Raw genomic sequence first — 230,686 nt, 5'->3', positions numbered from 1 at the left:
CCACCGGCAGCCTCGATGAGCACAATGCCGAACAGGTGATGGAGTTAATGATCGCGGCGGTGCGCGACACAGGTGCAGGCTTGCTGCTGGTGAGCCACAACCCCGCCTATGCTGCGCTGGCAGACAGGGTGTTGCGCCTCGAAGGGGGCCAACTTATCGAACTCAAGGGGCCCCCTCATGACTAAACGGCGATTGCGCCTGCCGGGAGCACGCTGATGCTGCCACTCAAAGCGCTACTGCGCCTCTATCGCAGCCACCCCTGGTTGCTGCTGATGAGTCTGGCCGGGCTGGTATTGGGAGTGTCGCTAGTGGTGGCCATCGAGCTGCTCAATCACAGTGCCCGCACCAATTTTGTCGCCGCCCGTAGCCAGCTGGCAGGGGAAGCCAACTACCGGCTGGCCCCCGCTGGCGGGCTGGATGAGCAGCTCTACGTGCAGCTGGTGACCAGCCAGCCCGCCCTCGATGCCATGCCCCAGCTCCATGGCTGGCTCAAAGATGAGCAGGGGCGCAGCTTTCAGCTGTTGGGGATGGATCTCTTCAACCCCGGCCCCCTGCGCCAGCTGTTTGACGCCCGACCCGCGAGCGAACCCGCTTTCACCCTAAACCGTGCCGACAGCATCTGGCTGGCGGCCCCCGAGGCAGATCGCCTTGGCTGGCAAGCGGGCCAGAGCCGACGCTTTGTGCTGGGCGGCAGCGATGGCGCCAGCGCCCGCCCCCTGACTCTGACGCTGGCGGGCACCTTCGAGCCGGGCGCCGTGCCCATGGAGCGACTGCTGATAACCGACATCGGCCTCGCCCAGCCGCTGCTGGATAAAGCGAGTAGGCTCGATCGCATCGTCTTCAAGCTAAGCGAATCAGAAGCTCGCACACTGCAGGCCACCCTGCAAACCGATTACCCAAACCAGCCCTTGTGGCTTGAGCCCATCAGCCCGGCGCTCGATGCCAGCCAGCTTGGTGATGCGCTGGCGCTTAACCTGACGGCGCTGTCATTGCTCGCCATGGCGGTGGGATTGTTTCTGGTGTTCAATGCCCAGCGATTTGTGCAGAGCGTACGCCGCCCCCAGCTGGCCCAGCTGATCATTCTGGGGATGGGGCCGAGCCGGGTACTCCGCTGGCTCATTCTGGAGCTCCTTATTCTCGCCACGGTAGGCACCCTGCTCGGGGTGCTGCTCGGCAGCCTGTTGGCGCTGGCGCTGATGGGACAGCTCACCCAGGCGCTGGCCGATCTCTATGGGCCCAACCCCATCGATCTGCTGCGCCTCTCCCCTGTGAGCCTGCTCAAGGCGCTGTTGATCGGGCTGTTCGGCACGCTGGCCGCCAACCTGCCCGGCTGGTGGCAACTGCTGCGCCAATCCCCCCTAGAACTGCGCGCCGGCAGCAGCCGCCCTCCCGCTCATCCGTGGCGACGGCGCGTGCTGGCCATCGCCATCTTGCTGCTGTGCGCTCTGTGCCTGTGGTTGCCGCAAACCGGTTTGACCGGCGCCCTCTTTATCGCCGGCGGCTGGCTGCTGGCCATGGCGCTCTGGCTGCCCGATGCCCTGCGCGGCCTGCTTGGCTGGCAGCGACGGCGCGCGGGCGGCCCCCTCACCGCCCGGCTCGGGGTGGCCGAGACCCTCTATCACCTCGATCGCACCGCCATCGCGGTGATGGCGTTACAGCTCGCCATCGCGGCGGCCATCGGCATCGGGGTCATGGTGTCGAGCTTTCGCTCAAGCGTAGAGATCTGGCTCGGCCAGCGTCTGGCCGCCGATCTCTATGTCACCGCCCCCAAGGGGGTGGCGGGCAACAAGGGCACCTTGAGCGACGCCACCCTTAAGACCCTGCTCGCCAATCCGCTGGTGAGCGCCGCCTCGCGCCGCTCGGTTCACCCTGCCCGCTGGCAGGGGCAGCCCATCGAGTGGGCGCAGATGGACTTTATCCCCCAGCTTAAAGCGGCCTATCCGCTGCTGGCCGGACGCTGGCCGACCCGCCCCGACGAGGTGCTGGCGAGCGAACCGCTGACGGTGCGCCTCGGGGTCAAGGTAGGCCAGACATTGGCGATCAGCGGCGAGCAGGGGCCAAGGCAGTTCACCGTCACCGGCGTCTATCAGGACTACGGCAGCGACAAGGGGCAAATTCTGCACGCCTTCGAGGCGGGAGCGGTGCAATCCCTCGCCCTCTTTAGCAACGACCCCGAGCTGCTGGCCGACCGCCTGCGCGAGCGCTTTGGCGAGCAGCTAAACCTGCTCTCCGCCCCCGCCATCCACAGCGCGGCGCTCAAGGTGTTTGACCAGACCTTTGTGGTGACCGAGCTATTGAAACTGCTGATCCTCGGCATCGCCTTTGTCGGCATTGGTTCGGCCTTTATGGTGCTGGGGCTGGCGCGCCGTGGCGAGCTGCAGACCTTGCAGAGTCTGGGCTTGAGCCCCCGCCACTGCCGCCAGCTGCTGGTGTGGCAAGGAGCGGGATTGGGGCTGCTCACCGCCCTGCTGGCCCTGCCGGTGGGGTATGGCCTCGCCTGGGTGCTGATCGAGGTGGTCAACCCTCGCGCCTTTGGTTGGCGCCTCGCCTTCGAAGCCGCCCCCCTTCATGCGGTCACCGCCCTGTTGCTGGCACCGGTCTGTGGCGCATTGGCCTCCTGGTATGCAGCAAGGAGAGTGGTATGAAATATCGGTTAGCGCACTGGCTCAGCCATGGCTTGAAGCTCCCATCGACCACTTCCCTCTCTCCGCCCCTTCTTCAGCGCAAAGAAGAGCACAGTGCGGCATTGAACCATCCCCTCTCCCTTCGGGAGAGGGCCAGGGTGAGGGGGATCTTGTCCTCCTTACGGCCCCTGTGGCTCGCCACCCTCTTGCTCCCGCTGATTGCCATGATTGGCAGCGCGCAGGCCAGCGATCTGGGCGCCCTGCTCGGCGGCGGCAGCGACAGCTTTAAAAAGGTGCTGCCGGGGCAAACCATCCAATTGCCGGAGGATCACGCTGCCCACCCCGATTACCGCTCCGAGTGGTGGTATCTCACCGGCAACCTCAAGGATGAACAGGGGCGCGAATATGGCATGCAGTGGACCCTGTTTCGCCAAGGGATCGAACAAGAACTCCGCACCAGCAACCCCTGGCTCACCCCCCAGCTCTGGCTGGCCCAGTTTGCCATCACGGATCTCGACCGTGGCAGCCACCAGCAAGATGAACGGGCCAGTCGGCAGGGGCCGGGGCTGGCGGGGACCAGCGGCGGCCAATATTGGCTCAGGGAGTGGCGGCTTGCCTCGCAAGGAGCGGCGCTCTTCCCCGCCACCCTCAAGGTGCAGAGCAAGATTGGCGAGCTGAACCTCACCGTCACTGCCGCCAAGCCGCTGGTGCTGCAAGGCAAGGCCGGTTACAGCGAGAAGAGCCCGGGCAACGCCTCCTTTTACTACTCCTACCCGCGCCTGCATTTAAGCGGCACGCTGATCCGCGATGGTGAGACCCGCACCGTCACCGGACAAGGCTGGTTTGATCACGAGTGGAGCAGCTCGGTATTGGCCGAGTGGCAATCGGGCTGGGACTGGTTTTCGCTCCAGTTGAACGATGGCCGCGAGCTGATGCTGTTTCGCCTGCGCACCAAATCGGGACGCACTGAGCCTGAGAACCGCTACGGCATGTTGATTGAGCGCGACGGCAGCAGCCGGGTGCTCGCCCCTGACGCGATTCGCCTTACGCCGGGCAACACCTGGCGCGGCCCCAAGGGGCAGAATTACCCCGTCGAGTGGCAGCTAAACGCCGCCGGAATGAGCCTCACCATCAAAGCCCGTCAGCCCAATCAGGCCATGACAGGTCGCTTTGACTACTGGGAGGGGGCGGTCTCTGTCTCGGGGGATGCCAAGGGGGTCGGCTATCTGGAGATGACGGGCTATTGATCCAGGAGCGTGTCTGTTGATTGCAATCGCCGTCAATGCCCTGCCAGGCGGGCTTGATGATGCACGCAGCCACCATGGCGCCGGGGCTCTCGCCCCTCACTGCAGCACACAGGGCGCGCCGCACCTGGAGCCGGCGGTTTTAAAGGGGGGCATGATAAAGAATTCGGGGCGCAGTTCGCCCCTTTTGTTGCCGCAAAGGCCTGTATCGACATGTAGCAAAACAAGTTGGAGAGAAAGAGAGCAAGATTCGGGTCGTCCCAGCAAGGAGTGGTTGCCATAGTGGGGGCCAAACCCAAGTCGGTTGGAACCTATTGGGGTTCCAATCCACTGCCAACTTTGTGCGCCTCTTAATCTGGCGCACAACACACTCAGCGAGGGAACTGCCATGTCATTACTGTCCAACAAGGTCGCCATTATCACTGGCGCCAGCTCCGGCATCGGTCGCGCCAGCGCCATCCTGTTTGCCCGCGAAGGGGCCAGCGTCGTCGTCGGCGCCCGCCGCCAGCCCGAGCTGGACTTGCTGGTGGAGGAGATCCGCCATGAGGGGGGCCAGGCGGTAAGTCTGGCGGGAGATGTGAAAAGCGAGAGTTACGCCCACGATCTGGTGGATCTCGCGTTAACCCGTTTCGGCGGGCTCGATATCGCCTTCAACAACGCCGGTACCACAGGCATGCCGGGCAGCGTAGAGGAGCTTGAACTGGCGCAGTGGCAGGAAACGTTGGATACCAACCTCACCAGCGCCTTTGTGGGTGCCAAGTATCAGATCCCCGCCATGTTGGCGCGTGGCGGCGGCTCGCTTATTTTTACCTCTACCTTTGTCGGCCATACCCTGGGGCTGCCCGGCATGGCGGCCTATGCGGCGAGTAAGGCGGGCTTGATTGGCCTGACCCGGGTGCTGGCCGCCGAATATGGGGCACAAGGGATTCGGGTCAACGCCCTGCTGCCGGGGGGCACCGACACTCCCATGGGGCGGGCTTTTGCCAATACGCCAGAGAGCCTCGCCTTTGTGCAGAATATGCATGCCCTCAAACGGCTGGCCCAACCGGAGGAGATCGCCCGCTCGGCCCTTTATCTCGCGTCCGATGCATCCAGCTTTACCACCGGCATTGCCCTGCTGGCCGATGGTGGGGTATCAATTTGTCGCAGATGACCTTGTCGCCCCCAACAGCCTGCGACCGAAACCTTATCGTGAGAGCGCCTTATGTCTGATTACGCCCGCATCGCCGATGCCATCCGTTTTATCGCAAGTCAGGTGGAGCGCCAACCCACTCTGGACGAGATAGCGGCGCACGTGCACTTAAGTCCCTTTCACTTCCAGCGGCTGTTCAGCCGCTGGGCCGGAGTGACGCCCAAACGCTATCTTCAGGTGCTGACCCTGGAGCGGGCCAAGGCGCTGCTGCAGGAGTCGCGCCCGCTGCTTGAGGTGGCCGATACCCTAGGCCTTAGCAGCGGCTCGCGGCTCTACGATCACTTTGTGCAGCTCGAAGCGGTGACGCCGGGGGAGTACAAGCAGCGCGGGGCCGGGTTGGTTATCGATCACGGGGTGCACGACACCCCTTTCGGTCAGGCATTCGTCGCCCTGACCCAGCGGGGGGTGTGCAACTTCTCGTTTCTCGATGAAAAGGCCCCAGAGGCGCCGCTGGCCACCCTCGCCCAGCACTGGCCTGCGGCAACGCTGCAAGAAGCGCCATCACGTACCCAAGGGGTCATCCACACCATGTTCGATGGCAGCAAGGCGCCGGATCGCCCCATCTCCTTGCACGTGAGCGGCACCAACTTTCAGATCAGCGTCTGGCGGGCGCTGCTGCAGATCCCGCCCGCCAAGGTGGTGAGCTACGCCCAGGTGGCAAGCGCCGTCGGCAACCCCAAGGCCGCCCGCGCCGTGGGGTTGGCGGTGGGCGCCAACCCCGTCGCCTTGATGATCCCCTGCCACAGAGTCATCCAGCAAAACGGCAAGCTCGGCGGCTATCACTGGGGCGAGACCCGCAAACAGGCGATACACGCCTGGGAAGCGGCGAGGTATGAGTGAAGGTGGACTTTTTCTGCCCGCCTGATGAGGAGAACAGGAATCTTGGTAGTGAGTCAGCAGATAATCAGGCAGCGCCAGACAAGCGGGCGGCGATATAAAACGGGGACATAAAAAGATTCGGGGCGCAAATCGCCCTTTTTATTGCTTTGGCGAGGAATAGCGCTTAGCCACACCATCCCAGCGGATTAACAAAACACGTAGGGTGCAATAAGCGCAGCGCATTGCACCGTTTGCCAAGCGTTTTGTTCAAAGTATAAGGAACAAAAGTAGAGGTGCAATTTCATTTCACCCTACGGGCTTGAAACAGACAATTCTTATTCAAACCGCTGCTCGTGTTCCATATCCTCCCGCTGCTCTCGTTCTTTCTGGCACTCGATTAGCTGAATCAAGTTTACAGAAACTGTTTGAGCCGCAGTCGAAATATCTGCTCTTTCATGTTCAACCAACTTACGAATAGCCTTCTCTCTGGACTGCATTAATTCGGCTCGACTGCCAGACCAAGAGGAAGGAGTGACACGCTCTGCGAATATTTCTAGAACAATAGCAGGGTCAGGAGATGACTCAAGCAGCCTGAGAGCTAACTCTGACATTCTGAGCCCTTCAATCTCGTCATCTTTTTCCCACAAGTGAATGCTTGCTGCAATAGCTACCCATACGCGGGGCTCATTTCTGGCACAACACCACGAAATCAGAAAATCCATATTAATATGGGCAATAGGTGAGAATCGTAAGTCTCTATTACAAATAAAAAACTGCCGTCGTTCTTGTTGCTCTTCAGAGCCTTCAAAGACTCGGTTTAAAAATGCTTCTGGCATCAGCGCAGCTGTTGTCTCAATGGCGCTTTCATATGAATGAACGTAGCCATAGTGCAGATCAACAACAGCAAAGATCGTGTCCAACCACTCCTGTTTTTCTGGCTCATTGCCATCGAAACGTAATGCAGCATTGATGACGCATTCCATGTTGTAATCATCGATCCCAGTGGGATCACAGTGATCCTTTGGAAGACTTAAAATCGCCGCTTTAAGACCAATCTGACGAAAATCAAGGCCAAGCTGATCTCCTGATTCTTTACCATGTAACCGCATACTTAACGCACGCAGCACCACATCACAACCTCCCGGTTTTCTCAGGAGCCGAATCGCAAGATCAATTACTCGTTCTCTGGATAAATCCCCATATTCATCCCGCCATAGGATTGATTCATACATACTCGGGTGAATACCAGAGTCATCCATAATATTCATACAACGATCCAGATCGGCTTCTGTGAAACTCCTTCGAGGATGCAACTCAACCAAACCGTGTCGAGTTTGAGGATGTTGTGCACACTGATCAAGTAATACCTTTGCAAGAGCTGGGTCGATACGGTCAACTTCTTCGATAAAACCCTCAAAAACTGACAAGTTTTTATATCATGCAGGCTGTATCTCAAGATACTCAACAAGTTTCAGCCAAGCAGAATATAAATCATGCCCCCCCTTGGCCAAACCTCTCCCGAATGCTGTACGGTAAGGCATGTAGTCATTAGAAAATAGGTTAGGCCCCAGTTCATCTAAATTATGACTTGAGACTGCAAACTCCTCACCCAATTGGAATGCCTTGGTTGTAAGTCGCTTTTCGGCTGCCTGATACTTGTTATGATCGTTGTGATCAAAATCGGTATCCAGCGTCCAAGGGCCATGTACTCTGCTGAGCACATACATCATGATTGTCGGAAGCAAATCATGTGGTTCCAGAGCTTTCTCAAGTGCAACAAGGCTGTCTGGTATGGGCTCTACATTATTTACATTCATTTTCTTTGTGTGATTGAAATAGATCGTAGAGCGGACAGCTTTCCAACCATCCCCCCAAGGATGGTGTTCATGTAATTTTCGAGCTGCATCAATCAGTATTTCCCTCATCACTTGCTGGTTCCACATCCCTCGAAATGTATTAGCCATGATCTGTCGTGCAGGGACTTCAAGAGCAGGATCACCTGAAGTGCCCAATTGTACAGCTTCATCGATAAAAGCGCGGCGCCACTGCACAAGCTCATCATGATTAGGGTGAAGTCCATAGTCTCTCGGTCGAGCACCAAACGCATTACTTCCAAAGCCAGTCCAGCGATCCTCTAGGGCTGTCGAAAGCATCTTGAAACCCAATGATTTACGTCTAGGAACATCAGATGAAAAACATTCATTCATAATGGCAATGCGTTGTTCTAAAGTAGCGTGTGTTCCGGATAGATATGCTTGGAAGAAATTCGTTATCTGCCTTGTCAGCGAGTTGTTACCATCGCTCTCCTTCTCATAATCGGCCAGATGAATAAGAATCCTAATACAGCGTTCGAATGCACTAGGCTCATATGCCAATAATTGCAGAAGATTAATCATGGTTGAAGTGCATATATTCTTACTCGTTGCATCTTCTTGAATGTAAAACGGGGTCAACACCGTTTCAATCCTATCTAGCAGAGCTTCAGGCGCAACTGGCGCGATATAATTAAGCATTCTTTCCGATATATCGCTTAATTCTGTTAACCGTCCTAACAACCCGTCAGGCTGAAGCCAACATTCAACAATTTCTTTGGCCACGGGATGATCGTGCAACAGCCCTAACCTGTGCGCGAAAGACATCAGTAAGCGTTGACGACCGGTGGCTTCAAAGGTCGCCCTGAGTTGATCAACTGGAATGCTATTAAGTGCCAATGCAGCCAGCCTATTGGCAACGGCATGAGGCAAAATGGCCCGCCAATGGGCCCTCTTTTGTACGATATGGCGATCTGACAACTTGCTTGTTGCTCGGAACAACTGGCTTACGGAATACCCCGAGATAGAACCCAATACCCCCAGTTCGCTTTGTCCTTCCTCAGCCGTTGAGACCGAAAATGAATAGACTAGAGACAATATTTCAGCCTGCTCCCGTAGACCATCATCCGGATTGTTTCGCTGTTCAAACAAACGGTTAAATAACTGTGCATCTGAAAGCTGGGCCAGACTTTCACCTTCCTCAACTCTCTCTGCAATAGCCAGAGAAACCCGCGCATTACCATCAGCAAACTCCGCTATTCGGCGGGCGTTATTTCGACCGATATTGGGAAAACGACGTAGAACAAGCTGTTCGGCAACCTCAGGCCCCACCGCTTCAATCTGGATGACCTCTGTGGTCTGAGGCTTGTCATCTCTAATGTCATACTCAACGGTAATAAGACTGATCGTACCTTTGGCCGCTACTTTACTGGCTAGAAGAGTGTGCAATTCAGAAGGACAATTATCGAGGATCATAATGGCCCGCCGTCCCTCAGCGATCAGTCTATCCAACATTGCCGTTGCAGAGGGCTCCGGGTTTTCACCGGTATCAACATAAACTGCGATAGTCCGATCGAGCGCATCTGCTCCGACGGATTCATCGAAAAGAGCCTGTACAATTCGGGTCTTCCCAACACCGGATAATCCCGTAATGCGAACCGCTTTATTGGTTGAGCGAATCAGCTCACGCATTGGCCCGATAGCATCCTGAATGGCTAGCTTTTGCCCTTTTCCTGATGGCAGAGTAATTGTCACCCCTGGTGCTGAAATCAAGGTATCTTCTGACCCCTGAGGTGGATTGCTCCAAGCCCCATATGGCTGCCACCCAGAATATCCCTGACCAAGTATTTTTTTGGCCCAGAGCATGACTGACGGGTGCTGCCGCAGCCATTGCACCAGTTTCGAGCGGTCATAAAAATCCAAGTGAATATTGGATCGGTTAGGAGCATCCGCTACCGCATACTGCATTGCTTGCAGGCGATCCTCTTTCATAAGGGGAGAACAATCATCACCCAAGCTGACGATGATATAGCTCCCTCCCTTTGCCGCTTGACCCGTGATAGTCGATGATAATGCACCATCAATAGTCATTTCTGAGGTTATCGCGGCCCTCGGCATTGGATGCTTTTTGGCTTGAAAAATCGTATCATGTCTTTCAATAAAGCCAGTGCACATTTGCTCGACCGGTACTTTGACGTGCACATCGATACCGCCATCGGGAGCATTTATAGAGCCTGACCAGTGTACATAAGCAGGGCTATGACCATCGGCGGCAATTTCCGCCTCGGCAAGGCGCGCTATTAACTCTTCAAGCTGGGTATCAGAGAGCCGGAGTAAGTCGTCTTTCTCAATATCAAAAATCGCCACGATGCCCTCTGATGCTTCCGAGTTAGAAGGCCACTATGTTATTCATATATAAATCAATTATCTACTTGTACAGAAAATGGTGTGACCTATATCGGGAGGTGATTGCATTTCGAACAAAAATATCTACCCACGTCAACAATCGTATGAGTTTCATTTCTCCACTGTTTCGTTGTCCGAACAAAATTTACGTGCAAACTCCAGCAATAAGAAAGACGCCCTAAGGCGTCTTTCTTATTACAGGATTTGGAGCAAACAGGTTGGAAGCTATTACCCTCCCCGTCTTGCCCCGCAACACAATCAGATCGGGGTAATGGAGGTGATATGGGCATCCCCGTCCAGTGATTTGAAGATCTGCACCACGGCTTCGCCATGGATCGGTTTGGCAAGCGGCACAGTGCTCTTGCACTTGAAGCGGTAGTTGGTGCCAGCCACCACTTGAGTGGAGACTTCAAAGGGTACGTACTGCACCCCGACAAATCCTTTCAGCGCCTGATCAAATACCGCCTGATCCTCGGCGGTCAGCTTGTGATATGCGGTCCATCCACCCACCAACACTGCTTGTTCTGACATATCAAACTCTCCGTGCTCTATGATCCCGACGCGTTTGGCCGATCGGGCTGCGCCCCGTTGATTCAAGTGGTTTCCGGTCTCCACCGGGGTGTCATCACTGCCGGTTGGCGCGATGACGATGGGCCCGTTTGCGCAGCTATCTGCAACTGGATAAGCCCTCCCCCCAGCCACAAGCCGCTGTTGACAGCGGGCTCAATTGGCATGAGAGAGCCTAGTGCGGGATGGCAAAAATGCCCCTGTCACATATGACAGGGGCAAGGTGGCGAAAAAGCTGCTCGAAAAAGAAGATGTGTGGCGCAAACGATTGAGAAAAGAAAAGACGCCTCAAGGGCGTCTTTTTGCATTTTTATGCTTGAAGGGCAGAAGGGCGCGAGCCACTTATTCCCATTCGATGGTTGCAGGCGGCTTGCCGGAGACGTCGTACACCACGCGGGAGATACCGTTGATCTCGTTGATGATGCGGTTCGATACGTGACCGAGGAAGTCGTACGGCAGGTGAGCCCAGTGGGCGGTCATAAAGTCGATGGTTTCGACGGCGCGCAGGGCAATGACCCAGTCATATTTACGACCATCGCCCATGACGCCAACGGAGCGCACCGGTAGGAACACAGCGAACGCCTGGCTGACCTGGTTGTAGAGGTCAGCTTTACGCAGCTCTTCGATAAAGACCGCATCGGCGCGGCGCAGAATATCGCAGTACTCTTTCTTCACTTCGCCAAGGACGCGCACGCCCAGACCCGGACCCGGGAAGGGGTGACGGTAGAGCATGTCGTAGGGCAGACCCAGTTCGAGGCCAACGCGGCGCACTTCGTCTTTGAACAGCTCGCGCAGCGGCTCGACCAGACCCATTTTCATCTCTTCCGGCAGGCCGCCGACGTTGTGGTGAGACTTGATGACGTGGGCCTTGCCGGTCTTGCTGGCAGCGGATTCGATAACGTCCGGATAGATGGTGCCTTGTGCCAGCCACTTGGCGTTTTTCAGCTTTTTCGCTTCGTCGTCGAACACTTCGACGAAGACGCGGCCGATGATCTTGCGCTTGGCTTCCGGCTCGTCAACACCGGCCAGGGCAGAGAGGAAGCGCTCTTCCGCTTCAACCTTGATGATGTTCAGACCAAAGTGATCGCCAAACATCTCCATCACCTGGGTGCCTTCGTTCAGGCGCAGCAGGCCGTTGTCCACGAAGACACAGGTCAGGCGATCGCCGATGGCGCGGTGCACCAGCATGGCAACCACGGAGGAGTCGACACCACCGGAGAGGCCGAGGATCACTTCATCGTCACCCACCTGCTCGCGGATGCGGGCGACGGCGTCGTCGATGATGGTGGCCGGGGTCCAGAGGCATTCGCAGCCGCAGATATCTTTGACGAAGTGCTCCAGCATGCGGGCACCCTGACGGGTGTGGGTCACTTCCGGGTGGAACTGCACGCCGTAGAAGCGCTTGGCCTCACACGCCATGGCCGCGTGCGGGCAGGTCGGGGTCTTGGCGATGGTGGTGAAGTCGGCCGGAATGGTGGTGACCTTGTCACCGTGGCTCATCCAGACATCCAGCAGGGCATTGCCGTTGTCGGCGATGGCATCTTCGATGTTGCGCAGCAGCGCACTACTCTTGCCAGCTTCGCCCAGCACTTCCACCTTGGCGTAACCGAATTCACGCTCGGTGGAGGATTGCACCTTGCCACCCAGCTGCTCGGCCATGGTCTGCATGCCGTAGCAGATACCGAACACAGGGACACCGGCGTTGAACACATACTCGGGGGCGCGCGGGCTGCCCGCTTCGGTGACGGACTCGGGGCCGCCGGAGAGGATGATGCCGCTCGGATTGAATTCGCGGATCTGCTCTTCGGTTACATCCCAGGCCCACAGTTCGCAGTAAACGCCGATTTCGCGCACGCGGCGGGCGATCAGCTGGGTGTACTGGGAACCGAAGTCGAGGATAAGGATACGGTGCTGGTGAATGTCTTTAGTCATTTTATTCCTGCATCAGGCTGATGTTGTCACAAAGGGCACGGGATAAAAAAAGGGTGGAAAAACGGGGCGCAGGGCCCCGTTTTATCAGCCCATCCGATAGTTGGGGGCTTCTTTGGTAATGGTCACATCGTGGACGTGGGACTCTTTCATCCCGGCGCCGGAGATGCGCACGAACTCAGCTTTGGTGCGCATGTCGTCGATGGTGGCGCTGCCGGTCAGGCCCATGGAGGAGCGCAGGCCGCCCATCTGCTGGTGGATGATCTCTTTGAGGCGACCCTTGTACGGCACGCGGCCTTCGATGCCTTCCGGCACCAGCTTGTCGGCGGCGTTGTCGGTCTGGAAGTAGCGGTCGCTGGAGCCTTTGGACATGGCGCCCAGGGAACCCATACCACGGTAGGATTTGAAGGAGCGACCCTGATAGAGCTCGATCTCGCCCGGCGCTTCTTCAGTACCGGCGAACATGGAGCCGACCATGACGCAGCTGGCGCCCGCGGCGATGGCCTTGGCGATGTCGCCGGAGAAGCGGATGCCGCCGTCGGCGATAACCGGTACACCGGTGCCTTCCAGCGCATCAACGGCGTCGGAGATGGCAGTGATCTGGGGCACGCCTACGCCGGTCACGATACGGGTAGTACAGATGGAGCCCGGGCCGATACCGACTTTGACGGCATTGACGCCAGCAGCAACCAGTGCCTTGGCGCCAGCGGCGGTCGCGACGTTGCCACCGATGATCTGCAGATCCGGATAGGCTTCGCGGGTGGCTTTGATGCGATCCAGCACCCCCTGGGAGTGGCCGTGGGAGGAGTCGATCAGCAGCACGTCAACACCGGCTTCCACCAGCGCAGCGACGCGCTCTTCGTTACCGGCACCGGCACCAACCGCAGCACCGACCCGTAGACGACCCTTGTCATCTTTACAGGCGTGCGGCTTGCGCTCGGCTTTCTGGAAATCTTTAACGGTGATCATGCCCTTGAGTTTGAAGTCGGCGTTCACCACCAGCACTTTTTCGATACGGTGCTTTTGCATCAGGGCAACCACCTCTTCACGAGGGGCCCCTTCACGCACGGTGACCAGACGATCTTTCTGGGTCATGATCTGTTCAACGGTCTGGGAGAGGTCAATCACGAAGCGCACGTCACGGCCGGTGATGATACCGACCAGCTGATTGCCGTCAGTCACCACGGGGTAACCGGCGAAGCCATTCTTGTGGCTCAGCTCCTTGATTTGGGCGATGGTCATGTCAGGGCGCACGGTGACGGGGTCAGTGACCACGCCGCTCTCGTACTTCTTGACCTTGCGCACTTCGGCAGCCTGCTGCTCGATGGACATGTTCTTGTGGATAAAGCCGATACCGCCTTCCTGGGCCAGTGCGATAGCCAGACGGGCTTCGGTCACTGTGTCCATTGCAGCGGAGATCATCGGGATGTTCAAGCTGATGGCGGAGGTCAGCTTGGTACGCAGATCGGCAGTATTGGGAAGAACTTCGGAGTGGGCGGGAACCAACAGTACATCGTCGAAGGTTAACGCTTCTTTGGCAATCCTGAGCATGGCAATATCTCACCGTTGAGGAAGTGGGGGTGTAAAATATTGCCGACGAAGTTTACTCACGCATTGGTCACTGGTAAAGAAGTTTTTTGAATTTTTTATGGCATAGCCCTCTTTTAGGCGGCCAACGGCGCAAAAAACTAATAAATTCAGCTGTAATCATGCCTTTTTTCACGACAAGATGATCTTTTTTGTCGTTGAGCCCCTTTCTCCCTCCAACCTCCCGGAACAGCATTTTCAATGATCCAATTATGTGCAGCCGGGTGTTCAGTTTCCCTGATAGCGACCTGGCTTGTGCCAATTCATCAGCATGGCGTTCATCGCCAGCGCACTCAGGGTGGACCAGAGCAGCAAGGGCAGTGGCAAGGTGAGCAGGGAGAGTGCAAACACCAGCACATCAAGCACCATCTGGCTCTTTCCCGCGTTGATGCCAACGCGCCGTTGCAGCCAGAGCGTTACCACCCCGGTGCCACCTACGGAGGCATTGTGGCGCGCCAGAGACAACACCCCCATGCCGAGAAAGGTCCCCCCTACCAAGGCGGCAAACAGTGGGTGGACATAGCTCACCGTCAGCAGCAGCGGTACCGCCTGGGTGGCCGCCGAGAGGGTAACGTTGACGATCAGCGTCTTGATGGTAAAGGCGCGCCCCATGGTGAAGTAACAAAACACCATGAAGGGCATGTTGACCATGAAGAACAGAACCCCGATGGGCAAACTGCTGACATGGGCGAGCAGCAGGGCGATGCCCGCGATGCCACCGGTGATCATGCCGGAACACTTGAGCAGGTTGAGACCGACCGCGATAAACATGACCCCGAGCACCATGCCATAAACATCGTCCTTGAGGGTGTGGGCCAGGGCTTTGGTCGCCGGCACGGGCGACATGGTCATTTCACTCTCCATATGACTCCTCTCCATGTTTGCTGTGACATCAGGGCACCAGTCACTGGGCCGAAGGGGTCGGCATACTCGGGCGCCCTGGCCATTTCCCCTGCCGGTCCCCCTGCCGACATCACAAGACTCAGCAAAAAAAGCGCCAATCAACACAAGCATCCAGGATAGACTGAAAAATCAAATTTAAATTCCGACATTCTGCCTATGACAGGAGCAACACACCCATTCATGGGACAAACATCAGGCTGCATCAGCATGTTTGACCAGCCACACTGAAGGCAGCTCGCCATCTCCCCTTTTAAAGCCCGTTATTAAGTGGATCATGTTGATATAGTGCCACATAGCAGCATGAATCATACTCGTCACAGGAGGGGCATAGGGTGGATACAGCATATTTCTCCAAGGTGGGTTCCTGCTGCCAATGTCGATGATGCGCACCACTTTGGGGCGAAAGCACCATAACAGAGCAAGCCACCCTCGGATGCCGCTTGCTCCCAAGCGATGTCGACGCTACTGCTTATTGCCTTCCCCGTCTGGTCCATCTCCCTCGATCCCTTGATATGCGGCATAAAAAAGTCGGCCCCAAGGCCGACTCGCTGCACACTGTGACAGGCTTTCCTTATTTGAGATATTTACCGTCAACGCCCACCTTGCCCGGGCCGTTCAGTACCCAGACCCGTGCCGAATAGGCGGGCACCGCAAAGCTCAGACTGCCGTTGCTGACGTTCTGACTCGCGCCGGTCACCGCATCCGTATAGGTGCCGTTCTTCAGGCCACTCAGGTTTATTTGCTGGGCCGAACTGGCCGCGAGGCCCACGGCAGCGTAGCTGCCTTGAGCGCTCAGGTCACGCACGAAGCTGATGCCGCTGCCCCACTCGTTCACCTGGCTCATGGGCGCCTTCTGCAGGGCTGGCACCGCCTTGCGGATCTGGTTCAGGCGCTTGATGTGCTGGTAGAGCGGGTGGCTCGGAGTGGCCGGGTTGTCCAGCACCTCCCCGTAGTAGGCACGACCAGTCTGATCCACCGTCATGGTGGCCCCGTCGATATCCTGAGGCTTGCCCGCCTGGAACATCACCTCCTCCCCGTAGTAGAGGGTCGGGATGCCCCGTGCCGTCCAGAGCAGGTTGTAGGTCATGGCCGCATTGCCCTCTTCCCCGCCGTAGCGGTACTTGAAGTCGTTGTCCGGCCCCACGTCATGGTTCTGGAAGAAGGTGATGAGCTTGGTGGCATCCCCATAGACCCAGTCCATGGCAAAGATCCCGCCCACCCCGCCAAAGCTCCCCCGGGTGACGTTGTCACGGAAGGTGGAGAAGAGGGAGAAGTCCAGCACAGAGAGGCCGGAATCGCCCCCTGCCCGGGGATCCGCCGGGTTCGGCGTGGTGCGGGTATACCACCAGGGACGGATCACCGCCGAGGCATTGTCGTTGGCCAGCTCAGAGCCCCAGCCGGTGCCCTTGACCAGGTTCTCGCCAAAGACGAACAACCCCGGCTTGTGGGCCTGCCAGTCGTGGACATAGGTCAGCAGCTCGTCCCGCTCGATGTGCTTCAAGGTATCGATGCGAATGGCGTCAACCCCCATGTCGAGGTACTGGCGGATGGCGCCGTTGAGGTAGTCCTTGACGTTCTGGTTGCCGGTGGCGAGATCGATGCAATCCCCCGCCATGTGTTTGCGCTGCAGGGCGAGCGGGCTCTCCCAGTCACCGCCTGACATGAAACCGTCCAGGTGATACCAGGCGGGATCCAGGGTCTGGGCGTCGATGCCGAAGAAGCGGTTGGGGTTGTAGCCAGCACTCGGCACGGTGGCGCCTGTCTTGGGGTCCACCAGAGGCTGGGTGCCCGCCGGATCGGACTGGCAGCGGGCCTTGTACCAGTCGGGAGCCACCGGGTTGTCGTCGTCACAGCGGTTGGCGCTAGCGTAGTCCCCGAGGTTGCCCTGATAGGGGCCGTTGTTGATGAGCCCCTGGCTCGACCCCGCCGGTACGTAGTATTTGACGGGCAGGCGATCGATCCAGGTCTTGCCGCGCAGGCCGTACTGGCTCGAGTGGTTGAGCACCACATCCTGGATCACCTTGAGCCCCTTGGCGTGGGCCGCCTGGATGAACTCCCGGTAACCCGCCCCCGGCGACTCCAGACGGGGATCGACCCGGTAGAAGTCGTAGGCGTGGTAGCCGTGGTAGTCTAGGCCGGAGCGGTTCTCCACCGGTGGCGTCACCCAGATGGCGGTGAAGCCGAGATCCTTGATGTAGTCGAGCTTGGCGATCAAGCCCTTGAAGTCGCCGCGCCAATGGGGATCCCCCGCCTTGTAGCGATCCCGGTTATGGTAGTTGTTGCTGGCATCGCCATCATAGAAGCGGGCGGTCAGCAGGAAGTAGATGCTCTCGGCACGAAAATCGCCGCTCGCCATCCCCTGCTCGCCGATACGGTACTCGAAGCGCTGCTCGCGCTGATTGCCGCTGGCGTCAATGGCAAGGGTGCGGATCACCAGATCGGTGCCGCTCCCCTTGTCGCTCGCCACCAGGGGCTGGCCTGCATAGCGGGCCGACGCTATGGTGGGCTGGCTGCCGTCCGTGGTGAAATGCACGGCGGGAGCGCTGTCCTGATCGTCGCTCACCCCCAGGGTGATGGACTGGTTGTCCAGATAACTCCCCGGGGCCGGGGTGACCGTCACCGTGGGGGCCTGCAGATCGGCCCCGGCCAGCGTCTCCACCTCGATGGCCTTGCGAAGGCTGTCAAAGCAGATGCGATAGCGGGTGTTGGCGCTGACCAGGTAATCCTGGGCCGGATACGCCTCGGTCCAATCCCCCTTGTGATCAATCTTGAAGCGGGGGTTGTTGCTGCCAAAGGCCTGCTCGGTGCAGAAGGTGGTGCCATCCTCGCTGGTCATGGGGGTGAGTCCCCAGTTGTTGGTCGTGCCCCGGAAGTACCAGCTGTCGCTGCTCTGTCCTGCCCCGACCACCACGCTCACGCTGCTGCTGCCCTTGGCGCCCTGATCGTCGGTGACCGTGAGGCCATAGGTGAAGGTGCCGGTCTGGGTGGTGCTGACGACGATGCTCTCCGTGGTCTCGCCGCTGCTCCACAGATAGCTCGTGATCTGGCCGTCGGGATCCGTAGAGTCGCTGCCGCTCAAGGTCAGTGACGCTCCCTGGGTCACATTCACCGTGCCCCCCGGGGTGATGACCGCGAGCGGCGGCTGGTTGTCATCCCCAAGGGGGGTGATGCTGTAGACCAGGGTCTGGTCGTTGACCTGGATGCGCACCGTACCCACGGCGCTCCAGAAGATGTCGCCGCCACTTTTCTCAAGCACGCCGTCGCCGTTGCTGTCGCCAAAGTTGACGGCCCAGTCGCCAGCCTGATCAAACTTGAGGCGCTGGCTCGCCTTGCCATCCATGTAGGCTTCCACCTGCCACAGGTGATCCCCTACCAGAGTCATGGGGAGGCTGGCCCAGCCGTTGAAGGTGCCGCGTACGTTGAGCTGCGGCAAGGTGCTGGCAAACCCCGAGGCCTCGCAACTGGCCACCGCCGTCGCGCTCACCGCCTGAGTGCTGGCGTTGATGCGGATCTGGTACGCCGTGTTGGCATTGACCCCGTAGTCGGCCGCCGGGTAGCTCTGCTGCCAGTTGCCGTACCTGTCTATCTTAAAGCGCGGGCCGCCGCTGGCATCCCCGCTCACGAAGCGCTGGCAGGTATCAAAATTGACGCCGTCCGTCGACGTCATTGCGGTCGCCGCCCATCCATTCGCGGTGCCCCGGAAGAACCACTCCGCCGCCGACGTCGGCGCCGTGATCAGGGTTCCCAACAATCCGGCCGCGAGTATCCATCTAGCCATTGATAGTCCTTTATTTTCATTGTTTTGTGTGTGATGCCGGTGTGCCCCGGCATTCCCCCATCCGCAACGTCCCGCCTTCGGATGAGCCCGATCAGTCTAGAGTTCCCCATAACCAATTCATGGCGAATGCGCGCAAAATGTGACCACCATCGACTTCGCTATTGGCTGTATGTGATTGATAGCGCTTTCATTTCCATGCAACACCGATTTGCAGGGAGGAGTGACCAACCTGATCCATTGACTCGGCGGACGAGGTGAAGTGGGGTAAGATGGCGACATTGTTTCTCTCCTCCGCCTTCGCTGGCGAGGAACCGTGCGCAGGAACCGCCTTGAACTATCGCAACGAATCCGGCCAAAACAGGCAACAGCAGGTCTTTACCGTCACCCGCCTCAACAGCGCCGTGCGCATGATCCTGGAGCAGGATCTGGGGCTGGTGTGGCTGACCGGCGAGCTCTCCAATCTGGCGATGCCAAGCTCCGGCCACTGGTATTTCTCGCTCAAGGACATGTCGGCGCAGGTGCGCTGCGCCATGTTCAAGGGCAACAACCGGCGGGTGGCGTTTCGCCCGCAGGATGGCATGCAGGTGCTGGTGCAGGCGCGGGTCTCCCTCTATGAGCCGCGCGGCGACTACCAGCTGATCATCGAATCAATGCAGCCGGCAGGCGACGGCGTGCTGGCGCTGCGCTTTGAAGAGCTCAAGCGCCGCCTCGGCGCCGAAGGGTTGTTTGACGAGAGTCGCAAGCGGCCGCTGCCCCGCGAACCGCGGGCGGTGGGCCTTATCACCTCCGCCACCGGCGCGGCTTTGCACGATATGCTCACCGTGCTCAAGCGGCGTGCGCCGGATCTGCCGGTCTTTATCTACCCGACTCAGGTACAAGGCAGCGCTGCCATCAGCCAGATCGTCGCGGCGATCGCCAAAGCGAACCAGCGCGCCGAGGTGGATGTACTGATCGTTGGCCGTGGTGGCGGGTCGCTTGAAGATCTCTGGTGCTTTAACGAAGAGGCGGTGGCGCGTGCCATTGCCCACTCAGCCATCCCTGTGGTGAGCGCGGTGGGCCACGAGGTGGATGTCACCATCAGCGACTTTGCCGCCGACTTGCGTGCCCCTACCCCGTCGGCTGCCGCCGAGCTGGTTGCGCCGGATCAGAGCGCCCGTGCCCAGCGTCTGGTTCACCTCAAGCAGCGGCTGCTGCAGGCGATGAGCCGCCAGCAGACCGCCGCCCGCCACGATTTCATCCTGCTGCAAAAGCGGCTCGACCATCAGGATCCGAAGCGGCGGCTGGAGCAGCAATCCCAGCGCCTCGACGAACTATCCACCCGTTTGCAACAGCTATTACGCCAGCGGCTGCATCAGGGTGAGCGACGCCTCACCAATCTAGAACTGCGCCTGCAGGGCAAGAGTCCGGAGCGCCTCTTGGCAGCTGGCAAGCGCCGCCACCAGCTGGCCGAGGAGCGGCTCTATGCCCTGATTGCCAAACGCCAGGATCTGGCGAGCCACCGCCTCGCCATGCTCACCGCCCGCCTCGACGGGGTGAGCCCGCTCGCTACTCTGGGTCGCGGCTACTCCATCACCCGCACTGCGCGTGGTGAGGTCATCAGCCGCGCCGATCAGGTCAACCGTGGCGACCAGCTCATCACCACACTGGCGCAAGGGAGCCTGCAGGTACGGGTCGAGGAAGTTATCAAAGACGCCGAGCAGTAGATCGGCCGCATCAAACCACCCGCCAATCTGCTATTCAGCCCGGCAATCAGCCAAAAACAAAGGCCACCACCGCAAACACGGTGGTGGCCTTTTTAATCTCGGGTGCTTGCGCCTGCTCACCCCTTGGCGCGGCGAGCGACCAGGGTGAACTTGTAATCATCGCTCTTGAAGAAGTTGCGACTGAACTCGAACACAGTGCCATCTTGCAAGAAGCCACGGGAGACCTTCTCGATAATGGGCTTGGCGGGGTCGATACCGAGCGCCTCCACCACCTGCTCCGAGGGGAGCACCGGAATGATCTCCTGCTCGCTGCGGTCAATCACCAGCTGCTTGACCTCTTCGATGTAGTGGTACTTGGAGCCCTGCATCACCGCATAGCTGAGATCGGGGAAGAGAGCGAGCGGCATCCAGGTCTCCTCCAGCGTTACCGCGATCTGGCGAATAAAGCGCACTCGCTTGACGTAATAGACCAGCGCCCCTTCCAGCAGATTGAGCCGCTCGGCCAGCTCGCTGCTCGCCTTGATCACCTCGAAGGCGAGAATGTCGCTGTGGGTCTCGGCCGCCGGATCGGTCACCTTCTCATAGAGGCTGGTGAGCTGATAGATGTCGTAGTTCACCTTCTCCTGCCGCACATAGCTGCCGCTGCCCTGAATGCTCTCGATGACGTTGAGTTCGGTCAGCTGCTTGAGGGCCTGACGCACCGTCACCCGGCTCACCCCGAACTGCTCGCGCAGCTCGGCTTCGGTGGGCAGGGCATCGCCGGGGGCCAGCTCCCCTTGCGCAATCCACTGCTGGATGGTGTCGGCTATCTGGCGATACATGGGTTTTTTCGACACGAAAGGCCACCTCGTCGGCTCTGCGCCATGATAAATGGAAGAGGCGTCATTCTACCCCAGTTACCCGGCAGACAAAACGGCTCGGCCTCATTTGACCTAACAAATCACCTTGAACTGACAATACAAAAACAATACAAATAAGAAATTGTATGATACCACTCACAAAAATCAGTCGGCCGGTTTGTTAGCATCGCTGTCACTTTCACCATGACGGCTTGCTGGCAAGCCAACCTGACAGAGGATCATCATGAATCTGACCAGTCTTACCGGCCCCCATCTCATCACGCTGCAAACCCGGTTTGCCGATCGGGATGCGGCCATTCATGCCCTGGCTGATCGGCTCGATCAGGCCGGCAAGCTGCACGACAAGGCCGCCTTTCTGGCTGCGGTCATGGCCCGCGAGGCGCAGGGCCCCACCGCCCTTGGCGAAGGGCTTGCGGTACCCCACGGCAAGTGCGATGCGGTGCGTGAAGCAGCCTTTGCCGTCGCGACCCTGAGCGAGGAGCTGGGCTGGGAGGGGATCGACGGCCCCGAGCCGGTCAACCTGATCTTCATGCTGGCGATCCCGACCGATCAGGCGGGCTCCACCCACATGCAACTGCTCACCACCCTCACCACTGCCCTGGTGGATGACGATACCCGCGAGGCGGTGCTGGCGGCTCAAAGTGCCGAGCAACTGATGGTACTGCTTGATGGTGAGGGGGATAGTGGCAAGCAACCAGAAAAAGAAGATAAATCAAATACAAATCAACCTACAGTGGTCTGTGTCACCGCCTGCCCGGCGGGGATCGCCCACACCTATATGGCTGCCGAGTATCTGGAAAAGGCGGGGCGCAAGCTGGGCATTCGGGTACTGGTCGAAAAGCAGGGTGCCAACGGCATCGAGGATCGCCTGCCGCAAGAATCACTCGATGCTGCGGTGGCCTGCATCTTCGCCGCCGAGGTGGCCATCAAGGAGCAGGAGCGTTTTGCCGGTATCCCCCGGATCGAGACGCCGGTGGCCGAGCCCATCCGCCATGCCGAGCGGATCCTCAATGATGCGCTGGAAGCGGCCAAGGCCGGTCGCACCGCACCGACGCCCAACCCCAACCCCAACCCCAACCAGAGCGACGCGCCAACCGGCAAGAAGGTGGGCCTCAAGACCGAGCTCAAGCAGGCGCTGCTGAGCGGTATCTCCTTTGCCGTGCCGCTGATCGTGGCGGGCGGTACCGTGCTCGCCGTCTCTGTGCTGCTGGCCCAGATCTTCGGCCTGCAACATCTGTTTGATACCGAGAACTCTTGGCTCTGGATGTATCGCAAGCTGGGCGGCGGCATGCTGGGCACCCTGATGGTGCCGGTGCTGGCGGCCTATACCGCCTATTCGCTGGCAGACAAACCGGCGCTGGGCCCGGGCTTTGCGGCGGGACTGGCCGCCAACATGATTGGCTCCGGTTTCCTCGGTGGCGTGGTCGGTGGCCTGATCGCCGGTTACCTGATGCGCTGGGTCAAGCAGCATGTGCGCCTCAGCCCCAACTTCAACGGCTTTCTCACCTTTTACCTCTATCCGGTGATCGGCACCCTGGTGGCGGGCAGCCTGATGCTGTTTGTCATCGGCCAGCCGGTAGCCTGGCTCAACAACAGCCTCACCGAGTGGCTCAACGGCCTCTCCGGCACCAACGCGCTGGTACTGGGCGCCCTGCTCGGCTTTATGTGCTCGTTTGACCTGGGTGGTCCGGTCAACAAGGCGGCCTACGCCTTCTGCCTCGGCGCCATGGCCAACGGGGTCTACGGCCCCTACGCCATCTTCGGCGCAGTCAAGATGGTCTCGGCCTTTACCGTCACCGCCTCCACCCTGCTGGCGCCGCGCCTGTTCCAGACCTTCGAGATCGAGACCGGCAAGTCCACCTGGCTACTGGGGCTGGCGGGGATCACCGAGGGCGCCATTCCGATGGCCATCGAAGATCCAATCCGGGTGATCGGCTCCTTCCTCGCAGGCTCGGTGGTCACTGGCGCCATGGTGGGTGCCATGGGGATTGGTCTCTCCACCCCGGGTGCCGGCATCTTCTCCCTCTTTCTGCTCCACGATGGCGGCCACGGTGCCCTGATGGCTGCCGCCGTCTGGCTCGGTGCAGCGCTGGTGGGCACCCTTATCTCCACTGTGGTGCTGATCGGCTGGCGCCGTCACGCCATGCAGCGCGGCACCTATCAGGTGGTCGCCGCAGAGTAAGGCTCATCTTCACCACCGTTTTTTCAACAGACTATTTTTCCGCACGGCAGGCAAGGGCCGCCGTGCGTCAGCAAAGGATCATTGTCATGACAGTTTCACGAGTTCACATCACGCCACACATGCACTGGGATCGGGAGTGGTACTTCACCACCGAGGAGTCCCGCATCCTGCTGGTCAATAACATGGCGGAGATCCTGGCGCGGCTTGAATCCGACCCCGACTACAAGTTCTATGTGCTGGACGGCCAGACCGCGGTGCTGGAGGATTACTTCGCCATCCAGCCCGAGAACAAGGCCCGGGTGAAGGCGCTGGTGGAAGCGGGCAAGCTCATCATCGGCCCCTGGTACACCCAGACCGACACCATGCAGGTGAGCGGCGAGTCCATCCTGCGCAACCTGCTCTACGGGATGCGCGACTGCCTCAGCCTTGGCGAGCCGATGAAGATCGGTTACCTGCCCGACTCGTTCGGCATGTCCTCCCAGCTACCCCACATCTTCAACGGCTTCGGGATTGACCGTGCCATGTTCTGGCGCGGCTGCTCCGAGCGTCACGGCACCGACAAGACCGAGTTCCTCTGGCAGAGCAACGATGGCAGCGAGGTGACCGCCCAGGTGCTGCCGCTCGGCTACGCCATCGGCAAGTACCTGCCGGAAGATGAAGCGGGCCTGCGCAAGCGGCTCGAATCCTACTTTGAGGTGCTGGAGAAGGCCTCGGTGACCAAGGATATCCTGCTGCCCAACGGCCACGACCAGATGCCGCTGCAACAGAACATCTTCGCCATTATCGACAAGCTGCGGGAGATCTACCCCCAGCGTGAATTCCACATGAGCCGCTTCGAGCAGGTCTTCGAGCGCATTGAGGCGTGCCGCGACCAACTGGCCACCCTCAAAGGGGAGTTCAACGACGGCAAATACATGCGGGTACATCGCACCATCTCCTCCACCCGGATGGACATCAAGCTGGCCCACGCCGCCATCGAGAACAAGATCGTCAACATCCTCGAGCCGCTGGCGAGCATCGCCTGGGCGCTCGGCTTCGAGTACCACCACGGGCTGCTTGAGAAGATGTGGAAGGAGATCATGAAGAACCACGCCCACGACAGCATCGGCTGCTGCTGCAGCGACAAGGTGCATCAGGAGGTGATGACCCGCTTCATTCTGGCCGACGACATGGCCGAGAACCTGATCCGCTTCTACATGCGCAAGATTGTCGACAACATGCCGGTGGCGCTGTGCGAAGACGGCGTGCAGGTAGCCGACAAGCTCTGCCTGTTCAACCTGATGCCCTTCCCCCGTCAGGAGGTGATCAACACCAGCATCCGCATTCGTGCCCAATCCTTTGCCCTGCGCGATGAAGCGGGCCAGCCGGTCCCCTACTTCATCCGCGCCAAGCGCGAGATTGACCCGGGACTGGTGGACAGGCAGATCGTGCACTACGGCAACTACGACCCCTTTATGGAGTACGACATCCAGCTCTGCCATCCGCTGCCTGCCATGGGCTACTGCACTCTCCATATCGAAGGCAATCAGCCGGGAGTGGAGCAACCGGTGACGGCCAGCGGCGAGCTGCTGGAGAACGATTTTTACCGCATCGCCCTCAACGACAACGGCACCTTGCAGATCCTGGACAAGCTGCGCGGCACCACCTTTGATCAGGTGCTCACGCTGGAAGAGGGCTCCGATGATGGTGACGAGTATGACTACTCACCATCGCGGGACGAGTGGCTGCGCTACTCCACCGAGTTTGCGGTGACTCGCGAGGTCACCCATCAGGCGTGGCAGAGCATCGCTACGCTCAAACTGCGTATGGCCTTGCCTGCCAACCTCGCCGAGCGTGCCAACCGCCAGTGCAGCGGCCACCTCGATGTCATCTGCCGCATTACGCTGGCGCACCAGAGCCCGCGTATCGATATCGAGCTGGAGCTCGACAATCAGGCCGATGATCATCGGGTGCGAGTGCTGATCCCCACCCGCTTCCCGAGCGACACCGTGGTCTCTGACAACCAGTTTGGCTGCATCACCCGCCCCACCCGCGACAGCGCCATGGCGAACTGGGAAACGGAAGGGTGGAAAGAGGCGCCCATTCCGGTCTGGCAGCTGATGAACTTCGTCGCCCTGCAAGATGGCAAGCAGGGACTGGCGGTGCTGAGCGACGGTCTGCGCGAGTTTGAAGTGATCGGTGAGCAGTGCGACACCCTGGCACTCACCCTGCTGCGCGGGGTCGGCGTACTCGGTAAAGAGGAGCTGCTGCTGCGCCCGGGTCGCCCCTCCGGCATCAAGCTGCCCACCCCGGACTCCCAGGTGCGTGGCAAACTCAGCTGCCGTTTCAGCCTGCTGGCGTTTGCCGGCGATCACATCAGCGCCAACGTGATGCAGGCGGCGCGCCGCTACCTCACCCCGGTTCGCTGCTACAACAAGATCCCGTTCGATGCCATGAAGCTCAACAAGGCGAGCTTCACCACCCCGCTCCACTTCAGTCTGCTCTCCATGGATCCCTCCGGTCCGGTGCTGAGTGCCCTGAAGAAAGCCGAGGATGAAGAGGCGCTGGTGATCCGGGTCTACAACCCGAGCGAACAGGCGGTGCAGGAGGGTGGCAAAGTGACCAGCCAGCACACCTTGAGCGACTGGCAAGCGGTGCGGATGGACGAGCAGCCCCTGCCCCTTGAGCTGGCTGCTGGCGAGTTTGGCGAGCTGGCGCCCTGCCACTCCCGCAGCGTGCGCTTTCGGGTGGCTCGCGACTAACCGCCGGTAACACCCACAGCTAGCAACAGGCGGGGAAGAGTCATCCCCTCCCCGCCTGCTTATCCCTTCAAGCTGGCCTGCCACGCTTGATAACGGCATAAAAAAATCCCCGCCAATTGGCGGGGATTTTTATTGGGCCCTGCTTCATCCCGCGAGCGGGAGCGCGCACTTAGCTGGCCTTGCGCAGGATCTGCTCAAGGTAGTCGGCGAAGCGGTGACCGTGATGCTCCAGCAGTTTCGGGAACATGGAGATGGAGGTCATGCCCGGGAAGGTGTTGATTTCATTCAGCAGGATCTCCCCCTCCTCGGTCAGGAAGAAGTCGATGCGCGAGAGATGGGTCAGTTTCAGCTGACGGAACGCCTTGAGGGCATACTCGTGGATCGCATCGGCCTGCGCCTCGGTCAGCCCCTCGGCACGCAGTGCCGTCTCGGTATGGCTGGCGCTGCTGTACTTCTCTTCATAGGTGTAGAACTTGTCCTGCGGCACGCAGATCTCGCCCGGATAAGTCGCCACCAGCTCGTCACCGTACTGGTAAACCGCTACTTCCAGCTCGCGCGGCTTGACCGCTTTCTCGATCAGTACCTGTTCGGAGTAACCGAAGGCATCGGCAATACCTTTTACCAGATCCGCTTCGTTGCTAGCGGAGTAGCAGCCAACGGAAGAGCCCTGGGAAGCGGCCTTGATAAAGACCTTGCCCCACTTGGCCAGCGCGGCTTTGGCCTCGGCGAGCGCCGCCTCATTTTGCTCGGTCAGGAACAGGTACGGGGTGTTGGGAATACCGATAGCGGAGAGCCACAGCTTGGTGCTGATCTTGTTGAAGCAGATCTTGCTCGCCTCGGCATCGCAACCGAGATAAGGCAATCCGGCCAGCTCGAGGAAGGATTGCAGATCGCCGGTCTCACCCGGGTAGCCGTGGATGCAGGGCACCACGTAATCCACCGGACGGGCCACGCTGTCAAACGAAAGCAGCTTGTCGAGCCCCAGCTTGCACTCGCGGCCATCGGCACTGAGCCAGCGATCGGCGAACATCTCGACGCGGGTCACTTCGACACCGGGCAGAAGGCCCAGTTGTTGCTCGAGGAAATTGGCGCTGCGCAGAGAAACCTCGTGCTCTGAGCCACCGCCGCCGCACAGCAGCAAGACATGCATGTTCTTCATTAGATGTGATCCCTTGGGAAAAGCGGCCTCGTCATGACCATTTGATAAGCCAACCACCATAAAAACCGGACGAAGCCAGATACGAACATAAGTGCGCGCCAGTGTAGCAAGGGAGATCAACCCTTGTCAGCTGATGGGAGACCCATGACCCCACTTCTTGCAGTGAAAAGTCTCCCCTGTGTCAAAATCGGGACACATTGCCCCTCAGCGCGGGGGATCGACCCTTCCCATGCCGTTGCCATTGACCCGAAACCAGCCGGCAATACTGTAGCGCTCGCGATTGGCAGGCAGTACCTCGTGGGGAAACTCCTCGGAGAGAAACATGACCAGCCGCCCCCCCTTGGGGCTGACATCCATCAGAAACTGCTCCTTGTCGTCATACATGCGCAGCACTCCACCCGCTTCGGGCAGCCAGTCGTTGTTGAGGTAAAACACGGTGGTAAGACGGCGGTTGGAGCGACCGGCAAAGGCATCCCGATGGGTGGCGTAAAAATCCCCGCTGCGATAGCGGGCGAAGTGGGCCTCGTAGTCGAACAATCCCAGCATCAGCATCCGGTTGGCGGCAAGACGCAGGGACTCCATCCGGGCGAGGTAGTCAGCCACCGGCGCACCGAGGGAGGGCTCCAGCCAGTGGATCTGGTCACGGCGAATGTCGGGATTGCCCTGGTGCAGGGCGTCACGGCCGATCCCGGCCGGTTGCCATTCGCTTGGCAAACAGGCTTTGAGGGCATCCACCTCGGTGGCGGTCAAAAAATCATCCACTATCACCCATCCCCGGGTGTAAATGGCATCCATGGCAGCTTGATAGTCCAAGATTGGCTCACAATGAGTAGAAAGAGGGCGCTTTGTAGCGACTTACCGGCAAAGTCACAAACCGGTTTGCTTCTCTTGAGAAGTCCCAACATCAATACGCGAGTTGCTGCCCGCCGCCCCGCGTTTTTGTCGACAGTTGTGATCCCGCTCTGCCAAGGAGCGTATTGGCTGTCGAAACTGTGATGGCCCTTGCAATCAAGGGGACGGATCCTTGCTCTCACCTTGCCGTTAAAAGAGCCAACCGATACCGTAGCCACATCACCATCATGTCGTTAGGCCGGCGCTCATCGCCACAACCGACCTGACACCCCACGGATAACCACGAGAAGGATCTGCTTATGCCTCTGCCCGACCTTATTTTGCAACAACTGGATGGAAGCCCCTACCCGCTGACTCAACTGGCGGGCAAGGTGGTACTGGTGGTCAATGTGGCTAGCCGATGTGGCTTTACTCCTCAATACGAGGGGCTGGAAGCCCTCTATCGCGAGCTGGGGCCAGAGGGGTTGGTGATCCTGGGCTTCCCCTGCAACCAGTTTGGCAATCAGGAGCCGGGGGATGCGGACGAGATCGCTCGCTTCTGCTCTCTCGATTATCCGGTCAGCTTCCCCATCATGGCCAAGTGCGATGTCAACGGTGAACAGGCCCACCCCCTCTATCAATGGCTCAAGAAAGAGAAACCGGGGCTGCTGGGGCTCGAAAACGTCAAGTGGAACTTCACCAAGTTCCTGATCGACCGTGATGGCAAGGTGGTTGACCGCTTTGCTCCCACCACCAAGCCGGAGAGTCTGGTCACCCCCATCCGCGACCTGCTCTGATTGCTTTTCGCGATACAAAAGAGCGGCCGGTACAACAGCTACTGCGCAGCGGCCGCTCTTTTGCTATATTACGGCCCCACTATCTTTTCCATATCGTGGCTGGCTCCAACGCGCTGGCCACCCGTTGAGCCAAAGGCTCATCTCAGGAGTTTCTCTCGAACATGTCATTCAACGAACTGGGTCTGTCCCCGCACATCCTGCGGGCCGTCAAGGAGCTGGGTTACGAACAGCCAACCCCCATCCAGCAGCAAGCCATTCCGGCTATTCTGGCTGGTCAGGATGTGCTCGGCGGTGCACAGACAGGCACAGGCAAAACGGCCGGTTTCACCCTGCCGATGTTGCAGCGTCTGCTGGCCAACCATGGCCGCGGCCGACGTCAGGTGCGCGCCCTGGTGCTCACCCCGACCCGCGAACTGGCGGCACAGGTGGGCGAGAGCATCATAAAGTATGCCCACCACCTGCCGTTCAAGACTCTGATCGCCTATGGCGGTGTCAGCATCAAGCCCAATCTGGACGCCATCAAGCTGGGGGTGGACATTTTGGTCGCCACCCCGGGCCGTCTGCTGGATCTGCTGACCCAGGGCGCCCTGACCCTGAGCCAACTGGAAGTGTTGGTACTGGATGAAGCGGATCGCATGCTCGACATGGGCTTTATCGTCGACATCCGCCGCATCATGAAGGCGCTGCCTGCAGAGCGGCAAACCCTGCTCTTCTCTGCCACCTTCTCAAACGACATCAAGGCGCTGGCCGATGACCTGCTGAACGACCCCACCCTGATCGAGGTGGACCCCAGCAATACTGCCGCGGAGCAGGTGACCCAACGCATCATTCAGGTGGATCGGGAACGCCGCCGCGAGCTGCTCTCCCACATGATTGGCCGTGGCAACTGGCAGCGGGTGCTGGTCTTTGTTCGCACCAAGCAGATCGCCGACCGCCTCGCCCAGCAGATGCAAAAAGATGGCCTCAATACCGTGGCGATCCACGGTGACAAGAGCCAGGGAGCACGCAACCGGGCGCTGGCCGATTTTCGCAGTGGCGACGTTCGGGTATTGGTGGCAACCGATATCGCCGCCCGCGGTCTGGATATCGATCAACTGCCCTACGTGATCAACTTCGAACTGCCCCAGATGGCGGAGGATTACATCCACCGTATCGGCCGTACCGGCCGCGCCGGTCGTGGCGGCGAGGCAATCTCGCTGGTCAGCCAGGACGAGCTGGGTCAGCTCAAGGCTATCGAAGCCTTGATCGGCCAATCCCTGACCGTGGAGATCCTGGAAGGGTATGAGCCAAGCGGCAAGCCGAGTCGCCAGACTCTGCCGGGCAGCAAGCCGGTGCAGAACCCGCCCCGGGCTCGCGGCCATGCCAACGCCAAGAGCAATGCCAAAGGCAAACCTGCCGCAGGCAAGGGCAAAGCCAAGGATGATGCCTCCAAGAAGCCCGCCCAGTCTCCTCAAAACAAGTCCCGCAAGCGGGAAGTGGTGGGCGAGGATATCGGCTTTGCGCCAATGCGCCGCTTGCCCAAAGCAATGCGCGACAGCTATCAGGAGAGCAGCGACGAGTAAGCTCGCGCGACGCTAACTGCCAAGCCAAAAGAGGGAGCCTGCAAGGCTCCCTCTTTCGTTGTGGATCACACGGAGCCGTGCAAATGCTCCACTCGGGCTCAGACCAGCGAATGGCGCACCGCGGCGGTACCATGGCTGGGCGGCGCTGAACCATCGAGCGGATTGAGCTGCAGGAACTCGAACAAGCCAGCCTGCATATTGACGTTCCAGAAGCGTCCGGCAAGGGTGAGTTGCAGTCGCTCATGGCTTATCTCGGCCAAGCCATGCTGCTGCCAGGCCGAGAAGAGCGGCATCAGATGAGCACGCAAGGAGACCGGCAGACGATCCAGCGCCAGCACGCCACTGTCGAGGGCACCGCGCAGCAGACCGTCCATCCTTGCATTGGGATTGCGCCCCATCACCATCCCGGGCGCCCGCTTGCCACTGGCCAGCGCGTCGTGCCAGGGGGCCAGATCCCGTCCATACATCAAGCCGTGGCCAAGAATGCTGCCCCCCGCACCGGCGCCAAAGGGGAGGATCTCCGCACCGCGCTTGGCCATCTGGTTATAACGACTCTGCTCGGCCGGACTGCGCCGCCAGTGACTGCAAGAGAGACGCTCCCAGCCGTGGGCTTCCAGTTGCGCCCCGCCATAGGCATACATGGCCGCCCGCTGCTGGCCATCGGCGAGCCAATCCAGGGTGCCCTTCTCCTGCGCCCGCTCCAGATTGGTGCCCTGCATGGCGATGAGCTGATAGAGATCGACCCCGTGTACACCGCTCGCCATCACATCGCGGATATCCTGCTGCCACACGGCATCATCCTGACCGGGCAGACCAAAGATGAGATCCGCCACGATCACAGCCGCATCATCCCGGGTCAGCTCACCCAGACGGGTCAGCAGCGTCTCCCTGTCATCGAAACGGGCCGCCTGCTGACGCACCCGGGTATCAAAGCTCTGCACCCCGAATGAGAAGCGGTTGAAGCCCCCGGCCAGCGCCACCTGCCATTTCTCATCATCAAAGCCGTTGAGCCGCCCCTCCAGCGTCACCTCGGCATCGGCCGACAACGGAAAACGGCGGATCACGGCGGCCAGCATGGCCAGCTCGTCGGCGCTCATGTCGGTCGGCGTACCGCCCCCCACATAGACGGCTGAAAATGGCAGGCTCTGCGCCAGCGGGGTGTCAGCCGCCTGCGCAAGGGAGGCGCACAGAGCGTTGACATAGCGGTTGATCCGCGCCGGGTTGGCGCCATTTTCAAAGAAATTGCAGAAGCTGCAGCGCTTGCGGCAAAACGGAATATGGATGTAGAGGGCGCGCTCCTCAGCTTCACTCTCTCGCTGCCACCAGCTCTGCCAGCCAGCCTCATCCAGCGGGAAGGGGCGCATCCCTCCCCGACTGGCGTGGGCCGAGGTCTTGGCGCTAAAGGCAAACTTGAGGGGATCCGGCGAGGAGATACCGGTCATGGAAGGGGTCAGATTCATGGTGGTCACTATTTAGTAAATAATGACAATGATAACGATTATCGTTACTGGCATTTTGTTCTGGATCAACCCGCAGAGCCGTGCAGCTCGTCGAAGTCATTTTGGCAACCAGCATTACCGATCTGCTTAACAGATTATTTACTAAAGAGCGGTTATGGTGTGCCGATAGAGAACCATCATTCTTGCTCTCCTCGCCTACGCTCAGATGAAGCTGGAACAGATAAAACACAACAACGCATGGAACGCCCCGACTATGCATAACCTCTCCCTGAACTGGAAAATCTTTCTCCCTCTTGCGCTGGTCATCAGCACCACCTTTGGCCTCAGCTTCGAGCTCTCTGCCTGGCTGCAACGGGATCTCGCCATCCGGCTGGCAGAGGAGAAGGTTGAGAGCATGGCCAACACCTATATGGATCAGGTCAACGTGCTGATGATGACAGGTGGCATGGCCAACCGGCAGATAGTGCAGACCAAACTCAAGAGTGAAGCGGGCATTGTCGAGGCTCGTCTGGTTCGAGCCCCGGCCGTCAGCAACCTGTTTGGCCCGGGTTTCCCGGACCAGAAAGCCCAGGACAGCTTCGACGAACGCGCCATCAATCAGGGGGAAACCATCCTGCAGCAACAGGGTAACCAGCTCACCCTGATCAAGCCGTTCAAAGCCTACAAGGAGTATCGCGGTACCCAGTGCACCACCTGCCATCAAGTGCCTGAAGGCACTGTCATGGGAGCGGTGCGGATCAGTTACGATCTCAGCCATACCTTCGGCGAGATCCGCCACAACAACCTGATCCTGAGCGGCAGTCTGGCCCTTGTCTTCAGCCTCGGTTTCGGCCTGCTGTGGTGGGTATTGCAACGCTATGTAAAACACCCGCTGCGGCAACTGCAACGTACCATGCTCCAGATGGCCAAAGAGCGTAACCTCGCTATCCCCCTGCTCAACCAGAGTCAGGATGAGCTGGGCCAGATGACCCGTGCCGTCAATGAGATGGTGCAGGGCTTCAGGCACAGCCTGCAGGAAGTAGAAGGGGCGACCCATCAGCTCTATCAGGAGTCGAGCCAGATCCGTCAGGTGGCGACCCAGACAGAAAACTCGGCCCGTCAGCAAGAGTCGATGACCACTCAGGTTGCCGCCGCTGTAAGCGAGCTTGCGGCAAGCTCCCACGAAGTGCGCGAACATGCCCGCAAGAGCGCCGAGCTCTCCGCCCTCACCAATCAGGATGCCGCCAATACCAGCCGCCTCGCCCAGCACTCCATCATAGATATGGGCGAGATGTCGGCAGAAATTGATCGGGTGGATCAGGTGATCCAGCAACTCGATAGCCGCTGCCTCGCCGTTGACGGTGTGCTTGAGGTGATCAAGGGGATTGCCGATCAGACCAACCTGCTGGCCCTCAACGCCGCCATTGAAGCGGCCAGGGCCGGCGAGCAAGGCCGTGGCTTTGCGGTGGTAGCCGATGAAGTGCGGGCCCTCTCCAACCGTAGCCGTGCCGCCAGCGAGGAGATCTCCCAGATGATCGCCGCCCTGCAAAACGAGGCCCAAAGCGCCGTTGTGGTGATCGGGGATGCAAAAAGCAAAGCCGGTGAGAGCATCAGCAAGACAGAGGCGACCCTGGCGGCCATGCAAAACATCATTGGACGCATCGCCAGCATCAATGACCTCAACGCCCAGATGGCACAATCAGCAGAAGAGCAGGACAGGGTCTGCAGCGAAGTGGATCACGCGGTCAGCGACATTCGCAATACGTCCAATGACACTCTGGGTCAGGCCCATGCCGCCAACCTCGCCAGTATCCAGCTGGTCGAGCAGTGTCAAAAACTGGAGGCCTTGCTGAAAACCTACCGCTGGTAATCCAGCCAATGGCAACAAGCGCGCTCCCGAGTCGCGCTTGTTGCCGCAAACTACCCTTGATGGGCGGTGTCGAGCATTCATCAATCCTCTTCAGCACATAGCATGTGTGCTTCATCTCCCTTGGCAACATAGCCTCAACAGTCATCCCACCAGGGATCCAGCAAGGTGAGCTGCTGGCGGTCGAGATCGAGCGCTACCTCGATGCCCAGCGGCAGCGTCAGCATGGGGTGGGTATGGGCGCAGTCAAACTCCGCCAGAATGGGGAAGCTCGGCTCCCCAACCACCTCCAGCAGGATATCGAGGGGGCGCTTGCCGCAACCCTGATCGTTGAACAACTCGTGCTTGCCGAGGATAAGCGCGCCGATCCGCTCAAACACCCCGCACAGTTTGAGATGGGCAAAGGATCGCTCCACCGTCTCGGCAGATTTCAGGCTGTCCTCCAGCAGCAGAATGTCGCCACGCTCGATGGGCGGTATATAGGGGGAGCCCCAGATCCCCGCCATGGTGTTGAGGTTGCCGCCAATCAGCCGTCCCTCAACCCGGCCTGAGCCGACCGAGATCAGCCGATTGGGCTGGCACTGCTTGGCCCGGGTCTGATTCTCCCAGTCCAGCCGTTCATCGCTCCATTGCGCCGGGGTGGGCAGCGTGCAGGGGACGCCAGCTTCGTCGGCCAACGCAATCTGTAAAAAACTGGCCAGCGTCTCATCCACCAGCGGCGGCAACTCGCCAAAGGAGGCCACCAGCGCCGGGCCATAAAAGGTAACCAGGCCAGTTTTGGCATGGATGCCGAGCAGCAGCGCCGTCACATCGGAGTAGCCAACGATGATCTTGGGATCGCGCTTGAGCGCCTCAAAATCGAGGTAAGGGAGCAGGGAGTTGGAGTTGCTGCCACCAATCACCGACATGATGCAGCGTACTTCTGGGTCGCGAATAAGGGCATTGAGCTCCTCGGCCCGCGCGGCGATGGAGCCGGAACGCCAGTGATCCTGCTGGCCGGTGAGGCTGCCCGCCTTGAGCCTAAAGCCCTGCCCCTCAAGAAAGGCTTTTGCGCGGGCAAAACGGTTGGGTGCCCAGGCGGTCGCCGCGCTGGAGGGGGAGAAAAAAGCGATGGTATCGCCACGTTGGAGCAGCGGGGGAACCAATAACGTCATGACACACTCATCCTTGCCAATATCCAGCCATCACAGAGTCGTTGAGACTCCTACACAACCCCTTTGATCACAACGGGTTTATCACTATCGTTTAGAAATACAAAACACTTGATTCATTATTAACAGATATTCTAAACACCATCCCCTTCCTAGAATGACCTCATTGCGATGGCCAACCCCGGTTGGTTGTCAGAATGGTCGGCCTGACAGCCCGAGCGCTCTCTTTCCCACTTTTTCTCTCTGACTTATCAATGAGGTGCCTGTCATGAACAAAAACGCATCCCCCAGCGCATTGGTTGTAGAAGGCGGTGCCATGCGCGGCATATTTGCCAGCGGCGTGCTGGATGCGTTTATCGAGCATGACTATCGCCCCTTTGACTTCGCTATCGGTGTCTCGGCGGGGGCCACCAACTTGCTGGCTTATCTCGCCAGCCAGCATGGCCGCAGCCACGAGATCCTGACCAAACTGGCGTGCAGCCAGCAGTTTATGGATCCCCTGCGCTTTGCCAAAGGAGGCAATCTGGTGGATATCCACTGGCTGTGGAACACCAGCTGCCGCAAGTATCCCCTCGACATTCACGCCTACCGGGAGACCGGTATCCCCTTCTATGCGGTGGTGACCAATACCCTGACCGGCAAGGCGGAGTACATCCGGGTCAAGCCGGAGAACATGAACGAGGTGCTGCCCGCCAGCTGCGCCATTCCCCTCGCCTCCCACGAATACCCGGAGGTACACGGGGTACCGATGACAGATGGTGGGGTGGCCGACTCCATCCCGGTGATCGAGGCCTACCGCCGCGGTGCCCGTCACCTGACGGTGATCCTCTCCGAGCCCCTTGGCTATCGGCTCAAGCCGATGCCCTTCCCCTGGATGATCCGCACTCTACTCAAGACCCGCCCCGCGCTGGCACAGGCGCTGGAGCAGCGGGATCGCAGCTACAACGAGGCGCTCGATTTTATCGCCAATCCGCCGGAGGACTGCCAGATCGAGGTGATCGCCCCGGCCGACTACTTCCCCGTTTCCCGTTTTACCCGCGATATCAACAAGCTGGAGATGGGATACGTGATGGGCAAGTGCGCAGGCTATCAGGCCGCCCTGCTCAATTGACAAGGGTTTTACAGGCATGACCCGACCTGCCGCGACGCACGCGCCGCCAACACAATAACAATCGGGTCAGTTGAGCAACATGAGTCATAAAAACAGACCGTGGCGAGGCAAGCGCGGCCAGAACCGGTGCCAGACATCCTGACCGGCCCGCTCCTCATCCCTATGCCAGGGCATCTCACCCTCATACAAGGTGTTTATTTATGTCGTTTCTTCTCACCCATCCCGCGCTGGCGCAGCTGTTCGAGCGGCTGCTGCCCGATTACCGGATCATGGCGCCCGCGGCCGAATATCGGGGCGGCCGCTTCTCCGACACCGACAACGTCACCTACCACAGCATCCGCCATCCGGCCGATCTGGTGTGGCAGGAGAAGTCCCACTTCTCCCCGAAAGAGGTGGTGCTCCCCATCACCCAGACCCTGTTCCACTTCGACAATCTGGAGCTGCGCGAATCAAAGGTGGAGGCCAAGCCCACCCTGCTGTTCTTGCGCAGCTGCGATATCCACGCTCTGCGCAGGCTGGATCAGGTCTACCTGAAAAATGGCCAGAACAGCGACGTCTACTACGCCCGGCTGCGCAGCAAGCTCAAGCTGGTGCTGCTGGAGTGCCGCGAGAGCTTCGAGAACTGCTTCTGCGTCTCCATGGGCAGCAACGAGACCCAGGACTACGCCGCCGCCATTCGTCTGAGCGATGAGGGTGCCCGTATTGAGGTGAAGGATCCCGAGCTGCTCGGCTACTTTGCCGAACTGGGTGAATCCGACGACTTCACCCCGGAATTTGTCCAGAGCAACCCGGTCAAGGTACGCACCCCGGACAGCGTCTGTGACGACCCCCAGCGGATCCGCCAGATCCTCACCGCCCATCCGGTCTGGGCCGAGTACGACAGCCGCTGCATCGGCTGCGGCCGCTGTACCACCTCCTGCCCGACCTGCAGCTGCTACAGCGTGCACGACCTCACCTATGCGGAGAACCCCAAGCAGGGCGAGCGCCGTCGCCAGTGGGCCAGCTGCATGGTGGATGGCTTTAGCGACATGGCCGGTGGCCACGGTTTTCGCGCCAAGCATGGCGAGCGCCTTCGTTATCGCGCCCTGCACAAGGTCAACGATTACAAGGCCCGTCAGGGAGAGGAGCACATGTGCGTCGGCTGTGGCCGCTGCGACGATCGCTGCCCTCACTACATCTCCTTTAGCAACATCATCAACAAGATGACCGATGTGGTCGAACAGACCATCGCAGCCGACAACGCGCAGGGGGCGAACTGATATGTGCCAGTGCCAGCAAACCGCAACAGCAGAACCGCAGCAGGGCGTGGTCGAAAACCGCCTGCTGCCCAAGGCCTACACCATTCTGGCCATCGAGCGCCACACCGAGCTGGAGTGGAACTTTCGGGTCTCCCGCGACTTTGATGTCCACTACGGCCAGTTTGTGGAGATCTCCCTGCCCACCGTCGGCGAAGCGCCCATCTCGGTCTCCGACTATGGCGATGGCTATGTGGATCTGTTGATCCGCAAAGTCGGCAAGGTGACCGATGCGCTGTTTGCCCTCGATGTGGGCGACAAGGTGTGGATGCGCGGCGTCCACGGTAACGGCTATCCGCTGGAGACCTACCGCAACCAGCACCTCATCGTGGTGGCGGGCGGCACCGGCGTCGCCCCGGTCAAGGGGCTGCTGCGTCGCTTTAGCAAGCATCCGGAACAGGTGAAGTCCCTCGACATGATCCTCGGCTTCAAGAACGAGCAGGCGGTGCTCTATCGCCACGAGATGCAACTCTGGGCCGAACAGCAGAACCTCATCGTCACTCTGGACGAGGGCAAGGAGAGCGAGCAGTTTCGCATCGGCCGGGTCACCGACTACATCGACCAGCTGGATCTCTCGGATAGCGAGGATATCCAGGCCATCGTGGTCGGCCCTCCCGTCATGATCCGTTTCGTGGTACTCGCCCTGCTTGAGCGCGGTATCCCCAAGGATCGCATCTGGGTCGACTACGAACGCCGCATGGCTTGCGCCGTCGGCAAGTGTGGCCACTGCCGGATGGGCGACACCTATATCTGCGTGGATGGACCGGTCTTTCGTTTTGACCAGGCCCAGCATCTGATCGACTGAGGGAGAACACCATGAGTCTCGATATCGACATCATCAAGGCCCGCGCCAAGAACGAATACCGCCTCTCCAAGGTGCGCGGCGAAGCGATGATCAGCGTGCGTATTCCCGGCGGGATCATGCCCGCCCACCTGCTGGCGGTGGCCCAGCAGATCGCCGAACAGTACGGCAACGGCCTGATCCACCTCACCACCCGCCAGAAGCTGGCGATGCCCGGCATCAAGTATCAGGACATGGACAAGGTCAACGCCGCCCTCGAACCCTTTATCAAGGAGATCGAGGTGGAGACCTGCGGCATCGAGGTAGAGGACACCACAGCCGGTTACCAGACCATCGGCGGGCGCAACATCGTTGCCTGTCAGGGCAACACCATCTGCCAGAAGGGCAATATCGACTGCACCGGGCTGGCCCAGCGGATGGAGAAACACCTCTACCCCAACCCCTATCACCTCAAGATGGTGATCGCCGGCTGCCCCAACGACTGCGCCAAGGCCAACATGGCCGACTTCGGTATCCTCGGCATCGCCAAAATCCACTTCAATGCCGAGCGCTGTATCGGCTGCGGCGCCTGCGTCAAGGCGTGCAGCCACCACGCGGTGGATTGCCTCGCCATCAAACATGGCAAGGCGGTCAAGGAGGAGAGCAAGTGCATCGGCTGTGGCGAGTGCGTGCTGGCCTGCCCGACCCTGGCCTGGCAGCGGGATCCCAAGCAGCTCTACATGGTCAAGCTGGGGGGACGCACCAGCAAGAAGACCCCTCGTACCGGCAAGCTGTTCCTCAACTGGGTGACCGAAGAGGTGCTGCACGCGGTGATCAAGAACCTGTTCGAGTTCGAGGCCGAGATGCTGGATGGCAAGCCCATCTATCTGCACATGGGTCACCTTATCGACCGGGCCGGTTATCACAAGTTCAAGGAGCGGGTGCTGCGCGGCGTCACCCTCAACCCGGAAGCCATGGTCGCTGACCGCATCTTCTGGGCCGAAGATCAGTACGTCGCCAACATGCACGTCAAAGCGGTGCAATAGGAAAAACCTCGTTTGGGGAAGCGTGATCAAGTGGCCGACACCGGTGGGGATCTGTCGTTGGCCCGGGCGTAGATCACCCTTCCCCTTTTTTATTCCCGTCGGGGGATCTTTCCCCCGACCATCCGGGGTGCGTCACGGCGCGCCCTGCTATCTCGCCCGGCGCGGCATTGCGAGCGGGCCAGCATCCGGAGCCTGTTATGGACTTTCTCCCTCTCTTCTGTCAGCTGCAAAACAAGCCGGTCCTGATCGTCGGCGGCGGTGAGGTGGCGGTGCGCAAGGCGCGCCTGCTGCTCGATGCCAAGGCGAAGATCACCATCAATGCCCCCCATCTGGAACCCCAGCTGATGAGCTGGGCCGAGCAGGGTCGCCTGACCCTCTGCGCCGCCGATTTTCATCCCGAACTGCTCGATGGCAAGTGGCTGGTGATCGCTGCCACCAACCAGCAAGAGGTCAATCATCAGGTCTTTCACGAGGCGAACCTGCGCCAAATCTTCTGCAACGTGGTGGACTCTCCGGCCTACTGCAGCGCCATCATGCCCGCCATCATCGACCGCTCGCCGCTGATGGTGGCCATCTCCAGCGCAGGCGCGGCGCCGGTTCTAAGCCGCCAACTGCGGGAAAAACTTGAAGCCATGCTACCGCAACACCTCGGCCAGCTCGCGGCGCTGGCGGGCAAGCTGCGCGAGCGGGTCAAACTCATTCCGGACAAGCTGGCCCGCCGCCGCTTCTGGGAGCGGCTCTTTAGCCAAGACCGCCTCGCCCGCCAACTGGCGCGCGGCCAGCAACAGGCGGCCGAGCAGAGCGTCGCTGAGCTACTCGAGGAGCAACCGCAGAGCAAGGGAAGCGTCACCCTGGTAGGCGCGGGCCCCGGCGATGCGGGGCTGCTCACCCTGAGCGGTCTGCAGCAGTTGCAGCAGGCGGATGTAGTGGTCTATGACCGGCTGGTCTCGCAGGAGGTGTTGGCGCTTGTTCGCCGGGATGCCGAGCGGATCTTTGTTGGCAAGGAGGCGGGCCGCCACTGTGTGCCCCAGCAGGCGATCAACCAGCTGTTGCTGGATCAGGCTCGCCTCGGCAAACAGGTGGTGCGGCTCAAGGGGGGCGATCCCTTTATCTTTGGCCGGGGCGGCGAGGAGTTGGAAACCCTGGCCGAGGCGGGCATCCCCTTCTCGGTGGTACCGGGCATTACGGCAGCCTCAGGCTGCGCCGCCTACAGCGGCATTCCCCTCACCCACCGCGATCATGCCCAGCGGGTGCAGTTCATCACCGGCCACGACAAGGAGGGCAATATCGCCCAGGAGTGGTCGGCGCTGGCGGCCCGCCGCCAGACTCTGGTGTTCTACATGGGGCTGGCCCACGCCGCCCGCATTCAGGATGAGCTGCAAACCCACGGCATGCCCGGCCACACCCCGGTGGCGCTGGTGGAGCAAGGCACCCAGCTCAGTCAGCGGGTGGTGCGCGGCGAGCTGCAGCAGTTGGCCGAACTGGCCCGTCAGGTGAAGAGCCCGAGCCTCATCATCATCGGCTCGGTGGTCACTCTGGCCGACCAGCTCGACTGGTATGGCAACGGCAGAAATTGATCAATAAACGAGAAGGGCCAACAACCGGGTTGTCGGCCCATGGGCAGCCAGCAGTTATCCACTTTATCCGTGACCCTGCCTGCGACGGCAGTTGTAGGCAACCCTTGCGTGGCGCATCACACCAGCACGGCGGTACCACTGATACTGACCATCAGCATGCTGCCGTTCTGCCCCACCACCTCGTAGTCGATATCGATGCCGACCACCGCATTGGCCCCCAGCGCAGAGGCGCGCTCCTTGAGCTCATCAAAGGCAATCTCGCGGGCACGGGCCAGCTCTTTTTCGTAGGCGCCGGAGCGGCCACCGATAATGTCGCGGATCCCGGCAAAGAGATCCTTGAAGATATTGGCGCCAAGGATGGCTTCGCCCACCACGATGCCGCGGTATTCACGAATGCTCTTGCCTTCCAGAGTGGGGGTTGTCGAGAGGATCATCTTGAACTCCTATGGGTGACAGAGGGCTCAGACTAACCCAACTCCCCGTAAATCCCAACCGGGTGGTGGCCTGTACGACGTCGACCTTAAAAATCACGACGGCCAGATAAAAAAACACCGCGCACGGGGCGCGGTGTTTGTTTCAGAGGGCCATTGCCAACGGCAAGCCGTCACGGGTTGTAGGAGACCACCGAGCCACTGAGGCCGGTCATCTGGGAAATCCGCCCCTGCATCCCCTGCAGTTTGGCCTTGGAGACATCCGGCCCGATAAAGACACGGTTGAGCTGACCCTGCACCGGTGTGCGCGGCGAGGTGTGGGCAGAGTAGCCCGCCGCCCGCAGCTTGCTCACCAGCGCGTTGACGCTGTCGACGTTCTTGAAGGCACCAAGCTGGAGGATCCAGCTACCCTGCGCGGCCGCGGGTGCAGGTGTGGTCGACTGATTCATCTTGCTTTCAATCAGATCATCGAGGGACTTGATCTGACCCGCCTGTGGTTTGGCTGGCGCAGGTGCCTTGGCCACTTCAACCGGTTTGGCTGGCGTCGGCTTGGGTGCTGGCTTGGGCGGTTCGACCGGTTTTTTGGCCACCACTTCTGGCTTGGGCTGTGGCTTGGGTTGGGCATTCTGTTGCGACTGGACCGGTGCGGCAGGGGTTGTCGCCGGCTGCGCGCCGTTGCCCTGACCGGCGAGGGTCATGGGGTCAGCCACCTCTTCCACTTGCCACTGCTGGGCCGCAGAGGCCTGTTGCTGGCTGGCCAGATGATCGGCGGGCAGGCTGCTGGCTGCCGAGACCTGCAGCGCAGGCTTGGCAGGCTCCAGCTCGGGGCGCAGCGGGATCTTGGCAAAGGCCTCCTCCTTTTGTGCCAGCTTGTGACCATCCAGCAAGTCCGGCAGGAAAATAACAACCAGGGCCACCAGGATGACGGTGCCCACCAGACGGTTTTGAAACTTCGAGGCCAAGTTGAATCCTACCTTTACGTAACTCAATATGCGATTTGGCTCCCCGCCCGAGGGCTGGGGAGCCGGGGCGTGGCCTAGACGGCGACACCCGCCAGAATGTCGGCGACAGTGTAAAACGAACCAAACACAATGACCATATCGTCCGGACTCGATGCGGCCAACGCTGCCTGATAAGCGGCGCTGACATCATCAAACTCCCTGGCAGGCCCCTTGCCCTCTCCCAACGCCGCAGCCAGTTGCGCAGCGGTGGCGGCGCGCGGGCCGGTGAGGCTGGCCAGATACCACTCGCCGATCAGACCCTCGAGCTCAGCAAGTGACCCCGCCATGTCCTTGTCTTTGAGCATGCCGACCACGGCACGGCGCACACCCGTGCAGGGCATCTTGCGCAATTGCGCGGCCAGATAGGCTGCCGAATGGGGGTTATGGGCCACATCGACGATCACCAGCGGCGCACTTTGCAACTGCTGCATCCGGCCAGCCAGCCGGGCATTGGCAAGCCCGTCACGAATGGCGAACTCCGGCAGCGGCAAGCCGAGGGATTCCAGCGCCGCCAGCACGGTCACCGCGTTCATCAGCGGCAGCGCCGGTTTTGGCAGATCCCGCCACTGGTTGAGGCCGTGATAATCCCAACCGCTCTCGTGCTCATCGCCACGAAAATCGAGACCGACCTGACGCAGGTTGGCGCCAAGACGCTGTGCTTCGCTCGCGATAGTCGCAGGTGGATTGGGCTCACCGCTGATGGCGGGTTTGCCGGCGCGATAGACCCCAGCCTTCTCCACCGCCACGGCTTCACGGGTATCACCCAGCCAGTCGCAGTGATCGAGGGCAATGGAGGTGATCATCGCCACATCGGACTCCACCACATTGGTGGCGTCGAGCCGACCACCCAGCCCCACCTCCAGCAGCAGCACATCGGACGCGGCGCGGCGAAACAGCCACAGCCCAGCCAGTGTCGCGAACTCGAAGAAAGTGAGGGCAATCTCGCCGCGAGCCGCTTCCACCTCGGCAAAAGCGGCGCAGTGATCGCTGTCGGGTAGCTCTTGCCCGTTGATCCGCACCCGCTCGGTAAAGCGCAGCAGATGGGGAGAGGAGTAGACGCCGACCTTATAGCCTGCGGCCATCAGAATGCTGGCCGCCATGGCACAGCTGGAGCCCTTGCCGTTGGTACCCGCCACCGTGATCACCTTGAACGGCAGTTGGGTCAGCCCCATACGCCGGGCAACGGCACCGACCCGATCCAGACCCATGTCGATATTGACCGGATGGATCTGCTCCAAATAAGAAAGCCAGTCGACAAGCGACCGGCTTTGGGATTGTTGCATGTTTGAACTCATCTTCACTCTTCGATGACGTGAGTATTCAGCATTTTGGCGAGCAGGCTGGCCAGACGGTTACGCATGTCGCGACGATCGATAATCAGGTCGATGGCCCCCTTCTCCAGCAGGAATTCGGAGCGCTGGAAGCCTTCCGGCAGTTTCTCGCGTACGGTCTGCTCGATAACGCGCGGGCCGGCAAAACCGATCAGCGCCTTGGGCTCGCCCACGTTGATGTCACCCAGCATCGCCAGACTGGCGGAAACGCCCCCCATGGTGGGGTCGGTCAGCACAGAGATAAAGGGCAGGCCAGCCTTGGAGAGTCGGTCTAGCGCCGCGCTGGTCTTGGCCATCTGCATCAGGGAGAAGAGGGCTTCCTGCATGCGGGCACCACCAGAAGTGGAGAAACAGACCAGACCGCGGCCCTCCTTGATGCACTCCTCGACAGCGCGCACGAAGCGGGCACCGACCACGGAGGACATGGAGCCACCGATAAAGGAGAACTCAAAGGAACAGGCGACAACCGGCACCCCTTTGAGGGTCCCTTTCATGACCACCAGCGCATCTTTTTCTCCTGTCGCTTTCTGGGCGGCAGACAAACGATCCTTGTAGCGCTTGGAATCCTTGAATTTCAGTACATCCTGCGGCTCCAGCTCGGCACCGATCTCGGTACGACCCTGCTCGTCGAGGAAACTCTCGAGACGGGCGCGAGCGCTGATGCGCATATGATGATCACACTTGGGGCACACTTCGAGGTTGCGCTCCAACTCTGCCCGGTAGAGCACCTGTTCACAAGCACTGCACTTGGTCCACACCCCTTCCGGAATGTTGTGACGACGGGGTGCAGTGATCTTGCTCTTGGGAAGAATCTTCTCAAGCCAGCTCATGGAATTCCTTAATGCTTTTGTGCCTGACAAAACGCATCGAGCCTAGATTGTTCAATGACTTAATAGCTCGATGGCAACAAATGACGGGTCATTAAACCACAATTTTTCGGGCGCAGTTACTAAAAACTGGTCGTACCCGGTGCCGAGTCCGGCAGCCACAGCGGGCCGAGCGGCAACTGCGGCAGAGCAAACTCGGCCGGGTAATCCACGTCGACCAGATAGAGGCCACCGGCCTTGGCGGTCGGCCCGGCCAGATTGCGATCCTTGGCAGCCAGCACCTCGGCAATCCACTCCACCGGTTTGAGCCCCTGCCCCACCAGCAGCAGGGAGCCGGTGATATTGCGCACCATGTGGTGCAGGAAGGCGTTGGCCTTGATGTCGAGCACGATGTAGGGGCCGGAGCGGCTGACGCACAGATGGGTCACATTGCGCCACGGGGTGTTGGATTGGCAGGCGACGGCACGGAAGGTGCTGAAGTCATGCTCCCCCAGCAGGCTCTGGCCCGCCTGGTGCATCAACTCGGCATCGATGGTCTCGTGGTAGTGGCTGACGCCACTGCCGAGGATCGCCGGACGGAAGTTGTGGTTGTAGATGACGTAACGGTAGCGACGGGCGGTGGCGCTGAAGCGGGCGTGGAACGTTTCGTCCACCTCCTTGACCCAGCGCACGGCGATATCCGGCGGCAGGTTGGAGTTGAGCCCCAGGGTCCAGGCCCCTTCGGCACGGTTCGCCTCGGTATCGAAGTGGATCACCTGGCCGGTCGCATGGACGCCGGCATCGGTGCGCCCGGCACACTGGATGGAGACAGGGTGGTTGGCGATCCGGCTGATGGCCTTCTCCAACTCCTCCTGCACGCTGATCACTTCACGCTGACGCTGCCAACCGAAATACCGGCTGCCGTCATATTCAATACCTAGGGCAATTCGCATGGATAAACTTGTCTTGTTGTGAAACGCAGTGAAAGAAACGGGGCGGATTATACGCGCTCAACTCGAAAAGTCCCACAAACCGCCTGATTGGCTTGCATGGGCGGAGAATTCACCCTGTGCAAATTGCCATGAAGAAGGGGGCAGCCAATGGCTGCCCCCTTCTTGCTGATCCCGCGACAGGGACAATTTTACCCCAACCGCTTGAGCAGTTTTTCTGCCTCGGCACGCTGATGCTCGGTGCCCTGCTCTGCCGCTTCTTGCAGCAGCTCGCGGGCGCTATCCTTGTCGTCGATCTCGAGGTAAGCGCGGGCCAGATCCAGCTTGGCCCCCACACCGCCGTCATCGGCATCCACATCAAAGCCGGTGGATTCAGGCAACACCTCGGGGAAACCATCGAGCCCCACGTCCAGCGAGAGACCCTGATAGGGCTCCTGCTCCGGCGCGGTGGCATCCGCATCGGCCAGCAGCTTGTCGATCTCGACGTAACCGCTTGCCTGGGCCTGTTCCCTTGGCTGCAATTCTGCCGGATGAGACTCCACTTCGGTAAAGGCATCCTCGAAATCGGAGAGCGCCAGTTCGTTGGGATCCCACTCAAGATCGAGCTCGGTCTCCTTGCCTTTGGTTGGCTCAAGCCCCAACTCGGCCAACATATCATCAGCCGAACCATCCACGCTCAAGTCGATGGCATTATTGCCCTCGCCCGCAGCCGGTTTATCCAGCTCATTTTCAAAATCACCCAGATCAAAACTGGCCAGATCATCAGCAGCCGTACTCTTGCTGCTTGCACTCAACTCCGGTTCCAGATCAGCCGAAAGATCCGCATCCAGCTCGGCAAACAGGGCTGCCTGCAGCTCCTCTTCGCTCATGAGCTCATCAGCATCCCTGGACTTGGGATTGAACTCGCTGGCCAGATCCATGTCGGGTTCATTGGCCAACGCGACAGGCTCATCCAGCGAGAGATCGAGATCCGGCACCAGATCCGGGTCACGACTGGCTGACTGGGCAGCCATTCGCTCCGGCTCGAAACCTTGCAGATCGATCTCGCCATCGTCGCTGAAAACCAGATCAACATCCGGCTTTTTAGCCGGTTCATCTGGCTCGACCGGCATAAAGCCATCAGGGGTATTGAGATCCGGCACCGGGCGTACCGGCTCGTTGTCGGTCACATCGACACTCAGCAGATCGTCAAACTCGCTCTGCTCCTGATCCATCATCATGGCGGTGGACTCGGAGAGGCTCTTCTCCTGCTCCTCCAGCTCGCGACGGGCACGGGCCCGCAGCCACAGGGTCACCAGCGCCAATACCAGCAGCACCGGCAGCAGGATGATCATGGCAAGGTTGAGCGGTGAGGAGAGCAGCTCCATCAGCCAGTGCTGCTTGGGTTCAGGCTCTGCCACCACGGGGGGGACAGGTCTGGCCTTCAGCTCGGCGAGCTCTTTTTGCAGCGCGGTCTGATCCTGCAACTGGGCCTTGAGGGTCTCGACCTCTTCGGTGAGAGATTGCAGGCGCAGTTTGAGCCTGTGGTTCATCTCGGTCACCTGACCGAGCTGGGCATTGGCATCTTCCAGTGCCAGCGCCATCTCGGTGGCCGGTTTGCCCACCGGTTTTTCCAGATCGGAAGGCAGAGGCGCCGGTGTGGTGCTTGCTGCGGCGCTCGTCGCCGGGACTGGGACTGGGGCCACCGCCTCTTTTGGCGCAGGCTCGCTCGCCTTGACAACATCTTTGGTTTCAGCAGACGGTTGCGGTGCTACGACAGGAGCAGGAATGGGTGCCGCTTTTGCCGCAGGCAAGGGAGCTGGCGCGGTTTTCACCGGTTCGGCTTTGGCAGTCTCAACCTTCACGGGCTTGGCCGCCGGTTTGGCGCCATGGGCCTGCTTCTCGGCGAGATACTTGGGACTCAGCCCCTTCCAGCTGGCGTTGTCACTGCGGAATCTGGCTCGCGCCTGAGCGTCGGTGATGACGCTCGCTTCGGCCACGGTCGGCAGCAGGATGCGTGACCCCACCAGAATGTGGTTGATATTGCCATCGGCAAAACTGCGGGGGTTTTTCTCGTAGATCGCCACCATGGTCTGGTAGACGCTGACACTACTGGAAGGACGGTATTTGCTCGCCAGACTCCAGAGGGTATCGGTTGGACGAACAGGGCCATAATTACCGGCATTGGCCGTGACCTGACGTACCACCGGCTGGGCGGTTGCACGTACCGGTTGCGCCACGGGTCTGGCGACCGGTTGCGCCAGCGGCTGGGAATTGACGGCTGGAGGTGCGGGCTCGTCAGGGCCTTTTAGCTCGACAAAAAAAGGCTCCCGCGCAGCGTCTTCAGCCTGGACGGAGCCCAGCAGACCCAATGCGAGTAGCGTTGCCAATGTTATGCGGGAATGTCCCATATTCGTTCCTTCGTATGACGGCCCTATCACATTGAAAAATCTGGATAGTTACCCCAAAACAGTCGGTTCAATATAAATCAGGCTCGCGTCGCAAGCCAGTAGTCCGACACATTTAGCACCCGACTTGTCTCTGAGTGTAGGAAAAAACTTAATCAGTTGATATCGCAACAGAATCTTGAAGTGACGGAGTGCGGCATGGGTCACACCCCCGATTTATCACAGGCCGGATGCGCAGCACTCCCTGCTGCCCATCTGTGGCATCTGACCAGCCTTACAGATAGTCGCGAACCAGCAGCTCGGCAATCTGTACACTGTTGGTTGCCGCGCCCTTACGAACGTTATCGGCCACGATCCACATATTGATACCACTCGGGTGAGAAATATCCTGGCGCACCCGACCCACCAGCACCTCATCCTTGCCGGTTGCGTCACGCACCGGGGTCGGATAGTCCCCTTCGTCATCAAACAGGGTCACACCCGGCGCATTGCGCAGCAGGTCCTTGACCTGTTCGGCATCGAGCGGCTGGTGCAGCTCGACGTGTACCGCCTCGGCGTGGCCGTAGAAGACCGGCACCCGCACGCAGGTGGGGTTCACGGCAATGTTGGCATCGCCGAGGATCTTCTGGGTTTCCCACACCATCTTCATCTCTTCACGGGTGTAGCCGTTGTCGGTGAAGCTGTCGATCTGCGGGATCAGGTTAAAGGCGATCTGTTGCGGATAGAGGGTCGGTTCCACCGGACGACCGTTGAGCAGATGAGCGGTCTGACCCGCCAGCTCGCTGACCCCCTCTTTGCCGGAGCCTGACACGGATTGATAGGTGGCCACGTTGATGCGGGCAATGCCCACTTCGTCGTGCAGCGGCTTCAGGGCCACCAGCATCTGGATGGTGGAGCAGTTGGGATTGGCGATGATGTTGCGATTGCGAAAATCGGCCAGCGCATCCGGGTTCACTTCCGGGATCACCAGCGGGATATCTTCGTCGTAACGGAAGCAGGAGGTGTTGTCGATGACGATACAACCGTGCTCGGCAGCAATCGGCGCCCACTTGGCAGATACCTCGGCACCGGCGGAGAAGAGTGCGATCTGCACCTGGCTCCAGTCAAACTCCTCCACATCGAGGATCTCGAGGTTCTTGCCGCCAAAGCGCACTGTATCACCGGCGCTGCGGCTGGAAGCCAGCGGATAGAGGGTCGCTACCGGAAATTCGCGCTCTTCCAGGATCTCGATCATCGCCTGACCCACGGCGCCGCTGGCACCCAATACCGCTACGTTAAACTGCTGGCTCATTCTGTTCTCCTCTGATAATGCTGCAATGGCGCCGGGTGGCACCATGGTCGGCAGGCTCCCGCACGGCGAGATGACGCTGCCTGATATGGCTGAGCTGGCGCAGTAGCATCTGCGCCAGCTCAGTAAAAAATGGGTTCGAGGTAGCCAGTACGGCTCACCCCTTCCGGTTATCTTCCAACTCCTAGTCCCCAACTCAGGGGCGTGACAGCGCAAATCCCAGCTCGCCCAGCGCCTGGTCGGCAAACGCCCCCTCAACCTGCAGGGAGGATAGTTCACGGCGCTCTGGATAGTGTTTGCGCTGCTCGTCAAAGCTGCCGGGCAAGCCGAGTCGGGCCCGGAAACGGGCATCATCGCGGCGCACATCATAGACCAGATGCACCAGCTGCTTGATCAGCGCCTGATCCGGTGCGCGGCCCGGCACCAGCGCCAGCACATCGGGGGCAGGCAACAGCTGACTCAAATCCTGACGAGGCTGGCGTCCCAACTGCTGGCAGAGCGCCTGATAGAGCATCCAGGTACCGCGGGCCTTCCCCTCCAGGCTGTAACCAGCGATATGGGGGGTGGCAATCTCGGTATGGGGCACCAGCGCAGACAGTGGCTCGGGCTCGTTCTCCCACACATCCATCACCAGTCGCAATGGTTTATCGCTCAACTGGCGCGCCAGCAGGGCCCGGTTATCCCACACCTCGCCACGGGATGCGTTGATCAGGATCTGTCCGGCAGGGCGCGCGGCAATCTGTTCGGCATCGAGCAGATGGTAGGTGGCATCCACTCCTTCGCGTGTGATGGGCACGTGGAAGCTGACAATATCGGCGCCAAGGGCGGCCTGATAATCGACAAAACCCGCTGCGGGATTTTCCCGCGCCTTGGGCGGATCGCAGCGCAGCACCCGCATGCCGAGCGCTTTGGCCTTGCCAGCCACACACTCGCCAGTATTGCCCGCGCCAATCACCGCCAGCGTCATGGCCGAGAGGTCAAGTTCGTAGCGCTCCGCCAGCACCAGCAGGGCTGAGAGTACATAGTCCCCCACCGAATACTTGTTGCAACCGGGGGCGCTGAAGAAGGGAATATTGCGGCTTGCCAGCAACGCCTTGTCCACATGGTCGGTGCCTATGGTGGCGGTGCCGACAAACCCGAGTTTGGGGCTGGTCGCCAGCAAATCGCCGTTGACGCGGGTGACCGAACGCACCAGCAGCACATCGGCATCGAGCAGATCGCGGGCCTGCATCTGCCGTCCGGGCAAGGGGATCACCTCGCCAAATTCGGCAAACAGCTCCACGGCATGGGGCATATTCTCATCAACGACTATCTTCATCGGGCTCTCTTTGGTCACAACCGCCACGGGGGCGCCATTCTAGCGCAAAGCCGCCCGAGATTTCAGCCTGTGATGCAATCAGGCACGAAAGGGGACCACATTGTTCGGTGGCCACTCTCTCCTGCTGTTCAAACCGAGGATGTCGCCACAAATGTGTAAGCAGAGGTAACAAACGTGCTGATCGGCTTTGTCCGGGCATGTCACGGTGGCACAATGCCCCTCTTTTTCGCGATCGACCACACCCACCATGCCGCCACATTTCTCGTCGCTCTCTGTCTCCTCACTCACCCGCAGTCAGGTGCTTGGATTCACTGCCCTGCTGATCCTGCCCCTGCTGCTGCTCGCCACCCTGCCTTGGCAGCCTTTTCTGATCGACTCCCTGCAATCAGGCTGGCTATGGTGGTCATACGCCCTCACCCGCATGGTCGATATTCCCGGGATCGGGGTCAGTGGCGCCCTCTTGCTGTTGCTGACCCGCTACAAACTCAAACTGAAGCTGACCCCCTTCATTGCGCTGGGATGCGCGCTGGCAGCCCTGCTCGCCAGCGACTGGGTGCTCAAGAGCCTGATCAAACACCTGACCGAAGAGCCCAGACCCTATCTGATCTGGCTGGAGAGTCAGTCGCTGATCCCGGCCATCAAGCACTTCTACGCCAGTAGCATCGATGTGCGCAGTGAACAGGTTCATGCCGCCAGCCAGTTGCTGGCCCTGCCTGAGTGGCTCGGCCACCACTGGCAGGCCGAGGTGAACTACGCCTTCCCCTCCGGCCACAGTATCGCCGCCATCAGCCTGGCCCAATTTTTCGGCCTTATCTGGCTGGCCCGCGCCCCCACAGGCGTCTGGCTGCTGCCTTTGTGGGCGCTGGGGGTTGGTCTGTCGCGCATGGTGATGGGGATGCACTGGCCGGTGGATGTGCTGGCCAGCGCCCTGCTGGGTACGCTCACGGCGCTGATTGCCGCCCGCTGGTGGCTGCACAGATATTGAATCGCGCGCCATCTTGCCGCGGCCAACTGCGTGGGATGGGAGGACAAGCCTGTGCTTTTTTGCCATAATGCCGCCTCATTTTATCCCGACCGAGATCCCATGACCGACGCAGTTCATACCCTCAAGGGCCGTTTCCGTGGTTTTTACCCCGTCGTCATCGATGTTGAAACAGCCGGGTTCAACGCCAAGACCGATGCCCTGCTCGAAATCGCGGCTTACACCCTGAAAATGGATGAGCAGGGCTGGCTCGTTCCCGATCAGGTATTCCACTTTCATGTCGAGCCCTTCGAAGGGGCCAATCTGGAAAAGGCCGCGCTGGAGTTCACCGGCATAGACCCCTACAACCCGTTGCGTGGTGCTGTCTCGGAAAAAGAGGCGCTGACCGAGATCTTCAAGGGGATCCGCAAGGGGATGAAGGAGCAGGATTGCGGCCGCGCCATCATAGTGGCCCACAACGCCACCTTCGATCACGGCTTCGTGATGGCCGCCGCCGAACGAGCAGGCCTCAAGCGCAATCCGTTCCACCCGTTTGCCACCTTCGACACCGCCGCCCTCTCCGGGCTTGCGCTGGGTCAGACCGTGCTGGCCAAAGCGTGCCAGAGCGCCCGCATCCCGTTTGACAATAAAGAGGCGCACTCTGCTCTCTATGACACCGAGCGCACCACCGAGCTGTTCTGTCATATCGTCAACCGCTGGAAGAGCATGGGGGGATGGCCGCCAGCGCATCCGGATGATGACACAACCGATGCCCCTGCCGACGATGAGGGACAAGAATAAACGGACGAAGGCTGCCACTGGCAGCCTTCGCTTTTTAGGGAAGTGATTGATTGCACGGCGCACCGGAAATCGCTATCAACGTCACTATCCACCGCTGCGCACGGGATGCACAGAGACAAACAGGTCACAAACCCTCATGTTGAGCAACCTTGTGCCACATGCTGCTGCGATATGAGGGGTTTGACTGATTTTTTACTCGACATTTGTCACATTTTTCGCAAACTAACTCCCCTTCACATGACAGACAGCAATAACAAACTATAAGGAAATCAAATGAATCCTGTTGTTATCGCAGTCGGGCTGATGCTGGTGCTCAGTCTGCTGCGGATCAATGTGGTGGTCTCGCTGGCGCTGGGGGCCATTGCTGGCGGCCTGGTGGGCGGGCTGTCGTTGACCGATACCCTTACCACCTTCAGTGGTGGCCTGGGCGGTGGTGCCGAGATTGCCCTCTCCTACGCCATGCTGGGCGCCTTTGCGGTTGCCATCTCCCGCTCCGGGATCACCGACCTGCTGGCCCGCAAGGTGATCAGCCAGTTGGGCAAGGATGCCAGCTCGACCCGCATCATGTGGGTTAAAACCCTGCTGCTCTCTTCCGTGCTGGCCGTGGCCATCTCGTCCCAGAACCTGATCCCGGTTCATATCGCCTTTATTCCCATTCTGATCCCGCCGCTGCTGCATGTAATGGCGCAGATGCAGATCGACCGTCGTCAGGTGGCCTGTGTCATCACCTTTGGCCTGACCGCCACCTATATGGTGCTGCCGGTCGGCTTTGGCGGCATCTTCCTGAACAACATTCTGGCCAAGAACCTGATCGATAACGGCGTGCCCATCACCACCAGCCAGATCCCGCTGGCGATGGCCATTCCGGTTGCCGGTATGGTACTGGGCCTGCTGATTGCGGTATTCATCAGCTATCGCAAACCGCGCCAGTACGATCTGGCCAAGATCCTGGATGCCGAGCCCGAAGCGGTCGAGCTCAACCTCACTCATATCTGGGTGGCCCTGCTGGCCATTGGTGTAGCACTGGGGCTGCAGTTGATGACCAACAGCATCGTACTGGGTGCGCTGGCCGGTTTTGTCATCTTCACCTGCGGCGGCGTCATCAAGTTTCGCGAAAGCCAGGATGCTTTCACCCAGGGGGTGCGCATGATGTCGCTGATCGGCTTCATCATGATCTCCGCCGCCGGTTTTGCCGCGGTGATGAAGGCAACCCACGGGGTCGACTCTCTGGTACAGGTGGTCGCCTCCGGCATCGGCCAGCACAAGGGGATCGCCGCCTTCCTGATGCTGCTGGTGGGCCTGCTCATCACCATGGGGATCGGCTCTTCCTTCTCCACCGTGCCCATCATCGCCACCATCTATGTGCCGCTCTGTCTGCAGCTCGGCTTCTCACCGATGGCGATCATCGCGCTGGTCGGTACCGCTGGCGCGCTGGGGGATGCGGGGTCACCGGCCTCCGACTCTACCCTGGGCCCGACATCCGGCCTCAACGCCGATGGCCAGCACGACCATATCTGGGACAGCGTGGTGCCCACCTTTATTCACTACAACATCCCGCTGGTGATCTTCGGCTGGATTGCAGCCATGGTGCTCTGATCGCCCCTCTGACATCGAGCCATATACTGCAAAATACGAAACAAGAAGGCGACCTGATGGTCGCCTTCTTGATGATGACGTCACCTAATCACCAGGATATGGTCCCGAGAGGAGAAGATCTTTATTGTGCTTCATGGATTCCCGGCTCTGGATGATTGCGCACTATAGTAGCCGCAGACTGTTTCGCTCTTAGTCAGTCTCTCGCCACTGATGCCATAACAACGTTTGCCTCTCCCCGCTTTGTGCGCGACACCCGCTGCCACATACCACGCCGATTAATTGTTCAGCGATTGGATATCATTTTGAAAAACTGATACTTAACTAGCTACACTAGCCATTATCAACATACAGGGACGTGTAAAAAATGAGCTTGATTGGCTTGGTGCTGGCGTTGATCGCCATCCTTGGCGGCAACATGATCGAGGGTGGTCACCCCAGTGCACTGCTCGATCTGCCCGCATTCCTCATCGTGATCGGCGGCACCATAGGCGCTGCGCTGACCCAGTTCCCCTTCTCTGTCGTCGGTAGCACCATGAAGCGTTTCAAATGGCTGCTCTCTCCCCTCAAACTCGACATGCTGGAACAGGCCCAGTTGCTGGAGACCCTGGCAGGCAATGCTCGCCGCAGCGGCATGCTGGCGCTGGAAGGGATGATCGAGGAGATCAAGGATCCCTTCCTGAAGAAGGGGGTGCAGATGATGGTCGATGGCTACGAGAAGAACAAAATCCACGAGGTGCTGGAGAACGAGATCGAATTTGAACAGGAAGATCTCGAACAGACGGTCAAATTCTATGAAGCCATGGGCGGCTACTGCCCGACCATGGGGATCGTCGGCGCGGTATTTGGCCTGATCCACGCCATGGGTCTGCTGGATGCCCCCGACAAGCTGGGTGGCGCCATTGCGGTGGCTTTTATCGCCACCATCTACGGGGTATCCGCCGCCAACCTGATCTTCTTGCCGTTCGGCAACCGCTACAAGGGGTTTGCCCACCAGATCCGCCACTACAAGGAGATGACTCTGACCGGCATTCTCTGCATCGTGGATGGCGAGTCCCAAGCACGCCTGCAAGTGACCCTCGAACCTTATCTGGGAGGCCATGGTGGCGAAAAAGAAAAAGGCTGAAGCGCCGGAGAACCACGAACGCTGGCTGGTCTCCTATGCCGACTTCATGACATTGCTGTTCGCCCTGTTTGTGGTGCTCTACTCCTTTGCCATGGCCAAGCAGTCCGAAACCCGGGTGCTTATCCAGGGCTTTATCGAGTCGCTGGGTAAAATCGGCCTCATCTCCCCGCCTGCCGGCTCACCCTTGATGCAGGGGGGCACAGGGATTCTTGAACCGGAATCGAAGACCACGCCAAGCAGCCCGAAAGAAGAGACTGTGCTGGAGAAAGATGCCCCCATGGCGGCATCGGATCCCTTCAACGAGACCATAGGTGCCTCGGAAAAGCCGAGCGCCACCGAATCCTGGCCCCATAAGACCCAGGAGCAGGAGTGGGTGCAGGTGACCAAGCAGAAGCTTGAGCAACAGCTCAAGGCCCAGATTGAATCGAAAGATCTCGAGGTCGAGCAACTCGGCAGTCAATTGGTGATCCGCATCGGCGAGAAGGCGCTGTTCCCCTCCGATTCGGCGTTCCTGCAACCCCAGTTCATCCCGCTGGTCCATAAGATCGCCGGCATTCTGGCCAATATCCCGGGGCAGGTAGTGGTCACCGGTCATACCGACAACTCCCAAGCGCCGGTGGAGCTCTATCGCAACAACTGGGAGCTCTCGGTGCTGCGGGCCTCTTCCATCGTGCAAACCATGCTGGCTAACCCCCAGCTGGATGCCAGACGAGTCATCGCTCAGGGTGTTGCCGACACCCAACCCCGCTTTGCCAATGACACCCCCGAACATCGCCAGGCGAATCGCCGGGTCGATATAACCCTCTCTCAAGGCAAGGCAGCAGAAGAGTCGCTGCAACTGCTCAAGCCCTGATCCCCCCACTCCCGCTTCGCGCGGGAGCCTCTTTTTAAAAACAAATAACTCAATAATATCAATACCATAAGATCTTAATGATAATGATTGCCATTTATTGTCAAGTGGTCAGGCCTCTGCAATAATGCCGCCCCTCAGGCTTAAATAAAAACAATTATCATTATGAACAAACTGCTTCAGGCATGGCCGGCACTCCTGTGTGCCTCCGCTGGCGCGGCCGATCTTCCCCCTGTGGAGAAGGCGCGCAGCGACGACACCATCATTGTCACCGGGCAACGGGTACAACAGAAACTCTCCGATGTTTCCGGCTCCATCACCGTCATCACCCAGGAAGAGCTGGACCGTCAGGTCGCCAGCGAGCTGACTCATGTGTTTCGCAAGATCCCCGGAGTCTCGGTCACCGGCTCTGCCGGGCGACCGCAAAACATCAGCGTGCGCGGCATCGGTGGCAACCGTATCCTGCTGATCAAGGATGGAGTGCGCGTCAGCGACGGCTTTGGCGCCGACAACATCAATGACAAGGTAGGTCGCTTCAACTTCGACCTTGATGACATCAAGCAGATTGAGGTGGCCAAGGGGGCCGGCTCCTCCTTGCATGGCTCCGATGCCATCGGCGGCACCGTGGTGATGAATACCAAGCAGCCGGAAGATTATCTGCAACAACAAGATAGCTATGTGGCGGCCAAAACCCTCTACGGTGGCGACAGCAACAAGAAGAAGCTCAGCATGACCGGCGCGGTGCGGGCACTGGAGAGCGAACATCTGTTACGCCTCTCCGGCTGGCGTGGCAACGAAACCGCCAACTTTGAAGAGAACCGCATTCCGGCTGATTTGGATGGCATGAGTGCCTCCACCAACAGCCGCCTCCCCCTCAATGCCCATCACGCTCTGCGGCTGGAGCTGGACTACTACGAGGATCACGCCAAACGCCAGATGGGGCCCAAAGCGGTGCCCCAACCCGATGGCAGCTGGGACGTGGTCGGTTTTCAGGAAGATGGCGATCAGCGCACCCAGGGCGGCAAGTTCAGCTGGGAAGCCAGCGATCTGGGCATGGTCGATACCCTCAACTGGAGCCTGTTTGGCAATCAGTCCCGCAACGAAGCCAACCAGCGCCAGTTGCTGCGCAACGATGCCCTGAGCGGTTATCCCAGATATCGCAGCCAGCGCACCCTCTCCACGTTCGAGGAGCTGCGCCTTGGCAGCGAGCTGGAGTTGCAGAGCAAGCTGAGCACCGGCTCGCTGGATCACACCTTCAGCTACGGTGTGGAGCTGGAGCAGGCCAACCACGAGCGGCCGGTCAGCAATCTGACCCTGGAAGATGGCATCACCACCCAGGGACAGAAAGCCCCCTTCAGCAAGGCAGAGACCCGCCGCGATGGCATCTGGCTGAGCGATGTGATCGATCTGGGCAGCTGGCAGTTTACCCCGACCCTGCGCTTTGACCGCCAGCGCCTGCGCGCACCGGACAGCAATCTGGCCGAGAACCACAGCGACCACATCTCCCCCAGTGTGGCGGCCAGTTACCGCTTCAACGAAACATGGCGCAGCTGGCTCAGCTATGCCAACGGCTTCCGCGCCCCCGCTTACGATCAGGTTTACGGCAACATTCCCCACTACTTTGCCATGCCGCCATTCGAGATCATTGCCAACCCCAACCTCAAGGAGGAGACCAGCCACAGTCTGGAGTGGGGAGTGAATGGCCAAAGCGACAACTGGAGCGTCAAACCGGCCGTTTTCTACAACCGCTACTACAACTTCATCGACTGGCGCCAGACCGGTTTTCGCCTCGATGACGGTGTCTTCCTGCGCCAGTATCGCAACGTCGCCAAAGCAGAAACCTGGGGCGCCGAGCTGGCCGCCAGCCTCTGGCTGAGCGACGAGTGGGAGCTTTCGACCAATCTGGCATGGATGGATGGCAAGGATCACCGCGGTGAGCCGCTGCGCACCCAGACACCGCTGGAAGGCAACACCACCCTGCGCTGGCAACAGCTCGACTGGGGGGTTGAGCTCAGTGGCAACTATGCCGCCGCCATGACCAAGGTGCCCCAGTGCGCCAATGCGCAGACTGGCTACAACGGTGCCTGCCAGAGCAGCGCAGGCTGGTTCAGTCTGGATCTCACCGGCGACTGGCAGATCACCGAGGCGCTCAAGGTCAATGCCACCATCGGCAACCTGCTCGATACCCGCTACGTCCGCTATCAGGATGTGGCCGGACTCCCGGCTGGCAGCGACACCTCCCTCTACAGCCAGAGCGGCCGCTACCTGTCAGCCAGCCTCAGCTACCGTTTCGTGGGGATGTGATGAAACATCATGCAATCATGGCGGCCCTGTTGGCCGTCCCGTTGGCGTGGGCGCAAGAGGCCCTGCCACCCCCGATCCCGTCCCAGCCACACCTGATTTCAGGCAGTCCCGTACGCCAGGATCCCTACTTCTGGTTGCGGGACGAGAGCCGCAGCAACCCGGCCATTCTCGCCCTGCTCAAGCAGCAAAATCGCTGGAGCGAGCAGCAGCTCGCCGCGCAGCAGCCACTGGAAGCCACCCTGCGCGCCGAGTTTGCCCGTCATCCGGCGGGGGAACCCGTGCCAGAGAACTGGCTTGTCCGCGGCGATCAGGCATGGCAGCTGCGCCCGGATGGCTCACTCTGGCAACGCCACGGTGGCAAGGTGCAGCAACGGCTTCCCGCCAGAGCGGGTGAGGCCTATTACGAAGCGGGCGGCTGGGCACTGAGCCCGGATAACCGCACGCTGGCCATCGCCGAAGACAGGCGCGGCGATCTCGACTATCAGGTCACCCTGCTCGATCTCCAAAGCGGCAAGGCGCTGGCCAGTTTGGCGCAGCGCAGCGCTGGTCTCGCCTGGTCACAAGATGGTCGCACCCTTTACACCATCGCCAACGAGCGTTACACCCTGCGCCCCTGGCAGTTGCGCGGCTGGCAGGATGGCCAGGAGCAGACTCTCTATGAGGAGCAGGATCCCGCCTGGCTGCTCAGCCTCTATCGCACCACGGATGGCCAGCATCTGGTGTTGCTGGGCAACAACCACGATAGCTCGGAGCAGTACCTGCTCGACTCGGGCAAGCCGCAGCAGGTCAAACCCCGCCAGCGCGGGGTGGAATACTATCTGGACAGCCAATCCGGCTGGGTGATCAAGAGCAACCGGGAGGGGGCGTTTGCCCTCTATTCAGCCAGCACGCCGCTCGGTGAGTGGCAGCGCCTGTGGCCCGCCAAAGGGGAGGATCTCGGCGATCCCGAAAAGTGGCGACTGTTTGATCGCCATCTGGTGGTGCAGTTTCGCCAGCAGGGGGAGGATTGGCTCGCCCTGCTCGATCGCAACGGCCATGAACGCCAGCGCCTGCCGCTGGCCAGTGGCGCCGGAACCGGCTGGCTACAAGGAGAACATGACCCGGCCAGCGACCGTATTCTGGTGCGCAGTCAGGGCTTGAGCCAGCCCCCCGGCCAACGCTGGCTGGATTTGAACAGCGGCCAGTGGATCAACGACCGGCACACCGCAGGCAATAAAGCATTGCCCTATCAGAGCGAGCGGCGCTGGATCACCTCTGCCGATGGCACCCGGGTGCCTGTCTCGCTGGTGTGGCGCAAAGATCTGGCCCCTCGCGCTGTACTGCTCTATGGCTATGGCGCCTATGGCACGCCGATGCGCCCCTACTACCAGAAAGAGCTGTTGAGCCTGCTGGATCGGGGCTTTGTCTACGCCATCGCCCATGTGCGCGGCGGCGGCATGCTGGGGGAGCAGTGGACCCGCGACGGGCGGGGCATCCACAAGCAGAACGGTATCAGCGACTTTATCGCTGCCGGCAACACCCTGCGCCACTGGTCACCCGACTCAGCCCCTCTGCCCCTGTTTGCCATGGGGGGCAGCGCGGGGGGCACGCTGGTTGCTGCGGCCCTCAACCAGCAACCGACACTCTTTAGCGGCGCCGTGTTGCAGGTTCCCTTCGTCGATATGCTCGGCACCATGAGCGATCCTGCCCTCCCCTTGACCCGTCAGGAGTATCAGGAGTGGGGCAACCCGGCCAAGCCCGCAGAGTATCAGGCGATGCGTCGCATCAGCCCCTACGACAACCTGCAGCGCGCCCCCTACCCGCCCCTGCTGGTCACTACCGCTCTGCACGATAGCCAGGTCCCCTACTGGGAGCCGGTCAAGTGGCTGGCCCGCCTGCGGCAGCACAGCACGGGCTCCGGCCCCTACCTGCTGCTGACCGAACTGGAGGGGGGCCACCGCGCCGGTGGTGGCGATCGGGCTCGTGAATTTGCCTTCTTGTTGCATCTGGCGGGGATCAACCAATGACCCCGCCGCTGATTGGGAGTACCACTATGAAACCCCTGTTGCCCGCCCTCTTGCTGGGGCTGGCTGGCTTTTCCACTCAGGCCGCCGAACTGCGTTTTGTCGAACAGGACGCCCCGGCCGATACCCGCCTCTGGCTCGAACAGCAGCTCGGCGTCACCTTGAGTGATGCCCCGGCCTATCAGCGCCAAGGCAAGCTGGGCCACTATCTGCATTATCGCCAGCAGCTCAATGGCGCACCGATCGCCGGCCTGATGGCCGCCGTCAGTCTCGATGAGCAGGGTCGCCCGTGGCGCCTTTATCACAATACCCGGCTGATGCAGGCACAGGCGGCTCCATGTGATGAAGCAAGCCGCGCCGGGGTGGATGCCTATACCGCCACGCTGGATGGTACTGTGTGGAAATTCGCTGGCAGTGACGAAGCCCAGCCCTGGTACTGGCAGGATGGCGACACACTGACTGCGGCCTGGCGCCTGCTGGCGGTGGAAAGCCAGCCGGGCAACAGCAAAAGCAGCCACTGGCAACTGTTTGTCACCTGCGATGGCAGCGCCCTGCTGGGGCGCACGCTGCAAGAGGCCAGCACCCGTGCCGAAGCGGCCCCGCTGGCAGGGGAAGCGGCCACGGTGCAGGCCCGCATCTTTGCCCTCGACCCACGCACCCAGCTGCAAGATGGCAATTTGCTATGGCGCCACGATCTGGTGCTGGACAACGGGGCCTATCGCACCGTCCCGCTCACGGTACAAAAGGTGGATGACACCTACCAGCTGAGTGGCCCACGCGCCCGGGTCGTGGATGGCACAGCGCCGGAAACTGCCCCCTTTAGCAGCCCTGATGCCGATGGCTTCCAGCTGGATCACCAGCAGCCCGCCTTCCTCGATATCAATGGCTACTACCATCTGGATCTGGCCCAGCGCCATGTGGAATCCCTTGGCTACCCAACGCTGATGGGCGGCCCCCTGGCCATCGATACCGATGCCGGGGAGCAGGACAACTCCCTCTATGACCCCTTCCTGCGTCGGTTGGAAATTGGCCGGATAGGGGTACCCGATGCGGAAGATCCCATGGTGATCTGGCACGAGTTTGGCCATGCGGTGCAGCACCATATCCTGCCCGACATGGGAGAAGAGGGTGACTGGGGCGCCATCGGCGAGGGCTTTAGCGACTATCTGGCCGCCAGCTGGCGCCAGCGTAGTCCAGAGGCTCGCCAATTCGAGCCTTTCATGGTCTTCAACTGGGATGCCAGGATCAGCGGCCGGACGCCCCGTCAGCTCGATGATCTGCGGGCGCGCTATCATCCGGGCTTCCTCTATCCGGCTCACCTCACCATCAACGGCAGCAACGGCGACCAGCTGTGGGGCACCCCGCTCTTCACCGCGCTGCGCCAGGCCGTTGAACAGTATGGCGAGGTAGCCCGTGACGAGTTCGATACCCTGCTGATTGAATCCCACTTCGGCCTCGGCCCGCAGGTGCGGATGCCCCAGCTGGCGCGGGTCACCGTGGATACCGCCAACCGCCTCTATCCGGATCGCAGCTATGGCAAGCTGCTGGAGCAGGCCTTCCGCCATCACGCCCTGCTGCCCACGCCCATCGCGGCCCGCCTTGCCGATGACAGCTACCTGTTGCCCGGGGAGAAAAAGAGCCTCGCCATCGAATTGACCAACCAGAGCGGCCGCCCCCTGACCGTGGCTGACGCCAGCCTGCTCCCGAGCAAGGGGCTCATGGGTGACGGTCACTGGCAAGGAGAGCTCAACGCCGATGGCACCGCCCGCTGGACCCTGCCGCTGGAAGCAGCGAGCAACCTGACCTGTGGCGAGGCAGTCACCTTGCCGCTGCAGTTCCAGCTCACCCTGCCCAGCCCCACCGAGCGCCAGACCCGCCTTGACCTGCAACTGCCGATCGGTGAACCGCTCTGGCAGCGGGCCATCGGCCAGGGTGGCCAGATCAAGGATGCGGTGAGCGATGAACGGCACGGCCTGTCCCGCTTCACCCTCACCTTGCCCGAGAGCAAGGCCCGCATCGACAGCGGATTCGTGGTCGCCCTCGATCTGGAGCACAGCAAGCTGGAGCAGCTGGAGATCTGGCTCACCTCCCCTTACGGCACCCGGATCAGCCTGTGGAACAAGGGTTATGCCAGCCATACCCGGCTCAAGGGGGAGTTCCCCCGTGAACTGGTACCGTTCGAATCACTCGATAAGCTGCACGGCGAACCGCTCGCTGGCCGCTGGCTGCTGGAGATCAACGACACCAGCGCCGGTGACACCGGTCAGTTGCGCAACTGGCGGGTCGCCCAGCAAGTCGGCGCCCGCTGCGACAAGGATGAAGCCCTGCCCAACACCGGCATCATTCCCCTTGAGCAGGATGAAGGGGGTGGCGGCACGGCTTCCCCCCTGCTGCTGTTGCTGGCCCTCTGCCCCCGCCTCTGGCGCCGGAGCACCCCGCGCCGTTGAATCCTGTACCACGGGGGTTACCGCCCCCGTGAACCTGTGACCGAATCAAGGAATGTGAAGTGAAACCATCCGTACTGGTTATTGCAACCCTCTCAGCCCTGCTCAGCGCCTGTGGCGGCGGGGAAGATAACGCACCACTGGCGATCCCGGACTACCGGGTCGATGTCGCCCTGCCAACCGCAGGTACCCTGTGCGCCGATCTGGATCAGAACTGGCAATGTGATCCTACCGACCCTGCCGTCAGCGGCGAAGGAGCGGTGGCCCTGGTCAGCCGTTCGGCCAACATCGTCAACTCGCCCCTGCTGTTCGTACCGAGGAGCGGAGGCCTGCTGCTGGCGCATCCGGCCGCCAAAGGGGATCCACAACGGCTGCAACCAACCCTGCTCAGTACCCTGTGGCAGAGCCGCATTGCCGAAGGGGTGGCCGCCGATCGCGCTCTGTCACTGCTGCTGGCCGATCTCGCCCCGCTGCAACCGGGCAGCGACCGCGCCGCCCTCGCGGGCCTCGGCCAGTTTGATCAGGCGCTGCAGCAGGTGGCGATCAGCTTGCAGCAACAGGCCCGCGCACGACTTGCCAACGCCAAGGAGACCCAGTTGCTCACCACCAGCTATCGCGCCATCAGCCTGATGCTGGCGCAATTGGCTCAGGAGTGGCAACGCAACGGCCAGTTTGCTGAAGAGACCCAAAGAGAGCTGCTGGCCCTGCTGGTGCAGCAGCAGCCACGCAACCTGCTGACCGTCACCGGCGTCACCACCTTTAGCGATGGCAACGACCCGCTGCTGGAACAGGAACCCGCCGACTATCCGGGACAAGATGCCAGCTGGAATCGCACTCGTCCCCAACTTGCCTATCGCAAGCTCGATGATCGCGGTCAGGTGCTCCCCGACAACGCGCCGAGCTGGCAGTGCGTCAAGGATCTCAATACCGGTCTGGTGTGGGAGGTCAAATCGGATGATCCCTTGAGTCCTGACTGGAAAAGCAGACCCTTTGCCTATGAGGATGAGCAGTTCAAGGCGACCGCAGGCGAGCAGCAAGAGGCCTACCAGCATATTCATAAGAGGATCGAACAGCTCACCGCCGAAGGAGATCTGGCGGCCCTCGCCCGGGCACAGGCGCTGACCACCATGCTGACCACCCGCGCGTATCAGCAGTGGCTCAATGGCGAGCAGCGCTGCGGCATCAGCCAGTGGCGGCTGCCCACCATGGGTGAGCTGATGTCACTGATGCACTACGGTAGCCTGGCCAAGGACCCGCTGGGTCAGCGCATCATCGTGGATACCCGTTACTTCCCGGATATCGCCTCCTCGGAAGATGACACCTACCATGGCTACTACTGGAGCGCCACCAGCAACACCGCCCAGCGCTTCTCCGGTGGCCCCATCAGCAAACGCACAGTCCTGCTCTTGGGAGAAGATGCGGGCACCACCTATCCCGCGCGAGTGCAGCAAGATGAATATATCGAGCTGATGCAAGTACGACTGGTCGCTACTCCCCAATAATCCGAGGAATATCATGAGCCTTTATCGCTTTTCGTTCGCCATGATGGTACTGATGGCCCCCCTGGCCCACGGTGCTGCCATTTGTGATGACACCATGGATCGCACCGCCCCCTCTGCCCGTTTTCTTGACCATGGCAACGGCACCGTCACGGATCAACACACCGGCCTCACCTGGATGCGATGCAAACTGGGGCAGACATGGAGTGGCAGCAGTTGCCTGGGTGAACCGACCGTTTACTACTGGCAGCAGGGGCTGCAAGTGGCGGAGCGGATCCGCAGTGACAGCAGCCATGCACTCTATCACTTCGGCGGTATCAGCCAGTGGCGCCTGCCCGACATCAAGGAGCTGGCAACCCTGGTCGAGCATGCCTGCTACCAGCCCTCTCTCAATGAAGCCATTTTCCCGCGCGCCATGGCGGGGGGCGGTAAAGAGGTCAATGAGGGCTATGTCTATCTGATGAGCAGCACGGTGACCTCCGCCAATGGTCAGCGGGCGTATCTGGATATCACCTCGGGAGATATCGGTCTTCGCGCCATTGGCGCCTACCCAGACCAGGTCTTGCTGGTCGCCAATAAACCCTGACCGCCCCACGCTCGACACCGGAACGCTATGACAGGAGAGGCTTGAAAGCCTCTCTTTTTATTGCTCTTGCCGCCCCCTACCTAACCCGCCATCACGCTCTTCTCCCGCCTGTGCCCCCTGCCCGCGATACCGACCTGATCCGGCTTCGCCCGCGGCATTTACCCCTTTCAGGTGATGACGAGGAGCAGCTCTCTGCGCTTTCCAGGCCTTTCTCGCCCGCCATAACCAACAAAAAAGTGCGCTTCTTAACAAAATTTAATTACCGGTTAACCGATTAATAATTAACCCGTAAAAATGACATGTAAATCAGTGCGAAAGTGTCATAATGCGTAACATTATTGTTAAGTCGCTTGATTAATTTGGTTAGGAAAAACCTCTATGTTTGCTGATATTTCTGCTCAACATTGGGCTTTTGCCATTTATGTCATCGGTGCCATCACCATCTGTCTGGTGATGATAGGCCTCGCCGCCCTGCTGGGAGGTCGTGCCTACGGCCGCACCAAGAACAAGCCATTTGAATCTGGTGTCGACTCGGTCGGCAGTGCCCGCCTGCGTTTTTCCGCCAAGTTCTATCTGGTCGCCATGTTCTTCGTCATCTTCGACGTCGAGGCGCTCTACCTGTTTGCCTGGTCTGTCTCCGTGCGGGAGAGCGGCTGGGTCGGCTTTATTGAAGCCACCATTTTCATCGGACTGCTGCTTATCGGCCTGATCTACCTCTGGCGCATCGGCGCACTGGACTGGTCACCGCGCAAACCGCAGCTGAACAACAAAAACAGTGATTGAACCACAGACCCTTTCCTTGAGGTTGCACCATGAAGTACACCCTGACCCGGATTGACCCGGATGCACCAGTTGAGCGCTACCCCCAGGAGCAGCGCCAGACCGTCGATGACCCACTGGCGCAAGAAGCGACGCGCGGCATCATGATGGGCCGTCTCGAGGAGGTGCTGCAAGACACAGTCAACTGGGGCCGCAAAAACTCCCTCTGGCCTTACAACTTCGGTATCTCCTGCTGCTACGTGGAGATGTGTACCGCTTTCACCTCACCCCACGATGTGGCCCGCTTCGGGGCCGAAGTTATCCGAGCCTCTCCCCGTCAGGCCGATTTCATGGTGATTGCCGGAACTCCGTTCATCAAGATGGCCCCCGTCATCCAGCGTCTCTATGAGCAGTTGCTCGAGCCCAAATGGGTGATCTCGATGGGTGCCTGTGCCAACTCGGGTGGTATGTACGACATCTACTCAGTGGTTCAGGGCGTCGACAAGTTCCTGCCGGTCGATGTTTACATCCCGGGTTGCCCGCCCCGTCCCGAAGCCTTTTTGCAAGCCCTGATGCTGCTGCAAGACTCTATCGGCAAAGAGCGCCGCCCCCTCTCCTGGGTAGTGGGCGATCAGGGGATCTACCGTCCCCAGATGCAGGCCGAAAAAGAGCGCAAGCGCGGCGAGCGGATTGATGTGACCAACCTGCGCACGCCGGATGAGATCTGACCATGAAACTGACTCGCGATTTTCCTAGCAATTATGCAATGGCCCAGTGGCAACCCACCGATCATAAGGATGCCAAGGTCATTGGCGAACTGTTCGCCCATTTCGGGGCGCAGCATTTCACCGTGCAGACTACCCGTACCGGCGTGCCTGTCGTCTGGCTTGCCCGGGAGCTGCTGCTCGATGTGATGAGCTTTTTGCGCAAGGTGCCCTCCCCGTTCGTGATGCTCTTCGATCTGAGTGCGACTGACGAACGGCTACGCACCCACCGCGACGGTCTGCCCCAGAGCGACTTCACCGTTTTCTATCACCTCATCTCCATCGACCGTAACGCCGATGTGATGCTGAAGGTGCCGCTTGACGAAAGCGATCTGCACCTGCCGACCGTCACCGGCCACTTCCCCAATGCCAACTGGTATGAACGGGAAGTGTGGGATCTGCTGGGTATCACCTTCGATGGCCACCCCCATCTGACCCGTATCATGATGCCCAAGAGCTGGCAGGGTCACCCGCTGCGCAAGGATTACCCGGCGCGCGCCACCGAATTTGATCCCTTCATGCTCGATGCTGCCAAGCAGGACATGGAGCAGGAGAACCTGCTGTTTAAACCGGAAGAGTGGGGTCTGGCCCGCGGCAACGAGAACGAGGACTACATGTTCTTGAACCTCGGCCCCAACCACCCCTCTGCCCACGGTGCTTTCCGGTTGGTGTTGCAGCTCGATGGCGAAGAGATCCGCAACTGCGTGCCCGACATCGGCTACCACCATCGCGGTGCCGAGAAGATGGGCGAGCGCCAGTCCTGGCACAGCTACATCCCCTATACCGACCGGGTCGAGTATCTGGGCGGGGTGATGAACAACCTCCCCTATGTGCTGGCGGTCGAGAAGCTGGCCGGCATCAAGGTGCCGCAGCGGGTCGACATGATCCGGGTGATGATGGCGGAGCTGTTCCGCATCCAGAGCCACCTCTTGTTCCTCGGGACCTATATCCAGGACGTGGGGGCCATGACCCCGGTCTTCTTCACCTTCACCGATCGGCAGAAGATCTACACCATCATCGAAGCGATCACCGGTGCCCGCATGCATCCGGCCTGGTTCCGTATTGGCGGTGTTGCCCACGACCTGCCGAAGGGATGGCAACGGCTGGTGCAGGACAACCTGCTGAGCTGGCTGCCCAAACGTCTGATGGATTACGAAAAAGCGGCGATGCGCAACAGCATTCTTCGCGGTCGAACCATAGGCGTCTCTGCCTACACCACCGAGCAGGCGTTGTCCTGGGGCACCACGGGGGCCGGATTGCGCGCCACCGGCCTCAACTTCGACATACGCAAGTGGCGCCCCTACTCCGGTTACGATCAGTTCGACTTTGAAGTGCCGGTCGGCAGCAATGGCGATGCCTACGACAGAGCCACCGTGCGGATCGAGGAGATCCGCCAGAGCATGTCGATCATCGAGCAGTGCATGAAGAACATGCCGGAGGGCCCCTTCAAGGCGGATCACCCCCTCACCACCCCGCCGCCCAAAGAGCGCACCCTGCAGCACATCGAGACCCTGATCAACCACTTCCTGCAAGTGTCGTGGGGCCCGGTGATGCCCGCTGCCGAGTCGTTCCAGATGATTGAGGCGACCAAGGGCGTCAACAGTTACTACCTGACCAGCGATGGCTCCACCATGAGCTACCGGACCCGGATCCGCACCCCGAGCTTTGCTCACCTGCAGCAGATCCCCTCGGTGATCAAAGGCAGCATGGTGTCGGACCTCATCGTCTATCTGGGCAGTATCGATTTTGTTATGTCGGATGTGGACCGTTAAGTGATCCGCCCTCCCGGCCATGGCCGGGAATCGGGATCGCCGGACGAGCAGTAAAAGGACAAGCCACCAAAGGTCAAGTCATGAGCCAGCAATGTCAGTGTCACAATAATCAGACCCCACAGGGGCAAGGGGCATGCAGCAGCAAACAGGACGACTTCGTTCTGAGCCAGGCTGAACGCGATGCCATCGAACACGAGAAACACCACTACGAAGATCCCCGCGCCGCCAGCATCGAAGCGCTCAAGATCGTGCAGCAGGCCAGAGGCTGGGTACCCGACGGCGCCATTCACGCCATCGCGGCCGAGCTCGGCATTCCCGCCAGCGACGTGGAGGGGGTCGCCACCTTCTATAGCCAGATCTTCCGCCAGCCAGTAGGGCGTCACATCATCCGCGTCTGCGACAGCATGGTCTGCTACATCAATGGCCATGAAGATCTGCTGGCCGGTCTCAAGGAGGTGATGAACCTCGGCCCCGGTCAAACCACCCCGGATGGCCGCTTCACCCTGCTGCCGGTCTGCTGCCTTGGCAACTGCGACAAGGGGCCAGCCATCATGATCGATGACGATACCTATGGCGGCCTCGATCCGGTGACCTTGCTGAAAACCCTGGAGGCTTACCCATGAGCCTGCCGCAGAACAAAATCCTCGCCTCTCTTGGCACCGCCAACCGCACGGCCCGCACCGCCGAGACCCACCCGCTCACCTGGCGGCTGCGGGATGACGGCCAGCCGGTGTGGCTGGAGGAGTATCAGGCCAAACAGGGGTATGACGCCGCCCGCAAGGCGCTCGGCCAGATGAGCCCGGACGAGATTGTCAGTACCGTCAAGGATGCCGGTCTCAAGGGGCGTGGCGGCGCGGGCTTCCCCACTGGTGTGAAGTGGGGGCTGATGCCCAAAGACGAGAGCATGAACATCCGTTACCTGCTCTGCAACGCCGACGAGATGGAACCCAACACCTGGAAAGATCGCCTGCTGATGGAGCAACTGCCCCATCTGCTGATCGAGGGGATGATCATCAGTGCCCGGGCGCTCAAGGCCTATCGCGGCTACATCTTCCTGCGCGGCGAGTATGTGGATGCTGCCATCCACCTGCGCCGTGCGGTGGAAGAGGCCAAGGCCGCCGGTCTACTGGGCAAGAACATTCTGGGCTCCGGTTTTGACTTCGAGCTGTTCGTCCACACCGGCGCCGGCCGCTACATCTGTGGTGAAGAGACGGCGTTGATCAATTCGCTGGAAGGGCGCCGCGCCAACCCGCGCGCCAAACCCCCCTTCCCCGCCGTCTCCGGCGTCTGGGGCAAACCCACCTGCGTCAACAACGTCGAAACCCTCTGCAACGTGCCCGCCATCATCGGCAACGGGGTCGCCTGGTATCACGGGCTGGCGCTGCCGGGCTCGGAAGATCACGGCACCAAGCTGATGGGCTTCTCTGGCAAGGTGAACAACCCGGGCGTCTGGGAGCTGCCTTTTGGCATCACCGCCCGCGAGCTGTTTGAAAATTACGCCGGCGGCATGAAGAGCGGCTATCGCCTGAAAGCCTGGCAACCGGGCGGCGCGGGCACCGGCTTCCTGCTGCCGGAACACCTCGATGCCCAGATGTATACCGCCGGTATCGGCAAGGTCGGCACCCGGATGGGGACTGGCCTCGCCATGGCGGTGGATGACTCCATCAGCATGGTCTCCCTGCTGCGCAACATGGAGGAGTTCTTCGCCCGCGAATCGTGCGGCTGGTGCACGCCCTGCCGCGACGGCCTGCCCTGGAGCGTCAAGCTGCTGCGGGCACTGGAGCGTGGCGAAGGGCAATCCGGCGATCTGGCGACTCTGGAACAACTCTGCGGTTTCCTTGGCCCGGGCAAGACCTTCTGCGCCCACGCACCGGGCGCCGTCGAGCCGCTGGCCAGCGCCATCAAATATTTCCGCTCCGAATTCGAGGCCGGGATCAAAGGCAACGGTGATAACCGCAAGCCGGTCAAAGGGATCCAGCCCAATCTGCTGGGCGAGCGCTGGTAACGACACCACAGATTTCACAAAACAGGTTTCAGGGAAGTTGTATGGCAACCATTTATGTAGACGGCAAAGAGTACGAGGTAGACGGAGCAGATAACCTGCTGCAAGCCTGTCTGTCGCTGGGTCTGGACGTCCCCTATTTCTGCTGGCATCCGGCGCTGGGTAGCGTTGGCGCCTGCCGCCAGTGTGCTGTCAAACAGTATCAGAATGCCGATGACAAACGCGGTCGTCTGGTCATGTCCTGCATGACCCCGGCCACCGATGGCAGCTACATCGCCATCGAGGATGAAGAGGCTAAAGAATTTCGCAAGAGCGTGGTGGAGTGGCTGATGACCAACCACCCCCACGACTGCCCGGTGTGTGAAGAGGGCGGCGCCTGCCACCTGCAGGACATGACGGTGATGACAGGCCACAACAGCCGTCGCTACCGTTTCACCAAACGCACCCACCAGAATCAGGAGCTGGGCCCCTTCATCGGTCACGAGATGAACCGCTGCATCGCCTGCTACCGCTGCGTCCGTTACTACAAGGATTATGCCGGTGGCGAGGATCTAGGGGTCTACGGTGCCCACGACAACGTCTATTTCGGGCGGGTCGAGGATGGCACCCTGGAGAGCGAATTTTCCGGCAACCTGGTGGAGGTCTGCCCCACCGGCGTCTTCACCGACAAGACCCACTCCGAGCGTTACAACCGCAAGTGGGACATGCAGTTTGCCCCCAGCATCTGCCAGCAATGTTCCGTGGGCTGCAACATCAGCCCAGGTGAGCGTTATGGCGAGCTGCGCCGCATCGAAAACCGCTTCCACGGCAGCGTCAACCACTACTTCCTCTGTGACCGTGGCCGCTTTGGCTATGGCTACGTCAATCTGGCGGACCGCCCGCGCCAACCGCTGCTCAAAGATGGCAACGACCAGCTGACCATCACAGTCGATGGCGCCCTCAACCGCGCCGCCGATGCCCTGCGCACGGCCCGTGGCCTCATCGGCATCGGCTCGCCCCGCGCCTCGCTGGAGAGCAACTTTGCCCTGCGCGAGCTGGTGGGGGCAGACAACTTCTACGCTGGCGTCGAGCAGGCCGAGTGGGCTTGTCAGCTGAAGATGCTGCAGATCCTGCAACAGGGCGGCGTGCCGACCCCAAGCCTGCGGGACATGGAAGAGGCCGACGCCATTCTGCTGCTCGGCGAGGATGTCACTATGAGCGCCGCCCGTATCGCGCTGGCGCTGCGTCAGTCGGTCAAGGGCAAGGCTCGCGAGCTGGCCCGCAAGATGAAGGTCGATCTGTGGCAAGTCGCCGCCGTTCAGACCCTGGGTCAGAACGAGCGCTACCCGCTGCTCATCACCAGTCTCGACACCACCCGTCTTGACGATGTGGCGGCCGACACGCTGCACTCCCCCTATGCCGATCAGGCGCGCCTTGGCTTTGCCCTCGCCAACCTGCTCGACCCGAGTGCACCGGCCGTGGCCGACCTCTGCCCCGAGCTGCAGGCACAAGCAGCTCGCTGGGCCGAGCTGCTCGGCAACGCCAAGAAGCCGCTCATCATTGCAGGCTCCAGTGCCCGCGATGTGGCGCTACTTGAGGCGGCCAGCAACATTGCCCGCGCCCTGAAAGGCCGAGGACTGGAAGCCAGCATCGCGCTGGTTGGCCAGGAGGCCAACTCGCTGGGTTTGGCCATGCTGGGCGCTCAAACCTTGTCAGACAAGCCACTCGAAGCCGCCCTTGCGCGTATCGAGTCAGAAGAGGGGTTGGCGCTGGTCACCCTGGAGAACGATCTCTACCGCCGCGCGCCGCGCAACCGGGTGGATGCTGCGCTGGCACGGCTGCAGCACCTGCTGGTCATCGACCATCAGGCGACCCCGACCGCCAACAAGGCTGATCTGGTGCTGCCAGCGGCCAGTTTTGCCGAAGCCGATGGCACGCTGGTGAACATGGAAGGGCGCGCCCAGCGCTTCTTCCAGGTCTATGCCCCCGCCTTTTACAACGCCGATATTCAGGTGCGTGAAGGGTGGCGCTGGCTGGCGGCGCTGCAAGGGGCGATCGAACGCAAGCCGCTGCGCTGGCAGAACTTCGACCAGGTCAACCATGACTGTGCCACCAGCAATCCGCTGCTGGCTACCATGCTGGAAGCGGCGCCCAACGCAGGCTTGCGGATCCGTGGCATGCGGCTAGCCCGTGAGCCACACCGCTACAGTGGTCGCACCTCCATGCTGGCGGATCAGAACGTCAGCGAGCCGCGGGTAGCGCAAGATCCCGACTCCCCCTTCAACTTCTCCATGGAAGGGTATGCCGGAGCCCGTCAGCCGCTGCCGCAAGTACCGTTCGCCTGGGCACCGGGCTGGAACTCTCCCTCCGCCTGGAACAAGTTCCAGGATGAAGTGGGTGGCAAACTGCGTGCTGGCGATCCGGGTCGCCGTCTGCTGGAAGCAACAGACCCGCAGGCAGAAGGCAAGGAGCTGCTCGGCTGGTTCACCACCATCCCCGCCCCCTTCAAGGCCGCAGAGGCGCTGCAAGTGGTCAATTATGCCCAGCTGTTTGGCGGCGAGGAGCTCTCCGCTCGCAGCCCGTTCATTCAGGCCCGGATGAACGAACCCGAGCTGGTGCTCAATCCCCTTGATGCGCAGCGTCTGGCTCTCCACGGGGGCAGTCAGGTCTCCTTCTCCTGGGGCGGTAGCCACTGGCAACTGCGTCTGCGGCTTAGCGAGCAGCTGAGCGCCGGTCTGGTGGGGCTCCCCCTTGGGGTGAACGGCCTGCCGACGGCCCTGCAACAATCCTCAATCACTAACCTGCAGGAGGTGATCGCATGAGCGAGTCGCTGATCGATCTGTTGCTGGAGGTGGGCAAGGCACTGATCGTGCTGGTGGGGATCGTGGGGGCTGGTGCCTTCATGAGCTTCATCGAGCGCCGTCTGCTGGCCCTGTGGCAGGATCGCTACGGCCCCAACCGGGTGGGGCCGTTTGGTCTGCTCCAGCTGGCCGCCGACATGATCAAGATGTTCTTCAAGGAGGACTGGATCCCGCCGTTCGCTGATCGGCGGATCTTTATCCTGGCCCCCATCATCGCCTTCACTGCCTTTATTCTGGCGTTTGCGGTGGTGCCCATCACCCCCACCTGGGGCGTGGCGGATCTCAATGTGGGGCTGCTCTACATCTTGGCCATCGCGGGGTTGGCGGTCTATGCGGTGCTGTTCGCCGGCTGGTCGAGCAACAACAAATACTCATTGCTCGGCAGCTTGCGCGCCTCGGCCCAGACCCTCTCCTACGAGGTATTCCTGGGCTTGTCGCTGATGGGCATCGTCATCCAGACCGGCAGCTTCAACCTACGGGATATCGTCGAGGCACAGGCAGACTTGTGGAACGTGGTGCCCCAGATCCTGGGCTTTGTCACCTTCTTGTTTGCCGGTGTCGCCGTCACCCACCGTCACCCGTTCGATCAACCAGAAGCCGAGCAGGAGCTCGCCGACGGCTATCACATCGAGTATGCGGGGATGAAGTGGGGTCTCTTCTTCGTGGGCGAATATATCGGCATCGTGCTGATCTCCTCGCTCATCGTGACCCTCTTCTTCGGTGGCTGGCACGGCCCTTGGCTGCCCCCCTTCATCTGGTTTGCCCTGAAGACCGCCTGTTTCATGGTGTTCTTCATCCTGCTGCGGGCCTCCCTGCCTCGCCCGCGCTTTGACCAGGTGATGTCGTTTGGCTGGAAAGTCTGCTTGCCGCTGACCCTGATCAATATGCTGGTCACCGCGGCAGTTGTACTGATAAGTACGCAGTGAGGCACTCAATATGAAAATTGTTAGCATTATTCAGGGTGTCGGCACCCAGTTACGCAGTCTGGCCATGGTCTTCTCCCATGCCTGGCGGCCCCGTGAAACCCTCAACTATCCGGAGCAGGCAGTCTATGCGGCCCCCCGCTACCGCGGTCGCATCGTGCTGACCCGCGACCCCGACGGGGACGAGCGCTGCGTGGCCTGCAACCTCTGCGCAGTTGCCTGCCCGGTCGGCTGCATCTCACTGCAAAAATCCGAGCGGGAAGATGGTCGCTGGTATCCGGAGTTCTTTCGCATCAACTTCTCTCGCTGCATCTTCTGCGGCCTGTGTGAAGAGGCTTGCCCCACCACCGCCATCCAGCTGACACCGGATTTCGAGATGGGTGAGTATCGCCGCCAGGATCTGGTGTACGAGAAGGAGGATCTGCTGATCAGCGGGCCCGGCAAATACCCGGACTACAACTTCTATCGCATGAGCGGGATGGCCATCGACGGCAAGCCGAAAGGGGATGCCGAAAACGAAGCCAAGCCCATCGATGTCAAGAGCCTGCTGCCCTGAGGAGTCAATCATGGAACTGGCATTTTATGCCTCGGCCCTGGTGGCCATTTACAGCACGCTGCGGGTGATCAGCACCAGCAATCCCATGCATGCGCTGCTCAATCTCATCATCTCCCTCATCGCCGTGGCCATGATCTTCTTCTGCCTGGGTGCCGCCTTTGCGGGGGCCCTGCAGGTGATCGTCTACGCCGGCGCCATCATGGTGCTGTTCGTGTTCGTGGTGATGATGCTGAACCTGGGGAGTGCCCAGGCACAGGAGAAAAAGTGGCTCACCCCCATGACCTGGGGGGGCCCAGCCCTGCTCTCGCTGATCCTGCTGGGCTTCCTGGCCCACGGCATTCTCGGGGTGACCGGGGGCCTGATCGGAGTGACCGAGGTGACCGCCAAGCAGGTGGGTGTCGAGCTCTTTGGCCCCTATGTGCTGGCGGTGGAGCTTGCCTCCATCCTGCTGCTGGCGGGTCTGGTAACCGCCTATCACCTAGGTCGGGAAGAGAAGAGCGGTGAAGTGCTCTCCGTCCCCTGCACAGCATCCCGCTCTGCACAAGAAGGAGGTCAGCAATGAATGGAATCCCCATGGAGCACGGCCTCCTGCTGGCCGCGGTGCTCTTCTGCATCGGCTTGTGCGGTCTGCTGATCCGCCGCAACCTGCTCTACATCCTGATGAGTATCGAGATCATGATGAATGCCTCGGCACTGGCGTTTGTGGTGGCGGGTAGCCGCTGGGCCCAGGCCGATGGCCAGATCATGTATATCCTGGTGATTTCTCTGGCGGCAGCGGAGGCCAGTATCGGCCTTGCCCTGTTACTGCTGCTCTATCGTCGTTACCACACCCTGAACGTGGACACTGTGAGTGAGATGCGCGGATGAGCCTCTTATATCTGACTTTTCTATTTCCGCTGCTGGGATGGCTGGTGTTGGCCTTCTCCCTCGGCCGGTTTGGCGAGCGTACCTCGGCGCTGATCGGGGTAGGCTCCATTGGCCTGTCGGCCCTCACTACCCTGTGGGTGGGCATCGACTTTCTGGGCAACCCGCCCGAGGGGGGCGTCTATGTCCAGCGCCTGTGGCAATGGATGGCGGTGGGCAACTTTACCCCGAGCTTCTCGCTGGCACTGGATGGCCTGTCGCTGACCATGCTGGGGGTGGTGACCGGGGTGGGATTCTTTATCCACCTGTTCGCCTCCTGGTATATGCGCGGGGAAGAGGGTTACTCCCGCTTCTTCACCTACACCAACCTCTTTATCGCCAGCATGCTGTTTCTGGTGCTGGCCGATGACCTGCTGTTTGTCTACCTCGGCTGGGAAGGGGTAGGGCTGTGCAGCTATCTGCTGATCGGCTTCTACTACAAGGATCGCAAGAACGGAGCGGCGGCCCTCAAGGCATTTGTCGTGACCCGGGTGGGTGATGTCTTCCTCGCCATCGGCCTGTTTATCCTCTATCGGGAACTGGGCACCCTCAATATCCACGAGCTGCTGGTGCGCGCACCGACCCTGTTTGCCGAGGGCTCCCCTGCCCTGTCGCTGGCCTGCCTGATGCTCCTAGGCGGCGCGGTCGGCAAATCGGCCCAGCTGCCGCTGCAAACCTGGCTGGCGGATGCGATGGCAGGCCCGACCCCTGTCTCAGCGCTGATCCACGCCGCCACCATGGTGACCGCCGGTGTCTACCTGATTGCCCGTACCCACGGCCTGTTCCTGCTGGCGCCAGAGATCCTCCATCTGGTCGGGCAGGTTGGCGCCATCACGCTAGTGCTGGCAGGCTTTGCCGCGCTGGTTCAGACCGATATCAAGCGGATCCTCGCCTACTCCACCATGAGCCAGATTGGCTACATGTTTCTGGCTCTCGGTGTCGGCGCATGGGAAGGGGCAATCTTCCACCTGATGACCCACGCCTTCTTCAAGGCGCTGCTGTTCCTCTCCGCCGGTGCCGTTATCGTTGCCTGCCACCATGAGCAGAACATCTTCAAGATGGGTGGCCTGCGCAAGAGTTTGCCGCTGGTCTATGCCTGCTTCCTGGTGGGGGGCTCGGCGCTGGCGGCGTTGCCGCTGGTCACTTCCGGTTTCTACAGTAAGGATGCCATCCTGTGGCAAGTAGAAGCCTCTGGCCAAAGCGCGCTGCTGTGGGCAGGTCTGGTAGGGGCATTCCTCACCTCGCTCTACACATTCCGGCTGATCTTTATCGCCTTCCATGGCAAAGAGCAGACCAAAGCCCATGCGGGCCACGGTCTGGCTCACCATCTGCCGCTGCTGGTATTGCTGGTGCTCTCCACTGGCATAGGCGCGCTGATCACCCCGCCACTGGCAGGTGTACTACCCGCAGGCCCGGGGGACCATATCGAAGAGGGTCGCCATGCGCTGGAGATCACCTCCGGCATCATCGCCATTGCTGGCATCGCACTGGCCGCGTTTCTGTTCCTTGGTGAACGTCGTCTGGCCACCTCCATTGCCAACAGCACCCCGGGCCATCTGCTCAGCACCCTCTGGTTCAACGCCTGGGGCTTTGACTGGCTCTATGACCAGCTGTGGGTCAAACCCTATCTGCTGGCGACCCGTCTGGTCGGGCAGGATCCGCTGGACTGGATGATGGGCCTGCCCGCCTGGCTTGCCCTGCGTGGCAACCAGCTGCTGGCCTGGACCGTGACCGGCAAGTTGCGCTGGTATGCCGCCTCCATGGGGATCGGCGCCGTGCTGGTGCTGGCGCTGTTGCTGCTGGGGTAACGCGATGAACAACCGGACAATCATACAGCCAGGCTGTTTGCTCTCCCTGATGGAACAGGGAGCGCAATCTCATATGAACTTGAACGAGAGCTGATACCGTGACCTTACTCTGGATCTTGCTAATTCCTTTTATCGGCGGCTTGCTCTGCTGGCAGATGGAGCGTCTCGGCGGGCAGTTTGTCCGCTGGGTAGCCCTGCTCTCCATGAGCGCCAGCCTGCTGCTCTCCTGTGCCATCTGGCTAAGTGGTGACTTCTCCCTTGCCACCACGGGTCTCGACAGCGCGGGCGTCACCGGTGCTGCCTCCGCCTGGGCCGCCGAGTGGCGCCTGCCGTGGATCCCCCGCTTTGGCATCTCTTTGCATCTGGCGGTGGATGGTTTGTCGCTCCTGATGGTGATCCTCACCTGCTTTATCGGGGTGCTGGCCATCCTCTGTTCGTGGAAAGAGATCGTGCAGCGCATCGGCTTCTTCCACCTCAACCTGCTCTGGATCCTGGGTGGCGTGCTCGGCGTCTTTATGGCGCTGGATCTGTTCCTCTTCTTCTTCTTCTGGGAGATGATGCTGGTTCCCATGTACTTCCTGATTGCGCTCTGGGGCCATTCGGTCACTGACGGCAAATCACGGATCAACGCTGCAACCAAGTTCTTCATCTACACCCAGGTTTCGGGCCTTATCATGCTGGTGGCCATCATCGGGCTGGTGCTGACCCACCAGCATGCCACCGGTGTCTTCACCTTCAACTATCTGGAGCTGCTCAATACCCCGATGAGCAAGGGCGTTCAGTGGCTGCTGATGCTGGGCTTCTTTATCGCCTTCGCGGTCAAGATGCCGCTGGTACCGCTGCACGGCTGGCTGCCGGATGCCCACAGCCAGGCGCCGACCGCAGGTTCGGTGGATCTCGCCGGTATTTTGCTCAAAACCGCCGCCTACGGTCTGCTGCGTTTTGCCTTGCCGCTCTTCCCCGAAGCGTCCGCCGAATTTGCTCCATACGCCATGGTGCTTGGCCTGATCGGTATCGTCTACGGCGCCATCGTGGCCTTTGCCCAGACCGACATCAAACGGCTGGTGGCCTACACCAGCATCTCCCACATGGGCTTTGTGATGATCGCCATCTACTCGGGTAGCGAAGTGGCCCTGCAGGGTGCGGTGGTGCAGATGATCGCCCACGGTCTCTCCGCTGCCGGCCTCTTTATCCTCTGCGGTCAGCTCTACGAGCGGTTGCACACTCGGGATCTGCGCCTGATGGGCGGCCTGTGGGGGCGCCTGCGCTATCTGCCCGGTGTGATGCTCTTCTTCTCGGTAGCGTCGCTCGGCATGCCGGGCACCGGCAACTTCGTCGGCGAATTCCTGATCCTGGTCGGCAGCTTCCAGGTTGCCCCGGTTATCACGGCAGTTGCCACCTTCGGTCTGGTGCTGGCCTCGGTCTACTCCCTTATCATGTTGCAGCGCGCCTGCTTTGGCCCCGCCAATGATGAGAGCATGCTCAAGGGGCTTGATCGCCGTGAACTGACCATGATGATGGTGATCGCGGGCCTGCTGGTACTGCTTGGCCTCTATCCCCAACCCGTGATTGATACCGCCAGCAGCAGCCTTATCAACGTGCTGCACTGGTATCTGCTGCCGACTGCTGGAGCCCTGCAATGACTTTCTCCGCTTCCCAACTGCTGGCACTGCTTCCCCTGCTGTTGACCACCGGGGCCATGGCGGCCCTGATGCTGGCCATCGCCTGGCGCCGCTGTGTCACCACCGCCTTTACCGTGACCATTGTTGGCCTCAACCTTGCTCTGTTCTCGCTGCCCATCGTGATGGCGCAAGGGGATCAGGGGGTCACCCCGCTGCTGCAAGTGGACAGTTACGCCGTCTTCTACATGGGACTGGTGCTCATCGGCGCCCTGGCCACCTGCACCTTCGGCCAATCCTGGCTGAAAGCCTACCCGGACAACCGGGAGGAGTTCTTCCTGCTGCTGCTGATCGCCACTGCCGGTGGTCTGGTGCTGGCCTGCTCCCGTCACCTCGCCTCTCTCTTTATCGGGATCGAGATGCTGACCCTGCCGATGTTCGGTCTGGTGGGTTACGCCTACCGCGAGCGCCACTCGCTGGAAGCCGCGGTGAAATACATGGTGCTCTCTGCCGCCGCCACCGCCTTCCTGTTGTTTGGCATGGCACTGCTCTATGCGCAGGCAGGCAGCCTGAGCTTTGCAGCCCTGGGGCAGACTCTGGCCGAGAGCCCGGCTCACCATCCACTGCTGATGGGCGGTTTGGGGTTAATGCTGGTCGGCTTTGCCTTTAAACTCTCCCTGGCCCCCTTCCACCTCTGGACCCCGGATGTCTACGAAGGTGCCCCGGCACCGGTGGCCACCTTCCTCGCCACCGTCAGCAAGGTGGCGGTCTTTGCCGTGCTGCTGCGCTTCTATCTGGCGGTACCGGCGGCGAGCGATCCCATGATCCACTGGCTGCTGGCAGCCATGGCGGTCATCTCCATCCTGGTCGGCAACCTGCTGGCCCTGGTGCAGACCAACGTCAAACGGATGCTGGGTTACTCCTCCATCTCCCACTTCGGTTACCTGCTGGCGGTGATCGTGGCGAGCCGATTCGGCCAGATGCCGGTGGAAGCAGCCGGGGTCTACCTGCTGATGTATCTGTTCACCAGCCTGGGTGCCTTTGGGGTGGTGAGCATGATGTCGAGCCCCTATCGCGGCAAGGATGCCGACTCCCTGCACAGCTATCGCGGTCTGTTCTGGAAGCGCCCCTATCTGACTGCCGTACTGACGGTGATGATGTTGTCCCTCGCGGGCATCCCGATGACCCTCGGCTTTATCGGCAAGTTCTACCTCATCGGCGTCACCGTCGAGGCGCAGCTCTGGTGGCTCTCCGGCGCCATCGTGCTCGGCAGCGCACTGGGTCTCTACTACTACCTCAAGGTGATGGTGACCCTCTATCTGCGCGAACCGGGCATGCAGCAGCGCGATGCCAGCGCCGACTGGGCGCTCTCCTCCGGTGGTGTGGTGGTACTGCTCTCTGCCGCCCTGGTGGTGTTGCTGGGGCTCTATCCCCAGCCGGTCATCAGTCTGGTACAAGGGTTCCAGCAGGTGGTGTTGCAGTAACCCGGCTCATTTCCCTTCAAAACCGGCCCATGTGGCCGGTTTCTTTTTTATGTGGATTGCCTGCTGGCAGAGACCCTTTTGTGTTGGCATCTCACACCCCGTGCAGCCGTTGGTCTCGTCCGGTATTCATCCAACCCCCTTGCTGATATATTGATGACTGGCAGGAATGGAGTTCCGAGCGATGATGCAGCCTACTTTTCATCAATTTGATGCGCATCCACTGGCCGATGCATTGCTTCCCTATGAGGGGCAACGACTCGATGTGTTGCTAGCCGAGCGGGATGCCGCACGCGTTGCCGATCTGCAGCAGCAGTGTCAGCGCCTCAACATTCAACTCTGCGGCGCCATCTTTCCACGCCTTGTCAGTCGGCACGGTTTCCACGAAAGGGGGGCTTGGCTGTTGCCCCGACCAGCATCCCACAATCCTCTGCTGCTCTCGCTCTCCCCTACAGCCAGTGCCGATACACTGGCCGATATCATCTGCGAGCAGTTGGCGTCCCGACTGGCAGAATGGCCGGACACCGAGAAGGTTCCCACCCTCTTTCTCACCTTTGACGCCATGCTCCCCAATATTGCAACCCTGCTCGAGGGGATCTATCTAAGGCTGGCGGACAGGGTCAACTATGCGGGTGTCAATGCAGGTAGCGGCCAGTTCACAGCCATGCCCTGCCTGTTTGACACCCAGAGATTGCTGGGGCATGGGGTCAGCTGTGCACTGCTCTCCCCCCACAGTCCCCCCTTGCTGGAGCACGGCTATCAACTCACTGCCCAGCCCATGCTCGCCACCAGCAGTGAAGGCAACAAGATCTCCTTTATCGACTGGGAGCCGGCTTTTAGCCGCTATCAATCCCTGATCCGGCAACAGTTCCAGCAAAACCTCACACCAGAGCAGTTCTATCGGTACGGTGTACATTTGCCCTTGGGGTTGCTGCGAGCCAATGGCGATGTGATCGTGCGGATCCCGGTCGCCGTTACCGACGACGGTGCCCTGCTCTGCGTCGGAGAGGTGCCTGACCACAGTATTCTCACACTGCTGAAAGCCCCGGAAAGCCCCACAGAGCACGCTGTCGAACTGGCCGAAAAGCTCGGCCGGCACGGTACACCCGAGCGCCTCGAGATCTATTACTGCGCCGGCCGTCAGCAGCACTTCGGCGAACAGAGCACCCTGGAGCTGGAGACCCTCTTTAGCCACAGCGGAGCCCACGAGCTGGTCGGGGCCCTCTCTCTTGGCGAGATAGGAAGTGTAAGGCCGGGGGATTACCCGCTCTTTCACAACGGTGCCATCCTCTGTCTCAGCGAGGGTTAGCAATGAATAACGATCACGCCATGGCCATTGTCTGCGATCTCGCCCTCTGCATCGGTCGGGAGGTCACACTCGATGCCCTGCTCACCAAGGTGGTGCAGCGCTTTATGTTTCACTGTGCCACACCGGTTGGTGTGGTATTGCAGCAGCAACGGGAAGGATATGAGCTGCTCAAGGTCATTGGTGATGATCAGCTATCCCGGCACAGTGGCTCGCTGCTCTCCTTGCCTGCCTGGATTGTTGAAGGTGACCAATGTGCGCTGCAAACGACCTTGCCTCTCCCCGGTGGCCGACCGTACCACTTTGCCTATCGGCTCAGGGTTGACGGGGGATATCTCATCTTGCTGCTGGCCCCCCAACCCCAGCAGCACACAGTGCCGGTCTGCCATCTGTTCAGCCCGGTGCTCGGTAATCTGGCGCGCGCCATCCAGTTGTGCAAGGACAGCGAACAGCTCGCCAGGCGCCAGCAAGCCGAGCTGGTCGACATGCAGCGCCTCAACGAATCCCTGCTCAAGGCCATTCCCATCCCGGTGTTCTACAAGGATGTCGAAGGGCGCTTTCTCAGCTGCAACCCGGCCTTTACCCAGGTCACCGGGATCAGCAAGGCCGAGCTGCAGGGGAAGCGGGTGGACGAAATCCTGCCCCCGGAGATGGCGGACGAATATACCCAAAGGGACATGGAGGTGCTGCGCAGCAGGCAGCCGCAATATTTTGAACACACGCTGTTTGATCGCAGCGGCCACCGCTACCAGGTGCTCAACTTCAAGGATCTCTTCTATGACCATCAGGGCGAGGTGGCTGGAATCATAGGGGCACTGGTCGACATCACCCATATCAAGGAAAGCGAGCTGCGCCAGCGCACCCTGCTGTTTCAGACCATCGCGGCCCTCTCCTCCGCGATTGCCCACAAAGATCCGGTCACGGCAGGACACGAACGGCGCGTGCATGATCTCGCGCTGGCTATAGGTCAACAGCTGCAACTGCCGCAAGAGCAGCTGGATGGATTGGGTCTTGCGGCCATGGTGCATAACATCGGCCTGCTGCAGATCCCGGCGGAGATCCTCACACGCCCGCGGGAACTGAGGCCGGTTGAGTTCGAACTGATCAAACAGCATCCGGACACTGGCCGCGAGATCCTGCAACAGATTGACTTCCCCTGGCCCATCACCACCATAGTGATGCAGCACCATGAAAATCTCGATGGTAGCGGCTACCCACAAGGGCTACAGGGGGATGCGATCTCGCTGGAGGCGAGGATTATACGGGTCGCCGACTCCCTGGCCGCCATGACGGCCCACCGTCCGTTCCGGCGCGCCCTCTCTCTCACCGATGCGTTCGCCGAGCTGACGCGCTATGCCGGTGTGCATTACGACGAACAGGTGGTCGATGCCTGTTTCGCCGTCTGGCAAGCGGGCTACCGCTTTACTACCACCTGACTCTGGTTGCACCAAGATGATGTTAAAAGATCTACCGCCATCCATTCAGCCACCGGGCGTCAGCTCTCACCCCACCGCAGCCCTGCTCCATCAGGTGATGGAACAGCTGCCCTATCGCGTCCTGTTGAAAGATACCCGTTCACACTTCATCGCCTGCAACCGACTGCTGGCCGACGATCTGGCCCTCACCCCGGCCGAACTGGTTGGCAAGTGCGATGCCGATTTTTTCCCGGCCGAGCTGGCCCAACGCTACCGGGATGACGATCTCCAGGTCATGGCCAGCGGCACAACCCGGCATCACGAAGAACCCTATCTGAAAGGGGGTGAAGACCGCTGGCTCAGTACCACCAAGTTTCCCCTGTACGATGAGCTGGGCAAGGTGATCGGTGTCGCTGTCTTTTTCGAAGATATCACCGACCAGAAACAGCAGCAGGAGCGTCTCCAGCAATATACCTGGACGCTGGAAGCAATAACCCGCGCCCACCATGCCATGCTCAAGCAGGGGGATGAACAGACACTACTGCAGGAGATCTGTGATGCCATCACTTTCGATGGCCGTTTTCCCCTGGTGACCGTACTGCAGACCGCTGATCAGAACAGAGTACAGATCCTGGCGCAGGCAGGTCAGGCCGTCTGGTTTGCCAGCGATAACTGGCTCACCCGGGACGCAGCCCTGATCAGTGCAATCAGTTCAGGCGAGATGCGCAACGAAGCACTTGGCACCGAACTGGTCCACCACTCCGCCACCTTGAGGGGACGGCTGCTGCTGCCATTGCAGTGGCAAGCCACTGTGCCAGGCGGACTGCTTATTCACAGCACGCAGGCCAGAGCCTTCACCGATGAGGAGGTGCATCTCTTCAACGGACTGGCCGACTACCTGACCTATGGCCTGCAGGCACGTCGAACCCAGCAGGCCTATCTTGCCGCCCAGCGTGAAAAAGCCATGCATGCCCGCCAACTGGAGCTGGCCCTGGAGGATGCGCTGGGAGCCATCGCTGCCGTGCTGGAACAACGCGATCCCTACACCGCCGGACACCAGAAGCATGTCGCTACCCTGGCGCTGGCCATCGGCCGAGAACTGGGGTTGGGTGATAAACCGCTACGCGGTCTCTATCTGGGCGCCATGGTGCACGATATCGGCAAAATCCAGGTCCCTGTCGAGATCCTCACCAAACCGGGCAAACTGACCCCCCAGGAGTTCAATCTGGTCAAGGAGCATCCGACAGCGGGTTATCTGGTGCTCAAGGATATCGCCCTGCCCTGGCCCATAGCCCGGATGATCCACCAGCACCACGAGTATCTCGACGGTTCCGGCTATCCATCAGGGTTAAAAGGCGAGCAGATCCTGCTGGAAGCGCGCATTCTCACGGTCGCCGATATAGTGGAGTCCATGTCATCGGATCGTCCCTACCGTGCTGCCCTGGGGATTGCGCAGGCCCGAACCCATATCATGGCCATGCGGGGAGTCCAGCTGGATGAAGCCGTGGTCGATGCCTGTCTGCGTATTCTGGATCGGGGAGAGTTTACCCCTCATGAACTTGGCCACGGCCAAACCTGATCGACAGAGCCCATATTGAAAAACCGGCCAAATTTGGCCGGTTTCTGTTTTTATGCGCTGGCGCAGTCGCGATTAACCCAGACGAACCCGGGCGTTGCGGAACATCCGCATCCAGGCGCCGTCCTCACCCCAGTTGTCGGGGTGCCAGGAGTTGGCCACGGTGCGGAACACCCGCTCCGGGTGCGGCATCATGATGGTGGCGCGACCATCGGTGGTGGTCACGGCGGTGATACCATCCGGCGAGCCATTCGGGTTGGCCGGGTAACGCGAGGTCACACTGCCGCGGTTGTCGACAAAGCGCAGTCCTACCAGACCGCTCTGCTGCAGTGCGTTCAGGTGAGCGGCATCGCGCACCTCGACACGCCCTTCCCCGTGGGAGACGGCAATCGGCATCACCGAGCCTGCCATGCCGGCGAAGAAGGCCGACGGGGACTCCTGCACCTGCACCAGGCTGAAGCGGGCTTCGAAGCGCTCGGAGCGGTTGCGCACAAAGCGCGGCCAGAGATCGGCACCCGGGATAAGGTCTCGCAGGTTGGACATCATCTGGCAACCGTTGCAGACACCCAGAGAGAGGGTATCGCCACGCTCGAAGAAGCGCTGGAACTGCTCGCGGGCGTTGTCATTGAACAGGATGGACTTGGCCCAGCCTTCACCGGCACCCAACACGTCACCGTAGGAGAAACCGCCACAGGCCACCAGGGTCTGGAACTCCTCCAGCTTGATGCGACCGGAGAGAATGTCGCTCATATGGACATCGACCGCCGCGAAACCGGCACGATCGAACGCCGCCGCCATCTCCACATGGGAGTTGACTCCCTGCTCGCGCAGCACCGCCAGACGGGGGGAGACCCCACGGGCGATATAGGGAGCAGCCACATCCTCGGACGGGTTGTAAGTCAGCTTGGCATGCAGACCCGGATCGGTGGCGTCCTGACGAGCGGCATGCTCACTGTCGGCGCACTCAGGGTTGTCACGCAGACGCTGCATCTGCCAGCTGGTTTCGCCCCAAATGGTGCGCAGCGCAGTGCGGCTGGCACGATAGACCTCCTGACCAGCGCGCTGCAGGGTGATGAGATCCCCTTCGCGCACAGTGCCGAGCACATGAGAGCAGGCAGCCAGACCGTGACCAGCCAGCAGGGTCATCACCGCCTCTTTATCTTCGCGGCGCACCTGAATGACGGCGCCCAGCTCCTCGTTAAACAGCGCAGGCAGCAGCTCTCCACCGATGCGATCGAGCTGGATGTCGAGACCGCAGTGACCGGCAAACGCCATCTCGGTCAGGGTCACGAACAGGCCGCCGTCAGAACGGTCGTGATAGGCGATCAGCTTGCGATCGGCCACCAATGCCTGAATGGCGTTGAAGAAGCCCTTGAGCTGGACCGGGTTGTCGAGATCCGGCGCCTTGTCACCCAACTGGCGATAGACCTGCGCCAACGCAGATGCGCCGAGGCGCTGCTTGCCATTGCCAAGGTCGATGAGGATAAGGTCGGTCTCACCGAGATCGGTACGCAGCTGCGGAGTAACCGTGTTGCGCACATCCTCGACCCGGGCAAATGCCGAGATGAGCAGGGAGAGCGGCGAAGTGACGCTGTGCTCCTTGCCATCCTGCTGCCATCGGGTCTTCATGGACATGGAGTCCTTGCCCACCGGAATGGTGATGCCAAGGGCCGGGCAGAGCTCCTCGCCCACCGCCTTGACCGCCTCATAGAGGCCGGCATCTTCACCCGGGTGACCGGCGGCGGCCATCCAGTTGGCGGAGAGCTTGACCCGCTTGAGGGAACCGATGTGAGCCGGTGCCAGGTTGGTAAGTGCTTCCGCCACCGCCATACGGGCGGAGGCGGCGTGGGAGAGCAGCGCCACCGGGGTGCGCTCGCCCATGGACATGGCTTCGCCGTGGTAGCTGTCGTAGGTGGCCGCGGTGACGGCGCAGTCAGCCACCGGGATCTGCCAGGGGCCAACCATCTGGTCGCGGTTGACCAAGCCAGTCACGCTGCGATCGCCGATGGTGATGAGGAAGGACTTCTCCGCCACGGTGGGCAGACGCAGCACCCGCTCGGCAGCCTCGCCCAATGTGATGCCATCGAGTTGGAGCGCTTTGCCTTGTGCAGGCAGGGTCACCACATCGCGATGCATCTTGGGGGTCTTGCCCAGCAGCACGTCCAGCGGCAAATCGATGGGGTGGTTGTCAAAATGCTGATCGGAGAGCGTCAGGTGCTTCTCTTCGGTAGCGGTACCGATGACGGCATAGGGTGCGCGCTCGCGCTCGCACAGCGCCTTGAACAGCGGCAGCTTCTCCCTGGCCACCGCCAGCACGTAACGCTCCTGGGATTCGTTGCACCAGATCTCCAGCGGGCTCATGCCCGGCTCGTCGTTCGGAATGGCGCGCAAATCGAAGCGCCCGCCGCGATCGCCATCACTCACCAACTCCGGCATGGCGTTGGAGAGACCGCCCGCCCCCACGTCGTGGATGAAGACGATGGGGTTGTCGTCCCCCAGTTGCCAGCAGCGGTCAATCACCTCCTGACAGCGGCGCTCCATCTCGGGGTTGTCACGTTGCACCGAGGCAAAATCGAGATCTTCGGCCGACTGGCCGGAAGCCATGGAGGAAGCTGCGCCGCCGCCCAGACCGATGTTCATCGCCGGGCCACCCAGCACGATGAGGGCCGCCCCGACCGGGATCTCCCCTTTCTGGACGTGCTCGGAGCGGATATTGCCGATACCGCCCGCCAGCATGATGGGTTTGTGGTAGCCACGTACCTCGACGCCGTTGTGGCCCGGCACCTCCTCTTCGAAGGTACGGAAGTAACCGAGAATGGCCGGACGGCCGAACTCGTTGTTGAAGGCGGCGCCGCCGAGCGGCCCCTCCTGCATGATGTCAAACGCGCTGACGATGCGGCTCGGCTTGCCAAAATCCTGCTCCCAGGGCTGCTCAAAGCCGGGGATGCGCAGGTTGGAGACGGAGAAACCGACCAGACCCGCCTTGGGCTTGGCACCGCGACCGGTGGCACCCTCGTCGCGGATCTCGCCGCCTGAGCCGGTGGCTGCCCCCGGGAAGGGGGAGATGGCGGTCGGGTGGTTGTGGGTCTCCACCTTCATCAGGATGTCGACTTGCTCCTGATGATACTGGTACTCGCCGCTGGCCGGGCTCGGGAAGAAGCGGCCACCCTGGCTCCCTTCCATCACGGCGGCGTTGTCTTTATAAGCAGAGAGGACATGATCCGGCGTCTGCTCGAAGGTGTTCTTGATCATCTTGAACAGCGACTTGGGCTGCTGCTCACCATCGATGGTCCAGTCGGCGTTGAAGATCTTGTGGCGACAGTGCTCGGAGTTCGCCTGGGCGAACATATAGAGCTCGATGTCGTTGGGGTTGCGACCCAACTTGGTGAAGTTCTCCACCAGATAGTCGATTTCGTCGTCGGCCAGCGCCAGGCCGAGCGCCACGTTGGCTTCGGCCAAGGCTGTGCGACCACCGCCCAGCACATCCACCAGGGTGAAGGGGCGCGGCTCGTGGTGAGCAAACAGGGCGGCAGCTTCGCTCATCTCGGCAAACACCACTTCCATCATCCGATCATGGAGCACGGCGGCAATGGCGCTGCGCTGGGCGGCGCTCAGCTCACCCTGCCCCTTGATGGTCAGGTAATAGGCAATACCACGCTCCAGCCGCTTGACCTGTTTCAGGCCGCAGTTGTGGGCGATGTCGGTTGCTTTGGAAGACCAGGGGGAGATAGTGCCGGGGCGGGGGGTAACAAGAAACAGCTGACCGCTGGGGGTGTGTTCGGGGATGGTCGGGCCGTAGCGCAAGAGCTGGCCCAAGGTCGCTCGCTCGGGGGGAGAGAGGGGGCTTGTCAGCTCGGCAAAGTGCACATACTCGGCATAGACATCCTCTATCTCTACTCCGCTCTCTACTCCGCTCTCTACTCCACTCTCGTTTCTCATCTGTGCGAAGCGTTGCAGCAGTTTTTGGACACGAAAATCAGACAGTGCTGGGGCACCACGCAAGATATCCATATGACCTTTCTCACCAAGTTTTAAAGTGGGGGGGAATTGAGACGCGCGTATTATAGGGATCTGGCTCACAGCGGACAAACGTTTTTCTCACTTCGAGCAGTGTGACTCTGCGCACACTCTCTGGTATAAAGGTGCCTCTTTTTTGACAAATGCCGATTTTTTCAACAAAGGTACTCACCTACTTGCGCTGCATTTTTCGACTGTTTATCGGGCTGTTGTTGACGCTGACGCTGGTTGGCTGCGACTTCTATAGCCCCTCCAGCCAGCTGGAGCAGATCCGCCAGCGAGGCGAGATCCGGGTTGGCACCATCTATGGTCCCACCTCTTATTACCAGCGTGACGACCTCGCCCAGGGGTTCGATTACGAGCTGGCACAAAATTATGCCGACTGGCTGGGGGTGACACTCACCATCATCCCGGTCAACACCACTGACGAACTGGTTACACTGCTGAAAAAGGGCAAAGTCGATCTGGCGGCAGCCGCCATCATGGTCACACCGGAACGTCGCGAGCTGTTTCGCTTCGGTCCGGGCTTCTACCAGGTCTCCCCCAAGCTGGTCTACCGTAACGGCAAGCCCAAGCCGGCCTCGTTGAACGACATAAAAGGCAAGCTGATGGTGGCCGCAGGCTCCACCGGGGAAGACCTACTCAAAGAGATGAGCAAAGAGAATCCGAAACTAGCCTGGAGCACCAGCCACAACGCCGATGTGGAGGAGCTGCTCAAGCAGGTGGTGGATGGCAAGATTGACTACACGGTGGTGCAGGATACCGTACTGGCACGCAGTCAGCGCTACTACCCCGAGCTCACCGAAGGGCTGACCCTGGCCCAGAAGCAGACTGTTGCCTGGGCCATGAGCAAGCTGCCCGATGACAGCCTCTACGCCAGCGTCATCGACTTTTTCGGTCAGCGATTTATGGATGGTGCCATCGCAAAGCTGGACGAGAAGTACTTCGGCCACGTGCAGAACTTCGACTTTGTCGATACCCGCACCTTCCTCAAGCGCGCCAAGAGTCTGCTGCCCAAGTACCAGCCGCTGTTCCAGACTCACGCCAAGAATATCGACTGGCGTCTGCTCGCCGCCATCAGCTATCAGGAGTCCCACTGGGACCCGCAGGCCCGCTCCTACACCGGCGTGCGCGGCATGATGATGCTGACCGAGCCCACCGCTAAGGCGATGGGGGTCAACAACCGGCTTCATCCGGAAGAGAGCATTAAGGGTGGCTCCCTCTATCTGCAACAGATGATGGAGAAGGTGCCGGATTCGGTGCCCGATGACGAGAAGGTGTGGTTTGCCCTCACCGCCTACAACATCGGTTACGGCCACATGATGGATGCCCGCCGCCTGACCAAAGAGCTCGGCAAGAATCCCGACGCCTGGAGCGACGTCAAGGATGTGCTGCCTCTGCTGCAGCAAGCACGCTGGCATCGCAAGGTGCGCTACGGTTATGCCCGCGGCAGCGAAGCTCGCAACTATGTCAACAACGTGCGTCAGTACTACCAGAGCCTGCTCTGGCTCGATAACGAGCAACAGAAGGCCCACCAGCGGGAGAGTCTCGACAACGACAGCGAGCCGGAGATCGCCGAGCGCCCGACTATCATCGCCGAAGTGGTCAATCAGATCACCATGCGCTAACCAGCCATTATTCGGCTGTCTTCACACAAACTTCTCTGTTACCATCGATTCACATCGGAGCCTATCCGAAATCGCATTGTTTTCATTATGTTGAGAGATTAAATAACAGCAATTTCGGATGGGCTCCATCAATGACCCAAGGCCGGGACGGCCACCTGAGTTGGGAGGAGACCAAGATGCAAAAACGTAGAAAAATCAGTCTGGTCAGAAAAGCGAAGTGCAGCTGGAGCCCCAGACGCAAACTCAAGCTTAATGACATCAAGCGCAACCTGTGGCGCAGAAATCGATCCTATACCCTGCTTATTGCAGAGCACACAGCATAAACCCGGCATTCGCCGGGTTTTTTATCTTCTTTCTCACCTGAATATCGTCTTAAACCAGCTCAGCCTTGAACTGTACCGTCCGCTTGGAGATCAGCGAGTTGCAGTGGTTGCAGAAGTAATCCACCGCACCACACGCCTTGAGCCGCTCCAGCTCCATATGGCAGGTGGGACAGAGCGCGGTGACCCGCACAATGGCCTGGCACTGACCACAGGTTTGCTCCTTGCTGCGGGTATCCAGTTCAGCCTGGCATGATGGACAAAGCAGAGCTTCCATAGTCGACTCCTCATAAAGTGAACCTGCGATAGGCTTGCCCATGGCGGGTTCCCCTCCCCGCCAGACATTACGCCACTGCAGGGGGAATAACAGAGCGGCTGCCGGTGAGGGCAGCCGCCAGGGCTTATTTCTTCTTCATTTTCAGCAGCCGTTTGCGCTGACGTTCCTGACTCAGGGTCATGGTGTTCTTCTTCCCTTCAAACGGGTTGACCGACTCCTGGAACTCGACCCGGATCGGCGAGCCCATGATCTTGAGGGACTTGCGGAAATAGTTGATCAGATACCGCTTGTAGGAGTCCGGCAAGTCGTTCAGCTGGTTGCCGTGGATCACGATGCGTGGCGGGTTGTAGCCACCGGCGTGAGCATACTTGAGTTTGACGCGGCGACCATTGACCATCGGCGGCTGGTGATCTTCCTGCGCCATCTGCATAATGCGGGTCAGCATCGCCGTGCTGGTACGACGGGTGGCGGACTGGTAAGCCTCCTGAATGGATTCAAACAGGTGGCCGACGCCGCTGCCGTGCAGGGCGGAGATGAAGTGGACGCGAGCGAAGTCGATGAAGCCCAAGCGACGATCCAGCTCGTTCTTCACATCCTCTTTCACCTTCTGATCCAGACCATCCCACTTGTTCACCACCAGCACCACGGAGCGGCCGGCGTGGAGCACATAGCCGAGGATGCTCAAGTCCTGATCGGTGATGGTCTCCTGGGCGTCGATCACCAGCAGGCAGACGTTGGCATCTTCAATGGCTTTGAGGGTTTTGATAACGGAGAACTTCTCCACCGTCTCATGTACCTTGCCACGACGACGCACACCAGCGGTGTCGATGACCACATACTTCTGCTCGTCACGCTCCATCGGAATGTAAACGGAGTCACGGGTGGTGCCGGGCATGTCATAGACGATGACCCGATCTTCACCCAGCATGCGGTTGGTCAGGGTAGATTTACCGACGTTGGGACGACCGACGATGGCGAACTTGATGGGCAGGTCGGCGAACGGGGTCTCCTTGGTGTCCTCTTTGGTATCGAGTTCACCGGCAGCCACCATGCGCAGCAGGGCTTCTTCGTCGAAGTCCTCCTCTTCCTCATCCTGCGCATCTTCATCGGTAGCGGAGTCGACCAGGGTCTCCAGATGGGGGGCCAGCGCCAGTTCCAGCAGGCTCAGCACGCCACGACCGTGGGCGGCCGCGATCTGGTAAACCTCGCCCAGCGCCAGACCGTAGAACTCGGAGACCGCGGAATCACCGTCGATACCGTCGGTCTTGTTGGCCACCAGAAATACCTTCTTGTGGGCCTTGCGCAAGTGCTCGGCGATGGCTTGATCCGCCGCGGTCAGACCGGCACGGGCATCCACCATGAACAGCACGACGTCCGCTTCTTCGATGGCCAGCAGGGATTGCTCGGCCATCTTCAGCTCGATCCCCTCTTCGGTGCCATCGATACCGCCGGTATCGACCACGATAAATTCCAGCTCGCCCAACTTCGCCTGACCGTATTTACGGTCCCGGGTCAGACCGGGAAAATCGGCAACCAGGGCATCCCGAGTACGGGTCAAGCGGTTAAACAGGGTGGATTTCCCCACGTTGGGGCGGCCCACCAGGGCTACTACAGGAGTCATAAAAGCCTCATTCTCAAGACGACAAAGGCTCCGGGTCCGAAGACCAGGAGCCGGATATTCACATTATCGGACGATCAAGGACGCTTGAGGGCGTACAACTTGCCGTCACGGCTCTGCACATACAGGGTCTCGCCATCCACCAGCGGGGCGGCGTAGAGACCACTGCTATCGAGCTGCTGCATCGCCTTGATGGTACCGTCGGTACGATCAAGCCAATACAGGTATCCTTCCACATCACCCACCACCACATAGTCACCGAAGATGACAGGTGCAGTGACAGTACGATTTTCCAGCTGGGTGTTGGACCACAGCTCCAGACCGTTGCGACGGTCGATGGCAAACAGATGGCTGCGGCTGTCGGTCAGCACGATGGCATTACCGGTCATCGCCAGATCGCGATAGCCGGAATACTTGCGCTTCCACACTTCATCGCCGGTCATCAGTTTGCGCGCCATCAGCTGACCGTTGTAGGCGATGGCATAGAGCTCATCACCGGCAATCAGCGGGCTGGCATCGACGTCAACCATGCGGTCCAGCTCGGTGGCACCGCGCGGATCAGCCACCTTGGACTGGCGCACCGGCTGGCCGTTGCTCAGCAGGGCGATGCCCACCTTGCCATCGGCACGACCGTAAATCACGGCGCCGTTGGTGATCACCGGTGCACCGGCACTGCGCAGGGTCAGCGGCGGCTGCTCTTCGGAGAGCGACCACTGCATCTTGCCTTCATCAGTGTCGAGGGCGATCAGGCGACCGGAGGTGGTCAACACCACCACGCGGCCATCTTCCACTGCGGGGCTTGCCACCACTTCGCCGGGCACATTGGTCTGCCACAGCACTTCGCCATTCTCTTCGTTCAGGGCGTAGACCACCCCGTTCTCGGAGCCGAGGAACAGCTTGCCGTAACGGGAAACCAGGCCGCCGGAGAGGCGGGCGCTGCGCTTGTCGGCGTTGACCGGCAGGTCGGCCAGATCGACGGTCCAGAGGCGATCACCACTGGCACGGTCAAAGGCGCTGACATCGCCGTCGCGGGCCGCCGCGTAGATGCGATCCTCTTCCACCACCGGCTTGAGCTGGGAGTAGAAGTCACCGATGCCATCACCCACATTAGATGACCATGCGGTGTCGGCTGTGAAGGCAGATTCAACCTTGGGCAGCGGCGCCATCGGGTTGAGATCCTCTTCGGAACTGAACAGGGAGCACCCCTGCAGAGCGAAGGAGACCGCAGCCCCCAGCGCCACCATCTTGAATAGATTACGCATCCGGTGCCTCACCAGTCGCAACGGCCGGCAGGGCCAGATCGTCCATTTTCAGCTTGAGCTCGGCGCTACCCTGCAGGCCGCCGGCATCCGCCGCCGCCTGATAGGCATCACGAGCCTCTTCGGTCTTGCCCTGCTTTTGCAGCACATCACCACGGGCTTCGGCTACCTGCGCCTTGAAGGCCTCATTCTGGATGGTCGCCAGCTTGGCCAGTGCTTCATCTGCCTTGCCCTGATCATTCAGCACACGGGCCAGACGCAGCGCCGCGATGGGACGAATGCTCTCGTCACCCGTGGTCGCCACCAGCTCCAGCTGCTCGGCAGCCAGATCCAGCTTGCCCGCCTTGACGGCAGCGGCAGCCAGTTGCAACGCGGCCAGTTCACCGTAGGAGTCACCCTTGTTGGCGGTGACAAACTGCAGTGCCTGCTCGAAACCGGCGGCATCGCCCTTGGCCAGCTGCTCAATCACCTGGTTGTAAGAGTGGGAGGAGGCCTCCATGGTCTCTTGCTGGTGCTGGTTGTAATAGCGCCAGCCAAACAGACCGACCAGACCGATCACGGTCCCGGCAATCACCGAGGTTCCGTTCTCTTTCCACCACTCCTTGATAACCTCAACCTGTTGTTCTTCGGTGGTATAGACTTCCACAGCTTACTCTCCTTTGGCTGCCAGCAGGGCAATGGCGGCGTCAACCTTGACGGTCTGTTGCTCGGCCTGACCACGCAGATATTTGATAGTGATCTCCCCGTTTTGCACCTCGGTCTCACCAAGGATCAGGGCGATTGCCGCGCCGCTCTTGTCGGCGCGTTTGAGTTGTTTCTTGAAGTTGCCACCACCGCAGTGGCTCATCAGGCGCAGGTCCGGCAGGGCATCGCGCAGACGCTCGGCCAGCTGGAAGCCAGCCTGTTCGGTCCCCTCGCCCACCATCGCCAGATAAACATCCACCGCCGGGCGGATATCGGCGTTGAGCTCGAGGGTTTCCAGCATCAGCACCAGACGCTCCATGCCCATGGCAAAGCCCACGGCCGGGGTCGGTTGACCGCCCAGCTGCTCTACCAGACCATCGTAGCGGCCACCGGCACAGACGGTGCCCTGGGCACCCAGACTGCTGGTGACCCACTCGAACACGGTCAGGTTGTAGTAGTCAAGACCACGCACCAGACGCTCGTTCACTTCGTATTTGATACCGGCAGACTCGAGCAGGCGCTTGAGCCCCTCGAAGTGGGCCAGGCTCTCTTCGCCCAGATGGTCGAACAGACGCGGGGCACCCACCAAAATGGCCTGCACCTTTTCATCCTTGGAGTCGAGTACCCGCAGCGGGTTGCTGTACATGCGGCGCTGGCTCTCTTCGTCCAGCTGATCCTTGTACTGCTCCAGATAGGCCACCAGCGCATCGCGGTAAGCGGCACGCTCGGCGCTCTGGCCCAGGGTGTTGAGCTGCAGGGTGACATGCTCGCTGATGCCAAACAGACGCCACAGGCGGTGGGTCAGCATGATCAGCTCGGCGTCAATGTCCGGCCCGTTGATGCCAAACAGCTCGACACCGAACTGATGGAACTGGCGGTAACGGCCCTTCTGGGGACGCTCGTGACGGAACATGGGGCCCATGTACCACATCCGGCGTTCCTGGTTATAGAGCAGACCGTGCTCGATACCGGCACGGACGCAGCTGGCGGTCCCTTCCGGACGCAGACTCAGGCTGTCGCCGTTACGGTCTTCAAAGGTGTACATCTCTTTTTCGACCACGTCGGTCACTTCACCGATGGCGCGCTTGAACAGATGAGTCTGCTCGACAATCGGCATGCGCACTTCGCTGTAGCCATAGCTGGCAACGACCTGGCGCAGGATCTGTTCAACCTTCTGCCATACCGGGCTCTGCTCCGGCAGGCAATCATTCATACCGCGAATAGCTTGGATCTGTTTTGCCACGTTGATACTCGAGAAAAAGAGGTAAAATTTGGCCGCATTATAGGGATTTTCCCCCCCAAGGTAAAATCAGGGAATCCGGATGCGGGATTTAAAATCAGTCACCTGGAAAAAGGGCCACCCAATGTGGCCCTGTTTCGCTCACTCCTTGTCCATCGGGATCCGGTTGGCGGGATCCAGCATGGCGGCGCGGGCGCGAATGCGGCGCTCCAGAGTTGGAATGAGATCCTTGTTGTCGAGCCGATCGACCCGCTGGCCCCCCTCATAGAAGGCACTCTTATTGGCGGCACCCGCCAGACCAAGGTCGGAGACCAGCGCTTCACCCGGGCCGTTCACCACACAGCCGATGATGGAAACATCCATCGGTGTGATGATGTCTTCGAGCCGCTCTTCCAGTGCATTGACGGTAGCGATCACATCGAACTCCTGCCGTGAGCAGGATGGGCAAGCGATAAAGTTGATGCCACGGGAGCGAATACGGAGGGATTTGAGGATATCGAAACCGACCTTCACCTCCTCCACAGGATCCGCCGCCAGCGAGATACGCAGGGTATCGCCGATGCCGTCGGTAAGCAGCATACCCAGACCGATGGCAGACTTCACCGCACCGGCACGGAAACCGCCCGCTTCGGTGATGCCAAGGTGCAGCGGCTGTTCAATCTGCTTGGCCAGCAGGCGATAGGCACCGACTGCCAGGAACACATCGGAAGCCTTGACGCTCACCTTGAAATCCTGGAAATCGAGGCGATCGAGATAGTCCACGTGACGCATGGCGGACTCTACCAGCGCTTCTGGGGTCGGCTCGCCGTACTTCTCCTGGATATCTTTCTCCAGCGACCCGCCATTGACCCCGATACGGATCGGGATATTGAGGTCGCGCGCGCAATCGACCACCGAGCGCACCCGCTGCTCATTGCCGATGTTGCCCGGGTTGATACGCAGGCAGTCGGCACCGTACTCGGCCACTTTCAGGGCGATGCGATAGTCGAAGTGGATATCGGCAACGATGGGGATGCGGGTCTGCTGCTTGATCAGCCGGAAGGCTTCCGCCGCTTCCATGGTGGGCACGGAGACACGGACGATATCGGCGCCGACCCGCTCGATCCGCTGGATCTGCTCGATGGTGGCGGCGACATCTGTGGTCTTGGTGTTGGTCATGGTCTGCACGGTAATGGGGGCATCGCCCCCAACCGGTACATTACCAACCATGATCTGTCTGGATTTACGACGAATGATGGGTGATTCGTGAGAAGACATGGGAAACAGATTACTCCTGCGGCAGTGAGAAGCGGGCTGTACGACCGTTGTTGTAACGGCTCATATCAAACGACTGACCCTTGTAGTCAAGCTTGACGGCCATGGGCGCGCCAATGATGAACTTCAGGGGCTCGGCGCCTTCCAGCACCAGCTCGTCGTTGGCCTTCTTCAGACCACTGAACAGGGTCTTGCCGTTGGCATCCTTCACATCCAGCCAGCAATCGGCGGTGAAGCTCATCTTCAGTTGCGGCGCAGTCGCCGGATCAACGACAGCCTCTTCAGATTCGGTGCCATTGGCGCCGGATACCGCAGCATCGGTCGCAGTGCCGACAGCCGCGCTGACATCGGTCGGGGCAACAGCCGCAGAAGCAGGCGCCAGGGTAGCAGTCGCATCGGAGACCACCGCGGGGGCAGTCACGTCAGTGGCGGCAGGTGCGATGGCAGCGCCTTCCACCGGGGCGGTGTTGATCGCATCGGGCTGCGTGATAGCCGGTTCAGCCGGAGTCGAACCGGTTGCACTCATCTCGGTGGCTGCCAGGGCTTCATCACCGGCGGAGCGGCGTGAAGTACTCTGCCACCACCAGGCGACCGAGAGCGCAATCAACACCAGAATAACCAGCCAGGTGACTACCTTGAGCCGATTGTCGTTGGCTTGCTGGCGAGAGCGACGGGAGAAGCTCTGCATGTCGATATTGTCGGGAGGAGTCAGACCCAGCTTGTCGTAAGCGGCCAGAATGGTCTCTTCCGGGATCCCGACCAACTTGGCATAGGTACGCAGATAGCCCCGAATAAAGGTATGGGACGTATGTTTGTCGTAGGTATCCGATTCGATGGCGGCGATCAGGGTCAGACGAAGGTGAATGCGGGACGCAACCTGTTCTCGTGTCCAGCCAAGCTGTTCACGGGCATTGCGCAGCAGCTGGCCTGGACCTGCTGCCTGGGAATCGTCTTGTTGGAAATCGTGTGGCTGTTCAATAGTCATTGGCTAAATAACGCTTGGCTTGTTGCGAAGTGGGATATTGCCTTACCAGCTCAGTCCCGAATTGGTGAAGTAATGCCGGCTTGTCCATTGCCTGTGCCAATCTGAGTCTCAACCAGAGACTCTCCTCATTCTCGTCTGACACATCGGCAAAACGGGCGAGGTAGGACTGCACATCAGGCAGCTTGCCATCTTTCATGGAAAGCTCGGCCAAGTCCAGCAATAACCTTGGATTGCCCGGATTATACCCCAAGGCCAGGAGATAGTACTCGGTTGCTTTATCATTTCTGCGATTTTGCAGGGCACAAAGTGCCGCATTTTCATAGGTATCGGCAATCTTCACATAGCCTGGTTGAATAACAGCCTGGTTGAATGCCTTGTCTGCCTCATCATAACGGCCACGATCACAGAGGAAGGCGCCATAGTTGTTCATTGCGTCAGCATTGGACGGATCCATGACAAGGGCGTTCTTGTAATGCTCTTCAGCCGCCTTGAAATCCCCCACCCTCTGGTAGAAGTAGGCAAAACCGATCTGCACCTGAGGATTGGAGGGGTCATACTGGAGGGCGCGATCAAGATTGAACTTGGCCTGCTCGGCATTGCCCTGACGCAGGTACTGGATACCCAGGTCGAGGCGGGTTTGGGCAGCCGCCTTGAGGTCAGGACCCACTTCACGCTGGGTCGAGTTCTGGCCAGCGTAAGTGGTCTCGGTCACACAGCCTGGCAGCGCGCAGAGCGCTGCCACTACGATCAATGTACGTGTATCCATTCCCTGTCTATACAATGGCTTAGCATTTAAACCATTTTGACGGAAATCCCATCCTGTTGCATCCGATTTTTGATAGTTCGCTTGGTACGGTCAATCACGTCACCCACCAGCTGACCACAGGCGGCATCAATGTCATCACCACGGGTCTTGCGGACAATCACGGTGAAACCGTACTCCATCAGCACCTTGGAGAAGCGATCGATACGGCTATTGCTCGGCTTGCCATAAGGGTTGCCCGGGAAGGGGTTGAACGGGATCAGGTTGATCTTGCTCGGGGTATCCTTGAGCGCCTTGGCCAGCTCGTGAGCATGCTGCATATCGTCATTGATATGATCGAGCAGCACATATTCGACGGTCACCCGACCACCGTTGGCATTGGATTTGGCCAGGTAACGACGGACACCGGCGAGGAACTCCTCGATGTTGTACTTGTCGTTAATCGGCATGATCTCTGAACGCAACTTGTCGTTCGGGGCGTGCAGGGAGATAGCCAGCGCCACGTCGATCTGGTCACCCAGCTTGTCCAGCGCAGGTACCACGCCAGAGGTGGAGATGGTCACCCGGCGCTTGGAGATGCCAAAGCCGTAGTCATCCATCATCAGACGCATGGCGGGCACCACGTTGGCGAGGTTGAGCAGCGGCTCGCCCATCCCCATCATCACCACGTTGGTGATGGGACGCTTGCCACCGACCACGCGGGCCGCACGCCACACCTGACCGATGATCTCGGAGACTTTCAGATTGCGGTTGAAGCCTTGTTGAGCCGTGGAGCAGAACTTGCACTCCAGCGCACAGCCAACTTGAGAGGAGACGCAGAGGGTCGCGCGGTCATCTTCCGGGATGTAGACGGTCTCTACCTCCTGATCGCCCACCTGCAGAGCCCACTTGATGGTGCCATCCGCGGAGCGCTGCTCGCGGCTGATCTCGGGCGCCTTGATCTCGGCGATCGCCTTGAGGCGCTCTTTGAGCACCTTGTTGACGTTGGTCATCTGATCGAAATCATCACACCCAAAGTGATAGATCCACTTCATGACCTGATCTGCCCGGAATGGCTTCTCGCCCAGTTCGACGAAAAAGGCACGCATGGCATCCCGATCAAGATCCAGCAGGTTGATTTTTGTTTCGCTCATCAATGGCCTCAGTTCAAACACTTCATCAATTATTGGCTGACGACGTCAGGGGGCGGCATTGTACAAATAATGGGTCTGGCTTTCCACCTGGAGAATAGAGGGATATTGCGTAAACAGCGAAAACAACAAAGGGAGCCGAGGCTCCCTTGGGTCATCATCCACAAAAATCAGCCGCGCGGGCAGATCTCGTTGTCAGAGAAGAAGTAGGCAATTTCGCGGGCAGCGGATGCAGGTGCATCGGAGCCATGCACTGCGTTGCGATCGATGCTCTCGGCATAACAGGCACGCAAGGTACCAGCCAGCGCCTCTTTCGGGTTGGTAGCGCCCATGATCTCGCGATTGCGACGGATGGCGTCTTCCCCTTCCAGCACCTGCACCATGACAGGGCCAGAGGTCATGAAGCTGACCAGATTGTCATAAAAAGGCTTGCCCTGATGCTCGGCATAGAAACCGGCAGCCTGTTCACTGCTCATGTGAAGCATTTTGGATGCCACCACTTTCAAGCCTGCACTTTCGAAACGGCTATAGATGGCACCGATCAGGTTCTTGCTGACAGCATCCGGTTTGACGATAGAGAAGGTACGTTCGATGGCCATTGATATCTTTCCTTAACTACAGAGTTTTATTGTTAGAATCCATGTTCGCTGGCGATTATACGTAAACAAAAACCGGAAAAACACACAAACAAGCAACTTTTTATTAAACATCACTCCCTTGCAATCAACATCCACACTCATCTTGACCGAGCAGAGCCGGAAAATATGTGCGCTTGCGCACGATAGTTACCTTAAGCCGCCAAAACCCCATCTTTTGTTCACAATTCGAACAGCATGAAAAAGGCACCCGAAGGTGCCTTGTCTCGCCTATTTGGCTTCCGCCAGCAAGGCCCGCGCTATGGTGCGCATCCCCAGGGTATTGGCCCCCGGCGCCCAGAGGGCATCGCCGTTGTCACTGAAGCAGGCGGCCAGATCGATATGCAACCAGCCCATCCCTTCGTTGGCAACGAAACGGGAGAGGAAACCCGCCGCGTTGGAGGCGCCACCCGGCCCGCCCCCCTTCACCGGACGGCTGTTGGCCGTGTCGGCGTAATGGGAGGGGCACTGCTGGCGGTGCCAGGGCTCCAGCGGCAGCGGCCAGGCTGGCTCATGCTCGGCATCGGCATAGGTCATGGCCCGGCTTACCAGCCCTTTATCGAGGCCAAACAGGGCATTGTAGCGCGCACCCAGCGCCATCACGGCTGCGCCGGTCAGGGTCGCGGCATCGATGATCAGCGATGCACCGGACTCGCTCGCCAGTTGCAGGCCGTCGGCCAGCACCAGCCGTCCCTCGGCATCGGTATTCACAATCTCGACCGTGGTGCCGTTCTTGTAGGTGAGGATGTCGCCCAGCTTGTAGGCGTGGCCGGAGACCAGGTTCTCGGCGCAGCAGAGGATCAGCTTCACCCGCTTGTCGAGCCCGCGCAGCATGGCCAGCGCCAGCGCACCGGTGACAATCGCCGCACCACCCATGTCGCACTTCATGGTGAGCATCCCCTCGGAGCTCTTCATGGAGTAGCCGCCGGAGTCAAAGGTGATCCCCTTGCCCACCAGCGCTGCCGCTACCGGCGCCTTGGGGTCACGCCCCGGGTTGAAGTCGAGCTCCAGCAATACCGGTTCGCGCGCACTGCCGCGGCCCACCTGATAGAGGCCGACCCAGCCCGCCTGTTGCAGCGCTTCGCCTTTCAAAATGCGATGACTCACCTTGTCCGGCGCCAGCTCGGTAATAAAGGAGGCCGCTTCCACCGCCAGCTCCAGCGGGCCCAACTGCTCCGGGGTGGCATTGGTCATCTCGCGCACCCAGCGGCCGCAGAGCCAACGCGCTTCCAGCTCCTCTCTGTCCTCTTCCGAGGACATGGCCCACTGCAGTTGCACCTCCGCCTTGGGGGTTTGCAGCCCTTGGGCAAAAGCCCACTGCTGTTCACGCTCCCAGTGACCAGCTAGGGTCACTTTCTGGATCCCCTGCTGGCAGAGGCGACGGGCCGCCTGCTGGATATCGAGCAGCGGATTGGCCGTCACCAGATGGATCACCATGCCGTCGGCGCGGTGAGAGAGCAGCGCCCCCTCCCCCCACTCGGCCGGTGCAAATTCACGACTTAACCAGACATTCATGCGGTCACCTCCTGCAGCCAGCGGGCGATGGTGCGCAGACCGTGCCCCTTGGCGCCGGTCGCCCAGAGATCGTTGCCCGATTTCTGATAAGAAGCCGCCAGATCCAGGTGCACCCAGCCCTTGCCCTCATCGCGCACGAAGCGGGAGAGAAACGCAGCAGCCGTGGTGGCACCGGCCGTGCCTTCTGCCGAGGCGACGTTGCCCAGATCGGCAAAGGCCGAGGTGAGCTGGCTGGCATGCCAGGGCTCCAGCGGCAGCGCCCACGCCTGCTCGTTTTCCACCTTGGCGGCGGCCAGCGCACGCTGCTGTTCGGTCTCATCGAGGGCAAACACCGCATTATAATCGCGTCCCAGCGCCATCTTGGCGGCGCCGGTCAGGGTGGCTGCGTCAAGGATATAAGCTGCACCGCTGTCGGAAGCCGCCATCAGGCCATCGGCCAGCACCAGACGACCTTCCGCATCGGTGTTCTGGATCTCGACCGAAACCCCGTTCTTGTAAGTGAGGATGTCGCCCAGCTTGAAGGCGTGGCCGGAGACCAGGTTCTCGGCGCAGCAGAGAATGAGCTTCACCCGCTGGTTCAGACCGCGGCTGATAGCCAGCGCCAGCGCGCCGGTCACCATGGCGGCACCGCCCATATCGGACTTCATCGGCAGCATGTTGTCAGAGGACTTCATGGAGTAGCCACCGGAATCGAAAGTGATCCCCTTGCCCACCAGCGCCGCCACCACGGGCGCATTGCGATCACCGGTCGGGTTGTAGTCAAGCTCCAGCAGCACAGGCTCGCGCTCGCTGCCACGGCCAACCGACCAGATCCCGATATGGCCGGACTCGCGCAGCGCTTCACCGGCGGTGATACGGGCAATAACCTGATCCCCGGCGATACCACGAATGAGCAACAGGGCCGATTCCGCCAGACTCATGGGGTAGATCTCTTCCGGACAGCCATTGGTGATGTCACGTACCCAGCGAGCCGCCTTGAGCAGCGCATCCAGTTCACGGGCTTCCGCGTCGCTCTGCTGGCCGAAATCCAGTTCACGCGCACCCTTGGCGGCGTAGAACCCCTGGGCGAACGCGTAGCGACGCTCCAGATCCCACCCCTCACCGGCCAGCGTCACCCGCTTGATCCCGCTCGATTCGAGGCGACGGGCGGCGCGCTGAACGGTGCGCAGAATATCCTTCTCCTGACCGGCGGTACCAAGATGGATCAGAGCCTCGTCGCCATTGAAACTGAGCTGGGCGCCCTCGCCCCAACAGGCGGCCGCAGCCTGGGTGGATAACGCTACCTTCATCATGTCAGCCATCGTGTTTGCTTCCTTTTTACTGGCACTATGTATAAGCACTCTTTATGGGAAAGAGCTTATTGGCAAAGAGAGAATAACGAATACAAAAAAGGCCGTGCCCCCGAGGGTCACGGCCTTCCACCATATCACTGAAGCACCACAGGATGCTGCACGTGCAATTCACTCATGTGTAATTAATGGCGTTCAGAGGCAAGGTTCAGGGTGTACTTGGGCAATTCCACCACCAGATCCTCGTCCGCCAGTTTTGCCTGGCAGCTGAGGCGCGATTCCGGCTCTAACCCCCACGCCTTGTCCAGCATGTCGTCTTCCAGCTCGTCACTTGGCTCGAGCGAGTCAAAGCCCTCGCGCACCACGCAGTGGCAGGTGGTGCAGGCACAGGATTTCTCGCAGGCGTGCTCGATTTCGATACCGTTGCGCAGCGCCACATCCAGAATGGTCTCGCCGCTTTGCCCCTCGAGGGCGGCGCCATCCGGACAGAGTACGGGATGAGGAAGAATGATCAGTTTTGGCATATTACACCTTGTTGACGTTTTGTCCGGTCAGCACCTTGCGGATGGAGGCGTCCATCCGGCGGGCTGCAAACTCGCCACTGACAGCATCGGCTGCCTCAATGGCTTCTTTGATTTGATGGGTTGCGCCGCTGTTGCGCATGGTCAGCAGATGGGCGATGGCGGCATCAATCTCGGCACGCTCGGCAGCATTGAGCAGGGCATCGCCATCGGCGGCCAGCGCCGCATTGAGACTCTCGACCACCCGGTCGGCTTCAACCTGCTGCTCGGCCAGCATGCGGGCATCCATATCCTGCTGGGCGTTCTCGATGGAGGCGCTCAGCATGTTGAGGATATCCTGCTCCGCCAGCCCGTAAGAGGGCTTGACCTGGATCTCGGCCTGCACGCCGGAGGATTTCTCCATGGCGCTGACCGAGAGCAGACCATCCGCATCCACCTGGAAGGTGACGCGAATATGGGCGGCGCCGGCTGCCATCGGCGGAATGCCGGTCAGGGTAAAGCGGGCCAGGGAGCGGCAATCGGCCACCAACTCGCGTTCACCCTGTACCACGTGAATGGCCATGGCGGTCTGACCATCCTTGAAGGTGGTGAACTCCTGGGCGCGAGCCACCGGAATGGTGGTGTTGCGCGGGATCACCTTCTCGGCGAGGCCACCCATGGTCTCCAGACCCAGCGACAAGGGGATAACGTCCAGCAACAGCATCTCGGCATCGGGCTTGTTGCCCACCAGAATATCGGCCTGGATGGCGGCGCCAATGGCGACCACCTTGTCCGGATCGATGCTGGTCAGCGGCGCACGCTGGAAGAAATCGCCCACCAGTTCACGCACCAGCGGCACCCGGGTGGAACCACCGACCATCACCACTTCCAGCACTTCCACCTGCTCGAGACCGGCATCGCGCAGGGCGCGGCGACAAGCCAGCAAGGTCCGTTTCACCAGCGGGGTGATGAGTTCATCAAACTGGCTGCGGCTCACTGAGCCCTGCCAGCCCGCAAAGGTGCACGCCACCTGCTCGGCATCGGTCAGGCCGTGTTTGACGGCCGCGGCCACATCCAGCAGCTCGCGCTGCAGATGGGCATCCAGCTCGCCGGAGAGGCCCGCCTGCTCCTTGATCCAGTCCGCCAGCAGGTGATCAAAATCATCACCGCCGAGGGCCGAATCGCCGCCGGTCGCCATCACTTCAAACACACCGCGGTGCAGACGCAGGATGGATATATCGAAGGTACCGCCCCCCAGATCGTAAACCGCGATCACCCCTTCCTGACCGGAGTCAAGGCCATAGGCAATCGCGGCCGCAGTCGGCTCGTTGAGCAGACGCAGTACGTGCAGACCGGCCAGACGGGCCGCATCCTTGGTCCCCTGACGCTGGGCATCATCGAAATAGGCGGGCACGGTAATGACCACGCCATCGAGATCGCCCCCGAGAGTCTGGGCGCCACGCTCGGCCAGCTTTTTGAGGATTTCGGCCGAGACCTGCACCGGATTGACCAGCCCCTGACGGGTTTGCAGTTGCGGCATGCCATTGTCGGCGGCAACAAACTGGTAAGGCTGCTGGCGAGTATCAATATCGGCCAGCGCCTTGCCCATCATCCGTTTGACCGAGACGATGGTGTTGTGAGGATCGAGCGCCGCTTCGCGCTTGGCATCAATCCCGACTCGAATGGCGTCGCTTTGATAGTGCACCACTGACGGGAGCAGGTCGCGCCCTTGCTCATCGCAAAGGGTATCGGCGTGACCACTGCGAACCGCAGCGACGAGAGAGTTGGTGGTGCCGAGATCGATCCCGACGGCACGTTTGTGCTGATGAGGAACAGCGCTCTGGCCGGGTTCGGCGATTTGCAGTAATGCCATGGGTAATGAAACTTCCAGCGTTAAAGGATCAAGACTCGAGAAGCGAGTCTTCGAATCGTTCCAGCTCTTCGAGGAGCTTGTCGACAAACTTGAGTTTGCGAACGCAATCAGCGGCAACGAGATCTCTGCCGGCGGCAAGAGACTCGGTCAGCTGCTGCATCAACATCTGGTGATCATGCCTGATCTCGCTGCGAAAATCCTTGATGGCGCGCTCAGGGTCTGCGTCATCTTTCAGATCGGCCAGACGCTCGCGCCACTCCAGCTGCTGCATCAGAAACGCGGTATCTTGCAGAGTCTGCTGTTCACCACGGATATCGGTGCCACGCAGGGAGAGCAGATATTCGGCACGGCGCAGCGGCGCCTTGAGGGTGGTGAATGCTTCGTTGATCTGGGCGGCACGTTGCACCGCAGCCAGCTGCTCCCGTTCGGGGGCGGTGGCAAAACGATCAGGATGGAATTGGGTTTGCAGCTGGCGGTAGGTATCAGCCAACTGACGGGTATCGAGCTCGAAGCCTTCAACCAGCCCAAACAGCTCGAAATGATTCATGCAAACCTCTTGGAAACGTTCGCCACAACCTCACTCGCCCCTGGCAAATGAGATGTGGTTGAACGGGTCATGGGCGACCCGCTCAACCACAGACGAAGGATCATTGACGTCAAACATCTCAGACACTGAAGCTTTCGCCGCAACCACACTCGCCTTTGGCGCATGAGAAGGTATTGTTGAACTACGCATATCTGACCCGTTCAACAACAGACGAAAGATCATTCACGTCAAACATCTCAGACACTGAAGCTTTCGCCACAACCACACTCGCCTTTGGCATTGGGATTGTTGAACTGGAAGCCCTCGTTGAGGCCCTCCTTGACGAAATCCAGCTCGGTGCCATCCAGATGGATCAGGCTCTTGGCATCAACAATAATCTTGACGCCCTGCTGCTCGAACACCTGATCCTCATCGGTCAGTTCATCAACGAACTCAAGCACGTAGGCAAGACCGGAGCAGCCTGTGGTTTTGACGCCGAGGCGCAGGCCAATGCCCTTGCCCCGGTTAGCCAGAAAAGAGGAAACCCGTGCCGCGGCGGCATCTGTCATGGTAATAGCCATACTGCTCTCCGGCGCTTAGAGACCTTTCTTCTGCTTGTAATCGGCGATGGCGGCCTTGATGGCGTCCTCAGCCAGAATGGAGCAGTGGATCTTCACCGGTGGCAGGGCCAACTCTTCAGCGATATCTGTGTTCTTGATGCCAGCCGCTTCGTCCAGGGTCTTGCCCTTGACCCATTCGGTCACCAGGGAGCTGGAGGCGATGGCGGAACCGCAGCCGTAGGTCTTGAACTTGGCATCTTCGATGATGCCTTCGTCGCTGATCTTCAGTTGCAGCTTCATCACGTCGCCACAGGCGGGCGCACCGACCATGCCGGTTGCAACGCTGGGATCATTCTTGTCGAAACCACCGACGTTGCGAGGATTCTCGTAGTGGTCGATTACTTTTTCACTGTAAGCCATATCTCACTCCTGCTAATTCTGTTGCTCACTAACCAAATAGATCAGTGATGAGCCCATTCGACCGTGTTCAGATCGACGCCGTCTTTGTACATCTCCCACAGAGGGGACATCTCACGCAGACGACCGATGGAGTCACGAATAAGCTTGACCGCGTAGTCAATCTCTTCCTCGGTGGTGAAGCGACCCATGCTGAAACGGATGGAGCTGTGTGCCAGCTCGTCGTTCAGACCCAGTGCGCGCAGCACATAGGAAGGTTCCAGGCTGGCGGAGGTACAGGCCGAACCGGAAGAGACTGCCAAATCTTTCAGCGCCATGATGAGGGATTCCCCTTCCACATAGGCAAAGCTGACGTTGAGGTTGCCCGGAACACGTTGCTCCAGATCGCCATTGATGTAGACGGCTTCAATGTCCTTGATGCCATTCCACAGACGCTGGCGCAGTGCCAAGATACGCTCGCCTTCACTCACCATCTCTTCTTTGGCGATGCGGAAAGCTTCGCCCATCCCGACGATCTGGTGGGTCGGCAGAGTACCGGAACGCATGCCGCGCTCGTGGCCGCCACCGTGCATCTGGGCTTCCAGACGAACGCGGGGTTTGCGGCGAACAAACAGTGCACCGATCCCTTTCGGACCGTACACCTTGTGCGCTGAGACGGAGAGCAGGTCCACTTTCAGTGCTTCCACATCTACCGGGATCTTGCCCACACTCTGAACGGCATCCACGTGCAGCAGGATCTTGCGGGAACGGCACAACTCGCCGATGGCGGCAATGTTCTGAACCACGCCGATTTCGTTGTTCACATGCATGATGCTGACCAGGATGGTGTCATCACGCATGGCATTCTCGATCATCTCGATAGTGAACAGGCCGTTGGGCATCGGCTCAAGATAGGTCACCTCGAACCCTTCACGCTCCAGCTGGCGACAGGTATCGAGCACCGCCTTGTGTTCGGTCTTGGAGGTGATGATGTGCTTGCCCTTGCTGGCATAGAAGTGGGCAACACCCTTGATGGCCAGGTTATTGGATTCGGTAGCACCGGAAGTGAAGACGATCTCGCGGGGATCGGCACCGATCAGATCTGCCACTTGATTACGGGCCAGATCCACCGCCTCTTCGGCTTGCCAGCCAAAGCGGTGAGAACGGGAAGCCGGATTGCCGAACAGGCCATCCATGGTGAGACACTGCATCATTTTTTCTGCGACACGCGGGTCCACCGGACAGGTTGCCGAATAATCAAGGTAAATAGGCAGTTTCATGTTTTTCTCCGTCACAGTCCGGGTCATACAGAGTCCCGCTGTGGAAAGCACGTTTATAGTTGGACTTTCAAGCTCACATCGCCGTGTTCTGCCCGATCAACCAGGGACAACACGGTCTTCATTTGTTCATCTTGCTTGCCGGCAATCCGGCGCACATCGGCCTGGCGTACCAGCTCAGCCAGCGTGATATCCCCGAGGAAGCTGGAGATCCGCTCACTCAAATCACGCCACAGGGAGTGAGTCAGGCACTGGGTACCGCCGTGGCAACCGCCCTTGCCGAGACACTTGGTGGCATCGACCGACTCATCGACCGCGGTGATCACCTGACCAACCGAAATCTCGCCTGGGGCCAACCCGAGGCGATAACCACCACCCGGGCCACGCACGCTGCTCACCAGACCATGTTTGCGCAGGCGGGCAAAGAGCTGCTCGAGATAGGACAACGAGATGCCCTGGCGCTCGGAAATATCGGCAAGGGGGACGGGCCCCTGCTCTGCATGCAGCGCCACGTCGAGCATGGCGGTTACAGCGTAACGTCCTTTTGAAGTCAGTCTCATGTGCCTTACCGTCTTGCGAAGCAATTTAATGGGGCACATGGTCACATACCCGACCAAATCAGTCAAGTATATGGTTGAGTAAATCAGTCGGATTAATCCGGTACGCGCGCTTTCTGCACCGAGGTCAGAATACCGCGCAGAATGTTGAGCTCAGCCGCTTCCGGCCGAGCCCGATTGAACAGGCGACGCAGCTTGCTCATCACATGACCCGGATGGTCATCGGCAATAAAACCGGTCTTCATCAGGGTTTGTTCCAGGTGCTGATAAAACCCTTCCAGCTGGGCGGTACTCGGATAGGCCATCTCCTCTTCAGGCTCGGCGGCCTGCCCCAGCAGCCAGCGCATCCGCACTTCGTAACAGAGGGTCTGCACCGCCATGGCCAGATTGAGAGAGCTGTAATCAGGATTGGCCGGAATGGCCACGTGGTAGTGGCACTTTTGCAATTCGTCGTTGGTGAGACCGGTGCGCTCACGACCAAACACCAACGCAACCGGGTGCTGCATCCCCTCAACCACCGACTTTTCGCCGGCCTCACGGGGATCGAGCATGGGCCAGCTCAGGGTTCGCGAGCGGGCGCTGGTGCCAATCACCAGACCACAATCGGCAATTGCGTCGTCCAGCGTCGGGACGATACGGGCATTGGCAAGCACATCGCTGGCACCAGCCGCCAGGGCGAAGGCATTGTCATCCGGCAAGGCTTGCGGATCAACCAATACCAGCTGAGTCAAACCCATGGTCTTCATGGCTCGTGCCGCAGACCCCATGTTGCCGGTATGAGAGGTGTTTACCAAAACGATACGAATCTGATCCAACATGCCCAGTCAATCTTCAGTCAAAAATGGCGCGCAATTGTAACATAAGAGAACACAATGTTGGCACCGTAAAAGCCGAGCCATTTCAGAACAAAACTACCCGTTTGTATAACAAACCAGCATGAGGGAAGTGAGAGGGGGGGACTAAACTTGATGGATATCCGATAAACGGCACAGGAGACACCACGCCATGCTTCCTCCCTTTATCTATGAGAGATTGCCCAGCCTCTACCTGCTGGCAGCCATTGCCATTATTACGTTGAGTGAACAGCCCCTGCTCTGGTTTGCAGGCGCCTTGCTGTTTATCGCCGGAGCGGTGACCTGGATGATGCGCTCCAGCTACCGACGTACCGATCTGATTATCTTTCCGAGCAAACGCTGGCTACAGCCGGAGTGGCTGTATGAAGCGCAACCCTTTATCTGGCTGGCTGCGGGGCTGGCCATGTCACAGCTGCCCGCCCCTGCGGCACTCATCGCCTTGGTACCCTGTCTGTGGGCCTGTCGTTGCCTCTGGGCACGGCACCATTATCGTCGCCATGCCCATGGGGTGATTGTCCACTTAAGACGGGATCCCGCCCGGCGCCGTCTGCACCGGAGCCTGCGCTGACTCGGTGCGGGCGCGTTCGATAAACGTCGCCAGATCCATCAGGGGATACTTCATCAGGCTTGGCAAGCCATCGAGATCCAGACTGTCCATCAGGTTTTTCACCTCAAGGCCCAGTTCGGTATCCCCTTCTATCTTCAACTTGCGCTGGAAGAAGAGCGAATCCGGATCCTCTTTGCGACCGGCAATCAGGATCAGGTCGTTGGCGGTACCGCTGAAGCAGACATCGGCCTTGTCACACTCGCGAGCTACCACCAGCTGGCCATTCTGCTCACTGATAAACCAGCACAGCTCCAGATCAGAGACTTCGACTTTCAGCCACTTGTCTGCCAGAAACTCGAAATCACCATCTTCGATAGCCTCTTTGAAAACCCGGGCCAGCAAACTCTCCATCAGCTGCTTTTGCAGATTGAAGGGAACCAGCTTGAGGGGATGGCGCAAGAAGCGCGGAGCCTGTTCGACCAGGCGGCGTTGCAGTTGTTGAAACACGATAGACTCCCTTTTTTGCGCATTCAAACACAGGGAGAGTGGCAAGATCCTGTTGGAAATCAAACTTGTGCAGGGTTACCTCAAGAAGGGTAAAGCCACATAAAGCTGCCTCAGGTCAAAAAGCGGGAGTGCATGGCTGCATACAATCAGGGCTCGTTTGCCCTTCATATGCACTCTCGGAGCGTACCAATGGAATTACTCTGTCCGGCAGGCAGTTTGCCGGCACTGAAAACCGCCGTGGATAACGGGGCCGATGCCGTTTATATCGGTTTCAAGGATGACACCAATGCACGCCACTTTGCCGGTCTCAACTTTACCGACAGCAAACTGGAGAAGGCGGTAGATTATGTGCATCAACATGGTCGCAAGCTGCATATTGCCATCAATACCTTTGCCCATCCCGGGGCCGATACTCGATGGAAACAGGCGGTTGATCGCGGGGTGGCCCTCGGCGCCGATGCGTTAATCATCGCCGATCTCGCCGTGCTGGAATATGCCAGCCGCCACTACCCCAAGATGGAACTCCATGTCTCGGTGCAGGCCAGCGCCACCAATGCCGCCGCCATTCGCTTCTATCAGCAGCAATTCAATGTCACACGGGTGGTGCTGCCCCGGGTGCTCTCCATGCATCAGGTCAAGCAGCTGGCCCGCGAGACCGATGTTGGCCTTGAGGTATTCGCCTTTGGCAGCCTCTGCATCATGGCCGAGGGGCGCTGCTATCTCTCTTCCTACATGACTGGCGAGAGCCCCAACACCGTCGGCGCCTGCTCACCGGCCAAGTTCGTCCGTTGGGAAGAGACCCCGAATGGCCTCGAGTCGCGACTCAACGAAGTGCTGATCGACCGCTATGGCCCGGGCGAAAATGCTGGTTACCCGACCCTGTGCAAGGGGCGTTTCGACGTGGATGGCCAGACCTACCACGCGCTGGAAGAGCCCACCAGTCTCAACACTCTGGGTCTCTTGCCCGAGCTGTTCAAGACCGGGATCCAGTCGGTCAAGATTGAAGGGCGCCAACGCAGCCCTGCTTATGTGGAGCAAGTGACCCGAGTGTGGCGTGCAGCCATCGATACCTATCAGGCCAATCCCGAAGCCTATCAGGTCAAAGCTGAGTGGGATGCCCAGCTCGCACGCGTCTCCGAAGGTAGCCAGACTACCCTCGGCGCCTACCATCGTCAGTGGCAATAAGGAGTCCACCCATGCAATTTTCTCTCGGGCCCCTGCTCTTCTACTGGCCCAAGGCCGATACCGAAGCCTTTTACCATGCCGCCGCCGACAGTCAGGCCGACATCATCTATCTGGGGGAGACCGTTTGCAGCAAGCGGCGCGAACTCAAAGTCGATGACTGGATTGCACTGGCCCGTCAGGTGGCCAACTCCGGCAAGCAGGTGGTGCTCTCGACCCTCGCCCTTATCTCCGCCCCTTCCGAGCTCAAGGAGGTGAAGCGGCTGGTCGACAATGGCGATCTTATGGTCGAAGCCAACGATCTAGGTACGGTGCAACTCGCCAGGGAGGCAGGGATCCCCTTCGTCTGTGGTCCCGCCATCAACGCCTATAACGCCGATGTGCTGCGCATGTTGCTCAAACAGGGGATGAAACGCTGGGTCATGCCGGTGGAGCTCTCCCGTGACTGGCTGATCCAGCTCAATCAGGATCTGGGTCCCCTGCGCGACCAATTTGAGGTGGAGGTGTTTGCCTACGGCCATCTGCCGCTCGCCTATTCGGCGCGCTGCTTCACCGCCCGCTCCCTCGACAAGCCCAAGGACAACTGCGAGCTCGCCTGCATCAACTACCCCACCGGACGACTGGCCAACAGCCGCGAGGGGGAGCGGGTGTTCAATCTCAACGGGATCCAGACCCAGTCCGGCTACTGCTACAACCTGGGTAACGAGCTGGCTGGTATGGAAGGTCTGGTAGATGTGGTCAGGCTTTCGCCGCAAGGGATGGAGACGCTGGAGATGCTGGCCCGCTTCAAAGCCAACCGGCAGGGCCAGGCTCCCCTCTCCTTGCAGCAAGGAAGCGATTGCAACGGCTACTGGCGCCAGATCCCCGGTATGAGCCTGGTGGAATAAGCCCAAGGGCAAAACATAAGATAATAGCGATCAAAAGGGGGCCATTAGGCCCCCCTTTCTAATCACTCATGTCGATAGTGACTTACTTGGCGCCATGCTGCTCCGCCAGATAGAGCCAGGTATCGACCACTGTATCGGGGTTGAGCGACACCGAGTCAATCCCCTGCTCCACCAGCCAGGCGGCAAAGTCAGGGTGATCGGATGGCCCCTGACCGCAGATCCCCACGTACTTGCCCGCCTTGCGCGCGGCCTGAATCGCCATCGACAGCAGTGCCTTGACCGCCTCGTTGCGCTCGTCGAACAGGTGGGCAATCAGCCCCGAGTCCCGATCCAGCCCAAGGGTGAGCTGGGTCATGTCGTTGGAACCGATGGAGAAACCGTCCACGTGCTCGAGGAACTTGTCTGCCAACAGGGCATTGCTCGGGATCTCGCACATCATGATCACCTTGAGCCCCCGCTCGCCGCGGCGCAGACCGTTCTCGGCCAGGATGTCGATCACCTGCTCCGCCTCGCCCACGGTACGCACGAAGGGGATCATCACCTCGACGTTGGTCAACCCCATCACATCGCGTACCCGCTTGATCGCCTCGCACTCGAGGGCAAAGCAGGGGCGGAAGCTGTCGGCGATGTAGCGGGATGCGCCACGAAAACCGATCATCGGGTTCTCCTCGTGGGGCTCGTAGCCACGACCGCCCACCAGATTGGCGTACTCGTTGGACTTGAAGTCCGACATCCGCACGATCACCCGCTCCGGCCAGAAGGCGGCCCCCAGAGTGGCGATCCCCTCGGTCAGCTTGGCCACATAGAACTCCCGCGGGCTGTCGTAACCGGCGATCATCTTGCCGATGGTGGTCTGCAGCTCTGGGGTTTGCTGGTCAAACTCCAGCAGCGCCTTGGGGTGCACGCCGATCATCCGGTTGATGATGAATTCAAGGCGCGCCAGCCCAACCCCTGCATTGGGCAACTGGGCAAAGTCGAAAGCGCGGTCCGGGTTGCCGACGTTCATCATGATCTTGATGGGCAGGCGCGGCATATTGCCCACCTCGGTCACCGCCACATCGAAGTCCAGCTCGCCGTCATAGATAAAACCGGTATCCCCTTCCGCACAGGAGACGGTGATCCGCTGGCCCGGCTGAATATGGTCGGTGGCGTTGCCACAGCCGACCACCGCCGGAATGCCCAGCTCGCGAGCGATAATGGCGGCGTGACAGGTGCGGCCTCCCCGGTTGGTGACGATGGCGGAGGCCCGCTTCATGATGGGCTCCCAGTCCGGGTCGGTCATGTCGGTAACCAGCACGTCGCCGGGTTGCACTTCGTCCATCTGGCTGATGGAGGAGATGACCCGCGCCGGGCCCGCGCCAATCTTGTGACCGATAGCCCGCCCCTCGATCAGCACCTTGCCCGCTTGCTTGAGGGCAAAACGCTCGAGGGTGTTGGCCTCCTGGCGGCTGCGCACGGTTTCCGGGCGGGCCTGCACGATATAGAGCTGGCCATCCTGACCATCCTTGGCCCACTCGATGTCCATCGGGCGGCCATAGTGCTGCTCAATGATGAGGGCCTGTTTCGCCAGCGCCATCACCTCCTCATCGCTGATGCAGAAGCGGCTGCGCTCGGCCTCATTGGTGTCGACAATCTTCACCTGACGGCCATGACCGGCATCGTCAGAGTAGGTCATCTTGATAAGCTTGGAGCCGAGGGTCTTGCGTACCACCGCCGGGCGGCCCCCCTTGAGGGTCGGCTTGTGCACATAGAACTCGTCCGGGTTGACCGCGCCCTGCACCACCATCTCGCCAAGACCATGGGCGCCGGTGATAAAGACCACGTCGTTGAAACCGGACTCGGTATCCAGGGTAAACATGACGCCGGAGGCGGCGAGATCCGAGCGCACCATCCGCTGCACCCCGGCCGAGAGGGCAACACCCTTGTGGTCGTAGCCCTGATGCACCCGATAGGAGATGGCGCGATCGTTGAACAGAGAAGCAAACACATGCTTGATCGCCGTCATGACGGCATCGATGCCACGTACGTTGAGGAAGGTCTCCTGCTGGCCGGCAAAGGAGGCGTCCGGCATATCCTCGGCGGTGGCGGAGGAGCGCACCGCAAACGAGGCCTCGACACCGGCACTCAACTTTTCATAGGCAACCCGGATAGCCTGCTCCAGCTCGGGCTGGAACGGGGCTTCGATCACCCAATCGCGGATCTGCTGACCGGCCCGGTTGAGGGCGGCGATATCGTCCACGTCGAGATTGTCGAGCAGATGGTGGATCTTGCCGTTGAGGCCGCTTGACTCCAGAAACTCGTTAAACGCAAAGGCGGTGGTGGCAAAGCCCCCCGGCACGGATACGCCGGCGCCAGAGAGGTTGCTGATCATCTCGCCAAGGGATGCGTTCTTGCCGCCAACTCGTTCTACGTCCTGCATTCCGAGTTGTTCGTACCAGAGCACGTACTGTTGCACTTGGATGTCTCCAGGTTGGTGGGCACCGATGCCATAGCACCTCGTGCGCCCGATTTAATCGATGAGGTTATGGGTAAGTCAGGTGCGTTATTGTCTGTTTCTTTTGTTGCCAACGACCATGAAAACGTTTTCTACTTATTTTCAAAAAAATCCCCGAGCAAGAGTTGGGGATGGTCGAATGACCGGAACATTCTACAATGGCGACACAAAAAGATAACGATTCAGGTTTGCAAGCCACTTCACAACTTGGGCACAGCAGACCGGTTGACAAAACTGGTATGGTTTCGGGAGATACTTCTCACCCTTTACCCCATACGACCCTACCCGCGGTATCACAGGAGCCCTACGTGCACACCGTATTTTATGTTTCAGACGGAACCGCCATCACCGCCGAAGTGTTCGGCCACGCGGTACTGAGCCAGTTTCCGCTGGCCTTCGAGCAGATCACTATCCCCTTTGTGGAGACACTGGAGAAAGCCCGTCAGGTACGGATGCGGATCGACGAGCAGTTTCGCCAGACTGGGGTACGCCCCATTCTGTTTCACACCATCGTCGACCCGCTGGTACGGGAAGAGGTATTGAAATCGGAAGCGTGCGGCCACGACTTTCTCAATACCTTCGTCAGCCCGCTGGAGCAGGAGCTGGGGGTAAAAGCCGAGCCCCGCCTCCACCGCACCCACGGTATGGAGAATCGCAAGCTCTATGACGATCGCATCGAGGCGGTCAACTTTGCGCTGGCCAACGACGATGGCATCACCACCAAAGAGTACGATGAGGCGGACATCATCCTGATCGGGGTCTCCCGCTGCGGCAAGACCCCCACCAGCCTCTATCTGGCGCTGCAGTTCGGCATTCGTGCCGCCAACTACCCCTTTATCGAGCAGGACATGGGGATGCTGGAGCTGCCCGCCCCCCTCAAGGCCAACCGTCACAAGCTGTTTGGCCTCACCATAGCGCCGCAGCGGCTGCACGAGATCCGCAACCAGCGCCGTGCCAACAGCCGCTACTCCTCCATCGAACAGTGCGAGCAGGAGCTGGCCTGCGTGGAGCGACTGTTTCGCCAGGAGGCGATACGCTTCCTCGATACCAGCTCCCACTCGGTGGAGGAGATCAGCGCCAAGGTTCTCGAGGCGACCGGTCTGCGCCGCCAGCTCTGTTAAGCCAGCTTGACAGCTATCGGCATCAACAAAAGATAAAAATTACAGTGTCGCGGCGAAAGTCAGCTGTGGCGAACTGCGATTCACATAGATGACAGTGAAAAGCGTGGATAAAAAAGGGATAAGCACCACAAATGCTTATCCCTCTTCTTGTCGACCTTGGCGTTGTGCCCTTGTCACCTGCTGCCAGTTAGCCGCTATTCGATTCCGTTCTGCTGCGCTCGGCAAACACCCAGCGTTAACTAACGATTGAGCTCAGGGTTGTTCATCAACCGGGCATAGAAGGCCAGCAAACCGTGGCGCAGGCGAACCCGCTCCGCCAGCCAGCCGCCAACGAGCGCCCCCGTTACCCCACCCACCAGCAACAGCGACTGCCAGTAGTGCAGCAACTCCTGATCACCGAGTAACAGCCAACCCAGCAACATAATCGCGGCCACCAGCAACAACAGCGGACTGGCAGCAATCCCTAACCAGAGCGCCACCAGCACACCCCGGGCAACCCCTTGTTGCAGCACGCTTTCGCGCTCTCTGTACTCCAACTCCCTGCACTCTTTCCTGTACTCTCGCTTGTTTGGCATCATTTGCATCCATTTGTGACTTGGCACCAAAAAAGCACACCAACAAGACAAAATGTCAACAAAACAGAATTCGATTGCATAAACATCGACCAAAAACTACCAAGCAGCCTCTTCAAATCATGAAAAAGCTGCCTTTGGTACAAAATACGGCCATTAGAGATGGAAAACAGGTGCATTCATGGCGGATTATCACTATTCTGCTTCGGTTGCCAGCCAACACTAAAAATTGAAAACGGCATGTCGTAACGAAATAAATACAGCTTTCGTCAGGTTTTGGCTACGCACTGCGGCCTGCTCAGGATGAGCCCAACACCGACCAGAGACAACAGAGACGTAAGGACAGACCCATGGATTTGAAACAAGACGGTGAGGAGCTGAAACGCGGCCTTAAAAACCGCCACATTCAGTTGATTGCTTTGGGCGGCGCCATCGGCACCGGCCTCTTTCTGGGCATTGCCCAAACCATCAAGATGGCAGGTCCCTCAGTCCTGCTGGGTTATGCCATCGGCGGCTTTATCGCCTTCCTGATCATGCGCCAGCTCGGTGAAATGGTGGTGGAAGAGCCGGTAGCCGGCTCCTTCAGCCACTTTGCCTACAAATACTGGGGTGAGTTTGCCGGTTTCGCGTCCGGCTGGAACTACTGGGTGCTCTACGTGCTGGTGAGCATGGCCGAGCTGACCGCGGTGGGCATCTATGTCCAGTACTGGTGGCCCGAGATCCCGACCTGGATGTCGGCCGCCTTCTTCTTCGTGCTGATCAACGCCATCAACCTCTCCAACGTCAAAGCGTTTGGCGAAATGGAGTTCTGGTTCGCCATCATCAAGGTGGTCGCCATCATCGGCATGATTGGCTTTGGCGGCTATCTGCTCATCTCCGGTGCCGGCGGACCCGAGGCCAGCGTCACCAACCTGTGGGCACAAGGGGGCTTCTTCCCCAACGGCATCAGCGGTCTGGTGATGGCGATGGCGGTGATCATGTTCTCCTTCGGCGGTCTGGAGCTGGTGGGCATTACCGCCGCCGAAGCGGACAACCCCGAGAAGAGCATTCCCAAGGCCACCAATCAGGTGATCTACCGCATCCTCATCTTCTACATCGGTGCTCTGGCTATCCTGATGTCCCTCTATCCCTGGGGTAAAGTGGTGGAAGGCGGTAGCCCGTTCGTGATGATCTTTCATGCACTGGACAGCAATCTGGTCGCCACCGTACTCAACATCGTGGTGCTGACGGCGGCACTGTCGGTCTACAACAGCTGCGTCTACTGCAACAGCCGTATGCTGTTCGGGCTGGCCAAACAGGGCAACGGCCCGAAAGCCCTGCTCAAGACCAACAAGAGCGGCGTGCCACTGGTTGCCCTCTCGGTCTCAGCCATCGCCACCCTGCTCTGCGTGCTGATCAACTACCTGATGCCGGGCAAGGCGTTCGGCCTGCTGATGGCGCTGGTGGTCTCCGCACTGGTAATCAACTGGGCGATGATCAGCCTCGCGCACCTCAAGTTCCGCAAGGCCAAGGTCGCAGAAGGCGTCCAGCCCAAGTTCAAGGCGTTCTGGTACCCCTTCGGCAACTATCTCTGCCTCGCGTTCATGGCCGGTATTCTGGTGATCATGTATATGACCCCGGATTTCCGCATCTCGGTCGAACTGATCCCCGCCTGGCTGGTGGTACTGGGTATTGGCTTTGTCATCAAGCGCAAGGGACAAGCTCAAAGCAAGGTTGCAGCCAATCTGGGTTAATACCCGCAGCTGAGAAGAACAATGCAAAACGCCGATCGGATGATCGGCGTTTTTTATTGCGCGCAGCGCAACTGACCGCACGACTAGCAGTCATAGCCCTCAGGAAGGCAGCTCTTGCCTTTGATCTTGCCGATGCTCCGGGCTGTTGACGCAACACTCATCGCGGAAAAAGGCGATGATCTCCTCCAACACCGCGTATTGAGAGACGCAAAGCAGGGTGCGACTCTCCCGGTTTTGCTTCACCAGCCCCACCGAGACCAGCGCCGCAATATGGTGGCTGAGGGTGGAAGCGGGGATCGCCAGCTGCTTTTGCAGCTCCCCCACCGGCAGCCCCTGCTCTCCCGCCTTGACCAGATGCTTGAAGATAAACAGCCGGGTCGGATGACCCAGCTCTTTCAATGCCTTGGCGACCTCTTCCAGTTGCATCTCTGCGCCCTCCACGAATTTGATATTTCTATAATACCAGAAATATCTTGACCGGCCATTCATTTCGATTATTTTGGAAATATAGAAACCAAGTGAGGATACGACAATGAATGAGTGGTTAACCATGCTGACCGATGCAGCCCAGATGTTCCTGTTTCTGGCTGTCGAGCTGTCGGTGCTGTTTCTGGTCATTAGCGCCGGGGTCAGTCTGATCCGTCAGAAGATCCCCGACGAGAAGATCCAGCGGATGCTGGAGGCGCGCCATGGCAAGGGCTATCTGCTCTCAGCCCTGCTCGGCGCCGTCACCCCCTTTTGCAGCTGCTCCACCATCCCCATGCTGAGAGGACTACTCTCGGCCAAGGCTGGCTTTGGCCCCACCCTCACCTTCCTGTTTATTTCGCCCCTGCTGAACCCCATCATCGTCGGCTTGATGTGGGCCACCTTCGGCTGGAAAGTGACCCTGCTCTACGCCGTGATCGCCGCCAGCGTCTCCGTCATGGCGAGCATGCTGCTCGACAGATTGGGGTTCGAGCGCCATGTCATCGACCCCAAAGAGGCCACCCCCTCTTGCGGTAGCGGCTGTGGCCCGGCGACCCGCACCACCACTCAAGCACATTGCAGTGACAACCAACGCGGCGCCATTCGCGCAATCAAACCCCTCAACGGGGCAGCGTGCTGCCCGGCACCTCAACCAGAGATGGCAGAACAGGCCACCCTCTCCTGCTGCGGCGATGGCACGGCAACCCTTACCCGTGCACCACAGCTCCCCACCGCCTGGGTCAAAGCTCGCCTCGATGCCTGGCAGCAGTTCAAAGCGGTATTGCCCTTCCTGCTGCTGGGGGTGCTTATCGGCTCATTTATCTATGGCTTTATTCCGGCCGAGTGGATCGCCGCCCATGCTGGCGCCGACAACCCGCTGGCCATCCCCTTCAGCGCCATCGTCGGGATCCCGCTCTACATCCGTGCCGAGGCCGTGATCCCGCTGGCGTCGGTACTACTGGGCAAAGGGATGGGAATGGGCGCAGTCATGGCGCTGATCATCGGCAGTGCCGGTGCCAGTCTGACCGAGGTGATCCTGCTCAAATCGATGTTCAGAACTCCGATGATTGCGGCCTTCCTTACCGTGATCCTCGGCATGGCGATCCTGATGGGCTACCTGATGCAACTGCTGTTTTAAGTCGCCCATCATTAAACAGACAGGGTGTTAAGCCAGCTGAGTGTGAAACCATCAGGCTTCCCATAGACAAAACGCCGATCAACTGATCGGCGTTTGTCTATTCCGTACGGCAATCTGCAACCGGCGTTACAGATATTGCCCGACGATGGGGAGCAGATCCTCGACGTCACGGGCGATATGGTCGGGTTGGTGTTCCCAGCGCTCCGGGGTCGCGCGGCTATAGGCGACAGCCACCGAGATCACACGGCTCTGCTCGCCAAGCGCCCCTTGCAAATGACGGGCAAACTGCACATCCGCTTCATGATCACCGATATAGATGAGCGACGGACACCTGGCTGGGCCGAAGATAGACTCCAGACGTTTGAGGCCGCCGAAAGGGTGTTTTTTGCTACTGTGCGGGCACGTCATCGTAGCCAGCCACGGCCTTGAACTGGCTGTTCACACCATGCAGTTCAAGCACCCGGAGAAGGGTTTTTAGGCGTTTTTCGAACAAATGCCATGGGAAATGGCAGAGAAATGGTCAATCACCACCTCCAGCTCCTAAAAAATGCACCTAAGTCCCTGTCTCTCCTGATGTTTGGCTCACAGACTGCCAGCCTGCACCATCTCGTCCCGCGACAAACCGTAGTAATCCCTATAGAGATCCTGCCAGTTCTTGGCGGCGTGATTGGCATGGTGATACTCCGCTTCGCTGCGCAGATAACGAGGTAACTGATCGCCGGTCAGATGGGGGGCGACTTCAGCCAGGATCTGCTTGGCGATATCGATATTCTGCGGCACCGAATTGACCAGGGTGCCGTCATAATTCCATAAAATCGCCCCCAACTTAATTGCCTTACCTGTATCGCTGCGTGGCTATAAGTCATGCGATGTTACTTGGCTTGCGTCCCCCGCCAAACCGTTGCGATGGAAGATGTGTAGATGCCCCTGCTAGGCGCAGAACAGTTAATGAGCAACAACACAATAAAATGAGCAGCCTCTGCCATACTCAGACGATGCATTCCGTTATGGTAAAACCGGAGCCTGATCATGGTAACCAACACACCTCACACTACAGATACCGAAGTTGAATTTACCGACAACGTCCAGTTGGTATCGACCACCGATCTCAAAGGGGACATCACCTACGCCAATCCGGCGTTTTGTCAGGTGGCAGGCTATAGCCTTGAAGAGATGCTGGGACAACATCACAACCTGGTACGCCACCCAGACATGCCCAAGGCGGCATTCGCCGATCTCTGGGCCCATCTAAAAGCGGGCAAGCCGTGGCGGGGCATAGTCAAAAACCGCTGCAAGGATGGTAGCTATTACTGGGTTGATGCCTATGTCACCCCGATCTATGAAGATGGCAAGATGGTGGGTTACCAATCCGTTCGTTGCCGACCCTCCGCAGAGCACAAAGCGCGTGCCAACAAGATGTACAAAACCCTTAAGGCACGCGAAACCGGCTCCGCCATTCACATGGGGCAGCGCCTGCTCACTCCGGCCATCATGACCATACCCCTGCTGCTGCTCAGCGTGATCAGCGCGCTCTGGCTGCTCACACCACTGCAGGCGCTCTGGATCATCATTCCCCTATTGGCCACCCTCTGGTTCAACCGTAATGCGCTCTTCCTCACACCGCGATTCTTGCAACAGCTTGAGCAGGACTACGACAGCATCAGCCGCCTGATCTTCTCGGGGGATGCCCCCCACAGCATTGCCGATTTCCATATCAAGCTCTGGCAAGCCAGAATCCGTACCGTGCTGGGAAGAGTCGATGACACCACACTCTCGCTCAATGCCATGGCCAACAATTTGAGTGGTTCGGCCGCACTGGCCAGCAGGGATATCTCCTCACAGGATATGCAAATTCAGCAAGTCGCCACCGCAGTTACCCAGATGGCATCAGCTGCCGAAGAGATCAGCCGCAATATTCAGGACAGCAACCAGCAGATAGAAGAGGCGCGCAACCATTGCATCACCACCAGCAATCAGCTTTCCGATGCGGGAGAAGAGATGTCGGCACTGGCTACCCAGGCAGAGCAGGCCTTCCAGTCAGCCGTCGAGCTGGCAAGCGAGTCCGAACGGATCGGCAGCATCATGAGTGAAATTCGCGGGATTGCGGATCAAACCAACCTGCTGGCACTCAATGCCTCCATTGAAGCAGCGCGGGCGGGCGATCAGGGACGCGGCTTTGCAGTGGTGGCTGACGAGGTACGCAGCCTGTCGACCAGAACCCATAGAGCAACAGAGCAGATCCAGAGCAGCATTGGTCATATCCAGCAAACCCTCGGGGGATGGAAAGAGATGATGCATCTCAATGTGACCAGAACCAATGATTGCCTCGCAACCACTCGGGCAAGCACCGGCAACCTGAATCAGGTCGTGATCGAAATAGACAAGGTCTCTGATTTTTCCAATCAAGTTTCCGCTGCAGCGACCCAGCAGCAAGCGGTGATCGAGGAGATCTGTCGTAATATCAATCAGATATCCTCACTTTCTCACGATAACAGCCTCAAAATCGATCAGGTCAGTAAAACCAGTGCCAACTTGCAGAGCAAAGCGAGCCAGCTCAAGGACCTAAGCCGGACATTCGGATAGCAGCATGCAGATAAAGTCCATGTAAACGAAGGGCCACCCGTCTGGGTGGCCCTGTTGTTTATACGGCTTAACTGTTGCTCCTGGACGCCACTTACTTGGCGTAATCCTCAGTCGGGATACAGGAGCAGAACAGGTTGCGATCCCCGTAGACATCGTCGATGCGGTTCACAGAGGGCCACAGCTTGCTGGCGCGCACGGCGTCGGACGGGAAGACCGCCTCGGCGCGGCTGTAGCCACGGGACCACTCTGCATCCATCACGTCGTCCTGGGTGTGCGGCGCATGGACCAGCGGGTTGTCGGTGAGGCTCCAGTGGCCGTCCTGCACCTTGGCGATCTCGGCACGGATGGCGGTCATCGCCTCCACGAAGCGGTCCAGCTCGCGCTTGGATTCCGATTCGGTCGGCTCGACCATCAGGGTACCCGCTACCGGGAAGCTCATGGTCGGCGCGTGGAAGCCGTAGTCCATCAGCCGCTTGGCCACGTCCATCTCGCTGATGCCGGAAGCTTCTTTGAGCGGGCGGATATCCAGGATGCACTCGTGGGCCACCCGACCGTTGCGCCCGGAGTAGAGCACGGGGAAGGATTCACCCAGCTTCTTGGCCAGGTAGTTGGCGTTGAGGATGGCCACCTGGGTGGATTTCTTCAGCCCCTCGTCGCCCAGCATGGCGATATACATCCAGCTGATGGGCAGGATGCTGGCCGAGCCAAACGGTGCCGCCGACACGGCGCCGTTGTTGCGGCTCTCCTTGTCGGTCTTGACCACGGCGTGACCGGCTACGAACGGTGCCAGGTGTTTCTTCACGCCGATGGGGCCCATGCCCGGGCCGCCACCGCCGTGAGGAATGGCGAAGGTCTTGTGCAGGTTGAGGTGCGACACATCCGCCCCGATAAAGCCCGGCGCCGTCAGCCCGACTTGCGCATTCATGTTGGCGCCGTCCAGATAGACCTGACCACCGTGCTGGTGAACGATGTCGCACACCTCCTTGATGGTCTCCTCGTACACCCCGTGGGTGGAGGGATAGGTCACCATCAGACAGGAGAGCTGATCCCCCGCCTCGGCCGCCTTGGCGCGCAGGTCGTCGAGCTCCACGTTGCCGGACTTGTCACAGGCGGTGACGATCACCTTGAGCCCCGCCATCTGGGCAGAGGCGGGGTTGGTACCGTGGGCAGAAGCTGGGATCAGGCAGATGTCGCGATGCCCTTCACCACGGGACTCGTGGTACTTCTTGATGGCGAGCAGACCCGCGTACTCGCCCTGGGCACCTGAGTTGGGCTGCATGCAGACCGCATCGTAACCGGTCACCTTCACCAGCCAGTTTTCGAGGTCGGCCAGCAGCAGTTGGTAGCCCTTGGCCTGTGCCAGCGGGGCGAACGGGTGCAACTTGCCGAACTCGGGCCAGGTCACCGGGATCATCTCGGCGGTGGCGTTGAGCTTCATGGTGCAGGAGCCCAAGGAGATCATGGCGTAGTTGAGCGCCAGATCCTTGGCTTCGAGACGGTGGATATAACGCAGCATCTCGGTTTCGGAGTGGTACTTGTTGAACACCTCGTGGGTCAGCACGGCATCGGTGCGCAGCAGATCCTGCGGGATGGCGTGATGGGTCTGAGCCGCCTTGTCGAGGGCCTCGATATCCAGTCCATGGCCTTGACCGAGGAAGAGATCGAACAGCTCGGCCACATCAGCGCGGGTGGTGGTTTCAGACAGCGACACACCTACCGCACCATCTAGGTCTGCACGCAGGTTGATGCCGAGCCCCTCGGCCTTGGCAATCAGCGCGGCCTTGTCAGCAGTTTGCACGGTCAGGGTATCAAACCAGCTGGCATGCTTGAGGGACACGCCCTTGGCCTTGAGGCCGAGCGCCAGAATGGTGGTGAGACGGTGCACGCGGGAGGCGATGGTTTTCAGCCCTACCGGGCCGTGGTAGACGGCGTAGAAGCTCGCCATGTTGGCCAGCAGCACCTGAGCGGTACAGATGTTGGAATTCGCTTTCTCGCGGCGGATGTGCTGCTCGCGGGTCTGCATCGCCATGCGCAGCGCGGCCTTGCCACGGGCATCCTTGGAGACACCGATGATGCGGCCCGGCATGGAACGTTTGTAGGCATCGCGGGTGGCGAAGAAGGCGGCGTGGGGGCCACCGTAACCCATGGGCACACCAAAGCGCTGGGCGGAGCCCAACACCACGTCGGCGCCCAGCTCGCCCGGGGATTTGAGCAGCAGCAGGGAGAGCAAGTCGGCGCTGACGCAAGCCAGCCCTTTCTGGGCCTGTACCGCGGCAATCAGGGCGCGCAGATCTTTCACTTCACCGGTGGTGGTGGGGTACTGGAACAGGGCACCGAACACCTCTTCGCTCACTGCATCGCTCGCGGCGCCAACCGCCACGTCGAAACCAAAGTGAACCGCACGCTCCTTGACCACGTCGATCACCTGCGGGTGCACATCATCGGCCACGAAGAAGAGGTTGGATTTGGACTTGGCCATCCGCTTGGCCAGCGCCATCGCCTCGGCAGCGGCAGTCGCTTCATCCAGCAGGGAGGCGCTTGCCAGATCCATGCCGGTCAGATCCAGCGTCAGCTGCTGGAAGTTGAGCAGGGCTTCGAGACGGCCCTGTGCCAGCTCGGGCTGATAGGGAGTGTAGGCGGTATACCAACCCGGATTTTCCAGCACATTGCGCAAAATGACGTGGGGCACATGGGTATCGTGATAACCCATGCCGATGTAGCTCTTGGCAATCTTGTTCTGAGCGGCATAGCCCTTGAGCTTGGCCAGCGCCTCCACTTCGGTCATGCCGGCACCGATCCCCAGCGGACCCGGCAGGCGAATGGCGGCGGGCACGGTCTGTTCAATCAAATCGTCCAGGCTTTCGGCCCCAACGGTCGCCAGCAGCTGGCGCAGCTCTTCCTCGCCCGGGCCGATATGGCGGCGGACAAAATCGGTTTTTTGCTCGAGTTCAAACAGTGACTGGGTCATTTCCCTATTTCCTGATAAATAAGTCCTGGCATGACATCCTGATAACCAAGACCTGATGTTCCTGATCGTCGGTTGATACCGACTCCACTCATGTTCTGGGTCCCGCAGACAGGGTGCGGCACCGGATGCTGCGGCAGCATCAAGAGGGGATCGCCTTGTTGCGAACCGGCCCGTTTGCCCTGGCAAAAGCAGGCAAGCAAACGGCAGGCGCGGACGATTTCACCCTTCCACCGGCCGGCGCTTGCCCGGCTAGCGGTCATACAAAGGGGCCCTGCTGTGTTGGCAGGGCCCGGGGGCATTACTCTTCGTCCACCACGTTCTGGTAGCCTTCGGCATCCAGCAGGTTGGCCAGCTCGCTCTCGTCATCGAGCTTGATGCGGAACAGCCAGCCAGCGCTGTAGGGGTCGGAGTTGACCAGCTCGGGGCTCCCTTCCAGCTCTTCGTTGACGGCGATGATCTCACCGCTCACCGGGCTGTAGATATCGGAGGCCGCCTTGACCGACTCGGCCACGGCGCAGTCGTCACCGGCACTGACCTGCTTGCCCACTTCCGGCAGCTCGACAAACACCATGTCACCCAGCAGCTCCTGGGCGTGCTCGGTGATACCGACCACGGCCTCGCCGTTGGCTTCAACACGGATCCACTCGTGGGAAGTGGCATATTTCAGTTCGCTCGGGATATGGCTCATTTGTGCTTCCTTTGATCTTTGAGTCGCGTTTAAAAACGAATATGAAAAGGGATGGGGGAGGCACAGCCCTCCCCCAAAACGGTATTAAACCAGCTTCTGGCCGTTACGGACGAAAGCGGGCTTGGTGACCTTCACGGTGACCAGCTTCTTGCGGATCTCCACCTCGGCCAGCTCACCGATATCACGGGGCACCCGCGCCAGGGCAATACTGTAGCCCAGGGTGGGCGAGAAGGAGCCGGAGGTGATCACACCTTCTCGCTTCTCACCGTTTGCCGCGGTGAAGGTGACCGGCATACCGGCACGCAGCACCCCTTTCTCTTCCATCACCAGCCCCACCAGCTTGGGCTGGTTGCCCGCCGCTTTCTGTGCTTCCAGCGCAGCGCGGCCGATAAAGTTGCGATCGCTCGGCTCCCAGGCGATGGTCCAGGCCATGTTGGCGGCCAGCGGAGAGACTGACTCGTCCATATCCTGACCATAGAGGTTCATCCCCGCTTCGAGGCGCAGGGTATCGCGGGCACCGAGACCACACGGGGCGACACCGTTATCCAACAGTGCCTGCCACAGCTCGCAGGCTTTCTCTTGCGGCACCACGATTTCATAACCATCCTCGCCGGTGTAGCCGGTGGTAGCGATAAAGAGATCGCCAGCCTGCACGCCGAAGAAGGGTTTCATCCCCACCACGGCGGTACGCTGAGCGGCGCTCAGCACAGCAGCAGCCTTGACCTTGGCGTTGGGGCCCTGCACCGCAATCATCGCCAGCTCAGGACGCTCGGTTACTGTGATATCGAAATCGATGGCGTGATGGCGGATCCAGGCCAGATCCTTCTCGCGGGTAGCGGAGTTGACCACCAGCCGGTAAAACGTATCGCCAAGATAATAGGTGATGAGGTCATCGATAACCCCGCCTTCCGGATTGAGCATGCCGCTGTAGAGGGCCTTGCCGGGGGCAGTGAGTTTGGCCACGTCGTTGGCCAGCAGATGTTGCAGAAAGGCTTTGACCCGTTCGCCGGTCAAATCGACGATGGTCATGTGGGAAACATCGAACATACCGGCATCGCTGCGCACCGCGTGGTGCTCTTCCAGCTGGGAGCCGTAGTTGATGGGCATTTCCCAACCGTGGAAGTCCACCATCTTGGCGCCGGCTTCCAAGTGTTTGGGATGCAGTACAGTAGTCTGGATCATCGCATTCTTTCCTTAGCAAAAAGCCTTTTCGCTTTGGCGACCACCCTTGCGACCCGCGCCACCGCTCTGACTGCACTACGTACAGCAAAAAGCGACCGGATCCAAAAGTGTGTGCTCGCTCCTGCCCTTGCCAGGCAAGAGGGATTCCTTGAACGGAGCGGATTATATGACAAGCAGGCGAGCGTGCCGCTCAAAAAAAACTAATCCCCTCCCGTAAAACTGACTCCAGACACTAAGATAAATGCAGTGATAAAAACAGCCATAAGCCGACTCAGGCGAGATTAAATTTTGATTTTTACCGTTTCGTCACAATTTGCAGAAAAACGTTTCGCTCCAGAGCAAAATTAAAGGCTGACACCCAAAACGGGTCGTCAGCCTTGTCGGATTACTTTTGTTGTCAAAAACGGCGAGTAATATTAGTTTATTTCACCCTTGGCCTGCATGGCACTGCCCTTGGTCGCAGCAACAGCCCAGTCAGGACGGGCCAATGCGGGCAACTCTCCCTCCAGCCCCATGGCGGCGCGGATCACCCCCTCCTTGAAGGGCGTCAGCAGATTGGCCGCGCGCAATCCCACGCCCCGCACCAGCTTCTTGAGCGGGTTGGCCCCGCTGAACAGCCGCTTGAGCCCTTCCATCGCCGCCAGCATGCGAGCCGCCTCGCTCTTGCGCCAGCGCTCGTAGCTGCGCAGGTTGGCGAGCAGGCCGATATCCTCACCCGCGGCATGATTTTGCAAGATCTGCTCCGCCAGCGCGGCAGCATCCAGCAGGCCAAGGTTGACCCCCTGCCCCGCCAGGGGGTGGATGGTGTGGGCGGCATCTCCCACCAGCACCAACCGCTCGCGAGCAAAGTCGCGGGCATAGCGGGCAGTGAGGGGAATGGCGCTGCGCGGCCCCTCCACCTTGCACAGACCGAGCCGGGCATCGAAGGCGGCGGTGAGCTGGCGATTGAACTGCTCGTCATCGCAGGCACAGAGCGCCTCGGCACGGGCCGCAGGCAGCGACCAGACGATGGAGCAGAGGTTCTCCTGCCACAGCGGCAAAAAGGCGAGCGGGCCATCCGGGGTGAAGATCTGGCGTGCCACCGCCTCATGGGGTTCGGCGCAGCGCACCGTCGCCACCAGCGCGTGGTGGCCATAATCCCAGCTGGTAAGCGGGATATCAGCCTGACGGCGCACCCAGGAGTGGGCGCCATCGGCAGCCACCACCAGTTTGGCCGAGATGGCCTGACCATCTTCAAGAAGCAGCAGGGCGCCCGCCGGGCCGCTCTGCAGGCTCTTGGCTCTGGCGGGGGTCAGCAGCTGGATATTGCTGGCACCTTCAATTGCCTCAAGCAGCGCCAGCTGGATCACCCGATTCTCGACGATGTGGCCGAGGTTGGCCTGACGCAGGCTGGCGGCATCGAAGTCGATATGGCCAAAACTGTCCTGCTCCCACACCGCCATCTTGTCGTAGGCCTGCAGGCGGCGCGCTTCAATGCCGTCCCAGGCGCCGACATGGCGCAGGATCTGCTGGCTGGCCAGACTCAGGGCGCTGACCCGGTTATCGGCCACCTCCCCCAGCTGCGGGTCGGGCAGTTGTCCCTCCACCACCAGCACCTTGAGGGCGCTATGTTTCAGGGCCGCAGCGAGCCCCAGCCCCACCATGCCGCCACCGACAATCACCACATCCACATTTTGCATCTGCATCATCTCATCCTTTCAGGGCTGACCGGCTGGCCAGCGAGGGGACGCCCGCAGGCATCACCTCTTTATTCAATAGGTTTTGATCAACGAATGGCGGTCACCATCTTCCGGTCAACAGGTTCCACTCAACAAGTGCTGGCTAGTTGCCGCACACATCAGCGACAAAGCCCAGGGTGCGCGAGGCAAGCGGCGCCTTGAGGCACGGGAATCGCCCCATCAGGGTGAGCGCCAGATTGCGCCCAGCCACCAGCGGATCGTGACCATTGGAGAAGAGCTGGGCCAGCGAAGAGGTAAGCCAGACGGTCTGCTCCTGATCGCGCTGACGCTGCTGCCAGTAGCCACTCAGTACCTTGAAGCTGCCGATATCCTCCCCCTCTGCCAACGCCTTGGCTACGGCGCCGGTAAGCAGGTCGAGATCCCGCATCCCGAGGTTGAAGCCCTGTCCGGCAATCGGGTGCAGGGCGTGGGCGGCATTACCGACCAGCACGGTGCGCTGGGCCAGCGGGTAGTCGCAGGCGGTCAGAATGAGCGGATAGACGTTACGCACGCCGCATCGCTCGAAGCGACCAAGCCGCCAGCCAAAGGCCTGCTGCAGACGGGCAAGAAACGCCGCCTCATCGAGGGCCATCAGCTCATCCACCTCATGCTGCCCGACGCTCCATACCAAAGAGGAGAGCCCCTCCTGCATCGGCAACAGGGCCAGCGGCCCCCCTTCGGTAAAGCGCTCGAAGGCGCGTCCTGCAGGGTCTTGCGCCGTTTTGACCGTGGCGATGATGGCGTGCTGCTCAAAGTCGTGGCGGGTCACCGGCAACTTGAAGTGCTGACGCACAAAGGAGTTGCCGCCGTCTGCCGCCACCAGCAGGCGGGTCTCAATCTGTTCACCGCTCTCAAGGGTGAGGGTCACCTTCTCCTCATCGGGCACAATCTCGCTCACCCGTGCCGGACAACAGACCCGGATATTGGGAGAGGCCGCCATCGCCCGTTGCAGCTCATGACCGGCAGCTGCAAGCTCGATCACCTGGCCCAGCGCGGGCAGGCCGTATTCGGCAGCCGACAGGCGAGCCTGACCGAAGTGGCCCCGATCCGAGACATGAATCTGGGTAATGGGGGCGCAATGGGGGGCAAACAGCGGCCAGAGTCCGCGTCGCAACAGCGCATCGCAGGTACCGGCCGAGAGCGCAATGGCGCGTGCGTCGAACCCTGAATGGGTGTGCTGTTCGGGGACGCTTGCCTCCAGCAGCAGGATCTCGAGGGGGGAGCCATCGGATCGAAGCAGGGCTGCCAGCGAGAGGGCCAGCACGGCGCCGCTCATTCCACCGCCGACCAGGGTGACATCGACCTGTCGCACATCAGATTGAGACATAAGCAGAGAGGAAGAAGTGAAAAAGGTGGCCTCATGCTATCACAAAGCCGCTGGCCGAATGCGAGGTCACCGGCAAAAAACCGGTTGCGCCTCACAGGGTTAGCTACCACAAGGAAATAAAAAAGAGCGCCATCAGGCGCTCTTGCAGATTCAGTTAGGATCGCGTTGACCCGCGCCTCAATGAAGGGTCGGCGGCGCGCTCGGGGTATCGGGACGCTTGCCAAACTCTTCGAAGGCCATCATGACCCCCAGTTTGACGTGTTCGTAGAGCACCAGGAAGGAGGCTTCGTTCTCGTCATCTTCCTGATCGAACTCGGCAGAGACCTGAGTGATGCTGGCGATATCCTGGATCATCTCCTGCAGCTCTTCCGACGCGCGGGAGAGCTCCTGCTGCACCACGCCGAAACCAGCCAGAAACGCCTGTGACCAGTCCACCAGCGAATCGATGCGCTCGTCGAGGGGGGCATCATCACTTGGCAGCAGCAGCTCGACGCCTTTCTGGGCCATCAAGCTCTCGACTACATTGTGATAAAGATCGGTCATCACCTGGCGCACCGGGGCCGGCAGGCCGAAACCGTCGTTCACCAGATCGTTGAAATGGGGCACCCAACTCTTGTCGTCCAGTGCCACACCGCCGCACACCAGACCGCAGATCACACCATGGGCCTCTACTGCGCTGGCCATCAGCTCATGTTGTTCCATGATGTCGGCCACTGCCGCATATTTAAGGGGGTTCGTTTTGCTCATCGAGGATCCGCTCAAAGTTCAGTCAAATTTGCAGAATTAATGGTCAGGATCCTAGCATTCTCCCTCTTGCAGAGCCAGCAAGGCCTTGAAACTTATGCATCTGCGCTATATAGTCCCGCCCAGTTGTCCACGTGGATAAAGGCGGAAATCAGCTCCGCCGTATTGAGGAAGGCATGAGCACAGAGGCCGTAGAAATCGTCATTTTGGGACGTCCCTACAAGGTATCCTGTCCCTTGGGACAGCAGGATGCCCTGCGCCAGGCCGCCGAGCAGCTGACCGACAAGTTGATCGACCTGCGTCAACGCTCCAAAGTCTCCAGCAACGAGCAATTGGCTATCATGGCAGCGCTCAATTTCTGTCATGAGCTCTGCCTTGAAAAAGAGAAGAACCACCAATACTCTGAGACCATGGACAAGCGGATCAAGATGCTGCAGCGCACCATCGAAGCGGCCCTGATCGAGCACGGACAATATGGTGATTCCAGCGAAGAGGGGCAGCAGCCCTAATCGCAAACCGTTTTAAAATTCCCTGGGATGTTTGTCAGCCGGTTCAAGTCCCCGAGCCGATATTCATACCAAACAGGGGATCTGCCTTCTGGCTATTGCGCATGCTCGGCACGACCGAGAAGCCTGCGGTCAGATCCGATCCCCGCCTTGAACCGACGGTTCAAGGGCCCAAACCGGCAACGGCATCTCGGGGTACCAACAGCAAAAGCCCGTCACCAGCGTGACGGGCTTTTTCTTTGCCTGATGATCAACGAACTGTCCCGTCCTGAATATATGGTTTACACCTTTCCCCCCCCAATAAATGGAGAACCCGATGGGACAAGGTGTGAAGCGGACACAGCCATAACGACAAAGCCCGCCAAAAGGCGGGCTTTGTTTTGCAGCAGGCAAGCACGTTTAGATGGCCATCTGCTCGTGGGGGGAGCCGTGGTGGCGCAACCAGACAAAGCTCAGCGCCACGATCAGCACCATCAGGGTCATGATGGCCCCCAGGGTCACCTGTCCAGTCATCGGGAAACCGGCGGCCAGCAGAGTCACCACGCCCGCCCCCAGATTCTGCATCCCGCCGAGAATGGCCCCCGCGGTGCCGGCCTGACCCGGGAAGGGCTCGATGGCGCAGGAGGTGGCGGTCGGGTAGAGAATACCGCTACCGATGAAGTAGACAGCCGCACCACCAACCAGCGAGGCAGCACTCACCACCCCGAACAGCCCCGGCACCAGAATGATGAGGGAGCCTAGCGCCAGAAAGGCGATCCCCAGACGCATCAGCTTGCCCTGAGTCAAACGGAAGCTCAGCTTGGCAGAGAGCCAGGCCCCGAACAGATAGCCGGGCAGCGGCAGCACGAACAGCACGCTCACGGTACGAGCGCTCAGTTTCAGCACATCGCCCAGCAGCACACCGGCCGCAGCTTCAAATACCGCGAGTCCCGCAAAGGTCGCCATCAGGCAGAGCAAGTTGCCCTGAAACTTGGGGTTGCCCAGTACATGGCGATAGGCAGCACCGACGCGCAGTGGCTGACGGGCAGCAGCAGGCAGAGTCTCACCAAACCAGGCCATGATCGCCAGAGTGGCTACGGCACCAAAACCAAACAGGAACCAGTAACCGGCACGCCAGTTGAACAGCTCGGTCAGCCAGCCACCCAGCACCGGTGCCAGCAGCGGGGAGAAGATCACACCCATGCTCACCAGACTATTGGCGCGGTTGAGCTCGGCGCCATTGTAGCGATCGCGCATCACGGTACGGCTCATGGCGCCACCGGCACCGGTACCTAGCCCCTGAATAAAGCTACCCACCAGCAGGGCGGCAAAATGGGGGATGACCTGAATGATCAGGGTGCCCACCAGAAACACCATCATGCCGACGATCAGCACCGGACGACGACCGATGCGATCCGACAGCGGCCCGTAGACAAACTGGGAGAGGCCATAGGGGATCAGGTAACAGGCCATCACCGCCTGTAACTGGCCCGAGGCCACATTGAAGTCCCCAGCCATCATGGGAATGGAGGGAACATAAAGGGTCTGGGTCATCTGGCCCACAGCGACCATCAGAATGGTCAGTAAAAACAACGGATAAAAACTGTGCCGATCCATATCAGTCCCAAAAAATCGAAAAAATGCTGCCGCCCCTCTGGCACAAAATGGCCCAGAGGAATCTGATCACAGAGGCTGTGATGCAATCAAAAACAGTGTTGGAAACAGTAGGCGGGGAGCCCGCCAAGCCACCGCACAGGACGCTTGGTGGTATGGGGGCATCATAGTGATTCAGCTCACAAAAAACGAACGAATCTTTATAATCGGCTTGCCTTAGTTTTTCTAATATTACGGGGCGACACGCCCCGTCAGTAGTTAAAAATCAACGTGTTACCATCTGCTGCGCCTGCTTGATCAGCTCATCCGGCTGCTCCTTGCGTGGCGGTATGGTGATCCCCTTCTGGCAGGCAGGTTTCTCTGCCATGCGTTCCAGCCAGGCTTGCAAATGGGGCAATCCCTCGATGGAGATGCCGCTCCAGTCATAAATACGCACCCAGGGCCAGGTGGCAATGTCGGCGATGCTGTACTCGTCCGCCAGATATTCATGATGGGCCAGATGGCTGTCGAGCACCTCGAACAGGCGGCGCCCCTCCTTCTGGTAGCGTTCGATAGCGGCGGGGATCTTCTCGGGGAAGTAGCGGTAGAAGACATTGGCCTGCCCCATCATGGGTCCAACCCCGCCCATCTGGAACATCAACCACTGAATGGCCTGAGAGCGGCGCTTGGGATCGGCCGGCAACAATTTGCCCGCCTTCTCCGCCAGATAGATAAGGATGGCGCCCGACTCGAATACGGCGAAATCGTCGTTATCCCGATCGACGATAGCCGGAATACGGCCATTTGGGTTGATGGCGAGAAACTCGGGCTTCTTCTGATCCAATGCAGACAAATCGAGAGGAATGACCCGATAGGGCAAACCCAGCTCTTCGAGGGCAATCGCCACTTTGAAACCATTGGGGGTCGCGGCGGTGTAAAAGTCGATCATGATTCACTCCTTGTTGGTCATAGCCAGATTGCACGGTTGGAACAGGGTGCAACACCATAGCCGCCTCATCTTGCAACAAGTGACCGGCTCCAGACCATTAAAAAGCGGCGCACCGTAGGCCACACAAGGCCACAGTGCGCCGCTGGTGCGCTCTGGCAATGGTAAATATTAGTTGATCATGGCGACCGGCTTGCGCTGGCGCAGCATGATCAGGCGGGAAAGCAGCGGGAAGTAGGACTCCAGCTTGCGCAACAGCACTCGGCTACACGAGGGGTCTGCCAGCTCTGACTCCTCCAGCACGATGCCGTTGGAGACAAAGTAGAAACGGGGGTCGCGCACATCGGGGCCGCAGATGGTGAGATCCTTGTCCCCCTTGCGGATCAACAGCGGCAGTACCGGCAATCCGATGGCATCGTCTTCGCCACGGATAAACCCGGCATCCTGCCAGGGGGTATCGCCATCGATCAGCAGGATCGCCGCTTCAGCCTTGGTCGGTTGCCACTCGGTCAGTGGCGTCACGCTGATGTGGGCAAAATGGTCACCATACTCGGGTGATGACCGCAAAATGGCCAGCAGACCTTCACTGGCGCCAGACACGTTTTGACTCACTAATGACAAATTCATGGCTCATATCCCTATGCTCATGACAGCCTGTATCCGGCTGCCGGGATAAGACTAGCGCAGATCTGGTCTATATTGGAGCCGTCAGATCTGGCAGTCACAATCAATTGGTCGTAGGGTGATAACAGTTGCCATCGCACAAAATACTGGTACTATACCGCGTCCTTTTGTCCCCCGTTCTTTAACATCCAGTGGTGAACCTATGCATCCGATGCTGAATATCGCCGTGCGCGCTGCGCGCAACGCCGGTCAAGTTGTAGTAAAAGCCTTCTCCCAGCCCGAGAATATTGAGGCTATCCAAAAAGGCAGCAATGACTTCGTGACCAACGTTGACCGTGAAGCTGAAGCGGCCATCATTCACACCATCAAAAAATCTTACCCGGAGCACAGCATTGTTGCTGAAGAGTCTGGTGAGATTGCCGGTACCAATCCGGACTACCAATGGATCATTGACCCGCTGGATGGCACGACCAACCTTGTCAAAGGCATTCCGCACTTTGCCGTATCCATCGCCCTGCGTGTGAAAGGCAAAACAGAACAAGCCGTTGTTTACGATCCGATCCGTGACGAACTGTTTACTGCTACCCGTGGTAGCGGCGCCCAGCTGAACGGCTACCGTATCCGTGTCGGCAAAGCCAAAGAGCTGGCTGGCACCGTACTGGCCACCGGTTTCCCCTACAAGCAGAAGCACCACATCGAGCCGTACCTGAAGATGTTCCAGAGCATGTTCATCGAGTGTGCTGACATCCGTCGCTCCGGCTCTGCTGCACTGGATCTGGCCTACGTGGCTGCCGGTCGCGTCGACGGTTTCTGGGAAATTGGCCTGAAACCCTGGGACACCGCTGCTGGTGAACTGCTGGCCAAAGAAGCTGGCGCCATCGTCACCGACTTCGTCGGTGGTCATAACTACGAAAACTCAGGCAATATCGTGGTTGCCAACCCGCGTGTGTTGAAAGAGATGCTCGGCAAAATCCGTGAAGAGCTGCCGGAGTCCCTGGCCAAATAAGCCAGCTCCCCAGCATTCACCAAGACAAAAAAACCGGCGCAAGCCGGTTTTTTTGTCTCTGTTATCCGAACACCAAGGCAGGCATCTACAGCTGATTTAAAAGAGTTAGCGATGCATCCCCACTTGCCACTCAACATCCACCTCAGTCATTTGCAGACCCCCTCTTGCCCCCGCCTTTGGCTTCCGATAAGAGTTCCCATGTGGTTGCTTGGATAAACTATTTCCAGATTTTCAGATAGTGGCAATCGCCTTGCAGGCATGGACAAGGGGCGGCCAAGTGGATGTAATGCCATTATCCGCTTTGCTCACCTTGAGGCCATGCCATGGACCATCTCTCTGCCCTTCCCCCGTTATCCTGGTCGCAGCAACTGCGCAGCCAGATGCAAAGCCGGCCACTCACTGCTCTCGGTCTCTTTATCGCGCTGGCTGCCGTCTTGTTGCTGCTGTTGCAGAGTCTCATCATGCTCGCTACCGGCGAGGTGACCAGCGGCGTGCGCTACGGCCTGATCGGTGGTGCCGCCGGGTTTGCCGCCACCGCCATTGGCGCCCTGCCCGCTCTGTTTCTGCGCTCGGTACCACAAAAGGTAGAGGACACCATGCTGGGCTTTGCCGCCGGCATGATGCTGGCGGCCAGTGCCTTCTCCCTGCTGCTGCCGGGGCTGGAGGCCGCCGAGGGGATCACCGGCAACGGCTTTAGCGCCGCCGCTGTGGTGGTGGTCGGCATGACCCTCGGGGTGCTGTTGATGCTGGGACTGGATCAGTTCACCCCGCACGAACATGACAAAACCGGCCCCTGCGGCCCCGGCCACGAGAGCTGCTCCCGGGTCTGGCTGTTCGTCTTTGCCATCGCCCTGCACAACCTGCCGGAGGGGATGGCCATCGGGGTCAGCTTCTCGCAGGGGGATATGTCGGTGGGGCTGCCGCTCACCACCGCCATCGCACTGCAGGATATTCCCGAAGGACTGGCGGTAGCGCTGGCCATGTGCGCCGCCGGTTTTCGCCCCTCGGTGGCGGTGCTGGTTGCCATCGCCAGCGGCCTGCTCGAACCGGTTGGCGCCCTGCTCGGAGTGGGGCTCTCCAGCGGCCTTGCCATCGCCTACCCCATCGGACTTGGGCTCGCCGCCGGCGCCATGTTGTTTGTGGTCTCGCACGAGGTGATCCCGGAGACCCACCGCAACGGTCACCAGACCTATGCCACCCTCGGTCTGATGGCAGGCTTTGCCCTGATGATGACCCTCGATACCGCGCTCGGCTAAAGGCCCTCGCCCCTCCTCATCAATGCTTTTTGTCACCTGCGGCGCTCCCATATGGAGCGCCGCGCTTCATCTCTCCTTTCGCTTGTGCCTCTCGGCGCCGACGCCATCTTTTGTTATGATCTACAGCAACTTAAATTCAGCCACACGGCTATCAAGACGAGGTCAGCAATGAAAGTAGGTATTATCGGCGCCATGGAGCAAGAAGTTGCCCTGCTGCGCAGCCAGATGAGCAACCCCACCACCCTGCAACTGGGCGGCTGCGAGTTCTATCAAGGGATGCTGGCAGGCAAAGAGGTGATCCTGACCCGCTCCGGTATCGGTAAGGTCGCCGCCAGCGTGGCCACCAGCCTGCTGCTGGAAAAATTCGCCCCCGACTGCGTCATCAATACCGGCTCTGCGGGCGGCTTTGCCCAGGACCTGCACATCGGTGATGTGGTGATCGCCAGCGAGATGCGTTTCCACGATGTAGATGTAACCGCCTTTGGTTACGAGATGGGCCAGATGGCGCAGCAACCTGCCGCCTTCCCCTGCGACGAGAAGCTCATCGCGGTCGCTCAGGATTGCATCGCCGAGCAGGGCAAGCACCAGACCAAGGTCGGCCTTATCTGTACCGGCGATCAGTTCATGTGCAAACCGGACGCCATCGCCAAGGCTCGCGCCGACTTCCCGCAGATGCTGGCGGTCGAGATGGAAGGTGCCGCCATCGGTCAGGTGTGCCACATGTTCAACGTGCCCTATCTGGTGGTGCGCGCCATGTCCGATATCGCTGGCAAGGAACAGGTTGAATCCTTCGATGCCTTCATCGAAGTGGCCGGCAAGCACTCCGCCGAAGTGATTATCAAGATGCTCGGCAAACTGTGAGCGAGACCGGCTCGCTTGATTTGATGGCCGACGCCCTCCTCTCGACGACGGCGGCCATTCTGGTGGGGGCAGCCCTGCTGGAGGCGGTGATCCCGTGGCCATCCCATCTGCGTCTTTCGGCCGTCACGCCCCTGCTGACCCGGCTGGGGCACAAGGTACACAGACCCGATGGTTCACCCGGCCAGCAAATGCAGGCCGGCCTGCTAGCAATGCTGGTAGTCTGGCTCCCCTGCGCAGCCGGGCTCTGGTCGCTTCGCAATCTGGCCCTGAGCGAGCCGGTCTTCGACCTGCTGTTCCTGCTGCTGATGCTCGAATCCCGCCCACTACGCGAACTCGCCCATGCCACCCGCTCGCTCGCCACCCAGGAGACCCTGCCGCTGGCGAGATTGCAGTCTGCCCCCTGGCTCAAGCGGGAGACCGGTAAACTCTCGACCATGGGGCTCGCCAAAGCAGTGACGGAGAGCTGCGCCCTGCGCCTGGTGGGCCAATGGGCTGGCCCGCTGCTGGGATTTGCCCTGGCTGGCGTACAGGGCGCCCTGCTCTGGCGGCTGGTGCAGCTGATGAACCTGAGCTGGAGTCGCAAAGATCCCGCCTTCGACCATTTTGGTCGCGCCGCCAGCACCCTCTATCAGGGGCTCAATGCCCCCGTCATTTTGTTGCTGGGGCTGCCACTGCTGGCAAGCCGTCTCAAGCAGGCAGCGCAGTTGCTGCGAAGTGGCGCGCTCTGGCCCTATCCCGCCATGGGGATGCTGCTCACCCTGCTGGTAGACAAGTGCCGGATCCGCCTTGGTGGCCCTCGCTACTATCAGGGGGCTCTCCAGCGCTGGCCAGTCATCGGCACAGGTGCTGAGCCAGATAGCGAGACTCCGCGCAAGGTGCTCAACATTCTGCAAGGATGCGGCTGGGGCTGGTTGATACTGGCGCTGGTTGTCACGATAGCGGGGTTATTTCATGGATAGATGGCTGCGATTGCCGACTTGGCTGCCCTGCGCGCTGCTGGCCTGGTTGCCCGGCGTACTGTTTGCCGCGACTCCGAGCCGGGTGGTGAGCGTGGTACCCCATCTTACCGAACTGCTTTACGACATCGGTGCCGGTGACAAACTGGTGGCCGTTGATGATGCCTCAGACTATCCCGCCGAAGTGAAAACCAAGCCCAAGGTGGCCAATTATCGCAGCATCAATGTCGAGGCCCTGCTGGCACAAAAGCCGGACTTGATCCTCGGCTGGCGCTCGGCCCAGTCACGAATGCTGGCACCGCTGGAACAACTGGGGATCCCGATTTTCTACTCAGAGCCCACCGATTTTGCCTCGCTGGCCACCGAGATGCGGGCCCTGGGCAAATTGCTGGGTGTGGAAAAGAGTGCCAACGAGGCCGCCGATCGCTATCTGGCGCGCCTGCATGAGCTGCAACAGCGTTATGGACAATCAACCGGCGTCAAGGTGTTCTACCAGCTCTGGTACCCACCGCTCACCAGCGTCAGTGGCAATGCCTGGCCGGCTCAGGCCATCGAACTCTGCGGCGGGGTCAACGTCATGGCAAATGCCAAGACCCCCTACCCTCAAGTGGACATGGAACAGGTGATCAAAGCGAACCCCACGCTGATCCTGGCGGGGAGTCAAGATCCTGACGCCCTGAATCACTGGCAAAAGTGGCCCAATCTCGATGCGGTGCAGCACCAGCGACTCGATTTGATCAACTCGGATGAACTACACCGCTTCACCCCGAGAGCCCTCAATGGGGTTGAAGAGGTTTGCCAGGCTATTCAGCTAAGCACGCAGAGCTCCAGCACATCTTGATAAAGCTCTACTGATGCGAGCCAATCCGAGGTGGTCTGGGTGCGCCCAAATCTTTGAAACTGTTTTTGTGAATGGATCACACTCTTTGCCAAAAAAGCTGGTACTTTATTTGCTAGCATATGATTCATCTACTGTTTTTATGACGAGATGCCCACAATGTTCAACGATAAAACGCTACTGATCACAGGTGGCACCGGCTCGTTTGGCCAACGATTGGTCAAGACAGTACTGGAACGTTATAAGCCGAAACGGCTCATCATCTATTCTCGTGACGAACTGAAACAGTTCGAGATGCAACAGGAGTTTAACGACCCCTGCATGCGCTATTTTATCGGTGATGTCCGAGACGCCAACCGGCTTACCATGGCAATGCGTGGCGTCGATTACGTGGTTCATGCAGCAGCACTGAAACAGGTTCCAGCCGCTGAATACAACCCCATGGAGTGTATTAAAACCAATATCCATGGTGCAGAGAACGTGATCCAGGCCGCTTTGCTCAATCAAGTCAAAAAAGTTATTGCCCTCTCCACTGACAAAGCTGCCAATCCAATCAATCTCTACGGTGCCACCAAACTGGCATCAGACAAGCTCTTCGTGGCAGCAAACAACATCGCGGGGCAGGATCCCACCCGTTTTGCAGTGGTTCGTTACGGTAACGTGGTGGGTTCTCGCGGCTCTGTCGTCCCCTTCTTCCAAAAGCTGATTGACCAGGGGGCGGATGCGTTACCCATCACCCATGAGGAGATGACGCGTTTCTGGATCACCTTGCAGCAAGGGGTTGATTTTGTCCTGGACAATTTTGGGCGGATGAAGGGGGGGGAAATATTTGTTCCCAAGTTGCCATCCGTCCGAATTACCGAGCTCGCCAGCGCCATGGCCCCTCACCTGCCACACAAGATCATCGGCATTCGCCCGGGAGAGAAGCTCCATGAAGTGATGTGTCCTGCCGATGACTCTTATCACACCTTCGAGTTTGATAACTTTTTTGTGATCGGTCCAACCATCAACTTCAATAATCGCAACAACGACTTCTCAAAGACAGCTGCAGGCGAAAAAGGAAAGATGGTCGAGCAGGGATTTGAATACAACTCTCGAAGCAACCCTGACTTTTTCTCCATTGAACAGCTACAGAAGATGAACCAGTGCAAGGTAGCAGAATGATCCCCTACGGCCGTCAATCTATCAGCCAGGCAGATATCGATGCTGTCGTGGAAGTTCTCAAGTCCGACTTCCTGACCCAAGGGCCAGTCGTTCCAAGCTTCGAGCAAGCGGTTGCCGACTACTGTAGAGCTAAATTTGGGGTGGCGGTCAATTCAGGTACTGCAGCATTGCACATTGCCTGTCTGGCGCTGGGCGTCGGCCACGGTGATTGGGTCTGGACATCCCCCATCAGCTTCGTGGCATCAGCCAATTGCGCTCTCTATTGCGGTGCACAAGTCGACTTCGTCGACATTGAGCCAGATACCGGCAACATGTGCGCAGTGGAACTGGAGAGGAAGCTGATTGCTGCCAAGGCGGAAGGGAAACTACCCAAGGTAGTAATACCGGTGCACTTTGCCGGCCTCCCCTGCGATATGCAGGAGATCCACCGCCTAGGGCAAGAGTATGGCTTTCGGATCATCGAGGATGCCTGTCACGCCTTGGGGGCTCGCTATCACGATGAACCCACCGGCAACGGCCGCTACAGCGACATCACCGTCTTCAGCTTCCACCCGGTGAAGATCATCACCACAGGTGAAGGGGGAATGGCCATGACCAACGACCCTGCGCTTGCCAAGACGATGTGCATGCTCCGCAGCCATGGCATCACCCGTGAACCGGAAGACTTTATCAATGAACCGGACGGCCCTTGGTACTATGAGCAACAGATGCTTGGCTTCAACTACCGGATAACCGATATACAAGCCGCACTAGGGCTGAGCCAGATGGCCAATCTGGAGACATGGATTAACACGCGTAACAAGATTGCCCGGTACTACTTCGAAAGACTGGCACCACAACAGCTACCTCGATATTTCAACAGCGAGCGGCGTAGTGCCTTCCATCTCTATGTTCACCATGTAGCCCCTGAACAACGCAGTGCGCTCTTCCAAACGTTACGCAAACAGGATATCGGCGCCAACGTGCACTATATACCTATTTACAAACAACCTTGGTATCAAAAGTGGACTCAAACTCCTCTGCCCTCTACAGAGCAATATTACGCAGGAGCAATGACCTTGCCACTCTTTCCTGGTTTGACAAACGCACAGCAATTGAAAATATGCAGTCTGCTTTAGTCGTAGCCAAAAATATCGCGTGTATAGACCTTATCAATCACATCGACCAATTCAGGACTCATTCGATTGGCAAGTATAATGTCACACATACCTTTAAATTCGGATACTTCAGTGATGACTTTTGACCTAAAGAAATAAGGTTCCATTAAGGATGGTTCATAAACAACAACCTCAATACCCTTCGCCTTTATTCTTTTCATGACTCCTTGTATTGCCGATGCTCTAAAATTATCCGAGCCAGCCTTCATAACTAGTCGATAAATACCCACTCGTTTAGGATTAGTCGCGATGACTGTATCAGCTATAAAATCTTTTCTCGTTGTATTAGCATCAACTATAGCTCTAATCAAGTTACTGGGCACTTGGTTGAAATTTGCCAAAAGCTGCTTGGTGTCTTTTGGCAGACAATAGCCGCCATAACCAAAAGATGGATTGTTATAATAGTGGCCAATACGAGGATCAAGGCAAACACCATCAATAATATCCTTTGTTTCTAGATTATTTTTTTGGGCATATGTATCCAACTCATTAAAAAACGCGATTCGCATCGCCAGATATGTGTTAGCAAATAATTTTACTGCCTCTGCTTCCGTGCTTTCAGTAAAAATTACAGAAACATTTTTTTCTATTGCCCCCTCAATCATAAGTCTAGAAAATGTTCGTGCATATTCACTTGTTGCCCCGACTATAACACGTGATGGATAAAGGTTATCATATAATGCTCTCCCTTCACGTAAAAACTCGGGGGAAAAGAAAATATTCTCGTAATTATGAGTCATCCGCATTTTAGCGGTAAAACCAACAGGAACAGTTGACTTTATTACAATTACTGCATCAGGATTAACGTCCATAATATCAAGAATAACTGACTCTACCGACGCAGTATCAAAGCAATTTGTATCAGGATCATAATTAGTGGGCGTCGCAATTATAATATAGTCAGCATGTTCGTAAGCAGTTGACTTATCCAAGGTTGCGGTAAGATCCAAAGTCCGTTGTTTAAAGAACAGATCGATCTCAGAATCAATAATGGGAGATTGTCGCCTGTTAATCATGGACACTTTTTCTGGATTAACATCAAATGCAACAACATGATGGTTCTGAGCTAACAATATTGCATTAGACAAACCTACGTAACCTATACCGACAACGGCAATTTTCATTATTGAACCTTCACATCCCAAAATTGATAATAAGAGCGATACCATTCAACAAAATTCTGAATGCCCTGTTCTATCTTCATTGATGGGCGATATGAAATAGTAGCAAATAAATCCTCAGTATCCGCCCATGTCGCATAAACATCACCCGACTGCATGGGCATCATATTTTTTATAGCTTTAACCCCCAGCGCTTGCTCGAGAGATTGAATAAAATCAACTATTTTAATCGGCCTACCATTACCAATGTTAAATACACGATAAGGGGCACTGCTATCAGCTGGAGAACCAGTTGCGCAACGCCAGGCAGAATTTTCAACCGGTATCACGTCCGCTACCCGGATCACACCTTCAGCAATGTCATCTATATATGTGAAATCTCGGCTTAACAGACCATTGTTATATACATCTATTGGCTGTCCAGACAGCATACATTTAGTAAATTTAAATAATGCCATATCCGGCCGTCCCCACGGGCCATAAACTGTGAAAAAACGCAATCCTGTGGTTGGGATACCATACAAATGAGAATATGTGTGCGCCATCAGCTCATTCATTTTTTTTGTCGCTGCATATAACGAAATAGGATGGTCAGTGGGTTCACTCACTCTAAATGGCATTTCCTCATTCATTCCATATACGGAGCTAGAAGATGCATAAACAAGATGCTCAATATGATGATGACGACAACCTTCCAGAATTGCCAAAAATCCGTCTACGTTGCTATCAATATAAGAAAAGGGAGATTCCATTGAATGGCGAACACCGGCTTGAGCGGCAAGATGAATTACTCTGTCAAACTTCTCTTTGGAAAAAAGAGTCAGGATAGATTTTCTATCAGAGACATCCATTTTTACAAACTTGAAGTTAGAAAATGGAGTTAACTGTTCAAGTCTACTTAATTTAAGAGATACCTCATAGTAATCATTTAGGTTATCAATACCTATAACCTGATACCCTTTCAAGCACAGTAGTTCGCACACCTTCGCACCGATAAATCCCGCTGCACCAGTTACAAAATATTTCATACGACATACCTGTTAAAAATTGCTTTTGGTTATACGCTAAGGTGAAATCATTATCTTACTGAGTGCCAATATCCATATGTATATTACAAATATTATAGCTTATGAATATTTATAAGATCATTAATAAAATGCATCTAATTCATTTAAATTTATGATTAGCTTTAATTATTGACTACAAAAAAGTGTCTGACCGCATCAATAATGAATACTTGCTCCGACTCAGTCAGGCTTGCATGTAAAGGTAAACGTAACAGCATTCTAGAAACCGCTGTGGTATTTATATCATCGCCATGAAATCTACCATATCGAATACCAGCCGGACTAGAATGCAGAGGTACAAAGTGTGAGGTAACTTCCACATTAAGATTGCGCATGAATTTAAATAATCCCTGTTGTTCGTCAGGGGATCTTGTTCTTATATGATATATATGAGCATTATGCTCAACATGTGCCGGAACGGCAGGAAGTGTGAGCACTCCAGCATTAGCCAACTCAGATAAACATGTATGATAAAAAAGCCATTTTTTTAATCTAGCATTCGTAATTTCTCTCGCGTTTTGTAATTGCTGCAACAAGACTACAGCTTGAACCTCTGACATTACATAACTAGATGATAAAATTTGCCATGTATATCTATCAACCTCTCCACGCAAAAACCTTGAACGATCAGTTCCTTTCTCCTGAATGATTTCACATATACCATGGTACTTATCTTCGTTTACTAAAAAAGCCCCGCCCTCACCACCGGCATGAATATTTTTAGTATGATGAAAGCTGACGCAGCCAAATTGACCAATTGAACCAAGTGGCCGTCCTTTATATGTTGACATGATACTTTGTGCAGCATCTTCAACCAATACAAGATTATAGCGATTGCATATATCGACTATAGAAGACATTTCTGATGCAACACCGGCATAGTGAACAACCACTACGGCTTTCGTTCTAACTGTAATAGCCTCTTCAATAAGCTGCTCATTTATATTCAAAGTGTCTGGCCTGATATCGACAAATACTAATTTTGCGCCCCTTAAGGCAAAAGCACTTGCAGAGGTAACAAATGTAAAGCTTGGCAGTATTACCTCATCCCCTGGCTGCAAATCCATAGCTAAAGCTGCCATCTCCAAAGATGCACTACAGGATGGCGTTAAAAAAACTCGCCTTGCATTATATATATCGTGTAATAGTTCCTCACATTTTTTTTTATTAACACCGATACCTAAACATTCTCCATCACTTTCAGTGATATGGCCAATATTATTGGGGCGATTATATGGTATCCAATTGCGATATGATTTCATTTCATAATAACCTTAATGTCACTGACAAGATTTGCATAACTTCTTCCTGAATCAGGCCATGTTGTCAGTCTCCAATCAGGACATTGCCCACAAAAAGTATGGCATTTGAAATCGTTATTAAGATGAGCCTCTCGCAGTTCGTTTAAAAATGCTCCCTGCCAAGCAGTTTTTAGCGTTGTCTTCCTGTAATCAATGAAACTGGATGCATACGCCCAATCTGTCGGGCAAAAAGAAAGCTCACCTTTTGGATCCAGGGTCAAACGCTCCCATGGATATAAGCATGGGCGCCTTGACTCATGGGAATGAGCTTCCCCTTGAGCCAACATACCTGCCGCCGAATGTAAATTCCTGATCAGCACTTCATCAGCTCCCTGATTTTTCCAAAAAAGAGAAAAATCATCTACCTCATCTTCATTTCCTGCCTGACGAATAAAACTCACAACAATACGAGTTCTGTATTGCCCTGTCTTGATATGTTCGATCATTCTAATTATATTACGTCGCACTTGCTCAAGACGCCCGCCACGAATATTCGCATAAGTCTCATCGTTAAAGGCATCAATGCTGACATCAATCATATGAAGGCCACTTTCTAATAACTGTTTTAGTTTTTTCTCATTAAGAACTGTACCATTAGTGGTTAACGTGACAAACGTGCCACTATGCTCGACAGCATACTGGATCATTTCATGTGCATGTGGATGCATAAGTGGCTCACCATTGCTGGTATATCGTATATACTGGCAATGTCCGTCGCTATTGTCTCTTATATCATCGATCAGCTTCTTGTTTAGTTCAGGGTCTAACAATCTTGCGGAATAATGTTCAGACTCTTTAAATTGAGGGTGTGGACAATGTATGCATCTTAAATTACAAATTTCAGCAATATCTACAATGACCTGTGATGGAAACTCCGATGACAGTCGATCATAGAAACCATATTTAGCCATGAGTCCTCCTACTAATAATTTAGTTCGCTATGAACAAAATCACCGCCAGCACATAATAAAGCATCGATAATACTGACGCGGCAATCAAAACCAGGTCCGTTCTGGGGATAGCGAGCATATTCAGGATATTCCATCCAGGCAACACCGATACCCCTTTCTTCAAAGCGCCCGATATCTAAATAATTTTTTGCCGCCGGCCCAGAAAAATAAATACTTGCATCAGCTCTTTCAGCAATGACGATCAGTCTTTCCGTTGCATCGCTAAATCCCCCCCCATTCAAGTAATGACTATCCGTAAAGATGGGGGTGGTGATCCCTAATAAATGCATGATTTTTTTAATAAACATGATATTTATATCAGAGATATACTCAAATTCACGTGCATCTTCATACCATGATTTAATTTCATCTATATATCTATCAAAAAAAAGCGCCTTTTTGTATCGCTCTTTAATTATAGCAAAATGCTTCTGACACCATAGATTATCGACAACTTTTGTGGATGATATTTTCTGATTTCTATCAACATGACATACGGGTATTGTTAACCATACAGCACCCTGTGTGGTCATAATCCTATTGCGGTTACGCCAATCTCTTGTTGTATACTGGACAGAATCAAGAAATATAAATTCGTCCACCCTGTTTATAATATCAAAGTAGCCTATCCAAGGAATATAATTAGATTGAATGATTGCTATCTTTTTATGCAAGTTAGTATGCTCTTAATATTTTTGAACGTGTTAAACCACATGAAATCATCTGTGCTTTAATCTCGGGCCAGTAATCAGAAGCAATAATAACCACATCAAGTTCATTGGTGGCCTCCAGTGTAAATTTTTCTATTGGGGCATTACAAAATATAGCGCCAAATTTACTATCGTCATTATCAAAAAAACACTTCACCTTTATTTCCCTGTCAGAAAAAACAAGGTCAGAATGAAGTTTTCCATAGAATTTTTTTGCGCCAGAACCAGTGCCAAAAATAGCTATTTTAATATTTCTTTTTCTTCCAAATCGATAGTAAAACTCATCTGGCAAATTTCGTTTAAATCGATACGTAAATTTCTCTGAAAATGAACTTTCAAGTAAAAAACCTCTGATTTTCGGCAAAATAACGTCAATATTATGAAACTGTTCAACATAGTTGCAGCAGCTTCTTGATTTATTTTCGAGAAAACCATATTGGAATACATCTTCAAGCATAACATGAATATCATTTCGCTGTGGGGAAGGCTCCCCAATTAGCGAGAGATAAAGACTTGAGCCTTCATCAAACTCGTCTGAAGCTTCATCAAGCCACACCCCTTTCACTAGACGACGGTATCCTTTAACACAAGAGTCTATGGCAATCACAGGTAATCCGATCATTGCAAGATGATATGCTGAGGAGCCCATTGCAACACCGAAATGATATTTTTCAGATTCAATTAGGCTGTATATATCAGATTCATTTCTCTTTCCTAAGATACGAATTTCAAGGCGTTCATGCGCAAGCTTTTTATATGATTCAACTTCATCCTCATAGAGAGCATATCCATATCCTATCAAATCAAAAAGTATATGCAGCTGAGGTTTATTGTTAAGAACAACATTCAAGCTGTCAATAAAACTCAAGATGCTTTCATTCTTGAAAAAGTCAAATCTCCCGAGCCAGAGCACCTTCATAAACTCTTCTGGAGCAGAAATATTGTACCGTATCTTTTGTGTTACGGGCTCAACAGGAACAGTGGCAGATGAGTGATGATTAAGTGGAACAGAAAAATACTCAGAATTATATTTACGATATATGTCATTGGGATACCAGATTGCATGTGCTCGATCCAACTTTAATAATAATTGGCGCTGGTAGTGCCAAGTTTCATTAATTAACTTTGGTTTGAATGCACGAGATGCGTTAAATCCAATCCCTGGCTCCCAGATACTCCAAGCTTCTGGATGCAACATCCCAGTCAATATATGAACTCTTTTATTTCCATTGAAGACATGCATAGCCCTATGCAAAACTTCAAAATATGAAGCGAGAACATATATATCTTCCCCAAAAAAATCATCAATAATTTTCTGTCCAAGTGCCCCCAGATACGATTGATTTGAAATAGAAACAAAGAAATCATCCATTTCTGGAATGATATACTTTTTTATCTTTACACTCTTGTTATCCAATAGCCCAAAAAGTGCAGAGTCCTCGTATCCAACTACGGCAACGGAATCACCTAATCCAACAAGATAGTCAATAAATCTACAGTTAAATGTCTCCGCACCACCGACACTCTTATTGAAATCAAAAACAACAATGTTCACGCCGCCCCCACAACCCTGTGTTAACAATACGTCGAATAAAATTCCCAGCCTTAAATAATAACTGATGCGATTAATACTTTTTTTCAAAAAATGAACAATCTATAACATATAGGAATCTCTAAAAATCAATACACTAGCTCGAACTGGTTCGTCAAGGAAGAATCAAAGGATAAATTTAAAGAGTAATTCATAAAAAATTGGAGACTAAAAACAAAAGGAAAGTAATAAAATAACTTATAATATCTATAGCTATTTATCAGTTTAAAAAAACAACTCTCCCATCAAATTTCATCAATAAAGCACGTCTAATTTCCTCTCGATAGAAATCCGATGCTATATAGACTGGTGAATTAATAGCATCTAAATCCCCCAACGTGTTAACCTTGAAGTCATTCATAGCATGCGAGTGTTCATCAACAATAATATTAATTTTTTTTCTGTGCTTGGAAAATTTTAAAATGGCCTGTCCGATATGACCAGCACCATATAGAAGTACTTCAGAATAACTATTGCTTACCTCATCGAAGATGAGCGTATGATTTAGAACATTATCCGTGAAAGGATATTGAACAACTTGGCTCAACAAATAGATGTCATCAGAGCACAACGCTATCACTTTATCAATAGAAATCAAAGGGTTATATATTATCTGCTGCGGAGAAACAAATTTATCTTCCAGACATTTTCTAGCCACTAGGAAAGCATATTGTTCAGTTGTCTGATGCTCAACGACGTCTGACAATGAGCCAAATGTATACTCACCATCAGTACCTCTCCAACCAAATACTAACTCAACGACTTCATAGTTGTTTGAAAAACAAAGTGAAATGAAAAAATCAACATTATATGTAAAAAGTCCATGTGGGGAATGCTTCATAGGCAAACAATGAATCATTAATCCATTTTTCTTTGTAATGTTATGTATTGACGCAAAAACATTATATTGATTAAAAACATGTTCACTAGTTCCAAGATTAGTTACCACATCATACTGATGAGATAACTCGAGCATCTGACTATTAAAATCGCAAAATATTGTCCCATCATAAACATCCACAGAATCATATTTTAAACCTAGGTTTTCATACATAGATTTTGTAAAATCACCATCCTGATAATTCTTTAATTCTTCATCAATTATCTCTGCCGAGTTTAATGAATAAAACTGCTGGCACCCTAACTCAATTATCGAATTAAAGTTTTCAGGAAAGTGATTCTTCATTTTATTAAACATAGCTGGCGTCATACCCATCACAGAACTCCCGTAACATATAATATGAAGTTATAAGAAAGACTTATCAATTCACGAATGAATTATATTTCACAAACAATGTAAACAAGGCTATATTTTCAACCGCAGTTATAAACTTCAAAAATTCTTCGCCTTTATTATATAGCCATAAAATATATTCATAATAGTGGGCTCGGTCATTATAATTAATATTATTTAATAACTTTTAGCCCAAAGCGTTATCTCACAAATTGAACTCATGGGACTGCAACCAGATCTCAAGCACCAATAAACCCCAAACATGATAGAAGGTCATACCGTCAAACTGGTTATCCAGCAACATCCGCAACCGGTCGGGAGCAATAAACTGATGCAGACAGAGCTGGCCTGAAGAGGCCTGCTGACGCAGTTGCGTAATCGCACTCTGTTTGGCCTGTTGATTGAACGGATCTATGCTGAAACCCTTTTTCGGCCTGTCGATCCATTCCGCCGGCAAGTAGCGTTTGGCCAACTGGCGCAACAGGAACTTACCCTGTCCTTGTGCAATCAGCTCTGACTGTGCCAAACCTGCGGCAAACTGAGCTACTTCGGTCGACAGGTAGGGCGTGCGGCACTCAAGGCTGTGCAGCATGCTCATTCGATCTACCTTGGCCAATACCAACGGCAGATAATTGGCAATATCGGCCTCACGAAGGCGATTAAGATACGGGCGGCTATCCATATCGATACGCCTGCGCAGCGCCATCAAGTGATCACCAGTACCGGACGGAATGCGACCGAACAACTGTTCCAACTGGCGATCGGCATACAGCAAGATGCGACCAGAGTAGTACTCCCGCCCAAGATGCCAGCTACGCGCCTGCATCTGTTGCTCTCTGCCCTCGGCGGCGACCAGTGTCTGCAGGTAACGGCCATAACCGCCAAACAGCTCATCCCCCCCGTCACCCGTAATCGCGACGGTGACCTGCTGACGAGCAAGCTGCGAGACCATATAAGTTGGCACACAGGAAGTATCAGCATTGGGCTCATCCATGCGCCGCGCCAGATCACCTACCTGTTCAACAAAAGCCTCTGGACGAAGCAGCTGTTCGGTGTGCTCGGTTCCGAGGAAATCGGCAAAAGCCCGAGCCTCCTCATGTTCGCTCTCCGGCGCCTGTTCAAAACCGATGGAGAAGGTGCGGATCGGCCGTTGCAAACGACGGGTGATCAGGGCCACCGCCGTCGAGGAGTCGACACCACCGGAGAGAAAAGCCCCCACCGGCACATCGGCGACCAAGCGGCGCGATAACGAACGCAGTAACAGATCCTCAAGCTGGTCAACCTGCTCCTCCAGCGGGCGTGACGGCATATGGTCACCGGCACAGATAAAGTGGAAGTAACGCTCTGCCTGTGAGACCGCCCCTGTCACGGCACGCATCAAGTGCCCCGGCAGCAACTTTCTGGCGTGTTGATACAGGGTGCGTTCCCCGACGGGGTGCTGGAAAGCCAGATAATGGGCGACTGTATCAACCGTAATGCGGGCAGGGAATCCTGGCACCAGGGTCAAAGCCGCCAGCTCGGAGGCAAAGACCAACAAACCGTCAAACTCGGCATAATAGAGTGGCTTCTCGCCAAACGGATCACGCGCCAGCAGCAACTCCCTGCGCTCACGATCATAGTAGGCAAGTGCAAACATCCCCTCGAGCCGGGTCAGAAAGTCAGCACCTTCCCGTACCAGGCCATTGACCAATACCTCGGTATCAGAATGGCCAGTAAATGATATGCCGGCGTCTTTAAGACGCCCCCCCAACTGAAGATGGTTGTAGATCTCCCCATTAAATACGATACAGGCCCGCTGCTGTGCATCATGCATTGGTTGATGCCCGGCAGGCGATACATCCAGAATACTCAATCGACAATGTGCCAGAACACAGCGTCCGTCATCCGACTCCCAAAGACCCTGGTCGTCAGGACCTCGATAGGTCATCGCCTCCGCCATTCTATTAGCCTGCTGTTTCAACCACGCAGGATCATGTTGACCATGAATACTCATTATTCCGGCTATACCGCACATTTTATAACTCCCTAAAGGTAAGCCAACACATGATGTCACGCATGAGACATCATAGAATAATCAACTATCATGCGATGGCTTTTCCAGAACGAATAGCACACCAGCGACTTCCAAATCCTCCCATCCCAGTGATGCATACTCATCTGCGAAATCGACAGAGACTTCCTGAATATGCTCTCTATCATTCTTCATATATTTATCTTCAGCAACAATCCTGAAGCCACATTGTAAAAATATCTGTCGATAATCACTATAACGCAGCTGATTACCATGTAAAAAGTGGCCAGCATCACCATAATGGTCACGCCACTCTGACTTGCCTATTGTCAGGAAATCAAGTGGTCGTGAAAAATCCCGGTGGTCTCGGAGGTCAATCCAGTGAAAAGCAAAACCACCTGATGCTAATAGCTCAAATGTCTTGGCTACGAATGAATGAATATCTACAACATGCTCCATTACGGCACACGAATAGCATACATCATATTTTTCATCATCATTGAAATCTTCAAGCTTTATCTCAGGGAAGTAATTTAGTCTAGTGCCATGATGATCATGAAGATGGAATGATTCAACATCATCATTAAATACAATACCATCATTTACCTTACATGGGACATTGAAAAGCCCCATTAAATCTTTAATCATTGAAACATGTTCATTGAAAGGATATTTCCCGCTTAGTCCCGGGAATGGTTCGATCGCGGTCCACTCCCCACCCCATCGTAATAGACTATATATCTCCACCCCAAGGGAATGACCAGAACCTATATGTAAAAATCGATTTACCGGCTTTGAAATATATTGTTTACGGCATTTCTCGAAATGATTACCAAGTGATATATGATAAAATACACTACCGCTAGTGTTTTTACTTCCTATTATCTCATCCACGAGCTCACGTCCGATTAGCCCTTTCACTTCCTGCTTCTCTCGATCTTTTATTTCACTTTCCTCATCATAAGGAAAGGGTAAATATAAATCATCCAGCCCCAATTTGACGAGTTGAGCACAGATATCTGAGACATGCCTCTGAAGACAAGAGAGAATAATAAAATTTGGCTTATATAGATGAATTTCATCAGGAGAGATAATAGGAAGCTCACCTTTAAACTGACCATGTAAATTTTCGTTATTATCAGCAATAGCCAATATTGAAAATCGTTTAGGAAGTCTTTTTATAAATGAATCACAAACTTCACCAGCACCGAACAAGATAACATCCATATTCCGTCTCCGATTTATTTTTTATTAGTCAGTGCCAGTGTTTTTTCAGCAAGTATACGTGGTGAATAATGCTCACTCATCTTTTCCACCAAACCAACTGATGTTTTCTCTCCACTCCCCATTAATAATGACACTATCTTTTCAATCATCAAACCCCATTCCCCATAGGGAATCAAGTCACAAGAAAACTCTGTCAGTACAGTTTCTCTATTTCCTGGAATATCTGTCGCTACAACAGGACAACCAAGTGCCTGTGCTTCCAAAATAACATTAGACATTCCCTCATGACTGGAGGTGGAAATGAGCAGGCTGGCACAACTTAACCATTCAAAAATATTATCTTTCACACCCACGACATGAATGTTATCGCGGCACGGCAGCTGCGCAATGCAAGCAAGGACCTCTGAGCGCAATGGTCCATCACCGATTAAAATTGCATGGGTTTGAGGAAGTTTGGCAATGACAGAAGCGACAACCTCTATAAAGCGACATGGGGACTTTTCCGGAGACAGTCGCATTATCCCCATCAATATTGGGGCCGATAAATGAATATCTAACTGCTGTAAAGGCTCTTGTCCCTCAACCCGCTTGGCCATGACCGCATTTTTCACTACGGGGATGCTCGATTCAGGCAAATTTAGCCAGCGAGCATACGACTGCGCCCCTGCCATGGAGTTAACACTCAAAACGATTCCTGGCAACTCGGTCATCAGACGATAGTAAGCTGCCAACCTCGACTCATCATAAACGGCCAGGTATTCAGGAAACTCTGAGGGTGCAACACTCCTTCCAGAGATAATGATCTGTTCTACTCCCGCGAAAATTGCGGCCATAGAAGCAATGACATTACCGTCTTCTAGATAGGCGATAACCAGTTTGGGCTGAACACGTTGCATATAGTCATAGGCAGTGAGAATGCCGTGAAGCAGTCCGGGCTCAAAGAAGGGTGCCAATTGATTAGCCAACTGGTAGCTATTTTCCTCCTGCTCCAAGTTCGGCCAGCACTCACGGGCAGAAGGCACGAAGTAGAGCTCTACACCATGAGTACGCAAAAGCGCCTCCCAGTGATTAACCTCCAACCCCTTATTCTTCACCGAGATCAAATGCACTTCCCATCCCTGCTGGCGCAATCCGATGGCCAGCAATACCATCTGCCGCTCAGCACCGCCTTTGACCAAGGAGTGGATATATAGCACGACACGCTGCACTACTTGGGGCAGCCGATGTGCTCGACGCTCGCGGATCAACCGCTCAAGCTTTTGCTGCAACATCGCCGATGGCTGGCAGGTTGCCTCAACATAGGGAGTGATATAGGGATAGTCGCCATAATGACCTAGTTGCTCGATAATCTGCCCACCGAATTGCTGTAAATCTGAAAAGATGACAATGACCACCTCCTCTGCTGGGTAATTATTAAGCAGTTCTGGCCCTACAATCGGAATGCCACAGGCGAACTGACCGACTTGAGGACCGTTAAGACCATCGATGATGGCGACGAATGGATAAGGGGATTGGAGCACATGATAATAAAGATTTCCCGCCACCCCCCAGGCAATCGCCTTGCGTTTCCCGGACAGCAGTTCCTGATGCAATAACGCATCAAAAGGCAGGGCATGTTTCATCGACAGATCCAGCATGTGTCGGTTTCCTTGGAATTCAATTCAATGACAATATGGTCACATCTTGGCTGGATATAGTCGCAAAGATGTCTCGTTTTATTTCGTCCACAAAGGAGGCGGACGCGACAATCAGTACAGAACCAGATGGAATTGAGCACTCGGATAATGATATAACGTCATATCCCATCACTTGGTAGTGTCCAAAGTTGGCTTTTTTATCGATCACGGTACGGATACGGATGCTTTTTTTAATCAGTTCAGGTGCCAGACACTCAAAGAATTCTCCCGCCCCATACACTATGACTTCGGTGGCATGTTGACTTTGCATCAATTCCAGAAGTCTATCGATCGCTTGGGCATGCTTATAACGTGCATCGCGTAAGCCGACAAAATCCATCATCAAATCAGGATCCAGCCGACTCAGGGAACCTTGTGGCCAAGCCAACCAACGCTCACCATAAGACATGTTTTTACTGAACTTGCGATAGAAGGTTTCTATTCCTTCTGAGTGGATCCGCGCCAACCCGGAGGAATTAATAACCTTGTAACTACGCTCCGAGCCAAAGTTGTCTTCATGAACCAGATTACCAAGATAGTGCACCTCGCTCGATACCGGACACTCGACCAGACGCTCCATCATGCGTAAAAAAGAGATGCGCTCACTCAAATCGGATTCGGCGATGCCCAGCGACTGGTCCCATAACTGATAGGCATTAACTCCAGCCTCAAAACTCCGGATATTTTGCTGATGCTGGACACTGTAGCGAACCTCTGCCTGTCGCGGCACAACTTTCCCTTCCGCTGTGCGCCGATACCCCAGTGTGCTCCCTTCCAAACCAACGAGAACAATTTCAAAAATCTCTGGTGAACGGGCAATCTTCTTGATCCCCTTTATGGTATCGTTACGCACCGGAATAAAGGCACTGATCGGCGTGATAACGGAGTTTTTGCTGCCTCTATGGTTACAGTAGAGCAACAGACTGCTCATTGGCTGTTGCAACATGGCCTTGCTAATTTGAGAGGGAATCGTCCCACCGCCACCCAAGTCGACTAGCAGATAGGGAGCATCTCCCGTCAAGCCAACAAAATAATCTCGCATGTCCAGCCTGCTTTGCTGAATACTGCTCTTGATCTGCTCGATATTTTGCTCAAACACTTCAGCCATCAGTTGCAGACCATCTTGCCCATCGATGGCAATTTGATCCAAAAGCGCCAGTGGCGTGTCAAGAAAGGATGCCAACCTGACATCCTGAACACCAAATTCATTGAAAAAGTCACGAACGGTGTAATTGCGGCGCATCAAGGTCTGGGAAACAGCCTCTTCCACTTGGCTATCATCTATCGCGGGCAAATAGGTTGCCTTGCGTGAGGCATAACAGGTCTGACAGCGTATATCTGGGTACTGCTGTGATTGAAAATCGACCTGGCGGTTGATACAGGCAGCAAAGATCCCGCCCTCTCGCATCAGCGACAAAATGTTTTTTACCTGCAGTCGTTTGGCTGACTGCAGAACCCACTTGGCAAATGCCGTCAGGACGGGTCCAAGGATGAAGGCGCCATATGTGTAGAAAAATTGCTCCTCCTCGGAAAGCTGTTGTGGCATCGACAGGACGGCCAGCTTCCTGGCATGTTGCATGGTCGATGGCACATTTACCCGATAAACTTTCTCGTTTTCCAACACCTCAGACAGATTCTCTGGGATATCAAAATGCAATGAAGCCAAACCATGTTGCCGTGCCGACTGCACATCAGCCCTGGGATTGTCACCGATATGCAAAACTTGCTCTGGTTTCAGCTTTATCTGAGTAATTACATGGCTAAAGAGAGCGCCACTCTGCTTGGTCAACCCAACACTTGATGAAACAAACAGATAATTATAAGAAATTTCAGGGCATTTTTCTGAAATACAGTCGCGCAAAAAAACTTCTGGCAAATACATGTCGGAAATAAAAACAATCAGTTTATTTTTACGTTGTGCACGTACCAAAACTTCTTGAATAATCGGGTCTGGATAAAGAACTTCTCGTTCTACTTTCAGCTCTTCAACTTTAAGCACCGCCTTAATTTCATCACTAAAAGGCAGCTGTTCAAAAATATCGTCAAAACTAATTTCTTCACCTGACATTAGTTTGCGAGCACGAGCTTCAGCCTCGAGGCGGCAAAATCTATAATCTTCTGCCTCTATTGGCAGATTAAGACCTCTATTTAGCAACCGTCTCGCTGCTTCCTCAAAAACCCACGAGGGTTCATCACATGCACGACGCAATAATGTATCAAAAACATCCAATGAAATATGTGTTATTTTATCAATGCAAAGATACTGATCAAGAGCAGTTAGAAACTGGCTATTTTCTAGTAAATCACGCAACTCGGGAGACATCACCGCATAATGACTCATATATACCTACACATGCATCAAAATAAAAGAAATCACATAAAAAGCATTCACACTCAAAAACTCGAATACTTTTGCGGAATGAAAATATCTATCTCTGCAATAGATTATATTCATTACTTATTTAAAACGGCAAAACAGGCATCGGAAACCAATCGAGAGAAATTGTTCAGCGCGTTATCCACTGCATCATCCATATCGAAATAGCGATACTCGGCAAGGCGGCCCAAAGCAATCAGTTGCGGGAACTCGGCCAATTCATCGCGGCAAGTCTGATAATGCTGTTTGGCTGCATCGGTAAACAGCGGGTAGTAAGGCTCCAGCCCCTGCCCGGCCACATAGGTGCAGGGGTATTCATAAACGATGCTGGTGCCGGGATGTTGCTGCCCCGTCAGATGCTTGAATTCAGTGATGCGGGTATAGGCCTCTTCATTCGGATAATTGACCGTGGTCACCGGCTGAAATTGAGCTTGCGGCAGATGACAGTGCTCAAAGCGCAGTGAACGGTACGGCAAGCCGTCGTGCCCCGCCGGCATCAGCTGATCCAGCATCCCCGTATAGACCAAGGGCCCGGCAAAGGGCACGCCATCCAGCAGTATCCGTTTCTGTTGCCAATCCAGACAGACGCGGGACCCCATGGGAATGGATAGCCTCACCTCAATCAAGGGGTTCGCCAAGATGCGCTCGAACATGGCGGTATAACCCTGCGCGGGCACCGCCTGCCAGGGATCAATAAAGTAACGGTCATCACGATTGACGACAACCGGCACGCGCGCAGTGACCTCGGGCGAGACCTGCTCTGGCGATACACCCCACTGCTTGCTGGTGTAGTTGACGAAGGCTCGCTCATAGATGAACTGGGCCAGCTCAGCCAGCAGAGGCTCAGCTTCCTGCCGCAGTGCCATGATGGGCACTCTGGCCCCCTCACCAAATCTGGCCTGAAGGGCCTCAATCATGGCCGCTGCCTTCTCCGCCGGAAAGCAGCGTTCAATGCTGGTCAGGTTGAACGGGATGGGCACCAACTGACCATCTATCCGTGACAGCACGCGATGCTCATAAGACAACCACTCGGTAAACTGCGACAGGTAATCCCAGACTTCCTGCTTGTCGGTATGGAACAGGTGTGGCCCATAACGATGGATCAGCACGCCGTGCTCGTCATACGCGTCGAAGCAGTTACCCCCGAGATGATCGCGCTGTTCCAGCACCAGCACCTTCCAGCCAAGCTGGCTGGCCATTCGTTCAGCCATGACGGCACCCGAAAGCCCAGCGCCGATGACGATCGCCTGATAGCTCACGCTCTATCTCCAAACAGTTGCTGCATGACACGCGCGGGATGGACCCGCTCTGCCCATGCCAACTGATGTCGTTCGTCGAAGAACCAACCCGGGGCTAGCCTTGCCACAGCATCGACCGACTGCTCGATAAGCTGAGTGAAGCGCACGACATCATCCTGCCGCAAAAAGTAGAGCGCGGCAGAGTAGTAGTGATGGGCACGCCCCTGAGCAATGATCACGGGATCAGCACCGAATGCCGCCGCATTGTCACAGGCACGCAGCAAATCGCGCAGCGACTGTTCACGACGTTCAGCCGATTTGCGGGTTTGCCCGCCAAAGCTCTGGGTATGGAAGCGATAGCGGCCCAATAATTCGGGGATAAAATCCAGCGTCCCCGGATTGTGGGAGAGGTTCAAGATGTGCCAGGGATAATCGAGGATGATCTTGCACCCCTCATCGATGGCATTTTCCATCCCTTCATAACGGCGAAACATTATGGAACTTGCATTGACGAACACCCCGAAGCGGATCAAGGCCTCCCGTGTCATCACGGATTCAAGATAGCGGGCATTGTAATAATCGCGGGTGAATAGCTTGATCCGTGCGCCAGTTTCATCATCAAACATCTCCGCTTCGTGGTAGCAAAGCGTGCAGTCAGTGTGCAAATCAAGATAATCGGCCTGGCTCTGCAGCTTGCCCGGCAGAGCAAGATCATCCCCGTCGACATAGGCGATGTATTCACCGGTAGCCTCTCTCAGCAAGCGTTTCTGGGTTTTAGCCAACCCCATATTCTGCGCATTCTGTAGTGCCTTGAGTTGCGGCCACTGCTGTGCCAGCCGATGCATAATGGCCCAGGAGTCATCGCTCGAGCCGTCATCAATGGCGATCACCTCGAATTCGAAATCCGTTTTTTGTTCCAGCAGGCTAAGCAGGCAAGGTTCAATGAAGCGCCCGAGGTTGTATACCGGCACCAGTACGCTGACTTTCATAGAGGATCCAGAAGTAGAGTAAAAAAGAAGCGAATTGGAGAAAATGGACAAGGCTACCGCACGGTCTCTGTCAACCTTTCCTGCCCTTCATCACAATAATTACTGCAAGAGCTGTGCCTGACCAAGCTAATTGATTGATATGACTTGATTTATGTGACCTGGAATCCACTATTCAATGCGGGCAAGCCGACGGCTGCAGGCCACCAGCATGTCGATGCCGTCCCAGAGCCATTCGAATGCCAGCGCCTGTCCCGGACTTGCCACCCTATCGATACGACAACCTGGCGATACCAGGAGCGCATGCTCAAGCTGCGTTTTATCCGGGCCAGCCCAGACACAGGACTGCATATCCCAAGGCTGTAGCAGCAACTCATCAAGGTTATCGGCAACGAATTCTGCAACTGTACCTCCTCCGATGTGTTCAAGCCGCAAAGAGGCGGTGGGAGTCAATAAGGTGACGCCAGCAAAGGTCTCCTGCTGCATCTGACCATCGAGAGCGGCATTTTGTTGACAATTGATGAGGCGTTCCATCATCAGGGCAGGGCTGCCTGCAAAGGGGGCAAAGACGGCTTCGAGCAAACGACGTCGCAACACACTATCGGGAGTGCCCAACCAGCAAATCGTGGTGGGCGAGGCGCAGGCTTGCTGATTGAAGCGAGTAAAGTCTTGTTGCAAAGCCGCAACCAATTGCCGCCATGCGGCAGCATCCAGGTTGGCGAGCCATTGGCTATCCAACACCGCCATGGAGCGGCGATCCGGAAACACGATTTCCTGAGCGCGGGGTGAAAGCGGAATAGCCCGTACCCGACCGATGGTTTCATCACCGCCCCAAATGATGCGAAGGCGGCACCGGGCCGACAGCCAGGCGGTGACCCGTTCGTCATGGTCATAGCGGATAAAACGGGTACGCGAGGCAATCTCTTGCCACTCGGGCAGAGAGAAAAGCTCGTTCAGGATGGTCAGCATGGCCTCTTGCACCGGGTCGATGCGCGATGAGAGGCGAACCACGGAACCATTGCCCATCAGCAGCGCCATGATCCAGGAGTAGAACGCGACGGTCGGCACGTTGGAGGGGACCAGATGAAAAACCATCCCCAAGGGTGCACGCCCTGCCATGCGTTTGCGCTGTACCTCAATCTGGCGCGGCCGCAACAAAAAGCCAAAGGCGGCCAGATCAGGGTTCTCTCGCCCCTCCTTCAGCAGACGTGCAGAGAGCGCAGCCACAAAGTCGCAGATGACGGGCGCAAAGCTTGGCAACGGGCGAATGACAAAACCTTGCCAACCGCTGACGGGAGCCACGAAAGCAACCTCTGGCCCCGCTTGCCAGATGGCATCTTCTACATCTGATAGGCTCACTGGAAAGTGTCGCTGCATCCCCTCACCTCGGCGCCTTGCTGACGTCCTGATACATGGAAATAACGGCCACGACGGCCGCAGGGGCAATCATCCTCCCCCAGCAGCACGCCGAGATCCTCGGTCAGCAGGCTGTGGCCAGGATAACTTTGGGGAATGGCAGAGATCACCTGCAGCAAGCCGGGTTGGCCGACCCCGAGCGGTCGATGGGTCAGCGGATCCCGCACCAGCAGATCGGCAAAGAGGGGAGCATGAAGATGGCCATGCTCACACTCGACAAATACCGACCCCACCTGCTCCACCATGCCATAGAAGTTGTGCACCCGACTCAGCCCCAGCTGTTCATGGCAACGTTGCTTGAAAGCCGGATTATCCACCGCGAGGTGTTGCAGTTTTTTCCAGCCACCGCTGTGAAAAAGCGTGCCGTGCGTCAACGGCAGTTGCAGACCTCGCTCACGCAGCGGCTCCAGCAAACATTGCCAGACCATGAAGGTGAAGCCGAACAGCAGGACCGGCTGGCCCGCATATTTGTCACAAAACGCCTCGATGACAGGCCAGTTGGGCCGCATCTGCTCATCGAGGGCATAGGTATGGTCACGGCCAAGGAAGGAGAGCCCCAGCGCACCGGCTCCCCGAGCGGAAAAACCGCTGCGGTTTTGAATCAGGGCGGGTTGCTCCACCAGCAGCATAGGCAGCCGTTGCTTGCCGACGAACTCTTGCAGGATCTTCACCAGCACCTTGCTCTGCAACGCGGCTGTATCCCGATCCAGCACAATGCGTGACGGCGTCCCCGTGGTGCCCGACGAGGTGAGCACCTTGAATACTTCTTCTTGCGGCACGCTCTGCCATTGGGCCAATTTGAACAGGCGGGCGGCCAGATAGGGAAGCTCTTGGTAGGTCGAGGCCTGACCCCAGCCAAACGCCGACAGAATATTGGCAAAAGCTGGACACCCCTGCCCATGCCGCTGCGTCAATTCATTCAGGCGAGCAAGGAGCAGCCCACTTTTTTCCTGTTGGGGCAGCCCAAAAACCGGCGCATCAAACAGCTTGTTCATAGTTGCTCCAGCTCTGTTAACAGGGCCGGATAATCAATCTTCATATTGCTGCGTCGTGGCAAATGGTGTTGGTAGATACGCACGCTTGATGGTGGCACCATCAGCCAGCGGGCCACCTCCAGCTGTAGTGCGTCACAGGGGCACGCGTCTGCCTCGATGGCTACCAACAGGCGATCATCGCGGCCGGTCGCGGCGCAGGAATAGCCCCTCCCCTGCAACCAGGCTTCCACTTCAGCCAAGCTCACCCGTTTGCCAAACAGCTTCAGGAAACGGTTGATCCGTCCGGTCAGATAGAATCGGCCCGCCTCATCACAACGAGCCAGATCGCCAGTAAAGAGCGCATCCATATCACGCCCCCGAGCCAGATCTTCAGGGCGCTCCGCATAGCCCAGCATCACGTTTGGCCCTTGGTAAACCAGCTCTCCCTCCCCGTCAGGAAAGCCGGGCTCATGACGCAGAGAGAGACGCCCGCCCGGTACGGCACGGCCGATGGCATCCGGGGCAATCATCACTTCATCGTGTGCCAACCAAGCGATGCGCGGTGCCGCTTCGGTCTGGCCATACATCACGAAAAAACGGCGTTCCAGTGCAGCGGCCTGCTCGGCAAACTGTTTTGCCAGTGCTGGCTCAAGTCGTCCTCCGGCCTGGGTCAGGGTCATCAGACTGGGATAGCGGGCCCACTCAAAACGCAAGCGGTTTAGCATCTGAAAGGTAAAGGGTACCCCCGCCACACTGGTGACCTGGTGGCGATTGACCTCATCCCAGAAGTGGCGCTCAAGGGGACTGGCAGTGCATGAAACCAGCGAGGCGCCAACCAAAAGATGGCTGTTAAGTACCGACATCCCGAAGGAGTAAAAAAGTGGCAACGAGGTGATGGCTCGCTCACGCCCGTTCAGCGCCAGATATTCGGCGATGGCCGTGGCATTGGCATCAAGATTGGTTCGCGACAATCGCACCCATTTGCAGGAGCCGGTACTGCCCGATGTCGGCAGCAGCATGGCCAGCTCAGGGTGAAGTGAAGGCGCATCGCCAAGATGCGCAACTGCCCCATCCTCCAGTACCCGCAGACTAACACCAAAGCGCTGGCACTGTTCACTGTGCAACCGGGCATCCTGTGCAGGATCGGCCAGCATGATGGCGTGGCCATCACGCAGGGCCAGCAAGTAGTGCAGTAGATGCAGGGTAGACGTCACAAATGGCAGGTAGACCAAATGGCGGCCAGCAGGATAGGTGGTGGCCAACTGCGCCACACGCCGAGCCAGCTCACCATAACTGAGCCACCCCTCTTGCGGGTCTCGCCAGGCGGGCTCGCTGTTACCCTCAACCAGATGGGTCAGCAAATCAGGCCGGTTCAAATCACCATCCCCCCATCGACTCCAATCACCTGCCCGGTCACATAGCTCGACAAGTCGGATGCAAGAAACAGGGCCACCTTGGCCACTTCATCTGGCGTGCCAATCCGTCCCATCGCGATGCTGGCCACCCGCTCGGCAAACTTCTCTTGCGGGATGGCATGCGCCATATCGGTATCAATAAAACCGGGAGCAATGGCATTGACACGGATCTGGCTGGCAGCCAGCTCCTTGGCCAGTGACTGGGTAATACCGATCACCGCCGCCTTGCTGCCGGCATAGCAACTGAGCCCGGCTGCCCCCACCAGCCCCATCAGGGAGGCGAGATTGATGATGCTACCGCCACCACTGCGCTGCATCATGCGGGCGGCATACTGGCTGCAGTAGATCACGCTAAAGGTATTGTTGCTGAATGTCTTTTGCAGATGGGTCTGGTTCGCCATTCCCAATAACGCCTCTTCCAGCATGCCGGCATTGTTGACCAACACGTCCAGCTGACGAGTCTGAGCAAACAGCTGCTGAAAAGCCTGCTTGACCGCCGACGGATCAGCCACATCAAAACAGAGAGGCTGGCAAGGCACCCCAAACTCGGTACCAATCGCGGTCACCAGCTGGCTCATGGTCACCTCATCACGGCCTCCCAGCCACAGTTCAGCCCCCTGAGAGGCAAACTGGCGGGCGATGGCAAGACCGATGCCACGCCCGGCACCGGTGATCAACACCCGCTTGCCCTGCAACAGCCCCAGCATCAGAAAGCGACCCCGTACTTGGCCAGGAGCTCGCGCGCCTTGCCGACCGAACTCATGTCGATAATGTCATCGGTGTCGAGCAGCACGCCGTAGTTATCCTCCAACTGGGCAATCAGCCCCATGTGGGCGACAGAATCCCACTGCGGGATACTGTTGTAGGCCAGCTCATCGCTGACGCTGCCGATATCGAGACCCAGCGCCTCGGCAAAAACCTGTTCCAATGCGATTGTCATCTGAAAAATCTCCGTAGCCGCTCACGGGCGGCATAGTAATTCGCCGGCAGCAGTTCCAATGCAAAAAATCCGTTCTCTTGTCCTATCTGGCTATAACCCAGTTGTTCATTCAAACGCAGGGCAGAGCGATTGTTCTCCCGAACCAGGGTGCGGATACAACCGATGTGCAACTCATCAAAACCCTGATCAAGCTGAGATAAGGCAGCAGCGACAGCCAGCATGGGATGCCGCACGGTTGAGTTGCCCAGATAGAGTCCCGCATCGGCGATCGCCTGACCCAGCAGCTCGCCCTGAGACTCACCTTTAAGATTGACGTAGCCCGCTCGCACGTCTTTGCACCAGAGCACCCAGTGCTGCTGATCCCGCCGCTCACTGGTGGCGGTGAACCATTGGCGCTGTTGCCGTGGCGAAATACGCGTCTGGGATACCATCTGCATTCGCACCTCATCCTGATTGCGCCAACGCCGCAAAGCGGGAAGATCCCACGGCGCTATCGGGCGTAGCTCAACGCCATAACTCATCTTCAACGCCATACAGTTTCCATGACTTCCATGACCTGTCTCTCTTATCGACCACACGGCCGCCATTCCGTAGCAAAAATCGATAATACAAGCAGAAAAACCAGTATAATATCAAAAATAATCAAAGAGTTGTCATCGATTATCCTGGCTTTGGCCAGTCATTAATCCAGCAGAGAGAACCCATCATGGCCATCGCCATTATCCCGGCCCGGGGTGGCAGCAAACGCATTCCCCGCAAGAATATCCGCCCCTTTTGTGGCCAGCCCATGCTCGCCTATGCCATCCAGGCGGCGCAACAATCGAGCTGTTTCAGCAAGGTGGTGGTCTCCACCGATGATGAGGAGATTGCCAAGGTCGCTCGTCAACTGGGCGCGGAAGTACCATTTCTGCGGCCAGCCAACCTCGCCGATGATCACACAGGTACCACCCCTGTGGTGATCGACACCATCCAGCGGCTCGACCAGCTCGGCATCCAGGCAAAGCACTACTGCTGCATCTATGCCACGGTCCCGCTTATTCAAGCCGATGACTTGAAGGCCGCCCATCAGCGACTGAGCGCAAGTAATGCTCCCTTTGTCTATACCGTGGCCGAGTTTGGCTTCCCTATTCAGCGCGCCGTGCGCATGGACGAGCAGGGCCGGGTCACCCCCTTCTGGCCGGAGCAGATGGCGAAACGCTCTCAGGATCTGGAGCCTGCCTATCAGGATGCCGGCCAGTTCTACTGGGGCAGCCGTGCGGCCTGGCTGGGAGGGATCAGCCCGGTAGGGGGAGAAGGGATTGGCCATATTCTGCCAAGACACAGGGTGGTCGACATCGACACGCCGGAAGATTGGCACCTGGCCGAACTGCTCTATCAAGTGCTGGCCCAAGATGACGTTTAAGGTTGCCTTCCGGCTCGACGCCGGCACCGAGATTGGGCTGGGTCATCTGATGCGCTGTCTGGCCATCGCCGATCGGCTGAAAACGGCTGGCGCCGAGTGCCACTTCCTCTGCCATCAGCTACCTATGCACCTGTTGCCACTGCTGCACTCCCACCAGCATCACGCTCTCTGTGATCTGGACGATGCAGGCCCCTTGCCCACCTTGCGCCCGGAGTGGCTGGTGTGTGATCACTACCAGATTGATCGGCAAATCGAGCAGACACTGGCAAGTCACTGTGGTCAGTTGCTGGTGATCGACGATCTGGCCGATCGCCCTCATCATGGTCAGTTGCTGCTGGATCAGGGGCCACAGCGCAGCACAGCCGATTACCAGTCACTCGTCCCTGCCGACTGTCGGCTGCTGCTGGGCACCGACTATGCCCTGCTGCGCCCTGCCTATCGCCAGCTAGCACGCCAAAAGGCCAGCCGGTGGCGACATGGCCTCATCTGCTTTGGTGGTGCCGATCCGGCCGGAGCCTGCCTCATCACCCTCAATACGCTGGCTCGACTGCCATGGGCTAAAACCGTCAGCTGGACTCTGGTAGCCGGTGGGGCCAATCCTTTCTGGCCCGAGCTGCAACAAAGGGTTGCCGAACTGCCCGATCTGCCGCTCACCTTGCTGCGTCAGAGCGACCAGATGGCCGACCTGATGAGCCGACACGACTTCGCCATTGGCGCTGCGGGCGGCATGACCTGGGAGCGGGCCTGTCTCGGCCTGCCGACCCTGGCGGTGCCCATCGTCGACAACCAACAGTTTAACGATGAGGTGATCGCCCGCTTTCAGCTGGCAGAGCGGCTGACCCTGAGCGAACTGGATGAACCTGAGCGGCTGATGCAGGCCCTGCAACGACTTGAATTGCAAGCAGATGACTATCGCTGCCACGGCCAGCAACAGGTGGATGGGCTGGGGCTGGATCGGCTCACCGCCTGGCTGCTACCACAATCCGATTATCAACTGTTGCCAGATGGCCAACAGTGGCAACTACGCCATGATGACCAACTGCTGCTCACCCTGACTCTGGACGGTCAGCATCTGACATGGCAGGCCGCCCGGCCACTTCAACCAGCGGAGTGGCAAGAGCTGGCACATCGCTTGCAAACAATTTTCTCCCAATTTCCCCTCTATCTTGCCGAGCCACCGCAGATAGCGCCCCCTGCCCCCTGGCAGCCGGCGCCGCAAGGCTGGCAACTTGGCACAGGAATCTGAACACAGATGCAGATCGATCATCGCCCCATCAACCAGGAACAGGCCCCCTATGTGATTGCCGAACTGTCGGCCAACCACAATGGCAATCTGGACCGCGCCCTGGCCATCATGACCGCCGCCAAAGCAGCGGGTGCCAGCGCCGTCAAGCTGCAAACCTACCGCCCGGATACCATAACCCTCAAAAGTGATCGACCGGAATTTCAGATCCATGGCGGTTTGTGGGATGGCCACAGCCTCTACGATCTTTATGAGTGGGCACATACCCCGTGGGAGTGGCACCAGGCGCTGTTTGCCAAGGGGCGCGAGCTGGGCCTAACGGTCTTTAGCAGTCCGTTCGACTTCAGTGCGGTGGATCTGCTGGAATCCCTCGACTGCCCGGCCTACAAGATCGCCTCCTTCGAGCTGGTGGATCTTCCCCTGATTCGCTACGCCGCCCAGACCGGCAAGCCGCTCATCATGTCCACCGGCATGGCGAACGAGGCCGAGATCTCCGCCGCGGTCGATATTGCGCTCAAGCATGGCAACGGCCAGCTGGCCCTGCTGCACTGTGTCAGCGGCTATCCGGCGCCGGTAGCCGAGTACAACCTGCGTACCATCCCCATGTTGCGCCAGCGCTTCGGGGTCGAGGTGGGGCTCTCCGATCACACCCTCGGCTCTGCCACCGCCATCGCCGCCACCGCGCTCGGGGCCACCCTGATCGAGAAACACTTCACCCTGGCCCGCGCCGACGGCGGACCGGATTGCGCCTTCTCCATGGAACCGGCCGAGCTCACCGAGCTGGTGGCCTCGGTCAATACCGCCCATGCCGCCCTTGGGGTGGCTGACTACCAGCTCACCGCCAGTGAACAGGGTAACCGTGCATTTCGCCGCTCCCTCTATCTGGTCAAGGAGATGGCCGCCGGCGAGCAGCTCACCGCAGAGCATATCAAGTCGGTGCGCCCCGCCCTCGGCCTGCCCCCGGCCGATTACGATCGGCTCATCGGCAAGCGGGTCAACCGCAGCCTGAGTGCCAATCAACCGCTGAGCTGGGAGTGGATAGACAACGATGAGTGATGATCTCTTCAACCAGCACGGTAGGCTCATCAGCCAGCGCTGGCCCGCCCTCTGGCCCCGCTTGCTGGCACAGGACGTTGAAAGCCTGCCGGCCGAGCTGACCGAAGGTCTCGGCTCCACCCTAAGCCTCCACGGCATACAGCTCACCAGCCGGCACGACCGGGTGAAGGAAGCCGAGCTGCAGGCCGCCAGCCTGCCCGAGCAGCCGGTGCTGCACCTCTACGGCACCGGGCTCGGCGATCTGCCGCGCACCCTGCTGGGGCGCAGTAGCCTCAAGCGGCTGGAAGTGAAGATCATGAATGGCGCCCTGTTTGCCCTTGTACTGCGGCTGCTAGACCAGCAGGACTGGCTGACGGACCCCAGGGTCGAGCTGATGATGGCCGGCGACGAAGGGGAGGTGCGGCTGCCCTTCTTCGCCCTGCCGCCCGAGCTGCTGCTGGTGGAAGATGCTGCCGCCCGCATCCGCGACCGGCTGGTGAGTGAAATCGATTTGCCGTTCGCCCGGGCCAGGTTCGACGCCGAGCACCCCGACATCACCCGGCGGCTGGCGGAAAACCGCGATCTGCTGGCCGGCGACGGCGATGTGGCCTCCCTGTTCGGTCTGGCTCAGGGCAAGCAGGCGCTGATCGTGGCGAGTGGCCCAACCCTGCAGCACAACCTGGCCACCCTGCAGGCCCAGTTGCAGCGCCGTCGGCAGGACTATCTTCTGATTAGCGTCGATACCGCGCTGGCGTTTTTGCTCAGCCACGGTATCCGGCCCGACATCGTCGTCACCATCGATGACGCCATCCACGGCAACCGGCTGCCCGCCGCCCAGTCGGCCCAGACCACCCTGGTCTATTACCCCACGGTTCCCACGGCAGCCCTGCTGGCCTGGCAGGGGCCGCGCAAGACCGCCTACTCCCGCAGCCCCATGTATCAGCAGCTGCGGCAGACGCACCCCAAGGGCGTGCTGCACTCGGGCGGCAGCGTCATTCATCCCGCGGTGGATCTCGCCGTACAGATGGGTTGCCACCAGGTCATCCTGCTGGGCACCGACTTCGCCTTTCCCGGCGAACTCACCCACTCGGGCTGGGCCGATGGTGCGCTCGGCCCCAGCGCCGCGCAGGCACTCAGCTGGGCCCTCGACGGCCATGGCCGGCGGGTCAAGACCAATCCGAACTTTTCCGCCTACCGCACCGAGCTCGAGCGCTACATAGCGCGCCACCCCGAGGTACAGTTCTGGAACTGCAGCCGGGAAGGCGCGGAGATCGCCGGCTGCCGCTATCACCCGGAGTACGTGCAATGAAAAACGACCAGATCACCCGCCTAACCGCCCTGGCGCACCAGTTTCGACTGGGGCAGTCGGTTGCTGCGAGTCAGGCATTGCCGGAACTGCTGCAAGAGGTGCTCACCGAGCAGGGCAACCTGCCGCCCGGGTTGGTAGCCGCCCTGCTGCAGTGCCAGGAACGGCAGGACTGGCTAGGGCTGGCCGATTACCTCGAATATGAAGTGGTGCACTGCCTGTCGACCCCGGCCGGCGACACAAACACAGGAGACTACTGATGATCAAGGCCATTTCCAACGCCTCCGAGCAGGAGCTGTCACGCCGCCAGGCCTTCAGCGAGTTGCTGCACGCCAGCCCGCTGCCCGCAGCCGAGCTGCAGAACAACCTGGGCCTCTACCTCAAGCGCCAGTCGCTCTCCCGCATCCTGTTCATGCACGAGCTGTATCAGAAGATCGTGCCGGTCCACGGCGTCATCATGGATTTCGGTACCCGCTGGGGTCAAAACCTAGCGCTTTTCTCCTCGTTTCGCGGCATGTATGAACCCTACAACTACAACCGCAAGCTGGTGGGATTCGATACCTTCAGCGGCTTCCCTTCCCACGCTCCGCAGGATGGCAGCGACGCCGCCATCCAGCCGGGTGCCTACGGGGTGACGCCGGGCTATGAGCAGCATCTGGCCCAACTGCTCGCCGCCCATGAGGCGGAAAGCCCGCTGGAGCATATCGTCAAGCATGAGTTAGTGAAGGGGGATGTGACCGAGACGCTGCCAGCCTATCTGGCTCGCCAGCCGGAGACCATGGTTGCGCTGGCCTATTTTGACTTTGATCTTTACGAGCCGACCCGCCGCTGCCTCGAGCTCATCAAGCCGCACCTGACCAAGGGATCCGTGCTGGCATTCGATGAGCTCAACTGGCCCGCCTTTCCGGGGGAGACCCTGGCCCTCAAGGAGGTGTTGGGGCTGGATCGCTACGCCATCCGTCGCACCCCGCACAACCCGGGGCCAGCCTATCTGGTGATCGAGTAGTCCGGTTGCGGGCTGATGCGACGCAGCAGCCCGGCATCCAGCAGCATCCGCGCCAGCGGCTCCACCCGCCAGAACGGCGCCCCTATGGTCTCGGCAATCTCGAACAGGGTCAGCTTGCCGTCGCTGTAGGCCAGCAGATTCATCATCTCCCGTACCTGCCAGCCCGAATAGCGGGTCGACAAATCCGGGTAGAGCCCCCGCTTGCCGAGCTGGGGTTCGCCCAGCACAGTGACCTCGCAGCGCTCGTCCAGCTCCAGACACTCGATGGCACGGCGCAGCGCCATGAAGCCGCCGGCCAGACCGGCCGACGTCACCAGCGAGAGGTCATCGAGCGAGGTGTGGTACTCGGCATAACAGCCGTATCGACTGCGCATCACAGAAGTGACCGGCAGATCGATGCCGGGCGCGCACAGCTGCCGCTCGTTGGATCCCCGCTCCAGGAAGCTGTAAGCCTTGTAGCCCGGCGCCAGATGACCCAGCACATGGCGACCGATGCGATCCGCCAACGTGTTGCCCTGGCGTGAGGGCAGGAAGGAGTAGCTGCGGTCATCGCCAAGACAGGTCAGGTTGAAGCCGGCCAAGGTGCGCTGCTTGAGCTGGTCCAGATGACGGGAGAGATAGACGATGGCCCCCAGGGTTTCAGGCACCAGCATCAGCCGGTAGCTGTAGCGACGTGTGGGCAGTGACGCAAGCCAGGCCATCAGGAATACACCGACACAGGGGCCGGAGAGCTCGTTGTTGGCCATGGAGGGGTGGCAGGTGTAGCTCGACAGCAGGATCTCCTGCTCGCTCTCCCCCGGCAGCACCCAGTCACCATAGGTGAGCGAGCCCGGGGCCAGGGTGGCATCGATCACCACCTGATATTCTCCCTCCGGCAGCGCTTCACGCAGCCGATGGGGCAGACAGAAGCCCCAGCGGCGCTTGTAGTAGGAGGTCACATAGGGAATGGCATCCGGCTGCTCGGGCAGAGAGTGGAGATGGGGCTGCAGCTCGGCAAGCGAGAGGGTGCAGCGCACCGGCTCCGAGTAACCGACCAGATGCAGGTTGTGATCCTGGAAGTCCACCACTCTGCGTCCATCCGGCCCCACTATGTAGGCTTCCCGCACGTTCCACTCGTCAGGCACTGTCCAGTCGAAGCACTCGGTGCCGCTGGCCACTTCATGGATCCGCAGCTCGGGCAGGCAGTGCTCGCGCCACAGGGCCAGCGACTGCCGAACCCCGTCCCCGGTCAGGCTGCGATTGAGCGGAAACAGCAGGGTGAGCAGCCGATGCAGCTGTTCACCGACTTGTGCCTGGTCGTCCCAGTCGGTGGGCAGATAGCCGCTCTTGGGTGAAAAACTCATGGGGTGGGTGCCTCGATCAATTCGACAATGTGGCCAAGGGGGCTCAGGAAAAACTGGACGTGGGCGCCGCCAAACGCGATGGCTGGCTGGCTGGGCCCGAGGGGAAGATGACGCTGGGCCCGCAGTTTTTCGGCAGCCATTGCCAGGTCTGCCACCTCATAGGCCAGATGATTGAGCAGGTTATGACGGGTTCGTAGCGCCTGACTGACGGGGCTATCATCACTGGCAGGTGCAATCAGTTCATAGCAAATCCCCGCATCATCATAGGCAAAACAGATATGCACCCGCTGCAACGGATCGAGCACCGGCTCGCTAAAGCGGGAAAGCCCGAGGGTCTCGCAACAATAACGTACGCCAAGATCCAGTTCGGCCACCACCAGTCCAATATGGTGCAGTTTCATCTCCCCTCCCTGATAAGCGCATGGGGATGGACAGCGATCAGCTCTTTTGCCACCGCGGCAAAGTCGGCGCAGCGAACGGCCCAGACTGGTAAACGGCCAAATAACCCCTGGTGCCATTTGTCCTGATTTTTAAGGGCTTCAACCAGACGGGAAAGATCTATCTCGCTGGCCAGATCGAGTCTTCGCACAAAGTAGTCACAATGCCAGGGGCGCACCATTCCCTGCTCGCGGACATCACCCTCAAAGCGTTTCATAAAGCGATAATCGACACCTAGTTGCTGCTCGACATAGTGGGTGAAGGTAATGCGATCGGGATGACAGGCAAAACCGGCAATCCAGCCATCGTGAGCCGCCAACCAGGCGAAGGGGCTCTCTTCACCAAAGCAGTCATGACCCCCTGCTGCAACCACCTGGTCACGCCCCGCGCCCCATACCGCAACGCTGAAGATAGGATCGCGGGTCCGCGCAACCCCTGGCAGAGTGCGAAACTGCTCCGTCATCAACCCGACTTCACTGGGGGATGTCGCCCTGTCGAAACAGCTCTGGCGAGTCAGGCTATACGTGAATGTTGGCACCAGCAGAGTGCCCTCGTTTCCAAGCCACTCCTGCATCCCCAACCAAAAAGCATGCATGCCGGCTTCATTGCCCCGTCCAGGAAACTGGGCCACAGCCATGGCGTCAGTGTGAACCATGATAGCGCTCCCTCGTGCGATCCCAAGGGAGCCAAGAACATGAGAGAGAGCTTCAATCACAGCACAAGACCACGCCGCAACAGCGCATCACGAATGTCCTGAAGTTGCTTCATCTTCGCCAGCTCTTCAGGCTCGAAGCGTACCGAGAACGTCTGCTCAACCAGCAGCAGAAAATTGAAATGACCAAGCGAATCCCATTCCGGAAAGGCCCCAAGTCCCAACTGATAGTCGCCTCGCGTGACGGTTGCAGAAGGAAACTGCTGTTCCAACAAAGTGAAGAGATCAGTCATGGTGATAAAACTCCAAAAAAGGCAAATTTAGCTGTTCGAGCGCCAGACTATGGTAATGCTCATGGGAAAAACGGGCGGGATCCGGATTATCACAGGGGGTCAACGGCAGGGATGCCAACCATGTCAGCGCAGGTTCATTACGTGCACAACGATTCGAGCCAATAACCAGACGCTCGATCCCCGCCTCGCGCAATGCAGCCGAGACTCTATCCAGTAACCAATATTCGAGTCCTCTGGACAACACTCTGCAACTCAGAGCCAGCGTATCGAGCAATGCCAGTTTGGGCGTGATGTTTATGATCAGCACCAAGCCAACCAAGCCATGATCGGCAAAGCGATCCTGCAACGACACTAGCCAGCACCAGCCAGACTGCGCCAGCCGTTTGAGCTCGCTCGCCTCATATCGCAGACAGGAGAGATTAAACTGGTTGGTTTTATGGATGATCTGCTCGGCACGAGCAAGGTTATCCACCGCCAACGGCTGTATCGCCGCACGCAACGACAAGGAGGCGAGAAAATGTTGTTCACTGCCAACCTCGCTACGTAACCGGGCGGCGTCTGCCAATGCCAGATAGGAGGCTTGACGAAGAGCATCATCACCACTGAATATGCGCGAGAACCCCCCATAAGTGAGCAAGGTTGTAGGCCATGCCCAAATATCTGCTGGTGGTTCAATGACATCGACTTGTGGCAGGGCATGGCGAACTTCAGCCCTTTCCAGGGGGGAATCATCCCAGAAGACCAAGGCCTCAAGCCCCAGATTGAGGCTGGCAGCAATATGTCGCAAACCTTGAGATTTAGAGCCCCAACCAATGGCAGATGCTGCAATATTTCGCCTTTTGAGTCTCATGGCGCCATGCTGCTCAAACACCAGCCAAACATCTGCAGGCTCGTTTTTAGAGCACAATGCCAACAACACGCCGCGCTGATACCAGTAGAGCGCCGCATCCTGAAACGACTGATAGAGTTTGCCGAGACCGTCCTGACCAAGGTAAAGGCCAGTCAACCCCTCTTCACCCACTACCCCCCCCCACAGGGTATTGTCACAATCGAGCACCAGCACCTTGCGTATTGGCGCCTGATCAAGCATCCAACGCGCGGCAATCCAGTCGGCAAGGCTGGTCAAGCCGTGCATCGAGAGAGGACAAGAAAGAAGGTAACGATTACGCTCGTCCACACAATGGGCTCGCCCCTGCTCAGAGAGCCAGCGACCCAGCCCCAAATCCCTAATGTGGTGACGTGCAAGCGCTCGGGTAAAGCAGACATCCAGCTGCATCATCCAGGGATGAAGAGCGCTACTCACACCACCGCCTTGCAGTGAACAGGCACCAAGATAAAGATGAGGGAGCCCCCGCAGTGGCGAGAGCAATGCTTCCAACCAGGTGTCGATGGTCTCGGACAATGCGGGTTCAGCCAAGGTGTACCAATGCTGGCATTCGCTGTCGGTCAGCAGTTGCTCCCAAAACCAGAGCACCAGATGTCCGTCACAAGCGGCCATCGGCTGCCATTGACCTTGAGGGCAAAATTGCAACTGTGCATGTCGGGCCAAAGGAGCCCATGCCACATTACCGGGCATGAGAAATGCGGTGGATGCCAGGGAAAGGGTGGCCATATATGCACCTGAAAGGATTAAATACTTCTATATCATACTGTTAGGGAATGGAGATGAACAGAGTCATCCCCATCCGATTCAAGGACTAGCGCTTGAACACATCCAGGCCGGTAAAATAGGTGGTATCATGGCCATCGAACGCATCGGCATACATCACTTTGCTATCCTCGAAGAATAACTCCAGAATTGCCTGCGCCTCTTTTATCTTGCCCGCCAGCACCTCGGGTTCTTCTGTCACCTGCGCCATCATCAGGCTGATGATATTGGCGTAGAAATAGTTAATTGAACCAATCAACACACGATAGAGATGTGATTCGCGGCTCATCAGCAGATAGAGCAGATAGTCGTGATGGCGTTGCATCATGGCCAATACCGCATTGTGTTCACAGGCTACCTGGCGCCAGTCATCGCGCAACTTGTCTACCAGCTCAACGAACAGCGGCACCTGCAATGCAGCAGCGAAATCAACGCTGCTCATGTCAAAGGACTGGAAACAAGTGGCCATCACTTCATCCATGAGCGGGATTTTGTCGAGTACCGGCCATTCAGGTTGCAACGATTCAACACGACGAGGGATTGCCCCTTCTATATAAGCGCCGTCACTACTGTTGACGCACTGCATCTCGGGATAATCACGCAATACACTGGCCATATTGTGAATGGCTAGCCCAAACAGATGATTGATACGCACTTCGTCGCCAAAGTTACCCGGTGCCGGGAAAGTATCCTTTAAATTTTCCTCGTATTTCGCCTCTTGCTTGTCGTTGTAATAGAGACTCAGGCTGGAGTGATGCTGTCCGGCTGTTTTATAGCCATTGTCGATACCAAACAAATACACCTGCTTGAAACCAAGCAAGGCCGCATAATTGAGGCCGGTATTGCCGACGAACGGGTTGGAAAATTCAATGGTATCGTACTCAAATGCCTGACCAAACGCGCTAATCAGCATGGAGAACATCGGCTCGTTGGGCTTGAACGCCAACCCTGTTTTACGAAAGAAGCGCTTGCATTCAGGGTGAATGACATCAACGCTCAGAAACACGGTGTCCTTGATAAAGTCATCGGCATTGAGAATGCTCAGAAAATCGGCTGAGCTCTTGGTGCGCTCCACTGCAACGTAGATATCCGGTTTTACGCCAGCTTTGTAGAGTGCACTGACCGCAGTACCGCAGGCGATAATGATTGCCTGCTGCTGATGCTGCCGGATGAACTCGATGCTCTGATCCAGCGAGGGGCCATTGCCAACCACAAAGACAGGGATCTGCTCGAAGGCTCGGCTATCGCGCCACCGTTTCAGAAAGGGGGTGCCGTCTTGCAGATGGGTGTGGCTATGGGCAAGTGCATAGATGTTGTCATCAAAGAACCCCCACCCCGTTTTGAGCAGATAGAACTCCCTTTCCACCTGTGTTATCAAGGCGTGCAGCTTGGGGGAATGGTAATGACAGAACGAGAAATAGCTTGCCGACCAGAATGCCCCCTTGCGATGCAGCGCCTCCATCATGTCAGCGACCAGCAATCGCTCGTCAACACCGATAAAGAGGTGCAGACTGATCGACTCCTCCTCCATGTAGGCGAGCAGCTGATGCCAATCAAAACAGAAGAGCGAGGCGTAAAACATGTCAAGATCAGGCTCGAAAGCAAACAGATTCTTGATCTTGCACTGTTCATACAAGCAACCGAGCTGGTAGCCCAAACCAATGCCATACATCAGTGCCAGAGGAATATCGGTATGTAATGCTGCCTTTAGACGCAACCCTTCCAGAGCTGACTTCTCTTTTAATTTGGAGATTTCATTGTTGTATTTGATATGGATTTGGCCATCGATATACCACTGGGGCACAAAATCGATGCACTGCAAGACACTGTGTTCAATGACCTCGGCAATCTGCGACTGAACCTCGCTAAATGGATCATCCCCATAAAGCGAGATACCCTCGTCGAGCCACAGAATATTGGGAACGCCGTTTTCATTACAGAAGAAACGAAAAGGCCTGGCAGGCTGGTACTCCTTGAAAAAGTCATGAATGGCGGGCATGTATTTGGCAAACGCAGCCATATTGAGTTCATAACGAACGGGGAGTACTTCCAGCATGGCGGCCTCCTGCTGCTTTTGCAGAGCCAGGCGTGCCAGTTCACTTTCTACATCATGAATCTTGTGATGGATATCCATGTCAGACTAACCTGCATTCAGCTTGTAAAGACCGGATGCACGTCCGGCCTGGGAGAATTGTCGTAATTGTGCTTCAGCCTGCTGCTTTTCCTGACCCACCCAATCATAAATAAGCTGGAACTGCATCAGTGCCTGCCGCTGTTCCACATTGAGAGTCTCTCCCCAAGGCAGTGACCCGAATACCTCTTCCAGAGCATGCAGATAAAGTTCAGCCAGCTGTTCTGCTGCAACCAGCTCACCTTGCACCAGTAGAGACTGCAACTGCTCGCCCTGTCTCATCAAGGCAGACACAGAAGTACTATTGACCTCATTCATGCCGGTCTGCCTACCTTTTGCTGTGCCAGCGCCTTGTCTCGCTCATCGACAGGGATGGCATCCCAACCGCTCTTGACCGTCAGCATCAGGTTCATCACTTCATCAATGGCGCCTACATCCATGTCACGGCTGGCATCCATCATGCGCACTTTCATATAGTCATAAAGTGCGAACAGGTCTTCGGGGACCTTGCCATAAGAGAGATCAAGTGAATCTTGCAGACCATTGATAATGGCCAGCGTCTTGGAGATAGATTGGGACTTACCCTCGAAATCGCGACGCTCGACTGCACCGCGAGCCTGAGCGAGACGTTCGAGACACCCTTGCATCAATAACTGGATCACGCGATAGGGATCCGCCACTGCCAGCTCAGACTGCAAACTCTGGGTTGTATAGGCCTTGATCGTTTTTCGATACATACGAGACTCAGCTCCTGACTACAAATTAACTGGTTTTGTTGTTGGTATTGAGCAGGTTGAGATAGGAGGCAGATTTGTTCATCTTGGCCAGCAAGGTATCCAGACTGCCGTAGCGTGCCCTCAACGTCTCTTCATACTTGGTGAGCTGCGCCGCGACATCTGCTTGTTTGCGGTTGACATCACGCAGATCAGAATTGAGTGTCTCTTCCCGCTTGGCAAGCAGTCCCCCTGTCTTGGAGTAGGTCTCAAGCTGGCTGGCCAACTTGCCAGCAACACCGTCCTTGCCACCAAATACAGCCACTACCTGGTCGAAGTTCTTCTCGACCGCTTCATCGAATTTCGTCGAATCAAGTGAGAGCACTCCCTTGTTGTCCATCTTGACCCCCAACTGAAAGATGGTAGAGAAGGTCGAAGAGTTGTTAGAAGGCTCGGTGACGGTGCCACTCATCAGGTTGGTCACAGCCTTGGTCGTCGCATCCCCCGCCAGGGCTCCACCATCATTCTGGCTGACACCGGCCACGATAGAGCTGCGTTTGCCCAGATCGGTGCTCTTCTTCACCAGAGCGTTATAGCCATCGATGAAGCTCTGCACCATGGTCTTGATGCCAGCCTTGTCTGTCGTCACATCCACTCTGTTTGGCTTGTAAGTGGTCGTCACGGTACCATCACTCGGGTTCGTGGTAGTGGTGCTCTCCGACTCTTTCAACACCGTAATCTTGAGACCCACAATGGTGCCATCAAAGGTGTTGGTCGCACTGGTCAATTTATTGCCATCCACGCTTATCTCGGCATCACGGGCTTGTTGTTTCTGGGTCAGCTTGGAGATGAAATTGTCAGTCAGTTCAGGTGTACTGCCGGTTATCTGCAGATCTTTACCTGTTCCACTGACACCGGAGTCAATCACAAGGGCCGCCTTGCCATCGGAGGTATTCATGATATTGACGCTAAGACCAAAGTTGTCACTATCATTGTTGATCCGCTTGCGAATGGACTGGAGTGAATCCCCTGCTTTAACATCCACATCAAAGGTCTTGTCACCTGCCTTGAATGTCAGGGTGCCATCTTGAGTGATCATGGGCGTGGTAGAAGAGGCGAAACTACCTTCAAATTTGCTGGTCTTCGCCAATTTTTCGACACTGATGTCATATTGCCCGTTGGAAGCGCCACTCTTGCTCTCCACCTTGAGAACCGGATTATCTTTATCCTGGGTGATGTTTATCGCACGTTTGTTAAACGCGTCATCCTTTGACATAGCCTGCAGAGTGGTGACAAAAGTCGCGATCGCTGACTTCAGCTGGCCTACCCCTGAGAGAGTGATCTGGGCATTGGTCTTTTTGGTGGTAATTGGCTGCAACAGCTGCGCCTTCTTGGCATCAACACTTGCAGCAATGACAGACTCCAAGTCCAGTCCAGAGCCCGCACCAGCAGACGTAATTGTGGCCATACTCACTCTCCTCGCAAACGTAACTATTAAATCTCTTTATCAAGCAATAACCCGACTCGAGAGCCACCGCCAATCACATCACCTTCGCGCAGAGCCTGGATTCGTTTGCTGATAGCCAGCAACTCTTCACTTGGTATCTGACGGATCATTGATTTGGTATCGGCATCCATTACCTTGATAACAACCTGCTCCAGTTCCTTTTCAACACTGAAATTGACGGTCCATCCTTGCAACTGACTGAACTCTTGCAAGTTTTGTACCCCTTTCTCAATTTCCTTGTCTGAAATCTTCGGCTTGCCAGCCCTCTCCTGCTCAGGCAGCCCCTGTTGCTTTTCCATGTCCTTTGCCGTCCCCCGCTGCTCTTCTGATGTGCCAGATAGCACTTGAGCGGCCGACTGGCCGCTCTTGCTACTTGACTGAAGAGAAGAAGGAGTGACCGATGACGGAATTCCAATTTCATTGGCCATATCGTCGCTCCTTTTTTATCTCATCACAGCCTGTTAACCCAGCAGGGACAGGGCTGATTGCGGTCTTTGGTTGGCTTGAGCCAGGATGCTGGAAGCAGCCTGTTGCAGAATGTTCTGCTTGGTCAGATTAGCGGTCTCGGTTGCAAAGTCTGCGTCACGGATACGAGAACGTGCTGCGCTCAGGTTTTCAGAGACGTTGGACTGGTTGCGAATGGTGGAGTCAAACCGGTTCTGCACCGCACCCAGCTCTGCCCGCTTGCTGTCTACCGCCTTGATCATGAAATCAAGGTTGGCCATGGCCAGCTGGGCGGCGCTGGCAGAGCTGATGCTGCTGACGCTGGTAGAGGTTACTGCAGATGTTCCCTTGGTCACGGTATAGGGCTCGCCAGAGGCACTGGTAGCAACGGTCGCGCTTCCCTTGGTTGATGCCGCAATCCCACTGATGGTAAAGGCGGAAGTCATCTTGAAGGTGATAGTCTGACCAGCATCCGCCCCCACCTGGAACGACCCCTTGTAGTTGCCATCCAGCAGCTTCTGGCCACCGAAAGTGGTGTCGTTGGAGATACGGTTGATCTCTGTAGTCAGTTGGTCAAACTCTTGCTGCAATGCAGTACGGTCATCGGTGTTGTTGGAACCGTTAGCAGATTGCTGTGCCAGCGTACGCATACGCTGCAGCATACTGGTCACTTCATCCATGGCCCCTTCAGCCGTTTGAGCAACCGAGATACCATCGTTGGCGTTGCGGTTACCTTGATCCAAACCGTTGATCTGGGAAGTCAAACGGTTGGAGATCTGCAAACCGGCAGCATCATCTTTGGCAGTGTTGATACGAAGTCCCGATGCCAGTCTGGTGTAAGAGGTATCCAGAGACTTGTTGGTATTCATCAGGTTACGCTGGGCGTTCAGTGATGAAGTATTCGTGTTGATATACATGGCCATAAAATATTCTCCCGAAGAACATGCGACTGCGGGTTGCGCCGTCAAAGCGGCGTCCCACCGTTAGAAGAACAGGTTGAACGAGCCTGAGTCTTCTGGCGGGTGTCTGTTTGAACGGACAGGTCACCCGCAGTAGTGCAAACGTTGGATTCCGAACACCCCTCGATTGCTTCACCTTGTTTAACGGCAGTGCAGAGGCAAGCTTTAGGAAAATTGTTGCCTAACGCGGCAATTTTTCTCCGGTACATGGCAAGGAAAGCCAGATGGCAAACATAGTGCAAGACGTAAATAGAGGGGTTGCAAGATGGTGTGACAGGATTATTTTTGTGGCACGGTTTGTGCTTAGGTTGGGTAGAGTGACGTCGATTTGACGACACAATAAAAAGAGGCCGGTAAACCGGCCTAAAGATGAGCATATGCTCAGGAGAATATGACCAAGCGTGACAGAACTGAACAGCTGGACAACACTTGGCATTACTAGTAGAGAATTATATCTCTCCCGATAGAACAGAGTGCGAACCGAACACCCCTTTGTTCCATCTCTTGACCAGGGCGGCCTGAACAACCGCCCTGTTTTCTTTTGTTAGCCTTGCAGCAGCGAAAGAGCTGACTGGGGGCGCTGGTTCGCCTGGGCCAGTATGGTTGATGCGGCCTGTTGCAAGATATTCTGCTTGGTCAGGTTTGCAGTCTCGGTGGCGAAGTCTGCATCACGGATACGTGAGCGTGCAGCACTAACGTTTTCGGAGACGTTCGCCTGGTTGCGAATGGTCGAGTCAAACCGGTTTTGTACCGCCCCCAGTTCAGCACGCTTGCTGTCCACCACCTTTATCATGTAATCCAGGTTGGCCATAGCCGACTGGGCCGAGCTTGCAGCTGTAATGGTCGACATACTGGTAGATGTGACCGGCGTTCCTGCTGTCTTCGTGATGTTATACGGCTCGCCCGAGGTCGTGGTTGCCACTGTCGCACTACCACTGGTGGCAGAGGCCATGCCCGAGATAGTAAAGGCGGTCGTCATCCGGAAGGTGATGGTCTGCCCTGCGTCTGCCCCCACCTGGAAGGTGCCCACATAGCCGCCATTAAGCAGGTTCTGACCACCAAACGTGGTATCTTTGGCTACCCGGTCAATTTCAGTCATCAACTGGGTATACTCTTGCTGCAGCGCAGTACGGTCATCAGTGTTATTGGAACCGTTGGCTGACTGTTGAGCCAGCGTACGCATCCGTTGCAGCATGGAGGTAATTTCATCCATTGCCCCTTCGGCAGTTTGGGCAACAGAGATACCGTCATTGGCATTACGGTTACCTTGATCCAGACCGTTGATCTGGGAGGTCAAACGGTTGGCAATTTGCAGGCCGGCGGCATCGTCTTTGGCGCTGTTGATACGCAGACCGGATGCCAGTCGAGTGTAGGATGTATCCAGTGATTTGGTCGTGTTCATCAGGTTACGCTGAGCGTTGAGTGATGAAACGTTAGTGTTGATATAAAGGCCCATGACTATTCTCCTAAGCTATTAAATTTACTCTTCTATTTGCTCTGGCTTTATTATTTTCTGTGCCCGATGCGTCTTATTTAACGGCCCGTTTTTCGATGTCTTTAGCATTTTTTTCAACGCTTCATCACGTTAACGCCGCTTACCCTATATATCGACAGGTCGGGGATAAACTTAAGGAAAAAAACGCCCACTAAAACGTGGCAGAAACTCATCGCGCCCCTCCTCCAACAAGGAGGTAAACAGGCACACTCGAGCCCCTCCCTGTCCATGATGCGAGAAAAAAGCGGTGTCGACTCTCAATTTTGTCGAGCACAGTTGGCGATTGGGCTCTCCAGCCCCTAAAATCGCGGCCCCATCAACAATTTGGCGTGAGTTGTTTTCCATGCAGACACTGGTTGAGCAGATTGTTTACATCAGCGACATGTTTGGTACTGCGGTATTCGCGTTTTCAGGGGTTCTGGTGGCGGGCCGGCTCAGAATGGACGGATTTGGCGTCATGGTGTTGGCGGCAGTCACCGCCATCGGCGGTGGCACCATCCGCGACATGATCCTGGGAGCAACCCCGGTGTTCTGGGTTCGCGATCCTCTCTATATCTGGGTGGTCATTGCAACGGCGCTGATCGGGATGTGGATGGTCAAACTGCCCCGCAGAATGCCCTGGTATGTACTGCCCGTCGCGGATGCCTTCGGGTTGGCCCTCTTTACGGTGATTGGGGCGCAAAAAGCCCTCAACTTCGGTACCCCGGGACTGATCGCCGTGCTGATGGGGACCATGACAGGGGTAGCAGGCGGCATGATCCGTGATGTACTGGCCAGGGAAGTGCCTATGGTGTTGCAAAAAGAGATCTATGCAACAGCCTGCATTTTGGGCGGAATCCTCTACACCCTGGCACTGGAGGCGAACATGGACAGAGTAACCGCCATGCTCATCTGTATGACAGCCGTGTTCGGTTTGCGGGTAGCTGCTATCTACTGGCACCTGTCGCTACCAACCTTCTCGCTGCAACGCAACTGAAAGCACACCCGCAGTGGAATATGGCTCTGTGGGTTGTGCGTTGAACCAAATGGGCTTTTCTGTTGTCATAGAAGCAGTCGTTGTTAGCCGGATATTCTCATGCACAAAATCGGTATGCTTACCACTCTCCTCCTTGCGAACGTGACAGCAGCACATGCCGAAGCACAAGCCGTTTTTGGACGACTGGCATCGGCGCCAGTGCAGCAGTTCAACCAGCAGATACGTCAGGCGAACGAGCTACATCAGAAATGGGTCAATGACTACCGTGAGGTAGCACTTCGTTTTGTCGGTCATAGTGACATCCCCAGTCGCATCCATGCACAGCAACTGGATAATGATCTGGTACTCTCGGTTGCCCTCGATGGCAGCAAGAACGACATGCTCTATATCCTGACTCTCTATCGCAGCGATAACCTTTGGCAAATGAGGGGAGCGGAAATGGGTTGGCGTTGCCTGGGGGAGCACTCCTTCACTCCCGTTCCCTGTCCATAAATCCAAGCTCCGAGCTATAAAACAAAAATCCGGCACATTGGCCGGATTTTTTATGGGAGATTGAGCGTCAAATTACGGACGGTAAACTTTGACGTTGGCAAAGCCTTTCTCTTTCAGGTAAAGCGCCTGCAGCTTGCTCATCACGCCGCGATCGCAGTAGAGCAGGTAGGTCTTCTCTTTGGGCAGATCGCCAAAGGCGGTGGCCAGCTTGAAGAAGGGGATATGCAGTACTTCACGACCTTCCACCACCAGCGGCTTCTCGTCGTGTTCGTCGGCAGAGCGGATATCCAGGATCACCTCGTCAGCGCCCAGCACCAGGGTGGTTTCCACCTCTTGCACTTCAGCAGCAGTCTCTTCACCGATACGACGGATATCGAGGTAACGGGCCTCGGAGACCACCTTGTCCAGAATGGAGAAGTCAAAATTGGCCTCTTCCTCTTCAATGCGGGAGAGCTCGGCCTTCACAGTCGGCTTTTTGGAGATGACCCCACAATACTCCGGCATGGTCTCGGCGAACTCCAGGGTGCCGATGCGGCGGGCTTCACTGATGATATCCGGCTTGTCCCAAGTGATAAGCGGGCGCAGGATCACCTTGTCGGTGACCCGGTCGATCACGTTCAGGTTGGTGAGAGTCTGGCTGGATACCTGACCCACACACTCGCCGGTCACCAGCGCCGGGATCTGGAACTCATCGGCCACCTTGGCGGCAGCACGCATCATCATCCGCTTGAGCACCACGCCCATCTGACCGTTGTCGATCTTCTCGAGGATCTCGGCAACCACCGGCTCGAAGTCCACAGCGGTGAAACGTACCCGGTGGGAGGAGCCGAAACGGTTCCACAGGTGGTAGGCCACCTGCTTGACGCCGATTTCGTGGGCAGCACCGCCCAGATTGAAGAAGCAGTAGTGCACGCGGCAGCCGCGCTTGATGAACTGGAACGATGCCACGCCGGAGTCAAAACCGCCGGAGAGCAGGCTCAGCACATCTTCCTGGGTCGCGATGGGCATGCCGCTCAGGCCCTGATGGATGGCGCTGACAATAAAGAGCTCTTCGCCGTCGATCTCGAGGTTGATCTTCACATCCGGGTTCTTGAGGCGCACACCATTGCTTTCGCAGTGCTGGTTCAGTCCACCGCCCACATAGCGCTCAATCTCGAGAGAGGAAAACTCGTGCTTGCCGTGGCGCTTGGCGCGCACGCAGAAGGTTTTGCCCTTGAGCTGGTCGCCCCACACGGCTTTCACCTGCTCGAAGATGTCGTGCAGATCGGTAAACTTGCTGGCTTGTACCTCGAGGAAGGCCTGAATGCCGGGAATGCAGGCCAGGGCTTCGATTGCCTGCTCGCGGAACTGGTCATTGCGGGAGCTCACGATCAGCTTGTCCCAATCCATCCGTACGCGGGCATCGTCGTCGAAGCGGCGCAGGACATTGCGGATATTGCCCTGCAGGATCTTGATAAAGCGCTGGCGAACCGACTTGCTCTTGATGGTGATTTCCGGGAACAGCTTGATAATGAACTTCATGGTAATGACTCGGGTGACCTTGATTTAAGGGCGCGAATTATATCAGAACTTTGTGGCCAGCGCCTACTGGATGAGCGTTTGCTCACATTCCCCCACGCAGTGTTTGCCGTGCAGCGCCAATCTTGCGTATATTCCCGACCCTGCGCCTCGCCAGATTTTTGACAACAGACTGATCCGATGAAGACCTATATCTACTACCCCGGCATGGAGGTACGCGACGAGCTCTGGCTCAAATTTGCCCTGCTCTATCTGGAGCGGCTCGCCTTCGTCTTCACCGTCAGTGAAAAAAGTGGCCTCACCACCCTGCTCGATACCCTGCAACAGCAGACCGATCTGCTGGCCGAGCGGCCCGATGCCGCCTTCTTTGCCGCCATCACTCCACAGTTGGAGAGCCAGATCAGTGGCCTGGTGGCCCCCGATTTCGTCCGCCACAAGGTGTTTGGCAACAAGGAGCTGATTGGCCGCTGGCGCCAGGGCGCCAACCACGACTGCTTCTGCCCGGATCAGGCGGGGCTGGAGCGGCTGCACGGCTTTTGCCTGACTCACGGCTTTGCAACCCGGGATGAGGGAGGGATCAGAATGGCGCGGCGCTTTGCCAACCTGCTCTCCATGCGCCTCGCCCGTGAGTGGGCACTCGCCAATGACGGGGCGCTCATTACCGATCACGACTATCTCGACCGCCTGCTCCATCTGCTGGAATCCCGCTACCACAACCGGGGCGGGCAGGATTGCTTCCATCTCGAGATCCCGTTGCAAGTGCCCACTCACCTGGCCGACATTCCGTTTGCAGAGCTGATTGCCCTGCGCGGGCGCAGCGGATTTCGCCAACAGCTGGCCGAATTTCATCTGGCCCTCGACAACCTGCTCGCCATGCTGGGCAGCGGCTATGCCGACCCGGCGGCCCAGACTCGCTTTGAGCAGGCTCAGCAAGGGCTCAATCAACTGCTGGGGCCCGAGACCCTCAGCATGCCACTCACCACCCTGGTCAGCACCAGCCTGCCCGCCGTAGCCATGCTCCACCAGTTAAAGGCGAGCCACCCCGAAAGCAACCTCATCTTCCATCCCATCAAGAAGAGCCACTTTCACCAGCGCAAGAGCCAGCACTTCTTCACCCGGCTCGGCCATCTGCGCCAACCGGGCTGAATTGGCGGAATGAAAAAGGGGTTGGCATCTGCCAACCCCTCTCGTTATCTGCGGCCTACCAATCATCACCACGATGATTGGCCCGCTCTTGCGCCTGCCTGCGCGCCTCCATCGCCCTGTCACGGCGGATATTGGCAGGGGTACAGGCAAACTGTTTCTGATAGCAACGCGCAAAACTCTCGGAAGCAGGTTCGAAAGGTGAATAGAACCCGGTACGTTCAGGAGAAACATGGTGATCACCATGATTGGTTGTGGCACAACCCGAACTCATCAGCACCAGCAAGGGACACAGAACACGCAGCAAAAGAGAACTCCCGATTGGATTTGAATGAATTCGTAATTATTCACAAATTAATTCATCCAATCAAATATTGATGTATTTCAAATAGTTAATTACATTCACCTCAATGGCTGTCGGCAAAACGATCAACGGGTGATGGTGCTGGCATCACTGTCAGGATGCACCACGCGAAACTCGATACGATCGCTGTTGCCCGCTTCATCCACCACCACCAGCTGATAACGACCCGCCACACTCAGCACCTGATCCCCGTCCCAGCGCAGCCGCTGACCATTGAGAAACCAGGCAGACTTGCCGACACCGCCGAGCACCTTGGGCTGCAACCGATAGCGCTGGCTGCGAATGAGGTTGCCCTCCCCCAGCGCCACAATGCGAATGGGGGCCTGCAGCTCGGCGCTCTGCCCTTCCCCAGCACAACCACTTGCAAGCAGCGCCTGTCGTCGCTCGCCGGAGGACCGCCAAGGCTCCAGCGACAACGGCCAGAGCGCCCGAAAACCGGATTGCGCCGCATCCTGGCAGCGGGCCAGGGTCGGCTTGCCTTCGGCAGTGAGTGCCACCTGTCGCAGCGGCGAGGGCCAATCCATGGGATCCGGCAAGGTGGGTGGATCGCGATCTTCCAGCAACCAGGCGCTCTGTCGCTGCAAACAGGTTTCAGGCAGGGTTGCGCTCGCCTTGCGCCCCAGCGGCCAGCAGATCTCGGCTTCGCTCACCGTGTTGGGTTGTGCCGGCAGAGAGCTGTTGTCAGCCAGCCGTGAGTAGACCGAGAGCAGCAGCGGCACCGCTGCGCTCTGGCCGTAAAAACCGGGCAAAGGGGTGCCGTCGGGGCGCCCAAGCCAGACGCCGATAGTCCAGCGACCGGAGACCCCCATCGCCCAGCTGTCGCGATAGCCATAGCTGGTGCCGGTCTTCCAGGCCAGTCGATTGACCCGGCCGGTTGCCTCACTGGCAAAAGGCTGATCCGCCCGGCCCTGCGCGCTCAATATTTGCCAGATGATCCAGGCCGCTCCCGGGCTCAGCAAGGGGCGCGACACCGCCTGCTGCCCCGCCAGCCAAACCGGCATCGCCACCTGCCCCTGCCGGGTCAGCGCACTGTAGAGCGCCACCAGCTGCTCGAGTCGAATGCCCGCCGCCCCCAGCGCAATGGCCGGATTGGGTTTGTCAGAGAGCGCCAGCCGCACCCCGGCGTTGTCGAGGCGGCTGACCAGCTTGTCGGGCCCGAGCGCCTCCAGCACCTGCACCGCCGGCACGTTGAGGGATTGCTGCAGCGCCTGGGCCAGGGTCACCGGCCCCTGAAAGGCACCGGAGAAATTGGCGGGACGATACTCCGAGCCTAGTCTCGGTGCATCGGAGAGCAGGGAGGCCGAGTGCACCAACCCTTCATCCATGGCCAGACCGTAGATAAAGGGCTTGAGGGTGGAGCCGGGAGAGCGGATCGCCTGCACCATGTCAAGGTAACCGTGGCGGCGCAAATTGCCATACTCGGCGCTGCCCACATAGGCGCGCACCGCCATGGTTTTGTTGTCTACCAAGAGCAACGCCGCTGAGGTCTGCTCGGGGAAACGACGGATATAGCTCGCCACCCGTCCCTCCAGCCAGCGCTGCAGATCGCCGTCGATAGTGGTGTGCACCAGCGCCCCGGCCTGATGGTCGGCGGCGAGGCGGGCAAAGAGCGGCGCCTCCATCGGCGTGAAGTGACCGCGGGCCAGCACCGGCTCGATACGTCCCTCCAACCACACCTGTTCGGGCCAGACACCCTGAGCCACCAGCCGCTGCATTACCTTGTCACGGGCGGCGCGGGCCCGCTCGGGATGCCGGTCCGGCCGGTTGCGGCTGGGGGCCTGCGGCAGCACCGCCAACAGCGCCGCCTCGGCATAGGTCAGCTTGGTGGCGCTCTTGCCAAGGTAGGCAAAACTTGCCGCCTGCACCCCCTCCAGGTTGCCGCCAAACGGCGCCCGGTTGAGGTAGACGGTGAGCAGGGTGCGCTTGTCGAAGTGCCACTCCAGTTGCAGCGCACGCGCCATCTGGCGCAGCTTGCCGGGCACGCTCCTGTGGTAGGGCTCGATAAGGCGCGCCACCTGCATGGTGAGAGTCGAGCCGCCCGACACAGCCCGCCCATAGCGCAGCCACTGCCAGACCCCGCGCACCATGGCCACCGGATTAACCCCGGGATGACGCCAGAAGTAGCGATCCTCGTAGCCGAGCAATGCCTCGATATAGCGGGGGGAGACCTGCTCCAGGGTCACGGGGTAGCGCCACACGCCGCTGGTATCGGCAAAGGCGCGCAGCGGCCGCCCCTTCATGTCGAGCACCACCCGTGCGTATGCAGGGTCGAGTGGCGGCGGCGGGAAGAGTCGATCCAGCGCCAGCAATGACAGCAGCAGTGCGACAACTCCCAGCACCGAGAAACGCAGCCAGCGCGGCAGGCGACCAAGCCAGCGCCAGCCTGCGCGGCCACTGCGACCCAGGCTCAGCCAACCACGCTGCCAAAAAGTGAGCGGGCGAACCCGCTCAAGGGAGGGAATGTTACTCAGAGATGAGCACCTCATGGATATCCTCACCCACGGCACGCAGCTCGGGGCGGTACATATCCTCCACCTGAGTCGGTGGCACCTGATAGCGACCCGGCGTCACCGCCCGCATCAGGTAGACCAGCTGCTGGTTGCTCCCCTCACTCAGATCCAGCGCCGCCGTATAGCGGTCGTCGCGAAACTCCTGATGCTTGAGATAGTCGTTCCATTCGCTCTGCCACGCCGGTTTCCCCTCAATGGAGAGCTCTTCGAGCTTGATGCTGTTGCCAAGGGCCGGGTTCTCCAGCTCGAAGCCAGCGGGCACCATCTCCACCAGCAGGGCATCGGGCACCGCCGATTCGCTACTGACGTTGAGCCGCACCACCACCAGATCGCCCACCTTCACCTTGGCGGGATCAAACGGCTGACCGTCGCTGTTGAACCAGCTGCGGGTCACGCTCATCCCCTTGCTGATCCGTGCCGGAGCCTGTTCGGGGTAACCAACCAGAGTGCGCTGCACATAGAGCGAGCCCTTGCCCTCGTTGGTGACGGTGCTCGCCGCCAGTGCCTCGGGGGCACCCTGCTGCAGCGGAGCCGAACCGCTCAGGGATCCACTGCCAAGAGAGGAAGTTACCCTGGCCTGCCAGTCGACGGCAGGATCGAAACGGGCGAGTCGCAACAGAGCAAGCCGCTCCTGAGTGCTGAGCCACTGACGATGTGCCAGGGTATCGGCTACCTTGGCGCTGAGATCAGGCCAGCGCTCCGCAGCCAGCTTGTGCTGGCGCAGCAAAGAGAGCTCAAGGGCCTGATCGCGCAGCGGCGAGCCGTAATCCCCCAGATAGTCATCACCGCGCTCGGTCGCCAATGCCCGGCTGAGGGCCTTGGCGGCGTTCTGCTCATCCCCCATGGCCGAGAGCGCCAGCGAGAGGTGCAAAAGCGGCAAACCTGAGCGGGCGTGATCGGCCTGCTGTTCCCAGATAAGGCGCAGGGTAGCGAGCGGCGCCTTGCCCACCCGGGCCAGCACATAGGCGCTGTAAGCCTGATAGGCCAACCGGCTGTGCTCGGGGGCACTGCTCCAGCGCTCACCATACTGACTGTCGGTGAGATAGTTTTGCAGCCGGTTCAGCGCCTGATTGAGCATCGCCTCCGGCACTGCGTCGCCCGCCTCCTTGCGCGCCAGCAGGTAGTCGGCGGCATAGGCGGTGAGCCACTGCTCCTCGTCGGAGCGACCATCCCACAGGCCAAAGCCGCCGCTGGGCAGTTGCAACCGCTGCAGCCGTTGCAGCAGGGCGCGTTGCACATCCGCCTCACTCGCCGCTTTCTTGCCCTCTGCGGGTTTGCTCCAGGCGGCCCGCTCATCCGCCGTGGTCAGCAAGTAAGGCCAGGCACGGGACAGGGTCTGCTCCAGACAGGCGTAGGGGTAGTCGGCCAGCGCCTGCCACTGGGCTGCCGGATCCCAGGGGGGAGTACCGGAGAGGCTGAGCAGCCCCTGCAGGTTGGTGCGATCCAGCCCGGCCAGCTCAGCTGATGCAAAGCTCATCTGCTGGCCGGGGGCCAGCATCTGGTAGCGCTGGCGAGTCTCGGCCGGCCAGGGGGAGCGCAGCGGCAGAGACCAATCGCGGCTGATGGCAAAATCCTTGCCGCTAGCCGCCAATTGCAGGCTCGCCACACCGCTCGCCCCGGTCACGGTGAGCGGCAGGGTCAGCCACTGCTCTTCGCCATTTTTCAGGGAAAGGGTGCTGGGCAGCTCACCGTTTGCCTTGAGCCCACCGTTCAGGGTCCAGGCAAGGGAGAGGGTCTGATCCTCGCCACTCATGTTGCGTAGCTGCACCAGCGCCCGGGTCTCATCGCCTCTGGCGCCAAAGCGCGGCCAGCCAATTTCGGCCACCAAGGGCGCTACTACCTTGACGGCGCGCTCGGCCTCGCCGACTTGCTGTTCGTTCCAGGCCAGCGCCATCAGCGCCAGCTCGCCGTTGAAGTTGGGCAGATCGAGCGGGATCACCGCCTTGCCGCTCTCATCAAAACTGACCTCGCCGCTCCACAGCGCTGCTATTTCGACCCGGCTCTCCAGCGCACCGCCCTTTTTCAGCGGCGCCCGATCGCCGCCGTAGTTGAGGCGGGCCAGCTTGCCATCCTGCGGCGGGATCACTTGCCCGTAGTTGTCGAACAAATCTTGGGCGAAGCGCTTGCGACCAAAGAAGATCTCGAACGGGTCGAGAGGCTGGTAGTCGCTGATATTGAGCACGCCCCGATCAACCGCCGCCAGCACCACCCGTCCCTGACTGTTGGGGGTGGAGGTGGCGGTCACTTCCAGCCGGGTGAGCGGCACCGCTTTATCAGGAGCGCTCAGGGTAAGCGGCAGACGGCGCTCTTCCCGATCCAGGGTGAGCGGCACCAGCCCGACCGAGCGCAGGCTCTGTCCCTGCTGGCTGCTGACCGGTTTGGAGGCGCTGTCTGGCGCGGCGATCTGGGCCGAGATATGCAGATCGTGGCGCTGCCACTCGGGACTGACCGGGATCTCGAACTCGCCGCGGGCATCCTTGGCATCGCCACCGGCGCCCTTGAGCTCGATGCGCTGCCACCAGCGCAGGCCGTCGCCATCTTCCACCAGCAGCAAGCCCTTGCCGGGGCGCGGCGCCACCAGCGTCACTTTGGCCTTGTCACCCGCCTGATAGGCGCGCTTGTCGAGGGTGATGGCAATCTTGTCGGGCCGTGCCTGCTCGCCACCACCGCCCCAGGCGTAACTGCCGATCTCTACCCGCAGGCTGGATTGATGGCCCTGACTGTTCTCCACCTCCAACCGGTACCAGCCCGCCGCCAGTTGCAGCGTGAGCGGGGTCGGCCCCTTGCCATCCAGCTGCAGGGTCTGCTCCTGCTCCAGATAAGGCTGGCTGTTGAACTCGTACTTCCACCCCTCCCCATCGGCGTAATGCCAGTAGTAGTCGCGGTACTCGTTGATAAGGCGCACCTTCACCGCCCCCGCCACCGGCTGGCCTTGCTCATCGAGGTTGAGGATCTGGAAGGGGAGCGGCTTACCCCCCTCTACCCGATCCGCCACGAAGTCGGCCTTGAGCGCCGGCCACTGGCTGCCCGCGGGCCAGCCATACTGGGTGCGGCTGCGATTGACGGCGCGGCCACCGGGCTCGGCGAGCGACACCCGATAGGCCACCTCCAGCGGCCCGAGGGCGCGCACCCCATCGAGTTCATCAGCAAGCGAAAAAGTCCCCTGCCCCTGCGCATCGAGGGTGAGATTCAGCGGCTCGAGATCCTTGGCCTGCTCGGCAAGCAGCACGTCACCCAAAGTGAACTCCTGCCACTGGGTAAAAGGCATGGTGGCGCGGCTGATCTTTACCTCCGCCTTGGCCTTGGTGGCACTGGCCGGCGCGCCGTAGAGATAGTCCCCCTGCAGTGGCAGGCTGAGGGCGGCGTCCAGACTCGTGACTTCCCCATCCGGCCCCTTGCCAAGCTGCAGTTTCAAGCGCTCTGGCAAAAACTCCTCCACCAAAAAGGGCCACTCGAAGCGACTGCCGGCGGCGGTCTTGAGGCTGATGGTCCAGCGCCCGAGCGGCGCATCATCCGGCAGACGCAGGCCGTAATGGGCGGCGCCCAAATTGTCCGGCAGCAGCCGCTTCTGTTCGAGCAGCTGGCCGTCCGGCTGCTTCACCTCCAGCTCCACCGCCATGCCCGGCAGCAGCTGGCCATCCTGCCCCTTGAGCAAAATCTCGCTGTCGAGCCGCTCGCCGGGGCGATAGAGATCGCGCCCACTGAACAGATACAACTGCTGGGCCTGCCAGGGCTGGGTGCCGAGATCGAAGGTGGAGAGATCGAGTGCCGCCCCATCGAGGCGCAGCACCGCCAGATGGTTGCCCTGTTCGGCCAGCAGCAAGCGAGCCCCCTGCACCTGATCGAAGCGGCGATGGCCCTGCGGATCGGTGGTTTGCACCTGCAGCCGGTTGCCTTTCTCGTCGAGCAGGGAGAGCTGCACATCCTTGAGCGGGTCGGCGCTGGCCAGGGAGCTCACGAACACCTCCAGCTGATCGCGGTAACGGCGGGCACTGAGCCCCATGTCGCTCACCGCGAAATAGGTGGTCTCCTTGCGCCAATCGTAGTTGCCAAGGGGCGACATCACCGCAAAGTAGACGCCAGCCTCAGCCAGCTGCGGCTCCTTCACATTGATAAGGCGGGTCTCGCGCCGGTTGGCATCGAGCTCCAGCGCATAGCGGCCGCTGAACACCCGCTTGGCCCGCTTGGTGATCTGTTCAAGCTCCCAGTTGCCCATGCCGGAACCGGGGCGATACTCGGCCAGGAAACGGGGCAGGTATTCGGCATCGACCCGAAAGAAGTCGATATTGACCTCATCCACATTGACCGCGCTGATGGGCAGGCGCAGCTCTTGGCGCAGCGGCAATACCATGCCACTGGCGGTAAAGGAGGCTCCCGCCTCCAGCGGCCGGGTCTTGAGGGTCCAGCTCTGGGGGGATGGGCCCAGCCCCGCCTTGAGGCTCACCTCATAGCTTTTATCGGGCTGCACGTTCGGGAAATAGAGGGTGCGACCATCGTCGGCGAGGATCCACTCCCCCTGCACCTGCTTGCCCCCTTCACTGACCCCGAGCCAGCTCTGCCAGTTTGCCTTCGGCGCCAGGGGGCCGGAGAAGACCAGCGCCAGCGCTGGCGCATCGCGGTATTGGCGGGCATTGGCCTGCACCACGGCGCTTGGGGCACCCGTTTCCTGCTGCGCGGCAGGCTTTGTAGTCGGCCCATTGGCGACAGGCTTGTCGGGGCCACAACCGGCCAACAGCAAACCGGCCAACCCGGATAGCAGCAGGGCCGACCAGCGGCGGCGCAGAGCGCCGGTTTCAGCGGTAGAGCGGTGAGAAGCAGAGGGAGAGTCGAAGAGGCGCATAGGTTCCATCCCGAGTTGGAGCGCTGCAAACGCAGCGTGGCTGGAAACAGGATAAGGCATCCTGCTCACCCGACACAAAGCTCATTACCCGAATGGGCACAATTCCGCCCCCCTGCAGCACGAGAACCCCCTTGCCCACTGATCCAGTGCGGCAAGGGTTGTCATCTAGTCGTGGCTGGTCTCGTTTTTTGCTCCGCCTTTGAACCAGCGAAACAGGATGGCCATGACGGCCGCCAGAAACAGCACCAGCGAGGTAATCAGCAGGGCCCGGGTCAACAGTTCGCTGTGGTGGAGAAAGAAGGGGGTATTCATCGCTAGCTTGCCCACCAAACTGAGGCAGAGCGCCCACATAAAGGCACTGGCAAAGCTGGCCACGCACATCCGCAGCACGCTCAGGCGGCCAATCCCCATCAGCATGGGGGTCAGCACCCGCACGAACGGGATAAAACGGGAGGAGAACATCGCCAGAAAACCGTACTTTTTCAGCAGCCGGGTCGCCTTGGGCAGGCTGTCGGGAGGCAACATCCGTTCGATATGATCCATAAAGCGGGTGCGCTGTAGGGCCCGTCCCTGCCAGTAGGCGAGCACGGAACCTATGCCTGCAGCCAACGGCAGATAGACAAGAGTCACTTCGGGGCCAAACACCCCCATGCCAACCAACCCACCGGCCAGCAGTACCAGGCTGTCCCCCGGCAGGGGCAGGAAGACGAATGCGGACTCCAGCAGCAGTACCAGCATCAGGCAACTGATCAGCAGGGGTACCGCCTGCATCTGAACCAGGGCGTCAAAATCCTGATGCCAAATGGCCATCAGCATATCCAGCATGTCACTCTCCCTACTACACGGTTCATCATGAACGAGGCAGGGGTTATAGCACCCATCCCCTGAACAAAACGTTAATTTTGTCCGGCACAGGAAATAAAGTGTGTCGAAATATTGCTGCAATTAGGGAATGCAAGGAGGGCGAAAAGCAGAAACAAAAAGCCCCTCATCTTGCACGCACAAGGGAGAGGGGCAAACAGGCACAGAAATAAAACGGTTACTCGGCGGTGGCCATCTGCCAGGTTTTGAAGCCGCCGGAGAGATTCTTCACTTTAAAGCCGAGCTGGCTCAGCAAGCGGCAGGCGACATGGCCGCGCAGCCCAACCTGACAGCTGATCAGCAGCTCTTTCTCTTTGGGCAACTCATGGAGGCGACCACGCAACTCGTCGAGGGGGATATGCAGCGCCCCCGGAATGCGGCCCAGCTTGTCGAGCTCCGGGCCATTGCGCACATCCACCACCAGCTGATGGGGGTTACGAGCCTGCACCTCGGCCACATGGCAGAGCAGGGTGTCCCCCTTCAGGTGGTTGCTTGCCACAAAGCCCGCCATGTTGATCACATCCTTGGCCGAGCCGAACGGCGGCGCATAGGTAAGCTCCAGATCCTGCAGATCAAACACGGTGAGACCGGCGCGCTGGGCCACTGCCAGCACGTCGATGCGCTTGTCGATGCCATCCTTGCCGATGGCCTGGGCACCGTAAATCTTGCCATCCGGGGCAAACAGCAGCTTGAGGCTGACCGGATGGGCGCCGGGGTAGTAACCGGCGTGGCTGCCCGGGTGGACATAAACCTTCTCGAACGGCAATCCCAGTTGCACCAGTCGCTTCTCGTTGAGGCCAGTGCTGGCCACCGCCAGATCGAACAGCTTGCAGATGGCGGTCCCTTGGGTCTTCTTGTAGGTTTCGCTTCGGCCCAGCATATTGTCGGCGGCGATGCGCCCCTGCCGGTTGGCCGGGCCCGCCAGCGGGATCAGCACAGATTCGCCAGTGACGAAGTCTATCTCTTCCACCGCATCCCCCACCGCGTAGATGAAGGGATCCGAGGTACGCATCCCGGCATCCACCTTGATGCCGCCCCGTGGGCCCAGCTCCAGCCCCGCCTTGGCGGCGAGCAGGGTTTCCGGCTTGACGCCGATAGCGAGGATCAAGAGACCGGTATCAAGATGGGAACCGTCATTGAGGGTCAGGCGCAGGCCACCGCTTTTGGCGGTCGGCACGGCGGAGGTCTTCTCGGCAGGCAGATCCAGACTTTCGATGGCGGTGAGGCCGGTGCGCAGGCGCAGGTCGATCCCCTCTTCCCGGATGCGGGCATGGAGCATGTTGGCCATCTCCTTGTCCACCGGAGCCATCACCTGATCGGCCAGCTCCAGCAGGGTGACATCCAGCTTGCGCTGATGCAGCGCCTCCATCATCTCCAGCCCGATAAAGCCGCCGCCCACCACAGTGACGTGGCGCGGCTGATCGTGGTGCAGGGCCGCCAGAATGCGATCCATGTCCGGGATATTGCGCAGGGTATAGACATGGGGGCTGTCGATACCGGGGAAAGGAGGACGGATCGGTGCCGCCCCCGGGCTCAGCAGCAGCACATCGTAATGCTCGCGCTGCTCTTCACCGGTTTGCAGGTTGCGCACCAGCAAGGTCTTGCCCGCCTTGTCGATCTCAATCACATCGTGGAAGACCCGCACATCGACGTTGAAACGGCGCTTGAAACTCTGGGGAGTCTGCAGCAGCAAGGCATCCCGGTCGGGGATATCGCCCCCGATGTGATAGGGCAGACCGCAGTTGGCGAAGCTGACAAACTCGCCCCGCTCGAACATCACGATCTCTGCCTCTTCACTCAAACGACGAGCGCGAGCCGCCGCCGATGCGCCCCCCGCGACACCACCGATAATCAGGATCCGTTTCATCTGCAAGACTCCTCATACATGATAATGGGCAATAAATTAGACTTTTCTAATTTAGAATTCAATGAAATTTTGTTTCACACCATTTTGCAGTATTCTTGCAACCCCGACGGTTGCTTAACAGGATGTTGTTTGTTCATGTCGTCTACCGCACTCAGTCATCTTCCTCCTGCCCTCCAGACGCCGCTCTTTTTCCGTCTGGATCTGCGCAGTCAACGGCTGGTCGCCCTGACCGACGTGATGCAAACCCCGCTCTACTGGCTCGATGAGCCGCGCGCCCCCTGGCCTGCCCAGCTGCCCGATGCCCTGCGCCTGCCCATCGAACAACTGTTGGCCAACGGCCATGGCGGCAAGATCACCGTGCGCTTTGCCAGCCAGCTCTGGCACATCGCCCTCGCCCACGAGCAGGATGGCTTCTGGCTCATCTGTCTGCAGAACCTTCGCCAGGAGCCCATCGCCGATCTGGCATTGCAACTGCCGCGCCTCAGCCAGATGGCGAGCCAGCAACAGTATGCGCCCCTGCTCGAGGCCCTTAAAGAGAGTTTGGGGGCCGACCGGCTCATCCTCTGGCACTATCAGGCCAACGGCGATCTCGGCAGCGAACAACTCACCCCTGTGTTCACCCTGGGGGTCGAGGCGCTCTACCCCATTCGTGGTGACAGCCGCTATATCCGCGCCCTGCGTACCCGCAAAGCGTTGAGTTTCTCGGAGGCCGCCCACCAGCCGATGCTGAGCAATCACCTCTATCTGACCAGTGCCGGTGTGCGCTCACGCCTCGATGGTGCCCTGCTGGAGCAGGACAAGCTGTTCGGGGTGCTGAGTCTGGAGTATCTCGATCCCACCCCGCTTAGCGAGGAGATGTTGCAACTGGTGCGCAGCAGCGCCCAGCTGCTCGGCCACTGGCAACCGCAACCGGAAGAGCACCGCTCCGAGCTGGCCCTCCCGCCCGAACTGCACCAGCAGACCGGCATCGACTACTGCAAGACGCTGGTAAGCTGGGCCATGAGCGCCAGCGGTGCCCGGGTGGGCTGGATCGGCGAGTTCCAGCCCCGCGGTCAGGATCTCTGGATCATCCCCCGCTGCGTCATCAACGAGGAGATCTGCTCCACCCTCAAGCCCATCCAGCTCGACCCCGGCCCCGCTCAGGAGCTGTTCCAGCACGGTCAGGCCATCTATGTGGAAGATCTGCCCGTACGCTATCCCAAGGCGACCCGGCTGCTTGCCCTCAATGCCAGCGCCTACATCGGCATTCCGCTCCATGGCCAGAGCGGCGCCCCCATTGGCCAGATCACCCTGCTGCTCGATACCCCCCTTGAGGAGCCCGAACAGCTGCTGGATCTATTGAGCAGCCAGCACGAGCGGGCCGCCATCGAACTCAAGCGCCTCGCCACCGACGATGCCCTGCGGCTGGCCGAGGTGGCCTTCAATACCCACGATGGGCTGATTGTGATGGATCACAACGGCATCATCCTCAAGGTCAACCACTCCTTCAGCCGGATCACCGGATTTGGCGAGGTAGAGGTGATCGGTCACTCCATTCGCAAGCTGCGTCCCACCTACTACGGGGATCATCTCAAGGAAGATGTCAGCCGCACCGTCAACGAGCAGGAGTTCTGGCTCGGGGAAGAGCGCTGTCTGCACAAGGATGGGCACCTCTTTCCGGTGCGCTTGATGGTGAACGGCGTCAAGGATGAGCAGGGGGAGCTCAGCCACTTTATCTGCAGCTTCTACGACATCACCCAGGAAAAAGAGGCGGCCAGACATATCGAGCAGCTCGCCTACTACGACGATCTCTGCGGTCTGCACAACCGCCGCAGCCTCAACCATATTTTGCAGCAGACCCTGAGCGCCTCCAACGGCCAGTGGGGCGCCCTGTTGCTGGTGGATCTCGACAACTTCAAGTCGATCAACGACTCCCTCGGTCACGCCTGCGGCGATCTGCTGCTGCAGGCCGTGGTGCAACGTTTCAGGGAGCTGCCCCAGGACAATCTGGTGCAGGCGCGCATCTCGGGGGATGAGTTTGCCCTGCTCTTTACCCAGCTGGGACAAGGGGAAGTCACCGCCAAAATTCTGGCAGAGCACTTCGCCCGCGAGCTGATGGGGCTGTTTCGCACCCCGTTCGACATCGGCGATCACAAACTGCACTGCAGCGCCTCGGTGGGGATCAGCCTCTTCTCCGGCAACGAGACGGATCATCTGGTCCTGATGCAACAGGCCGACACCGCGACCCACATGGCCAAGCGCGCCGGTCAGGGCCACTACGTCTTCTTTACCGAGGCGATGGCCCAGCATGAGAAGAACCGGCTGACCCTTACCAATGAACTGCGCGATGCCCTGCGTCATCACGAGCTGCAACTCCACTACCAACCGCAATACCGGGTCGACAATGGCTCGCTGTCGGGTATCGAGGCGCTGCTGCGCTGGCAGCGCAGCGACGGCACCATGGTGCCACCCGGGGAGTTTATCCCCATCGCCGAAGAGACCAGCCTGATCCTCGAAATCGGCTACTGGGTGATGAAGACCGCCTGCGCCCAATACAGCTTCTGGCTCAACCGTGGCCTGCAGATCCCCCATCTGTCGGTCAACGTCAGTGCCCGCCAGTTCCACACCCAGGGCTTCGTACAACAGGTGGAGTACATCTTGCGCGACACCGGTGTGCCCCCCTCCCGCCTGCTGCTGGAGGTGACCGAATCGGTAGTCTTGGAGAATCGGCAGGAGAGTATTGCCAGAATGTGCCAGCTCAAGGAGCTCGGCATCCTCATCTCCATCGATGACTTCGGCACAGGCTACTCGTCGCTGGCCTATCTGCGGGATCTGCCCGCCGATGAGGTGAAGCTGGACAGAAGCTTCATTCAGACCCTGGTACACAGCGAACAGGACAGAGCCATCGTCAAGGCGATACTCGATCTGGCCCAGGTCTTCCGTTTTACCGTCACCGCCGAAGGGGTGGAAGAGGAGGCGCAGCTGGCCATCCTCAAAGCGCTGGGATGCCAGCATTATCAAGGGTTTCTCACCAGTCGGCCGCTCACCGTCAAGGGGCTGGAGCAGCTGCTTGGCAGCCGGGCGCCGGACTAAAGGTGTAGGATCAATAGGGGTTTATGTAATAAAATAACGGCCTGCTCGAATCGTTGGAGTTGTTTATGTCTGTCATTAATCGGATCCCTGCCGTTGAAATCAGCCAGCCAGCCGGAGCTCACGGCACCGTTGGCCGGATCCATTCCGTCGAAACCTGCGGCACTGTCGATGGCCCGGGAATACGCTTTATCGTATTCATGCAAGGCTGCCTGATGCGCTGCAAGTACTGCCACAACCGCGATACCTGGGATACCGAAGGTGGCCGCGAAGTGACCGTACCGGAGTTGATGAGTGACATCACCAGCTATCGCCACTTCATGAATGCCTCCGGCGGTGGCGTGACAGCGTCCGGCGGTGAAGCCATGCTGCAACCGGCTTTCATTACCGAACTCTTTACCGCCTGCAAAGAGAAAGGGATCCACACCTGTCTCGACACCAACGGCTTCGTCCGTCATCTCGACGAACAGGTGGACAAGCTGCTCGACCAGACCGATCTGGTGCTGCTCGACATCAAACAGATCAATGACGAGAAACACATTCCGCTGACCCACGTCAGCAACAGATACACCCTGGAGTTTGCCCGCTATCTGGCAGCCAAAGGCAAGACCATGTGGATCCGCTACGTGGTGGTGCCGACCTGGAGCGATGACGACGAGAGCGCCGAAGGGCTGGGTCAGTTCATCGCCGAGCTGGGCGAGAGCGTGGAGAAGGTGGAGCTGCTCCCCTACCATGAGCTCGGCAAACACAAGTGGGATGTGCTGGGCGACCCGTACGAGCTGAGCGGGATCAAGCCCCCCAGCAAGGAGACCATGGAACGGGTCAAGGGCATCCTCGGCAAGTACCACAACAACGTCAAATATTGATGGTAAAAGCAGGCTGACTCGTCAGCCTGCTCTGCTATGGGCGGTCGGGAAGGCCGCCCGGACTCTACTGCATAAATGGACGACAAGATGAGTGAAGGACAACTCGCCGCCCTCCTGATCTGGCTGGTACTGCTGGCTTTCAGCCTGCGCCGCTCTCTGTGGCAGACCCTCCATGACAACCCCCTCTATCAACACCTGCTGCTGGGCAGTGCCATCGCGCTGGTGCCACTCTGGTATCTAAGGGCCGGTCTGCATGAGGGGCTGGAGGTCCATTTTCTCGGGCTCACCTCCCTCACCCTGCTGCTGGGCTGGCGGCTGGCACTGCTCGCCCCTTGCCTGACCCTGCTGGTGCTCGGTTACTTCGGTGTCACCAATCTGGCCGATTTTGGCTGGCAAGCGCTGGTTGGCATCGCCCTGCCGGTAGCCACCAGCTGGCTGCTGTTTCTGGCCAGCTGGGCCTGGCTGCCGCGCCATCTCTTTGTCTATATCTTCGTTGCCGCCTTTCTCGGCGGCGCCATCACCATCTCGGTCAAGGTGGCCGCCAGCGCGTTGCTGATGGGGCTAAGTGACAGCTACCCCTGGCACACCATCACCGCGGATTACCTCTCCATCTGGCCACTGCTGCTGTTCCCCGAAGCTCTGCTCAACGGCATGGCGATGACGGTGCTGGCCATCTACCGCCCTCACTGGGTCAATACCTTCTTCGACCGTACCTATCTGGGCAAGTAACGCTCTCTTTCCTGATCTGCGCCCATAAAAAAGGAGAGGCCATCGCCTCTCCTTTTGGTATTCCGAATTCTGTCAAACCTTGGCTTAGTGCAGCTTCAGGGTCGGGCGCAGCACCCGGTTGATGCGACCCACCAGCATGATGAGGCCGGTCTTGACGTAGCCGTGCAGGGCGATCTGGTGCATCCGGTAGAGGGAGATGTAGACCAGACGGGCAATGTAACCCTCCACCATCATGGAACCGCGCATCAGGTTGCCCATCAGGCTGCCCACGGTGGAGAAGCGGCTGAGGGAGACCAGCGAACCGTGGTCGTGGTAGAGGTAGGGCTTCATCTCGCCGCCGTTCATCTTGGCCAGAATGTTCTTGAATGCCTGGCTGGCCATCTGGTGGGCAGACTGGGCGCGCGGCGGCACGAACTTGCCATCCGGCTGCGGGCAGGCGGCGCAGTCACCGATAACGAAGATGTTCTCATCACGGGTAGTCTGCAGGGTCTCTTTCACCACCAGCTGGTTGATGCGGTTGGTCTCAAGACCCGCGATATCCTTCATGAAATCCGGAGCCTTGATACCGGCCGCCCACACCATCAGGTCGGCTTCAATCAGCTCGCCATCCTTGGTGTGCAGACCGTCGCTGGTCGCTTCGGTGATCATGGTGGCGGTACGCACGTCCACACCCAGCTTGACCAGCTCCTGATGGGCGGCACCGCTGATGCGCTCCGGCAGAGCTGGCAGAATGCGCGGACCCGCTTCCACCAGGGTCACCTTCAGGCTATCGGTGGTGAGGTTCTTGAAGCCGTAGGCGTAGAGCTGCTCGACCGCGTTGTAGAGCTCGGCAGAGAGCTCCACACCGGTGGCTCCGCCGCCGACGATGGCAATCTTCACCTTGTCGCCCGGCTTATATTCGGTGGCGAACTGCAGGAAGCGGTTCATCATGCTGTTGTGGAAGCGATGCGCCTGGGAGGGGCTATCGAGGAAAATACAGTTATCCTTGATGCCCTTGGTGTTGAAGTCATTGGAGACAGAACCGATGGCCATCACCAGATAGTCGTAGGGCAGCTCGCGCTCGTTGACCACGATGTCGCCATTGTCGTCGTGGATCGGGGCCAGCACGATGCGTTTATCGTCACGCTTGATGTCGGTCAGGGTGCCGAGCTGGAAGTCGAAACCGTGGTTCTTGGCGTGAGACTGGTAGCTCAGGGCATCGATGCCCGCGTCCATGGAGCCGGTGGCCACTTCGTGCAGCAGGGGTTTCCACAGGTGGGTGCGGTTGCGATCGACCAGAGTGATCTTGGCCTTGTTCTTCTTGCCAAGCTTGCGACCCAGACTGGTGGCCAGCTCCAGGCCACCGGCGCCGCCGCCTACAACGACAATATTCATCATGATGATTTTCCTCGGTTCCTCAAAACGAAAGGGAGCCATTGGCTCCCTAAAACGAAATCGGTCGACGTGATGGATCAGGCTTCTTTGAAGGCCTTCATCCGCTGCAGATGATGCGAGATATTTTTGAACTTATGAGTCTCGCGCTCATCCCACACGATGTCGTAATAGTTCTTCAATTCACGTTCAGTGTCCCGATTATCGCGCACTTCATCCTGAACGGAAAGGATACACAGGCAGTTTCCTGAATTTTTCTTACGAAATTCAGTTACACACTTGGTACCGATATCGTCATATTCTTCCGGCCGGTCGATCTTGCCCTGCATGTTCTCTTCCGGATGGAGGTTGGGGTTGAAGATCACCTGGCGAATGCCGCACAGAAAGCCGATCCGCTCGCTCCAGTAGCCACCAAGACCCACGCCGCAGATCAGCGGTTTGGGATCGGTACTCATATCGAGCTGTTTTTTCACTTCCTTGAGCAGATGGCTCATATCATGACGGGGGTGAACCGTGCTGTAGTGCACGAAACGCACATCATCATCAATAAACTGCAACTGCAGCACTTTCTCGTGATTGCCTGGGCTGGTGGCATCAAAGCCATGCAGATAGATGATCATGGATAAGACCTCAGGATCTGTGTCGGTTTTATCGAAACTACCCCAGCGGCGGCCCCGTGCGCCACCAAAACATCCAACTTTCTTGCTTTGGATCACGCCCCCGCCCCCGATTGCGCCCTGCGGCCCGCGAGCGCCGTCACATGCAGAGGGACGCATTGCGAGCAACCCTCTGGTGCCCGGCTATCAAAGTGAGATCGCCAGACCGATAATGATAAACCCCTTACCAATCTGAGATGCCCCCACCTCCTTCCCCTGCCAGCAGCCGGGCACTTATCTGGCCGGTATGTGACTCATCCCGCAAAAACAAGGCGTTATCGCCAAACGTTTTCGCTCGTGAGCGGCGTTGTGCATGTTTTGTGCACTGACCCGTGCTGCACCGGCTCCCTCTCACCACTGCAAAGGGATCTGGCTCCTCTGTCAATACACGAGATCAATGACCGGGAAAGCTGCGGCTTTCACTATCTTGCCTGTAGCAGTTGCGCGGGCTTCAAGGAGTGATCTGTTCATGAACGAGACCAATCCCCCCTCCCCCCGACCGGGTGTGCGCAAGCGCCCGGTGGATGAAGTGGAGCGCATGCTCCCCATGGGCCAACTCTTTACCCTGGGCCTGCAACATGTGCTGGTGATGTACGCCGGCGCCGTGGCGGTGCCACTGGTGATTGGCGGCAGTCTGGGGCTGCCCAAGGATCAAATCTCCTACCTCATCAGTTCGGATCTCTTCTGCTGCGGCATCGTCACCCTGCTGCAATGTGTCGGGATTGGCCGCTTTGCCGGGATCCGGCTGCCGGTCATCATGTCGGTCACCTTTGCCGCCGTGATGCCCATGCTGGCCATCGGAGCCAACCCGGATCTGGGGCTGACGGGCATCTTCGGCGCCACCATAGCCGCCGGTATCATCTCGACCCTGCTGGTGCCGCTGATAGGTAGGTTGATGCCGCTCTTCCCCACCGTAGTGACCGGAGTGGTTATCACCTCCATCGGGATCAGCATTATGCAGGTGGGGATCGACTGGATGGCGGGGGGCAAGGGTAATCCGGAATATGGCAGCCTGCGCTATATCGGCACCAGCTTCCTGGTGCTCGTCTTTATCCTGTTGGTGACCCGCTTCACCAAGGGCTTTTTCAGCAATATCTCGGTGCTGCTCGGGATCATCTTCGGTTTCGTGGTGGCCATCGCCATGGGCGAAGTGAGCCTCGATGGCCTCGGCGAGGCAGCCTGGTTTGCCCCCATAGTGCCCTTCGCCTTCGGCTGGCCCACCTTCGATCCCATCTCCATCGCCACCCTGACGGTGATCATGCTCATCACCTTTATCGAATCCATGGGGATGTTTCTGGCCCTTGGCGACATCGTCGGCCATCCGGCCAGGCGCGGTGATATCGTGCGCGGGCTGCGGGTGGATGGCATCGGCACCATTATTGGTGGGATATTCAACAGCTTCCCCCACACCTCCTTCTCCCAGAATATCGGTCTGGTGAGCGTGACCGGAGTATCTAGTCGCTGGGTCTGTGTGATGTCGGGGGGGATACTGCTCGCCTTTGGCCTCATCCCCAAGATGTCGGTGCTAGTCGCCTCCATCCCGCCCTTCGTACTGGGGGGCGCCGGTATCGTCATGTTCGGTATGGTGCTGGCAACCGGGATCCGCATCCTGGCGCGCACCGATTACAACAGCAACCGCCACAACCTCTATATCGTCGCCATCAGTCTCGGAATTGGCATGATCCCGACGGTCTCCGGGAATTTTTTCCAGCAGCTTCCGGCGCAGCTACAACCGCTTTTTCATAGCGGTATCCTGCTGGCCACCATCAGTTCGGTACTGCTCAACCTCTTCTTCAACGGCTATCAGCCGGATCTGACTCACCAGACCCGCCCCCTGTTCGTTGGCCCCATCAAACCGCAACAAAAGCAGGCATAACAAACAGGCCTCCGGACAGCGAGACTGTCCGGAGGCCTGTTGTTCATATCACCGCAGACCCAATCAGGCAGGCAACTGCGCGAAGCGCTCAACCGCATGCGCTACCTGTGCCAGACTCCCCTGCCAGAAGGCGGCCTCACGGATATCCTGCCCCAAATGCTTGGCTACCAGATCTTCGGCGCTCATCCGGCCGGTATCGCGCAACAAGGCGCGATAGGCTTCGGCAATGCCCTCTTCCCCCGCCGCCTTGCGGCTCATCAACTGCTGATAGACCCCGAGGCTGAACAGATAACCGAACAGATAGGGATAGTTGTAAAAGCCCAGCCCGGCGATGGAGAAGTGCGCCTTGGCCGCCCAGAACATGGGGTGATAGCGGGTCAGGCTCCCCTCATACCAGCGTCCCCACGCCTCGTCGGTCAACGCTTTGAGTCGCTCTGCGGATACATAACCCTGCGCCCGCTCGGCCACCAAGGCCTGCTCGAAATCGAAGCGAGCCGGGATATTGACCAGGAAGGTGGCCGCACCGTCGGCTTCGGCCCAGGCGATCGCCAACTGCTCTTCGGGACTTTCTGCCTGCTCGAACAGGGCGCTGCGCACCAGAGTCTCGGCAAAGATGGAGGCCGTTTCGGCCAGCGTCATGGGATAGCTGCGCTGGCTCATCGGCAGATCGCGAATGACCCAGTTGTGCCAGGCGTGGCCCAGCTCATGGGCCAGAGTGATGACGTTATCCATGGTGCCGGCATAGGTGACGAAGACCCGCGGTTCGACCGGTTCTGCAAACTTGGTGCAGTAGGCGCCGGTGCGGCGATTTGGCGTGGGCGCCGCATCAATCCACCCCTTCTCGGCCATCATGCGGGCAAACGCCCCCATCTCGGGATCGAAACGGCTAAAGGCATCGGCAATCAACTCGATCGCCTCATCAAAAGGAATGTCGCGGCTGCTGGAAGCAGGCGGCGGCGCAAAGAGATCCTCCGGCCCCAGATCGTCGAGACCAAGGCGCTCGGCCATCAGCTCTAGGGCGCGCTGGCCCAACCCACGGGCTCGCCAGGTTTCGCTCATCAGGGCATCGAGGGTGGCACGCTCGATATGGCTCTGGTGGCAGGAGAGATCCAGCGCATCGAGCAACCGGGTGTTGCCACGCTGGCGGGCCAGCTCCAGCCGCCAGCCGTTGAGGGCATTGAGGATGGCGGCCACCGTCTCCTGCTCTCCCTCCCAGCCAGCACTGATGGCATCAAAGGCTTCTAAACGCAGCGCACGTATCGGGCTGGAGAGCAGATTGCTCGCCTCGGCCAGCCCCATCTCGCGGCCATCAATGGTCAAGCGGATCTTGCCCACCAGATCGTTATAGAGGTTGCCCCAGGCGTGCAGACCATCGGTGCCCAGACCAATCACCAGCTGCTCCGCCGCCACCGGCAAGCGCTGATCCTGCAAACGACGCTCATGGCCCAAGCGGTACGCCTCCTCGCCGAGCAGCGGATCACTCATCAGCGCGGCAAATTCAACTTCCGGCAGCGCCAGCATCAGATCTTCCACCGGCGCCAGGGTCTTGAACAGATCGGCGTTAAGGGCGCGGGCACGGGACGCCAGCTGTTTGGCCTGCGGATCCCGCGCATCCTGACTGCCGCGGCACGCGGCCAGAATGGCGACGTTCCAGCCGATATGGCGAATATCGCGGGCGCGCAGCCGCACTTCCCGCAAGAAATCCTGCAGCGCAGCGTCATAGTCGCGCACCCCGTCCAGGCCTGCCATATAGCTGGCCAGCTCTTCCAGCGCGTGGCGGGCGGCGCGCATGTCCGCTTCCAGCTCGGGGCTGTCGAGGCCCGGGTAGATATGGTCGTTATTCCACTGTTGTTGATACATAACTTCTCGCAAAGACCTTTATCGGGAGGCGCAGCAGACCTGCGGGCAGCAAGTCAGAGACCGGGCAACCCGAAGGCCAAAAAATGAAGAGAGGAAAAAAGAGACAATGGCCCGCAAGCTCGCTTATCCCTTGGCCGGGGCAAGACGGCTCACCAGCGTCATCACGGCAACCAGCAGCAGACCCGCCACCACACCGGCCACGGCGTTGAGCAGCGTCGGCGTCACCGCCGCCAGTACGGCCCCCACTGTGGGCAGGGTGGCGACAACAGCGGCTGTACCTTCAATCAGGTGATGGGCAAAAGGCCAGCCATGCACCAGAATGCCGCCGCCCACCATAAACATGGCGATGGTGCCGACCAGTGCCAGCAGGTGCATCAGACGAGGAGCCGTCACCAGCAGTCCCTGCCCCACCGCGCGGCGCAGGGCGCTGCCATCGTGCTTTTGCAGCAGATGCAGACCGATGTCATCGAGCTTGACGATCAGCCCCACCAACCCGTAGACCCCGATGGTCATCAGCAGGGCGATGCCCGCCACTACCGAGAGCTGCAGCGCGAGGCTTGCTCCCTGTACCGTGCCAAGGGCGATGACGATGATCTCGGCAGAGAGAATAAAATCGGTGCGGATCGCTCCCTTTACCTTCTGCTGCTCGAAGGCCACCAGATCATCAGGAATGGGCGCTGTATGTGCCTCACCCTCGCTCACTTCATGAGGCAGGAACTTGTGGGCCAGCTTCTCGGCCCCCTCAAAGCAGAGGTAAGCACCTCCCAGCATCAAGAGTGGCGTGATAAGCCAGGGCACCAGCGCACTGATGGCGATGGCGGCGGGCACCAGAATCAGCTTGTTGCGAAATGAGCCCTTGGCCACCGCCCACACCACCGGCAGCTCCCGCTCGGCACGCACTCCGGAAACCTGCTCCGCGTTGAGGGCCAGATCGTCCCCCAGCACCCCGGCAGTCTTCTTCGCCGCCATCTTGGTCATCAGCGCCACGTCATCAAGCACGCTGGCGATATCATCGAGCAGGGCCAACAAACTGGTTCCAGCCATATCAAAGATCCCTTATATCAGTGAGAAACGTCTTCCCGAAAAATGTCTCGCGCTTGTTCACCACGACCTTGGTCATCAGCGCCACGTAATCAAGCACGCTGGCGATATCGTCGAGCAGGGCCAACAAACTGGTTCCGGCCATATCAGAGATTCCTTATATCAGTGAGAACAACCCCGGGAGAGAGGTGTACGTCCCGATAACCACCGGGGTCAAGAGGGCCACCTCATGGCGATGGCAGGCCATCATCGGCCGAGCCAAGAATCCGGCGCTCGCCATCGGGGGGTTACGTCTTTCGGGCAAAAGATGGCACAGTGTAACGAGAAGCTGCCGTTTCGGCAGCACCCCTGAGCCATTTGTTCCTGGTTCCCTCTGAATCACATCAAGGAGTTCCCATGCCACCCTGGCAACCTCTGATCGATTTCTGGTTTGGCGACGAAGCCGATGACGTCCTGCGGGCCACACGGCAAGCCCCGCTCTGGTGGGGAAAAAGCAGCGAAACGGATGCCCTGCTGGCCAGCCGCTTTGGCGAGCTGGCAGAGGCCGCAGCCAAGGGTAGTCTCGCCCACTGGGCCGATCTCCCCAGCGGTCGGCTGGCGCTGATCCTGCTGCTCGACCAGTTGCCCCGCAATATCCATCGCGGCACGCCTGCAGCCTTTGCCCGGGATCCGCTGGCACGGGGTCTCTGCCTGAAAGGGCTGTCCATCGGGGCGGACAAATCCCTCTCACCACTGGAGCGGGTCTTCTTCTATCTGCCGCTGGAGCATGCCGAATCCCGGGAGCAGCAGGCCAGAAGTGTGGCGCTGTTCGAGGCACTGGCTGCCGAGCAAGCTGGCACACCGGCGCAGGCGACCTTTGCCGGATTTGCCGACTTTGCCCGCCGCCATCAGGTGATCATCGAACGCTTTGGCCGCTTCCCCCACCGCAACGACATTCTGGGTCGCACCAGCACACCGGAAGAGGCGACATTTTTGCAGCAACCGGGCTCGGGCTTCTAAGCAGGCCATATAAAAAATCCCCGCCAGCTAGCTGGCGGGGATAGCAGATGGATAACAACTCTCGGCGTTACTGAATGCGATAGCGGGATATCTGCTGGTGGATGCTCTCGGTGGTGACATTGAGCTCCTCGGCTGCGGCTGAGGTCTCCTCCGCTGTGCTGCTGGTTTGCTGCACGACCTGAGCAATCTGCTCTACCTGGTGAGCGATCGACTCGGCGGCCGAACTCTGCTCGCGGATGGCATTGGTGATCTCGCCCACCTGCTCCATCACCCGGTGCGACGCACTGCGGATCTCGGCAATAATGGCGCCACTCTCGGTAGCCATGTTGACCCCCTGGCTCACCTTCTCCTCCACCAGATGCATGCGGGAGACCGTATTGTTCGACTCCTGCTGGATCGCCTCTACAGTGGCAGATATCTCCTGAGTGGATTGGGCTGTGCGCTCAGCCAGTTTGCGCACTTCATCTGCCACCACCGCAAAGCCACGGCCGGACTCCCCGGCCCTCGCCGCCTCAATGGCCGCGTTCAAGGCCAGCAAGTTGGTCTGCCCCGCCACATCACGGATCACGTTGACCACACCGCCAATGCGCGAAATGCCCTCACCCAGCGCAATGACCTCGGCCGAGGCCTGCCGAATGGAGTCGGCGATCTCGTTGATGGCATGAACGGTACGATCTATGGTTCTGCTTCCTTCGCTAGCCAGCTGCCCTGACTCATTGGTGATACGGCTCGTCTCCTGGGTACGCTGGGAGATATCTGTGATGCTGACAGTCATCTCTTCCACACCGGCGGCGATCAGACTGGTAGCATCATTGGCCTGACTGGCCGAGCTGGCGAGGTGCTGCGCCGCTTGAGAGAGGGATTCGGCAGTGCTCTTGATCTGCAAGCTGCCGACGGAAAATTCGGTAAATGTCTGTTGCAGCGTATCGAGCAACCGGTTGACCGCATTGAGGGTCAGACCAATCTCATCCTGCTGTTTCACATCCGCTCTGAGGGTAAAGTTGAGGTCGCGCTGGATCCGGGTCAGGGTATCCATGGCGGTGCGAAGAGGATTGGCCACCTGATTGAACAACCAGACAAACAGCCCCATCGTCAGCACAATGGTGCCACCGGCGATAAACAGCAGGGTTTGCAGGCTGTTGTCGTAGTTCTCCTGGCCCTGCTTCTTGAGCGCCAGTCCCAAATCCATATTGAAGTTGACGTGAAGCTCGATTGCCTTGGCAAACTGCTGGAACACTCTGGTGGCTTCTCCCGCCAGCATGTCTCGCGCTTCATCGTTCTTGTTTTGTCTGGAGAGCTGCAGAACCTTGTCTATCTCCTGATAATATTGCGCGACAATACGTTGATCATCGTCGGTCAGGCGCCGATCTTCATCATTGGAGAGCATCTCAGCTTTGTATTTGTCGAGCAGTGAAGTGATCTGTCCCTGTATCTCGGTGATACCCGTTTCGATCTGCTGCATCTTGCCGGTGTCAGTATTGAGCACATGTGTCTGCACCAGCGAGTGCAATTCATAGAAATCGGCCTGCACTTGCTTAATCAGCGAAATACTGGGCACCGTATTGTCCGTCACATAGCCTAAATCCCGGTTGGCCGAATCGAGGCGGTTGATACTGAACCAACTGAGAAAAATGAGCGTCAGCATCACCAGCAGCGCGATCAGTTGCAGTCGACGAGCAATATTCATAACCGTACACTCCAGATGAAAACTATCTAGCAGTGTAGACGAGCCATAAACAACAACGGCCCGCATTGGCGGGCCGTTGTTGTTTATTTTTCATGGCGTTGTGATCAGGCTTTGGCTGGCTCACTCTCGCCCAGCGCGACGGTTTCACCCAGACTGTCTTCGGTCTTGGCCACCACGCTGGCGGCGATGGCGTTGCCCAGCACGTTGGTGGCAGAGCGGCCCATGTCGAGGAAGTGATCGATCCCCAGCAGCAGCAGGATGCCCGCTTCCGGAATATGGAATTGGTTCAGGGTGGCGGCAATCACCACCAGAGAGGCGCGCGGTACCCCGGCCATCCCCTTGGAGGTGACCATCAGCAGCAGCAGCATGGTGATCTGCTGGGCCATGGAGAGCTCGATTCCATACGCTTGGGCAATGAACATCACCGCGAAGGTGCAGTACATCATGGAGCCGTCGAGGTTGAAGGAGTAACCCATCGGCAGCACGAAGCTGGCAATGCGCTTGTCACAACCGAACTTCTCCAGACGATCCAGGGTCTTCGGATAGGCGGCTTCAGAGCTGGCGGTCGAGAAGGCGAGCAGGATGGGTTCGCGGATCATCGCCAGCAGCTTGATGACACGACCACGCAGGAAGACGCTGCCCATGGCGATCAGCAGCAGCCAGAGGCAGGCCAGCGCGATGTAGAACTGGGCCATAAAGCTGCCGTAGGTAACCAGAATACCCAGCCCCTCTTTGGCCACCATGGCGGCGATGGCGCCAAATACCGCGAACGGCGCAAAGTTCATCACGTAACCGGTCACTTTTAGCATGATCTCGGCAGCGCTGGCCATCAGCACCACCACCGGCTTGGCCAGATCGCCGAGCGCAGCGGCGGCCAGACCGAAGAAGAGTGAGAAGACCACGATCTGCAGGATCTCGTTGGTGGCCATTGCCTCTACCACGCTTTTGGGGATGGCGTGGGTCACGAAATCTTTCAGGGTAATGGCACCGGCAGCAATGCCCGAGCTGGCGGTGTCATTGGGCAGGGAGAGCGAAAGCCCCACACCCGGCTGCATCAGGGTCACCATCACCAGACCCAGGCTCAGGGACATCAGGGAGGCCAGCATAAACCAGCCGAGGGTCTTGGCACCGATACGCCCCACGGTGCGGGTGTCGCCCATCTTGGCGATACCGACCACCAGGGTGGTGAAGACCAGGGGAGCGATGATCATCTTGATCAGTCGCAGGAAGATATCGGTCAGGATCGTGATGTTATTGGCAAAATCCGCAGCCTGATCTGCGGCAAACATGCGATAGCCCTGGCCGGTGAGGATGCCAAACATCATGGAGATGAGGATGGCGACCGTCAGTTTATTCATTTTCATGGGGGAGTCCCGGTTTTGATTGGTGCAAGCCGTAAACGGTGGCATGGGAGCCACAACAGTCCGTTTTTGTGATCCGAGCCGTTGATTCCTGGCGGCTGGTATGCTGGGAGAATGCCTAAAAGCAGGGGGTAAATCTAGAGGCTTTCTCCAGAATTTTATCCTGCCATTAGGTGTATGTGATATAGATCTTGCAAACCACCAATATTAATCACTGTTTATTTTGATTTCAGCGAGATATTTCGCATCCAGAGTTCGCTCATCGAGTGCCCGTGGCAACAGGCGAAAAGTGAGCAGCGCCGAGATGGTATGCTGCACCTGCATCTGGGCCATAAAGAGATCCGGCTCATCCTCGTCAAAGCCGAAGATCGGCCGTGATGGGGTCACCCTGACGGCATCGCGGTTAATGGTCAGCTCATCGACCTTGAGCCAGGAGTAACCCTCTGCCAGTGCCAGCTCCCCTGCCCGCTTGAGCACATATTTGCGGGCGGTCTCCCTGTCCACCAGATCGTTGCCGACAAACTCCAGCTGCCACTTGTCCGGGCCAAGCCGGGTCTGGGAAAAACCGGTCTGGCCGTTCCAGAATGACTTTTCACTCTGGTAAGGGGTGGCGCAGCCCACCAGCAGCAGGGTGAGCATCAGCAGACAACAGGGTTTAGATACGGATGCAGACACGAGAGGCCTCGCCAGGCAAATGAGCAACAGAGTTGTTACTACACCATAAAGCGCGGTGACTGCACAATCTGCTCACGCCAGCAGCGACCAGCGTGCATCACCACAGGCTTCACGCCTGTGCGGCGAATCGCAGGCAAAAGAAAAGGCCTTGTCGTTTGACAAGGCCTTTACCGGGGAATTTGGTCGGTGTGAGAGGATTCGAACCTCCGACCCTCTACACCCCATGCAGATGCGCTACCTGGCTGCGCTACACACCGACGGAGTCAGCTCGGCTGACGGGGGCAGAGTTTATGGAGATGACCCCGCCCTGTCAACAGGGAAACGCCGCCAATTCCTCGGCCACGGTGCGTTCGCCTGCTTTGCGAACAATCAGCGGTTAAAGGTCAGCCGCTTGCCCAGGATCTGGTCAGTCACCTGCCCGTTTTGCCAGGCGATCTGGCCATTCACCAGCGTCATCTCCACCGTGCTGTGGAAGCGGTAGCCGTTGAAGGGTGACCAGCCACAGTGGTAGAGGATGTTGTCGTCGTTGACCACATAGGGCTTGCCCAGATCCAACAGCACCAGATCGGCGAAGTAGCCCTCGCGGATATAACCGCGATCCTGCACCTGGAAGCGCTCGGCTACCGCGTGGGAGGTCTTCTTGACGATAGTCTCCAGGGTAAACACGCCGTTGTGGTAGAGCTCCAGCAGCGCCTGCAAAGAGTGCTGCACCAGCGGTACGCCGGACGGCGCCTTGAAGTAGCTGTTCTGCTTCTCTTCCCAGGTGTGGGGCGCGTGGTCGGTGGCGATGATGTCGAGCACGTCGTTGCGTACCGCATCCAGCAGTGCCTGCTGGTCGGCGGCACTCTTCACCGCAGGGTTGCACTTGATCAGGCTGCCCTGGGTCTCGTAATCGGCTTCATTGAAGAAGAGGTGGTGAACGCACACCTCGGCGGTGATGTTCTTGTCCTTCAGCTCGCTCAGGTCGTGGCTGGCGGTAAACAGCGACAGCTCCTTGGCCGAGGTCAGATGCAGCACATGCAGCTTGGCACCGTATTTTTTCGCCAGCGCCACCGCCATGCTGGAGGATTTGTAGCACGCCTCGTCACTGCGAATGCGGCCGTGCTCGCCCATCGGCACATTCTCGCCCCACTTGGCTCGCGCCGCCTCTTCGGCCTTGGCGATGGTCGGGGTGTCTTCGCAGTGGGTGACGATCATCACCGGACTTTCGCGGAAGATGGCCGCCAGGGTCTCCTGATTGTCCACCAGCATGTTGCCGGTCGAGGAGCCCATAAACACCTTGACCCCGCAGGACTGCTTGGGGTCGAGACGCTTGATCTCTGCAAGGTTGTCGTTGGTGGCGCCGAGATAGAAGCTGTAGTTGGCGACGGAGGAGTTGGCGGCGATCTGGTATTTGGCTTCGAGGGCGTCGAGGGTGGTGGTCTGGGGATTGACGTTGGGCATTTCCATGAAACTGGTGGTGCCACCGGCGACGGCGGCGCGGGATTCGCTGGCGATGGTCCCCTTGTGGGTCAATCCCGGCTCCCGGAAGTGGACCTGATCATCGATCATTCCGGGGATGAGGTGGCGACCTGCCGCATCGATAACCAGCGCATCGGGCGCCTCGATATCCGGGGCAATGCGGGCAATCCGTTCCCCCTCGATCAACACATCGGAGGCATAGATGCGGCCTTCGTTGACCAGGGTGGCATTTTTGATAAGCAGTTTGTTCATGGGGGGTTCCAGTTCCTTTGCCGATAATCGCGGGTCATAATAGCGCAAAACTGCCCTTTCTCTGTAGCAAGGCCTGACTGATGAAGTTATTTGTAAGAGATTTGACCGTGATCGACTCCAGCTACCTCTGCGAACGCCGCGGCATGGTGGGCGAGAGCTGGCTGGTAGATATCGAAATGAGCGGTGAGCTCAACGAAATGAGCATGCTGCTGGACTTTGGCCGGGTAAAGAAGCTGATCAAGTCGATCATCGATGAAGAGGTGGACCACAAGCTGCTGGTGCCGACCGAGTGCCCGCTGATCCACGTCGAGACACTGGATGGTGACGAAAGCACAGTGGATCTGCTGCGCCCGGGTCGCTCCATCCATCTGCGCTGCCCATCCCAGGGCTTTGCCTTTATCCCTGCCCCGCAAGTTGATAAAGAGTCGGTGACCCGCTACCTGCTGGCGGTGCTGGCCAAACGGCTGCCGGGCAACATCAAGGATCTGTCGCTGACCCTGCGTCAGGAGGCGATCACCGGTGCCTTCTACCACTACAGCCACGGCCTGAAAAAGCACGATGGCAACTGCCAGCGCATCGCCCACGGCCACCGCTCTCCCATCGAGATCCACATCGATGGCGAGCGCGACCAGGAGCTTGAGCTCAACTGGGCCGAGCGCTGGGGCGATATCTACCTCGGCACCGAGGAGGACAAGGTGGCGCTGACCGAGCTCGCTTTGAGCCCTCGCGCCAATGCCCAGCTTGGCGAGCATCACACCGGCTTCAAATATATGGCGCCGCAAGGGCTGTTCCAGCTGGCCATCCCCACCGCCGAGGTAGAGATGATCGACACCGACACCACAGTCGAGCTGCTGGCCTGCTACATCGCCCGCGAAGTGAAGAAGATGGTGGGCGACAAGTTCGTCAAGATTGTCGCCTATGAAGGGGTCGGCAAGGGCGCCATTGCCTACGCCTGATCCCCTTGTCACGGCCGCAATAAAGAGAAGGCCCCGCATCTGCGGGGCCTTGTTGTTTCAACTCTCGACCATCAGGCGCTCAGGCGGAAGCGCTTGACCAGGCTCTCCTGCTGCTCGGCAAGGGAGTCCAGCTGCTGGCTGGTCTCGGCTACCCGCTCAATCCCCTGATAGTTGAGATCCGAGATATCGGAGATGCGGTTGAGGTTGGTGGCGATATCGGCGCTGGTGGCCTGCTGCTGCTCGGCGGCGGAGGCGATCTGGCTCGACATGTCGCTGATCAGCACCACAATCCCCTGCACTTCCTCCATGGCGTTGTTGGCGTGAGAGCTCTGATCCACGCAACTGTCCATCTCGCGAGAGCACTCCTGCATCACGGTCACCGCCTTGGCTACCCCCTGCTGCAGGTTCTCGATCATGGTCTGGATTTCGCTGGTGGACTGGGCGGTGCGGCCCGCCAGACTGCGCACCTCATCCGCCACCACCGCAAATCCGCGCCCCTGCTCGCCGGCCCGCGCCGCTTCGATGGCGGCGTTGAGGGCCAGCAGATTGGTCTGCTCGGCGATGCCGCGAATGACATCGAGGATATTGCCGATCTGGCTGCTCATGGCGCTCACATCACCAATCACCTTGCCGGTCTGTTGCAGTTTGCCCGCCAGTTGATGAGTGGTGGTGATATTGCCTGCCATCACCTTGCGTCCCATCTCGGAGGCCTTCTCCACATCCTGCACCCGCTCCAGTGTCTGGTTGGCAGCCTGCGCCACCTCCCGCACCGAGGCCTCCATCTGGGTCATTGCGGCGGCGACCGAGGCGGTCTCCTGCCGCTGTTTCTCCAGATCCGCCCGCACCGATTCGGTGGTGCGACGGTTGCCGTGGGCGGCATCGTTAAGCTGGGCCGATGCTTGTGAAAGCTGCGCCAGTACCTCCCCCATCTGGGCGATCAGCAGGTTGATCTGGCTGCCCAGCTGACCAAATTCATTCTTGCTCTGAAAACCGATGCGCTGAGTCATGTCACCCTGGGTTACTTCGGTCAGCACCAGCAGCAACTCCCTGAGCGGACGGCGAATGGCCTTGCCCAGGGTATAAGCCACCAGCATGGCAATCAGGATGGCGACTACGATGCTGGCTCCCTGAGTCAGGGTGCTCTGGCTCTGTGCGGCTTTGGCATGCTGAATGCTCTGGTTCATCAGTTGCTGGCTCTGAGAGGTGACCCGCTCAAGCCGATCCTGAATTGCCACGATGAGCGCACTCGCCTGCTTGCTCTTCTCCCGCATCTGCTCCTGCTGTTGCATCAGCGTCAGATACTGGGCGAGTACACCTTCATTACCGGTCGTATCGCGCACGAAACCGTGGACGTAGTGACCCATGTTGTTGTCGAAATCCTTGAGCTCACCCTGCAGATCCTTGATGGTGCTGTTGAACCCCTCCATCTGCATCCTGTTGCGCTTGAGCGCGGCTTCAATGGGGGCCGGAATGCTCTGATTGAGGGCATCCATGGTGGAGAGTTCGATAGCGGAGAGCTTGGTGGTCAGGGTCTCGGAGAGCATCTTGATGAAGCTGTCGTCGATGGTGATCATCATGTCCCCCAGACTCTTCTTGAACTGGGGCAAGCTGACCTGAAACTGCCCCTTGGCCAGATTGACCTTGTGCAATCGGGTGAGCAGCGCCTCGTGTTCGCCCGGCAGGGTATCGGTCAGTTGCAGGTAGCTGTCGACCTGCTGGCTCAGAGTGCCCATCTCCCCTTGCAGTTCGGGGTGGTGGGCGACCTGCTGGCGCAAGGCATCGAGGCTCTTGCCCACCGCGGCCTTGGCCTGTTTCAGTTCGGCCACTTCGGCAGGCAGCTGTTTGGGGTCCTGCTCGGTGAGCACATCCCCCAGCCACTTGTTGGCACTGAGCAGGGTGATCTGGGTCTGGCTGCTGGCAATCACCAGCGGCATAGACTGCCGGGTCACCTGTTCCAGCGCTCCCCCCAGAGTATTCTGACTACGAAATGTGAGTAGTGAACTGGCCACCATCACGGCCACCAGGATCGCGAAGCCAAGGTAGACTCGCTGCAAGATGGAGAGATCCGACATTGTTTGTTTCATTATTGTCCCGCTGTATATGCAAAAGTCCCTTGCCTGAGTACCCCGTCCTTTTGATACCCTGCAGACCCCTGAACAGGCGCTGCAGATGACGTCCCTCTGGCTATCGGTATTCTTAACAATAACTGAAGGGAATGGGACATCAGCTGTGTCAAATCTCGGCTTGTGTCACACTTGACGCGCTGCTCGCCTTCTTTCGGGAGCCGCTTGGGATGCAAGTTCAATTTTCTTTTTCATATAAGGGAGTTAGCCATGGCGCAAGAAACCATTTTCAGCAAAATCATCCGTAAAGAGATCCCTGCCGACATCCTTTATCAAGACGATCTGGTCACCGCATTCCGGGATATCCAGCCCAAGGCCAAGACCCATATCCTGATCATCCCGAATGTGCTGATCCCCACCGTCAATGACGTGGAAGCCGAACATGAACTGGCCCTTGGCCGGATGTTCACCGTGGCCCGCAAGCTGGCAAGCGATGCGGGCATCGCCGAAGATGGCTACCGCCTCATTATGAACTGCAACCGCCACGGCGGGCAGGAGGTCTACCACATCCACATGCATCTGGTCGGCGGCGAGCCGTTGGGACCGCTGCTCAGCCTGTAATGAATCGCAACGCCTCAACCTGCCGCAGCGCCCTGTTGCTCTGCGGCGCCCTGCTGTTGCTGGGGGGCTGCGCCTCCCGCTGGCAAGACATGTTCGTCTCCTACTCCGATCAGATGGTGCCGCTGCGCAACCAGCTGCTGCTGGGCCATGCCGCCGAAGCGCTGCCCGAGGTGCGCGACTCCACCCTCGGCGATGACACCTTTATCCTCGATCGCCTTGAAGAGGGGCGCATCGCCTGGCTGGCGGGTCAGGATGCGGGCAGCAAGCAGGCGTTCACCGCCGCCGACAGCCGCCTTCAGTGGGAAGACAATCAGGCCGAATACCGGCTGAGCCACGGTCTGGATCAGGTGGGCAGTCTGCTCACTAACGATCAGTCGATGGCCTATCGTACTCCCGATTACGAACGCACCATGCTGCATCACTATCTGGCACTCAACTATCTGCAACGGGGTGATGCCGATGGCGCCCTGGTGGAGGTGCGTCGGGCCAATCAGGTGCAGGAACAGGCCCTGAAACGGCGAGCCGATGAGGTGCGCAAGGCGAAGGATGAGAGCGAAGAGGTCGAAGCAGAAGGCGAGATGCGCCAGCTGATGTCGCGCGGCGCACCGGATCTCGACCGGTTGATCGGCAAGGTCAAAAACGGTTTTCAGAACGCCTACACCTTCTATTTTTCCGCCGTGCTCTATGAGGCGGCCGGGGATCTCAACGATGCCTGGGTCGACTATCAGCGCGGCTACCAGATAGCGCCGGACAACCGCAGCCTGCAAGATGCCTTGCTGCGTCTGGCGCGGCTGCGTGGCTCACCGGACGAGATCCGCGAGACCGAGAAAAAGATAGGCCGCAAAGCGCCGCCGCTTGCAAAAGATCAAGGCCAGCTGGTGGTGCTGTTTGAAGATGGTTTGATCCCGGCACGGCGCGAACTGTTCCTGCCGCTCCCCATCTCCACCTCCCGCGGCGATTTTCGCACCTTTACCGTCGCCATCCCCTATTACGATAATCGGGCCAGCGACACCGGCCCGCTGACGGTGGAAGTCGGCAAGCGGGTCGAGCAGACCAGCGAGCTGGTCAGGCTGGAAGCGCTGGCCGCCAAAGATCTGCAGGAGCGGCTGCCCGGCATGCTGACCCGCCAGGCGCTGCGACTGGTGGCCAAGGAGCAGATGCGCCGCACCGCCGCCAAAGAGGGAGGGGATGTGGGCAATATTCTGGTGGGGATCTTCAACACCCTCTCGGAGCGGGCCGATACCCGCAGTTGGCTGACGCTGCCAGCGCAGGCATCGAGCTGGCAGGGGATGGTGCCGGCAGGTGAAATCAATCTCACCCTGGGCGCGGGGGCAGCGCAGCGGCAATTGCCGCTCACCATCCACAAGGGCCGCACAACCCTGGTCTGGGTACAGCGCCTCGGCGCCGGTCTGACCACCAGGGTGATGCCGCTCTGAGCAGACGGCGAAGAGAGATGAGCAAGACAATTAACCGGGCAGGCACACTCGCGGCCCCACTCACCCCGATTAAGGAGAGCAAGATGAAAGCATACGGGTTGGCCCTCGGGCTCGCGCTGCTGCTGACCGGCTGCGCCACCAACACCTCCGGCGTGGCGCTCTATGGCCCGGCGGGCGGTGCACCAGTGGCAGAGCAGCATCAAAACGTCAACGTCACCCTGACCGAGCTGAGCCGCCGCCAGCAAAATGGCCTGCTGCAGGTCAATGTGGCCGCTGCCAGCACCCAGCGCAGCGATAACAAGCTGCAATATATCTTCTATTGGTATGATGAGGCCGGTCAGGAGGTCGCCAGCGATGGCCGCGGCTGGACCCCCATCAAGCTGCATGGCTATCAGACCCGCACCCTCTCGGCCCTGGCGCCCAGCCCGGCGGCGCAAGGTTACCGGATTTACGTACGCGAAGTGATTGAGGAATCCTACTGATGAAAATGAATCATGCCCTGCTGATCCTGACCTCTGCATTGCTCTTGGGCGGCTGCTCCAGCACTACCGTCAGCTATGGCGATCCCACTGAAACCGAAACCGTCACCGTCGATTACGGCTCAAGCGACCTGCAGGCCATCGCCGACAAGATGGCGGACTCCATGCTCGCCTCCCCTGCCACCAGCGAGATCACCGCAGGCGGTCGTCCGGTGATGTTTATGGACTCTATCCGCAACAAGACCTCCGAGCACATCGATACCGAAGCCATCACCGACACCATCCGCACCAAGCTGCTGCGGGCCGGCAAGTTCCGCTTCGTCGACATGAGCAAGGTGGCCGCCGTCAAGCAGCAGCTCGAATACCAGCAGAGCAGCGGCATGGTGGATCCTGCCTCCATGGTGCGGCTTGGCAAGCAGACTGGTGCCCGCTACATGGTCTATGGCAACCTCGCCAGCATCGTCAAGGACAATGGCAAGGTGAAGGATGTCTACTACCAGATGACCATGAACCTGATGGACCTGCAAAACGGCGAACTGCTATGGGCCGATCAGAAAGAGATCCGCAAACAGGCGAAGAAATCCACCTTTGGCTGGTAACAGGCTCCTGGTGACAGGCAACTGTGATCCGCTACTGGCCAGCCTGCCCGCCCCCTGGCGGGAGGGGCAGTTGGAACCACTCGGGTTAGGCCTGACCAACTGCAACTATCGACTGCGCCTCCCCTCGGGGCGCAGTTACTTTTTGCGTCAAGGGCACCCCGATCCGCTGCGCCTTGGCATCGACCGCTCCACCGAGTGGCAGCTTTATCAGGGGGCGATGGCCGAAGGGCTGGCGCTGCCTTGCCACTATGGCGATCCCGCCAGCGGTCTGATGCTGCTCGAATGGTGCGATGAGCCAAACTGGGTGCTCGCGGCACCACCGGAAGCCGATCAGCCCCGTCTGCTGGCTGAGGTGCTGCGCAAGCTCCATCGCCTGCCGCTGCCTGAGGTGGTGATGGCGGTGCGAGCCCACGCCGCGGGCTATCGCGCCCGACTGGCCCACATTCCCTCCTGGCTGCCCGCCCTGGAGCGGGGCTTGCTCGCCAGCAGTGAGCCAAATGATTGCTGGCGCCCTTGCCACCATGATCTCAATCCGGCTAACTTGTTGGGAAGCAAACCCTGGGTCATCGACTGGGAGTATGGCGCGGCAGGTCACCCCGGCTTTGAGCTCGCCAGCATCCAGCGCACCCATGAGTGGCCCGCCGAGCGGCGCGACGAGCTGGAAGCGCACTATCTGCAGGCCCTGCCGCGCCACCAGTGGCCCGATTTTCAGAGCGAGGCATTTTTACCCTGGGTCGACTATATCGGCCTGCTCTGGGCCCTGCTGATGACAGAGCAACAGCCCTCACTCGACTATGACACCCTGATCGCCATCAACCGGCAACGACTGGAGTAACAGATGATAAACAAGGTGCGCTGGCACAAGCCGAAAACCTGGGGTCTGCTGCTGATCGGCCTGCTGCTGACCGGCTGCTCCACCCGGGTGATCTACTACTGGCTCGATACCGCCATCATCTGGCAGCTGGATGACTACTTTGCCCTCTCCTATTCGCAGAAGGATCTGCTCAGCCGCGAAGTGAAGGGGCTGATGGCTTGGCACCGCCAGCACGAGCTGCCGCGCTACGCCAGGGATCTCGATGCACTGGCCAAGGCGGTGGCCAGCCCCATGACGCCGGAGCAGATCTCGACCAACCTAGATGCGGTGCAGCAGAGCCTGACCCGCACGCTGGAAAACACTATCCCCCGTGCCGTCAGGCTGGCGCGCACCCTGACCGACGAGCAGGTGGCCCGCTTTATGACCGATCGGGTCAAGCGGCAACAGGAACGGCAAAAGGACTTTGCCACTGAGCCCAAAGAGCAGATGCTGGCGGAGTTTCGCGACAAGATGAACAAGCGGCTCGAGTTCTGGATTGGTGAGGTGAAACCGGCACAGGCGCCACTGGTGGCCCAGTGGGCCGAATGGCAATACGAGCTAATGCCCCCCTGGCTCGAGTTTCAGGAGTCCTGGACCCAGGAGCTGGACAGGCTGATGAAGCAGCGCCAGAGTCCCGACTTTACCCGCGAGCTGACTGACCTGCTGGCCGAAGGGGATGGGCTGATGGATGGCCGCTTTACCGGCTATACCGAACAGTCGCGCCAGCGTACCGTCAACTGGCTGAGCGCCATGAGCCAGTCGCTGGATATCTCCCAGCGGGCCCATCTCTACTCCCTGCTCAAGGGTTATGCCCGCGACTTCAAGCAGATGAGCGGCAGCTGACAGCCAGCACCGAATGGTGCCATGTGCCCGGGGCAACCTTGTTCAAACCGGGCGCTTATGGTAGTTTGCCCTTCCTATTTATCGGGAATTAACTTTTTGCGCCTTATCGACAAAGTAAAACTGGTGCTGGTCACTCTGGTTATCGCCCTCACCCTGCTTTGTTCCATCGCCCGAATGGAAGGCCCGCTGCTACCCGCATCTCCCCAGAGTGAACAGCAGCAGACTCAGGTGTTCAATCAGCTTAGCGACAGCGATGATGGCATCATCAAGTTTGTTGGCAGCCATCAGAATCACCTGCTGCGTCTCGAACAATCCCTGCGCAGTGACAACCAGCCCAAGAGTGTGGTCTACGAGCTGATCCAGAGCTGGTCGGCCCAGGCCATCCTGCTGTTGCTGCTTGGCTGGCTGATGCTGGCCCCCGAGCTCTATCACAAACAGAGTTTTCGCGATCGCTTTGGCGCGATCCACCGGCGCCATCTACAGCGCCAACATCTGCAATACCGCTTCACCCAGAGCTATCTGAGCGCCTGACCCCGGAGGGGCTGGCACATCCACTGTTTGCTGATCTCCTCTTCCTTACGGATCCGGCAACTGCCTGATCCGCATTTGATGCATCCCATTTTTTGCGCCTTGCCGAGCCTTGTTGCTATCGGCCCGGGCACCATTCTCCTGACAGAGGCTTGTTTGCCATGAGAAAGAGCAATCGCACCGTTCTCAACCGCATGAGCAAGTGGCAGTACGCACTGCTGCTGTTGATGCTGTTGACCTTTACCTTTTACTCCCTGCCCACCTTTTTTGGTGAGCAGCCCTCCCTCGGCCTGCACGGACAGCAGCGCCTGACCCCCCAGCAACAGATGTTGCTGAGCGACAAGCACCTGACCCCGCTCAAGGTCATTGAGCAACCTGAGCGGGTCGAGCTGGTCTTTGCCAGCCAGGGCGAGCAGCAGCGCGCAAAGCAGTTGCTGGAGCAGCAAGGGGTCGACAGTGCCGCCCTGACCCTGGAGTTTCACTCCAACGCGCCGACCTGGATCACCCGCCTCGGCGCCGATCCCATCAAGCTGGGACTGGACCTGCGTGGCGGCTCCCAGCTGCTTATCGGGGTGGACGTGGACTTTGTCATCGACAATCAGACCAAGAATCTGGTGGATACCCTGCGCACCCGCTTCCGTGAAGCCAACCTGCGCGGCGCCAGCGTCACGCGCAGCGCACAGGGCGCCGTAGCCGTCACCCTGCCGGAGGTGGCCGAACAGGAGAGCTGGCTCGCCATCATCAAGGAGAGTGCCGGTACCCGTCAGGATCAGTGGAAGCTGACCCGCTCCGGCAATGATCTGAAACTGGTGCTGAGCGAGGCGGAGCGTACCCTGCTGGTCAACAACGCCGTGACCCAGAACCTGTCGATCCTGAAAAAACGGATCAACGAGCTCGGCATCGTCGAGGCCTCGGTGGTGCGTCAGGGGCAGGATGGTATCCGTATCGAACTGCCCGGGGTACATAACCCCAAACAGGCGAAAGAGGTGATCGGGGCCACCGCCTCGCTGGCCTTCTACGAGGCCAAAGCCGACAGCCACTTCTACATCGCCGATCGCAACGGTCAGGCCGTCGGCATGGCGCGCAAGCCGGTACTCACCGGCGAGCACATCGTCGATGCCCGCGCCAATATGGGCGAGATGGGCCAGCCCCAGGTCAATATCGTGCTTGACACCCTGGGTGGCAGCAAGATGAACCAGTTCAGCCGCCTGCATGTGGGCAAGCCGATGGCGACCGTCTTCACCGAGTACAAGACCAATGCCCAGGGCAAACTGCGCGCCCAGAGCGAGGTGATCAACGTCGCCACCATCCAGACCGCCCTTGGCAACCAGTTCCGCATCACCGGCATTGGCAGTCTGCCGGAAGCACAAGAGCTGGCCATGCTGCTGCGCGCCGGTGCCCTCACCGCCCCTCTCAAGATCCTGGAAGAACGCAGCATAGGCCCGACGCTGGGGATGCAGAATATCGAGGCGGGTTTCACCGCGCTGGCCTTCGGCATGGCAGGCATGATGCTGTTTATGATGGCCTGGTACCGCAAATTCGGCTGGGTTGCCATCACGGCGCTGGTCGCCAACCTGTTGATGCAGGTCGGCATGCTGGCAGTGCTGCCGGGCGCCGTGCTGACCCTGCCGGGGATCGCCGGTCTGGTGCTGACGGTGGGCATGGCGGTGGATACCCATGTGCTGATCTTCGAGCGGATCAGGGACCGTCTGCGAGAAGGGGGCTCATTGGCCAACGCCATCGACTTTGGCTATCGCTCGGCCTTCCACACCATTTTCGATGCCAACATCACCACCCTCATCTGCGCCGTGGTGCTCTACTCCATCGGCTCCGGGCCGCTGCAGGGCTTCTCCATCACCCTCATTCTGGGTCTGCTCTCCAGCATGATCACCGGGATCTGGGGAACGCGCGCCATCATCAATCCCCTGTGGGGACGCAGCAACGAGCGCACGCTGAAGGTGTAACGGGACAGCAATCCCTCTGATGAGCGGCTTTGGCTGCGCCATCGGCCATGGATATGGCCGGAGCGGCCAAAGCAGAACACTATTTCCCGGCGTGTCGCGACACGTCGTGATGGGCCAACAGCCTGATGCTGGCTGGCCAAGGAGAGAATTATGTTGAGAATGATCGTTGCCATGGGGCTGACCCGTTGGCGTTATATCGGCCTGTGGGCTTCCATCCTGCTGACCGTGGCCAGCGTCGCCATCTTGCTGGTGAACGGCCTGACACTGGGGCTCGATTTTACCGGCGGGATCCTGCTGGAGTTTCATATCCAGACCCTGAAAGAGGCCCATGAGCTCAATGCCATGCTGGTCTCCCCGCTGGCGGGAGCCGTTGAGCTGAGCTCGGCCGGTATTCCCGGCGAGTGGCTGATCAAGTTGCCTCCCCACGAACTGCCCTGGCCCGCGGCAGATCTCGCCACCATGCTGACCCAGCAGTTGGGGATGCCGGTCGAGTTGCTGCGCACCACCATCGTCGGTCCTCAGGTGGGTGCCGAGCTGTTCCAGCAGGGTATGCTGGCCGTGCTGGTCGCTTCGCTGGCGATGTCGGCCTATCTGGCGTTTCGCTTCGAGTGGCGTCAGGCCATCGGCATCCTGCTCTCGGTGGTCCATGACGCTATCGTAGCGCTGGGGCTGCTGTCACTCTTTCAGATCGAATTCGATCTGAACATCATCGCCGGTCTGATGGCGGTGATCGGCTACTCCCTCAACGACAGCATCGTCATCTCGGACAGGTTGCGGGATCTGCTGAGCTCGCGTACCCAGATGGGCATCCACGAATGCTCCGATGTGGCCATCAGGGCAACCTTCAGTCGCACCATGATCACCTCGGGCACCACCCTGTTTACCGTGGGCGCGCTGCTGCTGTTTGGCGGTGACGCTCTCTACGGCTTCTCCTTCACCCTGTTTGCCGGGATCCTGGTAGGCACCGTCTCCTCTATTACCGTTGCCTCGACCGTGCAGGAGCTGCTGGGCCTCACCCCGCAGGCCTATCAGAAAAAGAGCGAGGAGCCAGTGGCCAACGCAGCCTGACCCTTGCTATCCAGAGTCGGCTAATCGAGCCTCTACCAACTATGCCCTTGCCAACCATTGGCAGGGGCTTTTTCTACCCTCCCCCGCCAATCCCCGTCGCTCCTGTTACTGGCCAAGTCGCCTCAATTGACAACTGACCATATTGAAAGCAATGACGGATCAATCCGTCATTTTTAATAACAAAAAGGTCATTTTATTACGTCAAAAACCCTGAAATGTGACTGAAAGCACTTTCTTGAGGGTTCAAAGGAGGCAACATTGTAGTGATTTATCTACAAAGGGATATGAGATGTTGTTACAACCTGCCAATACAGCAAAAGCCAGACAGTTGCTGAACGAGACCATGGCTCTGGTACTCGCAGGAGGGCGGGGTAGTCGCCTCAAACAGTTAACCGACAACCGTGCCAAGCCTGCCGTCCATTTCGGCGGCAAATTCCGCATTATCGATTTCGTGCTCTCCAACTGCATCAACTCCGGCATTCGTCGGGTCGGTGTCGTGACCCAGTACAAATCCCACAGCCTGTTGCGCCATCTCCAGTCCGGCTGGTCTTTCCTGCGCTACCAGATGAACGAATTTATCGATCTGCTCCCTGCCCAGCAGCGAGTGGATGAGGTGAACTGGTATCGAGGTACCGCCGATGCGGTCTACCAGAATCTGGATATCATCCGCGATCACGCCCCCAAATATGTGGTGGTGCTGGCAGGCGATCACATCTACAAGATGGATTACGCCGCCATGCTGCTCGACCACGTCAATATGGGTGCCAAGGTGACTGTAGCCTGCATCGAGGTGCCACGCAGTGAAGCAAGCGCCTTCGGGGTAATGGCTGTGGATGATGATCGCAAGATCAACGCCTTCGTCGAAAAGCCCGCCAACCCGCCAGCCATGCCGGGCAAGGCCGACACCGCGCTGGCCTCCATGGGCGTCTATATTTTTGATGCCGAATATCTCTACCAACTGCTGGAAGAGGACATTGCCAACGCACAGTCCCATCACGATTTCGGCATGGACGTGATCCCCCGCGTGGTGAAAGAGGGTACTGCATTCGCTCACCCGTTTGGCATGTCCTGTGTCGGTTGCTGTCCGGATCGCCGTCCCTACTGGCGCGACGTGGGCACCGTGGACTCCTTCTGGGAAGCCAACATGGATCTCGCCTCCGTCACGCCGGAGCTGGATATCTACGATCAGGAGTGGCCCATCTGGACCAGCCAGAACATGACCCCTCCCGCCAAGTTCGTGCAGGACAGAAACGGTCAGCACGGCATGACCATCAACTCGATGTTTTCGGGCGGCACCATCGTCAGCGGCTCCTTCATCCTGAGCTCGGTGCTCTTCACCAATGTACGAGTCGACTCCTTCTGCACTCTGGATCAAGCCGTGATCTTCCCGGGTGTGGAGATCGGTGCCGGCTGCCGGCTGCGTCGGGTAGTGATCGACAAGGGGTGCAAGCTGCCGGAAGGGATGGTGATCGGTGAGAACGCCGATGAAGATGCCCGCCGCTTCCACCGATCCGAACAGGGGATCGTACTGGTCACCAAGCCCATGCTGGATGCACTGGCAAAAACGGCGCGCAAGCAGGCTGTAGAGCAGGCCGTACCGGCATAACTCTCCGACCAGCACTGTTATCGCGACAAAAAACGGGAGCCCTTGCAGGCTCCCGTTTTTTATAGCCACTTGCCCCCCGCCATTCGACCTCCCCTTTTTAGGCTGTAAATATATAATTACAGCAGTAGCTTTTCATGGACAAATTTGGCAGTTAATCCAAACCTTTGGCGATGAGCAGTACTTTCATATTGCCAAAAGGCTATTAAATTCCATATTCACACTTGAAAGTTGGCATTTACTTGGTATTGTGATGACCATTCGTAACGAAAGCGGTACTTTCGTAAACTTAAAATTACAGCTGGTAGTATCAAAACCAGTGTGCTGACTCTGACGAGGCGAAGAGGCTATGCAACGAGATCCCCTGAACAATATACATATCCAGTCCGAACAAGTGATGATCACGCCTGCCCAGCTCAAGGAGAAACTGCCCATCTCCGATCGTGCGCTGGCATTCGTGCAAGGGGCCCGCAACACCATCGCCGACATCATCCACCGTCGCGATCACCGTCTGCTGGTGATCTGTGGTCCCTGCTCCATCCACGACATGGACGCCGCCAAAGAGTACGCAACCAGACTCAAAGCGCTGCATGATGCCTATCAGGATTCTCTCTACATTGTCATGCGGGTCTACTTTGAGAAGCCGCGCACCACGGTCGGCTGGAAGGGTTTTATCAACGACCCGAACCTGGACGGCACCTTCGATGTGGAGCTGGGGCTGCACCGGGCCCGCGAGCTGCTCTGCTGGCTCGCCGAGCTGGAGCTGCCCCTGGCCACCGAGGCGCTGGATCCCATCAGCCCCCAATACCTGGCGGAGCTCTTCTCCTGGTCGGCCATCGGTGCCCGCACCACCGAATCCCAGACCCACAGGGAGATGGCGTCCGGCCTCTCCATGCCGGTCGGCTTCAAGAACGGCACCGACGGCAACCTGGGCACCGCCATCAATGCGTTGCAGGCGGCCTCCAGCCCCCACGCCTTCATGGGGATCAACCAGCAGGGCCAGGTCGCGCTGCTGCAGACCCAGGGCAACCCGGATGGCCACGTGATCCTGCGCGGCGGCAAGCACCCGAACTACGATTCGGTCAACGTGTCGCTGGCGGAAGAGGCGCTGGAGAAAGCGGGCCTGCTGCCCGGCCTGGTGGTGGATTGCAGCCACGGCAACTCCAGCAAGGATCACCGTCTGCAGCCCAAGGTGGCGGACAACGTGATCCACCAGATCCAGGAGGGCAACCGCTCCATCATAGGGGTGATGCTCGAATCCAACCTGTTCGAGGGCAACCAGTCCAGCGAACAGCCCAAGTGCGACATGCGCTACGGCGTCTCCATCACAGATGCCTGCATCGACTGGGAGACCACGGACGCGCTGCTGGCCCGCTGCCACAGCCAGCTGGCTGGGCCTCTCAAGGGCAGAACTGCACGGTAAGCCGTGGTATCTTGTCGTAACCTATTGAACAATCGAGGTATCACTAGTGGTGGCATCAAACCGCTCACGCCGTGATACCTTGTTGCATCTTGAATTTCAGGGCGCCGCCGCTCGCGGCGCCAGCAGGGACTGGATATGGCTGAAGAGTTGAATGTACTCAGGGACAAGATAGATGCGGTGGACAAGCAGCTGATCGATCTGCTGGCCGCCCGTCTGGCCCTGGTGGGAGAAGTGGGTGAGGTAAAGAGCCGCCACGGCCTGCCCATCTATGCACCGGAGCGGGAAGCGAGCATGCTGGCCCGCCGCCGCGCCGAGGCCGAGCAGTTGGGGGTGCCCGGCGATCTCATCGAAGACGTGCTGCGCCGGGTGATGCGCGAATCTTATGCTAGCGAGAAAGATACAGGCTTCAAATGCATAAAGCCGGATCTTGGCAAGGTGGTCATCATCGGTGGTCAGGGCCAGCTTGGCCGCTTGTTCGGCCATATGTTCAGCCTCTCAGGCTATCGGGTCGAGACGCTGGAACAAGCCGACTGGCCGCGCGCTGACGAGATCCTCACCGGAGCCGGTCTGGTGATGGTGGCGGTGCCCATCGATATCACCTGCCAGATCATCGATCGCCTCGGCAACCTGCCCGCCCACTGCCTGCTGGTCGATGTCACCAGCGTGAAGGCGGCGCCGCTCGAACATATGCTGGCGGTACATCAGGGGCCGGTACTGGGACTGCACCCCATGTTCGGGCCGGATGTGGCGAGTCTCGCCAAGCAGGTGATCGTCTGCTGCCAGGGTCGTGACCCCGCCGCCAGCCAATGGCTGCTGGAGCAGATGACCATCTGGGGCGCCCGCTTGCAACAGGTGGAAGCCAAGGCCCACGATGAGGCGATGACCCTCATTCAGGCACTGCGTCACTTCGCCACCTTTGCCTATGGCTGGCACCTCTCCCGGGAGCAGGCCAATCTGGATCGCCTGCTGAGTTTGAGCTCCCCCATCTACCGGCTGGAGCTCGCCATGGTGGGGCGGCTGTTTGCCCAGGATCCCCACCTCTATGCCGACATCATTTTGTCGTCACCGCAGAACCTGGCGATGATCCGTCGCTACTACCAAAACTTCGGCGAAGCGCTGGGGCTGCTGGAGCGAGGAGACAGGGACGGTTTCATCAACGCATTCTCGCAAGTTTCCGGTTTCTTCGGCGAGCATGCCGACCAGTTCCTGCGTGAAAGCCGCATGCTGCTCGCCCAGGCCAACGACCGCCGCCAACACGGCTGATCCTGCAAAAGCAGCTACCTCATATCGCCAGAATGGGAAGATGCCTGGGCATCTTCCCATTTTATTTGTTACCGATTTAAACACTGACGTCAGTCACGCTCGGCCCTACGTCGAGCCCCCACAGCTGACTGGCCTCAATACCCTCCCCTGGCGCTGCCTCACATCCAGCAAGTATGCCCCCTCAATATCCACGCAATCCGCGCAAATAGCACCGCCCCTTGCAAGGGCTGCCAGACTCTAACGGTCAAACCAAACTGCTGCGAGCAAGGCTGTACGACGCAAAGGAGAACGGTGCACTCCCCATCAAAGAGATAAACAGGAAGCAGGAAGCAGGAAGCAGGAAGCAGGAAGCAGGAAGCAGGAAGCAGGAAGCAGGAAGCAGGAAGCAGGAAGCAGGAAG

General features: G+C 58.4%; 189 protein-coding genes, 1 tRNA gene and 1 other RNA gene (1 of these 191 cut by a window edge). 87 read left to right on the top strand and 104 right to left on the bottom strand.

Features of this window, described 5'->3' with window-relative positions:
- The 5 genes from G5380_RS00955 to G5380_RS00935 form a co-directional block, all read left to right on the top strand.
- Positions 1-185, top strand: the 3' end of a protein-coding gene (locus G5380_RS00955) for an ABC transporter ATP-binding protein (RefSeq protein WP_421254796.1). The gene continues 496 nt to the left of window position 1, outside the view; the window shows 185 of its 681 coding nt (coding positions 497-681); its start codon lies off the left edge, out of view; it ends in the stop codon at positions 183-185.
- Between the two features lie 30 nt (positions 186-215).
- The gene (locus tag G5380_RS00950) at positions 216-2,645 is read left to right on the top strand and encodes an FtsX-like permease family protein (RefSeq protein ID WP_421352220.1); all 2,430 of its coding nucleotides are present in this window, start codon (positions 216-218) and stop codon (positions 2,643-2,645) included.
- Positions 2,646-2,830: 185 nt separating this feature from the next.
- Positions 2,831-3,871: a lipocalin-like domain-containing protein gene (locus tag G5380_RS00945; protein WP_421352378.1), complete on the top strand. Its 1,041-nt coding sequence runs from the start codon at positions 2,831-2,833 to the stop codon at positions 3,869-3,871.
- 385 nt (positions 3,872-4,256) lie between these two features.
- Positions 4,257-5,021: an SDR family oxidoreductase gene (locus tag G5380_RS00940; protein WP_421352219.1), complete on the top strand. Its 765-nt coding sequence runs from the start codon at positions 4,257-4,259 to the stop codon at positions 5,019-5,021.
- A gap of 51 nt (positions 5,022-5,072) precedes the next feature.
- Positions 5,073-5,900 (top strand): bifunctional transcriptional activator/DNA repair enzyme AdaA, encoded by an 828-nt coding sequence (locus G5380_RS00935; protein WP_421352218.1) that lies wholly within the window; start codon positions 5,073-5,075, stop codon positions 5,898-5,900.
- Between the two features lie 314 nt (positions 5,901-6,214).
- Here the strand turns inward: G5380_RS00935 and G5380_RS00930 are convergent, their stop codons facing one another.
- The 7 genes from G5380_RS00930 to G5380_RS00900 form a co-directional block, all read right to left on the bottom strand.
- Complete coding sequence (locus G5380_RS00930; RefSeq protein ID WP_421352217.1) at positions 6,215-7,147, bottom strand: hypothetical protein; 933 nt, start codon at positions 7,145-7,147, stop codon at positions 6,215-6,217.
- A 168-nt stretch (positions 7,148-7,315) separates the two neighbouring features.
- Positions 7,316-10,057 (bottom strand): hypothetical protein, encoded by a 2,742-nt coding sequence (locus G5380_RS00925; protein WP_421352216.1) that lies wholly within the window; start codon positions 10,055-10,057, stop codon positions 7,316-7,318.
- A 297-nt stretch (positions 10,058-10,354) separates the two neighbouring features.
- Entirely contained in the window at positions 10,355-10,627 is a 273-nt protein-coding gene (locus tag G5380_RS00920; RefSeq protein ID WP_005337011.1) for a hypothetical protein, read from the bottom strand.
- Between the two features lie 378 nt (positions 10,628-11,005).
- On the bottom strand, positions 11,006-12,595 hold the full coding sequence (gene guaA, locus G5380_RS00915; protein WP_421297074.1) for a glutamine-hydrolyzing GMP synthase: 1,590 nt from the start codon (positions 12,593-12,595) through the stop codon (positions 11,006-11,008).
- An 84-nt stretch (positions 12,596-12,679) separates the two neighbouring features.
- Positions 12,680-14,143: an IMP dehydrogenase gene (guaB, locus tag G5380_RS00910; protein ID WP_041207517.1), complete on the bottom strand. Its 1,464-nt coding sequence runs from the start codon at positions 14,141-14,143 to the stop codon at positions 12,680-12,682.
- Between the two features lie 264 nt (positions 14,144-14,407).
- Positions 14,408-15,031, bottom strand: a complete 624-nt coding sequence (locus G5380_RS00905; protein WP_100654792.1) for a YitT family protein — start codon at positions 15,029-15,031, stop codon at positions 14,408-14,410.
- A 622-nt stretch (positions 15,032-15,653) separates the two neighbouring features.
- Entirely contained in the window at positions 15,654-18,860 is a 3,207-nt protein-coding gene (locus tag G5380_RS00900; protein ID WP_421352215.1) for an alpha-amylase family glycosyl hydrolase, read from the bottom strand.
- A 329-nt stretch (positions 18,861-19,189) separates the two neighbouring features.
- Between G5380_RS00900 and xseA the strand changes: the two genes are divergently transcribed.
- Positions 19,190-20,563 carry an exodeoxyribonuclease VII large subunit gene (gene xseA, locus G5380_RS00895; RefSeq protein ID WP_421352377.1) on the top strand — a complete coding sequence of 458 codons (1,374 nt, stop codon included), beginning with the start codon at positions 19,190-19,192 and terminating at the stop codon, positions 20,561-20,563.
- 116 nt (positions 20,564-20,679) lie between these two features.
- On the opposite strand, the gene G5380_RS00890 is transcribed toward xseA, so the two are convergent.
- Positions 20,680-21,399 carry a GntR family transcriptional regulator gene (locus G5380_RS00890; RefSeq protein WP_115523204.1) on the bottom strand — a complete coding sequence of 240 codons (720 nt, stop codon included), beginning with the start codon at positions 21,397-21,399 and terminating at the stop codon, positions 20,680-20,682.
- Between the two features lie 247 nt (positions 21,400-21,646).
- Between G5380_RS00890 and mngA the strand changes: the two genes are divergently transcribed.
- The gene (mngA, locus tag G5380_RS00885) at positions 21,647-23,605 is read left to right on the top strand and encodes a PTS 2-O-a-mannosyl-D-glycerate transporter subunit IIABC (protein WP_421352214.1); all 1,959 of its coding nucleotides are present in this window, start codon (positions 21,647-21,649) and stop codon (positions 23,603-23,605) included.
- Positions 23,606-23,691: 86 nt separating this feature from the next.
- Positions 23,692-26,346, top strand: coding sequence for a mannosylglycerate hydrolase (mngB, locus tag G5380_RS00880; RefSeq protein ID WP_421352213.1), 2,655 nt, complete (start codon positions 23,692-23,694; stop codon positions 26,344-26,346).
- Between the two features lie 169 nt (positions 26,347-26,515).
- On the opposite strand, the gene G5380_RS00875 is transcribed toward mngB, so the two are convergent.
- On the bottom strand, positions 26,516-27,505 hold the full coding sequence (locus G5380_RS00875; RefSeq protein WP_040066371.1) for a D-alanine--D-alanine ligase: 990 nt from the start codon (positions 27,503-27,505) through the stop codon (positions 26,516-26,518).
- Between the two features lie 204 nt (positions 27,506-27,709).
- Positions 27,710-28,318: a 2OG-Fe(II) oxygenase gene (locus G5380_RS00870; RefSeq protein WP_040066372.1), complete on the bottom strand. Its 609-nt coding sequence runs from the start codon at positions 28,316-28,318 to the stop codon at positions 27,710-27,712.
- Positions 28,319-28,656: 338 nt separating this feature from the next.
- Between G5380_RS00870 and G5380_RS00865 the strand changes: the two genes are divergently transcribed.
- On the top strand, positions 28,657-29,133 hold the full coding sequence (locus G5380_RS00865; RefSeq protein ID WP_040066373.1) for a glutathione peroxidase: 477 nt from the start codon (positions 28,657-28,659) through the stop codon (positions 29,131-29,133).
- A 161-nt stretch (positions 29,134-29,294) separates the two neighbouring features.
- Positions 29,295-30,695, top strand: coding sequence for a DEAD/DEAH box helicase (locus G5380_RS00860; RefSeq protein WP_266133891.1), 1,401 nt, complete (start codon positions 29,295-29,297; stop codon positions 30,693-30,695).
- Positions 30,696-30,793: 98 nt separating this feature from the next.
- On the opposite strand, the gene hutW is transcribed toward G5380_RS00860, so the two are convergent.
- Positions 30,794-32,155 (bottom strand): heme anaerobic degradation radical SAM methyltransferase ChuW/HutW, encoded by a 1,362-nt coding sequence (hutW, locus tag G5380_RS00855; protein WP_421221530.1) that lies wholly within the window; start codon positions 32,153-32,155, stop codon positions 30,794-30,796.
- Positions 32,156-32,408: 253 nt separating this feature from the next.
- Here hutW and G5380_RS00850 point away from each other — a divergent pair, with 253 nt between their 5' ends.
- Positions 32,409-34,004 carry a methyl-accepting chemotaxis protein gene (locus G5380_RS00850; protein WP_421254062.1) on the top strand — a complete coding sequence of 532 codons (1,596 nt, stop codon included), beginning with the start codon at positions 32,409-32,411 and terminating at the stop codon, positions 34,002-34,004.
- Positions 34,005-34,138: 134 nt separating this feature from the next.
- Here G5380_RS00850 and G5380_RS00845 read toward each other — a convergent pair whose 3' ends face one another.
- Positions 34,139-35,155 (bottom strand): S66 family peptidase, encoded by a 1,017-nt coding sequence (locus G5380_RS00845; RefSeq protein ID WP_421352212.1) that lies wholly within the window; start codon positions 35,153-35,155, stop codon positions 34,139-34,141.
- Positions 35,156-35,420: 265 nt separating this feature from the next.
- Between G5380_RS00845 and G5380_RS00840 the strand changes: the two genes are divergently transcribed.
- From G5380_RS00840 to cysG, 5 genes are all read left to right on the top strand, one after another.
- On the top strand, positions 35,421-36,263 hold the full coding sequence (locus G5380_RS00840; protein ID WP_005333746.1) for a patatin-like phospholipase family protein: 843 nt from the start codon (positions 35,421-35,423) through the stop codon (positions 36,261-36,263).
- A 200-nt stretch (positions 36,264-36,463) separates the two neighbouring features.
- Positions 36,464-37,522 carry an anaerobic sulfite reductase subunit AsrA gene (gene asrA, locus G5380_RS00835; protein WP_043819574.1) on the top strand — a complete coding sequence of 353 codons (1,059 nt, stop codon included), beginning with the start codon at positions 36,464-36,466 and terminating at the stop codon, positions 37,520-37,522.
- 1 nt (position 37,523) lies between these two features.
- Entirely contained in the window at positions 37,524-38,363 is an 840-nt protein-coding gene (asrB, locus tag G5380_RS00830) for an anaerobic sulfite reductase subunit AsrB (protein ID WP_421352211.1), read from the top strand.
- Positions 38,364-38,374: 11 nt separating this feature from the next.
- Positions 38,375-39,385, top strand: coding sequence for a sulfite reductase subunit C (gene asrC, locus G5380_RS00825; RefSeq protein ID WP_040066440.1), 1,011 nt, complete (start codon positions 38,375-38,377; stop codon positions 39,383-39,385).
- A 197-nt stretch (positions 39,386-39,582) separates the two neighbouring features.
- Positions 39,583-40,962, top strand: coding sequence for a siroheme synthase CysG (cysG, locus tag G5380_RS00820; RefSeq protein WP_421352210.1), 1,380 nt, complete (start codon positions 39,583-39,585; stop codon positions 40,960-40,962).
- Positions 40,963-41,078: 116 nt separating this feature from the next.
- Here the strand turns inward: cysG and G5380_RS00815 are convergent, their stop codons facing one another.
- The 8 genes from G5380_RS00815 to G5380_RS00780 form a co-directional block, all read right to left on the bottom strand.
- Positions 41,079-41,396: a heavy metal-binding domain-containing protein gene (locus tag G5380_RS00815; RefSeq protein ID WP_201907086.1), complete on the bottom strand. Its 318-nt coding sequence runs from the start codon at positions 41,394-41,396 to the stop codon at positions 41,079-41,081.
- 170 nt (positions 41,397-41,566) lie between these two features.
- The gene (gene dedD / locus G5380_RS00810; RefSeq protein WP_421204757.1) at positions 41,567-42,355 is read right to left on the bottom strand and encodes a cell division protein DedD; all 789 of its coding nucleotides are present in this window, start codon (positions 42,353-42,355) and stop codon (positions 41,567-41,569) included.
- A 74-nt stretch (positions 42,356-42,429) separates the two neighbouring features.
- Positions 42,430-43,689 carry a bifunctional tetrahydrofolate synthase/dihydrofolate synthase gene (gene folC, locus G5380_RS00805; RefSeq protein WP_421352209.1) on the bottom strand — a complete coding sequence of 420 codons (1,260 nt, stop codon included), beginning with the start codon at positions 43,687-43,689 and terminating at the stop codon, positions 42,430-42,432.
- Between the two features lie 2 nt (positions 43,690-43,691).
- Positions 43,692-44,555, bottom strand: a complete 864-nt coding sequence (gene accD / locus G5380_RS00800; RefSeq protein ID WP_005344944.1) for an acetyl-CoA carboxylase, carboxyltransferase subunit beta — start codon at positions 44,553-44,555, stop codon at positions 43,692-43,694.
- Positions 44,556-44,674: 119 nt separating this feature from the next.
- Positions 44,675-45,484 carry a tRNA pseudouridine(38-40) synthase TruA gene (gene truA / locus G5380_RS00795; protein ID WP_216953903.1) on the bottom strand — a complete coding sequence of 270 codons (810 nt, stop codon included), beginning with the start codon at positions 45,482-45,484 and terminating at the stop codon, positions 44,675-44,677.
- A 188-nt stretch (positions 45,485-45,672) separates the two neighbouring features.
- Positions 45,673-47,871 (bottom strand): FimV/HubP family polar landmark protein, encoded by a 2,199-nt coding sequence (locus tag G5380_RS00790; RefSeq protein WP_421352208.1) that lies wholly within the window; start codon positions 47,869-47,871, stop codon positions 45,673-45,675.
- 271 nt (positions 47,872-48,142) lie between these two features.
- Complete coding sequence (locus tag G5380_RS00785) at positions 48,143-49,159, bottom strand: aspartate-semialdehyde dehydrogenase (protein ID WP_421204753.1); 1,017 nt, start codon at positions 49,157-49,159, stop codon at positions 48,143-48,145.
- A gap of 193 nt (positions 49,160-49,352) precedes the next feature.
- Positions 49,353-50,474 (bottom strand): 4-phosphoerythronate dehydrogenase, encoded by a 1,122-nt coding sequence (locus G5380_RS00780; protein WP_421352207.1) that lies wholly within the window; start codon positions 50,472-50,474, stop codon positions 49,353-49,355.
- 247 nt (positions 50,475-50,721) lie between these two features.
- Here G5380_RS00780 and G5380_RS00775 point away from each other — a divergent pair, with 247 nt between their 5' ends.
- The 27 genes from G5380_RS00775 (at position 50,722) to G5380_RS00645 (ending at position 84,368) form a co-directional block, all read left to right on the top strand.
- Positions 50,722-51,459: a phosphatase PAP2 family protein gene (locus G5380_RS00775; RefSeq protein ID WP_421172205.1), complete on the top strand. Its 738-nt coding sequence runs from the start codon at positions 50,722-50,724 to the stop codon at positions 51,457-51,459.
- Positions 51,460-51,558: 99 nt separating this feature from the next.
- Positions 51,559-52,236: a ribonuclease T gene (gene rnt / locus G5380_RS00770; protein ID WP_005333780.1), complete on the top strand. Its 678-nt coding sequence runs from the start codon at positions 51,559-51,561 to the stop codon at positions 52,234-52,236.
- A gap of 273 nt (positions 52,237-52,509) precedes the next feature.
- Entirely contained in the window at positions 52,510-53,832 is a 1,323-nt protein-coding gene (locus tag G5380_RS00765; RefSeq protein ID WP_005344933.1) for a Na+/H+ antiporter family protein, read from the top strand.
- A 364-nt stretch (positions 53,833-54,196) separates the two neighbouring features.
- Complete coding sequence (locus G5380_RS00760) at positions 54,197-54,955, top strand: flagellar motor protein (protein ID WP_335843154.1); 759 nt, start codon at positions 54,197-54,199, stop codon at positions 54,953-54,955.
- Positions 54,930-55,808 carry a flagellar motor protein MotB gene (locus G5380_RS00755; protein ID WP_421204749.1) on the top strand — a complete coding sequence of 293 codons (879 nt, stop codon included), beginning with the start codon at positions 54,930-54,932 and terminating at the stop codon, positions 55,806-55,808. Before G5380_RS00760 ends, G5380_RS00755 begins: the two co-directional genes overlap by 26 nt.
- A gap of 162 nt (positions 55,809-55,970) precedes the next feature.
- Complete coding sequence (locus G5380_RS00750; RefSeq protein ID WP_421352206.1) at positions 55,971-58,109, top strand: TonB-dependent hemoglobin/transferrin/lactoferrin family receptor; 2,139 nt, start codon at positions 55,971-55,973, stop codon at positions 58,107-58,109.
- Entirely contained in the window at positions 58,109-60,115 is a 2,007-nt protein-coding gene (locus G5380_RS00745) for a prolyl oligopeptidase family serine peptidase (protein ID WP_421352205.1), read from the top strand. The genes G5380_RS00750 and G5380_RS00745 overlap by 1 nt, the downstream gene beginning before the upstream one ends.
- Positions 60,112-62,559, top strand: a complete 2,448-nt coding sequence (locus tag G5380_RS00740; protein WP_421352204.1) for a proprotein convertase P-domain-containing protein — start codon at positions 60,112-60,114, stop codon at positions 62,557-62,559. Before G5380_RS00745 ends, G5380_RS00740 begins: the two co-directional genes overlap by 4 nt.
- Before the next feature lie 59 nt (positions 62,560-62,618).
- A complete protein-coding gene (locus G5380_RS00735; protein WP_421352203.1) occupies positions 62,619-64,058 on the top strand; it encodes a DUF1566 domain-containing protein in 1,440 nt (479 codons plus the stop codon).
- 13 nt (positions 64,059-64,071) lie between these two features.
- A complete protein-coding gene (locus G5380_RS00730; protein WP_371167837.1) occupies positions 64,072-64,641 on the top strand; it encodes a DUF1566 domain-containing protein in 570 nt (189 codons plus the stop codon).
- A 41-nt stretch (positions 64,642-64,682) separates the two neighbouring features.
- Positions 64,683-64,919 carry a hypothetical protein gene (locus G5380_RS00725; protein WP_421352202.1) on the top strand — a complete coding sequence of 79 codons (237 nt, stop codon included), beginning with the start codon at positions 64,683-64,685 and terminating at the stop codon, positions 64,917-64,919.
- 100 nt (positions 64,920-65,019) lie between these two features.
- Complete coding sequence (locus G5380_RS00720) at positions 65,020-65,424, top strand: NADH-quinone oxidoreductase subunit A (protein WP_005344919.1); 405 nt, start codon at positions 65,020-65,022, stop codon at positions 65,422-65,424.
- A 29-nt stretch (positions 65,425-65,453) separates the two neighbouring features.
- Positions 65,454-66,128, top strand: a complete 675-nt coding sequence (locus tag G5380_RS00715) for a NuoB/complex I 20 kDa subunit family protein (RefSeq protein WP_421352201.1) — start codon at positions 65,454-65,456, stop codon at positions 66,126-66,128.
- Positions 66,129-66,130: 2 nt separating this feature from the next.
- Entirely contained in the window at positions 66,131-67,936 is a 1,806-nt protein-coding gene (nuoC, locus tag G5380_RS00710; RefSeq protein WP_421352200.1) for an NADH-quinone oxidoreductase subunit C/D, read from the top strand.
- Between the two features lie 80 nt (positions 67,937-68,016).
- Positions 68,017-68,559 (top strand): NADH-quinone oxidoreductase subunit NuoE, encoded by a 543-nt coding sequence (nuoE, locus tag G5380_RS00705; RefSeq protein ID WP_005337236.1) that lies wholly within the window; start codon positions 68,017-68,019, stop codon positions 68,557-68,559.
- Positions 68,556-69,941: an NADH-quinone oxidoreductase subunit NuoF gene (gene nuoF, locus G5380_RS00700; protein ID WP_421352199.1), complete on the top strand. Its 1,386-nt coding sequence runs from the start codon at positions 68,556-68,558 to the stop codon at positions 69,939-69,941. Before nuoE ends, nuoF begins: the two co-directional genes overlap by 4 nt.
- Positions 69,942-69,982: 41 nt before the next feature.
- Positions 69,983-72,739 carry an NADH-quinone oxidoreductase subunit NuoG gene (gene nuoG, locus G5380_RS00695; RefSeq protein ID WP_421352198.1) on the top strand — a complete coding sequence of 919 codons (2,757 nt, stop codon included), beginning with the start codon at positions 69,983-69,985 and terminating at the stop codon, positions 72,737-72,739.
- Positions 72,736-73,704 carry an NADH-quinone oxidoreductase subunit NuoH gene (gene nuoH, locus G5380_RS00690; RefSeq protein ID WP_005337244.1) on the top strand — a complete coding sequence of 323 codons (969 nt, stop codon included), beginning with the start codon at positions 72,736-72,738 and terminating at the stop codon, positions 73,702-73,704. Before nuoG ends, nuoH begins: the two co-directional genes overlap by 4 nt.
- A 10-nt stretch (positions 73,705-73,714) precedes the next feature.
- Positions 73,715-74,257 (top strand): NADH-quinone oxidoreductase subunit NuoI, encoded by a 543-nt coding sequence (gene nuoI / locus G5380_RS00685; protein ID WP_005337245.1) that lies wholly within the window; start codon positions 73,715-73,717, stop codon positions 74,255-74,257.
- Between the two features lie 10 nt (positions 74,258-74,267).
- The gene (gene nuoJ / locus G5380_RS00680) at positions 74,268-74,819 is read left to right on the top strand and encodes an NADH-quinone oxidoreductase subunit J (protein ID WP_421352197.1); all 552 of its coding nucleotides are present in this window, start codon (positions 74,268-74,270) and stop codon (positions 74,817-74,819) included.
- Positions 74,816-75,124 (top strand): NADH-quinone oxidoreductase subunit NuoK, encoded by a 309-nt coding sequence (gene nuoK, locus G5380_RS00675; protein ID WP_005337247.1) that lies wholly within the window; start codon positions 74,816-74,818, stop codon positions 75,122-75,124. The genes nuoJ and nuoK overlap by 4 nt, the downstream gene beginning before the upstream one ends.
- Positions 75,121-76,968 carry an NADH-quinone oxidoreductase subunit L gene (gene nuoL / locus G5380_RS00670; RefSeq protein WP_421352196.1) on the top strand — a complete coding sequence of 616 codons (1,848 nt, stop codon included), beginning with the start codon at positions 75,121-75,123 and terminating at the stop codon, positions 76,966-76,968. Before nuoK ends, nuoL begins: the two co-directional genes overlap by 4 nt.
- 98 nt (positions 76,969-77,066) lie before the next feature.
- A complete protein-coding gene (nuoM, locus tag G5380_RS00665; protein ID WP_416245898.1) occupies positions 77,067-78,611 on the top strand; it encodes an NADH-quinone oxidoreductase subunit M in 1,545 nt (514 codons plus the stop codon).
- Positions 78,608-80,071 carry an NADH-quinone oxidoreductase subunit NuoN gene (nuoN, locus tag G5380_RS00660; RefSeq protein ID WP_227340747.1) on the top strand — a complete coding sequence of 488 codons (1,464 nt, stop codon included), beginning with the start codon at positions 78,608-78,610 and terminating at the stop codon, positions 80,069-80,071. Before nuoM ends, nuoN begins: the two co-directional genes overlap by 4 nt.
- Positions 80,072-80,252: 181 nt before the next feature.
- Entirely contained in the window at positions 80,253-81,377 is a 1,125-nt protein-coding gene (locus G5380_RS00655; protein ID WP_216962189.1) for an FIST signal transduction protein, read from the top strand.
- A 2-nt stretch (positions 81,378-81,379) separates the two neighbouring features.
- Positions 81,380-82,810, top strand: a complete 1,431-nt coding sequence (locus G5380_RS00650; protein WP_421221516.1) for an HD domain-containing phosphohydrolase — start codon at positions 81,380-81,382, stop codon at positions 82,808-82,810.
- Positions 82,811-82,826: 16 nt separating this feature from the next.
- Positions 82,827-84,368: an HD domain-containing phosphohydrolase gene (locus tag G5380_RS00645; protein WP_254203392.1), complete on the top strand. Its 1,542-nt coding sequence runs from the start codon at positions 82,827-82,829 to the stop codon at positions 84,366-84,368.
- A gap of 72 nt (positions 84,369-84,440) precedes the next feature.
- Here G5380_RS00645 and purL read toward each other — a convergent pair whose 3' ends face one another.
- On the bottom strand, positions 84,441-88,376 hold the full coding sequence (gene purL, locus G5380_RS00640) for a phosphoribosylformylglycinamidine synthase (RefSeq protein WP_421352195.1): 3,936 nt from the start codon (positions 88,374-88,376) through the stop codon (positions 84,441-84,443).
- Positions 88,377-88,525: 149 nt separating this feature from the next.
- On the opposite strand from purL, the gene mltF reads away from it, so the two are divergent.
- Positions 88,526-90,010 carry a membrane-bound lytic murein transglycosylase MltF gene (mltF, locus tag G5380_RS00635; RefSeq protein WP_266133867.1) on the top strand — a complete coding sequence of 495 codons (1,485 nt, stop codon included), beginning with the start codon at positions 88,526-88,528 and terminating at the stop codon, positions 90,008-90,010.
- A 372-nt stretch (positions 90,011-90,382) separates the two neighbouring features.
- Here mltF and G5380_RS00630 read toward each other — a convergent pair whose 3' ends face one another.
- The 20 genes from G5380_RS00630 to trmJ all read right to left on the bottom strand — a co-directional run bounded on the left by G5380_RS00630 (position 90,383) and on the right by trmJ (position 109,486).
- Positions 90,383-90,607 carry a zinc ribbon domain-containing protein gene (locus tag G5380_RS00630; protein ID WP_227340752.1) on the bottom strand — a complete coding sequence of 75 codons (225 nt, stop codon included), beginning with the start codon at positions 90,605-90,607 and terminating at the stop codon, positions 90,383-90,385.
- 124 nt (positions 90,608-90,731) lie between these two features.
- Positions 90,732-92,228 (bottom strand): ribosome biogenesis GTPase Der, encoded by a 1,497-nt coding sequence (der, locus tag G5380_RS00625; protein WP_005333794.1) that lies wholly within the window; start codon positions 92,226-92,228, stop codon positions 90,732-90,734.
- A gap of 74 nt (positions 92,229-92,302) precedes the next feature.
- The gene (bamB, locus tag G5380_RS00620) at positions 92,303-93,487 is read right to left on the bottom strand and encodes an outer membrane protein assembly factor BamB (protein WP_088869218.1); all 1,185 of its coding nucleotides are present in this window, start codon (positions 93,485-93,487) and stop codon (positions 92,303-92,305) included.
- Positions 93,480-94,130 (bottom strand): YfgM family protein, encoded by a 651-nt coding sequence (locus G5380_RS00615; RefSeq protein ID WP_421352194.1) that lies wholly within the window; start codon positions 94,128-94,130, stop codon positions 93,480-93,482. The genes bamB and G5380_RS00615 overlap by 8 nt, the downstream gene beginning before the upstream one ends.
- A 3-nt stretch (positions 94,131-94,133) precedes the next feature.
- Entirely contained in the window at positions 94,134-95,411 is a 1,278-nt protein-coding gene (hisS, locus tag G5380_RS00610; protein ID WP_033136069.1) for a histidine--tRNA ligase, read from the bottom strand.
- 138 nt (positions 95,412-95,549) lie between these two features.
- Positions 95,550-96,665 carry a flavodoxin-dependent (E)-4-hydroxy-3-methylbut-2-enyl-diphosphate synthase gene (ispG, locus tag G5380_RS00605; protein WP_005333801.1) on the bottom strand — a complete coding sequence of 372 codons (1,116 nt, stop codon included), beginning with the start codon at positions 96,663-96,665 and terminating at the stop codon, positions 95,550-95,552.
- A 10-nt stretch (positions 96,666-96,675) separates the two neighbouring features.
- Complete coding sequence (gene rodZ, locus G5380_RS00600; protein WP_216978561.1) at positions 96,676-97,647, bottom strand: cytoskeleton protein RodZ; 972 nt, start codon at positions 97,645-97,647, stop codon at positions 96,676-96,678.
- Positions 97,637-98,428 carry a PilW family type IVa pilus biogenesis/stability lipoprotein TapF gene (gene tapF, locus G5380_RS00595; RefSeq protein WP_421352193.1) on the bottom strand — a complete coding sequence of 264 codons (792 nt, stop codon included), beginning with the start codon at positions 98,426-98,428 and terminating at the stop codon, positions 97,637-97,639. The genes rodZ and tapF overlap by 11 nt, the downstream gene beginning before the upstream one ends.
- Positions 98,429-98,439: 11 nt before the next feature.
- The gene (locus G5380_RS00590) at positions 98,440-99,543 is read right to left on the bottom strand and encodes a bifunctional tRNA (adenosine(37)-C2)-methyltransferase TrmG/ribosomal RNA large subunit methyltransferase RlmN (RefSeq protein ID WP_421352192.1); all 1,104 of its coding nucleotides are present in this window, start codon (positions 99,541-99,543) and stop codon (positions 98,440-98,442) included.
- A gap of 167 nt (positions 99,544-99,710) precedes the next feature.
- Entirely contained in the window at positions 99,711-100,139 is a 429-nt protein-coding gene (gene ndk / locus G5380_RS00585; protein ID WP_005333805.1) for a nucleoside-diphosphate kinase, read from the bottom strand.
- A 267-nt stretch (positions 100,140-100,406) separates the two neighbouring features.
- Positions 100,407-101,690, bottom strand: a complete 1,284-nt coding sequence (pepB, locus tag G5380_RS00580; protein ID WP_421235871.1) for an aminopeptidase PepB — start codon at positions 101,688-101,690, stop codon at positions 100,407-100,409.
- Entirely contained in the window at positions 101,687-102,991 is a 1,305-nt protein-coding gene (gene pepB / locus G5380_RS00575; protein ID WP_421235870.1) for an aminopeptidase PepB, read from the bottom strand. Before pepB (G5380_RS00575) ends, pepB (G5380_RS00580) begins: the two co-directional genes overlap by 4 nt.
- Before the next feature lie 173 nt (positions 102,992-103,164).
- Complete coding sequence (gene fdx / locus G5380_RS00570) at positions 103,165-103,503, bottom strand: ISC system 2Fe-2S type ferredoxin (RefSeq protein WP_005333808.1); 339 nt, start codon at positions 103,501-103,503, stop codon at positions 103,165-103,167.
- A gap of 1 nt (position 103,504) precedes the next feature.
- On the bottom strand, positions 103,505-105,352 hold the full coding sequence (gene hscA / locus G5380_RS00565) for a Fe-S protein assembly chaperone HscA (RefSeq protein ID WP_338710021.1): 1,848 nt from the start codon (positions 105,350-105,352) through the stop codon (positions 103,505-103,507).
- A gap of 28 nt (positions 105,353-105,380) precedes the next feature.
- Positions 105,381-105,899 carry a co-chaperone HscB gene (gene hscB / locus G5380_RS00560; RefSeq protein ID WP_005351031.1) on the bottom strand — a complete coding sequence of 173 codons (519 nt, stop codon included), beginning with the start codon at positions 105,897-105,899 and terminating at the stop codon, positions 105,381-105,383.
- Positions 105,900-106,135: 236 nt separating this feature from the next.
- On the bottom strand, positions 106,136-106,459 hold the full coding sequence (iscA, locus tag G5380_RS00555; protein ID WP_005333812.1) for an iron-sulfur cluster assembly protein IscA: 324 nt from the start codon (positions 106,457-106,459) through the stop codon (positions 106,136-106,138).
- Positions 106,460-106,474: 15 nt separating this feature from the next.
- Entirely contained in the window at positions 106,475-106,858 is a 384-nt protein-coding gene (iscU, locus tag G5380_RS00550) for a Fe-S cluster assembly scaffold IscU (RefSeq protein ID WP_005333813.1), read from the bottom strand.
- Between the two features lie 41 nt (positions 106,859-106,899).
- Positions 106,900-108,114 carry an IscS subfamily cysteine desulfurase gene (locus G5380_RS00545; protein WP_013723838.1) on the bottom strand — a complete coding sequence of 405 codons (1,215 nt, stop codon included), beginning with the start codon at positions 108,112-108,114 and terminating at the stop codon, positions 106,900-106,902.
- Between the two features lie 53 nt (positions 108,115-108,167).
- The gene (gene iscR / locus G5380_RS00540) at positions 108,168-108,671 is read right to left on the bottom strand and encodes a Fe-S cluster assembly transcriptional regulator IscR (RefSeq protein ID WP_026035025.1); all 504 of its coding nucleotides are present in this window, start codon (positions 108,669-108,671) and stop codon (positions 108,168-108,170) included.
- Between the two features lie 92 nt (positions 108,672-108,763).
- Positions 108,764-109,486, bottom strand: coding sequence for a tRNA (cytosine(32)/uridine(32)-2'-O)-methyltransferase TrmJ (gene trmJ, locus G5380_RS00535; protein ID WP_100645606.1), 723 nt, complete (start codon positions 109,484-109,486; stop codon positions 108,764-108,766).
- Positions 109,487-109,673: 187 nt separating this feature from the next.
- Here trmJ and G5380_RS00530 point away from each other — a divergent pair, with 187 nt between their 5' ends.
- On the top strand, positions 109,674-110,090 hold the full coding sequence (locus tag G5380_RS00530) for a hypothetical protein (RefSeq protein WP_005351023.1): 417 nt from the start codon (positions 109,674-109,676) through the stop codon (positions 110,088-110,090).
- Here G5380_RS00530 and ubiT read toward each other — a convergent pair.
- Entirely contained in the window at positions 110,043-110,576 is a 534-nt protein-coding gene (gene ubiT, locus G5380_RS00525; RefSeq protein WP_005344837.1) for a ubiquinone anaerobic biosynthesis accessory factor UbiT, read from the bottom strand. The two genes, G5380_RS00530 and ubiT, sit on opposite strands and share 48 nt — an antisense overlap.
- A gap of 189 nt (positions 110,577-110,765) precedes the next feature.
- Here ubiT and ubiU point away from each other — a divergent pair, with 189 nt between their 5' ends.
- Complete coding sequence (gene ubiU / locus G5380_RS00520; protein ID WP_421352191.1) at positions 110,766-111,761, top strand: ubiquinone anaerobic biosynthesis protein UbiU; 996 nt, start codon at positions 110,766-110,768, stop codon at positions 111,759-111,761.
- An 11-nt stretch (positions 111,762-111,772) separates the two neighbouring features.
- Positions 111,773-112,645: a U32 family peptidase gene (locus G5380_RS00515; protein ID WP_216978555.1), complete on the top strand. Its 873-nt coding sequence runs from the start codon at positions 111,773-111,775 to the stop codon at positions 112,643-112,645.
- Between the two features lie 82 nt (positions 112,646-112,727).
- On the opposite strand, the gene ppsA is transcribed toward G5380_RS00515, so the two are convergent.
- The gene (ppsA, locus tag G5380_RS00510; RefSeq protein ID WP_421352190.1) at positions 112,728-115,100 is read right to left on the bottom strand and encodes a phosphoenolpyruvate synthase; all 2,373 of its coding nucleotides are present in this window, start codon (positions 115,098-115,100) and stop codon (positions 112,728-112,730) included.
- Positions 115,101-115,447: 347 nt separating this feature from the next.
- On the opposite strand from ppsA, the gene ppsR reads away from it, so the two are divergent.
- Positions 115,448-116,260, top strand: coding sequence for a posphoenolpyruvate synthetase regulatory kinase/phosphorylase PpsR (ppsR, locus tag G5380_RS00505; protein ID WP_005344832.1), 813 nt, complete (start codon positions 115,448-115,450; stop codon positions 116,258-116,260).
- Between the two features lie 239 nt (positions 116,261-116,499).
- Here the strand turns inward: ppsR and G5380_RS00500 are convergent, their stop codons facing one another.
- Positions 116,500-116,796: a hypothetical protein gene (locus G5380_RS00500; protein WP_235664760.1), complete on the bottom strand. Its 297-nt coding sequence runs from the start codon at positions 116,794-116,796 to the stop codon at positions 116,500-116,502.
- A gap of 386 nt (positions 116,797-117,182) precedes the next feature.
- Between G5380_RS00500 and G5380_RS00495 the strand changes: the two genes are divergently transcribed.
- Complete coding sequence (locus G5380_RS00495; RefSeq protein ID WP_005333893.1) at positions 117,183-118,565, top strand: amino acid permease; 1,383 nt, start codon at positions 117,183-117,185, stop codon at positions 118,563-118,565.
- A 99-nt stretch (positions 118,566-118,664) separates the two neighbouring features.
- Here the strand turns inward: G5380_RS00495 and G5380_RS00490 are convergent, their stop codons facing one another.
- Positions 118,665-118,991: an ArsR/SmtB family transcription factor gene (locus G5380_RS00490; RefSeq protein ID WP_005344826.1), complete on the bottom strand. Its 327-nt coding sequence runs from the start codon at positions 118,989-118,991 to the stop codon at positions 118,665-118,667.
- A 106-nt stretch (positions 118,992-119,097) separates the two neighbouring features.
- Here G5380_RS00490 and G5380_RS00485 point away from each other — a divergent pair, with 106 nt between their 5' ends.
- Entirely contained in the window at positions 119,098-120,168 is a 1,071-nt protein-coding gene (locus G5380_RS00485) for a permease (RefSeq protein ID WP_421352189.1), read from the top strand.
- A gap of 126 nt (positions 120,169-120,294) precedes the next feature.
- On the opposite strand, the gene G5380_RS00480 is transcribed toward G5380_RS00485, so the two are convergent.
- Positions 120,295-120,576 (bottom strand): HAD family hydrolase, encoded by a 282-nt coding sequence (locus G5380_RS00480; protein ID WP_421352188.1) that lies wholly within the window; start codon positions 120,574-120,576, stop codon positions 120,295-120,297.
- 174 nt (positions 120,577-120,750) lie between these two features.
- A complete protein-coding gene (locus G5380_RS00475) occupies positions 120,751-120,993 on the bottom strand; it encodes an HAD family hydrolase (protein ID WP_216953957.1) in 243 nt (80 codons plus the stop codon).
- Positions 120,994-121,197: 204 nt separating this feature from the next.
- Here G5380_RS00475 and G5380_RS00470 point away from each other — a divergent pair, with 204 nt between their 5' ends.
- Complete coding sequence (locus G5380_RS00470; RefSeq protein ID WP_216953960.1) at positions 121,198-122,751, top strand: methyl-accepting chemotaxis protein; 1,554 nt, start codon at positions 121,198-121,200, stop codon at positions 122,749-122,751.
- A 91-nt stretch (positions 122,752-122,842) separates the two neighbouring features.
- Here the strand turns inward: G5380_RS00470 and gcvP are convergent, their stop codons facing one another.
- From gcvP to G5380_RS00440, 6 genes are all read right to left on the bottom strand, one after another.
- On the bottom strand, positions 122,843-125,719 hold the full coding sequence (gene gcvP / locus G5380_RS00465) for an aminomethyl-transferring glycine dehydrogenase (RefSeq protein WP_421352187.1): 2,877 nt from the start codon (positions 125,717-125,719) through the stop codon (positions 122,843-122,845).
- Positions 125,720-126,017: 298 nt separating this feature from the next.
- Complete coding sequence (gcvH, locus tag G5380_RS00460; RefSeq protein WP_005333898.1) at positions 126,018-126,407, bottom strand: glycine cleavage system protein GcvH; 390 nt, start codon at positions 126,405-126,407, stop codon at positions 126,018-126,020.
- An 84-nt stretch (positions 126,408-126,491) separates the two neighbouring features.
- Entirely contained in the window at positions 126,492-127,589 is a 1,098-nt protein-coding gene (gene gcvT / locus G5380_RS00455; protein ID WP_335830964.1) for a glycine cleavage system aminomethyltransferase GcvT, read from the bottom strand.
- A gap of 416 nt (positions 127,590-128,005) precedes the next feature.
- The gene (locus G5380_RS00450) at positions 128,006-129,274 is read right to left on the bottom strand and encodes an FAD-dependent 2-octaprenylphenol hydroxylase (RefSeq protein WP_202004847.1); all 1,269 of its coding nucleotides are present in this window, start codon (positions 129,272-129,274) and stop codon (positions 128,006-128,008) included.
- Between the two features lie 136 nt (positions 129,275-129,410).
- Positions 129,411-130,634: a 2-octaprenyl-6-methoxyphenyl hydroxylase gene (ubiH, locus tag G5380_RS00445; RefSeq protein ID WP_337072063.1), complete on the bottom strand. Its 1,224-nt coding sequence runs from the start codon at positions 130,632-130,634 to the stop codon at positions 129,411-129,413.
- A gap of 177 nt (positions 130,635-130,811) precedes the next feature.
- Positions 130,812-131,381 carry a UPF0149 family protein gene (locus tag G5380_RS00440; protein WP_005346580.1) on the bottom strand — a complete coding sequence of 190 codons (570 nt, stop codon included), beginning with the start codon at positions 131,379-131,381 and terminating at the stop codon, positions 130,812-130,814.
- A gap of 173 nt (positions 131,382-131,554) precedes the next feature.
- Here G5380_RS00440 and zapA point away from each other — a divergent pair, with 173 nt between their 5' ends.
- Together zapA and ssrS are read left to right on the top strand one after the other, a co-directional pair.
- Positions 131,555-131,887 (top strand): cell division protein ZapA, encoded by a 333-nt coding sequence (gene zapA, locus G5380_RS00435; protein ID WP_005333910.1) that lies wholly within the window; start codon positions 131,555-131,557, stop codon positions 131,885-131,887.
- Positions 131,888-131,903: 16 nt separating this feature from the next.
- Positions 131,904-132,085: non-coding RNA, 6S RNA (gene ssrS / locus G5380_RS00430), on the top strand.
- Positions 132,086-132,283: 198 nt separating this feature from the next.
- Here ssrS and emrD read toward each other — a convergent pair.
- The 3 genes from emrD to G5380_RS00415 form a co-directional block, all read right to left on the bottom strand.
- Positions 132,284-133,480, bottom strand: a complete 1,197-nt coding sequence (gene emrD / locus G5380_RS00425) for a multidrug efflux MFS transporter EmrD (RefSeq protein ID WP_005333920.1) — start codon at positions 133,478-133,480, stop codon at positions 132,284-132,286.
- A gap of 262 nt (positions 133,481-133,742) precedes the next feature.
- Complete coding sequence (locus G5380_RS00420) at positions 133,743-134,405, bottom strand: glutathione S-transferase family protein (RefSeq protein WP_323912137.1); 663 nt, start codon at positions 134,403-134,405, stop codon at positions 133,743-133,745.
- Between the two features lie 168 nt (positions 134,406-134,573).
- Positions 134,574-135,029 carry a hypothetical protein gene (locus G5380_RS00415; RefSeq protein ID WP_421352186.1) on the bottom strand — a complete coding sequence of 152 codons (456 nt, stop codon included), beginning with the start codon at positions 135,027-135,029 and terminating at the stop codon, positions 134,574-134,576.
- A 199-nt stretch (positions 135,030-135,228) separates the two neighbouring features.
- On the opposite strand from G5380_RS00415, the gene suhB reads away from it, so the two are divergent.
- From suhB to pseC, 7 genes are all read left to right on the top strand, one after another.
- Positions 135,229-136,032 carry an inositol-1-monophosphatase gene (gene suhB, locus G5380_RS00410; RefSeq protein WP_033137241.1) on the top strand — a complete coding sequence of 268 codons (804 nt, stop codon included), beginning with the start codon at positions 135,229-135,231 and terminating at the stop codon, positions 136,030-136,032.
- Between the two features lie 323 nt (positions 136,033-136,355).
- Complete coding sequence (locus G5380_RS00405; RefSeq protein ID WP_005361496.1) at positions 136,356-137,288, top strand: ZIP family metal transporter; 933 nt, start codon at positions 136,356-136,358, stop codon at positions 137,286-137,288.
- Between the two features lie 168 nt (positions 137,289-137,456).
- Positions 137,457-138,149, top strand: coding sequence for a 5'-methylthioadenosine/S-adenosylhomocysteine nucleosidase (mtnN, locus tag G5380_RS00400; RefSeq protein WP_005333935.1), 693 nt, complete (start codon positions 137,457-137,459; stop codon positions 138,147-138,149).
- Positions 138,146-139,108 carry a cobalamin biosynthesis protein CobD/CbiB gene (locus G5380_RS00395; RefSeq protein WP_421323385.1) on the top strand — a complete coding sequence of 321 codons (963 nt, stop codon included), beginning with the start codon at positions 138,146-138,148 and terminating at the stop codon, positions 139,106-139,108. Before mtnN ends, G5380_RS00395 begins: the two co-directional genes overlap by 4 nt.
- The gene (locus G5380_RS00390) at positions 139,101-139,946 is read left to right on the top strand and encodes a cobalamin-binding protein (RefSeq protein ID WP_421262778.1); all 846 of its coding nucleotides are present in this window, start codon (positions 139,101-139,103) and stop codon (positions 139,944-139,946) included. The genes G5380_RS00395 and G5380_RS00390 overlap by 8 nt, the downstream gene beginning before the upstream one ends.
- Positions 139,947-140,102: 156 nt before the next feature.
- A complete protein-coding gene (gene pseB, locus G5380_RS00385) occupies positions 140,103-141,107 on the top strand; it encodes a UDP-N-acetylglucosamine 4,6-dehydratase (inverting) (protein WP_421352185.1) in 1,005 nt (334 codons plus the stop codon).
- Positions 141,104-142,225: a UDP-4-amino-4,6-dideoxy-N-acetyl-beta-L-altrosamine transaminase gene (gene pseC / locus G5380_RS00380; RefSeq protein WP_421352184.1), complete on the top strand. Its 1,122-nt coding sequence runs from the start codon at positions 141,104-141,106 to the stop codon at positions 142,223-142,225. Before pseB ends, pseC begins: the two co-directional genes overlap by 4 nt.
- Here pseC and G5380_RS00375 read toward each other — a convergent pair.
- From G5380_RS00375 to G5380_RS00285, 19 genes are all read right to left on the bottom strand, one after another.
- Positions 142,222-143,388, bottom strand: coding sequence for a nucleotide sugar dehydrogenase (locus G5380_RS00375; RefSeq protein WP_158112295.1), 1,167 nt, complete (start codon positions 143,386-143,388; stop codon positions 142,222-142,224). The two genes, pseC and G5380_RS00375, sit on opposite strands and share 4 nt — an antisense overlap.
- Positions 143,388-144,413 carry an NAD-dependent epimerase gene (locus tag G5380_RS00370; protein ID WP_421352183.1) on the bottom strand — a complete coding sequence of 342 codons (1,026 nt, stop codon included), beginning with the start codon at positions 144,411-144,413 and terminating at the stop codon, positions 143,388-143,390. The genes G5380_RS00375 and G5380_RS00370 overlap by 1 nt, the downstream gene beginning before the upstream one ends.
- A gap of 161 nt (positions 144,414-144,574) precedes the next feature.
- Positions 144,575-145,714 (bottom strand): dTDP-4-amino-4,6-dideoxygalactose transaminase, encoded by a 1,140-nt coding sequence (rffA, locus tag G5380_RS00365; protein ID WP_216953973.1) that lies wholly within the window; start codon positions 145,712-145,714, stop codon positions 144,575-144,577.
- Entirely contained in the window at positions 145,711-146,664 is a 954-nt protein-coding gene (locus G5380_RS00360) for a radical SAM/SPASM domain-containing protein (RefSeq protein WP_129503726.1), read from the bottom strand. The genes rffA and G5380_RS00360 overlap by 4 nt, the downstream gene beginning before the upstream one ends.
- A gap of 11 nt (positions 146,665-146,675) precedes the next feature.
- Positions 146,676-147,377, bottom strand: coding sequence for a WbqC family protein (locus tag G5380_RS00355; protein WP_129503725.1), 702 nt, complete (start codon positions 147,375-147,377; stop codon positions 146,676-146,678).
- Between the two features lies 1 nt (position 147,378).
- Positions 147,379-149,055, bottom strand: coding sequence for a hypothetical protein (locus G5380_RS00350; protein ID WP_421352182.1), 1,677 nt, complete (start codon positions 149,053-149,055; stop codon positions 147,379-147,381).
- A gap of 169 nt (positions 149,056-149,224) precedes the next feature.
- Entirely contained in the window at positions 149,225-150,223 is a 999-nt protein-coding gene (locus G5380_RS00345) for a hypothetical protein (protein ID WP_227340778.1), read from the bottom strand.
- Positions 150,224-150,443: 220 nt separating this feature from the next.
- Entirely contained in the window at positions 150,444-152,252 is a 1,809-nt protein-coding gene (gene asnB, locus G5380_RS00340) for an asparagine synthase (glutamine-hydrolyzing) (RefSeq protein ID WP_323912150.1), read from the bottom strand.
- A 60-nt stretch (positions 152,253-152,312) separates the two neighbouring features.
- Positions 152,313-153,476 carry a methyltransferase domain-containing protein gene (locus tag G5380_RS00335; protein ID WP_227340779.1) on the bottom strand — a complete coding sequence of 388 codons (1,164 nt, stop codon included), beginning with the start codon at positions 153,474-153,476 and terminating at the stop codon, positions 152,313-152,315.
- Between the two features lie 14 nt (positions 153,477-153,490).
- A complete protein-coding gene (locus tag G5380_RS00330; protein ID WP_421352181.1) occupies positions 153,491-155,113 on the bottom strand; it encodes a glycosyltransferase in 1,623 nt (540 codons plus the stop codon).
- Between the two features lie 19 nt (positions 155,114-155,132).
- Entirely contained in the window at positions 155,133-157,493 is a 2,361-nt protein-coding gene (locus G5380_RS00325) for an HAD family hydrolase (RefSeq protein WP_421352180.1), read from the bottom strand.
- Between the two features lie 113 nt (positions 157,494-157,606).
- Positions 157,607-158,788, bottom strand: a complete 1,182-nt coding sequence (glf, locus tag G5380_RS00320) for a UDP-galactopyranose mutase (RefSeq protein ID WP_216953989.1) — start codon at positions 158,786-158,788, stop codon at positions 157,607-157,609.
- Positions 158,785-159,756 (bottom strand): glycosyltransferase family 2 protein, encoded by a 972-nt coding sequence (locus G5380_RS00315; RefSeq protein WP_421352179.1) that lies wholly within the window; start codon positions 159,754-159,756, stop codon positions 158,785-158,787. The genes glf and G5380_RS00315 overlap by 4 nt, the downstream gene beginning before the upstream one ends.
- Before the next feature lie 168 nt (positions 159,757-159,924).
- On the bottom strand, positions 159,925-161,130 hold the full coding sequence (locus tag G5380_RS00310) for an acyl-CoA reductase (protein ID WP_421352178.1): 1,206 nt from the start codon (positions 161,128-161,130) through the stop codon (positions 159,925-159,927).
- A complete protein-coding gene (locus G5380_RS00305; protein WP_421173048.1) occupies positions 161,109-162,164 on the bottom strand; it encodes an acyl-protein synthetase in 1,056 nt (351 codons plus the stop codon). The genes G5380_RS00310 and G5380_RS00305 overlap by 22 nt, the downstream gene beginning before the upstream one ends.
- The gene (locus tag G5380_RS00300) at positions 162,161-163,519 is read right to left on the bottom strand and encodes an AMP-binding protein (RefSeq protein ID WP_421297082.1); all 1,359 of its coding nucleotides are present in this window, start codon (positions 163,517-163,519) and stop codon (positions 162,161-162,163) included. The genes G5380_RS00305 and G5380_RS00300 overlap by 4 nt, the downstream gene beginning before the upstream one ends.
- Positions 163,516-164,265: an SDR family NAD(P)-dependent oxidoreductase gene (locus G5380_RS00295; RefSeq protein WP_227340787.1), complete on the bottom strand. Its 750-nt coding sequence runs from the start codon at positions 164,263-164,265 to the stop codon at positions 163,516-163,518. The genes G5380_RS00300 and G5380_RS00295 overlap by 4 nt, the downstream gene beginning before the upstream one ends.
- Positions 164,265-164,498 carry an acyl carrier protein gene (locus G5380_RS00290; RefSeq protein WP_421223454.1) on the bottom strand — a complete coding sequence of 78 codons (234 nt, stop codon included), beginning with the start codon at positions 164,496-164,498 and terminating at the stop codon, positions 164,265-164,267. Before G5380_RS00290 ends, G5380_RS00295 begins: the two co-directional genes overlap by 1 nt.
- The gene (locus G5380_RS00285; RefSeq protein WP_421312069.1) at positions 164,495-165,031 is read right to left on the bottom strand and encodes a GNAT family N-acetyltransferase; all 537 of its coding nucleotides are present in this window, start codon (positions 165,029-165,031) and stop codon (positions 164,495-164,497) included. The genes G5380_RS00290 and G5380_RS00285 overlap by 4 nt, the downstream gene beginning before the upstream one ends.
- 173 nt (positions 165,032-165,204) lie before the next feature.
- Between G5380_RS00285 and pseF the strand changes: the two genes are divergently transcribed.
- The 6 genes from pseF to G5380_RS00255 are packed head-to-tail and all read left to right on the top strand — an operon-like array spanning position 165,205 to position 170,490.
- Positions 165,205-165,900 carry a pseudaminic acid cytidylyltransferase gene (pseF, locus tag G5380_RS00280; RefSeq protein WP_421312067.1) on the top strand — a complete coding sequence of 232 codons (696 nt, stop codon included), beginning with the start codon at positions 165,205-165,207 and terminating at the stop codon, positions 165,898-165,900.
- Positions 165,890-167,146, top strand: coding sequence for a UDP-2,4-diacetamido-2,4,6-trideoxy-beta-L-altropyranose hydrolase (gene pseG, locus G5380_RS00275; protein WP_421352177.1), 1,257 nt, complete (start codon positions 165,890-165,892; stop codon positions 167,144-167,146). The genes pseF and pseG overlap by 11 nt, the downstream gene beginning before the upstream one ends.
- Before the next feature lie 6 nt (positions 167,147-167,152).
- Positions 167,153-168,199, top strand: coding sequence for a pseudaminic acid synthase (gene pseI, locus G5380_RS00270; protein WP_421352176.1), 1,047 nt, complete (start codon positions 167,153-167,155; stop codon positions 168,197-168,199).
- Entirely contained in the window at positions 168,192-169,487 is a 1,296-nt protein-coding gene (locus G5380_RS00265) for a motility associated factor glycosyltransferase family protein (RefSeq protein ID WP_421332358.1), read from the top strand. The genes pseI and G5380_RS00265 overlap by 8 nt, the downstream gene beginning before the upstream one ends.
- Complete coding sequence (locus G5380_RS00260) at positions 169,484-169,744, top strand: hypothetical protein (RefSeq protein WP_129503720.1); 261 nt, start codon at positions 169,484-169,486, stop codon at positions 169,742-169,744. The genes G5380_RS00265 and G5380_RS00260 overlap by 4 nt, the downstream gene beginning before the upstream one ends.
- Positions 169,744-170,490 (top strand): class I SAM-dependent methyltransferase, encoded by a 747-nt coding sequence (locus G5380_RS00255; protein WP_421352175.1) that lies wholly within the window; start codon positions 169,744-169,746, stop codon positions 170,488-170,490. Before G5380_RS00260 ends, G5380_RS00255 begins: the two co-directional genes overlap by 1 nt.
- Here the strand turns inward: G5380_RS00255 and G5380_RS00250 are convergent.
- The 12 genes from G5380_RS00250 to flaA all read right to left on the bottom strand — a co-directional run bounded on the left by G5380_RS00250 (position 170,472) and on the right by flaA (position 182,074).
- The gene (locus tag G5380_RS00250; RefSeq protein ID WP_421352174.1) at positions 170,472-171,833 is read right to left on the bottom strand and encodes a DUF4910 domain-containing protein; all 1,362 of its coding nucleotides are present in this window, start codon (positions 171,831-171,833) and stop codon (positions 170,472-170,474) included. The genes G5380_RS00255 and G5380_RS00250 overlap by 19 nt on opposite strands.
- Positions 171,830-172,234 (bottom strand): VOC family protein, encoded by a 405-nt coding sequence (locus G5380_RS00245; protein WP_005346679.1) that lies wholly within the window; start codon positions 172,232-172,234, stop codon positions 171,830-171,832. Before G5380_RS00245 ends, G5380_RS00250 begins: the two co-directional genes overlap by 4 nt.
- Entirely contained in the window at positions 172,231-172,986 is a 756-nt protein-coding gene (locus G5380_RS00240) for an AAC(3) family N-acetyltransferase (protein WP_408082949.1), read from the bottom strand. Before G5380_RS00240 ends, G5380_RS00245 begins: the two co-directional genes overlap by 4 nt.
- Entirely contained in the window at positions 172,983-173,216 is a 234-nt protein-coding gene (locus tag G5380_RS00235) for an acyl carrier protein (protein ID WP_227340795.1), read from the bottom strand. Before G5380_RS00235 ends, G5380_RS00240 begins: the two co-directional genes overlap by 4 nt.
- The gene (locus G5380_RS00230) at positions 173,209-174,828 is read right to left on the bottom strand and encodes an HAD-IIIC family phosphatase (RefSeq protein ID WP_421323396.1); all 1,620 of its coding nucleotides are present in this window, start codon (positions 174,826-174,828) and stop codon (positions 173,209-173,211) included. Before G5380_RS00230 ends, G5380_RS00235 begins: the two co-directional genes overlap by 8 nt.
- Positions 174,829-174,913: 85 nt before the next feature.
- Positions 174,914-176,998: a 6-hydroxymethylpterin diphosphokinase MptE-like protein gene (locus G5380_RS00225; RefSeq protein WP_421323397.1), complete on the bottom strand. Its 2,085-nt coding sequence runs from the start codon at positions 176,996-176,998 to the stop codon at positions 174,914-174,916.
- A gap of 6 nt (positions 176,999-177,004) precedes the next feature.
- Positions 177,005-177,313: a hypothetical protein gene (locus G5380_RS00220; RefSeq protein WP_129503714.1), complete on the bottom strand. Its 309-nt coding sequence runs from the start codon at positions 177,311-177,313 to the stop codon at positions 177,005-177,007.
- On the bottom strand, positions 177,310-177,732 hold the full coding sequence (gene fliS / locus G5380_RS00215) for a flagellar export chaperone FliS (protein ID WP_005346697.1): 423 nt from the start codon (positions 177,730-177,732) through the stop codon (positions 177,310-177,312). Before fliS ends, G5380_RS00220 begins: the two co-directional genes overlap by 4 nt.
- A gap of 25 nt (positions 177,733-177,757) precedes the next feature.
- Positions 177,758-179,176, bottom strand: coding sequence for a flagellar filament capping protein FliD (gene fliD, locus G5380_RS00210; protein WP_216954022.1), 1,419 nt, complete (start codon positions 179,174-179,176; stop codon positions 177,758-177,760).
- Positions 179,177-179,202: 26 nt separating this feature from the next.
- Entirely contained in the window at positions 179,203-179,643 is a 441-nt protein-coding gene (locus G5380_RS00205) for a flagellar protein FlaG (protein WP_421223438.1), read from the bottom strand.
- Positions 179,644-179,676: 33 nt separating this feature from the next.
- The gene (gene flaB, locus G5380_RS00200) at positions 179,677-180,582 is read right to left on the bottom strand and encodes a flagellin B (RefSeq protein ID WP_129503711.1); all 906 of its coding nucleotides are present in this window, start codon (positions 180,580-180,582) and stop codon (positions 179,677-179,679) included.
- A gap of 580 nt (positions 180,583-181,162) precedes the next feature.
- Positions 181,163-182,074, bottom strand: coding sequence for a flagellin A (gene flaA, locus G5380_RS00195; protein ID WP_129503710.1), 912 nt, complete (start codon positions 182,072-182,074; stop codon positions 181,163-181,165).
- Between the two features lie 382 nt (positions 182,075-182,456).
- On the opposite strand from flaA, the gene G5380_RS00190 reads away from it, so the two are divergent.
- Together G5380_RS00190 and G5380_RS00185 are read left to right on the top strand one after the other, a co-directional pair.
- Complete coding sequence (locus G5380_RS00190; RefSeq protein ID WP_129503709.1) at positions 182,457-183,089, top strand: trimeric intracellular cation channel family protein; 633 nt, start codon at positions 182,457-182,459, stop codon at positions 183,087-183,089.
- Between the two features lie 99 nt (positions 183,090-183,188).
- A complete protein-coding gene (locus G5380_RS00185) occupies positions 183,189-183,581 on the top strand; it encodes a hypothetical protein (RefSeq protein WP_042053183.1) in 393 nt (130 codons plus the stop codon).
- Positions 183,582-183,653: 72 nt separating this feature from the next.
- On the opposite strand, the gene thiI is transcribed toward G5380_RS00185, so the two are convergent.
- The gene (gene thiI, locus G5380_RS00180) at positions 183,654-185,102 is read right to left on the bottom strand and encodes a tRNA uracil 4-sulfurtransferase ThiI (RefSeq protein ID WP_421352173.1); all 1,449 of its coding nucleotides are present in this window, start codon (positions 185,100-185,102) and stop codon (positions 183,654-183,656) included.
- 177 nt (positions 185,103-185,279) lie between these two features.
- On the opposite strand from thiI, the gene G5380_RS00175 reads away from it, so the two are divergent.
- On the top strand, positions 185,280-186,245 hold the full coding sequence (locus G5380_RS00175; RefSeq protein ID WP_266133825.1) for a hypothetical protein: 966 nt from the start codon (positions 185,280-185,282) through the stop codon (positions 186,243-186,245).
- 55 nt (positions 186,246-186,300) lie between these two features.
- Here G5380_RS00175 and G5380_RS00170 read toward each other — a convergent pair whose 3' ends face one another.
- From G5380_RS00170 to G5380_RS00150, 5 genes are all read right to left on the bottom strand, one after another.
- A complete protein-coding gene (locus tag G5380_RS00170) occupies positions 186,301-186,549 on the bottom strand; it encodes a hypothetical protein (RefSeq protein ID WP_081043467.1) in 249 nt (82 codons plus the stop codon).
- Positions 186,550-186,671: 122 nt separating this feature from the next.
- On the bottom strand, positions 186,672-189,092 hold the full coding sequence (gene pbpC, locus G5380_RS00165; RefSeq protein WP_421352172.1) for a penicillin-binding protein 1C: 2,421 nt from the start codon (positions 189,090-189,092) through the stop codon (positions 186,672-186,674).
- Positions 189,070-193,956, bottom strand: coding sequence for an alpha-2-macroglobulin family protein (locus G5380_RS00160; protein WP_421352171.1), 4,887 nt, complete (start codon positions 193,954-193,956; stop codon positions 189,070-189,072). The genes pbpC and G5380_RS00160 overlap by 23 nt, the downstream gene beginning before the upstream one ends.
- A 165-nt stretch (positions 193,957-194,121) precedes the next feature.
- Positions 194,122-194,781, bottom strand: a complete 660-nt coding sequence (locus tag G5380_RS00155; protein ID WP_005353037.1) for a DedA family protein — start codon at positions 194,779-194,781, stop codon at positions 194,122-194,124.
- 214 nt (positions 194,782-194,995) lie between these two features.
- Positions 194,996-196,684, bottom strand: a complete 1,689-nt coding sequence (locus G5380_RS00150; protein WP_058058105.1) for an FAD-dependent oxidoreductase — start codon at positions 196,682-196,684, stop codon at positions 194,996-194,998.
- Positions 196,685-196,819: 135 nt separating this feature from the next.
- Here G5380_RS00150 and G5380_RS00145 point away from each other — a divergent pair, with 135 nt between their 5' ends.
- The 3 genes from G5380_RS00145 (at position 196,820) to G5380_RS00135 (ending at position 201,348) form a co-directional block, all read left to right on the top strand.
- Entirely contained in the window at positions 196,820-199,756 is a 2,937-nt protein-coding gene (locus G5380_RS00145) for an EAL domain-containing protein (protein WP_421352170.1), read from the top strand.
- Between the two features lie 65 nt (positions 199,757-199,821).
- Positions 199,822-200,619: a pyruvate formate lyase 1-activating protein gene (pflA, locus tag G5380_RS00140; RefSeq protein ID WP_005333994.1), complete on the top strand. Its 798-nt coding sequence runs from the start codon at positions 199,822-199,824 to the stop codon at positions 200,617-200,619.
- A gap of 87 nt (positions 200,620-200,706) precedes the next feature.
- Positions 200,707-201,348, top strand: coding sequence for an energy-coupling factor ABC transporter permease (locus G5380_RS00135; protein WP_005361550.1), 642 nt, complete (start codon positions 200,707-200,709; stop codon positions 201,346-201,348).
- A gap of 84 nt (positions 201,349-201,432) precedes the next feature.
- On the opposite strand, the gene G5380_RS00130 is transcribed toward G5380_RS00135, so the two are convergent.
- Complete coding sequence (locus G5380_RS00130) at positions 201,433-202,725, bottom strand: NAD(P)/FAD-dependent oxidoreductase (protein ID WP_005333998.1); 1,293 nt, start codon at positions 202,723-202,725, stop codon at positions 201,433-201,435.
- Between the two features lie 74 nt (positions 202,726-202,799).
- On the bottom strand, positions 202,800-203,339 hold the full coding sequence (gene ycfP / locus G5380_RS00125) for an alpha/beta hydrolase YcfP (RefSeq protein ID WP_005334000.1): 540 nt from the start codon (positions 203,337-203,339) through the stop codon (positions 202,800-202,802).
- A 505-nt stretch (positions 203,340-203,844) separates the two neighbouring features.
- Between ycfP and G5380_RS00120 the strand changes: the two genes are divergently transcribed.
- Positions 203,845-205,251 carry a nucleobase:cation symporter-2 family protein gene (locus G5380_RS00120; RefSeq protein ID WP_421352169.1) on the top strand — a complete coding sequence of 469 codons (1,407 nt, stop codon included), beginning with the start codon at positions 203,845-203,847 and terminating at the stop codon, positions 205,249-205,251.
- A 63-nt stretch (positions 205,252-205,314) separates the two neighbouring features.
- Here G5380_RS00120 and G5380_RS00115 read toward each other — a convergent pair whose 3' ends face one another.
- The 3 genes from G5380_RS00115 to G5380_RS00105 all read right to left on the bottom strand — a co-directional run bounded on the left by G5380_RS00115 (position 205,315) and on the right by G5380_RS00105 (position 208,297).
- A complete protein-coding gene (locus G5380_RS00115) occupies positions 205,315-207,111 on the bottom strand; it encodes a M3 family oligoendopeptidase (RefSeq protein WP_266133818.1) in 1,797 nt (598 codons plus the stop codon).
- Between the two features lie 123 nt (positions 207,112-207,234).
- Positions 207,235-208,155 carry a DUF808 domain-containing protein gene (locus G5380_RS00110; protein WP_257696067.1) on the bottom strand — a complete coding sequence of 307 codons (921 nt, stop codon included), beginning with the start codon at positions 208,153-208,155 and terminating at the stop codon, positions 207,235-207,237.
- Between the two features lies 1 nt (position 208,156).
- The gene (locus tag G5380_RS00105) at positions 208,157-208,297 is read right to left on the bottom strand and encodes a hypothetical protein (protein ID WP_416034114.1); all 141 of its coding nucleotides are present in this window, start codon (positions 208,295-208,297) and stop codon (positions 208,157-208,159) included.
- Between the two features lie 251 nt (positions 208,298-208,548).
- On the opposite strand from G5380_RS00105, the gene G5380_RS00100 reads away from it, so the two are divergent.
- A complete protein-coding gene (locus tag G5380_RS00100) occupies positions 208,549-209,151 on the top strand; it encodes a DUF924 family protein (RefSeq protein ID WP_421258453.1) in 603 nt (200 codons plus the stop codon).
- Between the two features lie 67 nt (positions 209,152-209,218).
- Here the strand turns inward: G5380_RS00100 and G5380_RS00095 are convergent, their stop codons facing one another.
- The 5 genes from G5380_RS00095 to G5380_RS00075 all read right to left on the bottom strand — a co-directional run bounded on the left by G5380_RS00095 (position 209,219) and on the right by G5380_RS00075 (position 214,587).
- Positions 209,219-210,838, bottom strand: a complete 1,620-nt coding sequence (locus G5380_RS00095) for a methyl-accepting chemotaxis protein (RefSeq protein ID WP_266133816.1) — start codon at positions 210,836-210,838, stop codon at positions 209,219-209,221.
- Positions 210,839-210,942: 104 nt separating this feature from the next.
- A complete protein-coding gene (locus tag G5380_RS00090) occupies positions 210,943-212,202 on the bottom strand; it encodes a dicarboxylate/amino acid:cation symporter (RefSeq protein ID WP_005334018.1) in 1,260 nt (419 codons plus the stop codon).
- A gap of 204 nt (positions 212,203-212,406) precedes the next feature.
- Positions 212,407-212,838: a CC0125/CC1285 family lipoprotein gene (locus G5380_RS00085; protein WP_216980324.1), complete on the bottom strand. Its 432-nt coding sequence runs from the start codon at positions 212,836-212,838 to the stop codon at positions 212,407-212,409.
- A 216-nt stretch (positions 212,839-213,054) separates the two neighbouring features.
- A tRNA-Pro gene (locus G5380_RS00080) sits at positions 213,055-213,131 on the bottom strand.
- 112 nt (positions 213,132-213,243) lie between these two features.
- Positions 213,244-214,587: a dihydroorotase gene (locus tag G5380_RS00075; RefSeq protein ID WP_075115531.1), complete on the bottom strand. Its 1,344-nt coding sequence runs from the start codon at positions 214,585-214,587 to the stop codon at positions 213,244-213,246.
- Between the two features lie 80 nt (positions 214,588-214,667).
- Here G5380_RS00075 and G5380_RS00070 point away from each other — a divergent pair, with 80 nt between their 5' ends.
- Complete coding sequence (locus G5380_RS00070; protein WP_421204683.1) at positions 214,668-215,543, top strand: 6-pyruvoyl trahydropterin synthase family protein; 876 nt, start codon at positions 214,668-214,670, stop codon at positions 215,541-215,543.
- A gap of 71 nt (positions 215,544-215,614) precedes the next feature.
- On the opposite strand, the gene G5380_RS00065 is transcribed toward G5380_RS00070, so the two are convergent.
- A complete protein-coding gene (locus tag G5380_RS00065; protein WP_421204682.1) occupies positions 215,615-217,627 on the bottom strand; it encodes a methyl-accepting chemotaxis protein in 2,013 nt (670 codons plus the stop codon).
- 249 nt (positions 217,628-217,876) lie between these two features.
- Here G5380_RS00065 and hinT point away from each other — a divergent pair, with 249 nt between their 5' ends.
- The 12 genes from hinT to tyrA all read left to right on the top strand — a co-directional run bounded on the left by hinT (position 217,877) and on the right by tyrA (position 230,286).
- Positions 217,877-218,227: a purine nucleoside phosphoramidase gene (gene hinT / locus G5380_RS00060; protein ID WP_167558071.1), complete on the top strand. Its 351-nt coding sequence runs from the start codon at positions 217,877-217,879 to the stop codon at positions 218,225-218,227.
- On the top strand, positions 218,227-219,663 hold the full coding sequence (locus G5380_RS00055; RefSeq protein WP_421352168.1) for a COG3014 family protein: 1,437 nt from the start codon (positions 218,227-218,229) through the stop codon (positions 219,661-219,663). Before hinT ends, G5380_RS00055 begins: the two co-directional genes overlap by 1 nt.
- A gap of 83 nt (positions 219,664-219,746) precedes the next feature.
- On the top strand, positions 219,747-220,145 hold the full coding sequence (locus tag G5380_RS00050; protein WP_231719680.1) for a YcfL family protein: 399 nt from the start codon (positions 219,747-219,749) through the stop codon (positions 220,143-220,145).
- Positions 220,145-220,741 carry a penicillin-binding protein activator LpoB gene (lpoB, locus tag G5380_RS00045; RefSeq protein ID WP_005334041.1) on the top strand — a complete coding sequence of 199 codons (597 nt, stop codon included), beginning with the start codon at positions 220,145-220,147 and terminating at the stop codon, positions 220,739-220,741. The genes G5380_RS00050 and lpoB overlap by 1 nt, the downstream gene beginning before the upstream one ends.
- Before the next feature lie 10 nt (positions 220,742-220,751).
- Positions 220,752-221,576 carry a phosphotransferase gene (locus G5380_RS00040; protein ID WP_421204680.1) on the top strand — a complete coding sequence of 275 codons (825 nt, stop codon included), beginning with the start codon at positions 220,752-220,754 and terminating at the stop codon, positions 221,574-221,576.
- Between the two features lie 3 nt (positions 221,577-221,579).
- Entirely contained in the window at positions 221,580-222,437 is an 858-nt protein-coding gene (locus G5380_RS00035) for a DUF6279 family lipoprotein (RefSeq protein WP_005361577.1), read from the top strand.
- A gap of 96 nt (positions 222,438-222,533) precedes the next feature.
- Entirely contained in the window at positions 222,534-222,968 is a 435-nt protein-coding gene (locus tag G5380_RS00030; protein ID WP_005334044.1) for a hypothetical protein, read from the top strand.
- A gap of 158 nt (positions 222,969-223,126) precedes the next feature.
- A complete protein-coding gene (secD, locus tag G5380_RS00025) occupies positions 223,127-224,929 on the top strand; it encodes a protein translocase subunit SecD (protein ID WP_257690225.1) in 1,803 nt (600 codons plus the stop codon).
- 150 nt (positions 224,930-225,079) lie between these two features.
- Positions 225,080-225,997, top strand: coding sequence for a protein translocase subunit SecF (secF, locus tag G5380_RS00020; RefSeq protein ID WP_257690224.1), 918 nt, complete (start codon positions 225,080-225,082; stop codon positions 225,995-225,997).
- Between the two features lie 289 nt (positions 225,998-226,286).
- Positions 226,287-227,603, top strand: coding sequence for a glucose-1-phosphate adenylyltransferase (gene glgC / locus G5380_RS00015; RefSeq protein ID WP_216954048.1), 1,317 nt, complete (start codon positions 226,287-226,289; stop codon positions 227,601-227,603).
- A gap of 346 nt (positions 227,604-227,949) precedes the next feature.
- Complete coding sequence (locus G5380_RS00010; RefSeq protein ID WP_421204678.1) at positions 227,950-229,023, top strand: 3-deoxy-7-phosphoheptulonate synthase; 1,074 nt, start codon at positions 227,950-227,952, stop codon at positions 229,021-229,023.
- Positions 229,024-229,158: 135 nt separating this feature from the next.
- A complete protein-coding gene (tyrA, locus tag G5380_RS00005) occupies positions 229,159-230,286 on the top strand; it encodes a bifunctional chorismate mutase/prephenate dehydrogenase (protein ID WP_421204677.1) in 1,128 nt (375 codons plus the stop codon).
- The last annotated feature ends 400 nt before the right edge of the window (positions 230,287-230,686 follow it).

The organism is Aeromonas sp. 604443, assembly GCF_049170315.1.
Lineage (GTDB): Bacteria > Pseudomonadota > Gammaproteobacteria > Enterobacterales > Aeromonadaceae > Aeromonas > Aeromonas veronii_A.
The sequence above is the reverse complement of the archived record's forward strand: the minus strand, read 5'-3'. Positions and strand labels throughout refer to the sequence as shown.

Bases quoted from the DNA above. Each gene is read 5' to 3' on its own strand.
- G5380_RS00225 (WP_421323397.1), bottom strand. From the start codon at position 176,998: ATGGATATCCATCACAAGATTCATGATGTAGAAAGTGAACTGGCACGC.
- G5380_RS00875 (WP_040066371.1), bottom strand. From the start codon at position 27,505: ATGAAGAACATGCATGTCTTGCTGCTGTGCGGCGGCGGTGGCTCAGAG.
- hutW (WP_421221530.1), bottom strand. From the start codon at position 32,155: ATGAATCTGACCCCTTCCATGACCGGTATCTCCTCGCCGGATCCCCTC.
- nuoN (WP_227340747.1), top strand. From the start codon at position 78,608: ATGACTTTCTCCGCTTCCCAACTGCTGGCACTGCTTCCCCTGCTGTTG.
- gcvT (WP_335830964.1), bottom strand. From the start codon at position 127,589: ATGATCCAGACTACTGTACTGCATCCCAAACACTTGGAAGCCGGCGCC.
- G5380_RS00265 (WP_421332358.1), top strand. From the start codon at position 168,192: ATGAGTGATGATCTCTTCAACCAGCACGGTAGGCTCATCAGCCAGCGC.
- G5380_RS00515 (WP_216978555.1), top strand. From the start codon at position 111,773: ATGCAATTTTCTCTCGGGCCCCTGCTCTTCTACTGGCCCAAGGCCGAT.
- G5380_RS00655 (WP_216962189.1), top strand. From the start codon at position 80,253: ATGATGCAGCCTACTTTTCATCAATTTGATGCGCATCCACTGGCCGAT.
- G5380_RS00405 (WP_005361496.1), top strand. From the start codon at position 136,356: ATGGACCATCTCTCTGCCCTTCCCCCGTTATCCTGGTCGCAGCAACTG.
- G5380_RS00375 (WP_158112295.1), bottom strand. From the start codon at position 143,388: ATGAAAATTGCCGTTGTCGGTATAGGTTACGTAGGTTTGTCTAATGCA.
- G5380_RS00290 (WP_421223454.1), bottom strand. From the start codon at position 164,498: ATGACAATCGCATTGGAACAGGTTTTTGCCGAGGCGCTGGGTCTCGAT.
- G5380_RS00010 (WP_421204678.1), top strand. From the start codon at position 227,950: ATGCAACGAGATCCCCTGAACAATATACATATCCAGTCCGAACAAGTG.
- mngA (WP_421352214.1), top strand. From the start codon at position 21,647: ATGAATCTGACCAGTCTTACCGGCCCCCATCTCATCACGCTGCAAACC.
- G5380_RS00335 (WP_227340779.1), bottom strand. From the start codon at position 153,476: ATGGATGTTATCTTGTTCGGTGCTGGTGAAGTTTGTGATTCATTTATA.
- pepB (WP_421235871.1), bottom strand. From the start codon at position 101,690: ATGAATGTCTGGTTAAGTCGTGAATTTGCACCGGCCGAGTGGGGGGAG.
- lpoB (WP_005334041.1), top strand. From the start codon at position 220,145: ATGAAAATGAATCATGCCCTGCTGATCCTGACCTCTGCATTGCTCTTG.
- hscA (WP_338710021.1), bottom strand. From the start codon at position 105,352: ATGGCATTACTGCAAATCGCCGAACCCGGCCAGAGCGCTGTTCCTCAT.
- G5380_RS00715 (WP_421352201.1), top strand. From the start codon at position 65,454: ATGAAGTACACCCTGACCCGGATTGACCCGGATGCACCAGTTGAGCGC.
- G5380_RS00860 (WP_266133891.1), top strand. From the start codon at position 29,295: ATGTCATTCAACGAACTGGGTCTGTCCCCGCACATCCTGCGGGCCGTC.
- der (WP_005333794.1), bottom strand. From the start codon at position 92,228: ATGACTCCTGTAGTAGCCCTGGTGGGCCGCCCCAACGTGGGGAAATCC.
- fliD (WP_216954022.1), bottom strand. From the start codon at position 179,176: ATGGCCACAATTACGTCTGCTGGTGCGGGCTCTGGACTGGACTTGGAG.
- G5380_RS00745 (WP_421352205.1), top strand. From the start codon at position 58,109: ATGAAACATCATGCAATCATGGCGGCCCTGTTGGCCGTCCCGTTGGCG.
- asnB (WP_323912150.1), bottom strand. From the start codon at position 152,252: ATGTGCGGTATAGCCGGAATAATGAGTATTCATGGTCAACATGATCCT.
- nuoI (WP_005337245.1), top strand. From the start codon at position 73,715: ATGAAAATTGTTAGCATTATTCAGGGTGTCGGCACCCAGTTACGCAGT.
- G5380_RS00740 (WP_421352204.1), top strand. From the start codon at position 60,112: ATGACCCCGCCGCTGATTGGGAGTACCACTATGAAACCCCTGTTGCCC.
- G5380_RS00050 (WP_231719680.1), top strand. From the start codon at position 219,747: ATGAAAGCATACGGGTTGGCCCTCGGGCTCGCGCTGCTGCTGACCGGC.
- G5380_RS00415 (WP_421352186.1), bottom strand. From the start codon at position 135,029: ATGAATTTGTCATTAGTGAGTCAAAACGTGTCTGGCGCCAGTGAAGGT.
- ubiH (WP_337072063.1), bottom strand. From the start codon at position 130,634: ATGTCTCAATCTGATGTGCGACAGGTCGATGTCACCCTGGTCGGCGGT.
- G5380_RS00840 (WP_005333746.1), top strand. From the start codon at position 35,421: ATGAACAAAAACGCATCCCCCAGCGCATTGGTTGTAGAAGGCGGTGCC.
- mltF (WP_266133867.1), top strand. From the start codon at position 88,526: ATGCCGATTTTTTCAACAAAGGTACTCACCTACTTGCGCTGCATTTTT.
- G5380_RS00790 (WP_421352208.1), bottom strand. From the start codon at position 47,871: ATGGGACATTCCCGCATAACATTGGCAACGCTACTCGCATTGGGTCTG.
- G5380_RS00150 (WP_058058105.1), bottom strand. From the start codon at position 196,684: ATGAAACGGATCCTGATTATCGGTGGTGTCGCGGGGGGCGCATCGGCG.
- G5380_RS00785 (WP_421204753.1), bottom strand. From the start codon at position 49,159: ATGAGCCAGCAGTTTAACGTAGCGGTATTGGGTGCCAGCGGCGCCGTG.
- G5380_RS00780 (WP_421352207.1), bottom strand. From the start codon at position 50,474: ATGAAGATAGTCGTTGATGAGAATATGCCCCATGCCGTGGAGCTGTTT.
- nuoK (WP_005337247.1), top strand. From the start codon at position 74,816: ATGAATGGAATCCCCATGGAGCACGGCCTCCTGCTGGCCGCGGTGCTC.
- G5380_RS00325 (WP_421352180.1), bottom strand. From the start codon at position 157,493: ATGAGTCATTATGCGGTGATGTCTCCCGAGTTGCGTGATTTACTAGAA.
- truA (WP_216953903.1), bottom strand. From the start codon at position 45,484: ATGCGAATTGCCCTAGGTATTGAATATGACGGCAGCCGGTATTTCGGT.
- hscB (WP_005351031.1), bottom strand. From the start codon at position 105,899: ATGAATCATTTCGAGCTGTTTGGGCTGGTTGAAGGCTTCGAGCTCGAT.
- fdx (WP_005333808.1), bottom strand. From the start codon at position 103,503: ATGCCAAAACTGATCATTCTTCCTCATCCCGTACTCTGTCCGGATGGC.
- G5380_RS00190 (WP_129503709.1), top strand. From the start codon at position 182,457: ATGCAGACACTGGTTGAGCAGATTGTTTACATCAGCGACATGTTTGGT.
- G5380_RS00315 (WP_421352179.1), bottom strand. From the start codon at position 159,756: ATGAAAGTCAGCGTACTGGTGCCGGTATACAACCTCGGGCGCTTCATT.
- ispG (WP_005333801.1), bottom strand. From the start codon at position 96,665: ATGTCTTCTCACGAATCACCCATCATTCGTCGTAAATCCAGACAGATC.
- G5380_RS00160 (WP_421352171.1), bottom strand. From the start codon at position 193,956: ATGCGCCTCTTCGACTCTCCCTCTGCTTCTCACCGCTCTACCGCTGAA.
- gcvP (WP_421352187.1), bottom strand. From the start codon at position 125,719: ATGACCCAGTCACTGTTTGAACTCGAGCAAAAAACCGATTTTGTCCGC.
- flaB (WP_129503711.1), bottom strand. From the start codon at position 180,582: ATGGCCATGTATATCAACACGAATACTTCATCACTGAACGCCCAGCGT.
- G5380_RS00590 (WP_421352192.1), bottom strand. From the start codon at position 99,543: ATGAGCGAAACAAAAATCAACCTGCTGGATCTTGATCGGGATGCCATG.
- G5380_RS00480 (WP_421352188.1), bottom strand. From the start codon at position 120,576: ATGACGTGCCCGCACAGTAGCAAAAAACACCCTTTCGGCGGCCTCAAA.
- G5380_RS00720 (WP_005344919.1), top strand. From the start codon at position 65,020: ATGTTTGCTGATATTTCTGCTCAACATTGGGCTTTTGCCATTTATGTC.
- G5380_RS00730 (WP_371167837.1), top strand. From the start codon at position 64,072: ATGAGCCTTTATCGCTTTTCGTTCGCCATGATGGTACTGATGGCCCCC.
- G5380_RS00330 (WP_421352181.1), bottom strand. From the start codon at position 155,113: ATGCTGGATCTGTCGATGAAACATGCCCTGCCTTTTGATGCGTTATTG.
- guaB (WP_041207517.1), bottom strand. From the start codon at position 14,143: ATGCTCAGGATTGCCAAAGAAGCGTTAACCTTCGACGATGTACTGTTG.
- pepB (WP_421235870.1), bottom strand. From the start codon at position 102,991: ATGGCTGACATGATGAAGGTAGCGTTATCCACCCAGGCTGCGGCCGCC.
- iscU (WP_005333813.1), bottom strand. From the start codon at position 106,858: ATGGCTTACAGTGAAAAAGTAATCGACCACTACGAGAATCCTCGCAAC.
- G5380_RS00545 (WP_013723838.1), bottom strand. From the start codon at position 108,114: ATGAAACTGCCTATTTACCTTGATTATTCGGCAACCTGTCCGGTGGAC.
- G5380_RS00940 (WP_421352219.1), top strand. From the start codon at position 4,257: ATGTCATTACTGTCCAACAAGGTCGCCATTATCACTGGCGCCAGCTCC.
- tyrA (WP_421204677.1), top strand. From the start codon at position 229,159: ATGGCTGAAGAGTTGAATGTACTCAGGGACAAGATAGATGCGGTGGAC.
- G5380_RS00065 (WP_421204682.1), bottom strand. From the start codon at position 217,627: ATGAAACAAACAATGTCGGATCTCTCCATCTTGCAGCGAGTCTACCTT.
- G5380_RS00260 (WP_129503720.1), top strand. From the start codon at position 169,484: ATGAAAAACGACCAGATCACCCGCCTAACCGCCCTGGCGCACCAGTTT.
- secD (WP_257690225.1), top strand. From the start codon at position 223,127: ATGAGAAAGAGCAATCGCACCGTTCTCAACCGCATGAGCAAGTGGCAG.
- asrC (WP_040066440.1), top strand. From the start codon at position 38,375: ATGAGTCTCGATATCGACATCATCAAGGCCCGCGCCAAGAACGAATAC.
- G5380_RS00255 (WP_421352175.1), top strand. From the start codon at position 169,744: ATGATCAAGGCCATTTCCAACGCCTCCGAGCAGGAGCTGTCACGCCGC.
- G5380_RS00530 (WP_005351023.1), top strand. From the start codon at position 109,674: ATGCTTCCTCCCTTTATCTATGAGAGATTGCCCAGCCTCTACCTGCTG.
- G5380_RS00440 (WP_005346580.1), bottom strand. From the start codon at position 131,381: ATGAGCAAAACGAACCCCCTTAAATATGCGGCAGTGGCCGACATCATG.
- G5380_RS00130 (WP_005333998.1), bottom strand. From the start codon at position 202,725: ATGATGAATATTGTCGTTGTAGGCGGCGGCGCCGGTGGCCTGGAGCTG.
- G5380_RS00230 (WP_421323396.1), bottom strand. From the start codon at position 174,828: ATGGCCACCCTTTCCCTGGCATCCACCGCATTTCTCATGCCCGGTAAT.
- fliS (WP_005346697.1), bottom strand. From the start codon at position 177,732: ATGTATCGAAAAACGATCAAGGCCTATACAACCCAGAGTTTGCAGTCT.
- G5380_RS00760 (WP_335843154.1), top strand. From the start codon at position 54,197: ATGAGCTTGATTGGCTTGGTGCTGGCGTTGATCGCCATCCTTGGCGGC.
- G5380_RS00175 (WP_266133825.1), top strand. From the start codon at position 185,280: ATGAAGACCTATATCTACTACCCCGGCATGGAGGTACGCGACGAGCTC.
- pseB (WP_421352185.1), top strand. From the start codon at position 140,103: ATGTTCAACGATAAAACGCTACTGATCACAGGTGGCACCGGCTCGTTT.
- rffA (WP_216953973.1), bottom strand. From the start codon at position 145,714: ATGAAATCATATCGCAATTGGATACCATATAATCGCCCCAATAATATT.
- G5380_RS00145 (WP_421352170.1), top strand. From the start codon at position 196,820: ATGTCGTCTACCGCACTCAGTCATCTTCCTCCTGCCCTCCAGACGCCG.
- mtnN (WP_005333935.1), top strand. From the start codon at position 137,457: ATGAAAGTAGGTATTATCGGCGCCATGGAGCAAGAAGTTGCCCTGCTG.
- glgC (WP_216954048.1), top strand. From the start codon at position 226,287: ATGTTGTTACAACCTGCCAATACAGCAAAAGCCAGACAGTTGCTGAAC.
- G5380_RS00120 (WP_421352169.1), top strand. From the start codon at position 203,845: ATGAACGAGACCAATCCCCCCTCCCCCCGACCGGGTGTGCGCAAGCGC.
- nuoL (WP_421352196.1), top strand. From the start codon at position 75,121: ATGAGCCTCTTATATCTGACTTTTCTATTTCCGCTGCTGGGATGGCTG.
- asrA (WP_043819574.1), top strand. From the start codon at position 36,464: ATGTCGTTTCTTCTCACCCATCCCGCGCTGGCGCAGCTGTTCGAGCGG.
- G5380_RS00485 (WP_421352189.1), top strand. From the start codon at position 119,098: ATGAATGAGTGGTTAACCATGCTGACCGATGCAGCCCAGATGTTCCTG.
- rodZ (WP_216978561.1), bottom strand. From the start codon at position 97,647: ATGACTATTGAACAGCCACACGATTTCCAACAAGACGATTCCCAGGCA.
- G5380_RS00295 (WP_227340787.1), bottom strand. From the start codon at position 164,265: ATGCTGGGGCTGTTGCAGGGCAAGCGGGTGTTGATCACCGGTGCCGGG.
- G5380_RS00755 (WP_421204749.1), top strand. From the start codon at position 54,930: ATGGTGGCGAAAAAGAAAAAGGCTGAAGCGCCGGAGAACCACGAACGC.
- G5380_RS00865 (WP_040066373.1), top strand. From the start codon at position 28,657: ATGCCTCTGCCCGACCTTATTTTGCAACAACTGGATGGAAGCCCCTAC.
- G5380_RS00360 (WP_129503726.1), bottom strand. From the start codon at position 146,664: ATGGCTAAATATGGTTTCTATGATCGACTGTCATCGGAGTTTCCATCA.
- G5380_RS00920 (WP_005337011.1), bottom strand. From the start codon at position 10,627: ATGTCAGAACAAGCAGTGTTGGTGGGTGGATGGACCGCATATCACAAG.
- G5380_RS00135 (WP_005361550.1), top strand. From the start codon at position 200,707: ATGAGTGAAGGACAACTCGCCGCCCTCCTGATCTGGCTGGTACTGCTG.
- G5380_RS00075 (WP_075115531.1), bottom strand. From the start codon at position 214,587: ATGAACAAACTGCTTATCAAAAATGCCACCCTGGTCAACGAAGGCCGC.
- pbpC (WP_421352172.1), bottom strand. From the start codon at position 189,092: ATGAGGTGCTCATCTCTGAGTAACATTCCCTCCCTTGAGCGGGTTCGC.
- G5380_RS00900 (WP_421352215.1), bottom strand. From the start codon at position 18,860: ATGGCTAGATGGATACTCGCGGCCGGATTGTTGGGAACCCTGATCACG.
- pflA (WP_005333994.1), top strand. From the start codon at position 199,822: ATGTCTGTCATTAATCGGATCCCTGCCGTTGAAATCAGCCAGCCAGCC.
- G5380_RS00650 (WP_421221516.1), top strand. From the start codon at position 81,380: ATGAATAACGATCACGCCATGGCCATTGTCTGCGATCTCGCCCTCTGC.
- G5380_RS00235 (WP_227340795.1), bottom strand. From the start codon at position 173,216: ATGACTGATCTCTTCACTTTGTTGGAACAGCAGTTTCCTTCTGCAACC.
- iscA (WP_005333812.1), bottom strand. From the start codon at position 106,459: ATGGCTATTACCATGACAGATGCCGCCGCGGCACGGGTTTCCTCTTTT.
- G5380_RS00935 (WP_421352218.1), top strand. From the start codon at position 5,073: ATGTCTGATTACGCCCGCATCGCCGATGCCATCCGTTTTATCGCAAGT.
- pseG (WP_421352177.1), top strand. From the start codon at position 165,890: ATGACGTTTAAGGTTGCCTTCCGGCTCGACGCCGGCACCGAGATTGGG.
- bamB (WP_088869218.1), bottom strand. From the start codon at position 93,487: ATGCGTAATCTATTCAAGATGGTGGCGCTGGGGGCTGCGGTCTCCTTC.
- G5380_RS00245 (WP_005346679.1), bottom strand. From the start codon at position 172,234: ATGAAACTGCACCATATTGGACTGGTGGTGGCCGAACTGGATCTTGGC.
- purL (WP_421352195.1), bottom strand. From the start codon at position 88,376: ATGGATATCTTGCGTGGTGCCCCAGCACTGTCTGATTTTCGTGTCCAA.
- G5380_RS00450 (WP_202004847.1), bottom strand. From the start codon at position 129,274: ATGCAGATGCAAAATGTGGATGTGGTGATTGTCGGTGGCGGCATGGTG.
- thiI (WP_421352173.1), bottom strand. From the start codon at position 185,102: ATGAAGTTCATTATCAAGCTGTTCCCGGAAATCACCATCAAGAGCAAG.
- asrB (WP_421352211.1), top strand. From the start codon at position 37,524: ATGTGCCAGTGCCAGCAAACCGCAACAGCAGAACCGCAGCAGGGCGTG.
- G5380_RS00765 (WP_005344933.1), top strand. From the start codon at position 52,510: ATGAATCCTGTTGTTATCGCAGTCGGGCTGATGCTGGTGCTCAGTCTG.
- G5380_RS00310 (WP_421352178.1), bottom strand. From the start codon at position 161,130: ATGCAGCGACACTTTCCAGTGAGCCTATCAGATGTAGAAGATGCCATC.
- G5380_RS00285 (WP_421312069.1), bottom strand. From the start codon at position 165,031: ATGGCGTTGAAGATGAGTTATGGCGTTGAGCTACGCCCGATAGCGCCG.
- G5380_RS00185 (WP_042053183.1), top strand. From the start codon at position 183,189: ATGCACAAAATCGGTATGCTTACCACTCTCCTCCTTGCGAACGTGACA.
- zapA (WP_005333910.1), top strand. From the start codon at position 131,555: ATGAGCACAGAGGCCGTAGAAATCGTCATTTTGGGACGTCCCTACAAG.
- emrD (WP_005333920.1), bottom strand. From the start codon at position 133,480: ATGGATCGGCACAGTTTTTATCCGTTGTTTTTACTGACCATTCTGATG.
- iscR (WP_026035025.1), bottom strand. From the start codon at position 108,671: ATGAGACTGACTTCAAAAGGACGTTACGCTGTAACCGCCATGCTCGAC.
- gcvH (WP_005333898.1), bottom strand. From the start codon at position 126,407: ATGAGCCATATCCCGAGCGAACTGAAATATGCCACTTCCCACGAGTGG.
- rnt (WP_005333780.1), top strand. From the start codon at position 51,559: ATGACCGACGCAGTTCATACCCTCAAGGGCCGTTTCCGTGGTTTTTAC.
- G5380_RS00845 (WP_421352212.1), bottom strand. From the start codon at position 35,155: ATGACGTTATTGGTTCCCCCGCTGCTCCAACGTGGCGATACCATCGCT.
- G5380_RS00155 (WP_005353037.1), bottom strand. From the start codon at position 194,781: ATGCTGGATATGCTGATGGCCATTTGGCATCAGGATTTTGACGCCCTG.
- pseC (WP_421352184.1), top strand. From the start codon at position 141,104: ATGATCCCCTACGGCCGTCAATCTATCAGCCAGGCAGATATCGATGCT.
- G5380_RS00035 (WP_005361577.1), top strand. From the start codon at position 221,580: ATGATAAACAAGGTGCGCTGGCACAAGCCGAAAACCTGGGGTCTGCTG.
- suhB (WP_033137241.1), top strand. From the start codon at position 135,229: ATGCATCCGATGCTGAATATCGCCGTGCGCGCTGCGCGCAACGCCGGT.
- G5380_RS00850 (WP_421254062.1), top strand. From the start codon at position 32,409: ATGCATAACCTCTCCCTGAACTGGAAAATCTTTCTCCCTCTTGCGCTG.
- hinT (WP_167558071.1), top strand. From the start codon at position 217,877: ATGGCGCAAGAAACCATTTTCAGCAAAATCATCCGTAAAGAGATCCCT.
- pseI (WP_421352176.1), top strand. From the start codon at position 167,153: ATGCAGATCGATCATCGCCCCATCAACCAGGAACAGGCCCCCTATGTG.
- secF (WP_257690224.1), top strand. From the start codon at position 225,080: ATGTTGAGAATGATCGTTGCCATGGGGCTGACCCGTTGGCGTTATATC.
- ndk (WP_005333805.1), bottom strand. From the start codon at position 100,139: ATGGCCATCGAACGTACCTTCTCTATCGTCAAACCGGATGCTGTCAGC.
- G5380_RS00205 (WP_421223438.1), bottom strand. From the start codon at position 179,643: ATGGCCAATGAAATTGGAATTCCGTCATCGGTCACTCCTTCTTCTCTT.
- G5380_RS00100 (WP_421258453.1), top strand. From the start codon at position 208,549: ATGCCACCCTGGCAACCTCTGATCGATTTCTGGTTTGGCGACGAAGCC.
- G5380_RS00095 (WP_266133816.1), bottom strand. From the start codon at position 210,838: ATGAATATTGCTCGTCGACTGCAACTGATCGCGCTGCTGGTGATGCTG.
- G5380_RS00905 (WP_100654792.1), bottom strand. From the start codon at position 15,031: ATGACCATGTCGCCCGTGCCGGCGACCAAAGCCCTGGCCCACACCCTC.
- ycfP (WP_005334000.1), bottom strand. From the start codon at position 203,339: ATGATCATCTATCTGCATGGCTTTGATGCCACCAGCCCAGGCAATCAC.
- G5380_RS00645 (WP_254203392.1), top strand. From the start codon at position 82,827: ATGATGTTAAAAGATCTACCGCCATCCATTCAGCCACCGGGCGTCAGC.
- nuoC (WP_421352200.1), top strand. From the start codon at position 66,131: ATGAAACTGACTCGCGATTTTCCTAGCAATTATGCAATGGCCCAGTGG.
- G5380_RS00055 (WP_421352168.1), top strand. From the start codon at position 218,227: ATGAATCGCAACGCCTCAACCTGCCGCAGCGCCCTGTTGCTCTGCGGC.
- G5380_RS00750 (WP_421352206.1), top strand. From the start codon at position 55,971: ATGAACAAACTGCTTCAGGCATGGCCGGCACTCCTGTGTGCCTCCGCT.
- G5380_RS00370 (WP_421352183.1), bottom strand. From the start codon at position 144,413: ATGAAATATTTTGTAACTGGTGCAGCGGGATTTATCGGTGCGAAGGTG.
- nuoF (WP_421352199.1), top strand. From the start codon at position 68,556: ATGAGCCTGCCGCAGAACAAAATCCTCGCCTCTCTTGGCACCGCCAAC.
- G5380_RS00305 (WP_421173048.1), bottom strand. From the start codon at position 162,164: ATGAACAAGCTGTTTGATGCGCCGGTTTTTGGGCTGCCCCAACAGGAA.
- G5380_RS00090 (WP_005334018.1), bottom strand. From the start codon at position 212,202: ATGAAAATGAATAAACTGACGGTCGCCATCCTCATCTCCATGATGTTT.
- G5380_RS00110 (WP_257696067.1), bottom strand. From the start codon at position 208,155: ATGGCTGGAACCAGTTTGTTGGCCCTGCTCGATGATATCGCCAGCGTG.
- G5380_RS00495 (WP_005333893.1), top strand. From the start codon at position 117,183: ATGGATTTGAAACAAGACGGTGAGGAGCTGAAACGCGGCCTTAAAAAC.
- folC (WP_421352209.1), bottom strand. From the start codon at position 43,689: ATGAGTTCAAACATGCAACAATCCCAAAGCCGGTCGCTTGTCGACTGG.
- nuoE (WP_005337236.1), top strand. From the start codon at position 68,017: ATGAGCCAGCAATGTCAGTGTCACAATAATCAGACCCCACAGGGGCAA.
- nuoH (WP_005337244.1), top strand. From the start codon at position 72,736: ATGAGCGAGTCGCTGATCGATCTGTTGCTGGAGGTGGGCAAGGCACTG.
- G5380_RS00420 (WP_323912137.1), bottom strand. From the start codon at position 134,405: ATGATCGACTTTTACACCGCCGCGACCCCCAATGGTTTCAAAGTGGCG.
- G5380_RS00070 (WP_421204683.1), top strand. From the start codon at position 214,668: ATGAAGTTATTTGTAAGAGATTTGACCGTGATCGACTCCAGCTACCTC.
- accD (WP_005344944.1), bottom strand. From the start codon at position 44,555: ATGAGCTGGCTTGAGAAGATTCTTCCCAAGAGCAAGATCACTGCACCC.
- G5380_RS00220 (WP_129503714.1), bottom strand. From the start codon at position 177,313: ATGAATGAGGTCAATAGTACTTCTGTGTCTGCCTTGATGAGACAGGGC.
- G5380_RS00815 (WP_201907086.1), bottom strand. From the start codon at position 41,396: ATGATCCTCTCGACAACCCCCACTCTGGAAGGCAAGAGCATTCGTGAA.
- mngB (WP_421352213.1), top strand. From the start codon at position 23,692: ATGACAGTTTCACGAGTTCACATCACGCCACACATGCACTGGGATCGG.
- G5380_RS00775 (WP_421172205.1), top strand. From the start codon at position 50,722: ATGCCGCCACATTTCTCGTCGCTCTCTGTCTCCTCACTCACCCGCAGT.
- guaA (WP_421297074.1), bottom strand. From the start codon at position 12,595: ATGACTAAAGACATTCACCAGCACCGTATCCTTATCCTCGACTTCGGT.
- G5380_RS00630 (WP_227340752.1), bottom strand. From the start codon at position 90,607: ATGGAAGCTCTGCTTTGTCCATCATGCCAGGCTGAACTGGATACCCGC.
- nuoG (WP_421352198.1), top strand. From the start codon at position 69,983: ATGGCAACCATTTATGTAGACGGCAAAGAGTACGAGGTAGACGGAGCA.
- G5380_RS00115 (WP_266133818.1), bottom strand. From the start codon at position 207,111: ATGTATCAACAACAGTGGAATAACGACCATATCTACCCGGGCCTCGAC.
- ubiU (WP_421352191.1), top strand. From the start codon at position 110,766: ATGGAATTACTCTGTCCGGCAGGCAGTTTGCCGGCACTGAAAACCGCC.
- flaA (WP_129503710.1), bottom strand. From the start codon at position 182,074: ATGGGCCTTTATATCAACACTAACGTTTCATCACTCAACGCTCAGCGT.
- G5380_RS00490 (WP_005344826.1), bottom strand. From the start codon at position 118,991: ATGCAACTGGAAGAGGTCGCCAAGGCATTGAAAGAGCTGGGTCATCCG.
- G5380_RS00930 (WP_421352217.1), bottom strand. From the start codon at position 7,147: ATGAATATTATGGATGACTCTGGTATTCACCCGAGTATGTATGAATCA.
- G5380_RS00105 (WP_416034114.1), bottom strand. From the start codon at position 208,297: ATGGCCGGAACCAGTTTGTTGGCCCTGCTCGACGATATCGCCAGCGTG.
- G5380_RS00470 (WP_216953960.1), top strand. From the start codon at position 121,198: ATGGTAACCAACACACCTCACACTACAGATACCGAAGTTGAATTTACC.
- cysG (WP_421352210.1), top strand. From the start codon at position 39,583: ATGGACTTTCTCCCTCTCTTCTGTCAGCTGCAAAACAAGCCGGTCCTG.
- trmJ (WP_100645606.1), bottom strand. From the start codon at position 109,486: ATGTTGGATCAGATTCGTATCGTTTTGGTAAACACCTCTCATACCGGC.
- nuoJ (WP_421352197.1), top strand. From the start codon at position 74,268: ATGGAACTGGCATTTTATGCCTCGGCCCTGGTGGCCATTTACAGCACG.
- G5380_RS00390 (WP_421262778.1), top strand. From the start codon at position 139,101: ATGGATAGATGGCTGCGATTGCCGACTTGGCTGCCCTGCGCGCTGCTG.
- G5380_RS00085 (WP_216980324.1), bottom strand. From the start codon at position 212,838: ATGCTCACCCTGCTGCTGGTGGGCTGCGCCACCCCTTACCAGAGTGAA.
- G5380_RS00250 (WP_421352174.1), bottom strand. From the start codon at position 171,833: ATGAGTTTTTCACCCAAGAGCGGCTATCTGCCCACCGACTGGGACGAC.
- pseF (WP_421312067.1), top strand. From the start codon at position 165,205: ATGGCCATCGCCATTATCCCGGCCCGGGGTGGCAGCAAACGCATTCCC.
- G5380_RS00950 (WP_421352220.1), top strand. From the start codon at position 216: ATGCTGCCACTCAAAGCGCTACTGCGCCTCTATCGCAGCCACCCCTGG.